Origin of the sequence: Brevibacillus fulvus (assembly GCF_016908525.1) — a bacterium.
In the GTDB taxonomy this organism is placed as follows: domain Bacteria; phylum Bacillota; class Bacilli; order Brevibacillales; family Brevibacillaceae; genus Brevibacillus_G; species Brevibacillus_G fulvus.
Genome location: NZ_JAFBEB010000006.1, coordinates 1 through 230686 on the forward strand (window position 1 = coordinate 1; position 230686 = coordinate 230686).

Genomic DNA, 230686 nt, shown 5'->3' on the forward strand with positions numbered 1-230686 from the left:
CAATGTCCGACCTGCTCATTTCGGCGTTGGGTAGGGTGTTTTCCTCATTTTTCATGCTGAAGAGATGGTTGCAACTGACCTAAATCACCAGACTTCTAAATTCGATCACAAAAGATAAGAATCTGTCTGATCCTGAAGTAATCAAAGTCAGTCAACAGCTGGACCGTTTATTGAATTTATTTTACACAACAAAGTAAGTTCATGATTGACCGCATCATGCTGTACCATATAATTTTAGTTTCTAAAGAAAAAAACTCTGCAGATTACAGAGTTTTTTTCTTTGAGTTCGGAATTCGAAAGGATCTCCGATCAATAGACCGCTTTCCATTCCGCTATATTGCCCTGGTCAAATTTAAATGGATCTCCGAGCATGATCTGGCTGCCGACTCCATCGGCGACCACTTCCTTCTCGCCCAATCGGCCGGCAGAAAATTTCTCTCCCGGCTTGCCGCTCAACGTCCCTTTGACGAGAGCGTCTGCCGCATAACCGGCCAAATAGCCGACATCAACCGGGTTCCACAAGTACATCCACTGACAGACACCATTGTCGATATATTCCGCCATCTCGCTTGGCAACCCCAGCCCGGTAAGTTGTACTTTGCCTTGCAATCCTTTATCGCTCAGCACCTTTCCGGCAGCGGCGATACCGACTGTTGTCGGCGCGATGATCCCTTTCAAATCGGGATACGTCTTCAGCAGAGCTTCCGTTTCCGCGACGCTCTTGTCACGCAAATCATCCCCATAGGCGACCTTTACCAGTTTTATTTCTTTGTACTGCGGCTGTTCCAATTCTTTTTTCATCCATTCGATCCACAAATTTTGATTTTGCGCCGTGGACGTGGCACTCAAGACGGCTATTTCACCTTGGCCGCCGATCATCTGGGCGATCGCCTGTACTTGGACCCGACCGATTCGTTCTGGATCTGCCTGATTGATGTGTACCATGCGGCTTTGCGGATTGACCGCCGAATCCAGGGAGAGGACCTTGATCCCCCGCTCCATCGCTTTCTTCAGAGCCGGTTGGAGTGCATCCTGATCGTTGGAAGCAACCGCAATCACCGCCACTTGTTGCGATATCAATTCTTCTATCATCTGGATCTGTCCTTCTGCAGTCGCTTGCTCCGGCGCTTTCAAAATCGCTTCGCCGCCCAGTTCCTGGATAGCATTTTTAAATCCTTCCAGTTCCTTTTCCACATACGGATTTCCCGTGCTTCTGCCAATGATCGCGTACTTTTTTGTCCCCTCGCTTGTACCAGCGGGTGCTTGACTTGAATTGCCAGCCGGTGAACTGCATGCTGCTAATAAAACAATCAGCGACATCGATAAAACTTTCATCAGCCAATGTTTTGAATTCAACCGTAATTCTCCTCTCCCTTTCAAAAATGGCAAATCGTTTGGAATCAATCCCCAACAAAGGCGGCGATCGCATCCAGCGCTTCCCTCCCGTCCTGCTGTTCGGTAAATACAAGCGCAAATCCGTGAATCGTCCCGCCAATCCTTTTCATCAACACCGGAACCCCCGCTTCGCTCAGCCGTTGCGCATAGGATTCGCCTTCATCCCGCAAGATATCGTATTCAGCTGTCAAAACCAGCGTTGGCGGCAATCCGCTAAGATCTTGGGCACGAATTGGCGAAGCGAAAGGGCTTTGTGCATCCTCCTTTTTGGTCAGGTATGCGCTCCAGAACAAGTCCATCGAGCGCGCCGTCAAACGATAGCCACTCGCGAACTGGACATAGGATGAATATGGGCATGGTGCCGTCAGCGAGAAGCAATCAGTGACAGGATAAATTAATACTTGCTTGGCGATGGCTGGGGCTTCTTGGTCGCGCGCGAGCAAAGCGACGGCAGCGGCCAGGTTGCCGCCCGCACTCTCGCCGCCGACGATCAGCTGGCCTGGCTTTCCGTTCAGTTCCGCCCGGTGTTGCTCCACCCACTTGACTGCCGCAAAGCAGTCCTCTAAACCGGCTGGAAACGGATGCTCAGGGGCCAACCGATACCCGACCGAAATCACTTTTGCCCGTGTCGTCGTGGCCAGCCAGCGACAGAAATGGTCAAATTCCTCAATGCTTCCCGCCACAAATCCCCCGCCGTGAAAATAGACAAACAGCGGAAGCTGACCCGCAGATCGTGGGGTATATATCCGAACGGGAATTTCTCCGCCCGGACCTGGTATGCTGAAATCTTCGGTTTTGTCTACTATCGGCCTCAACTCCAGCGGCGGCAAATGTTGAAGCAATTTCCCCCTGCTTTTGATGAGATCTTGAACGGTTTCCGGTTCCTGAGTCGAATCGGTTTGTTCGAGCATCTTTAGCACGTGTGGCCGCAATGTCATAGTCGTGTCCTCCTTCGCAAAAATCGTTCAACTGGACGCAAATGTGTCGAGACAAAATGTAAGCGCTTTACATTTTGTTTATTATTTCTGTATTTTCTGATAATTTTGCGTATCGTTTGATTGTCTTTTTTACTTTTATTTGTTTCTGTTATTGTATCTATTATAGTCTGTTTTTGTTTGTATATCACTATTTTTCTTGTTTATTTCAGATAAATCTGTTGGTTTTTATTGCTCGACTGTCTTTCCAAATAAAACCACAGATGCGTTGATCACACTCTTCGCATAGGCAGAAGCCAATCAACACAAGCTAAAGCCTGACAGAACATCCAAGAAAATGAGGAGTGAGAACTTGTTTTATTATAGTGAAAAATTGATCAACCCTGTCCTTCCTGATCAACCCGATCCGCAAGCCGCACGCGTCTTGCAAGAAATTCTCGGCGGACACTTTGGGGAAATGCGTACGATGATGCAATTTTCGTTTCAAAGCGCCAACTTTCGCGGGTCCGCTACGCAGTACCGCGATCTGATCAAAGGGATTTTTATCGAAGAGCTGAGCCACGTTGAGCTTGTTCAACATACGATCAACCAGCTGCTCACCGGCTCTGGCGACGCTCCGCAAAATGATGAAAGCGCTCCTTTAACGAATGCCGTCAATAGCGCCAATCCGCATCATTTTATTATCGGTGCCCAAAGTTCACTGCCTGTCGATGCTGCCGGCAACCCCTGGAATGGCTCCTGGGTGTACAGTCATGGCAACCTGATCAGCGACTTGCTTGACAACGTCGTCCTCGAATCGACCGGAACCTTGCAAAAATCCCGACTTTATGAAATGAGCACAAACAAAACTTTCCGTGAAACACTCGCCTTCTTGATGGTTCGCGACCATGCCCATCAAAATGCCTTTACCAAGGCATTGGAAACGCTGGGGGTCAATTGGGGCAAAGTGATTCCGATTCCGGAAATCGATCTGAGCAAATATCCGGAGTGCCGAAAATATATGGACGCAGGTCTGCATAATGTCCAATATAATTTCAGACTTGATCCGACCCGCATCGCAGATATATTCTCCGGCCCTTCGCCTAGCCGGAACGGGGGAACGTTATCCGTCGTCGAACCGCCTGCAGGGGCTCCCGTACCGCAACTGCCGGAACTTGAAAGCGAAAATAGCCCAGGTTTGCCAAAAGAGCTCGTTTACAGCTAATCAAGCAAAAAAGCCCTCTGCGCAGGGCTTTTTTTTCAATAACTATCGGCCGTTTCCTTACACGAGAAAATCGCTTTCTCTAGCTCTTGCCTCATCGTTATACTCGATCTGCCGCTTCCGCGATACATTCCGGTTGATCGTGTTGCGGGTTTCCTACGATCGCTGATACGGGGTAAGCTCTCATCGCTTCAGGAGCATAAGGAACGAGCAGAGCTCGCAGCGATTCAGCATCATATATTTCGCGGTTCAGCCAAATAGCTTCATCTTCTTTTCGTAAAATGACCGGCATCCGGTCATGGATGTCTTTGACCACTTCATTAGGCTGCGTGGTAATGATCGTGCAAGTGTGGATCTTTTGACCATCTGGCCGGGTCCATGTGTCAAACAGACCGGCAAATGCAAAAAGCTCTCCGCTTTTCAGCATAATCCGCATCGGTTGCTTGCCATGTTCACCCTGCTTCCATTCATAAAAACCGTCTGCCGGAATGATGCAGCGTTTTCGCTCAAACAGTCGCTTAAAGGCAGGCTTCTGCTCTACTGTTTCGGCACGCGCATTGATCAGTTTGTATCCAATCTTTTCATCTTGCGCCCAGGACGGCACCAATCCCCATCTCAGTTGTCCGATCCGGCGCTGCCCTCGATCCTCAAGAATCGCTGGAATCAACTGACCCGGGGCAATGTTGTAACGCGCTTGCAATGTAAAGGGAGTCGTTTCCAGGTCGAAGCGCATTTGCAGTTGGTCTGAATCGGTGATCAGTGTGAATCGTCCGCACATCGCAATCCCTCCGCTTCCAACAAATATTGTAAAAGCTGCCTCTCCCCAGAAACAACAAAAAACCTTGAGCGCTCAAGGTTTGTCCGATTTTTACATATGGAGCGGGTGATGGGAATCGAACCCACGCCGCCAGCTTGGGAAGCTGGAGTTCTACCATTGAACTACACCCGCAAAGGTATTACTCTGGTGCCGGTAGAGGGACTTGAACCCCCACGGTTTCCCTCACGATTTTGAGTCGCGCGCGTCTGCCAATTCCGCCATACCGGCAAAAAGAAAACATGGTGGGGAGAGACGGATTCGAACCGCCGAACCCATAGGGAGCAGATTTACAGTCTGCCGCGTTTAGCCTCTTCGCTATCTCCCCATATTTGAACGATTCACTGGTGCCGGCGATAGGAATTGAACCCACAACCCCCTGATTACAAGTCAGGTGCTCTACCGATTGAGCTACACCGGCAATCATTTCGTGACTGCTTTTTTAATATAGCACAGCAAACATTTTCTGTCAATATTCTTTTCTGTCACTCGCTTGCCAATCGTTGCAATATTTCTGTCGCCCATTCCTGCAAAATCGCCAACGCTTCTTCCGCATCTGCCAGCAAGCGTTCTTCCAGACACTCGTATTCCGGAAACTCGGTAATCCGATTTTTGCGCACGAGGACACCCTCCGCCACGCATTTTATTTCCAAAAATTCATTGACGGGGTCATCAAGACCGTACTGATTCTCCAAATATTCGTAGGTACGCACCCATTCCAAAATGCGTACTTCATTCGGTTTTAACCGCAAGACCTGTTCCAGCGACATAATGGTTTCATTGCCGTAGTAGTGCATCGTCTGTGTCCTCCGTTGTTACAATCTCATTATATGCGATTCGCGTCGCTGCGCCAACCGACGAGAGCGGAATTTGGAGGAAAAAAACGGGAAGCAAAAAAAGAACCCCGCTTCCCCACAGCGCTGACCATGGCAAAGCAGAGTTTTTGCTTCCCGGTGATTCCTAACTGCCACGGCCAGACGCAAACCGCTCATTCCTGATTCTCCTGTTTTTCCTTGGCTGCCGCTTCCGCCAGTTTCTTCATCAAGATATGCTGCGGCATATGCATTAGCTGTTCCAATGGGATGTTCAGCTGTTCCGCCAATTTTACTGCCGTTTCCGCTGAAATTTGCAAAGGTCGCATGATGGATTCTCCTCTTCGCATCGTCCGTCTGCCGATGCTGCTTAATCTGAAGTAAGCATAGCATAACGAAGCGAGCGCTTCAATCATTCCGAGGGAAGCGCCCTGTTAGTCCTCGTTCAAAAATCGGTTCCTCACCTCGGGTGTCGGAATCATGCAACGTTCGCGCTGGCCAAACAGCCGATAGCGGTGCCTGGCCACCCAGCGATAGGCGCCGTCTCGCCAGCTGCGCGGGATGAACCGCAAAATCGCAAACAGCTTCCAAACGCCCGGCAATCTCCGGCAAATCCGGATTACCGCATCCGATTCCACAAAGCATCGCCCTCCTTCGATCAAGATAACGGAAGCGAGCTGGTCTTGCGGCAATCGATGCGTTTGCAGCACCCTTTGCGCAGCCGCAGACTGCAGCGGAGCAAAGCGAAAATAGCCCGCCCGATCGTGTTTTAGCAAAAAATTGACCCAGCCATTGCAAAAATTGCAGATTCCATCAAACAAAATCAGTCCATGTTCTTCCGCGTCGAGTTTGTCCGGCATGCTTTCCGCCTCCATTTCCCCTGCTTGCAACATACCCGAACGGCGGCAAGAAAGCAATCGCCGTTTCGCTCAGCTGGCAGAAATAACTTCCACTATCGCACGGTTGGCCCGTTCGTTTTTCTGGATTTGCTCGATGACCTCGACTGAAAAGAAATCGAGCGGAGACAGGGGCAATTCTCCACAAACATCAACCCCTAAAATCGCGTTGCTTTGCCGCAAATCTCTGATCAAATACAACAATTGCCGCAAATTCATACTCCCTTGATCCCAGTTGGTCACTGCGCTTTTTTCATCCAGCACATCTTTGTCCACGCTGATATAAACAGGCTCATTCTGCAACAGTAGGCGCAACCGCGCTTCTACTGTCGCCAGCTGCCATTGGTTGATTTCTTGTTCGGATATAATTGTCACTTTGGGTGATGTTTGTACGATTTGCTTTGCCTGCGAATGGGCACCGATGATGACGACGCGTTGCAGCATCGGCAAGGTTTTTAAGGCAAAGCTGACCCAGGAACCGCATGAGATGATGGACAGATCGTCCATGGGGGAAAGGTCGCTGTGATGATCAAATAGGAGGAGCGAGAATGGTTGATTCAACTCTGCCAACAGCAAATAGGTCACATAATGGTAATTTCCGTTGCCAATAAAGGTGATCCCTTTGTTTTTTCTGTTTTGCAGCCTTCTTTGAATTTTCTGCAAGGAGCTTGGGGCACAATACCCCTGTGTACTGCTGAGGTCGGAGAAGTCGATCCATTCTCCCGCATAGCAGGTTAACCGTTTCTGTCTTTTCAGGGTACCGTCGAAATTCAAAAAAGTAAGCGCTGTGTTCACTCTTTTATCACTCCTACTCTTTTTCGTTGTGCTTCCGGATTTTTTGAACGATTAAAAACCAGACGAAGCTTACTCCTAGAAGAAAGGAGAGGCTATAAAACGCTGAAACAGCGAGCTATTTCCCTCTATTTTACAATAATTTTGAATACGTTACAAATTCACCAAACTTGCCAGTGATCCGGAATGCACAAAAAAAGACAGAAGCATGGTTTTTCTCCGTGCTTCTGTCTTAGCGGACGTTGCTTTGCCCAACCTTTTTGACTTTATGGCAAAGCGATCAATTCCTGCAACTCTTTTTCAAACGTCTGCGGGTCAATCATGCCGATAATCCGTTGATGGATTTTCCCCTGGCGATCAATCAGAAAAGTGGTCGGATAAGCTCGCACCTGGTACAGCTTGGCCACCTCCCCTTGCTCGTCCAACGGGATGGGAAACGGCAGCTTGAACTGCTCGACAAATTTTTTGGCATCGGCCAAATGATCGTCACTGGTTACATTGATCGCATAAAAATCGAGGTCTTGTTTATGCTGCAGGTACAACTCCCGCAAATGCGGAGCCTCCCCTTGGCATGGACCGCACCAGGAAGCCCAAAAATTAAGCACCAGCGGCTTATCCCGCGGTCCTGCCAGTTGGTAGGTATTTTGGTCCAATCCGGTCAAGGCAAACTCGGGTGCCCTGTTGCCGATCTCCAGAACTGCGCTCTGACGGCTGAACACGTCTAATACCTCAGGTCTGTACATCGTCAAGCAAGTCAGTCCAACTACAAACAGCAGCAGAAACAGTTTTTTCATGCCTTCACCTCGTTCAGAATCCCGTGAATCCTCCATAAAGGCGAATTAACACACGGGTGATGTCAGTAAATTTGTCGGTATAAAGCAAAATTCCGAACAGGATCATAATCCCTCCGCCGACTTTCATCAAGTGGTCGGAGTATTTGACAATCGCGCTCACCTTGCTGATAAAAAACGTCATCAGAAAAAATGGAACGGCAAAACCGACAGTATAAGCCAGTGTATAGGAAAGCGCCCGCGTAGGGTCAGTCACCCCGAGCACGATAATCCCTGACAAAATCGGTCCTACGCAAGGAGTCCAGCCGGCGGCGTAAGTAATTCCAACCAAAATGGAACCGGTATAGCCGATCGGGCGAGATTTAAAATCGACTTTCCAGGTCCGCATCATCCACTCCATTTTGAACACGCCAACCATGATCAGACCGACTACTACCAATAGTATGCCCCCCAGTTGGCGAATCAAATCTTGATGGGCGTGAAACAGACTGCCCAGCCAGGAAGTTGAGATCCCGAGAGCGAAAAACACGATGGAAAAACCGATGATAAAAAATAAGGTATGTAAAAGGGCATGTTTACGAAAAACGGTTTTTCCCTTTCTTACCTCATCGATCGTCACCCCGGTAATATACGACAGAAAGGATGGATAAAGCGGTAAACAGCAAGGCGAAATAAATGAAAGAAATCCGGCGCCGAACGCCAGAAAAAGTGTAATGTTTGTCTCCATGGCAACCTCCAACAACCAATGTAACACACTTCCCTATTGTAACGGAAGTGCCACGCCCCTGAAAGAGTTGCCCCGAGCTGGAAGGTCAAAACGAGCAAAAGTTCATGGGACTGTCATAGTTGCAATATTTTTGTTAACATAATAATCATTATGTTCCCTTTTGGCAAACTCTGACCGATGCTTTCCCGGCGGTTTCTCCTATTTCTCATCCCGGCAAAAGGTAGTATGATCGAAGTAGTCGTACATAAGGAGGCAAAGTATGGTCAGATTTGGTGTGATCGGAACCAATTTCATCACCGAACGATTTATCCAGGCGGCCAGTCTGGTGGAAGATTTTGCGTTAACGGCTGTCTACTCGCGAACGGCCCAACGAGCTCGTCAGTTTGCCGAACCATATGGCGTCACCCATTTGTTCACCGATCTTGAGCAAATGGCCAAGTCCGACGCGATCGACGCCGTTTATATCGCCAGCCCCAATTCGCTGCATGCCGAGCAGGCAATCCTGTTCATGGAACATGGCAAGCATGTATTGTGTGAAAAACCGATTGCTTCCCATGCGGGCGAGTTGGAAAAAATGATCGCCACCTCCCGCGCCAAGCGAGTCGCGCTGATGGAAGCGATGAAATCGACAATGCTGCCCAGCTTTCAGGCGATTGTGGAGCATTTGCCGAAAATCGGCCCGATTCGCCGTTTTCTTTCTACCTTTTGTCAATATTCCTCCCGATACGATGCACTAAAAGCCGGAACGGTGTTAAATGCTTTTAACCCGGAATTGTCCAACGGTTCGCTGATGGACATTGGCGTCTATTGCATCTATCCATCGATCGTCCTGTTTGGCGAACCATTATCCGTCAAGGCAAACGCGCTGATGTTGCCATCGGGCGTCGATGGGCAAGGCAGCCTTTTGCTGAAGTACGAGGAGATGGAAACGGTTATTCAGCACTCAAAGATTACCGATTCCGCCCTTCCTTCCGAAATTCAGGGTGAACAGGGCAGCATCGTCATTGACAAAATTCACCGGCCGCAGCACGTGGAGATCCGTTATCGCGACGGGCGGACGGAAGACATTTCCCGTCCGCAAGCAAGTCAAGAAATGATGTATGAAGTCAGGGAATTCATCCAGTTGATCAAAACCGGCCAACTTCAGTCTTCGACCAATTCCCATGAGCGTTCCTTGGCCACCATGCGCGTCATGGACGAAGCGCGCAAACAGATCGGTCTCACCTTCCCTGCAGATTCGATCAACTAAAAAGGTGGCTGCGGTTCGAGTCAATGTTTCTTGTCGTAAACAGCTTCCGCCAACAGCTTGTAGGACCGCAGCCTTTTTTCATAGTCGGGCAGCATCGATACGATCATAAACTCATCGACCCCCATGTCGGCTTCGTATTGCTGCAGCTTCTCTTTCACTTGCTGCGGCGTCCCCACGATCGTTTTTTGTCGCTCTTGCGGCCCATTTACCGCTCCGCCGCTGACAGCCGCCCCCCAGCTCCTTGCATGTTCCGCGAGCGAGCGTGCTTCCGCTTCCGTCTCCGCACAGATCACGCTGACCGCGATGATCGCTTTTGGCTGCTGGTTTAAAACGGATGGCTTGTATTGGCTGCGATAGGATTGGACAATCTCTTTGCCGTCGTCGTCACTCATGAACTGGCCAAAGACATACCCCGCTCCTTGTTCTGCGGCATACTGCGCACTTTTGACATGGGTACCCAGCAACCATAACTGCGGCGCAACAGGGGGAAGCGGACGTGCCCTCACCTCTTCCCCTTCCACGGCAAACCGATTGGCGAGCAAAAGAGACAAATCCCTCACCAGTTCAGGCATTCGTCTGACTTGTGCCAGATAAGAATCGCTCAACGCCATAGAAACATGAGCCGATCCCCCGGGAGCACGACCGATTCCAAGGTCGATCCGTCCGGGAAACAATGCAGCCAACATATGAAAAGCTTCCGCCACTTTGATCGGTTTGTAATAGGGCAGCAGGACAGCGCCCGAACCGAGCCGGATGCTGTTTGTGTGGGCGCCAATATAGGCCAGCAACACTTCGGGAGAAGCTGAAGCCACATGAACCATGTCGTGGTGTTCCGCCACCCAATACCGGATATAGCCGGATCGTTCGGCGGTTTGCGCCAGTATAAGCGACTGCTGCAATGCCTGTTGCGGTGTTGTTCCGGGAAAAACAGGCGCAAGATCAAGCACACTTACTTGCATATCGTGGTACCATCCTATCGTCGTATTTGTCTAGCTCCATGGCATTGGGTGAATCGTCCCTCTTAAACTTTCAATTCCATATGATTGATTTGCGAGTTTTCAATTTGGATCGTCGTATGCAGAATGCGAAACTCCTTCTCGCTGATCCGGATCGCTTCTTGCAAAATCGCAAAGCAGTCGCTCTGATCATCGACGAGCAGATGGCAACTGAGCGAATCCATACCGGATGTGATCGTCCAGATGTGTAAATCGTGAACGTCTTTAACACCTTCGATACTTTGCAACGCCTGTTTGACTTCAGCTTGGCTGATCGACACCGGCGTTCCTTCCATTAAGATGTGAACCGTGTTTTTCATTACCTCCCAAGCTCCTTTTAGTATTAACAGGGCGACGAGAACGCTGATGATCGGATCGGCAATGTACCAGTCAAACAACCACATCACCAAGCCGGCCAGGATCGCGCCGACAGATCCCAAAGCATCCCCGATAATGTGAAGGTAGGCGCTGCGCAGGTTGAGATTCGATTGGACATCTCCTTTTCGGATCAGCGACCACGCACTGAGAAGGTTGGCCAGCAAACCTACCGCGGCAATCGCCATCATCGAGCCGCTGGAAACCGTTGGGGGAGCAAAAAACCGGTGGCAGGCTTCCCAGATGATAAACCAGGCCACGATGAACAAAGTGACACCGTTCAACAGGGCTGCCAAGATCTCAAAACGGTAAAAACCGTACGTTTTATTCGGGGAGGGCGGCTTCATGGCGAAATGGATGGCGATCAAGCTAAGCACCAATGAACCCGTGTCGCTTAACATGTGGCCTGAATCGGACAGCAATGCCAAGCTGTCGGTCAACAAACCGCCAAAAAACTCCAGGATCATAATTCCGGCAGTAATGCTCAAGGCGATGATTAAGCCTTTCTTGTTCCCCTCGACACTGTGATGATGGTGATGATGATGATGATGACAGTGACCATGATGGTCGTGATCATGTTTATGTGAATGTCCATGATGATGAAGCAAAAAAATCCCCCCTAATCATGTTCAGCATGGTGGATCGCCTGATGCAATAAAGAAATGACGTGGCTGTCATTACAGGAATAGATGATGACCACGCCTTCTCTCCGATATTTCACCAGCCTGATCGTTCGCAAAAAACTCAATTGGTGGGAAACAGCCGATTGGGATATCCCCAGCACTTCCGCCAGATGGTTCACTGAACATTCCTGTTGGGACAAAAGATGCAATATTTTGATTCGCGTAGGGTCAGAGAGCGCTTTGAAAATTTGGGAAACCGCTTCGATTGTTTCGTCAGGCAGCAGTTCTTGCTTGTTTCGGTACATAAGACACTTCTCCTTATATATGAACATATGCTCATATATAAAATAGATCGGGTATTACTGTTTTGTCAATGGATTCCAACGCAAAATAAAATCTCTTTGCAAAACATGTTGGCTGCAAACATACACGTCCCACAAAGAGTATTTGGACAAAACGGCGATTCGGTTTCGCAATTGGTTTAAAGTTAGATTTTCCCAGTCGCCCGCTTTCTCATGCAAGCCAACACATTGCCCTTGAGACGTACGAACCGCCTTTGTTGGAAGGCGGTTCAGACTGAAGGCAAATTGACTTTGTTGTAGATAAGCTTTTTGCTTCGACTCCGTTCTTCGCCCTTCTGGGAAGGGAAAACTGACTGCTACGGTTTTGCGGTAAACCCGTGATCTTGGCAAATTTTCTGCAGCAACCCGCGACAGCCCTGCTCGATCAATTGATAAACATGTTCAAATCTGCCTGTATAATAAGGATCTTCCACTTCCCGTTCGTCCAGCTCAGGGGCAAAATCAAGCAACTTGCAGATGTGGTTCGCTTCAGGCGCGAGCTTTTTTAAACCGGCCAAGTTTTGATCATCCATGCACAAAATATAAGTAAATGTCTCAAAATCGCCCCGCTCAATCTGCCTTGCCCGCAAATCGTCATGCCGGATTCCCCGATCCCGTAAAACCTTCTTTGTTCCATGATGAGGCGGTTCGCCGGCATGCCAATCGCCCAATCCTGCTGAATCGACGCGAATTTGCTCAGACAGGCCCGCCGCTTGCACCATTTGCCGGAAGACCGCTTCAGCCATCGGGGAACGGCAAATATTCCCCAGACATACAAACAATACTTGCACCATACCTTTTCCTTTCTTTCCCTCTAGGCAATGGGAAGACAAAATGTTATTATTAAGAACTTGCTACTCTAACAATAGCAAGAATCCATTAACAAGTATACGGGAGGGAGTTATGGCAAAAACATCTTTGATTGTGAAAACAAAACGGCCGAAATTTAAAGTGCAGGAGTACACACGCTGTGAACGATGCGGTCGACCGCATTCGGTTTTGCGGAAGTTTAAACTTTGCCGTATTTGTTTCCGTGAACTTGCATATAAAGGGCAAATTCCCGGCGTGAAAAAGGCAAGCTGGTAATGCACACCGTTCTGTAACGTTTACGGGAGCGGCGCACGCGCTATCCCGTTGCCATATAAAAACGCCGCTTCAGGCGGTCAAGGTTGTCGAGAAATCGGCAACCTTTTTATTTTGCCCCCCACTCGTACAGACCGTTAAAAAATTCCAAAGTAAAATCGCCGCAAGTTGCAAATGCTGAAGAAAGTAAGGAGCGATTATGTAAATCTGCCTAACCTGGAGGGATCAATGATGGGTATTTTAAGCGGTAACCCCAAAGACGAGCCGTTGCATTACGGCGAAGTATTCGGAATGTGGACCTATCTCTTTACGGCCAAAGCGATGATGGCCAACTGCCAAACTTTCCTCAATCATGCCGGAGACAAAGATTTGAAGGCATTGCTGGAAGACATGATCCAAACGCAAAAAAAAGAAATCGCACAAGTCGAAGAGCTGCTGAAAGCAAACGGTGTTGCTCTGCCGCCTACCCCTCCGGACCGACCGAAAGCCGCCTTGGAGAACATTCCGGTTGGCGCCCGCTTTAATGATAATGAAATTGCAACAGCACTCGGTTCGGAGTTGGCCGCTGGTCTGGTTGCTTGCAGTCAAATTATTGGACAATCTGTGCGCGAAGATGTTCCTGCCATGTTTATGGACTTCCATACCAATAAAGCTCAATTTGGGTTGCGCACTCTGCGTCTGACAAAAGAAAAAGGCTGGTTAATCCCTCCGCCTTTGCATCTGAAGGCACCAGAACTGGCCCCTGTTTAAGTAAGTTGCGTTCCCGCTTCGTGGTCAGGTTGTCGAAATGGTCGGCAACCTTTTTTTATGGTCTCACCCATGTCATCTGGTCTACTCGAACACGAAGCTGGGGAGACTAAACGGTAGTGAGACGAAGGGAGCGAATTGCGGTGAAGCGAATTTTTATGGGCGCGTTTTTGTTTGGCGTCGGCTTGATCGGCATGCTGGACGGTATCGTTTTCCATCAGCTGCTGCAATGGCACAGCGTCTATATGCCAACCGATCGTTTTCATCAAATCGTCAGCGATGGCCTGTTTCATCTGTTGGTTACCGGAATTATTTTTATTTCCGGGCTGTTTTTGTGGAAAGGCGATCACCATGTTCATGGCGGTATTTTTTGGGGCGGATTGCTGTTAGGAGGAGGCAGTTTTAATTTGTTGGAGGGAATTATCGATCATCATCTGCTGCAGATCCACCACGTCAAGCCTGGCCCCTATCAACTGCATTATGATCTGGCATATGATCTGGCAGCCCTGCTCTTCCTGCTGGCCGGCTGGCTATTGTATCGTCAAGGGCAAGCTGCGCAAAGCCGATAACCTAATTTGAAACGCAAGAAAGATGCGCCAGCTGGCTACCAGTTGACTAGCCGCCTGCGCACCTTTCCAACTACCAAAACCAGCTTCCATGCTTAGAGCAGTTTTTGGCGAAACGGCGTTGCCAGCCGAGTTGCCGTGGCCGCCTGGCAAGAAGCCAATCGCTCTTTGATTTCCTGCCGCTTGGCAATCATCTGCAAAACCGTTTGCGCAATGGTCGCGGAAAGTTGCGGATGATCGGTTAACACTAGCGATTGCGGCAAACCGAGGGAATAGGCAAAATCAAGCGATTTAAACCGATAGCCCAGGCAAACAAACGGAGTGCCGACTGCCGCGCTGATCACATTGGCGTGCAGCTTGAAGTTCACAGTGGCTGCAAACCGCCGAAGCAAGGCGGCCATAGCCGGATGGTTATACAAAGTCAAATCGAGAACGGTTTGCTGCGGCCGGCCAATTTTTTCGTACAACCGTTTGTTAGCCTCCCGGTCCGGTCCCCACATCGTAAACAAGTGCACCCGGTATCCGTGTTCAATCAATGCTTGTGCGGCAGCGGCCAAAGCATCCTCCACCTTTGCCTCATCCTGGCCATAAATTTTGTTGTAAGACGTGCCCCAATTGATGCCAATCACCCGTTCTTGACTCTGGTCAATCGCCAGTTTGGACATTGACGTTGGCAACAGCAGGCCGGGGTCGCCGCTGATCCCGTCCGGCGAGGTGCCAAGTTGCTCCATATACTGCGAGGTTAACGGACCGCGCACCTGAAAGTAACCGGCCTCCTGCTTGATTTCCGCCAGCATCTTGCCGAAGCGAGCTTGGTCGCGGGACAAATCGGTCAGCAGTTTGCCGCTCGAATCCACCTCAATTTTGTCCAATCGATCGTGGCCCGTCCCCCAGACGAGCACACGTTTTTTTTGTTCGATCGCCCGATGCGCTACATCGAGATAACCCGGAATAAGCAGCGAGCCGCCGCCCAGCACAACGGTGTCGTATGCGGATAATTCCCGCAAATCTACTCCGGGTCTGGAAGGAATAAGCTGATAGTCGGCACTGGGCAAATATTGCGAAGCCAGTTGCGCAAAAATGTCCCACATGAGCTCATCCCCCAAATTTCCAAAACCAAGCCAGCCAACATACAAAATTTTTCTCATGCTCTCCCTCCCTTCCCCTGCTGTCCTGTCATGACGAGCCGATAGACATCCATCAGTTCCTGTCCAATTCGTTGGATCGGAAACGTCTGGCTGATCCACTCCCGGCCGCGAGCTCCCGCATCTGCCAGCAACACCGGTTCGGCCAGCGCCTCCCGCAAACCATCGGCGAGTAATTTGATCGAGGTTTTTTGCCGGGAATCATGGTCTCCGAAATATTGCTCCCAAGCCAGAGTATAGTTGTCCGGTGTGACCAGTCCAAAAAAACCATGGTTTCCCACGGCCAAGACCGGTTTTCCGCAAGCCATCGCTTCCAGCGCCACACGGCCTGTGCCGACGATAATGGTGCTGAGGCCATAAAAGGGACGAACATCGGCTTGTTCACCAATCAACTGGATTAACGGTTTTTCAAAGGAGCGGTTGATCGATTGGGCGATCGACTGTATCCGCTTGAATTCCGCGCCAGCCCCGACAATTAGCAAATGAAGATGGCTGATGTCGGCAGCGATACTTTTCACCGCGCGCATGACCATATCACAAACGGTTGCTTTGCCCCAGGCCAGACGACTGACGTAGGTGATAATCGTAGCGTCATCGGTCAGCTGCAATTCGCCTTTGATTTTGGCCGCTTCTTCCGCCGAGACCGGTGCAAACGAAGCAGGATCGATCCCATTCGGAATGACTTGGGAGACAATCTGCGCTTTTTGCCAAAATCGCTGGACCGGCTTGCTTACGCTGATCGCGGCATCGCTCATTTGTGCCAGTTTGATTGCCTCCGCCCGGGGATAGTAGGTGCCGTGCAAAGTAAACACGACTGGCACCCCCTGTTGTTTGGCAGCCGCTGCCGCCAGCAATCCCGAAGGAGTTTGATGAACATGCACCACATCAATGTTGGCCTGCCTGATCAGATCCCCGAACCGTTTGATGGTGGGAGAATGATCCGCCGGCAAAAGATTTAGCTGGCTGTCTGTCAGGTGTACCTGAAAGCCCGCATTGACAAATGCTTCGCGGAACGGTCCATCGGCTCCCAGGTAATACAATTCACCGCCTAGCTCCCGCAAAACTTTGCTTAAACTCAGCACATGTGTTTCCGTACCGCCCATATCCAAGCTATCCATAACCATCAAGATTCGAGCTGGGCTTTCAAGCATGGCATTACCCCCTTTTTTTTCCGTAATAAATGCGCGACCTTTGGTTTTCGTGACGCCGGTAATAGTACAGAACTTCCGGCACATTCTCAATTTTTGCTTTGGCATTCAAACACTTCACAATAAACTCGTAGTCTTCCGCTCCGCCGATTCTTCTCGTCGGACCGCCGATTTGGTCGAACAAGCTGCCGTGAAACAAGATCGTTCCATGGCAGACACAATGGCCGCCGTTGGCATAAACCCGCGCTATTTCATCGCCATATTTGATCCATGATGCCGTTTTTTTCACGCTCGGCTCCTGGTCAGAGAAATAGGCGTAATTGCTGCCAACCAACTGAATTTGCGGATGGTCCCGCAAAAATTGCACCTGTTTTTGCAGCCTTTGCGGATCCGAGTAATCATCGGAATCCTGGACAGCGATAAACTCCCCGTTCGCGAGAAAAAAACCGGTCGTCAACGCTCCGGAAAAACCGACATTGCGGGGCAAGGGGAGCAACAGCAAAGATTGATCGGGCGTAAATTGACCACGATTTTGCTCGAGCCATTGTTCCACTACTTGCACCGAATTGTCCGTAGACGCATCATCGACAAAAATAATTTCCCAATGGGGGTATGACTGATTGAGCAAACTGTCCAAACATTCGGTCAGATAGGGAGCTCTGTTATAATTCGTAATTACGATGCTGACCAGTCCTTTCGTTCTGGCTCGCTCCATGTTTCCACACCACCTAATGCTCCAGAATGCCGTAAACTTCCTGTTTTTTATAAAAATACTGGAACGCCTCCATATGATCTCCGACGATCTGTTCCGCCGCCAGGGACAGCGTGTCGACCGTCAAATGTTTTTCTGGGCGAAAGCGATTCAGCCGATCAATTTCGACGCGATGCGCATGTGAAATGGCACAACCCGCCAACGACAGCGCCGTTTGTGCCAGCGGCGGGCAGATCAGCCGGGGCCAGCCAATCGCCTCCAACGCGTTTTTGTTTAATCCGAACGGAACGGTTAACATGGAACTCACCCCAAGATCCGTTCGGCCAATCAGGGCATTCAGCGCATAACGCGCTGCCAAGCTGGTTGTTTTGGCGATATGTGCCGGCGGATAATAGTTGGTATCATTTAAGGCAAGATCGATTCCTTGTGACAGCGCCAGCGCGAACGGATACAAGTCGCTGGCGGGAATGGCAAAATCGGCGTCAACGAACAGCAGCAACTCTCCCGTGGCATACTTCGCGCCGAGCGCTCGACCGCAATCGACGCCCAAAGGAACAGAAAGCTCCAGCGTGCTGGCGCCCGCCTGCCGGGCCAATGCCGCCGTCTGGTCTGTTGAACCGTTTGCCACCACAATGATTTCCGCTGGTTCGATCTGAGCCGCTTCCCCGATGACTTGCTGAATCGTCGCTGCTTCATTGCAAGCCGGGATGATGACTGACAGCCTTTTTCCTTGGTAAAGCTCTCGGCGGACAAAGCTGCGCCCTTGTTGAAAAGAGAATGAAAGTGCGGCCGGATTGCGTTCCAGTCGATTGATCCATGCCCGCTTTCTTCCCCCATCTGAAAAGGCTCCGCGCGGCGGCAAGTGTCCAATCACCGCCAAATGATCGCCGATCAGTTCCTTTTCATACGCAGACAACTCCGTATGCAGGCAGCCGTACAACCGGGGAGAGTATGGCTTCGCCCTGCCTAGATCGATCATTTGGGAAACGACAGACAGGCCGCTGTTGCATAACTTATAGTGAAACGCTGCTGGATTTGCCAAATGCGCCTCGCCGATGCGCTGCACTGCCTCTTTGGTTAAAGCGAAGGGAGCCAGATAGAGAGAAGCGGTCTGCAACTGCATGCTGCCGGTCAACCCGTTCAGCAACTGGCCCCATGCTTGCACAAGCAATTTACGCCCAGCGTTGCGCCGATGATCCTCTTTGGCCAACACAGCATCGGCCTGTTGATACAAGATCGGCATCAAAAACCGTTGCAACGCCGCTTGGTCCCATTCGTCATCTGTGGGTATAAAGAGCAGGGTGTTGCCCGTCGCTCTTTTGGCGCCAACTGTCCAGCCCATAAACAAGCGGAAAGGCTGCTCGATCACCTGGACGCGAGGATCGCTTTTCCACTCCTCTCTCGCCTGATCGGGCTTCGGGGTGACAAAAATCACCTCCGCTGGGTCCAGCCGCAAACAATTGGCAATAAGCTTGCTGGTACGCGTATTTTCTGCTGTATGCAGCACAATGACAGACAAGCGCTTTCTGTTCATTTTATACAACACCCTTAAACGGCTCGGACATAAGTGACGTTCGCCAACTGGAAAACGACTTCTTGTCCATTGCCATAGCCGTAACCGACTGCCCCGGCTGTCTGCACCGTCAGGCTGTCTGCCTGCACATCGGTCAACACTCCGGTCACGACCTGCAATTCTGTCACCACTTCGACCGTACTGCCGATCAAGTCCCGCAATTCTTCCGCAAATGTCATCGGTTCATTCCTCCTAACCTGCTTGAATGGAAACGATTTTGTCCACCGGGAGATACACATGCGTTCCCGACGATTCTTCGATTTTCACGTAATCCTGTCCGACTTTTTGCAGCAAACCTGTAATGGCGCCCGCATTCGTCCCTATTTCAACTTCCTGTTCAAGATAGCACCGCAGCACTTGGCGGAACGGTGAACAGGAATTCGCCAGCGCTCGTTGAAGGAAGCAGGCAAATTCCGGGGAATACAATTCTTCGCGCAACAAATGGCGAATCGTCTTGCCGTTGCCAGCTTCCGCTTCACAGGGTTGCTCATCGGGCTTGGAACGCCGCAGCAACTGCGCCAGCCCGGCAAAGTACTCGCGAAGTTCTTTGTCATTGACGTAAACCTTCATGCAAGTCCCTCCTCTAATTTTGTTTAATAACGGTTTACTTTGACAATGTATACGAAAACGAGAAGCTATGACTCTGGCAATTGTCTAAGTTTGCCGAAAAATACACCATTGTCTGATGCAGAATCGCTGCACGGCAACAAAAAAACAGCTTGCCCTCCTTGGACAAGCTGTTTCTCCTGTGCCTGTTACTCTTTGCGCCGCTTTACTTGCTGTTCAAGCATCACGTCGACCAAGAGCATTTCCTGCAATGGATCGTGCGGATCGGCCGTCAGCAGCGCCGCGACGGCAGCAATCGCTGACTTCACCGTGTGATACGAATAGTAAGCGTCTCGTTCGGCATCGTCAGACAGGGATAGATCGGACATATCGTGGATCGGATAAGGAAAATCATTCTGCAAGCCGGCGCGATCAAGGACGATTAACGCCTGTTTGATCGCCAGCAGCGCGGCACTGACACTGATCCCGTACTCTTTTCGCAACTCATCCCACACCTGAAAAGCCGATCGCTCCACGCGCTCCATGTTGGCGCGAATGTAGACGCCACTCTTCCGCCCCTCCTTCAGCAGCCAGTCGACGAGAATATCACTGCGCGGCGGAAAGGCGTACACTTGCAATTTCAATTCCAGCTCTGACGGAAAATCTTTGGCAAAACGGGCATCTGCCAACGACATTTCATAACGGCGCGAAGGATGACCCGGCACCGTGACAAACACCGTCTCCGCGCGAATCGCGGTAATCTGCAGTTTCGTTCTCGCCGGAATCCGCGCTTGCGGCGCTTTCTCTCTGCGAATATTGCCGGGAATCAACTCTGTTCCAAACAAATGATACTCCAGCGGCGAATCGATCCACGGGATCGGCTCCCGCGCCAAAATCTCGTACGTGCCGGAAAAGGTGATCCACTCATTGGGTCTTCCTTGAAACCGGACGAGCACCTGGTGGCGTTCGTCTTCCGGTGCCATCTCTTCCACCCATTGAGCAGGTTCGGGCGTAAGCCATTTATGTTCAACCAGGAAACAGTCGGTTAAGCCGAGACGCTCGAGCAATTCCCGTTTGTTTACGCGTTCATAACCGACTCGATAGATGCGATTTTTCAATGTCTTCGCCCCCCTTCTTCCTGTCTGTTTATCGGGTTTGCGCTTCGATTTGCTGCAGCTGCGAACGCACTTCTGCGCTCAACGTCCGGGCAGCTTGCCTCGGGGATTCTGCCCGGGTAATCGCCGAGATCACAGCGATGCCATCTGCTCCCGCTTGCAGAACAGAAGCAGCATTGCCAAGATGAATCCCGCCGATGCCGACAATCGGCAATCGCTCTCCAACAGCGCGGCGAATGTCGGCTAAACCATTCGGACCAATCGGTTCACCGGCATCCGGTTTGGAAGCTGTCGCGTACATCGCTCCGACCCCCAGGTAATCGGCCCCGCCCTGTTGGGCAGCCACCGCCTCTGACACGGTTCCGGCAGAAACACCGATCAAGCAGTTGTCTCCGACCAGCTTTTTCACCTCGGACAGCGGCATGTCATCTTGCCCCACGTGGATTCCATCGGCCTTTAGGTCGACGGCAAGCTGAACATCGTCGTTGACAAAAAAGAGAGCGTTGTGCTCCCGACATAGTGCCTGCATCTGGCGGGCAAGCTGTATCCGTTCCGATTCGCTCAGGCGGCTGCCTTTATCGCGAAATTGCACAAGACCGACCCCGCCAGCTAGCGCCTCCCCGGTAATCTGGAGCGTCTTCTCCGCCGAAAAGTCGCAATCCTGACTGCCAATGACCAAATACACTTGCAGTTTTTGACGCAACGAGTCGCGTTGTTTCATTTCCTTATTATACCCCTTTCTGATCGAGAGCCCTCCGGTAAGCACTCGCCGCTTTCTCCGGATTGTCCGCTGACGTAATTCCCGAGAGCACCGCGATGCCGGCGCAGCCGGTTGCCATGACCTCTGCTACATTTTCCGGCCGGATGCCGCCGATCGCAATAACCGGCAGCGAGAGAGCGCCGGCGATTTGCGCCAATTCGGCCGTACCGCGCGGAGCCAAGTCCGGCTTGGAGCGACTGTCATAGATATGGCCATAAAACAAGTAATCTACTTCCTGTTGCGCAACCTGCACCGCTTCCGCCCAGGAATGCACGGACCGCCCAATCCATTGCTCCGGCGGCAATACGCGTCTGGCGGCTTGCGGTGGCAAGCTGTGATAGGCCAGATGCGCTCCACCGCAATGACAGGCAGCAGCCACGTCCACCCGGTCATTGACGATGATTCGTTCGCGCGGGAAAACGGCGGCGATCTGCTCTACCCAGTCCGCCAATTCCGCTGCAGTGCGCTGTTTTTCGCGAATGTGCACATAATCAATCCCGCCTTGATAAGCCGCTTTGACGACTTCCAGCAGAACCGGCAGCGATTGGGTTCCGCTGCTGACCATATGTAAAGACGGTTTACGCATTGGTCTGTTCATCTGCCCCGCCTGTTTGCTCCAAGGCCCGAATACATTCCTCGATCCAGACAGCGAGCTTGCCGTCCTCTGCGGCACGAGGCAACACCTCATGCAGAAGTTTGCGTAAAAAGTAGCAATCGGCAAAGGAAAGCGTCAGCACCACTTCCTGCGGCGCTCGGGTCTGCTCTTGCAAAGCAGTCACACCGGAAAGCAGCGAAGCGGCGATCGATTCGACCCGCTCCTGAAGCGAATGATTTTCCTTTAATTCGTCATAACAGCCATCAAACAGACGGCATAATATCAAGAATGCTTGCGTTGAAAACCTTACCTGCTGTTGTAAAGGCTGTTGTTGCGTCAACATGGTCCCCTCCTGACTGTGGTTTGACCATTATACCATTTTTTTGGCAGAATGCGTGAGGGACGCCGTTTTAAAAACTGTAAGACACACAAAAAAACGGGTCAGCTTTCGGCTGCCCGTTGAAGATTTTTTGGGGGAATAATGGGTGTTTCGGTAAAGAGGGTCGTACTGAGAATAAAAGTACTACACGTTGTTGCAATTAAGAACCGGATTTCTCCGTGCTGTCATCAGATGTTCCAGCGGAATCGCCAGAAGTGTTGCTGCTGTCTTGCGCATCACTCTGTGTTGAATCGGCATCGGTCTTGGAATCGGATGAGTCGCTGGAAACCGAGCTGTCCGAACTGGTCGCATCGCTGTTGCTATCGCTCGCACCCGTTGCATCGGCAGCACCGGATTTGTCAGCGGAATCTGCACTGTCAGCCGCATCACTGTCAGTCGATTGACTGTCGGTTGATTCCGTTGAAGTCGATTGATCGGTCGTTGTCGTGCTTTCTTGCTGACTCTCAGTTGCTGGTTGCGGATTGCTGCTTTCTCCGTTGGAACAAGCAACCAAGCTGCCGGAAAGCAATAAAGCTGTTAAGCTAAGGCCAAGCCATTTTTTCATTGTAGTAAACCCCTTTCCATACTCTTTCGTTCGTGTGGTCTCTCGCGGCCACAACTACATAGTAAAGGGGAAACATAATCAATCTGTGTGCAAAAAGGGAAAAAACAATGAGCAAAGTATGAAAAATTTATGACCTTAGGAAACAGACTGCATTTTTCGGTACTTCTCCACGGTTGGCAACCATACGGTAAAGACGGTTCCAGCGCCCGGCTCGCTTTCTACCGTAATCTTGCCTTCATGCAACTGCACCAGCTCTTTCACAATCGCCAATCCGAGTCCGCTGCCTTTGTTGTTTTTGGAACGGCCGCGGTCCACTTTGAAAAACCGCTCCCAGATCCGGTTCAAATCTTCGCTGGCGATCCCGATCCCACTGTCGGAGACCGTTACCTTAATCCAATCTTCTTCGGCGGACGCGGTCAGGCGAATATAGCCGCTTGCCGTAAATTTGACCGCATTTTTAACAAGATTGTTGAAAATTTGTATCAGACGGTCTTTGTCCGCGTACACTTTCGGCAAGTCTTCGGCCAGTTCGGTTTGCAGCTCAATATCCTTCGCGTTCGCTTCCGGTTCAAACGAATACGTTACTTTTGTCAAGATTTCCTTGATTTCCACCGGATATTTGACCAGCTTGATCTCATTATTCTCCAGCTTCATCAAATCCATCAGATCGTCAACCAACCTGCTGATTTGCATCGTTTCCGCATAAAGCACCGCATAGTAGCGATTGCGCGCTTCCTCTTCTTCAACCAGTCCGTCTTGCAAAGCTTCCAGAAAACCTTGCATCGCGGTCAACGGTGTGCGCAGCTCGTGAGACACATTGGCCAGAAAATCGTTGCGCACCTGCTCCAGATGCATCCGGTCTTGTTCCACTCTTTCCAGCCGTTCGGCCAACGTATTGATCGTTTTGGCCAGATCGCTGATTTCATCGGACGTATCGACAACGACGCGCTCCGCGTAATTGCCTCTGCCGATCTCGGCGGCCGTTCGTTCGATCCGATACAGCGGACGGGAAATCGACCAGGAAACATAGGAAACCATCGCAGTGGACAGCACGACGCCAAACAAGGTGGCCCAAAGAATCGTTTCGCGCATCTGACTGTATGTCCGCTCAATCCCTTCAATCGATGCGTGCAAAACAATCCCGCCATAAATGTGATCCCCTTTTCCCCAAGGGATTGCGACCGACAGCATCGGATCTTCCAGTCCGTCGATTTGCAGTTCGGTCACCGCATTTTCCCCGTTCAAAACGCGATTGGCAATCGATTGCGCGACTGATTTTCCTTTTACTACCTCATCTTTGGTGGAGGTGGCGACAATTTTCCCGTCATCATCAAACAGCCAGATCCGCGTATCGAACGATTCGTCAAACTCGGTCAGTTTGCTCTGCAACGAACGTGTCACTTTGCTGCTGTCCTGAATAGCATCGTTCACCTGCTTGGCCATGCGCAGCAGCTCTTCTTGCTTGGCATCATAAAAATAGCCGCGGGCAAAAAAGACCATGAGAATGCCGGACACGCCCAAACCGAGCAAAACGGTAAACAAAAAACTGAACAACAGGCGGCGGAAGATGCTTTTGTTCATTCCCAGCATTATTCATCCACCTCAAATTTATAGCCGACGCCCCAGACGGTGTGAATACATTCGTAAGGGAGCTTGTGCAGCCGTTGCCGGATTTTCTTGATGTGCACGTCAATCGTCCGGACATCTCCGAAATAGTCGTACCCCCAGATTTGCTCCAACAGCTGTTCCCGGGAAAATACGCTTCCGGGAGAACGGGCCATATGAACAAGCAGCTCGAACTCTTTGGGACGGAACGCTACTTTTTCACCGGCAGCGATAACCTCCCGTTTGTCAATATCTATCGTCAGATCGGCAAACGACAGCGTCTGCAACGTGTCCTCTTCGGTCCGCTCACGGGGCTGCAGGCGACGGAAGATCGCGCGAATGCGGGCAACCAACTCCCGCGGGCTAAATGGTTTTGTCATATAATCATCAGCGCCCAGTTCAAGGCCGAGCACCCGGTCAAATTCCTCTTCTTTAGCAGTCAGCATAATAATGGGAGTATCCCATTTTTTGCGAATTTCCCGACAAACTTCAAACCCGTCCATTTCAGGCATCATCACATCAAGGATAATCATGTCGGGCGATTCCTTTTCGACCAGCTCCAATGCTTGCTTGCCGTTATTGGCGATCACCAGGTCAATCTGTTGTTTGGCAAAATACAATCGAATAATTTCACAAACATTTGGATCATCATCTGCTACCAGTACTTTGGTTTGGTTCATCGACCAACAACCTCCCTTCGCCAATTGATTGATCTCTATCGCCGGGAACAAAGCTAGCTGATACCATCTTATTATATTAACACAGATCGCCCCTCTCTGCATCTGGGCCCGGCCGAGAGAGGGGCAATCTTATAAATGGCTGCCTCGTTAACGCTCAAGCGGTGAGCGCGATCGGCCATAAATAAAACAAGGTCGCTGCCCCGTTAAACAGTTGGGCAAACGACCTTGTCTGCTATCCGTGTCACTATCTCAAATAGAAAACTTCACGCAGCGGGGTAATCGGCTCTGCTTGCTGGAAATCAAACGAACCTTCGACCATTTTGGAGGTAATCGCGTTCCAGCGATTGCACACCTCACTGTTGGCGATGTACGCAAATGCTGCCGGTACATCGTCACATTCGAAACAGTAGAAAAATTGCCGGCCGTTTTGGAAGATCGAGTAATTGCGTATGCCCGCCTTACGATGTTCTTCCAGCACTTCCGGCCAAGGTTCCAGATGCATCCGCACATATTCCTCGAGACATTCTGCTTTCACCTTCCAGGTCCAGGCCAACTTCCGGCTTTGTTCCATCGAGACCCCCCAATCAGTAAACTTCCTTCCATTCCGCAATGTTGCTGCTGTCAAATTTAAACGGATCACCCAGCATCACTTGACTGCCATCGCCATCCGGCGTAATTTCTTTTTCCCCCAAAGTGCCGGCTGTAAATTTTTCTCCCGGTTTGCCGGTGATGGTTCCTTTCACCAGCGCATCCGCCGCATAGCCGGCAAGGTAGCCGACATCAACCGGGTTCCACAGGTACATCCACTGACAGACGCCGCTTTCAATATATTCCGCCATCTCGCTCGGCAGGCCAAGACCGGTTAATTGCACTTTCCCTTTCAACCCTTTGTCGGTCAACACCTTGCCAGCGGCGGCAATGCCCACAGTCGTTGGTGCAATGATCCCTTTCAGATTCGGATACGTTTTCAGCAAAGCCTCGGTTTCCGAGACGCTCTTGTCGCGCAAATCATCGCCATAGGCAACCTTCACCAGTTTGATATCCTTGTATTTGGGGTCTTCCAACTCTTTTTTCATCCAATCGATCCAAAGATTTTGGTTGGTTGCCTGTGAAGTGGCACTGAGGACGGCGATCTCGCCCTGACCTCCAATCATTTCCGAAATGGCCTGAATTTCCACCCGGCCAATTCGTTCCGGATCGGCCTGATTAATATGCACCATCCGGCTTTGCGTATTGACCGCTGAATCAAGCGACAAAACTTTGATGCCGGCATTCATCGCTTTTTTCAGTACTGGCTGCAGCGCGTCGGGGTCATTGGCGACGACCGCGATCGCGTCGACTTTTTGCGAAATGAGCTCCTCAATCATTTGAATTTGCGCTTCCGCGGTCGGCTGATCCGGCGCTTTTAAAATCGCTTCGCCGCCCAGCTCGGTAATCGCTTTCTGAAAACCTTCCATTTGTTTCTCGCCATACGGATTTCCCGTATTTTTAAAGATAATTGCAAAGCGCTTCTTTCCGCCCGCGTCCCCGGAACCGGCGTCAGGCGCAGAGCCTCCCTGGGTGGTGGCGCTTTGGCCGCACCCTGCCAGCAAAGCAAACGATAACAAAATCGACAAACATGACGTGACCAATTTTTTCATACGCAAACCCCCTTAATTTTTTCCAGCGAGCCGGTGTGCCGTTTTTCGTTTCAACCCGCTCAGTTTGGGAACCATCACGGCGAAAATCAGCAAAGCGCCGATGATCACCAGCAACGTTTGAGCCGGCACATTGACCAATCCCAATCCATAGCGCAAAAGACCGATGAGAAAGACAGCAATCACCGCACCGATCATCCTGCCTTTGCCGCCAGCTGTACTAACGCCGCCCAATACCGCCATCGCGATCACATCCAGTTCATACCCATTGGCAACATTGGGACGGGTACTGCCCATCCGGGAGGCGAGAAATAAAGCTGTCACGGCCGCCATCAAGCCAGCGAGCGTAAACACAATCAACGTTATCCGGTTTGTACGAATGCCGGAAAACTGGCTGGCCGTCAAGTTGCTGCCCATCGCGTACAGATGACGGCCAAACGTGGTTTGATGCAAGACCAACCCAAAGATGACCGCAAGCACGATAAACACAATCAAGATAAACGGAATTCCGCCGACATATCCCCACCCCAGGTAGCTGAACCATTCCGGAAACTTGCCGGCTGATTGGTCCTCGAGAATAATATAGGCAATCCCGCGGTACAGGATCATCGTTCCCAACGTTACGATCACCGAGGACAGTTCTTTAAACTTGACCAGTAGGAAACCGTTGATCCAGCCGCAAAGAGCGCCGACGGCCAAACAGACAACAATCGCCCATTCCATCGGCAAACCGCGATTGTACAAATCAGCCATGATGACCGAGGATAAGGCAACGGTCGAGGCGACGGAAATATCAATTTGTCCGAGAATGAGGATAAACACCATCGGCAACACGATGAAGGCTTTGTCCAGAAAGGTCATGGTCGCATCGCGAATGCTGATCAGATCGAGGTAATAAGGCGACAGGAAAGCGTTGACCAGATTGACCAAGAGAAAGATCAGGACAAGCATCCATTCCCACTGCAAGAAAAAACGTTTCAGCGTCATTTTTTGTTCGCCCAGCACTCCGTCCGGTTTCATCGTTCACATGTTCCTCCTCAGCAAATGGTTTCGCTCAACACCCCTTTTAACCCATACATTGATCACGATCGCAACCAGGATGATAAAGCCTTGGATGGCATTCTGCCAAAACGGTGACACATTGATCAGCGGCAAGGCGTTGTTCAAAATCCCCAACAGAATCGACCCAAGAATAATTCCCGATATTTTGCCCGATCCACCGGCGATGCTCACTCCGCCCAACACGCAGGCCGCAATGACGCTCAGCTCATACCCCATCGCTGTGTCTCCCTGGGCCGAAGCAAATTTGGAAACCCAGAGTACCCCGGCCAGGCCCGAAAGCGCGCCCATGATACTATAGACGAGCCAAACGACTTTGGTCGTGGAGATTCCGCTGATTTTCGCCGATTCCGGGTTGCTGCCTACGGCATAGATTTGCCGACCCGTCCGCGTATGATTAATAAAATAGTAAAAGATGAGATAGATCAGCACAGCGATAAACACCAGGCGGTTTATCCCGAAGACCGAACCTGTGGCAATCGCTTTGAAACTGTCCGGCATCTGGTGAGCACTGACCCACTTCCCGCCGCTCACCATAAACGTCAGTCCGCGGAAAACGTTCATCATGCCTAAGGAAGCGATGATCGGGAAGATGCCGATTTTGGCGACCAGCCCGCCGAGCAAACTGCCGCAAACGATCCCGACAGCTATGCCCAACAGCATGGCCAAGACAGGCGGCAGTGCGGGAAAGGACCCGACGACCATGGCAGTGATCATCCCCGACAACGCCAGCGTGGCGCCGATCGACAAATCAATTCCCCGGGTGACGATGACCAGCATCATGCCGACTGCGAGAATACTGAGAATAGCCGTATTGGTAATCAGGTCGTCAATGTTTTCGAGTGAAAGAAAACTGGGATTGCGCCACTGTACGAAGAGCGAAAGGAGAATGATAAAGGCCAGCAAACCCAATTCCCTGAATTTTGCGATACCGGAAAAGCTGGAGGCTCTTCCGACTGCCCGAACTGTCATCATTTTCACCACCTATTCATGCCCGTTGTCGTAAAGGTTGATCAACTGCGTGTGTGCCCATCGCCGCCTGAAGAATCATCTCCTGGGTTACCCCGTCGCTGTCCAGTATCGCGGATAGCCGCCCGCTGCGCATGACAAGGATGCGGTCGCTCATTCCAATCACTTCCGGCATTTCCGAAGATACGAGAATGATGCCATACCCTTGCGCAGCCAGGTCATGAATAATTTCGTAAATCGCCGATTTCGCGCCCACGTCCACCCCTTTGGTCGGTTCATCAAGGATCAGGATGTCCAGGTCGGCAGCCAGCAATTTGGCCACGACAATTTTTTGCTGATTGCCGCCCGACAAGGATGCTGCCGAAGCAAAGATGCTGTTCGCTTTCACCAGCAGTTTATCGGCCAGGTTTTTGGCCATTTTTTGCTCCTGTTTCCGATTCAGCCAGCCCTTGTTGGAAAATTTGTGCAACACGGGCAAGGTGATATTGCGGTCAATCCCCCATTCGAGAATTAATCCTTGCTTCTGCCGATCTTCCGGCAAGTAGCCAATCCCGCTGCCAATCGCTTGCAGCGGATTTTGAATTCTCGTTTCTTTCCCGCGCAAAAACAGCTTGCCGCGATCATAGGGACTGATCCCGTAGATCGCCTGGCACAGTTCGCTGCGACCCGCTCCGACCAAACCCGTCAAACCGAGGATTTCCCCGCGATGCAGCGTAAAGGAAACATCGGCAAAATAGCCGTTTTTGCCCAATCCTTCCACTCGCAGCAGTTCTTCCCCTTTGCTTGCTTTTTTCTCGGGAAACAATTGGCTGACTTCCCGACCGACCATTGCCACGATCAAGTCGTCATGGGAAATCTCGTCGATCTTCCACGTCCCGATATAACGGGAGTCCCGAAAGACCGTCACTCTGCTGGCAAGTCGGTACATATCTTCAAAGCGATGGGTAATAAAGATGATGGACACGCCTTTGTCGCGCAAACGCTCGGCAATTTTGTAAAGTTCTTCGCTTTCCCGTTGCGTCAGCGCGGCCGTCGGTTCATCCATAATAATAATTTTCGCATCCATTGAAAGCGCTTTCGAAATTTCAACGATTTGTTGCTGGGCGACGCTTAACGAGCCCATTTGCGTCCTTGGATCAAAATCGGCGCCCAACTCCTTCAGCCATTTTTTGGCCTCCGCATGCATTTCTTTCCATAAAATCCGTTTCGTTCGCTTTGCCAAAAGTTCATGCCCCATGAAAATATTCTCGGTAACGCTTAAATCCGGATAACAAGTAACGTGCTGGTAAATGGCGGCAATCCCCAACTTCTGCGCATCACGCGGATGTTTCAGCTCCACTTTTTCCCCATTGAAGAGAATTTCGCCCGCATCGGGGGCATGAACACCGGTGATCACTTTGATAAACGTCGATTTGCCCGCGCCATTTTCGCCCATTAACGCATGGATTTCTCCCGGCTTCAATTTGAATTGCACGGAATCCAGCGCTTTCACCCCGGGAAACGTTTTGGTAATCTCTCGCAACTCCAACAGATACTCTGCCATCCTCACCCCTGCCTTCATTTGCAAAGTAACGATCATCTATATTTGCGGAAAAGTCCCGTTCTTGCCTGCTCAGCCGAACAGTAAGGCATACACTTTGCCTGGTCCGTGAACACCGATCGTCAAGTCGTTTTCAATATCGGCGGAACGGCTCGGACCGGAGATGATGTGAATACCTGCCGGATAAAACGACCGCGCCCTGTTTTCAAAGACAGTCAATACTTCGCCCAGTCTTGTCTTTAACCGGTCTAGCGGGACGATCACAAACAAAGTCGGCGGCAGCAAGCTGACCGAGCGACCCTTTTGGGCCGAAGAGGCAACGACGACCGAGCCCGTGCAGGCGACCGCGTAGTCGGCCACGACGATCCCGATCTTTGCCTCGGCTGCTTCCGCCAAAGCTTGTGTTCGTTCCATCGCTTGCCAGCAAACGAGTTTTTGTCCTTCCCGCAAACTCTCTTCCAATTTCCATTCGGCGAGTTCCGGCTGATCTTGCCGCAAAATTTTGCGGGCCCCGCTGTCCAGCACGGATTGCACCAGAAACTGTCTGGCTTCCCTTTCATGAGGAAAATGATGGACAATCCCGCCAGCCTTTTGCCAGTTGTCGCAAAACAGCTCTATTCTCGCTTGTTGATCCAATCGGTATTCCTGCCAAAAGCGAGGAGCGCCTTTGTCGGGATGCAATGGTTTTTCCTGCAAAACGGCTCGGCCCAGCCGATTTGCGATGTTTTGCAAAAAAGCTTGCTGCCGGGTTTCAGTCTCCGACTCCATTTTGCTTGGAGCGGATGTTCGGAAATCAGGCGTCATACTCGTTTCCCCTTTCCCGTTTGGCGACCCACGCCTGCAACCGCTCCTCGATTCGCGGATCGGCTTGTGCCAGCGAGCGGTTCAATTCCTGCTTCAGGACCGGCCAGTTGTCGCGAAACGCTTGTTCCGCTGCCAGCTGCGTATGCCGGTAGCGATGCCAGCCCTTTAACGGCCCCAGTTTCGCCTTGATCACACCGTTGCGGCTCAGCAGTTTTTGTCCAACCCGTCCGAGTCTGAGCGCTTTCCGCAACCGTCTGTAATCGGACATCAGATAGCGGAAGCCTTTCATGCCCAGTTTCTCCTGCAAATCGGGCCGTCCTTTTGTAACCGTACGATGCCGCAAATAGACGAGCATATCGTGCAACGGGATTTTCACCGGACAAGCTTCGTAGCAGGCGCCGCACAGACTGGAAGCATAGGCGATATCGTTCCACTCGGCAGCATTTTTGACGAGCGCCGGCGTCAAGACCGCTCCAATCGGTCCGCTGTAAGTGCTTCCATAGGAGTGGCCGCCAATTTGCCGATACACCGGACATACATTGAGACAAGCACCGCAGCGGATACAATTGAGCAATTCCTGAAAGTCGGGATCGCCCAGCTGCAGAGAGCGTCCGTTGTCAATGATGATAATGTGCAGCTCCTCCGGTCCGTCGCTGTCTTCCGTCCGTTTCGGACCGGTGATGCCGGACAGGTAGACGGTCAACTTTTGCCCGGTTGCCGATCTTGGCAAGAGCGTTGCCATCACCTCCAAATCGGCCCAGGTCGGAATAATCCGCTCCATGCCCATCAAGGTAATCTGCGTGCGCGGCAGCGTGCTGACCATCCTGGCGTTGCCCTCGTTCTCGAACAGCACGATCGAACCGCTTTCCGCAATCGCAAAGTTGCAGCCGGTCATCCCGATGTCAGCCTGCAAAAACTTTTGCCTTAATTTTTGTCTGGCGAATTGCGCCAAGACAGAAGTCTCCGCAGGAAGCTGCTTGCCGGCTTCCCTGGACAACACTTCGGCAATTTGCTCCTTGTTTTTGTGAATCGCCGGAATAATGATGTGGGAAGGAGGCTCATTGGCGAGTTGGATAATATATTCGCCCAAGTCGGTTTCCACCGTCTCGATTCCCGCTTCTGCCAAAGCTTCGTTCATGTGCAGTTCTTCAGACACCATCGATTTGGATTTTACAACCGATCTCGCTTTGTTCCGCCGCGCGATCTCCAGCGTGATCGCCACTGCCTCCTCCTTGGTAAAGGCAAAGTGGACATGGGCCCCTTGCTGGCGTGCATTGTCGGCAAACTGAGCCAGATAATAATCAAGGTGGGCAATCGTGTGCAAGCGAATTGCTCGACCGCGCTCGCGCCATTCTTCCCAATGCCCCAGTTCTGCCGCAGCGCTCTGCTTGCCGCTGCGCAACCGCTCTGTCGTAAATTTCACCGCATTGCGCAAATAATCGTCCTGCAGAGCTGCCTGCGCCCGCTCTCTGACAGAGTCTTTCATCGTATGGCTCACTGGCCTCGCACCCCTTCCTCCAGCAATTCGGCAAGATGCATGACACGCAAGTTTTTCCCCCGATAGCGAAGATGGCCAGCGATATTCAGCAAACAGCCCAAATCAAGCCCGACCAGCACCTCTGCTTCCGACTCCAGCACATGGTCGACTTTTTCTTCGACCATCGCTCCGGAAATCTCGCTCATTTTTACGGCGAACGTTCCGCCAAAGCCGCAGCAATCCTCCGCATAAGGCAGTGGAACCAGCTCCAGCCCTTCCACATTTTGCAACAGTGTCAACGGTTCGTTTTTTACCCCCAAGATCCGGCTGCCGTGACAAGAAGGATGGTACGTTACTTTATGAGGAAACCGGGCGCCAAGCCGTTCAAGCCCCAACACATTGACAAAAAATTGGCTAAATTCAAACGTCTTTTCCGCCAATGAGCGCGCTTTTTTCAGTTGCACGGGATCATCGGCGAACAGCTTGGGGAAATAGTGATGGATCATCCCTGTGCAGGAACCGGAAGGCGAGATGACGAAATCGCTTTCGTCAAAGGCAGCCAGCAGAGTTTGCGCAGCCGCTCTCGCTTCTTCCCAATACCCGCTGTTGAACGCGGGCTGGCCGCAGCACGTCTGAATTGCCGGAAAATCAACCGCAATGCCATGACGCGCCAACAAACGGGCGATCGCTTTCCCGACACCGGGATGAACGGCATCGCTTAAACAGGTAATAAACAGCGACACATTCAACATAAGCCACCTTCAATCACTGTTTTTTAAGAGGTGATCGTAACGGACACCGACTTTTCTTTCAGTTGTGCAATGAAGGCTTGGTCTACCAGACTATCGGTAATGATTTCGTGGACCTGCTTCAATCCGGCCACGACGGTGAAAGCCTGAATGCCAAATTTGCTGTGATCGGCAAGCAAATACACTTTTTCGGAAATGCCAAGCATTTTCTTCTTCACCAGTGCCTGCAGTTCGTTGGACTCGCTGATGCCTCTTTCCAAATGCAACCCTTTGCAGGATAGAAACGCCTTGTCAACGTAATACGCATCGAGAAACTTTTCCGCTCGCGGCCCGACAAAGGAGAGTGAACGGGGTGCCAAAATTCCGCCGGTGCAAATCACTTCGATCTTTTCCTTGCTGCTAAGCTCCATTGCCACTTTCAACGAATTGGTCAGGACGGTGATCGGCATGTCTGGCATAATCGAAGCCATGTACCAGGCGGTCGTGCTGGCATCGAGAATGATCCGGTCGTGAGGTTCAATGTATTGAATCGCTTGCTGCGCGATCTTGCGTTTCTCTTCCGCATACGCGATTTCCCGTTCAAAATAGGGCGTTTCCGGCTGTTGCTCACGGATGCTGACCGCTCCGCCGTGGCTGCGCAGCAACCGTCCCGCTTGTTCCAGTTTATCGAGGTCGCGGCGAATCGTTTCTTCCGTCACTTTGCATATTTCGCTCAACTCGGAAACCCGCAAGCTTCCTTTTTCGTTTACCAGACGAACGATTTTTTCCAGGCGTTCTGCTACAAGCATGGTCATCCTCTTTCCTCACTTCGTAGTAATCCGGTTATGTCCAGGAAACGCTGGTACGCATTCTCCCAATCGCGCTGCTCTGCCGGCTGGTAAACCGTCACCGGGAAAGAAGCTTTCACCATGTTTCTGCCACTGGCCAGATCGGCGATTTGTCCAAGCGCAATCATCTGCAACAAAATATTGCCGATCGCACTCGCTTCCACCGGTCCCGCCCAGACGGGCCGTCCAATCGCATTGGCCGTAAATTGGCAGAGCAGTTTGTTATGAATGCCGCCCCCAACGATATGCAGACCGTTGTACCGCTTTCCTGTCAACTGTTCCGTACGTTCCAAGATATACCGGTATTTTAACGCAAGGCTTTCCAGCACGCAACGAACCGTTGCACCTGTGTTTGCCGGCGGTTGCTGCCCGGTCTCCAGACAATATTGCATAATTTGCGCTGGCATCTGTTCAGGATGAAGAAAAGAAGGATGATCGGGATCGATGAAGCAGGCAAAAGCGTCTGCCGCCGCCGCCCGGTCCAGCAACTGTTCGTAGCTGGTGTTGCTCCCTTCGGTTTCCCATGCGCGGATGCACTCCTGCAAAATCCACAGTCCCATGATGTTTTTCAACAAGCGAAACGTTTGCCCCGCCCCGCCTTCATTGGTGAAGTTGGCGGCAAGCACCTGCTGATTAATCAACGCCTGCCTTTGTTCCGTGCCCATTAATGACCATGTACCGCAACTGAGATAGACAAAATCCTCCTGATCTGTCGGAATGGCCGCTACCGCCGAACCCGTATCGTGTTCCGCCACCGCAATAACCGGGATAGATGGAACCCCGAGTTCACGGCAAATCTCCTGCTGCAGCACGCCCGCCCGGCTTCCTGGCGGCAGGATCGGCCCCATCAGCTTCTCCGGCAATTGCAGCCGGCGCAACAATTCGGTATCCCATCCGCCGATCTGCGGATTGTAGAACTGGGTAGTGGTGGCGTTGCTGAACTCATTATGTTTCTCCCCGGTCAAAAAATAGCGGAACAAAGCGGGGATCATCAACAGATCGGTTGCTTTTTCCAATTGACCCGGGTTGGTTTTGCGCAAAGCGTACAGCTGGTAAAGCGTATTAAATGGCAAAAACTGAATCCCGGTTCGGTGAAAAATTTCCGTCCGTGGTATTTGCGCAAAAACTTCCTGCATCACGCCGTCTGTCCGCCGATCGCGATAGTGATACGGGTTGCCCAGCAGTTCGCCCGTTTCGTCCAGCAAGCCAAAATCGACAGCCCATGAATCAATCCCGATAGCCGCGGGGTATTCGCCCTCTTGCTTCGTTTTCAGCAGTCCCCATTTGATCTGTTGAAACAGCTGCAGAATGTCCCAATAGAGATGGCCATTGACTCGAACCGGCTGATTGGCAAAGCGGTGCACTTCTTCTATATGCAGACGGCCGTCCAGCAATTTTCCCCGATACGCTTTGCCGCTGCTGGCGCCGAAATCGAAGGCGAGTACGCTGCTCACCAGCTTGCACCACCTTTGCCGCGAGCGAGAATTTTGCTGGCATAGGCGCTTTCCGCAAACGCTTTCATCGGATCGTGCGGCAATCCCATTTCTTCGCGGATCACCGTCAAAAGCGGACCTACGTCCATCTCAAACGCTTTTCTTACGGCGTCTTCGGCCGCCAGAACATCTTGGGCATCCTGAGCCGCGCGCACTTCTTCCAAATTGATCAGCAACGCTTTGGCGTATTGCGTCTGGATATTCAGCACCGAGCGAATCATTGCCGGTATTTTCGGCTCAATATTGTGCGACTGGTCAATCATATACGCGATCTTCTCCACGGTGGTCCGGACTTGTGGATTTTGATCGGCGGATGCGCTAATGATTTGAAAAAAGATGAGAAACAATTCGTACGGGTTGATTGCACCAACGATTAAATCATCGTCGGCATATTTGCGGCTGTTAAAATGGAACCCGCCCAATTTTTGCTCGTCGATCAGGTAGGCAACGAGATGTTCGACGTTCGTTCCCGGCGGATGATGTCCGGTATCAACGAGAACTTGCGCCTGCGGGCCGAGCTTTTGCGCCAGGTTGAAGGCCATACCCCAGTCGGCAAGGTCGGTATGGTAAAAAGCAGGTTCAAAAAACTTGTATTCGATCAGCATCCGCATCTCAGCCGGCATCGCCCGGTAGACTTCTGCCAACGATTCCAATAACCAGCCTTTGCGCTTGCGGAAATCGGCCTGACCGGGATAGTTGGTGCCATCAGCAATCCACAGGCTTAACTCGCGGGAGCCGGTTTGCCGGGCAATCGTTACACATTCCAGCAAATGGTCAACCGCTTTTCGCCGAATCGCCGGGTCCGCATTGCAAACGCTGCCCAACATATATTCATCTTCCTGGAACAGATTCGGATTGACCGCACCGATGCGCAAACCGAGCTGCTCGGCATGCCGCTTCAATTGTTCGTAGTCGTCGACTTTATCCCACGGAATATGGATGGCGACTGACGGACAGACTCCTGTCAGCCGATGCACTTCTGCCGCGTCCTCCAGCTTCTCGAACGGATTTCGCGGGACACCGACTTTTTGAAAAGTTTTAAAACGGGTCCCGGAATCGCCGTATCCCCATGAGGGTGTCTCGATTGTAAACGATTTCAATCTTTGTTTGACCAACTCCACATCGATCCCTCTCGCCCGCTGCTGTTCCTCAAATAACGCGTAAGCCCGATCGGTCATTCCCTCATCTCCTTTCCTCGATTCCCTGCCGGTTGCTGACAACTCAGCAAATTCAGTCTGTTTCCAAGATCATCTCGGAAAAGCCGCCGGGACGCCCCCGTCAATCGTCAGCATGCATCCGGTTGTTTTGGCAGCTTTGGAAGAGGCAAAGAACAAGATTCCTTCCGCAATATCGCGCGGCAAGACATTGACCTGCAACGTGGTCCGCTGCCGGTAATACTCTTCCAGTTGATCCGGCTCGATTCCGTAAGCGGCCGCCCGTTCATTTCGCCAATTTGAATTCCAGATCGCTGAACCTTGCAGCACCGCATCGGGCAATACCGCATTGACGCGAATCCCGTCGGCACCCCCGTCTACCGCGATGCAGCGGGCCAAATGTACTTCAAGCGCTTTAGCCGCACTGTACGCTGCTGAATTTCGGCCGGCATAGATGGAATTTTTCGAGCCGACAAAAACCAGCGCGCCTCCGGTTCCTTGCGCTTTCATTTGCTTGAACGCTTCGCGGGCGACGAGGAAATAACCGGTCCCCAGCACATCGAGGTTCAGCTGCCATTCTTGCAAGGTGGTATCCGCAAACGGACTGGAGGTGGCCAAACCAGCATTGTTGACGACAATGTCAACTCCGCCGTAGGTGAGCGCGGCCTGGGTGAACGCGGCCTGAACGCCGCTTTCGTCAGTTACATCGACCTTTACCGCGATCGCGCGGCCTTCGCCAAATTGCTCATTGATCTCTGCGGCCAGCTTTTCTGCCCCTTCCTGATTGAGATCGGCGATAACCAGATGCGCCCCCTCAGCAGCAAACCTTCGGCACGTCTCGCTGCCAATCCCGCCGGCTCCCCCTGTCACCAGCGCAACTTTGCGGGAAAACTCCGCTTCTGCCGGCGCGAGCGATAGCTTGTAAAGTTCCAGCGGCCAATATTCCACCAGGTAAGATTCCTGCTCGTTGAGAGAGACAAAATTTCCAAGCACGGTCGATCCGGCCATCACGGCAACGGCGCGATGATACAACTGTTCGCTGACCTTTGCCATCTGCCAGCTTTTTCCCGTGTTGATCATCCCGATGCCGGGGATCAAGATGACGCGCGGCGCGGCTTCCGCCATGCTGTCGCCTTCCTGTTTGTTGCGAGCAAAATATTGACGGTACTGTTCGGCATAATCGGCAATGCCGGCAAGGAGCTTCTGCTTCAACATTTCCCTGTCTTCTGCGGCAGGCTGCCAGTCAACAAACAAGGGAACCCGCTTGGTATGAACGAGATGATCCGGACAGGCAGCGCCAATTTGGGATAATTCGGCGGCAGCGTGACTGTTGACAAACCGTAAAATTTCCGGACTGTCATCACTGGTGACAATCATCGGTTTGGATTGCCCGACGGCACCACGAACCAGCGGCAGCAGCTCCGCCAAAATACGCTTGCGTTCTTCCGGAGCAACCGGATTGTGCTTGGTCCCGCCAAACAGCGAACGTTCTTGGGTACGTGCCTGAATATAACGCTCCGCCTCCTGGATGATGCGCACAGTGTTGCGGTAGCATTCTTCAGAAGTTTCTCCCCACGTCACCAATCCGTGCTTTTCCATCAAGACCAGCTCCGCCTCCGGATTGTTTTGCACGGCTTCCGCAATCATTTTCGACAGCTGAAATCCCGGACGAATGTAGGGAACCCAGACAAACCGCTTGCCGTATATTTCTTCCGCAATATTCTGACCATTGTCGGCGCAACAAATGCTGATGATCGCATCCGGATGCGTATGGTCGACATGGCGGAAAGGCAGAAAGGCGTGCAGCAAAGTTTCGATCGAAGGTCGTGGTTGCTTGCTGTCGAGCATACAATGCGACAAGTACGCAACCATCTCTTCATCCGACATCTCGGCACGTTCCAGCAAGGGTGTCACATCTTCCAGCTTGAGCCCGGTAAATTGGGATATTTTCATCGTCGCCAAATCGGAACCGCTGCCCTTCACCCACATGACCTGGACTTCGCGACCGCGGAAATCACGGGTGATCGTTTTCATCGACGTGTTCCCGCCACCCCAGTTGCAAACACGCCGGTCAGCACCAAGCAGATTGGAACGGTACACCAGTTCCTCCAGACCGGGCGCCAATTGGGAGGCTGTGGAATGATCCCATAAGCTTGTTACCATTGAGACCTCCTTTGTTCCATTGGTTATTTTTGTATATTTCTGATTATAGCACCTTTCCCCAAAAATAAAAGAGATTGTTTTTGTTTTTTCTGTATTTGTTTTTGTTTTATTTTGTTTAACTTTACTTCAAAATTGTATGGCTACACGCCAAAAGATCAGCCACTTTGTCAAATAGGCCGGCGTTGTGCCCGATCGACATGGCACAATGATGGGTCGGTGCCTCGCGAAACCACATTTCCAGATAGTCGTCCGGATGTTTCCCGAAAAATACAGGGGTTTGCGTATTTCCGATTTTCATTATCGGTCCGTCAGTTGCGGTCCCTTCCCCGCTGATCAGTTTTAATTTGCCGTCTCCTGTCTGCGTCAGATTCAAGGTCGTGACCGGTCCGGTGCGCACTTTTGCCTCGACAGAGACACCCGCTCCTTGCTTGCCATGATACAGACCCATTCCTCTTAATACCGGTTTTCCTTCCGCGATCGCCAAATGGAAGGGACCGTCATGTCCGAGCAATATCGTTTGATCGTCATAATCCACCACCACGATCTCCGCAAAACTTCCCCCCTTGCCCAAAATATCGCAAATTTTCATCGCCACCGCCGTTTTCAAATCGCCTTCGCCCGCGCAAGGGATTCCTCGCGCCGTCAACAGCGAATGACCAACGATAAATCCGGCCTGCAATTTTTCATATTCACTGCCAGGCGCGCCGTGGTAATAGTAACTGAGCGCATCCAGATCATACTCTCTGACTAATATTTCCTGGGCGGCCGCTACCTTGCAGGACCACTCCAGCTGCTCATCGCTCGGCATACGGGCGATCGGATCAGCGGTGGAAGTGCCGCTGATTTCGAACGTTTCGAAAATTTCCTCGCGTTTGGCTTGCACTTGCCGCGGCGTCACTTCGCCGCAAAAACGGGCAAGATCACACATTTCCAGCAGCTCGACATGGATGCCCAGCTGAGCTTGCAGCATCGTAAAGTCGCTGTATAGATCAAGCATGCCGCCGTATGTGTTGCCGAGATAACCAAACCGGCTGCTGCGTAGCGTCCGGCGCACGGTTGCCGCCTGTATCCATTCCGCGATTTGCTGCCAGGCGCGAATCGCTTCCTTACGGTGGCTCGTTCGTTCGTCGGTCAGCGAAACGGCAGGGGTTTGCTGCAATCCTAACAAGCCATTGACCACGCGAAACGGCAGATTTGCCCGGTTAAACGCGTTGGCAATCTCCGGAACCGGGCAGGCGCCGCAGTGGGCCAACCATTCTCCTGTCGTCGTCTGATCGTAGTTGATCCGCGCTGTCGGCTGCAGGTTCAAAATAACGACGGGAGCAAGACAGTGCTGATGGATCGGCAATACGACAGAACTGGTTGCATATGTGGCGGAATGGCAAAAGATCAGATCGACGTTTTGGCGGGCAAACCACTCTCCGGCCCGTCTGCCTTCCGCTTCCGTGTCGACCAGTCCGTAATGGAACACCTCTCCCCACATCATCATGGACTGTTCCAAAAATTTCCCATAGTCGATCAAGCGTTCCTTTAAACCCGGAAACTGTCCCCAATATGCTTGCAACCCGATGCTATATAAGCCAATTCGCGCTTTTTTCACCGGTTTGATCGCGTGCAATCGCGTCATTTCCGTTTCCTCCCCCACACAAGTTTTCGTTATTCCCTTTTATTGTAATCGCTTACAGCCCAAATAACATCCAAAGATTCAAACACAAAAAAAGGTTGCCGCTATTCTCTGCGGCAACCTTGCTTTTTCGCTATGCTCGTTGCAAGTACGCCTGCAACCTTTGTTTGACTTCCGGCCATTCCCGGTCAATGATACTGTAATAAACCGCGTCGCGCACATAGCCGTTGCGGACAATCCGTTCATTGCGCAACAATCCTTCGCGAACCGCACCCAACCGTTCGATGGCGCGTTGTGAATTGAGATTGCGCGCATCGGTCTTGATCTGCACCCGGACACAGCCCAGTTGTTCAAAGCAATGTCGCAACAGCAACCATTTGCATTCCGTATTGACGGCTGTTTTCCAGTATGCCGGCGTTATCCAGGTAAAGCCAATTTCAACATGTCTGTCTTTTCTGGAGATATTCAACAGACGGGTGCTGCCGATCGCCTTGTCCGTCCGCCGATCGATGATCGCAAACGGCAGATCCGTTCCGGCTTTTTGCCCTTCCATAGCGGCGGCGATGAAGGAATGCACATCTTCCGGCCGGCTGATCTCGATAGACATATACGTCCAAATTTGTTCAAAGTTGCCGGCCTCAAACAGCTGGTCGGCATGGGCAATGGCCAACGGTTCCAGACGGACCTGTTCTCCGGTCAAAGTGACCGGTTCGATTGACAACATCTTGCTTCTCCCCTCTCCATCCGATTGCAGTTTTCCCCCCATCTTAGGAGAGGGGCAGAAACTTGTCAATCCCTCCCGTTGGTTTATCCTTCCACGTTGATCACGACTTTTTTGCCGCGTTTTTTCATCAAAATCGGGATAACCAGCCAGAGCAATGCGATAATCAAGAAAATCAGCGACAGCGGTTTTTGCAGGAAAATCATAAAGTCGCCATTGGACGTGGTCAACGCCCGGCGCATGTTGTTTTCGATCATCGGTCCCAAAATCAGGCCCAACACCAAAGGCGCCAACGGAAAATCATTTTTGACAAAGAAGTACCCGGCCACCCCGCAACAGGTCAGCAAAATCAGGTCAAAAGTGTTGATTTGCACCGCATACACGCCAAAAATCGAGATGGCGATAATCATCGGCAGCAAATATTTGCTCGGGGTTTCAATAATTTTCGCGAAAACTTTCACCAATGGCATGTTCAAAATCAGCAACATCAAGTTTCCTATAAACATGCTGGCGATCAACCCCCAGGCGATTTGCGGGTGATCGGAGAAAAGCAGCGGTCCCGGCTGCACGTTGTACATCATCAGTGCGCCCATCAAAATCGCGGTTGTGCCGGAGCCGGGAATCCCCAATGTCAGCAAAGGAATCATCGCGCCTCCGGAAGCGCCGTTGTTTGCCGATTCCGGTGCGGCAACGCCTTCGATCGCTCCTGTTCCGAATTTCTCCGGGTTTTTGCTGATCTTTTTCTCCAGGATATAGGAGAAGAAAGAAGCCAGCGTCGCACCAGCGCCAGGCAGAACGCCGATGAAAAAGCCGAGAATAGAACCGCGGGCAATCGGTCCGGCACTTTGTTTCAAATCTTCCTTCGTTGGAAGCACGCGGCCCACTTTGATAATTTCATCCGGTTGATCATCTTTTTCAATAATCGTTTTGAAAACTTCGCCCAAGGCAAACAGCCCGACAGCAATCGTTAAAAATTCCAGTCCCTGGTACAGTTCCGGAATATCGTAGGTAAACCGGCTCACTCCGGAGACCGTATCGATCCCGATCGTTGCCAACAGCAGTCCCAAGACGGTCATGATCAGCGCTTTGGTCATCGATTTTCCGCCAAGACCGCTGACTGCACACAAGCCCAGGATCATTAAGGAAAAGTATTCGGCCGGGCCGAATTTGATCGCCGCTTCCGACAGCGGGCCAGCCAAAAATACCAATCCAATCAAAGCGACGACTCCAGCCACAAACGAGCCGATCGCCGAAATCGCCAAAGCGGAGCCGGCCTTTCCTTTTTTCGCCATCTGGTATCCGTCCAGTGTCGTGACCACAGACGAGGACTCACCAGGGGTATTAATCAGGATGGACGTGGTCGAACCGCCGTACATTGCCCCATAATATACCCCGGCCAGCAAGATCAACGAACTGGCAGCCGCCTGTTCCGGTGGCAATCCTCCCGTCATGGAAGCGGTCACGGGAAGCAACAGCGCTACGCCGCTCATCGGCCCAATCCCCGGCAAAACGCCTACTGCCGTTCCGATGACCACACCGACAAACGCAAACAAAATATTTTGCCATTGCAGCGCCACCGAGAACCCGTCGGCCAAATATTGCATCACTGACATCACAATCCCCCCTTATCCAAGCCAGGATGGCAGTCCCGGCAATGTTCCTTCTAGGATTTTCACATAAACGACATAGACGATCACGGAAAAGGCAAGCGCAATCAACAATGTTTTCCACCAGCTCTTGTTGCCCATCACCTTAAATCCGAGCGTAAGGAAGAGAAACGTGCTGATCACATACCCGATCGGCTCCAGCAGAATGGCATACAGGAACGTCGCCACGAGCATGATGACAAAGCCTTTTATATTTACCGCCGTTTTCTCCTGTTGCGTCTGCTTGTAGGAGAACGTTTCATAAAACAGCCGAATACTTAAAAGAATTAAAATAATGCCTAGGAAGAGCGGAAAAATATTGGGACCAACTTCACTTCCGTATGCACTTGTTGCGATTTGTCGGCTGCCGTTGACAAAAAAAGCACCGACTAAGGCGAAAAACACGCTTGCGTAGCGATCAAAAGTTTTGTTCATTTGCTCCCCTCCCCGAAATCAGTATGTGACCATCCATTGGACGAAAATGGAGAAAGAGGGGAGACAACCTCCCCTTTTTCCTTATTTTTGCATGCCCAATGACGTCAGCAAGTCCGTAATCAGTGTATTTTGCTCGTCAAGGAATGTTTGGAAGCTGGCGGCATCCCGATACTCACTGATCCAGCCATTCGCAGCCAATTCCTTGTTCCATGCCTCGTTTTCAGACAACGCTTTCAATTTTTCATCCCAATATTTTTTGGCATCTTCCGGCATGTCAGGAGGACCAAACGCTCCGCGCCAAATATTGAAGGTTGCGTCAATTCCTTGTTCTTTGAATGTTGGGACATCTTTCAAGTCACCGCCAAGACGCTCATCGGCAGCAATCCCCAAAATGCGGATTTTTCCGGCTTTCAGGTACTCAGTCAAACTGGAGGCATCCGTCCCGATGAAATCGGCATTTCCGCCCAGCAAGGCTGCCAACGCTTCACCGCCACCGTCGTAGGAGACGTATTTGATCGCTTTCGGATCGATGCCGTATTTGGCAGCGGGTAGAATTCCCACCAAATGGTCCATCGAACCCGGTGCCGATCCGCCAGCCAGCGTCAACTTTGAAGGATCTGCTTTCAGATCATCCAGCAAGCTTTTCATGTCTTTGTATGGTGAATCCGCTTTCACCGCAACGGCTCCGAAATCCTTCGTGAGCTGGGCCAGCGGAGTCACATCCTTGTAGCCATATGGCGTATTGCCCTCTTTTTTCAAATTGTTGATCAAGATCGGCGGTGAACTGACAAACAGCCGATACGGATCGCCTTTATAATTATTCACATAATCTGCCATGAAGACCGTTCCGCCGCCACCCGGTTGATTTTCCACGGTAATCGTTTTGTCCACGAGCTTCGTTTCCAGCAATACTTTGCTGATCGCGCGGGCGGTCATATCCCAGCCTCCGCCTGCGCCCGATGGTGCAACCATGACGATCGGTTTTTCCGGGTAAGAAGATCCGCCGCTTGCTCCCCCCGCTTGGCCGCCTGTACTGCCGCTCCCTGAGTTGCCGCCGCCACAGGCTGTCAAGCCAACAGCGAGCAGAGTCGTTAAGGCAAGAAGGATACCTTTTTTAGCCATTGTTTGTTCCCCCTTATTTTTGTTTTCTGTAAGCGTTTTCAGCTTGTGTAATTAAAATATCATTGAATGGGAGGCAAACATAGTTTTCGTTCATAAATGTCATTTTGTCTTTTTTGTCTATTTTGTTCATAAAGTTCACAATTGCCCTAAATATTTTCGCTCCGGCCTGCCGACGGTACCATAGACCAAATCCGCGCGAATCCGCCCCTCGGTGACGAGAAACTCCAAATATCTTCTCGCTGTCGTCCTGCTTGTGCCGATCAACTTGCCTACCTCTTCCGCCGTTACTCCCGCTTCACGTGCCTGGCTGACCGCCTGAATCACTTTTTCCAGCGTCAAGCTGTCAATACCTTTTGGCATGACGGTCTCTTTCGGCTTGTTTTGCGGCTGGCCGCGGGTAAGCAACAGGTCGATTTCCGCCTGGTCAACAATCCCCGAACCGCGATCGCGTCGTTTTAAATGATTGCGGTAACTTTCCATCCGTTCCTGAAATGATTCAAAAATGAGCGGCTTGACAATGTAATCAAACACCCCGCCGCGCAATGCCTCGTAGACCATCTCGATCTCCCGGGCGGCCGTTATCATAATAATATCTATATCCCGGTAATGCTGGCGGATATGCCAAACCAGTTCGATTCCCAGCATATCGGGCAAATAGACGTCAAGCAGCACAAGCTGCGGCTTCGTATAGGCCAGCAACTCTTTCGCCTGCTCGCCGTTGGTTGCCAGAGCGATTACGGAAAAGCCCTCCAGCTTTTCGATAAATTTTTGATTAATCTCAATAATGCGCCGATCATCTTCCACAATAAGCACATCGATTGTACTCATCAAGCCTGCTCCTTTCTCATCGGCAGCGAGATGGTAAACAAGCTGCCGCCCCGTTCACTGTCACTCACCAGTATATACCCATTCATTTCCTCCACCATCGTTTTCACTTTGGCCAACCCGATCCCGCGATTTTCTCCCTGTTTCGTGGAAAAGCCGTAGGCAAAAATTTTGTCTTGAATCTGCTTATCGATACCCGGACCGGAGTCATCCACCTCGAATAAAAATTCCTTGCCTGCATAAGAGACGTAACATTCCACGTATTTCTGCTTCACCCGGGAGTCAAGTACGGCTTCAAACGCGTTTTGGATCAAATTGGCCATAATAATAATCAGTTGCTGCCGGTTGACCTCTGGCGGAAGCGGTTGCAATTGGCTGTCTTCATTGATCACAAATTGTATTTTCAGCTCTTTTGCCCGGTTTTGCATCCCGACCAGCAAGGCGCCGATCAGCGGATCAGATATTTTTTTAGCCAAAAACAGCACCATTTCCTGCTGCGCATTCGTCTCGCTGGAGATCAGTTCAATCGCTTCTTGAATCGACCCCAGTTGTAACAGGCCGGAAATAGTATACAGCAAATTGTGGAACTCATGGGTCTGGGCGCGCAAGACGTCGGCATACCGCTTTACTTGCGACAATTCTGCCGACAGCTGTTCAATATCCGATTTGGGACGAAAACTGCTGACGACGCCGATGACGTTTTGCTCGATCTGAATCGGCACGCGGTTGACCAGTATCTCTTTGCCGGACGCGTTGAATTCGCGGTCAAGCTGCTGTTCTCCCGTTTTCAGCACCTCCAGCATTTTGGTGTTGGGAATTAGGTGGGTAATCGGCTGTTTGATCACCTGCTCGCGCGGGGGCAGGTTTAAGATCGCGGTAGCGGCCTGATTGACCATCGTCACATTTCCGTGGCGGTCGATCGCCACGATCCCTTCCCGCACCGACTCGATCAAAGCGTTCCGTTCCACAAACAAGGCGGTAATCTCTTCCGGTTCCAAACCAAGAATGGCTCGCTTGAAATACCTGCTCAGCCAAATTGCCCCGACGATTCCAATGACGAGCGAGACGATCAAAATCAACAAGATTCTCGTGCGGTAGCCAGCAACCATCTCATCGATATCTTCCAACAAAAAACCGACCGAGACGATCCCGACGATTTCCCCCTGTTCATTCAGGACCGGCGTCTTGCCGCGAAGCGAAGGCCCGAGGCTGCCTACCGCCTTCGATACATAAGAAGCACCGTGCTGCAGCGCATCTTCACTATCGCCGCCGACCATCTCCTTGCCGATGCGGCTGACCAACGGATGCGCCAGCCGAATGCCGTGCTTGTCCCCGACAACTACGAACTCCGCCCCTGTCTGACGCCGGACATTCTCCGCCAGCGGTTGAATGATAACCGAAGGATTGGCGCTGTCAAATGCCGCTCTCACCTCGGGCAAATTGGCGACGATCCGCGCCGTATTCAACGCCCGTTTCCCTACCTGCTCTTCAATCGTTTGCGCAATTAAAGAATAAAAGACCAACCCGATCAGACCAACGATCAATATCGCCAGTATGGTTATCAACAAAATCATTCTCGCCTGCAAGGTAAAGCGAAAGGTTCGATTTTTCATCACAACACCTCTGTTGCCATTATACACGTAAGCGGGCGAAACGAGAGAAGATTTCTTCAGGAACAAGCCGCCAGTACCGAGTAGTGAAAATGGAAAAACGGGGAATGCTAATTAGCAACATTCGCGAGACATTTGCCTGAACCACCGGGGTTTGGATCGATAGAAAAAGGAGGCACGTCATGATGACAGCGAGTCAAACAGAAGCGCTCAACCAAATTCACACCCTGCAGGAAAGATTGACTGACACCTGGTTAAGTTACTGGTTCCGCTATTCCCATATGGGAACGTGGCAATATTGGACCTACGTGGCCATGCTGATCGTCCCGCTGCTTGTCCTGCTTTTGCTGCTTGACCGCAAAAAAGCGTTTCATTTTGGCTTTTTCGGTACGAACATCCATATCTGGTTTTCCTATCTGGACAACATGGGCGCGGCGCAATCGTTATGGGCCTATCCGTATCATATCATCCCTTCGCAGCCAGGCAGCTTTTCGCTGGATGCTTCGCTGGTTCCCGTTGTCTTCATGCTGATGTATCAATGGACCGTCAACCAGCAAAAAAATTACTATATTTACAGCATCGGAGTCTGTGTATTTTTTGCCTTTGTTTTAAAGCCGGTGTTCGTCGTGGTTGGGTTGTTTCAGTTGCTGAACGGGACGAACTACTTCCATTTGTTCGTTGTATATGTCATTGTAGCCTTAGTCTCCAAGTGGATCACCACCGCCTTCCTGTATTTCCAGAAAGGCCAGGCAACCCTGCACCGCGCGCGGTTCAATATTCCGCGCATCCAATACAAAAAGCAACGCGCCGACTAACCTGCTCGCTTCTGACAACGTGATGAAACAACAAAGCAGCCGATTCCTTGTTAACCGTTTGGCCACCACCGCCTTTGAGAGGAGGCACCCCGGAATCAGCTGCATTTTTTCTATTTCAAATGGGAATGGCAAAGTTTTTGTGATTCTCGAGGAAAAGCTAGAAGATTCCAGCAGCATCGTGTACAGTTAAGTTGACAGATTCGTACACGAGGTGGTCAAATGCATACAAATCTCCGCTCCTTTCTCCAACAATTGCGACAGGCCGGACAACTGCTCGAAATCAGCGCGCCCGTCGATCCGCATCTGGAACTGGCGGAAATTCATCGCCGGGTCATCGCCGAACAAGGTCCCGCGCTGTTGTTTACCAATGTAAAAGGAAAGTCGTTTCCAGTCGTCACCAACTTGTTTGGTACGGTCGAACGGGTTGATATGGCTGTCGGTCCCCGACCGGAAACGATCGTCAAAGAGTTGGTCAGCGGACTGGACAAGCTGATGCCGCCGAAGCTTTCCGCCCTTTGGCAACTCCGTGATCCCCTGCTGGGAGTGATGCGGGCCGGGACCAAAACGGTTTCCCCCAGCCAAGCACCGGTATTGCAGCAGACGACGCAGGATGTCGATTTGACGGAGCTGCCCGCTTTGACCAGCTGGCATCTCGACGGCGGTCCGTTTGTGACTTTGCCGCTTGTCTATACCGAGCATCCGCAAACCAAAGAGCATAACCTGGGCATGTACCGCATTCAAATTTACGATCGGAACACCACAGGCATCCACTGGCAAATTCATAAAGGCGGCGGGTTTCATTATCATGAAGCGGAGAAACAAAACCAGGCTCTGCCCGTGACACTGACGATCGGCGGTCCACCGGCGCTGATTATTTCCGCGATCGCCCCTCTGCCGGAAATGGTCCCGGAACTCATGTTTGCGTCCTTGCTGATGGGGGAAAAATTACCGCTCGTTGACGTACCCAACCATCCGCACAAAATCGTGGCTGATGCCGAATTTGTCTATACCGGTCTCGTTCCGCCGCATTTGCGCCGCCCCGAGGGACCGTTTGGCGATCATTTTGGCTATTATTCCTTGCAGCATGACTTTCCCGTTTTTCAAGTAAAGCAAGCTTTTCGCCGCAAGGACGCGATCTATCCCGCTACCGTGGTCGGCAAGCCTCGCCAGGAAGACTATTTTATCGGCGAATATTTGCAGCGGCTGCTCTCGCCGCTGTTCCCTGTGGTTATGCCAGGGGTAAAATCACTGTGGACGTACGCAGAAACAGGGTTTCATGCCTTGGCCGGCGCCGTCGTCCGGGAAAGTTACTATAAGGAAGCAATGGCTCATGCCTTCCGTATATTGGGCGAAGGACAGCTCACCTTGACCAAATTTCTGCTCGTAACCGATGTTCCGTGCGAGCTGGCCAATTTTGCCCCGTTTCTGGAGACGATTCTCGCCCGGTTTCAACCGGAGCGAGACCTGTTGATCGTCAATGACACCTCCAACGACACACTGGACTATACGGGCCGAAAATTCAACCATGGCAGCAAAGGCATCATGTTGGGAATTGGCGAGCCGGTTCGCGAACTCCCCCGGTCCTATCATGGCGGGGAGATTCCCGGCTTCGGCAAGATCGAACCGTTCTGCGCCGGTTGTCTGGTCATTTCCGGGACAAGCTACGAACAAGATCCGACGCTTGCCGAACGGCTGGTGGAGTGTGCCCAGCAACGGCTTGCGGAATGGCCGCTGATCTGTCTGGTCGATGATGCCACGATCGCTTCCGATCAAACCCGTTTCTTATGGACGGTGTTTACCCGCTTTGATCCTGCTCACGATCTGTATGCCAAAGCTTCGATCGTCCGCAACAAAATTCGCTATGAGGGTCCGCTGATTATCGATGCCCGCATGAAGCCGTTTTATCCTGACGAAGTTACGAGCCATCCCGATGTCGCCAAGCTTGTCGATCAGCGCTGGCGCGAGTATTTCCCGCGCTAATCGTATCTTTCTGTAAGACAAAGGCTGCCGTTTTGGCAGCCTTTGCTCACAAGGGAATCCTCGTGTGGCTCACAACAAAAAAACACCAAACAGTCGGTGCCGTTTAGTGTTCTTCCAACGTATACAGTGGGACATCCTGCTCTTTTTGCGGTTCATCCAGCGGAAAAATTCTCGCCGTTTCATTCGCTTCATCGACACGTTGAATATAGACGGGAACTCCATTGTAAAGCACATTCGCCATTACCGGTGAAGCGGCAATCTCTTTTGCGCGTCCAATATCCATCTGCTTCCTCCTTCCGTTTGTTCAAGCTTACTATTTCCTTGCGTTTGCACAGCTATTCAACAGCCGGAGGTCTTCTTCCTTCGCAACGTTCTTCTTCTTTCGCTCGGAAAATCCCCCTCTACAACGGAGTAAAGCGAGACCCCCCAAATACAAAACTATCCTTTTTTGTTATAATTTTGTTGTTATCTTATAGTTTACCTCCGCGAATTACTGATTAGGTGGCAGCCAAATGAACAGGAACTGGCAAAATTTATTTTGCTTGGCCGTTTATTTGTAGTACCATAACAGAGTAACGAATTGATCTGTGTAAAGAAGGAGCAGGATAATTGTGAGTGTACATATTGGCGCAAAACCGAACGACATCGCGGAAACAATCCTCTTGCCGGGGGACCCCCTGCGTGCGAAATATATTGCGGAAACGTTTCTGGAAGGAGCGGTATGTTACAACGAGGTTCGCGGCATGTTGGGGTACACGGGAACCTATAAAGGCAAACGGGTCTCTGTTCAGGGAACGGGTATGGGTGTTCCCTCAATCTCCATTTATGCCCAGGAACTGATGCAAAGCTATGGTGTGAAAAATTTGATCCGGGTTGGTACATGCGGGGCGATCCAGGAAGACATCAAAGTGCGCGATGTCATCATCGCGATGACCTCTTCGACCGATTCGCAAGTAAACCGGCTGCGTTTTCAGCAAATTGATTTTGCTCCGACCGCCAGCTTCGAGCTTCTGCACAAAGCGTATCAAGCTGCTGTGCAACGCAATCTGTCGGTGAAAGTGGGAAATGTGTTTACCAGCGATTCCTTCTACCGGGACAGCCTCGATCTCTACAAACAACTGGCTGCTTATCAAGTGCTGGCGGTAGAAATGGAAACGACCGCCCTGTATACGCTGGCTGCCAAATTCAAACGAAATGCCTTGTCAATCCTGACCGTGAGCGACCATATTCTTACCGGTGAGGAGACAACCGCTGAAGAGCGCCAAACTACCTTTAATGAAATGATTGAAGTTGCGCTGGAAGCGGCCACCGCTCAATCTTGAACTTAGCCTTCGAAAAGAGCGTTTTTTGTTCTCCTCGCCGCGCCGATCCCCGGATCGGCGTCGTTCGCGGTTGGGTTGGGCAACCCGTTTGCCTGCCCGGTATCTTCTTTGCCACACCGGATTTGTCAACGAATCATGAAGAGTGTCTTCTCTGGCACTCTTCTTTTGTTGGCCAATTTCCGCCAATTGCCCAAGACAGTCTGAAAGGAATGGTTGCAATGCCATTTTTACGCTTTAAAGGGGTCCCTGCTTCATTTTTGACCGCACTTTCGCCACAGCTGGTCGAAACGTTTGCTGCGGTCGCCGAAGTTCGCCGAGAGGTGGTCAAAGTGGAGTTGCTCCCTTATGAACGGATCACCGACAGCCCGGTTTCGCTGGAAATCTATATGTTTCAGCGGGAGCAAGGCAAACACGACGCGATCGCCGCCGCCATGCACCGGTTGCTGCTGGAACACGGCTATCCGAATGCGCATATTTTTTTCGTCATCCTCAGTCCTTCCCTCTACTATAAAGAAGGAAAGCCGCTGACCGATTACCCGCTGATCCCGGCTCCCCTGCAAAATCCGGTCCCGTAAAATGAACGTGACGGCCACAAGTTGGCCGCCACCTGCGCTTTGTTCGCCCCTGTTCGTTTTAAGCGGTGATAAGATTCGGGGGCGTCAACCCGTTGATGCCTTTCAGTAAATTGTCAACTGCCAGTCGAGCCATTTGATATCTTGTCTCCTGTGTCGCCGAACCGATATGCGGAACGGTCACGACATTGGGCATCGTCAACAACGGATGGGTCGGATCGATCGGTTCTTGTTCATAGACATCCAATCCGGCGCCGCGAATCCAGTTATTTTGCAGCGCCTTGATCAACGCCTGTTCATCGACGTTCTTGCCGCGCGAGCCGTTAATAAAGATCGCCGTCTTTTTCATTAACCCGAATTCGCGTTCGCCCATCAATTTGTCGGTCTCCGGCGTATGCGGGGTCATCAGACAGACGAAATCGGCTTTGCCAAGCAGTTCATCCAGCTCGCAGTAAACCGCCTGAAAATCCCGCTCCGCTTCCTGATTTCGCGAGCGGTTATGATACAAGATTGGCATGTCAAAGCCGAAGTGGGCACGCTTGGCAATGGCTTTCCCAATGTTGCCCATGCCGATAATCCCCAGCGTTTTATGGTGAACATCTACGCCAAACAGCTCTTCTCCAATCATCTCCCGCCAGTGGCCGGCTTTCATATACGAATCCAGCTCCGGAATTCTTCTCGCTGCCGCCAATACCAAGGCAAAAATCGCATCAGCCGTCGTCTCGTCAAGCACGCCGGGCGTATTGGTCGCCCAAATATTTCTTTGCCGCAGTTCGGCGAGATCGAGGTTGTCGTAGCCTACCGAAATGTTGGAAACGATTTTTAACAGCGGGGCTTGCTCGAGCAATTCCTGATTGATCGGCAATCCGGAACCCAACAGCCCGTGCGCTGTTTTCAATTCCGCAACAAACAGTGGATCGCGGGGATCCTCCCATTTGGGAAAATACTTCACCTCACACGTTTGTTGCAACTCTTGCAGCAAGTCTGCCGGTACCGGCCGATAGACAACAACCTTTGGTTTCATCAATCTTCGCTCCTTCCTGACATGTCCTTCAAACGCAACGCACCTCCGTTTTTCTCCTGGTGCGTTGCGCGTCATATTGGTTTATTTCGTTGCCTAATCATTGGTTCCTTCCAGCAAACGGAAAAAGCCGATGCCCGCGACAGGAAAGCCGGAAACAGCGATGCTGTACCGGGCAGTTGGTCAATGACCGCTCAGGAACTCGCCGGATAATGAATTTCCAGCACATAATCGGTGGAACCGCTGGAATCGAGCCGAATGCGCACCTTATACGTCCCCGCTTTTGTGACGGCATAGTCCAGCGTTTCCGGATAATTTTTGCTGGATGTGCTGCTTACCAGCTTTTTGCCGCTGCTGTTGTAGAGGTACAAGTCCACATCCGCATCTTCGTCGTCCCAATCTGCCACCAGCGAGATTGTTCCAGGTGTTTTCACCGAAATGTTATAATCCACGTATTTTTTCGATTTGGAGGAAAGCGTTCCTTTTTTGGTCAGTTTTTTCGTTTTCTGTTCTTTTAACTTTCCGTTGGTCGACAAGGCAAACGGCTGCGGCCCCATGGGAATATTGTATGCTTCGACCGTTACCTGATAGGTCCCTTTTTCCGGATTGTCGATCCAAACCTCTTCCACATTGTTTTTGTTATCGACGTCATCATCGGTGTCATCATCAAAGAAGTCGTTGCCGTTGTAGACTTGTCCGGATGGCGCGGTGATCTTCAGATTCAGGTCGTTGACCAATGCCCGTCTGGCCGCAGGCGAAGCGGGATAATCCGTCCAGACCAACGTCGCCAAAAACGGATGTTTCGTATCGGTTACCTCAATGGAATAGGTTTGTTTTTGCCCGGTCTTCAAACCGCTCGTCTCGTCGGCAAAATCGGCGCCGATCGCTTTTTCCAGATTGACGCGGCCATATCCTTGTTCTTCAAAATAGGCGTCGTCGAGAATATCGGCTCCCGTGATCAGCATCGATTTGATCAGCGCCGCGCTCGGCTTTTTGATACCTTCCTCCTGCAAATACTCGCGGACTTGCGCGGCCCCGCCGGCCAAGATCGGTGTCGCCATGCTTGTGCCGCCCATGTAGGCATAGTCGGAATTGTAAGTGTCCCAAAATTGATCGTCAGGCGCCAAACGGGAACGCGTCGACAAGATGAATGTACCCGGAGCAACCAGATCGGGTTTAAACCGTCCGTCCGCCGTCGGTCCCTTACTGCTGAAATAGGCGATTTCATCTTCATCGTCGGACAAACTTCCTTTGCTCGGCCGCAAATTTTCCGTTGCGCCGACGGCAATCGCATTTTTCGCCGTTGCCGGACTGCTGACCGAACCTAGTCCATACTCATCACCTTCATTACCCGCTGCCACGACCAGCAGCATATCTTTATGTTCCCACAGAAAGCGGTCGGCTTCATAGGCCGTCTCGTCATAGACACCAGCGATCTCGGGATCAGCTACCGGATCAAGTCCCCAGGAATCGGAATGGATCCGTGCTCCATCGTCATAGGCTTCGTCCAACAAATCATAGAAACTGTCAAAAACGATCGCGCCCTCCTCATCCATGATCGATTGAAACACAAGCTTCGCTTCCGGCGCCATCCCGGTGATTTTTCCGTTGGATGCGCTGCCGTTGCCGACCAGCGATCCGGCCACATGCGTTCCATGTCCGACTGGATCGCTGGCATCTCCGCGTCTTCCTAATGCGTACAATTTTTTCACCTGGTCAGCCAAGTCAGGATGCATATTTCGCACATTGCCCGTATCCAGACCAGTGTCCGCCACGCCGATCACTTGCCCGTTGCCTTCGTAGCCGGTGTCGGCCAATTCGTCGGATTGAATGATCTTTGCCGCTTGATCGTTATGAAGCTTGATTTTTCCTTTTGGCAAAACGGCAATGACATCGTCGGAATCCAGCAGTTCATCCAGTTTGTTGCCTTTCACGCGTACATCGGTGATGGCCCGGCCCGCTGTTTTCGTCTCGAGTTTGGAATATTCGTCCTCATCCAAACGTTCCAACACTTCATGCAGGTCGGACTTTTTGTCAAATCCGATCACCGCCACATCTACCTGATTACCGTCCTCAACCGCTTCGCGCAGTTCCGGGGCAAGCTTGTACTCCGGTTCGAAAGCGGTCACGCGTTTTATGTATGAGAGTTTTTTCAGTAATTTTTGCTGTTCTTTCTCGGTTACTTTCGCGATAAAGGAGAAATCGGGAATATAATCCCCCAACTCAATGCCCGCATCCGCCAATTCCTCTTTCCATTTCTCTTGAATTGGCCCGGTAAACTGGATAAGAACCAAATCTTCGGAAAAATCAAAGGATGACCCGCGACTGTGCAAAGGATTCGCCCGCAGCGAGATTTCTTGATCGGCTTCGATTTGCGCCTTTTTGGCGCTGCGCTCGGATTCGTTTTTGGCAAACGCCGGTTGAGCAGTGATCAACAGAGAGAGGGAAATGGTTCCAACGATGCTTGTTTGCCAAATTCTTTTCATGTTTCCCAACCTTTCAAAATGGTAACTCTATTATAAACGAAGCAATCTCAATCGAATACTAGAAAAAAAGCAGCAAACCCCAACCAACTTCACAAATGAAGTGATTGGGGCCTGGCAGATGGGACTGCTCGTTTCCTATCGTGCTTGCTCTTGCTCCGTTGAGTTCGTTTGACTTTCCGCCGGGAACAGGCTGGCAAGATCTTGCCAAATAACTTGCTGCAAATAGTCGGTACTCAGTTGCTCAAAGGGAGTTTCCGCCAGACGCAGCGCCTGGTTCTGTATGGCCTCCTGCACCAGATTGCTGACCAGCCGGCCATTTCCGTCCAGCCAGCCTTGCTTTGCCCCTAGCTCGAACTGCTGTTGCAACTGCTCCAACACTCCCTCCGCCAACTGATACCCCAAACCGGCAAGCTTGGCGGCAAACATGGCAGCCAGCTGCGCCGGCGTGTAGTCCGGGAACAGGAAATATTTCTTGAAACGGGACGCCAAGCCGGGATTGACTTGCAGCAGCCGTTCCATTTCCCGCGGATAGCCGGCCAGCACAATCACCAAGTTTTCTTTATGCCGGGTCATCTCGTCAACCATCGTCGTAATCGCTTCGCGGCCGAAGTCCAGCTCTCCGCCCGTCGCCAGCGCATACGCTTCATCAACAAACAGAACGCCGCCCAACGCTTCCCTGATCTTCCGCCTTGTCTGTACGGCAGTCTGTCCGACATATCCCCCCACCAAATCGGCCCGGCTGGCGATTACCAAGTGACCTCTTTTCAGGTAACCGCACTCGCGGAGCGTCTGGGCATATAAATGAGCAACGGTTGTTTTGCCTGTGCCCGGATTGCCGGTGAAAACGGCGTGCAGCTCGATCGGAACAGCTGGCAAGCCGCGATTGACTCGCTCTTGCTGCACCAGCAAAAATCCGCGGACTTTCTCCAATTCACGCTTGATCGGTTCCAGGCCGATCAATTGCGCCAGTTGTTGCTCCGCGCTTTGTTCCGCTTGTTGGGCAAACGGTTGTTTCTGTACGTCTTCCGGGTAAAGCAGCGTAAAATCATCCAGATGCAGCGGAGAATCCCGATCGAGGAGACGGCCTTTGGCAAAAATGGCGTCCAGCACGATATTGGTCACCGTGCGGGCATTGCCGAAAGTGGCGTCGACCCGCTCCTGGTCAATCCGCTGTTTCAGCGCCTTTTTGGCTGAATCAGTCAACGAATAGTCATTACGCTCCGCTACCTGTTCGGCGATCGTGATCAGTTCGTTCGTGGAATAGTCAGGCAGCAGGAAGTGCCCAGTTTCTGGAAAGCGGCTGCGCAATCCCGGATTGGCCAACAAAAAGTGGCGCATCTCTTCGGGATAACCGGCGAGAATGACAACAAACTTGCCCGCCCATTGCTCGCTGGTCATCGCGCTGACCAAGGTATCGATCGCCACTTGGCCATAGTCGCTGCCATGACTGTCTGCCCGTTTTAAACTGTACGCTTCATCGATGAAGAGCACCCCTCCGGCGGCACGCTTGATCATCTCCATCGTGCGCTCTTCCGTTTGCCCCACGAATGCCCCGACCAGCTGCGAGCGATCTGCTTCAATCACTTCCGGCCGTTCCAGCAGCCCCAACTCGTGATACAGCCGAGCACTCAGCCGGGCCAGCGTCGTTTTGCCCGTCCCCGGATTGCCCATCAAAACCAGATGCAGCGGCAACGGGTCGCGCAACTGAAAGCCTTTTTCCTGCCGCAACTGTTGATAGCGGTAAAAATGGTACAACTGTTGGACCCGTTCCTTGATCTCCTCCAAGCCAATCAACTGTTGCAATTCTTGCAGCGCTGTCGGCTGTACTTCCATCTCGGCGGTTGTTTGCGCCGAATCGCTCAACAAGTTTTCCTTGCGCTGCTGCTGCAAGGCCAGCCGACGGATCAGCGCCTGCAATTCGGCGAGCATTTCCGAGGAGTAAAACATTCCCTTCAACGATTCCGCATATTTTTCGGCAATCATCAGCAGCTGGTTCAGCAGACGTTCCCGTTCCCGATACAAATCGAGCATCTGAACGATTTTTTCCTGTTCCGCCGGCGGCATATGCGGCGACAATTTTCCCAACATGTCCAAAACTTGATACCAGTTCTGCGTGCTGTTTTGCTCACGATCAATCTGTGCCAGCAACTGCTCGACAAGCCGCTTGCGGGTAGCTCCGTTGTCTGTTTCGCGAATGACCGGAAAGTCGCTGACAAACGAGTGCCGCTTCAATTTTTCCAGCAGCAATTTTCCCAATTGTCGGGCAGCCGGTTGATGCGAAGGCGTCAGTTCACAGGCTCGCCACAGCCACTCCTCGGCCAAAGCCTCTCCCCCTGGTTTGCCCATCCGTTTTTCCCCAAGCGCGGTCAACAGCAGCGTTTCCACATAATCAAGCTCTTGGGACGCCCGCGTTCCGCCTTGCCGTTCTTGTTCAATCTGCCGCAAACATAAGATGATGTCCGCTTCCGGCCATTCCGACAATTGTTCAGGCTGTTCCAACAGTTGCAGGAAACTGCGGCGTTCGGTTAATTTGGGGTCGATCGTCATCTGTTGTCCCTCCGTTCCCACATCTCTTTCCCCAGTTGTATCATGTTTTCGGCAAAATGAAAAGCGACCCGGTCGAGTCGCTTTCCGATTTACAACTGCAGATTGCCCATGGCAAGATCGGCTTGCAAGTGGGCCATTGCCGCAGGAATTACATCCTGTTCGGTCTCTGCTGCGATTTTAAAGCTGTGCAAGACTTGCTCTCCGTTGCGCAACTGGACATGATACTGGGAATCCCCGTCATAAGTCGTGGCCAGGTTAAATTGCTGTCCTGCAAGCGTAATGGTTTTTTCCATGCGGACACCTCCCCGCACAGTTTTCCCATTTTCAACAGAAACCAGTCAATTGTTGTCTTTTTTTCAGGATTGCTCGCGAATTGTGCGCTTCCCCAGGAAATAGCTTATACCGGAGAAAAGTCTGCCAATTTCGTATATTGCTGGAGCATACGGCCGTTTGGCAGCGCCACGTGCAACTCGCCTTCATCTTCCGTCCTGGCCTGCCAGGCAAAAGCGAACGCTTTCTTCAACAAAGGTTCTTCTTCGGGCAACGAGTCCAGCATTTCCCGCAGCGTGTCGGCAAGCAGCGGGACAGCCAATCGTTCCCCAGACTCGGCAGGCAAAGACAGATACTTGGGCGCCTCCTGAAAATAGGAAACGGTATCAAGAAGCAAAGAGAGCTGCTGCCAGCTCAACTGTGCCTGAAAATCCTCGAATGGTTTTGCCATATGGATCAATCCTTCTTTTCCTGGGTCTCAATAAATAAAGAGATTTGTTGCGTTTGTTGAGGCTCGTCACCAGAGCGATGCTCCCCCTGCCCGTCCGCTGTTTCCTCCTGAGGAAGGACGGCTTCCCATTGGATCGCCTTTACTCCGTCTTCCACGATGGTTCGGCCAATCCCTCCGAGTTCATTCAGCGGCAAATGGGCAGCGTCTACTTCTTGCCACTGATCCAACCGGGTCAAAGCGTACAAGCGGCTGCTCGCTTCCAGTTGAACAGCGATCAGCTGATGCGGAACCGTTTTCCGTTTTTTCAGCAGCACCACCCCTCTTCCCGCCCGGCCTTGGAGCGGGATTTGCGGCAATGCGGTACGTTTAGCCGTTCCTTCGGCAGTGAGAATGGACACCACGCGAGCATCGTGGTCGTCAACAGCCAAAGCGCCAATCAGTTCATCATCGGCGGCGAGATTGATCGCCTTCACTCCGCTGGAAGCCCGTCCCGTTGGCGAAACTTCTGTCTTCGGGAAGCGGATCGCCATGCCGGACTTGGAGACGGTAATGAAGCTGCCTGACTCATCGGTCAACAAGACTTCAATGAACTCATCGTCTTCATGTTTAAGCTTGGCGGCAACCAGCGAACCGGAGCGATTTGTTTCATATTCTGCCAATGCCGTCTTTTTGATCAGCCCGGAACGGCTGACGTGACAGACGTGCAACGGTTGCTTGAAGTCCGGGACGATCACGCAGGCGATCACGCGCTGGTGTTTTTCCATCGGCAGCACATTGACCAATGCCGTGCCGATATCTTTCCACTTTTCGTCCGGCAAGTCGTTGACCATGGTGGCAAAATATTTGCCGTCCTGCGTAAAGAACAGGGCGATGTGCACGGTATTCGTCTCGACAAAGTAACGTACCCGATCGCCTTCCTTCACGCCGCAGCTGTCGATCGTCCCTCCCATCGACTTGAACGAGCGGGGACTGGTCCGTTTGATGTAGCCGTCGTTCGTCAACGTGACGATACAGTCCTCCGCCTTGATTTGCATCGAGATATCGAGCTTGATCTCCTCGATTTCCCCCTGGATTTCCGTCCGCCGCGGGTCGCTGTATTTCTGCTGGATTTCCCGCAATTCCGTTTCAATGACCTTGATCAGCTTCCGCTCACTGCCGAGAATCGCTTCCAGTTCCTTGATTTCTTTCGCCAAGGCAGTCAGCTCTTTTTCCAGTTTGACAATATCGATACGGGTCAAGGAAGCCAATTGGATGCTGAGAATCGCATCGGCCTGGGTCTCAGTAAAACCAAATTTCTCGATAATATTTCGTTTAGCGTCAGCGCGGTCTTCCGATGCCATAATCGTATCGACGATTTCCCGCAAAATCGATTTGGCGCGGATCAACCCTTCGACGATGTGCCGGCGATTCTCTTTCCGGTCTAAATCAAACTGGGAACGCCTGGTCACCACTTCTTTCTGGTGAGCAATATAGGCGGCAAGCAATTGTTTCAGCCCCATTTGCTGAATCGTGCCCTCGTAGATGGCATTCATATTATAGTTGTAATAAATTTGCAAGTCGGTATTTTTGTAGAGGTAGTTGAGAATCGCTTCGGTGTCCGCATCCTTGCGAACATCGATGACGACCCGCACTTGACGGACTTCAGCTTCTTTGCGCCCTGTTTCGTCGCGGACGGCGAGCGCTCCTTCAATTTTCCGCTCAAGCACCAGGTCGTCGATTTGCGCGACCAGCTTAGACTTGACGACATCATACGGAATTTCGCTGATGACGATTTTCTTGATCTTGCTGCCTTTCGGTTCTTCAATATGCGTTCGCGCCCGGATAATAAATTGCCCTTTGCCGGTTTCAAAAGCTTTGCGAATTCCGCTAATTCCCTGAACGATGCCGCCGGTCGGAAAATCCGGCCCTTTGATGTATTGCATCAATTGATCCAGGCTGATATTCGGATCATGCATCTGCGCGATGGTCGCTTCGATCACTTCGCTCAAATTGTGCGTCGGGATGTCGGTGGCGAACCCGACGGCGATGCCGGAAGCCCCGTTGACCAGCAAGTTGGGAAAACGCGACGGCAATACGGTTGGCTGCACCGTGGAATTGTCAAAGTTGGGAATAAACGTTACCGTGTCTTTTTCAATATCGCGCAGCATTTCGTTGGCCAAGGCGGACAAACGCGACTCGGTATAACGCATCGCGGCAGGAGGGTCAGCATCCAGGCTCCCGAAGTTGCCGTGACCTTGGATCAGCACTTCCCGCATTTTCCACCATTGCGCCATCCGCACCATCGTTTCGTAAATGGCAGAATCGCCATGGGGGTGAAAGTTCCCCATTACGGTTCCGACCGTTTTGGCCGATTTCCGGTACGGTTTTTCGCTTGTGTTTCCTTCTTGATACATGGCATAAAGAATCCGGCGCTGGACGGGCTTCAGCCCATCGCGGGCGTCGGGAATCGCCCGGGATAAAATGACCAGGTTGGCATAGTCGCCAAAGCGCTTGCCCATAATTTCGGAGAAGCCTTGTTCAATGACTTTGTTTGACAGCATGATTATTCATCCTCTCCCACTTCGAATGTCACATGATTTTCAATCCATTCACGGCGGGGGGGAACTTTATCGCCCATTAAAACGGTAACGAGCTTTTCGCTTTGCGCCAAATCCTGCAAGGAGACTTTGATCAATTTGCGTGTTTCCGGATTCATCGTCGTCTCCCACAACTGATCGGGATTCATTTCGCCCAAACCTTTGTAACGTTGAATTTCCGCACCGCGTCCCAATTTTTTCAGCGCCTGTTCCAGTTCATAATCGTTCCAGCAATAGACGGACTCCGCTTTTTTTCCTTCCTTTTTCACCTGATAGAGCGGCGGTTGGGCTATGTACAGCTTTCCGGCCGCGATCAATCCTTGCATGTAGCGGAAAAAGAAAGTGAGCAGCAAGGTTTGGATATGGGAACCGTCCACGTCGGCATCGGACATGATGATGATTTTGTCAAACGCGCAATGTTCAATGGAAAATTCTTCGCCGATATCCGTCTCCAACACCTCCAAAATGGTGCGGAATTCTTCATTGGAAAGAATATCGGACAGCTTGGCTTTTTCCGTATTCAGCGGCTTCCCCTTGAGTCCGAAAATCGCCTGGAACTCGGAGTTGCGCGCCTGCTTGGCTGAACCGCCCGCGGAGTCACCCTCGACCAGAAACAGTTCGTTGCGCTTCGGATCTTTGTATTGCGGCGGGGCAAATTTTTCCGAAATGGATCGTCTTTTCTTGGCGTTTTTGCTTTTTTTGTCGCCGCGCAGCGCTTCCCGTTGCTTGCGCAGTTCCTCGCGAATCTCTGCCGAGCGAATCGCTTTTTCGATCAGCAGTTTGCCGATTTCCGGATTCTCTTCCAGGAAATAATTCAATTTTTCCGCGATGATCTGTTCGACGATAGTGCGCGCTTCCTCGTTGCCGAGCTTGTCCTTCGTTTGCGACTCAAACTGGACATCGGCCATCTGCAGGGAAAGTACGCCGAGAAAGCCTTCCCGCAGGTCGTTTCCGGTCAAATTGCTGTCTTTGTCTTTCAGCAAACCTTTGCGTCTCGCGTACTCATTAAAAATCCGCGTTGTCGCATTGCGAAAGCCGGTTACATGCGTACCGCCATCGGTCGTCGGAATGGAGTTGACGTAAGAGACCAACGTTTCCGAATACCCGTCATTATATTGAAAAGCCAACTCTACATAGACGTTGTCTTTTTCTCCGTCAAAGTAAACGATCGGATGCAGTGTTTGCTTGCCTTCATTCAAATAGTCCACATAGCTTTTCAGACCGTCTTCAAAATAGAATTCTTCCCGCTTCGTCTCGGGACCGCGTTTGTCGATGAGCACCAGCCGCAGTTTTTTCAACAGGAAGGCGGTCTCGCGAAAACGCTCCCGAATCAGTTCATAGTCAAATTTGGTCGTGGAAAAAATCCGCTCATCCGGCAAAAATGTCACGGTCGTACCGGTCCGCTTGGTGTTGCCCACAACGGTTAGCTCGGTGACCGGTTTGCCGACATGCTCGACTCCCGCTTCATCCACCACATATTCGAACCGCTGCTTATGTATCAGTCCATCGCGGTGTATCTCCACTTCCAACCATCGGGACAAAGCCACAACAACACTGGCACCTACGCCGTGAAGACCGCCGCTTTTCAAGTATCCGCCGCCGCCAAATTTGCCCCCTGCGTGCAACGTGGTAAAAATCACTTCAGGGACCGGGCGTCCCGTTTTGTGCATGCCGGTCGGAATTCCCCGTCCGTGGTCCTCTACACTGACGCTGCCATCTTTATAGAGAGTAACAATAATCCGATCGTTGTATCCGCCCAAAGCTTCGTCTTTGGCATTATCCACAATTTCCCAGAGCAGATGGTGCAAACCGCGGGTGCCAGTCGAACCTATATACATGCCGGGCCGTTTGCGAACAGCAATTAACCCTTCCAGCACTTGAATATCTTCTTCGGTATAGGTAAGTGTGTCTGCTTCTTTCATTCGCTTCTCCCCTCTTACATTCAATCCGCAAAGGCGAACACTTAATCGCTATTTTATACTATCCCGGCAAAAGAAAAAACCTCAACCTGCGAAAATAACGGCAAATTTCTCGTATTTCACAGCGTGCTGCCTTCTAGTTTGCCCCGGTCGGTTTTCGGCTTCCGCCGGCCCCGGCTGAAAAAAGCTGCCATCCTGCTTGGGCAAGATGGCAAGATGCACGTTCTTTAGTGTAGCACTATCCGGAAAAGCTGGTCAATCAAAGCGAAATGCCCCCGCTCGGCTAAATCCGCGAAAAAACGGGTATCCTAACGCTGTAGTTCACCACCGATTGGGACAAAAGGAGGAGCCGACTTGATAAGCGCAACAAAACCATTTGTAAAATTCCACAAATACGATCAAGCGTTGGTTGCTGACGTTCAAGCATTAAATTCCTCTGGCTATGCCAAAGACGACATTCATGTCCTTCGATATAACGCGGAACGGTATCACCCGAATCGGCAGGATGAGCATTATAAGTATAAAACGAAGATGGAAGAAGTGATCGGCGACATTGACAGCAAAGCGCATTTTTTTCAGCACAGCGGAAAGGAATTCCGCACCAAGCTGGAACATCTCGGCTTTACTGAAGACGAAGCCGAATCGCTATTCAACGAACTGCAGGAAACGGACTATACCTGCTTGCTGGTCGTACGCAATTTGCGGGATGACATTATCGATCTGAACAGTCCGCCGCAATAAAAAAGAGGGGCATCCCAACAGGATGCCCCTCTTTTTGTCTTACTTTTCTTCGATTAATTCGATGCCTTCCAGCACTTCATTCAGCTTGGCATAGGCTTCGGATTCTTCCGTTTCCTCCAGAGGGACCAATTCGCCGCCATCCACTTGGAATACGAAAATGTCTACTTCTTCATCAACATCTTCTTCCTCGTCGTTTTCTTCGTCAAGGGCATTGGTCAAGGCAACGTATTGCTTGTTGTTCAAATCAAACAGCGCAATCACTTCAAAATCGCCCAAAAGATCGCCATTCTCGTCATCGAGGCTGATGATATCGCCAATTTCCAAATCTTTGTTTTCCAAATCGTTGCTCAAATTCTTCACGCCTTTGCTTAAATTTACCTTGCTTTTTCCATCTTACCTGCTTTCAAACGATTACGCAAAACATTTCTCTAAAAGGTGGGCAAGTTATCCAGGTTATTCTCTTGGATCCCGTCCGGTTCACTTCGTAGGATGTCCCGACCGTATTTGTGAAATACATCGACATGTGCCAACCGGCCTGCTTTTGCCTCCTGAAGCGCTGTCACATAGTCCAGTTCCCGCCCCGCGGATGTTTTCAGCGCGATGATATCGCCATCGTCGTTTTTGCGCACAGCCACGATTTGCTCCTGCCCACCGTCTGCTAACGGCTGCTGCTGAAGCTCGATTCGCTGTTGCCGCTCGCCCTCTGCCTTGTATTGCTGATAAATCTGCTCAAAATTTTTGCCCATACTGACATCCCCCCCAAAATTAGTGTGCCTGTTTCCGGCAGCCGGCATACTTTTTTTCCGCGCAAAAAAGAGCAGGCGCTATCGCACGCCTGCTCCTCTCCTGTTTATACTTCTTCAATAACCCCTTTTGCGATTAAAAACGCTTCCTCTGCCTGCAGAATCGTAATGATCTCATTGCGTCCGACCCGCATTCCTTTCGAAGCCAACCGCAATTCAATAAACTTCAGCAGTTCCTCAAAATCGAGCACCTGCACATCTTGTTTGTTGTCCGACAATCTAGGCAACCCCCTTTTCGTTTGTATTATTTTACCGTAGTTCCTTGTTTACTTCCATCGTAAACCGGGACGAACCGGTTTGAGCAGAAAAGCGCTCCACCAGATCAACAGCACGCTTAACAACACATAGCAGCAGGTAAAAAAGATCCATGGGGTCATAAAATACTCGTCAAACGTCGGCCCTAAATTTTCCCCCAATAATTCGAACATAACCAGCACCGGATTCAGTTCGCCCAAAATTTGCAGTCCGGTCAACCCCCAGACGCTATCATTGAGCCATTGCTGCGGATACAGCTCTTCCAGCAGCAAGCCCAAAAAAACATAGAGCAATCCGGTTCCGACAACAAAAAAGAAAGCAAGCCCGTAAGCGGTAATGGTGCTGACGCCGGTTCGTTTGATCCAGGTGGAACAAAAGACGCCAAGCGCACCAAAAAACAGGATATTGACCGCGAAGAACACCATCAGCAGCAACAGCTGCTTCGGTGAGATCCCTCCGTACAAAAAGACGAAGCTGTAAAGCGGAAGGGAAGCGACCACCAGCAAAAACACAAAGGCCAGTGAAGTAAGCAATTTGCTCCAAACGATTTGCGCCGGCGTAAGTTGGGTCGTCATCAGCACGTGCAACGTTTGCCGCTCCCGCTCGCCGCTGATCGTGCCTGCCGCCAACGCCGGAGCGATAAAACAGAGCAAGGCGTATTGCAAAACAGCGGTCATGACAAACAGTTCCCGGTTATCGCCCGGCATCGGCAGTTCATTCAGTTGCAAAACATACATGAACCCGAGCAGGAGCGAACCCATCACCAGCAGGTACAAAGCCAAAATCCAGACGGTCTTCCGCGTCCGAAACCTCTCCCGCATTTCCTTGACGATGAGTGGATTGGTGAAGATGTCTTTCATTAGTTGCCCACTCCTTCCGTAATGGCGAGGAATACATCCTCGAGATTTTCCCGCGAATCGCCAAAATGAACCACGCCGACACCTGCGGCAATCAGCTGCTGCAATAATTCTGCCTTGTTTTCTTCCGTGCCCATAAATTGAATGCGAAAATGGCTGTTCTTGTCGTCCAGCTGGCGCACAAAGCGCGATTCCCGCAAAATACGCTCGGCCTTCTCCGCTCCGAAAACCGTGCGAACTTCCATCATCGAGATGCCGCGAGAGCGGATGCTGACATCGTCCACGGCGCCGCAAGCGATCAGCTTGCCCTTTTCAATTACGCCGATCTCGTCGCACAATTCGGCGAGTTCCGGCAAAATATGCGAGCTGATCAGAATCGTCTTGTTCATCCGCCGCAGCTGCTTTAAAATTTCCCGCATTTCAATTCGCGCCCGCGGATCGAGTCCGGAAGCCGGTTCATCGAGAATCAGCACATCCGGGCTATGCACCAGACAGCGCGCCAGTCCCAGCCGTTGCTTCATCCCCCGCGACAGAGAATCGACATAAGCGTCCGCCTTGTTTGACAGATTGACCAGTTCCAGCAAATCGGCAATCAACGATTTTCGTTTCGCCGGGGGAATATTGTAAGCGCCGGCGTAAAAATCAAGATACTCTGTAGCTTTCAAATTATCGTAAACCCCGAAGAAATCAGGCATATAGCCTAACGATTGGCGGACATCTTTCGGCTCTTTGACCACATCGTATCCGCAGACATAGGCTTTGCCCTCAGATGGTGTCAGCAACGTCGATAAAATCAGCATCGTTGTTGATTTGCCCGCTCCGTTCGGCCCGATGAATCCAAAAACTTTTCCCTTGTCGATGTTGAGATTCAAGTCAGTCAAAGCCTGCAGTTTTCCGTATCGTTTGCTAAGGTGCTCGGTCTGAATCATCGCGTCGTTTTCTCTCCTTCCACCTGGAAATACGGCTGTGGCAAAATCAACCGCTCCTCTGCCGGATTCGACAAGCGAATCAAGATATTCCCCTCTGTATTGAGATACTCGTGCAGATCATCGGTTAAGGTGATCCCGTTATCTCTGCCGATTTCCTGCCATTTTCCTGTTTTTGTATTAAAAATTTCCTTCTTGAAAATACGATACGGGCTCTCATCCAGCGGGATTTCGACCGTCTTCACGCGCAACCCCGGTTGGGAGACATGCAGCGCAAAGGTAACGCTGCCTTTGGACAAGGCAATTGTGTTTTGCGAAGTGTAGTCAAAGTTTCCTTCCGTGCTTGCCACACTTACCTCCAACAGCCCATACGGATAAACAATCCGCTCATCGTCATTCGGTTGCAATTCAACGGGTTGTTGCACCACGGTCCAATGGTGGCTAACCCCCTGATAGTCCGGTTGGAATATCTCCAGATCGGAGTCGCTTACCCCGGTTATTTGCAAGGAGTTGTTTCCAATATCCAAAACCTGCTCCTTGTTTTGCGCGACCCACTCTTCTTTGGAGCGCAGCGGTTTATTCGCCGCTTCTTCCGGTGGCTGGTAATATCTTTGCACCGTTTCGCGGATCTGCTTTTTCTCCCCTTTTTTCAGCGGACCAAGTTCGATTCGCTGGTACCCCAATTGCAAATAAGTCTGCTGAAAATCAAAGGTTGTCTTGTTGGTCACGCTGCCTTGCAACTCGCTGCCTGCTACGGAGAGTTCGGTGTCAAATGAGCCTAACCCATGCATCATCCCGGCGGCGTAAGCGGTTTTGACTGTCAAATAAGGCACATTTTCAAAACGGATGCCTTGATTTTGTTGCGATTCGTCGGCGAATACGCTGCCGTCCGCATCGGTGTCCAAGTAACCGGAACTCTTTAACGGGATGGCCATAAAAGCCGGGTCCGCTTTGACGTTGTATGAACCGCCGGAAACGGTCAGGAACGATGCGCCGCTGTTCACTTCAGCCAGTTCTTTGTCGAGCAAACGAATTTTGGAGACCGTGTAGCTCGTGTTATCTTTGACCACCAATTGGCGGCCAATGAGATAGACCCCAGCCGTCATCAAGATCGCTGCCAAAGGAATGATTCCCCATGCCCATTCGCGCCGCCCGATCCGTTTCAGTACGAGATAGAGTACTGGGGCGATCAACAGCAAGTAAATCAGCCAAATGACAATGATTACTTTCACCGATGGCGGATTCACATCGGGCAGTTTGGAGCTTAACTGCGTCAACGAATAGTTCAGCGAAACACCGTTCATTTTTTGTTCGAGCGCATGCGTCACTTGATACGTTTGCAGCACTTGCTGCCAAAGCTGGCGGTTGTATTGCCAGGAAGCAATCGGCTCTGCCGTCACATCATAGTTGACGCGAACGACCAACCCGCTGCCCAGCTTGTTCACCAAAAAGAGCGGCTGATCCGCCTGATAGACAGGAACTGATGAAAAAGGAGGTTGGGAAACGCCGCTCAGCTCGGCAATCTGTTGGATGGGCGACTCCGGCTGGCGGTTTGCTGTTTCCGACGGCAAGATGTCTTGAAACGGCGCCATTGCCGGCTGATTGGGGTTCCCTGCCAATATCAGGACGCCGCCGCGTTTTACCCATTCTTTAACGGCCAGAGCCTGATTGTCGCGGATCGTTTCGTTGCTGTTCCCCACCGCCAAAATATCCAAATTGTCCAAGAGAAAGGACCGGTCGGGCAACGCATCCGCTTTGAGGTTTTGCAGATAAAAATTGTTGGCCGCTTGCCCTTGGTACGGTTCATCGCTGCTGATTGTCAGAAAATGAAAGGCATTGTCGCTGTTGTCAATTACCCCGATGACGCCTTCGTCGCGAGTTCGCAAAGAGGTAAGCCGTCTCTCCTGAACGATCTCGTCTCCATGCCGCAGACGAATCGCATTCGGTTCACGCATCAGCATTTCAACCGGAAGCTCAAAGCGAATTTGTTTGGTTTCATCCGGCTGGAGTTGAACCGCCTGACCAAAGAGCGAACGATCGCTGCTGTTGATCGGGCTCAACTCCAATCTTCCGGCAAAAGCTTCCCCGTGATTTGTAATCGTAACGTTTAGCTCCGTCCATTGATCGGACTTCATTAACCCGCCAAGCGGAGTACTGTATGAAATGTCAAACTGTTCGTTTGCTTGAACAGGCTGTGTATATAAGGTCATCACTGCCAGTGTGACCAAGAACAACCATCTCCACATGCTGTTCGCTCCTCTCCTTCTTTATCTGGTTGCAACGGATATGATCAGTTGTTTCCCCGACTGCGCAACCAACAGCAATTTTTTTCCGTGACGGGACCAACGCGTCCGTACCGCGGATTGTTCCGCTTGCAACGGCAAGGGCAAAACTTCCGGATCTTCGGCAGCTTGGTTGACATCCACCGCGATCATATCCCTGCCGTTGGCCAAATACGTCAATTGCTCCGCTGTCTGCCAAGATGGCGATGTCCCCTGCCCGAGCGGTTTGCTGCGGTTCGTGTTCACATCGATGACGGTAACTTGACCGTCCGCCACGTAAGCAAGCAGATGATTGATCGGCGCCCATTCCGGCTGTGTTCCATCGGCCAGCTTTTGCTTCGCAAACGAGTGAGTGCTGCTGAGCCAAAGTTCCGCTTGCCCTTCGCTTTCTTTTGTATAGGCCAAATAATTGTCATCGGCCGACCAGCTGATCGAATGGACCTTTGCCCCCGGCTCTTCCAGCAGCAGCCGAAAACTTCCCGACCGATTGTTTTCCGTAAGATCGATCAACCAAATCCGGCCGGCAGCTCCGTCTTGTTCCGCCACAGCCAGCTGTTGCCCGCTGTTGGCCCATGCCAGCGATTGGTATTCGCCGTCTGTTTCAGGCAGCTCGATGCGATGCTGCTCGGTGCTTTTGCCGTCCAGCATCACGGTGACCAGTTCGTGTTGTTCGGATAAATAGGCAATCGCTTTTCCGTCTTTTCGCAGATCGACCCGTTCTGCGTTGCCGTCAGCCGGCAGTGTGACCACACCTTGCTGTTTCAAATGAATCGGATCGGCAACGCTCAACACGATGATCGCCGAAAGCGTGAGCAGAACAATTCCCGACACTGCCCACCAAAATTTCTTTCTTTTCCAAGGAGATTTCCCGGAAGTTTCCCCGCGACTCATCTCCAATTCCTTCATCCGTTGCAACAGCTTTTCTTTTAACTCCGCTTTCAATTGGTAATTGACAGGAACCGCCTGGCGTAAGCGCTGTAAATGAACTAACAAATCGGAAATGGTGCTGTCCTGCAACTCAGGCTGTTTTACATGCTCTTCATCGCTCATCACGGTGCCCCTCCTTATACATTTTTTGTAACCTTTGCAGCGCGCGATACGAAATCATTTTGACGCTGGATTCTGTTTTTCCCAATACTTCTGCCACCTGATTTATCTTCAAATCCGCAAAATATCGCAAGGTCAACACATCTTTTTGGTCCTGGGTCAGCAACTCCAGCCGATCTTTCAACAACTCGACTTCTTCGTTGCTCAGCGCCTGCTGCTCCGGCTGCCATGTATCGTCTGTTTCCCCAAGAAACATCTCTCCCTGATCCATCGGCAATTCCCGGTTTTTTCGCAGAAAGTCAATGAAGGCGTTGTGAGCTATTCGAAAAATCCAGGAGGCAAACGGACTGGTCCGGCTGTATTGATCGAATTTTTCCAATGCTTTCAAGAAGACCGTTGTGGTCAGATCATCCGCGTCCCAAGGATTATGCACACGGTATCGCAAGTAGCGATTGACTCGATCGAAATATTCGTCGTACAGCTCGGAAAAATCCCGCGCCTCGTAATACTCGTTTTTGACATCAGGGGGTGAAGCCGCTGTTTGCTTGCTCTGCTCAATCGGCATTCCCATTTCAATCCTCCACATACTCACTGATGAATGTCGCGACATTCCTCCAGCTTTTTTCTTCCCATCAATGAAAAGTAACAGCGGTTTCCCGGCAGGCCTGCCGCAGGGTCTGTTCTACATCGTTTGACGTGCAAACGAAAGAATCGTCACATTCCCCCTTCAAAAAATTATCAACTTTCCATTAACAAGCTATCTTCCCTCTCTGCTGCCAACTGAAATTTGCCAAAACTTTGATTCTTTTTCCACAACGCGCGGATGACTTTTAAACGCGTTCAATTTATGTTATAAATGGTGATGGCATCAACGGGGGAATAATAATGGTGCCGTTTTACCTGAAATGGAAAAAGAGAGAAAACCGATAAGCCAAACTATTTAGTAGAGGAAGGTGCAAAATTTGATGAAGCGTTTCTTTACATCACTTGTTATGTGCATCATGGCCGTTCTCCTCGTTGCCGGATGCAGTACAAGCAACACGGCAGAACCGCCTAAAGAGACTGTTGAACAACCGACAACGCCTGTTACCCAACCGGCCGACAAAGATCAAAAACCGGCTCCTCAGCCAGCGCCGACCGGTGAGAAAAAATATGACCATGCACCCGCCATGCAAATTGATCCGAACAAGCAATACACGGCAACGATTTCGACAACCATGGGTGATATTACAGTCGAACTGTTTGCCAAAGATGCGCCAAAAACCGTCAACAACTTCGTTTTTTTGGCGAAGGATAAATTTTATGACAACCTGCTCTTCCACCGCGTGATTAAAGACTTTATGATTCAAACCGGCGATCCGCTGGGCAATGGAACAGGCGGTCCGGGCTATGTATTTGAAGACGAATTGAGCAACAAGCATCAGTATCAGCCTGGTGTGGTGGCCATGGCCAATGCTGGTCCAAATTCCAACGGCAGTCAGTTCTTCATTGGTTCCGGTGAGACGGTTCGCGACCTGAAAAACTCGCCGAGCTATACGATTTTCGGTCAAGTAACCAAAGGAATGGATGTTGTTCAAAAAATCGCTGCAGTCCAAGTGAAAAAGAATCCGGTCATCAATGAACCAAGTATGCCGGTTCAACCCATTAAAATCAAATCGATTACGATCACAGAGAAATAAACAAAGATCGCCTTGCTCCTTGCCCTTGGCACCAGGAGGAAGGCGATCTTTTTTGATTGCAAGCAGCAAGCAAACCGGCAACAGCCGCTTTCCCGTTCATTTCGCTCCGTGAAGTTCAACCGGAGCGCCGCTCTTTTTCTTTAAAATCCGTACACGGACATGCCGCCATCGACCGCGATTGTTTGCCCGGAAATGTAGGCAGCCGCATCGGAAGCAAGGAAAATGGCCGGGCCGATCAAGTCTTCCAACTCGCCGATCCGCCCCATCGGTGTCCGATTGAGGATGTCCTGCAAATAAGCGGGATCGTTCAACAACGTTTCCGTGAGCGGCGTCCGGAAATACCAGGGAGCGATCGTATTGACGCAAACCCCAAATTTGCTCCACTCCAGAGCGAGCACCCGGGTCATCTGAATAACTCCCGCTTTGCTCGCGGCATAAACCACCCCTGTCCGCAAGGCAACCAGACCGCCAACGGAAGCGATGTTTACAATTCGCCCGTATTTCTGCTCGCACATCACTTTGCCGGCAGCCTGTGCCATAAAGAAAGCGGCTTTCAGGTCCAAAGCCGTGATCCGGTCCCACTCCTCCTCGGTCACATCGAGCGCCTTGCTGCGAATATTCATTCCGGCATTGTTCACGAGAATATGTAATCCACCGAACTGCTCAATGGTTGCCTGTACTACCTGTTCCGGCGCACCCGACTCGGTAATGTCTGCTGCGATGGCAAAAGCCCGTCCGCCCGCCTGCTCGATTTCCTGGACAAGTTCATCGAGTTGGGCTTGTGAACGGGAGACAACCGCTACCTGAGCGCCAGCCTCAGCCAAGCCACGGGCAAGCGCACGGCCGATGCCTCGGCCAGCACCGGTTATTACTGCGGTTTTTCCTGTCAAATCGAATCTGGTCACAATGGTTCAACTCCTTTTTCAGTCTCCTCATATACATTCTCGCTCAGTCGCCAGATCCCCTTTTTCCTGTTACAATAAAGACGAGCCAAAGGAGGTTTCCCTATGCGTTTGTACAGTCAAATGACGCTAGCTGAATTGCAGCTGGAGATGGAGCGCTTGCGCAAAGAAGCGGAAGACAAGCAAAAAGCTGGAGATTTGGTTCAGTTTGGAATTCTGCAGCAAAAATTTTTTCTTGCCAAGTCTTATTATTTGGGCACAAATGAATTCCGCATTGGTCAAACTTATCAGGTTTATGGCTATGATGCCCCGTTTACCATCGATTATTTTAACGGCGTGTTTGCCTGGGGCCGCTTTGCCGGTACGGACGAGCAGTTGGGCTTTCCCGTCGGCATGCTGGAATGAAAAAGAACGAGCGACGTTCCCGTACGCTCGTTCTTTTATTTCGGCTAAACCGCATCTTTCTGTCCTCCGGTCGGTTCTTCGACGCGAAAGCGGATCCAGAGCATATTGAGCAGGTAGAGGATGGCGACCAACACCAGCATCGTCCTGATTCCGAACAACGCGGAACCGGAACCTCCGATCAGCGGACCGGCAAAACTGCCGAGAAAGGTCGCACTGGCGGTAAATCCAAAAACACGGCCACGCTGTTCCTTTGGAGTGAGGCGGCCGACCAAGGCATTGGCTGTCGGCATGATACCGCCAATGAACAGCCCCAACCCAAACCGGGAAGCTATAAATACCCAGATATTTGGCGCAAACGCTTGGGGCAACATAAACAAGGCGGCACCCGTCATACAAATCGTCAGCACCTTTCGATAGCCCAGAACATCGCTGCGTTTGCCCAAAAACGGCGACGCCAGCAAGTCAGCGAGACCGGTGACCGCAAACGCAAAACCGGCTACCGTCCCCAGATAGGCGGACCCGTTGGTCAATTCCTTCATAAACAGGGGTAAAACCGGTTGGATACACATCACGGAAAATTGGGTCAAAAACAGAACCAGAAACATGGAGCGAACGCTTTTCAATTCCTTGATTGTTTTGAACTGTTCGACCAGCGTCGGCTTTTTCCTGGCATTTTCGGCAGCCATCGGCCCTTCCTTGACAAACAGGGCGGTAATCGTGAAAGCGAGTAGCGCAAAACTGGATGTCAGAAAAAAAACAACTCGGTAGTTTTGCACCAAGTCCGCCATTATGCCACCAACCAGCGGGCCGAGCAAGGACCCGATCATGCCGGCTGAGGCCAGCCAGCCCAAGGCAAACCCTAACCGGTCTTCCGGAATTTTGGTGGCAACCAGCGCGTTGGCAGATGCGGAGTAGCCGCTGAACACACCTTGCAAAATGCGAATGATCAGCAACTGCCAGACCGCCGTGGCCAAACCCATCAGACAGGTAAACACGCTGATCGCCAGCGTGGAACGGAGCACCATCAGTTTGCGGCCCTTGCGATCGGCCACGCTGCCCCAGATCGGGGAAAAGATCGCCGACATGATAAAATTCGCACTGGCAATCAATCCCGCCCAAACACTCACCTGTTTCAAGTCATGTACACCGAGTTGTTCAATATAGAGCGCCAAAAAAGGGCCCATGCTGGAAAACGCCATCATCATTATGCATTGCACAAACGCCATAATCCACAGCGTGCGTTGCCAGGATGAGCCTGTATCAATCGTTTCGGTTTCTTTCATATTTGGATTTCCTCACTTGTCAAACGTTAAAAGTTTATGCTCACCGAACAACCCTCTATCTGTTATAATTACACAAAAAAAGAAAGTGTGACGATTTTTCATGGATTTAACCAATATTTTGCTGCTGATTTTTCTCGCGCTCGGCATTTTCGGCAACAACCCTACCATCTCGATTGCTGTGGCGATCCTGTTGCTTGTTCGGCTCCTTCATTTGGACCGCCTGTTTCCTTACCTTGAGCAACACGGTTTGCAAATCGGCATCATTGTCCTGACGATTGGCGTACTTGCGCCATTGGCCAGCGGAAAAATCAACGAGGAAATCATCTGGAAAACCTTCACCCACTGGCAGTCACTGCTGGCGGTAGTCGTCGGTGTGCTCGTTGCCTACCTTGGCGGCAGAGGCGCAACCTTGATGTCCCAGCAACCGCTAATGGTCACCGGCATTTTGATCGGGACGATTATCGGCGTTACTTTTTTCCGCGGTGTCCCGGTTGGACCTTTGATTGCTGCAGGAATTCTATCCTTTTGCCTGCAGCTGTTGCCGAAGTAGCGGTCAGCGTCACGCTTCCCTTACCTGCAAACCGTAGGAAAGAATCTGCTCGGGCGTGACCAGGCGAAACCCTTGATTGGGGCGGTAATCGATCGTCAAAACTGGCACCGATAAATATTCCACCGTCAGCGGATCGATCCGCAGTTGTTGACCAAACAACGGGTAACAGTGATCGTTCGCCGCCTCCCGATCCCAAACGAGGCTGTACTCCACATTTGCCCCGCAACCGCCAACATAACGGCCGATGATGCGCAAATCCTTGTCATCCGGCCATTTCTCCGCTAATTGTACCTGAGCGGCCTCTGTCCATCTTATCTCCATCTATGTCCCCTCTTTTCGTTAGTTTGACATCTACACTTTATCGAAAAAGGATTTTTTTCGCAATGATTCATCATTTGCTTCCTTTGTGCATATACTATGTGAAATTGGCTGACAGGAAAGGGGGCGCTTCGAATGCGGATCTATGAGCAAAACGGTATTTATGTCGCCGAAGCGGAGTATCAATCGGAGAGAATCATCAAAACGGGAAAAACGTGGGAAGAAGCGGAAGAGAGGATGCGCACTACTTTGCTCGTGCTGGAAATGATTGGATAATAACAGGACCTGTGCCGAGGTCCATTTTTTGTGGCTATGCTATCAGAAAGGAGTTGCATCTGTTCGTGACCAAACTCACTCTTGAACAAATCGATCTAGTTTCCGAACTGCGCTACCAGACAACGATTGCCAATCGCAACAACGTGACGCGGACAGCCGCGTATCTCCGCTTCTATCTGGCTCATCCGGAAGTGGACTGGGCTTTGCTCGCACATCTCGTCTCGCGCAACGGCGGATGGAACATGACCGATTTGCGTGGAGAATGGCTGCCCCGGATCATGTCCGAGGAAGAGATCGAGTCCTTTTTTCTGTTTCTGGAGCGTTCCAACTGGCTGATCTTCCATGATGCCTATCCGCAACTGTTGCTGTATGCCGAAGCGAAAAAACAGGGGGAGGACTTGTTTCATCTCCTGCCTTCCCTCGGTGTCTCCCGCTTTATGGTCCCGCTCTGGCAGCAGTTTTGGCAAAAGCGAGAGCCGCGTCCGCTTACTCACGGACTGATTATCAACGAACAGCAATACATACAGCAAAGAGTTGTGCGGCAGCCTTATTTTCAGCGACGTGTGCTGGAAACCTTCAAATTTCAGGCCCAATCTCTCTTATCGCTGAATCAAGTCCTGTTTCCCTATAAACAGCACCCGACCGACGCCACCTTCAGTATTGTCGGGACGGTCGTCCATCATTTTCCGTTGGTGGAAAAACGCATCGAAGTGGGCAAAGCGCTGTACCGACTGCTGTTCGGCAACCGGGACAGACTGGAGAAAATCATTGCCTGGGCCAAGCGGATTCCCCATACCGGTTCACGCGCCGACTATTGGCCGCACATCTTCAGCCCGTATCAAAAGTCTTCGAATCAAAACTATCAAGCGCGGCTGAACGGAACTCGGCTGCTTCCGGGACGTGCCAAGCTCTACAGTCCCCGGCTGACGGATGTCTGGCCCGAGATCGATCACCCGCCGGCAGACGGTGTCGACTGGTATCGGGAGCAAAAGTGGATTGACTTGCTGGAGGAAAGCTCCGTACTTCCCTGTCTCGATACAGACGATTATGCCGTCTCGTTACATCATGTCGACCATGGAATGCAGTGGCTCGACAAACTGACCTGACGGAATGTTAACCTTTTGGCTGGCGCAAACCGAGTTTTTTGACGATACTGAGAAACAACTGATAGGTGGCATTGAGCTCTTCATCTTTTTTCAGCGACTTGCGGTAGCTGCCGTACTCCTCGTACAATTCGTCCAGACATTCTTCCAGCAATTCTTTTTCCTGTTTGGTTAACACTTGCTTCATTCCTTTCGTTTCAACTGCATCTGTTTCCCGTGTTGCACGACCAAATAAGGAGCCAATTCGCCCGCTTCATAGTAAAAAGGCAGCGGCGTAATCGGGACAGGTCCTTTGCTGGCAAAATCGTACGCCAGTCTGGCCAGCAGCAGCGCTCCCTGTTCATCGGCCAAATCGCCAATGATCAACACGTCTTGATGAGGAATCGCCACGCCAAGCTGTGCTCCTGTCCGTTCTTGATCAAAGCGGTGCAACAGCTCGTCGAGCAAAATGCGGCTGGCGGCATAACCGTCCCGCGGACTGATAAAATGCAGGCGGTTGTCCCCAATCTTTTGCGTACGCACACTGTATGGCAGCGACCGCAGATTTTCCCGGGCACACCGGTCCAATTTTTCTTCCGTCCAACCCGCTTCCTCCAGCATCTCTTGGTCAATCAGCAAATAGCCCTCCTGCTGATCAAGCGCGTACCCGATCACCGTTTCCGCCGTATGCGGCTTCACGATCAATCGCTCATTGCGCCCGGAGGCAAACGATACATGCCGGAGCACCGGATATACTCGGTTTTCTTTTTCCTTTAAATCGCGATTGGCCAACTCGCCCTTAATGGCCGCCGCCAACTGCGACACAAACGAATGGATCAGTTCCCGCCTTTGCTCAGGCCGCTGTTCTATCGTTTGAAACAGTTTGCGCAAGGAACCGTGCCGTTCCTTGCCGTTAGGCAGTCGGATCTCGATCTGCTCCGCTTCGCTTTGGCAAACGATGCCTGCCGGGAGTTCCCGCTCCAGCAATTCCACGACGCGGCGCCGGATCGAATCGCGAAGTTTTTCCTGCTGTTCACTCATCTTCTCCCTCCTCCCTTACCATGGCGGCGTGTCCAAATCGGCCACATCTTCCCGCTCCGCCTGTGCGCTTGGCCGGTTCTCCAGTTCACGCACGATTTCCCGCAAATTTTTCGGCTTTAACAGTTCCACCGGGGAGATCCCCTTTTCAAATTGCAGGCTGTCTCCCGAAAGCAAGACCAGATAGCGGCCGTTTGCTTTGGCGATATGCACCTGGGTGCCGTAATCGGCCAACAGCGCGCGAATTTGGATGTGATCCAGCTTAAACCGCAATTCCAGATCCGGTTGACGGTCGGTTAACAACTGCATCGCTTCCATTACGGTTTCATGTTCCCACTTTTCGGAAAGCTCCCGTTTGGGGCTGGCCGCCATAAGTTCAAACGCTTCTTCTTCGCGCATGCGCTCTTCCGATGGTTCGGGATAAAGGACATCAAGCTGCTGCTTGGCCATAGATAACACTTCTTCGGTAACGATCTGCCCAATTGTTTGCGGAAATTCAATGAATTTCAGGAAATCCTCAAAATAGCGGGCATGGGAAAATTGATGAATCTTTACGTGGTAGTGATCATTCAACCCCGGCTCGATCATCAACGGATACATGATCGATTTCATATTTTTGGCATTGATCGCCATCTGCACATTGGCAATCAAGCTGCTTTCATCGGTGATCACGGCTGTCTTTTGTTCGAAATCACATTTCAACAAAAAAACATAACGGTCATCCAGCGAATCCAGCTTTGCTCTGACGATCAGCAGAACGCCTCCTCTGACCTGGGACGTCCGCAGATAGGCTTGCACCAGTTCACTGCATGACTGTTTGAAATCTTCTTTGTTTGCCGCTTGCAAGATTCGCTGAAACGATTGATAGTTTGGATTGGAATCGATCGCGTGCCCTTCCGCCAGGACAAACCGGCCCAGCTTGGTCGGACTGCCTTCGCTGCGCGGCGTTTCCTCCACTTTACGCTTGGCGATTCGTGTGAATTCACCGTCCAGAAAGGAACGCAATTCACTGTGTTGGTATTCATCATGGGACAACGTTTTGGCAAAGCGGATTTGTTTGGATTCTCCTTCCAGCTGTTCGATTAAATAAAACGTCAGCCATTCAATAGAAAAGTTCATGGTTCTCCCTCTGCAATCAAGTTCGTATAGGTACCGACCTGATTATAACAAAGGCGATTCAATCCCGCCAGAAACGGCTCAAAGGAAAATCCCCCGGCTGTTCGCAGCCAGCCGGGCGGACCTCTTCGCGAAAGGGCAGGCTATTCGGCAATCGGCTCATCTTTGGCTCTTTGCATTGCCTGATCCAGTTCGGCTGCTTCACGCCGCAACGTTTGCCGCTCTTGCTGTGACAAATGGTTTCCGCCAATCTTGCCGTTCACGAGCAACTTTTCCTCTTCCAAACGATCTTTGCGCATCGAACACCCTCCTTGGATCACAAACTTTTTTCAAGCATGCCAAGCAGCCTGCTGTCCTACTTTGTTCCAAAGCGCCAGATCTTATGTATGCAATACCGCTATCGTGACGAACGCGGCCTGTTTTTCGCTTTACGGCTGGAGGATTGGACAGGCTGCGGCTTGACCCGTTGCCGAGGTTTGTTTACCCGCTTCTCCTCGGGATCAATCAATGCCCCGAAAGCCATCTCCTTTTGCACGATCGGTTCACCGATCGCTTTGCTGAACTTCTTGATCAAGAACTGTTCCTGCGGGACAATCAGGGAAAACACCAGTCCTGCCGCTCCCATCCGTCCTACTCGGCCGCTGCGGTGAATATACGCATCGGCATCGGGCGCAGGGTCAAAATGGATCACTGCTTCTACACCCGGGATGTCGATTCCCCGCGCTGCCACATCGGTTGTAATCAGCACAGGAAACTTGCGCTCGCGAAACTGCTGCAGCGTAACCGCCCGCTCTTCTTTGCTTGCCCCGCTGTGCAGCAGGCGACATTCCAAATGGTGATAGCGCAGCTTATCGACGATCTCGTCCACACGATCCATCTTGTTGACAAACACGATTGCCGCTTGGGCATCGACCAGCCGCAACAATCGGCGGAGGTTGTCCACCTTTTTGCGTCCTTCGCTCACCAAGTAAAAATGCAGCACGCTTGCTTCGGTTTCCGGTTTGGCCGCGCGAATGATCACCGGCTCCTTGGCCAATGGCTGCAACAATCGGATCATGGTTTCAGGCAACGTCGCGGAACAAAAAATACGCTGCGTGTCGCGCATCAATCGTTTCAACACCTCGTTGACCGGGCCGGCGAATCCGGCATCCATCATGCGATCCGCTTCATCCACCACCACTGTCTTCACCTGGTGGACTTTGACTTTGCGCTGCTGCAATAGTTCATTAAGCCGTCCAGGCGTGGCGATGACGACGGCCGGATGGGCTTTTAGCTTTTCCAGTTGCCGCTGCGGATTGGCTCCGCCGATCAAAGCGACTGCTGTCAACCGGAGACTGTTCAGCAACATTTCCGCTTCCCGATAAATTTGCATCACCAACTCGTGGGTTGGTGCCAAAATCAAAGCCTGCAGCTCCTTGCTGGCCGGATCGAGCCGCTCGCAAATTGGCAAAAGGTAAGCATAAGTCTTTCCTGTTCCGGTCGGTGATTCGATCAGCACATCGCGATTGTCCAAAATTGCAGGCAGCGCTTGCTCCTGCACCGGCGTCGGCGTGTCAAAATGACGTTGCTGCAATACCTCAAGCACTGGCTTGGCGGTAATCCAGGTTGAAAATGGTTCTGCCACAGGTAATCCCCCCACATACTCACTCGTAACCGTTAGCTTACCATTTTTTCGCAGAGATTGAAATAGCGAAACGGGCATTTGCCAAATCGGCAAATGTCCGCCATTCGCTGCCCCCGTTAGCTGTTGGAATCGATGCGGACTTCCCGATCTTCCATTTTGTCGTTGCGATCGTCCGCGGTACGCTGATTGTGCGTTCCAGGGGGATTTTTTTGATATTCTTCCACTTCTGCTTGGAATTGTTTGTCAAAGCCGCGCTGACGGTTCACACGGGTCACCTCCCCTTTGTATTGTTCCCGTACGTATCGGGAACATCCTTCGCTTTAGGCGAAACTTTTTCAATGTCCATTCGTCAAAATCTATAGAGAAAAAGGCTTTGGATTTGGAAGGGGAGTTTATGGAAACCACTTTATCACGTACACGCACCATGAAAAAAAGACGACGGCGAAACAGTCCTCTTACCCTCTTGAAACATATGTTGCTGGCGACCATGCTGTTTTTCCTGCTATTGATGCTCGCAGCGGCGATCTTCCTGTTTGGTACGCAAAAAGGGATGGAGTTACGCGAGTGGATCGCCGGGACGCTGTTGACGACACAGCATGATTACCTCGCCCCATTCACCTTTTTGCCGAAAGCAAAACTGGATGAACTGAAAAACGAATTGAACCACCCGGTAATTATCAATACGACGCCGGCAGAAGCGGTGGACAAGCCCGTGGAGCCAATGCCTGCCGCGGAAGAAAAGCCGCGCGAACTGGTGGAAATCGAGGATGTGAACATCGATAAAGGCAGTTACTATTTCAAAGGAAAGCTGATGTACATCTCCGACCCCCAGCGCGTTCATCTGGTGGTCACCGAACGAACGGATGACCGCGGCGATTTGTTGGACGAATTTGCCAAAAAATACAATGCGATCGGAATTGTCAATGCCAGCGGTTTTTATGACCCGGACGGCTACGGCAGAGGAAAATCTGCTTTTGGCGTCGTCATCCACGACGGCAAGATTTTGCAATCATACAATCCGCGTTCCAATCAAACCGCACTGGGAATTACCTACGACGGGAAAATGATTACCGGCAACTATTCAGCCGAAGAACTGGTCGCGATGGGGGTTCGCGATGCGATGAGCTTCAGCCCGCAGCTCATTGTCAACGGAAAAAACCTGTTTGCGGACAAAGCGGGAACGGCCTGGGGCAATCAGCCGCGCACGGCGGTTGGGCAGAAGGCTGATGGGACGGTCGTCTTTTTGGTCATCGACGGGCGGCAGCCTGGCCATTCGATCGGCGCCAGCATGAAAGACGTCGCCGATTTGCTCGAACAAAAAGGAGTGGTGACCGCGATGGCGATGGATGGCGGTTCCAGCTCGATGATGCTCCATAACGGCGAGGCCATCACCAAAACGTCTTGTCCGTATTACAGAGGCCGCTATTTGCCAAACGCCTGGGCTGTCTATTAAACAAGAAAAAAGCACTTCCCCGTTGAGAGGAAGTGCTTTTTATTATAGCTCGATTATACCAAGCTGCCGCCTTTTTCACGATATTTCAAGATACCTTCAGCTGCACGGTAAGCAAGAGCTGCCACGGTAGCAGTTGGGTTGTATCCGGAGTTGTGCTGGAAGTTTCCTGCACCGACAACGAATACGTTTTCTGCATCCCACATTTGCAGCCACGGGTTTACTACAGACATGGACGGATCGTTACCCATCGTGGTACCGCCGTTCATATGGGTGGATTGGTAATTGCGGATATCGTAATCTTTAACGTTTTTACCGCCTTGGTTTACTTTGTTTGCACCCATCGCTTTCATAATTTCTGCCGCTTTTTCACCCATGAATTTGGACAGGGCCCGGTCTTGTTCTTTCCAGTTGAACGTCATGCGCAACAATGGATCGCCCACTGCATCTTTGTATGTTGGATCGAGATCCAGGTAGTTGTCGCGGAACGGCAAGGAAGCACCTTGAGCTTTAATGACCAATGTGCTGTTTGCATATTTGAGCGATTGTTTCTTGAAGTCTTCGCCCCATGCAGGTGTGCCTTCTGGAACATGGTTGTTCAAGATTGGACGGTCACCCAATTGGGTAATGTGGATTGTCGCACCATGCAAGAAGTTCAGGTCGCTATGGTCAAAACGCAAACCGTTGAAGTCGTCAATTTGCGCACCCAATGCACCTGCACCAGCATACAGGTTGAACTCTTTGTCATCAAAGAAGCCATAAGCGTTACCCAGGTACACTTGGTAGGTGTAGTTACGGCCCACTACCCCTTTGCCTGTTGTCGGGTCATACGGTACACCCAGTTTGGACAAAAGCAACAGACGAGTATTTTCGATAACATAGGTCGTTACAACGACGACATCCGCTTCTTGGATGAATTCTTCGCCTGTTTTCAGGTCGACATACAATACGCCGGATGCTTTGCCGTCTTTGTGCAAAATGCGAGTGACTTGCGAATAAGTCCGCAGCTCAAAATTGCCTGTTTTTTGTGCAACCGGAATAACGGTTACAACCGGGTCAGCTTTCGCACCGAATTCACAGCCAAAACGCTCACAAAATGCGCAATATTGGCAAGCTGCACGAGCGATGCCGTCCGGGTTGGTGTATTGTTGCGACAAGTTGGAAGAAGGCATATGGTATGGATGATAACCCAATTTGGTAGCCGCTTCTTTAAACATTTTTGTAACCGGTGTTTCTTTCATTGGCGGGTTTGGATAGTCTTTTTTCCGTTTCACCGCTGCCGGGTGAGGGTCTTGTTCACCGGAAACCCCTGCCATTGCTTCCCATTTTTCGAAGTATGGCTCGATTTCATCCCAGGTGATTCCCCAGTCTTCAACCTGCATACCTTCTGGCATTTTTTTCTCGCCGTATTTCTTGATGATTTCCGATTTCAATTGGAAATCTTCCGGCAAGAAACGATACGTTTGACCATTCCAGTGCATACCAGAACCGCCCAAACCTTCCCCGATCAAGAAAGAACCCCATTCACGGTAAGGCAACGCACGTTTTTTCATATCGTGACGGAAGGTCACGGTTCTGCCGTTGGCCATGTCAGCCATTGATTCATAGCGTTGCGAATACCGCAATTCATCGTGAGACATGAAGTAATCGGCTGTCGTCCGTGGTTTCCCTTTCTCCAAACCTACTACTTTCAATCCCGCTTTTGTCAGTTCAGAGGAGATGATACCTCCACCCCAACCTACACCGACAACGACCACATCTACTTTTGGTAATGTCTTAGCCATTTACAAGTTCCTTCCTTCTATTATGTTAAGTACATCAGCTGAAAGCAATTACATCATGTGTTTGTTCAAACTTTCAGGTTGGATCTCAACAAATTTGTCCTGGTCAACCACTTTAGCGTACTGAGATGTATTCGCACCTGGATATTTTTTCATTTTCCAGCCTTGCATATCTTTGTTACCACCGTACATCGGATCGGCATAAACGCCCTCGATTGTCGCTTGTTTCAACAGTCTAAAGAAGTAGCTGGCAGGAGCCGTTCCGTGCAATTTTACTTTGTCTGCTTCAACATCTTGCAAAATTGCGATTTGCTCTTCTTTCGCCAACTCGTCAAACTTTTTCTGATAGCGGCTTTGCGCTTCATTGCGCAGCAATTCGATACCAGACACGAATACTTCATTGCGTTTCATCCGGGTTTGATATCCTTGTTCTGGAACCGCTTCCGTTTCATAGAAAGGACCCACATGGTATTCTTTTACGTTATTTCCCCACGCACCGGCCAGCTGATGGTCGATATAGTAAGCAACACCGAGAGCTTTCGCGCCGGGGCCTTCTTCCGTTTCCGGATAGATCCGTTCAGCTGCAGCTTCGATGACTTTCAAGTCATTCGGATCAGTGAAAAACATCATGGCACTCGTATATTGAACGGATTGTTCCACGACTTTCTCCGTTTCTTTCTCGACCACTTGTTTGCCACCAATTAGATTACCAACAATTCCGCCAACGATTGCAGTTCCTGCCAGAGCTGCACCCGTTTTGACGAAATTACGTCTGGATGGATTCGAAACAGCTTTGTCTTTTTCTGACATCCTGTCCACTCCTTTTATGATGAATAAATCGATACAACCACAGAGAATGCAGAAAAAAAAGAAGAATAATCGTTGCATTCCCTGCTATCGATTCTGTTTGGCCAGAGTAGATAGCAGGAAGTGCAAGCAAACGCGAGGACGACAGCGCAAATTTTCACCAACATTAAAAATTATATTTAATATCTTTTTAATAATCAAGGAAAAATTTCTGCAAAAGTGCATAGTTTTTACCTTTGTTAAATAAAATCGAAACTTTACTTTTATTTACATCAAACAAAAAAAGCTAACATCCATTACAGATGTTAGCCAGCAGTCAATCGAACCCGCTTTCCTTATGCCCGAATTGTAGACTTCGGTTGTTTTTGACTCCACTCTTCCACGTTCCAAACCTTCGTTACCCAATCTTCATAGAATTCCGGTTCGTGGCAAACGAGCAAAATCGTCCCTTTAAATTCTTTGAGGGAGCGTTTTAATTCTTCCTTGGCTACTACGTCCAAGTGGTTGGTCGGTTCGTCAAACAAGATCCAGTTCGTTTCTCGCTGCAGCAATTTGCACAACCGGACTTTAGCTTGTTCCCCACCCGAAAGAGCGGTCATGGAGCGATTGATGTGTTCATTTTTCAGCCCGCAACGAGCCAGTGCGCCGCGAACCTCGTGGTTGTTTAAATGAGGAAATTCATTCCAGACCTCATCCAAAGCCGTAATATTTTTCGGTTTGACTTCTTGTTCAAAATAAGCCGGATAGAGGAAGTCTCCCCGTTCCAGTTTGCCGCCCAACGGCGGGATCAGGCCCAAAATCGTTTTCAGAAGCGTCGATTTCCCTACACCGTTCATCCCGACGATTGCTACCTTGTCGCCGCGTTCGAGACTCATTGTCAGTTTTGGCATCAACGGTTTGCCGTAGCCGATTTCCAGGTCTTCCGCTTCGAATACAAATCGGCTGCTCGCCCGCGCTTCTTTGAAAATAAAAGTCGGCTTCGGAGCAACTTCCGGTTTATCGATTCGGTCGATTTTATCCAGCTGCTTTTGCCGGCTCTTGGCCCGCCCGGAAGTAGAAGCGCGCGCCTTGTTGCGGGCGATGAAATCTTCCATTTTGGAAATTTCCTCTTGCTGCTTCTCATAGGCGTCAAAATGCTGGGAGCGTCTTGTTTCCGACTGTGCCAAAAAAGATTCGTAATTGCCCGTGTAACGTGTCAGCTTTGTAAACTCCAGATGATAAATGACGTTGACCACTTCGTTCATAAAGGAAGTATCATGGGAAATCAAAATAAAAGCATACGGATATTCCTTCAGATAGTTTTTCAGCCAGGAGATATGTTCTTCATCCAAATAGTTGGTCGGCTCGTCGAGCAGCAAGACGGAAGGTTTTTGCAGCAGCAATTTGGCCAGCAATACTTTTGTGCGCTGTCCCCCAGACAAGGAGGCGACATCCCGATCCAATCCAATTGCGCTCAACCCAAGGGCATTGCCGATTTCCTCCACCTTGGCGTCGATCAGATAAAATCCGTTCGCATCCAGTCGATCTTGAATTTCCCCCATCCGTTCCAACAATTGATCGAGCTCTTCCGGAGACGCATCCGCCATTTTTTCGGCAATCTCCAGATTTTCCTGTTCCAATTGGAGCAACGGCAAAAAAGCGTCTTTCAATACGTCGCGGATCGTTTTGCCTGCTTCCAGCTTGGTATGCTGATCCAAATATCCATATTCCACCTTCGGCATCCATTCAATCCGTCCGCCATCAGGAATTAATTGACGCGTCAAAATACTCATTAAAGTTGATTTTCCAGTACCATTGGCCCCAACGAGACCGACCCGCTCTGCCGGCTGCAGCCGAAATGAAACGTCGCGAAACAATACGCGATCGGCGAAACCGTGTGACAGGTTTTCTACAATTAAAACACTCATTTGGTTCCTCCCCTGAAAATACATGCTTCCTCTCATTCTAGTTGATTTTAACGAAAAAGGAAATCGGAAAGTTGAGGTCTTGTTTTCATAATATATGTTATGTAAACTTTTTGGTCCTACGTGCAAAAAGGCCGTTTCTCCCTGCCCGAACGACTTGCGAACCAAAACCAGCAAGCGACGCAGGCGGGAAAGCAACAGTGCCGCTTTGCATCGCTGTCAAGCAAGCATCATCAGCTTTACGCTGCTGCCCCGGCATCGTCTTGGGCAATCTTGTTTGCTGCCCTGCGGGTAAAGAATCGAGTCGGGCTTAGGAGAACGGCCGTTTGTGCCACGAAAGCATCAGCGTGTTGTCAACAATAATCGGGCGACGCATCCGCAAGCAAGCGTCATTTTTTCTGCTCCGCTTGTGTCATCAAATATCGCATCGCCTCTTCGTTTTGCTTCATATCCTCCACTTTGCTTCCGTAGAGCAGATCGTACTTGGTCAGCATCGCGATCAGGTTGCCTTGCGGATTGCGTGCGACCAACAGTGAAATTTTGTTGGCAAAATCATAGTATTCGACCGCGTTGTCTATTTCGCGTACCGGTTTCCCGTATATTTTTTTAACATCTTCCAACGTGGCTGTACGCTCAACCATCTTTTTCGCCAAACCTTCGCGCAATGGATAAACAGGTGCGGCTACAAGATAGGCGTTATCTCCTGTTGTGAAATAAAACGGATAAGGCTGCTCACTTGCTTCACCGGTAAAAGGATTCACCTTGAACGTAGCCATCAGTTCTGGCAGCTTGGGAGCGTCTTTGCCTTTTTCCAATAATTGATAGCGAAACAGGGAATTGACCTGTTTTTTGCTTACGGGCTCCCCATAAGCTTTGATCATGTCGGCATAAGTGGTTTTGCCGATTTCCAATTTCGGATTCATCACCAATTCTTTGCTTAAATCAACGGTTTCTGTCGCCGGCTTCGCCGCAGCTGCATCGGGTTGCTGGGCCTGCGCCGCTTGATTGCCTTTCGTCGTCGTTGCTGCCGGAGAATTTTGATTGGCGCAGCCTCCAGCCAATAACAAGGCGCACGCCAACGCTCCGACAATCCATCTGCTTTTCTGTTTGCTCATCTGTAATCCTCTCCTCCCTCATAGAATACCAATAATTCCTGCGGTTAGTCATCCCTATACAGGAAATACTAGAATTGAAAGGAGATGGGTTGTGATGCGCAAAGAAGATTTGCTCCCGGAAAATCCCCATGAAACGTATAACAATCAGTATGAACCAATGGAGCAAACCGGCGAACCACTCCCTGGTTCAAAAAAGGTAAAACAAAACAATCACTCTCGTCAGGTGAAAACACGTGAAGGTTAGGGGACAATCCCCTAACCTCTTTTATTTTTTGGCGGCGATGATTGAATTGTCCCAATTTCCTGCGTATGATGAAAGGAGTATGCGCTTGGGGGTATTTTCCATGATCTTGGATTTATCTGATCTCACAGATTTGCGACAGAAAGTTTCTTACGGGGTCTCCCCGCTGTTTGAACTCGCCACAAGTCTTTACGTTTTGGCACAGCCGGCTCGCCACGAACCTCATGCCGGCTGGGTTGCCAATAGTTTGCAAATATTGCGAAAAGAACGGCTCCTGGCAGAGTGGCACTATTTATTCCCGTTATTCCAGCAGAGTGTACCGGCGTTATTTTACCCGCAGCTAACCGAGCGTGCAATGAGCGTCGATGAGCAATATGACTACCTCGTCAACATTGATACCGGTTCCTTCCTCGCTTCATTGCCCAGCGAATTGCTGCAGCCAACCTTATCGGTTCCGATCAGTTCCTTGCCGACTGACATACAAAGCGATCCGGAAGCGGTTAAATGCCGCTTGATTCTGTTTCTGTCCAGCTATTGGCAGCTGCTGTTCCAACGAAAGTGGGAGAGACTTGCCCCGCGTTTTTTGCAGGAAGCGGAAGCGATCGAGCAGGCACTGGGCGATATTGAGCAATTGACACAGCTTCTGCGCACCATTTTGCCCGTATTCCGGGACGAGCATTGCCTTTGTTTTGCCGATAAGACAGAACCGGAGCGCCGCCGTTCTTTACACAAATTAACGCTGTACCCCAGTCTATTTTTCACCCACGCTCCTCAACTGACGGCCTGTCAGGAGACGTTGCTGCTTCTCTACAACTGCGAACAACGAACCCAACCGCTCGGGTAACAAGCCTTGCTGGTGATTTCCAGCAAGGCTTTTCTCCCAAACGAAACCGGAAAAAAGCAAAAAGGCAAGCGCATTTGCTTGCCTTTTCCCATTGCGTAGTGTGCTGAAAACCAGCTGTTATTTTACGACGATATGAATCGGATTGCCCAAAGCGACTTCAGCCGCTTCCATCGTTGCTTCACCCAAGGTTGGATGGGCATGAATCGTTAACGCGATATCTTCCAGCGTAGCGCCCATTTCGATCGCCAAGCCGAGTTCAGCGACGATGTTGGAAGCTTCCGGTCCAACGATTTGCGCACCCAGGACGAGTCCCGTTGCTTTTTCGGCAATCACTTTTACAAAACCTTCTCCGGCATTAACCGACAGCGCCCGGCCATTCGCCGCAAACGGGAAGCGCCCGGATACATAATCGATGCCTTTTTCTTTCGCTTCTTTTTCATTCAGGCCGACGCTGGCAATCTCCGGATCCGAGAAAACAACGGCAGGAATCGCTTTGTAATCGACTTCGGACGGATGACCGGCAATCGCTTCCGCCGCCACTTTTCCTTCATAAGAAGCTTTGTGTGCCAACGCAGGTCCGGCAACGATATCACCGATCGCATATACGTTCGGCAAATTGGTCCGGCCCTGTTTGTCCACGACGACCAGACCGCGCTCCGTCAGATTGATTCCCACTTCGCGCAAGCCCAGCTCATCGGTGTTCGGACGACGGCCAACGGTCACCAGCACATACTCCGCTTCAAACGATTTTTGCTCGCCGTTGACTTCCGCTTTGACAATTACGCCGTTTGCCGTTTCTTCCATTCCTTGAGCCAGAGCTTTGGTGTTGATGTCCACACCGAGTTTTTTCAGTTTCCGGTCAACCAGACGGGTCATTTCCGGTTCAAAGCCAGGCAAAATTTGCTCGGAACCTTCCAATACGGTTACTTTGGTGCCGAATTTGGCAAAAACCGTTCCCAGCTCAATTCCGATGTAGCCGCCACCGATAACGACCAGGCTTTTCGGAAGTTCGGTCAGCGCCAACGCTTCCGTCGAGGAAAGCACGCGCGGGCCAAACGGGAACGCCGGCAGTTCGATCGGACGCGATCCGCTGGCGATGATGCAATGATTGAAGCGATAACGGTTCACATCATATCCGTGGAAGACGCGAACTTCGTTTTCACTGACGAACAGCGCCTCGCCCTCGATCACTTGAATTTTGTTGCCTTTAAACAGTTGGCTGACTCCGCCGGTCAACTGTTTTACGACCCCTGCTTTCCATTCCTGCACTTTGGCCATGTCAACTTTGACGTTTTCCATCGTGATCCCCATCGCAGAGGTGTGTTGAGCATGCTCATATGTGTGTGCCGCATGAATCATCGCCTTGGAAGGAATGCAGCCGACATTCAAGCATACTCCGCCAACATTCCCCTTCTCCACGACGGTCACGCTTTTCCCCAGCTGTGCGGCGCGAATGGCCGCAACATAGCCGCCTGGGCCAGCGCCGATCACAAGCACGTCTACTTCTGTCGTAAATTCACCTACAACCATTTTTTATCCCTCCATCAATAAAAGTGTGGGATTTTCAAGCAACTGTTTCACATAATTCATAAACCGTTGTGCCGGATCTCCGTCAATGACACGGTGGTCAATGCTCAGCGACAAAGACAGAACAGGAGCCACCACGATTTCTCCATTTTTCACAACAGGTTTCTCCTGAATCCGACCAACACCGAGGATGGCCACTTCCGGATAATTGATAATCGGCGTAAAGAACATGCCGCCCGCCGAACCAATGTTGGTGATGCTGAAAGTGGAGCCTTTCAATTCATCTGCCGTCGCTTTGCGATCACGTGCTTTCGCAGCCAGTTGCGCAATTTCGCCGGAAATATCGAAAATCGATTTGCGATCGGCACCCTTCACGACCGGAACGAGCAATCCTTCTTCGGTCGAGGTCGCAATGCCGATATTGTAGTATTTCTTGTAAATCACTTCTTGTTTTTCATCATCAACCGACGCATTCAGTTCCGGGAACTTTTTCAGCCCGGCCACGACCGCCTTCACGATAAACGGCAAGTAAGTCAGCTTCAAGCCTCTTTCCTCTGCCAACGGTTTGCCTTCTTTGCGCAAGGCAACCAGTCCGGTCGCATCCACCTCGTCGAACAACGTTACATGCGGTGCCGTGTATGCGGATTTGACCATCGCCTTGGCAATCGCCTTGCGAATACCTTTCAACGGTACGCGCTCTTCCGCTTCGCCGGCAGTCAGCGTCACTGTTGCAGCAGGTGCAGCTGTTGCCGCCGCGGTTGCTTCAGGCGCTTCGGCAGCTTGTGCGTTTACAGCCGGAACAGCAACTGCGCCGCCAGCAAGGAAACGATCGACGTCCTCACGGGTAATCCGCCCCAATTTGCCTGTCCCCGGCACGAGCGCCAGTTGCACGCCTTTTTCACGCGCGTACTTGCGAACCGAAGGAGTGGCCAACACATGAGCGCGGTCAACGGGCGCTGCCGCCGCAACAGGTTGTGCCGCTGCCAACGGTGTATCCAGCGATTGGTTGGCATTGGCGCTCACTTGTGCGCCGATATCGCAGCCAGGTTCAACAGCCGCTTCCGCTTTTGCCGGTTCGGCAGCAGGCGCGGCGCTTTCACCGTGTCCATGATCCGGCAGATTGGGAATTTCCCCTTCTGCGTCAAATACGATCAACGGATCGCCGACAACGCAAACTGTCCCTTCGGTCACTTTCAGTTCCAATACAGTCCCTTTCACCGGAGAGGGGACTTCTACAACCGCTTTATCATTTTGCACTTCCATAATGACCTGGTCTTCTTCCACTTTGTCACCTGGCTTGACGTGCCACTTGACGATTTCGCCTTCGTGAATTCCCTCGCCAAGTTCCGGGAGTTTAAATACGAACTGACTCACTCACATTCCCTCCTATTCCTGTTCCAAACGAACTTTTCACGCCAAAAGAAGGCGGAAAGCGTACTCTCCGCCGTGTCTTTTCTTAGAAATCAAGGACTTGTGTCAAAGCATCGACCACACGTTTGACATCTGGCAGCCAGATATCCTCCGCTTGGGCAAATGGATATACCGTATCAGGAGCTGTTACCCGCAGAACCGGCGCTTCCAGATGCAAGATCGCTTTCTCGTTGATTTGCGCGATGATTTCCGCGGCCACACCAGCCGAACGCTGTGCTTCCTGCACCACAATCGCCCGGTTTGTTTTCTTCACGGAAGCGAGCACGGTATCCATATCAAGCGGATTGACGGTGCGCAGGTCAATCACTTCTACCTTGGCGCCACGCATTTTTTCCAATTCTTCCGCCGCTTTCAAACTGGTATGAACCATTGCGCCATAAGTAATAATCGTGACGTCGCCGCCTTCACGAACGACGTTTGCTTTACCGAGCGGAATGGTATAATCGCCTTCCGGTACTTCCGCGCGGAACGAACGGTACAGTTTCATATGTTCGAGGAAAATGACCGGATCATTGTCGCGAATAGCCGACAACAGCAATCCTTTCGCATCGTACGGACCGGATGGAATCACCACTTTTACCCCAGGCGTTTGCAAGAACAGACCTTCCAAAGAATCTGCATGCAATTCTGGCGTTTTTACCCCGCCCCCAAATGGAGAGCGGAACGTGATCGGGCTGTGATAACGTCCGCCGGAACGGTAACGCATCCGTGCCGCCTGGGAAGCGACCATGTCAAACACTTCAAAGACAAAGCCGAAGAATTGAATTTCCGCAACCGGGCGGAACCCGTTGATACTCAGTCCTACCGCCAGACCGCCAATACCCGATTCGGCCAACGGTGTATCAAATACGCGGGATTCGCCAAATTCCGCTTGCAATCCATCGGTTACGCGGAATACCCCGCCGTTTTTCCCTACGTCTTCACCAAAAACCAATACTTTTTCATCACGCGCCAATTCGAGACGAAGCGCGTCATTAATAGCTTGAGCCATTGTCATCTGTGCCATGGACTATTTCGACTCCTTCGCTAGATATTCTGCCTTCTGCTCTTCTAGTCCCGGAGGCAGTGTTTCGTACATCACGTCAATCAAATCGGACACTTTCATTTTCGGATATTCATCCGCTTTTTTAATCGCATCGGCAACCGCCTGTTTCGCTTCTTCGATGGTTGCTTCCTCGTCTTTTTCGCTCCACAGCCCTTTGGTTTCCAGGAATTTGCGGAAACGGATCAATGGATCGCGTTGTTCCCATTCGCCTTGCTCTTCACCGGTACGATAGCGGGTTGGGTCGTCGCCGGCCATCGTATGCGGACCATACCGGTAGGTGAGCGCTTCGATCAGCGTAGCACCTTCGCCGTTCAAACCGCGTTCTCTCGCTTCTTGCGTCGCCTTGATCACGGCCAAAACGTCCATTCCGTCGATGCGCGTGCTGGCGATCCCTGCTGCTTGCGCTTTTACGGCAATATTGGCAGCCGCGGTTTGTTTCTCAAACGGTACCGAGATCGCATACCCGTTGTTTTGCGAGAAGAAAATAACAGGCAGTTTGTAAACACCGGCAAAGTTGATCCCTTCATAGAAATCCCCTTGCGAGGTAGCTCCGTCGCCAAAATACGTAATTGCCACGCGTTTCTCGTTACGCAGCTTGAAGCCCATGGCGACACCTGTCGATTGGGCGCATTGGGAAGCAATAATAATCTGCGGCATCAATACGTTGACATCTTCCGGAATTTGTCCGCCGTGAAGATGTCCGCGAGAATACAAGAAAGCTTGATACATTGGATAGCCATGCCATACCATTTGCGGAATATCGCGGTAGCTTGGCAAGATGAAGTCTTCTTTTGCAATGGCAAATTCGGAGCCGATCATCGTTGCTTCTTGTCCAGCAACCGGTGCGTAAAAGCCCAGGCGCCCTTGACGGTTTAAGCTGATCGCCCGTTGATCCCATACGCGGGTAAAGACCATGCGGCGCATAATTTCACGCAGTTGTTCGTCAGTAAGCTCAGGCATCAAGTCAGGACGTACGACAGTGCCATCTTCCGCCAAGATTTGCAATGGCTCCTGGTTGCCTGCTTGTTCTACAGAAGTACTAACGCTCATCTTATTCACCTCTTTACTAGATTAAGAAACCAAAGGAAATACCCCGTTGGAATGAAAGTGTTTTCATTCCCGTATGCAAAATTCTGTTATACTGCAGTTTAAAAACTGTTTTACGTGTTACATTATTGATATAACAGGGTTTATTTCCACTCTGTTATCATTTATCATAAAATCTGTACCAGTTTTTTTCAAGGTTTTGTTTGTCAAAATTTGCTGTGTACGAGGTGTAAACTTATGTCTGATTATGTTAAACGAACGATTATCAAAGAAGAAGTGCCCAGCAACTATCTGGACAACCCCCGCTCTGTCAAAGTGTATTTGCCTCCCGGTTATAATGAATTGCTGTCATATCCCGCCATGTATTGCCAGGATGGCAACGATTTCTTCACGATGGGCCGAATCGCCACAATCGCCAATCAACTGATCCTGGAGGAAGGGCTCGAACCGATGATCATCGTCGGCGTTTCGGTGGAACGAAGCAAACGGACGAGCGAATATTCTCCGGTCGGTTCCCTTCACGCTGCCTATAAACGGTTTTTTGCGGAAGAACTTGTTCCTTATATAGAATCGGCTTACCCTGTCAGACGCACAGCTTCCGACCGCATACTTGCCGGGGATTCGCTTGGTGGAACGGTGTCCCTGCATCTATCGCTCGACTATCCCGAACTGTTCCCGAACGTTCTTTCGCTCTCGGGTGCTTTTTTGCAGCCAACGTTCGATGCCTTGTCTCATTGCGCAAACTTGTCCTGGCTGCATCTTTGGATGGTCATCGGTCTTGAGGAAACACAAGTGGAAACACATCTGGGGACATATGACTTTGTCGAGTGGAACAGGCTTTGCAAAACCATTCTGGCAGAAAAACAAGCGCAATTGCATTACCGGGAACGGCCGGGCAACCACACATGGGGCTTTTGGCAAAAAGAACTGCCTGACGCGTTGCGCCATTTTTTCCCTTCTCCGTTGCCCTGAACTCCGCTAACTCAACCCGTTGATTTCCCGAATTTGTTCATAGGGATAGTGTCTTCCGTCCGTCAGGTAGATGCCGTCCCTGGTTGCCTTCTCCACTTCGCCAGCTACCTGCTGTTCATCATGGAGGACAATATTCACCACTTTGCTTTCATCCCGTTGCATCTGCTTCCGCAATTCTGCGCGTTGCTCTTCGCTTAGCATATCATCCCTCTTTTCCAGATTGCTTAATTTTAGTATTTCTTTACTGTTTCGCGTTTAACCGTCGCAACTTTCACGACTGTCCATTCTGATTTTTCCAGTTGACGAGAGAACTTTGCTGCTGATATACTGGGCATCGTTATGCACATACGCTTTAATTAAATAAAGAAAAAGTCCTCATCATCTTGATGAGGTAGAGGTTGCGGTGATCATGAGTAACTGGCGTAAGGTGGAATAGCACCAATGACCGTCAGCGAAAGGGAGAACTGCCGAAGCTGGCAGCGAACTATTCAAGTTGCCTTGCTGGGGCTGCATCGAACAGGTGCAGGACTGCCACAGCGAAACAAGCTGTGGAGCGCTATCTTTTCAAGCGGGATGCGGACGTGTCAAAAACGCCGTGAATCTTTGCTTCACAGCGTTTTTTTGTTTTCATATGTTCATTTTTTTCAGGAGGCACATGATGAATCAGACAAACAAATGGGGTTTTTGGCTTCTTACCGCCTTTGTCGTTGGAAATATGGTAGGTTCCGGCATTTTTATGCTGCCAGGCACTTTGGCAAAAGCCGCCAGCCCGCTCGCTGTGCTCTTGGCCTGGTTGCTCACCGGCTTTGGCGTGCTGATGATCGCGTTGGTATTCGGGAATTTGTCGGTGCGCAAGCCGGAGTTGACGGCTGGTCCGCAAAGCTATGCGCGCGCGTTATTCGCTTCCCCTCGCTCGGGCCAACTGGCAGGCTATGGTATGGTCTGGGGCTATTGGGTAGCAAACTGGGCCGGCAACGTAGCGATCATTACGACCTTCGCTGGTTATTTGTCACAGTTTTTCCCGATTATGACCGACAAACAAATCTTGTTTACCATTGGCCAGTTTCCGATTGAATTGGGACGTTTGACCACGTTTCTCGTATGCACGGCCTTGCTGTGGGCGATTCATACGCTGTTGGTCCGCGGCTTGAATGGGGCCGGTAAATTAAGCTTTATTTCAGCCTTCACCAAAGTGTTAGGATTTGTTTTATTTATCGTCATCGCCCTGTTTTGTTTTAATCGGGCCAATATGGGCGCTTTTTACCAACCGATGGCGGACGAGCAAGGAGTTATGCAGCCGTTGTTCGGCCAAGTCAACATGGCGATGTTGTCAACGCTTTGGGCATTTGTCGGCATTGAGTCAGCGGTCGTTCTGTCCGGCCGGGCGCGCTCGCAAAGAGATGTCCGCAATGCCACCGTTGTCGGTCTGCTGATTGCCGTCCTCATCTATATCGGCATTACGATGCTGACGATGGGCGTACTGCCGATGGAACAGTTGCAAGCTTCCGACAAACCGTTAGTCGATGCGCTCAGCACTGTGATCGGTCCGGCAGGCGGTTCTCTCATGGCGATTTTGGCCATTGTTTCACTGACCGGTTCGTCTATCGGCTGGGTCTTGCTCGGGTCCGAACCGCCGTATCAGGCGGCAAAAAGCAAGATGTTTCCCGCGTTTTTCGCAAAGGTAAACAAAAAAGGCAGCCCGACCGGTTCGCTGACGGTAACGAACCTCATGTCACAACTATTTATTTTTTCCACCATCTCCGGCACGATCGCCGAAGCGTTTGACTTTGTGATTACCGTTGCTACCCTGGCTACCTTGTTGCCATATCTTGTTTCGGCGATTTACCAGGCAAAACTGGTCGTGACGGGGGAAACGTACTTGCAACAACCGACCAAACGGGCAATCGACGGGATGATCGCCTTGCTGGCAATCGTATTTTCCGTCTGGGTGATCAAAACCGGAACGGCCGACATGAAAACGATGCTTCTGGGTATCTGCCTGTATGTGGCTGGTTTCGTTCTCTATCCTCTGATGAATCCCAAACGGAAGAAAAACGCAGCTTCTACCGCAGACACCGCGGTCGAATCTTGATGGATACAGCAATCCGCGTCATGATGATGCGGATTGCTGTTTTTTTTTGCGAACAACTCGCCACGTTCAGAGCATACTGTTAAGCGCGACAGCCGGTATAAGTTGCAACAAAAAAAGCAGCCCCGCTTCATCGGAATAGAAGCAAAGCTGCATGTTTGTTTTCGATGCCGGCGATAGGACTTGAACCCACAACCCCCTGATTACAAGTCAGGTGCTCTACCAATTGAGCTACACCGGCCAGATCATTTCACAAATATATGCGTATGTATGGACATGGCGGATGGGGTGGGATTTGAACCCACGAGACGGTTCAACACCGCCTACACGATTTCCAATCGTGCTCCTTCGGCCACTCGGACACCCATCCCTATAAAAATCACAATTAGGAGTATACTATCTCTCATAAAAAAAGGCAATATTAATTTTCGCAATATAGAGGAGGTTATATGATGGAACCGTCGGAAACAGATTGCTCGCTATGGGATTACTTTGAACTGTATTTCGCACCGCGCGATGAAGAAATGCTTCACCCATTGCTCGATTGGGAACCCGCCGACCTCGCCGCCGAATCGCGTGTGATCCGGCTCTGATCGTTTCGCGCAAAAAAAACGCACATAACAACGGGGGTTGGAATGGCCAGAAACATTCAATGAGATGCATAAGGGGTAAGTTTGCGATTGGATGGTGCATTGCTTGATTGCAGGAAAACGCGGGTTCAGCCATCGCTTTTGAAGCAAGTATGCTGATATTTTCCGCCAACCGGTCGATCGGATGTATCACAATACTCTTTAAATTTGCATTGGCTTTTTATTCTTTGATAAGATGAGGATAAACTCTATGAAAGTAGGAATCCAGCGATGAAATGTAAAATTACGCGGAATGCCGCCAAACAACTATCCGAGATTTTGGCTCAAGAAGAAGACAAGGAATTGAAATTACGTATCTACGTTGCCCATAAACACGGTGATCACGCACATTACGGCCTTGCCTTGGACAAGCCGACGGAAGATGACGTCGTTGTCTCCACTGACAAAGACATTGACGTGATTTTGGAAAAAGACGAAGAACTGCTGGATGGGGTCATTGTCGATTATCTCTATGTGCCACAAGAAGGCTATGTCATTACCAATCCTTCCAAAGGAAATGACGGCAATCACTGATCGGTTCGCCGTTCCGCCAAAGACAAGAACGCAAAAAAAAGCGTGGGAGCCTGTTCTCTCACGCTTTTTTCCGTGTGCCTTCACTTTCCAAAGACAACCCTTGCAACAGCGGACTCAACCGACCTGCTATACAGGTGATCAGCAAGCGATGAACGGGGCGTGTCATTGCCACGTATAGCAGCTTGGCGTCCAGATCATGGAGTCCATAATGCTCATCATCGACGTCAAGCAAAATGACTGCGTCAAACTGTAGCCCTTTCGTCAAATAGGCTGGCATGATCATCAAGCCGCCTTCGTAATGCGTATCTTTATGACTGAGCAGCGTCAAGTCAGGCAGCATGCTGATCAGCGCTTTATGCGCTTTTTTGCTCTCCTCCATCGATTTGCCCACGATGGCGATCGTTTGCAGCCCTTCTCCGCGCAAACGATTGACCTGCTCGCCAATCTCTTGCCACAGCGCTTCTTTTGTCGCCTGCTGCAAGAGCAACGGCTGCTCCCCATGCCGCAAGACCGGTTTGGCCATCACCAGCTCCGGCAGTTTAATTTTCTCGAGGACGTGATTGGCACAGCGCATAATCTCCACCGTCGACCGATAGCTTTGCTCCAGTTTGTAAAAAGCCGCCCGCGGTTCCGCAAACACATCCTGCAGCAACTCATCCCAGTCATGCAGGCCGCGGTAAGCATGAATCCCTTGCGCAATATCACCGACAATCGTGACCGAATGGCGTTTGGCCATCATCGCGACCAGCATGATCTCCATCGCGCTCAAGTCTTGCGCTTCATCGATAACAGCGTGATCAAACTGCGCGGCTGTATCCAAGCCTTCAATCAGCTGCCGCAAATAAAGCAGCGCCGCCAAATCTTCCGGTTCAATCCGTTCCTTGCCCATGATCTCCGCATTTGACTCACAAACATCGCGGATCGTTTCATCGTCGATGCTGGTTGGAGCGAGTTTGCGAAGCAGCTCCGGTTCGGTCATGATCTGCCGATACAAGGGAAACACATCGAGCTGCGGCCAATCCGCCATGTATTTGGCCAAAACTTGTTCAATCAGTTTTTCAAACTTGGCTAATCCCTGTTTGTCCAAATCGATTTTCCGCTCGCGCAAATGACTGAACAGAAGTTTGTTCATTTCCTGCTTCAACTGTTTTCGCATCGCTTCCAGCCGACTGTTATAGGGCAGATGTTTCAGTTGTTCGGTAAAAATTTCCCGGATCTGACCGCCTTCAATCGTGAACACCTGATTGGTTCGTGAATAAATAAAACTGAGTTTTTTATACGGGATCTGTTTTTCCAACACATCTTGCAAATAATGGTCCAATGTTTGCTTGCAGGCAAACGATCCTTTGAAATGGAGACGCCGCCAAGCGATCGTACGCTCCCGTTCCGATTTGCCCGGCTCAAAAAAGAGCTGCAGCGGTTTTTGCGGATCGAGAATCCGCCAGCCTTTGGGCAAAATCGGTCTGACCAGCCGGGCAGCCCACTCGGCAAACGTCGATTGCTGCACATCCTCCACACCGAGTTCCGGCAAAACATCAGAGATATAATTCAGAAAAAGACGGTTCGGTGCAAAAACCATAAACCGTTTGGACGCCAACGTATCCTGGTAATTGTAAATCAGGTAGGAAAGCCGATGCAGCGCAATCGTCGTTTTGCCGCTCCCGGCAACTCCCTGGACGACCAATGGCTTATCTTTCTCCGCGCGGATAATTTCATTTTGTTCCGCCTGGATGGTGGCAACAATATCTTTTAAACGGCTGTCATTGGTCTGATTTAAGCTGGAGGCCAAAAATTCATCGATAAAACCTTCATGGAGGAATTCGTCAGGCTGACCGACTTCCCGGTCGATCGTCTCTTTAAGCGCACCATCATAAATCCCGGTAATTTGCCCGTTCTCGATGGCAAAATTGCGCTTCAACTTTACTTCTCCTCTGACGATTCCCCTGGCCGTTCGATAAAAGGCATCTTTGCTTTCCCCGCTGTAAAACAGGCTGGCAATCGGCGCTCTCCAGTCAACGACGACCGTATCAAACGTATCGCTGCGCACAATTCCCCGCTTGCCGATATACACACTGTCCAACTCATAGGTTTCGTCTTTCAGAAAATCAATTCGTCCGAAGTATGGCTTCTCTCTGCCGTGATCCTCCAAATACTGCAGGTCTTTGACTTTTTTGTAGTTGACCACCTGTTTGACATAATCATCGGTCACTTGGCCAATATCTTCACGGAGCAGGTCAATTTCCTTGTCAACGACATGCAACGTTTCTTCCAGTTTCTTTTGTTCGGCCTCATATGCATGATGCTTCACCGCCACAGCGCGTCCCCCTTTCACAGGAGTATTTGATTTGCCGTTTCGCTCAACCGCATCGCAACGACATTCTCTTATCCTTGCGCGAACATTTGACGCGCTAACCATATGCCTAGCCAGGCCGCCGCCAATCCGAGCGCTACACTGCTGACAAGATACAGCAGTCCCCGCAGCCATTGCCCTTGCAGGATATAGGTTGTTGCTTCCAATGATAAAGTAGAAAAAGTCGTGAAACCGCCGAGCATCCCTGTTGTCAGCAGCAAATACAACTGGGGTGACCAACTCCCCTGCTCTTTGCCAATGACCATAAAAAAGCCGATCAAAAAGGAGCCGAGCACGTTGACGATCCATGTTCCCCAGGGCCATGCCGGCTGATTTGCCAGCAGACCCAACCCGTAACGCAGCACAGAACCAATCGCTCCGCCCGCCGCCACTGCCAACCAAGCCATTCTCATCCTCTCCTTTTGCCGATCAGGCTTGTACAGCCACCTTTCGCTTAAATGGCTGTTCCGCTGCCTCTATTACGAATCGAATACCATGACCTTCCATATTTTAAGGGATCGCCGTTGATTGTTCAACCGGTTCCCACTTGGAAGCTGGGCACCGGCTCATGCCCGCAAATAAAAAAACCATAACGCATTCGTTGCTCCCGCTGACCGGAGGAAACGGATGGTTATGGACGACAAGCATTTTATTCAGTTTGGTTCTTTTCAGTTCCAGCCTGCAGTGAATCAAGAAAGGCGTCTACGGAATCATCCAGCAAACGTTCCCGCCGGGGGTCTTCATTCACGTCGCTGTCTACTTCCAGATCCCCTTGATTGGTCTCATATGTATCTTCCGCTTGTTCGGTAATATACGGCGTATCCATATTTTGTTTGGTGGTAAACAGACGGAGCGGGATGTTTTCTCTATCCTGTTTCTCGTTCATGGTGTCCCCCTGTTACGGACAAAGTGTCCTGCATTTGATCCGATATCCCTATTGTGCAGCAATTTGACAAATTTATGTGTATGGGATGAGACCGAACGCCTGAATATATGCAATCCAGGCGTTCTTCCTTTTTTTTCAGGTTGCGGTTCGCTGAAACACAACCAGCTGCGCTGCCTGTTCGGCAATGACCGGAATAGCTTGAACGCCGCTCGATCCTGTCCCGATCACCCCAACGCGTTTCCCTGTGAAATTGACGGGTTCGTGCGGCCAATGGCCAGTGTGGTACCACTCGCCGCGAAAGCTCTCCAATCCCGGGATATTGGGGATATGTGACGCCGAGATACAGCCGACGCCGGAGATCAAGTATGTGGCGCAAACACAGGAACCGGCATCTGTGTAAATGTGCCACCTGTTGCTCTCCTCTTGAAAATGAGCTGCGGTGATCCGCGTCTGAAACTGAATATCTTTGCGCAAATCAAACTTGTCGGCGACGAAATTGAGATAACGGAGAATTTCAGGTTGCGCCGGAAACCTCGACGACCACGTCCATTCTTTGTAAAGCTCCTCCGAAAACGTGTAATTGTAATAGATGCTTTCCGAATCGCAACGAGCGCCCGGGTAACGGTTCCAGTACCAAACACCGCCGACACCGCCACCAGCCTCGTAAGCATGTGTCGTGAAGCCCGCTTCCCGCAACCGGTATAACATATACAATCCGGAAAACCCCGCTCCAATTACCACTGCATCAAAATGCGCTTGCGGAGAAATTGTCATAACTCGCAGCCTCCTTGAATGAAATTCCTTCCTTGTCCGATAATCACATCGTCTGTTTAAGAAATTGCGCGATTTTGCCTACGGTCTGCTTGATTCGCTCCGGGAATACAGCCATGTTGGTGAAATAACCGTGAATCAGTCCGTGTTCGTAACTCGTTTCCACCTGCACCCCTGCTTGTTGTAAACGTTCGGCATAAGCCAATCCTTCATCCCGCAGCACATCGTTTTCTGCCACAATGATCAGAGCGGGGGGCAACTGGCCGAGATCTTCGGCGAGCAATGGCGCGATATATTTGTCTTGTCGATCGGCTTCCGTCCGAATATAGTGACTTCCAAACCAAACCATCAACGCTTTATCCAGACCGTACCCGCTCTGGAATTGTTCATAGGACGGCGTATCATAGCCCAAATTTGTGACCGGATAGACCAAAATTTGCGCCGCGATCGCCGGCCCCTTTTGGTCCCGTGCGATCATCGCTGCGACTGCCGCCAAATTGCCGCCCGCACTGTCACCGCCAACAGCAATTTTGTGAGCGTTTCCATTTAATGAGGCAGCATTTTGTTCCACCCATTTCAACGCTTCATAAGAATCGCGGACCGGAATCGGATATTTGTATTCCGGAGCAAGCCGGTAGTCAACCGAAACGACAACACTGCCCGTCAAGTTGGCGATCTGCCGGCAGGTGGCATCGGCAGTCTCAAGATTACCAATCACCCAGCCCCCGCCATGGTAATACACAAACAGCGGAAACGGTCCTTCTCCTTCCGGTGTGTAAATCCGGATTTTGATTTGCGCATTATCGTCGACAACGATCATTCGATCCTCAATGTTGGCAACCGAAGCCAACTCCACTTCGACCGTTGGAGTCTGTGCCAGTAAATTTCGGACAGCCTCCGGTTCGAGTGTATGCAAGGCTGGCATTTGGTAAAACAGTTCCAAATAATTTACCGCTTTCGGATCGAGGTTGGCCATAACCATCTTCCTTTCGTTGCCTAATTTTTTCCTGCTTCAGTAAAGCAGGTTTGATGTTTTCAGCATATAATTTTTTAAGTCTTTTGCGTATTCCGCATTTCGTCGGCGTACGCTCCTACAAAAGGAGGTAGTCGGGTGACCTCTCCGTACACCATCCAACAGCACATCGGCAAAATTGAAAACAGTCCCAGTCACGAAGACTTGTTGTACAATATTCTCGCAGTCTATATGGAGCTTTTTCCGGTCTCCAATTCACTCTTGTTTCGTTTTTCTCCTTTAGGCTATTTAGGCGAAGGGATTATCTCCTTAACCGCTTCCGGATTGGTATGTATTGGAGACATCCGCGATGATATCCGGACGCTCCCGATCATTTTCAGCGCCATTCTCGAGCGGAAGGCGAAATATTGCAGCGCGATTGACTCATTCCGGCAAACCAGCAGTAAATATGTATTGTCCTCCTCGATTAATTCACTTATCGTCGTGCCGATTTGCTCCGAATCTTTTGTAAGCGGATACATTATCAGTACGGAAGTTCCAAAGAACGCCGCTTTTGATGAACGATTGGTCAATGCTCTGACTCATTACGGCCAACTCGTCGGGAAAGCATTGGAAAAAACAAAGGGCGCGATGGATTCACAACATTTAAGCAAGCGGGAACTGGAGGTGATGAAAAAAGTTGCCTGGGGGGAAAGTACCAAGGAAATGGCCCAGTCGATGCATCTCAGTGAGGTGACGGTTAAACAGTACGTCAACTCAGCGATCAAAAAACTGAATGCGAAAAATCGTTCGCACGCCGTCGCCGAGCTTTTCCGCAAGGGGATTCTCCATTGACAAAGGGGACCAGCACATTGCGCTTTGGCGCGGATGAGGGTAACGCTCCGGGAGGTGATCAGGGCGAAACAGCCGACTCTTTACATACAAAAAGAGGCGCCCAAGGCACCTCTTCTAACGAACTATTAACAGTAAGCTATATTAGTGTTTCGGACCGTTATCCTCAAGGTCTTCCACATACTGAATCGAATCAAGACTCGCCTTCAACGATGCCTTCATTGCATCGATATATTTACGACGAAGCAGCTGTTGCTCAGCTTTTTCTTCCTCGCTTAAACCGACACCCTTGCTTTTCTTGGCCAGCTCATTTATCCGTTTGATTTCCGCTTCCGTTACCAAAAAATGACCTCCTCTCTAACATAGCCTTGATTATACCATAAGGCGCTGTCAGACGGACAGACTTTCACTCCAATGGAATTTTGATCGTTTGTCCCGGATAAATCAAAGGATCTTTCAGCTGGTTGAGCTCCTGAATCTCCACTATCAGATCGCGGAGATCGATTACTCCGTCAGGACGGTGGCTGGCTGCCAGCTTCCATAACGTATCGCCCGCCTGAACGGTCACTTCTGCTACTCGTCCCGGCTCCGTCCCTTCGGCTGCGAATACGATATCGGTTAACACATAAAAAAACAAAGAGCTGGCCAACAAAAGTAACAGAGCGAAACCTCTCGTAATCCCGACCCGTCCGGATCGCTTGCGCGGCTGTACCGATTGCTGAGAGTAGCGTCTTGCTGTATGTAAAAAGTTCGCTGTCATTGGTAATCCCCCTTGCAAACATACGTTCCTCTTGATGTTTTTATCATAATACGAACGTATGTTCATGTCAATTCTTTTTATCGAACTTATGTTTGTCGAACGCAAGATCCCATGGTATAATATAGAAAATGTGTGCGAGGAGAACGAGGTGTCATTATGTCTAAATTATCTAGCCGCCAACAATCCATCATTGATTTCATTCGTAAAGAAGTAAAGGACAAGGGGTATCCGCCTTCTGTGCGTGAGATCGGCGAGGCAGTCGGCCTTGCTTCCAGCTCGACGGTTCACGGGCATCTGGCTCGTCTGGAAAAAAAAGGATTGATCAGACGCGATCCAACCAAGCCGCGCGCCATCGAATTGCTGCAGCATGATGATCAAATGCAGGAAGAGTTTGAAACACCCGTAGTTCGCGTACCGGTCGTGGGGAAAGTAACCGCGGGACAACCTATCACCGCGATTGAGCAGGTAGAAGAATATTTTCCTTTGCCGGAGAGCATCGTAAGCACGGACAAAATTTATATGCTTCGCGTCTCAGGCGACAGTATGATCGAAGCGGGAATCCTCGATGGTGACTACGTGATTGTCCGACAGCAAAGCGTCGCCAATAACGGTGATATTGTCGTGGCGATGACTGACGAGGATGAAGCGACGGTCAAGCGGTTCTACAAGGAAAAGACTCACTTCCGGCTGCAACCGGAAAACTCCACCATGGAACCGATTATTCTCGATTCGGTCACGATTTTGGGCAAGGTCATCGGCGTTTACCGATTGATTCACTAAAAACAAAAGGCATACCGGAAGCCCGGTATGCCTTTTTTGCGCTGTTACATCGCGATAAAAAACCAAACAATCATCAACAGTTGGATGGCCACTTTCACAACCGCACTGCCGAGAAAAGCAATCAGCGAGCCAACGCCTACCTTTAACGCTTTCTCAAACGGCTGCTTTTGCACCCACATCTCGATCCCGATCACAATGAGAAACGGCAGCAAGATCATCCCAAACGGCGGGAACAGGAAAATGCCAAGGATGACGCCGGCCACGGCGCCCCACGAAGATAGTCTGGAGCCGCCGTACTTCTTGACAAAATACAGGTTGGTCAAAAAATCGGCAGCGAACAACAAGATGCTAAAGATGGCCATTCCCCACCAGAACGCAGCCGGCAGACCAGCGCCCGGATCGGCCAGCGCAAAATGATATAGCAAAAAGCCGGCCCACAGCAAGATCGTATCCGGCAAAAACGGCAAAAACACTCCCGCCAGACTTAAGAAAAACAGAGCGATGACAATACACCACAGTATAAACTCCATATCGGTTTCCCCTTTGCTGAATTCATTCCCTTTCCTTTTACGATTGAAGCAATCGGAGGTTTCGAAACTCTCCTCAACAAAAAAACCGGTTTTTGCGGAACAAGGTCAATTTGCAGGCAGCCGTGTTTGTGTCGCATAAAGGGCCGTTAACCGCAACTTTATGCCGGAGAATTTCGTAATCTCGTTAACTTCTTTTTTCGGTTTTTCGCTGGGAACAAAAGAAAAACCCCTCGCGACCATGCGGCACAAGGGGCTAACTTCGATTAATAAGTATTCATATATTGCTCTCTTTCCCATTCATGGACGCGCATCCGGAACATATCCCATTCGATTTCCTTTGCATCAATGAAGTTCATCAGGGCATGTTCACCGAGCGCTTCACAGATGACCGGATCGGCTTTGAGACATTCAACCGCATCCTTTAAGGTAGCCGGCAAGTTTTCGATTCCGTTTGCTTCCCGTTCTGCATCGGACATCACGTAAATGTTGCGATCGATCGGAGCGGGCAGTTGCATTTTCTTTTTGATGCCATCCAAACCTGCTTTGAGCATTACCGCAAGCGCCAGGTACGGATTGGCTGCCGGATCGGGGCTGCGGACTTCAATCCGCGTGCTGAGGCCGCGTGAAGCGGGCACGCGAACTAGCGGCGAACGGTTTTTGGCCGACCATGCTACATAGCACGGCGCTTCATACCCGGGCACCAATCGTTTGTAAGAGTTAACCAAAGGGTTGGTAATCGCGGTAAAATTGCGCGAATGCGCCAAGATGCCTGCTAAATAATACTTCGCGGTCTGGCTCAAGCCAAGCGGGTCCTGTTCATCGTAGAAAACATTTTTATCACCACTGAACAGCGACTGATGTGTATGCATCCCTGAGCCGGAAACCCCAAACAACGGTTTTGGCATAAAGGTAGCGTGCAGACCATGCTGACGCGCCACTGTCTTCACGACAAGCTTGAAGGTGACAATCTGATCTGCGGCTTGCACAGCATCGGCATATTTGAAATCAATCTCATGCTGGCCCGGTGCCACTTCATGGTGCGAAGCCTCCACTTCAAAGCCCATCCGTTCCAACGTAAGCACGATGTCACGGCGGCAGTTCTCACCCAGATCCAGCGGAGCGAAATCAAAGTAGCCGCCTTGATCGTTCAGATTGAGGCTTGCTTCCCCTTTTTCATTCATTTTGAACAAGAAAAATTCCGGTTCCGGTCCGACATTAAATGAGGTAAAGCCCATCTCATTGGCTTCTGCGACCACTTTTTTCAAGATTTGGCGCGGATCACCGCCAAAAGGTGTACCGTCCGGCATATAAATATCGCAGATCAGGCGGGCAACCTTTCCTTCTTCAGTCCCCCATGGAAATACAACCCATGTATCCAGATCAGGATACAAATACATATCGGATTCTTCGATGCGCACAAAACCCTCGATGGAGGAGCCGTCAAACATCATTTTGTTATCCAATGCTTTCGGCAACTGAGACAACGGAATCTCCAAATTTTTGATGACTCCCAGCAAATCTGTAAATTGCAGGCGAATGAATTTGACATTTTCCTCTGTTGCCATGCGCATGATATCTTCTTTTGTATATTTGCCCATATGCCCCTCCTAATGTGAAAACAATTAACTCAGGTAAATTATCTTTTAATGAAAGAAACGGGACAGTTCCGCGCGAATCAGCGCATTATCGCCGGTACGGGAGACACCCGTGTTGACAACTTGCTGTTTTAACAGTTGGTGCAATTCCTTGTCAGTCAATTCCTTCCGTTTTTGTTCCGATGTGGCTGTGATCTCCGTTTTGACCGGCTCCGATTGTTCAAGGCTCATCACCTGCTTAATCCCGGCAATATTCAAACCTTTTTCAATCAAGGCCTTGATTTCCAACAAACGGTCCACATCATTAAAGGAAAAAAGGCGCTGTTTTCCCTCTGTACGGGCAGGGAAAATCAGTTCATGCTGTTCATAATAACGGATTTGTCGAGCGGTTAATTCTGTCAATTTCATGACTATACCAATGGGAAAGAGGGCCATATTCCTGCGGATATCATCACTCATACTTTCAGTCCCTCCCTTTCGAGTATTTCTTATCATCATCTTAACGAAAACGCTATCAATCTGTCAATGCATGTGAGAAAAGGTTACGTTTTAAATTTTCTGTTTGTCATGAAAGGGCAAGAATGCCTGTCCGCATGTTTGCATACGAACAGGCACCCATTGTCTTGTTTTATGTCAATTCCGCACGGTTCCATCCGTTAGTTGCTCTCCGGCAAGTCTAACAAGCCTTTTGCCAACAGCCCATCCAAAGCTGTCAGGATTCCTACTTTGACATGCGAGTATGTTAGACCGCCTTGCACAAAACCAAGGTAAGGCGGGCGAATCGGCCCGTCAGCTGAAAACTCGATGCTTGCTCCCTGAATAAACGTTCCCGCAGCCATGATTACCGGGTCGGCATAGCCGGGCATTTCACTCGGATAAGGAGTGACGTGAGAGTCAACCGGGGCTGCTTTTTGTATCCCCTGACAAAAAGCGATCAAACGTTCAGCGGAACCAAACTCAATGGATTGGATCAAATCGGTTCTCGGCTCATGCCAAAGCGGATTGGTGCGAAACCCAAGCCGCTCCAGCAGGGCGGAAGAAAAGACCGCTCCCTTTAATGCTTCGCCCACGACGTGGGGAGCCAAAAAGAATCCTTGATACATCTCCAGCAAAGAGTAAAGCGACGCTCCCCCCTCTGCACCGATGCCGGGCGCGGCCATGCGATAAGCGGCGAGTTGAACCAAATCTTTTTTCCCGACGACGTAGCCGCCTGTCTTGACTATGCCGCCTCCGGGATTTTTGATTAACGAGCCGGCCATGATGTCTGCCCCTACTTGCAATGGTTCCAGCTCTTCCGTAAACTCACCGTAACAGTTGTCGACAAAGACCAGCAGTTCCGGATTGATTTCCTTGACGAAGGCTACCATCTCTTTGATCTTGGCGATCGTAAAAGATGGGCGATCGGCATAACCGCGCGAACGCTGAATGCCGATCACTTTTGTCTTGGGCGTGATGGCAGCGGCCACAGCGGCAAAGTCAACCTCTCCCTGCGGTGTCAGCGGAATCGCTTGATAACCGATCCCGTAATCCCGCAAAGATCCTTGTCCTTGCCCGCGAACGCCGATGACCTCTTCCAACGTATCATACGGTTTGCCCGTCATATAAATCAGCTCGTCGCCAGGACGCAGCAACCCAAACAAACAGATGGCGATTGCGTGTGTCCCGGAAATGATTTGCGGTCTGACCAGCGCCGCCTCCCCGCCGAACACATCGGCATAAATGGCTTCCAACGTGTCGCGCCCGGTATCATCGTACCCGTAACCGGTTGAAGGCGTAAAATGAAATTCGTTGACCTCATGTTTTTGGAACGAACGAAGCACCTTTAACTGATTAAAATCGACCAGCGCGGCAATCTCCTGATGCCGTTGGGCGATTTGCGCTTCCACTTCGGCCACGATCGGCTGAAGCTGTGCCCCGTGTGTAAATAATTGAAACATGCTTGCTTACCAACTTTCTTCTGTGATCTCAGGTTTGTTCTCCAAAAATGGATAGATACGTCCATAAATCGGGTGTTCGCGGTTGACTCGCACTTTGACCAGATAGGCGGATTCCGGTTCCAAATATTCCTGTTCAAAATCGATCGCATCGCGGTAGAGCATGGACAAAATATCGCCTCGCTCGACGGGAACCTTCAACGTCATCTGATTAAAGGAAGCGGAAACGATGCTCTCGATCCTTTGCAGCAACCGGTTCAAATCCTCATCTTGCATGGCGGAGATGACGATCGATTCGTCCATGCGCGGAATATAGGCGGAAGGATGCAGCAAATCCGCCTTGTTAAACACGACAAGCTGCGGGAGCTCTTCCGCTTTCAAATCCCGCAACACTTTCTGCACGACTTCCATATGGATTTCCCAATCCGGATGGTGCAAATCTACCACATGCAAGATCAAATCGGCCTCCTTAACCCCTTCCAAAGTGGAACGAAAGGCGGCGACCAGCGAAGTGGGCAAATCCTGAATAAAACCGACCGTATCGGTTAACAGCACTTCCATCCCGTTCGGCAGGCGAAGCTGCCGGGTTGTCGGATCAAGCGTGGCAAACAGCTTATCTTCCTGAAGAGTGTCCGCAGCAGTGAGACGGTTAAGCAGTGTGGACTTGCCTGCATTCGTATAACCGACAAGCGCAATTTGAAACACTTGATTCTTTTTGCGCCGTTCGCGGTGCAGCTGCCGGGTGCGCACAATATCCTGAAGCTGCTGCTTCAGCTCGCTAATTCTCCGGCGGATATGCCGCCGATCGCTTTCCAGCTTGGTTTCACCCGGGCCGCGTGTTCCGATCCCGCCGCCCAAACGGGAGAGCTGTTTGCCTTGCCCCGCCAATCGGGGCAGCAAATAATTGTACTGGGCCAGCTCCACTTGTATTTTCCCTTCACGGGATTGGGCCCGACTGGCGAATATATCCAAGATCAACTGGGTCCGGTCGATGATTTTGCAATCGAACAGCGTATCCAGATTGCGGTTTTGACTGGGGGAAAGCTCATCGTTGAAGATGATCAGATCTACATCCAGCTCAACAGCGCGATGAGCAATCTCTTCGATCTTCCCTGTGCCCAAATACCAGGCGGCATCGACACGCTCACGATTTTGCGTGTATACCTCGACGACTTCCACTCCCGCGGTTCGTGCCAACTCGTGCAATTCTTCCATGGACAGCCGAACGCGTTCTTCATCGCGATAATCAAGGATGCAGCCGACGAGAATCGCCCGCTCGCGCCCTTTGTTTATTTCATGTGTCATTGATTCACTTCCCTTCTTCCCTATCTTATCACAAAACTGCCGGCAAATGATGGGCTGCCGGCCGCTTGCACTTTTATTCTCCTGTCTGTTTGCTTTCAAACAAAAAGGAAAAGTCTTCTTCCTTTAGGGTCAGCAAGTCGCCTAACTTGGGGCTTTCCATTTTCAGCAATCGGACCGCCTGCAAGCGGATCGCTTTTTCAATGATATTTCGGATATAACGGGCGTTGCTGAAATTGTCATAAAACGGATCATGCAGCAACGCAAACAGTTTCCGCCTGATTTTTTCCAACGCTTCCGGGGCCAGTTCATACTCTTTGCTTTTGGCCATAATCTTGGCGATTTCCAACAGTTGCTCCACGTCGTAATTTTGAAACTGGATTTGGATGGGGAACCGGGAAGGCAGACCGGGGTTCAAATCGAGAAATTGCTCCATTTCGTCATTGTATCCGGCGATAATACAGATAAAATCATTCCCGGAATCTTCCAGTGCTTTTGTCAAACAATCGATTGCTTCCTTGCCAAAATCTTTTTCTCCGCCGCGAGCCAACGAATATGCTTCATCGATGAATAAGACGCCACCCATCGCTTTTTTGATCAAATCGCGGGTTTTTTGAGCGGTATGCCCGATAAATTCCCCGACCAGATCGGCTCGCTCCACTTCGATCAAATGCCCTTTTGTCAGTATGCCCACTTCTTTGAAGATCCTGCCGACGATACGGGCAACCGTTGTCTTGCCCGTTCCCGGATTGCCTTTGAACACCATATGCAAGACTTGTTTTTCCGTTTTCAATTGATGCTTTTCCCGCTGTTTGTTCACGCGCAACAAAGCGAATATTTCATAAATTGTTTTTTTGGCTTCCTGCAAGCCCACCAGTTCTTCCAGTTCTTCAAACAAGGCGGCCAAATTCGCATCAGCTGTCGCCTTCACCATGTCTGCCAATGAAGTGGGTTGCTTGACGCTGATCGGACGGTTGAAGATCACTTGAATACGATTTGAAGCCTGTGACGTATCCCCTGTCTCCTGCATTTTTGGGTTTCCCGTTTGCTTCATCCTGCTCATCCACCTCCACCATCTTATCAAAGTATACTCAGTTGCCATGAAAACCTGCTCTTTTTCCTTGGGCAAAATCTCCACAACAGCTGAGGCGGGCATAAAAAGGAAGGAAGCCAACGGAGTATTTTCGGCTTCCTTACACCATATGTCGGGTGGACGAAGGATACAACTGGACAGGCTTACGTTTACATACGAATCAGGAGCCGCTTACTCAATACCCAAATCAGCAGCCCCCGCAAAGCTATGATTTCCTCTCCTAAATGAAAAAGCCCGGATTCAATCATCCCGGCTTCGTCGTGTGCTTATTGTTGGCTATTCTCTGCTGGCATCAGAGAAACAGGCCGCTGCGGGGTAAACGTAGAGATGGCGTGTTTATACACAAGCTGTTGTTTTCCCTCGCTGTCTATGACAATTGTGAAGTTATCAAACGCTTTGATAAACCCCCTCAACTGAAAACCATTCACCAGATAGATGGTAACGGCAATATTTTCTTTCCGCAAGTGGTTCAAAAATGTATCCTGGATGTTGATCGTCTGTTTCATGAACAATACCCCCTAAAAGGACTTGTAAGTTATATATTCGCTATTTGGCGAAACTTTCCTGCCACTCTGGTTGCAATTGTTTCAAACACTTCTGCACGGTTGGCTTTTTCGCTCAAATCGTACCACTCGATTTCCGGCATTCGCCGAAACCAGGACAGTTGCCGTTTGGCAAAGTGACGCGTGCGCTGTTTAATGTCATTTATCGCTTTTTCCAAAGAGACTTCCCCGTACAAATACGGAACGAGCTCCTTGTAGCCCAACCCTTGCATGGAGATGAGCGAAGGGCTGTACCCTTTATCCAGCAGCTGTCTCACTTCTTCCACCAAACCTTGCTCCACCATTTTATCGACCCGCTGATTGATCCGCTCATAAAGCAAAGCTCTGTCCATGGTCAGGCCGATCATCAGCAAATCGTATGGGGAATGTTTGGCCCGGTGCTGGTAATCGGCCATTTTATACCCGGTCAATTCGTAGATTTCAATCGCCCGAATCACCCGTTTGACATCATTCGGATGGAGCCGATCGGCGGTGACAGGGTCAATTGCCTGCAGCCTTTGGTGAAGCGCCTCGACGCCTTCCGTCTCGGCCATTTTTTGCAACCGTTCGCGCAAGTTCGGATCGTGGGACGTTTGGGCAAACTGGAAGCTGTGTGTTACCGATTCTATGTAGAGACCTGTCCCTCCAACGATCATCGGAAGGTGTCCTCGTTGATTGATTTCACTGATGAGCCTCGTCGCCATCGATTGAAATACGGCGACAGAATAGTCTTCATCCGGATCGATAATGTCAATTAAATGGTGTGGAACCACGGCTCGCTCTTCGGCTGTCGCTTTCGCGGTGCCGATATTCATTTCGCGGTAGACCTGCATGGAGTCGCCGGAGATAATTTCGCCTGCTGTTCGATGTGCCAGCATCAGACTCAACTCCGTTTTTCCGACAGCGGTCGGTCCCACAATCACAACCAGTTTTTCTTTCGGTTCCATGTCACTCCCCTCCAATCGGCTCCCTGTAACTGTAGATCACCTGATGGGCGCGCTTGCGGTATAGCGTAAACCCAAATTGTTTGTGCAGCTTGCCCGTCTTTCCCTCTTTCAGGACAACCCGCCTTCTTGCCACCTGAAGCGCTTCCTCAATCACTTCTGTCTGAAGGGAACGCACATTGGCATATTCGCGAATGCCCTCGATCCCTTTGGAGGCGTCGACCGTCTCTGCAAACATCGGATCGAGATAGACGACATCAAACGATTTTCGCGGCAACTGGCGCAAATAGGTCAAATGATCTTGCCGGACCACTTCAATCCGGCGCATTGCTGCGTTTAGCGCAGGAGAGTCGCTCAACCAATGGCGGAGCCCGTCTTCCACCAGCAATGCGATCAATGGCTGCGACTCAACTCCAACCACGCGGCCGCTTGTTCCTGCGGCATGCGCAAAAACGATCGCATCTGCGCCCAAACCAAGCGTGGCGTCCAGTATATGATCACCTGGTTGAATTTGGCAAACAGAGAGCATAATATCAGTATCGCCGCGCTCCAGCCGCTTTATACGAAAAGCGGCGGTATTGGGGTGAAAAAAGAGCGGCTGTTTTCCGGATGCCTCCAATCTTGCACCCTTGCCCGTCACAACAACGACTTGCTCCGTCTGGTACATCCGCCGCAACTCGTTTAATGACCGTTCTGCTCGCTCGACCAACGGCACACCAAGCTTCTCCGCCAGTTGTCGCGCATGTGCCCGAATCTGTTCATTCACTCCCATGCTTGTGGTGACAATCAATCGTCATTTCCCCCCTGAAAAACTTGCCTGCACGCAGCTCACCTGTCAGGCAACAAGCTTTCCATTCGGCAGACTTCAAACAATAGAAATACTTATACTATAAAATAATGGAAAAAGCAAACGACTTGCTCCTGGAAGCCATCGATTTTTTTTTATTCCAGATAATGCGAAACTTCCAGCAAATTTTGATCCGGATCGCGGAAATAGACGGAGACGATCGGACCCAACGCTCCGGTACGCTGAATCGGCCCTTCAATCACCGGCACGCCGCAGCGATTCAAATGAGCGACGACCTCTTCAAGCGGTGTGGTGGTAATAAAGCAAAGATCAGCGGAACCCGGAACCGGATGATTGGCTTTCGGCTCAAACTCCTGGCCATGCAAATGCAGGTTGATCTTTTGCTGGCCAAAATGCAACGCGTAGCGCCCTGCTGATGATTTGACAACCTTCATGCCCATGACCTGCTCGTAAAATCGCGTTGTGACGGTGATATCTTTTACCGTTAACACTAAGTGATCCAAGCTGGCAATTTCCATTAGGCTTTCCCCATTTCATACAACAAATTTTGTGCCGCTAATTGGTTCGCTTAAACATTTTCTCCAAGTCGTAGGTGGAAAAGTGCAAAATAATCGGTCGGCCGTGGGGACATGTAAACGGGCTGCTTGTCTCCCGCAGCGTATTTAGCAAGCTTTCCATTTCCGCAAAAGTCAAAAACCGGTTTGCTTTGATCGACGCCTTGCAAGCCATGAGGATGGCCGCTTTTTCCCGCATCAAAACCACGTCCGCCTGCTCCGCCTCGCTTGCCTCGAGGACAAATTGAATCAGCTCTTCCATTATTTCCAGTTCACTGCCTTCGGGAAACCAGTGCGGATGGGCACGGACGATAAAAGTCCGCGCGCCGAACGCCTCAATCTCCAACCCAAACGATTGCAACACGGGCAAGCGCTTTTGCAATCGTTCCGCCTCTGCTACCGTACATTCGATCGTATGGGGAAAAAGCATGATCTGACTGGCCACGCTTTGCTCCCGAAGCTTGCGCATAAACAACTCATAAAAAATCCGCTCCTGAGCGGCGTGCTGATCGATCAGGTACATACCCGTATCGTTTTGCGCGACAATATAAGTTCCATGCACCTGTCCTACCGGAAACAGCAACGGCACGGCTTCGCGGTTCGGTTCTGTTTCCGTTGACTGCTGTTGCTCCTGCGCTCCTTCCGCTCCCTGCCGGGGCCAAGCGGCAGCTTCCGTTGGCGTTGGCGCATACGGCAGGGCGGCTTCTCGCAGGGAAGGCTGGCCGGTCCACTCTTGCCGCCTGTCGCGCTCCGCTTCTTCTTGGCCGGAAAGCGGCAATTGCTCCGGGGCGGGCCGGTCGATTATCGTTGGCGCAGCATCGAGCCACATTTTCCCGCTGGTCGCTGCTTCTGCTTCAGCGCTTGCGAGCGGCAATTCTGCCGCGGATGGTTCGCCTGGCGGCTGCAGCCACTGGCGAATGCTCGCTCCTGTTGCCGTATCGCTTGACTGACGTGCCGGTTGCCAGTCAAATTGCGGTTGCAGCACCTTTTGCGTCAAGGTTTTGCTTCTCTCAGCGCGCAGCGGCTGAACGACTGCCAGCCTCTCCCGCAGCGTCGATTGAACCGATTGCTCGATGGCGCGGCACAGCTCCTCTTCCTTGCTGAACCGCACTTCCAACTTGGCAGGATGGACATTCACATCGACCAATGTCGGGTCCATCTCGATTTGCAGCACCACGATCGGGTAACGGCCCACCGGCAGCAGTGTATGGTAACCGCGCATAATCGCATTGTGCAAGGCATAGTTGCGAATGTAACGGCCATTGACCAAGGTGGACAAATAAGAACGGTTGGCACGGGTAACCTCGGTCTTGGACAAAAAGCCGCTCCATGTATAGTCAAGGGTTTCCCCTTGAATCGGCAGCAGCAACTTGGCCACCTGGACGCCGTAAATGGCCGCCATGACATGCAGCAACTTGCCGTCACCCGATGTTTGCAGCAATGTTTTGCCATTGTGCAGCAACGTAAAGGCAATGTGCGGATAGGTGAGCGCCAGTCGATTCACATAATCGGAAATGTGTCCGATCTCGGTCGCCAGCGACTTCATATATTTCAAACGCGCCGGTGTGTTATAAAACAGGTCGCGCACGCAAATTTCCGTCCCTTTGACGCGGGCGGCGTCTTCGATCTGTGCGATCCGGCCGCCTTCCACCTTGATTCTGGTGCCTACCTGACCGCTAGCCAGCGAACTGACCAGCTCCACCTTTGCCACGGAAGCAATACTGGGCAAAGCTTCCCCGCGAAAGCCGAGCGTTCGCAGGTGAAACAGGTCGCGCGTTGTCTGGATTTTGCTGGTGGCATGCCGTTCAAATGCCGCCCGGCAATCGTCCCGGTCCATGCCGTGGCCATCGTCAACGACGCGAATCAACTGCAGGCCGCCTTCCTCCACCTCAATCTCAATTCGCCGCGCGTCGGCATCTACGGCGTTTTCGATCAATTCCTTGACAACCGATGCCGGCCGTTCCACCACTTCACCAGCGGCAATCATGTTGGTTAACTGCTCCTCCAGAATGCGGATTTTTCCCATTCTCCCCCTCCTCTCCTGATTTGGTGATATGGTTTATCCTTTCTGTTCTCTCAGCTTTTTTTTCCAGTCATTCAGCTTGATCAACGCATCCATCGGCGTCATCAGATTTAAATCCAGCTCTTTTAATTCGGCCAAGAGCGAATCGGCAAAGGATGGTTCCGATGGTGACGGCAAAGCTTCAGCCACTGGTTCCGCCTGGCGAACCGGCGGCGCTGTCCAAACGGTGTCAAAGCTGATCTGTTCCACGAGCGGTTTCCGCTGCTCGGCATCGCCTTCGAGCGCACGCAAAATGTCCCGGGCCCGCTCAATGACCTGTGCAGGCATCTCGGCCAATTCGGCGACATGAATCCCGTAGCTTTTATCCGCCCGACCGGGATCGATTTTATGCAGGAACAGCAGGCGGCCCTCTCTTTCTTCACAACGGGCGTTCACATTGACGATTCCGGCAATCTGCTGTTCCAAATCGGTCAATTCGTGATAGTGCGTGGAAAAAAGCGTTTTTGCCCCGATTTTTTCACGGATATATTCGATAACGGCCTGTGCCAATGCCATACCATCGTACGTCGACGTGCCCCGGCCGATTTCATCCAGCAAAATTAGGCTTTGCGCGGTCGCTTTTTGCAGGGCGTGTTTCGTTTCAAGCATTTCCACCATAAACGTACTGTGTCCGCCAACCAGATCATCGGCCGCTCCGATGCGCGTGAAAATCTGGTCGACGAGCGAAATCCGCGCTTCGCGGGCCGGGACAAAACAGCCGATTTGCGCCATGATCGTGAGCAAGGCTACCTGTCTCATGTAAGTGCTCTTCCCGGCCATATTCGGTCCGGTGATCAGCAAGATTTGCCGCGACTGTTGATCCATCTCCACATCATTGGCCACATATTTATCCCGGTCAAGCACTGCTTCGACAACGGGATGCCGCCCGTCGCGGATAATGCATTCTCCGCTGGTCACCAGCTGCGGACGAACATAGCCGCGCTCATCGCTGACCGTCGCAAATGCCTGCAGAACGTCAACGGCCGCCACTTGTTCGGCCAAACTTTGCAAGCGGGAAATATGCTGAGCCACTTCGCTGCGGATTTTGCTGAACAATTGGTATTCCAGCTCGACCATTCGCTCTTCCGCTTCCAGGATCAAGGCTTCTTTTTCTTTTAATTCCGGTGTAATGAAGCGCTCGGCGTTGGCCAGCGTCTGCTTTCGCTCATAACGTCCTTGTGGCACGGCGGACAAATTGGCCCGGGATATTTCAATGTAGTAACCGAACACTTTGTTATACCCAACCTTGAGCGAGCGAATTCCCGTCGCTTCCCGCTCCGCCTGTTCCAGCTGGGCAATCCATGTTTTTCCTTCCCGGCTGGCCGTCCGCAGCTTGTCCAAGTATTCATCATAGCCAGGCCGGATCAAGCCGCCCTCCCGCACCGAAATCGGCGGATCTTCAACAAGCGCTCCTTTGAGAAAGACGGCAATATCTTCGCACTCATCCATTTGTTCCGCCAATTTTGCCAAAATGGCGGAACCGGATGCCAACAATCTTTGTTTCAACTGCGGAACCATCTCCAGGGAGAGCCGCAACTGCGTCAAATCGCGGGCGTTTGCATTGCCGTAGGATACCCGGCCCGCCAACCGTTCCAGGTCATAAACCTCGTGCAGGCAACTCCGCAGCTCGCTGCGCAGGATCAGGTCAGCCTTTAAATGTTCGACCGCATCCAGCCGTTGTTCCAGTTCACGCTGATTGAGCAAGGGGCGTTCGATCCAGCGGCGCAGCAAACGGCCGCCCATCGCCGTCTCTGTCCGATCCAGCAGCCAGAGCAAAGAGCCCTTTTTGCTCTTGTCGCGAATCGTTTCGGTCAGTTCCAGATTGCGTCGGCTGAACGGATCCAATTGCAAATATTGTTTTGCATCATACGGTTTTAACAGGCGGAGATGCGCGAGACTGCGCATCTGCGTCGTTCCGATGTAGTGCAATAAAGCATTGACAGCCGCCCGCATCGCAGCGTTCAGTTCCGTCGCCTGCTCCCCATACTGCCGGTCAACAGCCGATGGATCGACCGCTTCAAGCTGCACATATGTAGTCGGGACTCCCGTCGCTTCCTGCGAAAAATCGATGCCGGACAAAATCAATTCCTTCGGCCGGTAATGCAGAGCTTCATCCACAATCGCTGCCGTCTGCCCCCACAATGCTGTCACATACATTTCGCCGGTGCTGAGATCGCAAGCGGCCAAACCGGCCGTTCCTTCCATTTCCGCGACTGCCACCATATAATTGTTTTCCTTGTCACTCAGCCATTTGCCTTCCATCATCGTGCCCGGGGTGATCACCCGAGTCACTTCCCGCCGAACGACGCCTTTGGCTGCCTTCGGATCTTCTACCTGTTCGCAAACCGCCACTTTATAGCCTTTTTTTAACAATTCCGCGATATAATTGTCGGCCGAATGATGCGGGACGCCGCACATTGGAATGCGTTCATCCCCTCCGCCTTCGCGTCCGGTCAAGGTAATTTCCAGTTCACGGGATGCTTTGATCGCATCCTCAAAAAACAGTTCATAAAAATCGCCCAAGCGAAAAAACAAGAAAGTATCCGGATAATCGCGCTTGATCGCCAGATACTGTTGGATCATAGGGGTATATTGAGTCATGTTACAACGTCTCCTAGTTCGCCAATTCTTTGTCCATTATAGCACGGATCGCATGGAAGTGGGGGAATGCGACACTCTCTCCACATTCCCCCAACCGAATCTTCACAGTCCCCAATGGGGGCGGAAATCCCGTTCCACCGGCCAGACTTCGCCCGACAAAAGATAGTCGAAATAGCGGTTTAGAACGGATGCATACCGAGCGTAATCAGGAAGCTGTTTCAGCGCCGCCCACAGTTGCAAGACGAGCGGACGCAGCATTTCCTTTCGTCCCCGGTAATAAGCGATCAGCAGCCTGCCTTGCAAACGAACGGCCGGCAAACTTCGCCAATGGGTGGCTACGAGCTTGGCCAGGCTCAGCACCCCGCTCGTAATCAGCGGCGAGACGAGCCAGCTTGGCAAAGTGCGGTACTCGAATCCGCCGTAATCCTTTTCCCGCACGTCGCCGAGAAAGCCATAACGCGGTCTGCGCCTGCGGCATCCTTCATCTTCTGCCAGCACGAGCGGCACAGCCAAGTACGCATCCAATTGGCGGAGCAGCCCGAAATGCAGCGGAATCCCGCTGAAATGAATATGACCGCCTGTCGGGTAACCGGCAAACGGCATTCCGCCTGCCAACCATTCTACCTCTCGCTTGTCGATCCTCGCCGCGGCCAACTGCAATGCCTCCTCGATGCGGCTCGTCAACTCTGCCGGATCAGGACTGGGGTCTGGTCTGATCTCAACCAACGGCCATTGGTTTAACGCCAATTCCTCCCGATAGCGGGTCGAATCACAGCCAACCTTCCCCCGTTTGCCAAAATAATCCGAGGCGAGTGCCATCTCTCCCGAACGCTGCCGCAGAGCGAATTCCGGATCGGCTCCCAACACGATTTCTGCCTGCCGACTGGCTTCCAGCCGGGCTCGCAGCTCCTCCCGCGCTTCCCGAATAAAATCGCGCTGTTCCTGCTCCGGATCGAACGCCTGTACCTGCAATACTTTGACCCGATGAATCGAAAAGGCAGCCAGCACCACCCGGCCGCTGTTCAGTCCCAACCCGTAGAGGGAGCGTACCGCCAAATGTTTGACCAGGCGGTGCTCGGGATTGTCGGCCTCGCTGGTTATCGGCCTGAAAGTGCGGTCAGCCAACGGATGCTGCAGCCAATCGCCGCGCTCTTCCGCCTGTTCCATGCGCAGCAGTTGCGCTTGATCTAACCAGCATTGGTACAACCGCAACTGTCCGGCCAACATTTGTTGATCTTTAGCCGACAAGACAGGGATGCCCTGCAGCCTCAGCCACTGCAGGGTCTGGTCAGTCTGCCGCCAAGCCGTCGTTTTCGTTGCTTTGATAAAGGGAGAGTGAACCGTCATCGTCTGGCCTCCCTGTAACGTTATCGTCATAAGACACTTTGCCCGAAAAAAGCTTGCATGACCGAGACGGTATGTGAATAAAGAAGAAAAAGAGGAGATGGAGACTCTCCTCTTAATTCAAATCGTTATCCAGCAAATCGGCAGACTCAAAGTCGCCAAATTCTTCATCACTCTCGAAGTCTTCCACTTCAAACGCAAACTCCTTGTCGTCACAGCTCGAGCAGACGACTACGCAAACTTTTGTTTCCCCAATGACCTCAACCGCAAACTCGCTTTCTACTTTCACTCTGACTTCACCGCCGCTGGTTAATTCGGCGCGAACGCATTTCGGCTGCTCAATGGCATGCGCGACGATTTCCAGATCACCACGGCTGTTTTTGTCAAAAAAGGAAAGCGGAACAAAAACCGAGAAGTCCACCGTCTCCCGTTTCACTTCAGTTTGCGTGTTGTTTGCAAACGAAAACCACAGGTTTACATCATAGGTACCGGAAACTTCAACGGCGTCTCCGACTTTCTCTGCCTGGAAGTTTGTGTTTATAATCCAGCATCCGAGGATCGTCGAAGGAGTATGCGACGGTATAATCACATGGGTGGTTTGGGTGAATTTGTGACCTTTACCACAAACAGCTTTCGCGATGAGTTCCCGGCACTGTAGGTCTTTTTCTGTACCCGACATTTCGTTACCTCCTCCATACAACGTTTCTGTACATTTGTATGCAGGGCGTTCGACTAGGGTGCAAAAACCCAGAGGCGGAATTGGGAAAAACTTCGCAAAAGCGAAAGGCTCTGCTTCACGGCAACAAATTGCCGAGCAGAGCCTTTGCTTTGGTCCACAGCACGATCCTCAGAGGGAGCAGCAACCATCTCCATCTTTTTTCAGCCCGCCGCCGGTTTCACCTGTCAACGGGTTGCCGCCTGTATCCAGGATGATCCGTTCGGATACGGTGTTGGTGATCACATGTGTCACCATTTGCAGCAAGTCATTCACATCCACTTGCGATTGCTTGAATTCTTCCACCAACGGAATGCTGTCCAGTTCATTCTGCAGTTGATTGTATTCGTCTTCCACCTTTTTGGCCAATTCCGGTTTTTGAATGGATTCAAACATCACCAACTGTTTCTGTTTTTGCTTGATTTGGCTGATTAGTTCCTGGACCCGTTGATTGTGCTTAATTTGTTGTTCGGCCCGTTTGAAAAAATCCACTTCTTTCGTGTTGGCGATCATGTTGGCCAATTCACGGGCTTTGTTGAGAATATCCTGATCTGTATACAATTTGCTTTGCTCCATTGTTTACACCTCGACTTTGGTTACGATTTCACCCCAGAGTGTCCATGTTTTCGCATCGGTAATGCGCACATCGACCAGTTGCCCGATCAGAGAGTGGTCAGCTTTGACGTGTACGAGCTTGCCAGTGCGTGTACGGCCCGCCAACACTTCCGGATTGGTTTTGCTTTCTCCTTCAAACAGCACTTCCACCGTTTGTCCTTGCATCGCCAGATTTTTCTCCCGGCTCCAACGATTGGTCACTTCCATTAAGCGGTGCAAACGGTCTTTCTTCACTTCTTCCGGTACGGAATCAGCCATCTCCGCAGCCGGAGTGCCCGCACGCGGCGAATACATGAAAGTATAAGCGGAATCATACCCGACTTCCTCGACGAGCGAGAGCGTTTCCTGGAATTGTTCTTCCGTCTCTCCAGGGAACCCGACGATAATATCGGTCGTCAACGCGGCGTTTGGAATCGCAGCCTTGATTTTGCGAACCAATTCCAGATATTGTTCACGGGTATATTTGCGCGCCATTCTCTTCAGCACTTCGCTGCTGCCGGACTGGACAGGCAAATGGATTTGTTCCACCAGATTGCCGCCTTTGGCCAGCACTTCGATCAAATGGTCGTCAAAATCGCGAGGATGGCTGGTGGTGAAGCGAATGCGCGGAATGTCGATTTTGCGCAATTCATCCATCAAATCGCCAAGACCATATTTGATATCGGTCAGGTCTTTGCCGTAAGCGTTCACGTTTTGCCCGAGCAGCATAATTTCCTTATAACCTTGGCGAGCCAGATCGCGCACTTCTGCAATCACATCTTCCGGACGGCGGCTGCGTTCTTTTCCGCGCGTATAAGGGACGATGCAGTAGGTGCAAAACTTGTCGCAACCGTACATAATGTTCACCCATGCCTTAATGTTGCCTTCGCGCATTTTGGGCATGTTTTCAATGATGTCCCCTTCTTTGGACCATACTTCAATCACCATTTCTTTGCTGAACATTGCGTCGCGCAACAGCACAGGCAAGCGGTGAATGTTGTGGGTACCAAAAATCAGGTCTACTTGGTGGTAGCTCGACAATATCTTATTAACAACCTTCTCTTCTTGAGACATGCAGCCGCACACACCCAAGATCAGATTCGGGTTGTTATTTTTCAGATGTTTCATATGACCCAATTCGCCAAACACCTTGTCTTCGGCGTTTTCGCGAATGGCGCACGTGTTGAACAGGATTACATCTGCTTGCAGTTCATCTTCCGTTGCGGTATAGCCCATCTGTTCCAAAATACCGGCCATTGTTTCCGAATCATGTTCGTTCATTTGGCAGCCATACGTGCGAATCAGGTAATGCCGGCCTTTGCCGATCTCCTTCATATCGTCAGGTATCGAAAAATCGTACAATACTTTGACATCTTCCTTGCCCCGTTTTTTTGCTTCCTTTAAGCTGGGCGGCTGAAAATATTTGGCAAAATCAGCCGTTGTTTTCGGGGACTTGACGGATTTTAAGTCCGGTGTCGCCTCGTGTTTTGTCGTCATGTATCGTTCACCTCAAGAAGTTTCATTTTTAAGCTATTACAAAAAAATATTATAACATAGAGCCTATTCATTTACCGAAGAAAAACACAAATTTCCAGTGAAAGTTTTGCATTCTGTGACAAATGGCTCACCAATGCTCGCTGCTTTATATGTCTTTTCATCTATTTTTAAGAAATGACCGCGATTGTTGCAACCTTCCGGGAGGATACACCGTCATAGTGTAAGGAAAACAAAAAAAGCAAAATTAGGAACAGGAGGTAATTTATGAGGAAACTGATTCCCATCTTGCTGGCCATTTGTTTAATCTTCACCGCGCTTCCGTTTGCGCAGGCGGCTCCCCGCTTTTCAGATGTGCCCACCAATTTCTGGGCGTATAAAGAAATCAGTTATATGGCTCAGAAAGGGATTATTGAAGGTTATAATGGAAAGTTCCGGCCGAACAGCCAAATTACCCGGGCAGAATTTGCCAAGATTATGGTGGCGGCTGCCGAGCTCGATATTTCCCGCAATCTGGCGCAAACGTTCCAGGATGTGCCGCGGAGCCACTGGGCCTTCCCGTATGTAGAATCGGCAAAGCCTTACCTGACCGGTTACAAATCGGGCTCCCGATACACCTACAAACCAAATGACGAGGCCGTCCGTGAAGATATTGCCGTAGCGCTGGTCAGACTGTTGGGTTACGACCGTACCAAGAAAGCCGATCTCGATGATCTGGACGATTTCAAAGACCGTTCCAAAATTTCCGATAATCTGCGCTCCTACATTGCCATCGCCGTCGATCAGGATTTGATCAAAGGTTACAACGGATATTTCCGTCCGCAAGACCCGATTACTCGCGCTGAGGCTGCTTCCTTGTTGTATCGTGCGATTTTGGAGCGCGATGATGACGATGATGACAAGAACGATAATGGCGAAAAAGTCGTTTTCCCGTCTCCGAAGCCGGCCGCTCTGTCGATCAGCGACAATTTCTCTGACAATCAGTTAAGCAAGTGGGATCGCGATGCGGCGAATGCCCGTTGGCAAGTCATCAATGGGCGCGTTACCGCTTTCTCCGCAGATGACGATGCCGAACATTTCTTCTTGCCGCTCGATTATGACCAGAGCGATAAGCCCGAAAATTATCAGCTGCAGGTGGATCTCATCGCGCAAGGCACCAATGGACTGGGCGGACTGTATTTTAACGGCGATGGCGACGACGCCACAGTCGTATTCCTGACGAAAGACAAAATCAATGTCGGCAAAGTCACCGATTCGGACAAAGATGACGTAAAAATCATCGCCACCCATTCCTATCAGCTGCGCAGCAGCAATCAGATCCGCATCGAAGTGCGCGACGATGACTTTAAAGTGTATGTGAATGGCGTGTTCGTTTTGGAACAAAAAAATCAGGATTTGGATGAGGATGAACTCGGTCTCTATCTGCAAAGAGAAGCGATCGAACACCTCCCGCAACGAATCACCTATTTCGACAACTTTACCTTTAAAGAATTGTAATCAGCAGCAAACGACCGTTCCTTCGCCGGGACGGTCGTTGTTTGCTTGCGGGAAAGCGGCTGTCCAAATCAATGTTCCTCCACTCTGGCGCGTTCATTCCTCGTGGAAAATCGTATCCGCCAAATGATATAATAAAAACCGATTGTCGTCAGAAGGAAGGAGCATCGTTATGTCATTTGCTCAGCCATTGAAATTCCGCTGGATGGATTCGGGGACTCACACTTCCAGCCCCATGGTGCCGCTCGCTTTTGATGAAGCGTTCGCCAATCAGATGGGGTTGCCTCACGCCTGTCCGCTGATTCATCTGTGGATTTATGATAAAGCGTTTTTTTTAGGGCGACGCGACGCAAAATTGCCGAAATTGGCAGAAGCTCTGCGCTATTATGCCAAACTCGGCTATGGCGCGGTGCTGCGTTCATCCGGGGGCGCTTGTGTTCCGCTGGACAGCGGTGTACTGAACCTTGCCATTCACTTGCCGGATACAACGATCGCCATCGATCATTTTTTTCAACTCGTTCAACAGATGCTGACGATCGGACTCGCCGATTTTGGCGATATACGGTTTGGAGAGGTAACCGGCTCCTATTGTGCGGGCGAATATGATTTTTCGATAAACGGCAAAAAAATTGGCGGCATGGCGCAACGCCGGACGCGGCACGGCTCAATTCTGCAGCTGTGCATCAATGTCACGGATCAGCCGCGGGGACCGCTGATGGAACAATTTTACCAGTTCGCCGGTTTGGCTGAAATGGACAAAAACAAGCCGATTCCCGCGATCGATGGTTCGACCGCCGGGAGTTTGCAAGAAACTTCCCCGCTTCCCTTTTCCGTCGAGGAAGTAAAAGCCCGCTTGTTTCGCTCCCTGCAACACGCGTGGCCGATTGAGCAAGTTCCTTTTTCCCTTCCTCTTCAGGCGTTTGAGCAAGCGCGGGCGCATCTCCAGGAACGTCTGGGATTGTTCGCTTTTCAGGCGGATGAAATGACGGGAGCGGACTGGTCACTCGCTTTGCGATAACTTGTCACACCGCAGTCTCTGTACCTGTTTCCTACAAAAACCTAATGTAATTAAACTTGAGTTTAAGCATACTATATATAAGGGACATTTGTTCCACACCTCGATTACTTGCCCGGCTTAACCGCCGGGCATTTTTTCATTCCCGTGCAAACAAGCCGGAACGAGATGAGCGTAATACTGCTTTGGGCGGAACAAAAGCCGCTCGCCGCTGCCAGACAGAAAAACGCCTCCATCGTTTCGACAGAAGCGTTCCAGCAATCTTTTTCAACAGATCATCCTTAAATTAGCAGATTGAACAAATCCGGATCTTTGTTTATTTCGATATAATGAAACCCCTTTTTGTTCATCCGCTCCATTAACGGGAAATAGTCTTCCTGATGTTTCAATTCGATCCCCACCAGCGCCGGGCCGTTTTCCTTATTGTTTTTCTTCGTGTACTCAAAGCGGGTAATGTCATCGTTGGGCCCTAACACCTCGTCCAAAAATTCGCGCAAAGCGCCGGCCCGCTGAGGAAAGTTGACAATAAAATAATGCTTAAGCCCTTCATAAATCAGCGAACGTTCCTTGATCTCCTGCATTCGCTCAATATCGTTGTTACCGCCGCTGATCACGCAAACAACCGTTTTGTCGCGAATTTGCTCGCGATATAAATCCAGGGCGGCAACAGTCAACGCACCTGCTGGTTCGACAACGATCGCGCTTTCGTTGTACAGTTCCAAAATCGTCGTACAGACTTTCCCTTCCGGAACGACAATGATCTCGTCCAAAATTTCCTTGCAAATCTCAAAAGTCAATTGCCCGACTTGCTTGACGGCAGCACCGTCAACAAATTTGTCGATGTCATGCAGGACGACGACTTCATCTTTGCTGATCGATTCCTTCATCCCGGGAGCACCTGCCGGTTCCACTCCGATCACTTTGGTTGACGGGCTGATGCTTTTCACACACGAACCGACTCCCGCTGCCAGACCGCCTCCGCCAATGCCGGCAAAGACGAAATCAACCGGTTCCAACGAATCATTCATAATTTCCATGCCCAATGTGCCTTGTCCCACAATCGTCCGATAATCATCAAACGGGTGGATAAAGACCATGCCTTCCCGTTCACCGTACGCTTTGGCTTGATGGTAAGAATCGTCGAAAGTATCGCCCGTCAGAACGATCTCCACGAACTCTCCCCCGTACAAGCTCACCTGAGATACTTTTTGCCGAGGGGTTGTCGTCGGCATAAATATTTTCCCATGAATCCCCATATGCTTACAGGAGAAGGCGACGCCTTGGGCATGGTTGCCTGCACTGGCGCAAACGACACCTCTTTGGCGCTCCTGTTCCGATAAACTTTGAATGAAGTGGTAAGCTCCACGAATTTTAAATGACCGTACGATTTGCAAGTCTTCACGCTTGAGGTAAACATTACAATGGTAGCGTTGGGACAGGATTTCATTTTTTTGCAATGGCGTTCTGACGACGACATCTTTCAGCGCTTGATTTGCTCTCACAATATCTTCGATTTGTACTCTGCCCATGATTGCAACCTCATTTGTTGAAATTTTAGAAATTATTCTATCACTTGTATAGCTGTGTCGCAACAACGCTTTTTACTATTCATTGATTCGTCCATACGGTATGATAATGGTAGAGGTGATGCTGAATGGAACAGGATTCCAATTTCTTGCAAACTCAAATCAAAGAACTGGTTATCGCATCGACCAAAGTAGCACATGTACAATTAGGAAATTCCCTTGAACACGCATTGCTTGTATTAATCAAGTCCGGATATTCAGCCATACCTGTCCTGGATCACGCTTATCGCATTCAAGGCCAGATCAGCACAACGATGATTTTGGATAAAATCCTGGGGATTGAACGCTTCGAATATGAAAAACTCGATCATCTCGTCGTAGAAGATGTGATGAACCGAAAAATCCCCCGGATGAAAGGAAATGAATCGTTCCTGAAAGCACTGGAGCTTTCCATTAATTATCCTTTTCTCTGCATCGAGGATGAGGAAGGCGTCTTTCAAGGAATTCTCACGCGAAAATCCGTTCTGGCCCTCGTGTACCGGCATTTTCGCCAATTGTAAAGGTTCGCTAGATCAACATGCTCAATTCCGCATATCATAGCAGTACAACGCCGCAGCCAGCTGTGAAGCCCGGCGTTGTTTCTGCACTTGCACCAACCTCTTTCGAGCAAGCTCATTTCAGAAAGCTTTTGGCGTATTCCATCGGCCGTTGATACGTACGCTTGAACATCTCGACTTCACCTGCTTTGTAGAACGAGTAACGCTGATCCCGTACATTGATTTCAATTAAATACGGAGCTCCGTGTTTATCGATTCCCATATCCAGACCGAGGTCCGCCAAAGAAGGAAAGAACTTTTCGTACTGTTTGGCAATTTCCACCGCGGCATGACTGAGCAGCGCCTTTACCCGGTTTGCTTTCTCTTCGGGAAACAGGCTGGAAAACACGGCGTTGATCGAAACGGCCATGCCGCCTCTGGCCAGATTGCTCAAGCGGTTATTGGGGTTGGCTACCTTGGCGACCATCCCGGATACGCCCCATTTTCGTTCGCCATTTTTTTGCACGGAGACGCGAATGTCAAACGTGCTTCCGCGGTAACAGGCGAGAGGAACCGCCTCTTGAATGATAAAGCGCCGGCTGCCCACCCAACGTTCCAATTCCCGAAGCAACCTGCTTTTTGGCAATACTTTTTTCATTCCCGAACTAATCAGCCAGTACTGCTTCCCGGCCGGTTCAATGCGGACCACGCCCTCTCCCACCGAACCTACTGCCGGTTTGACATAGATGACCGGATAGGTGGAAAGAAAGCGTTCCAGCGCGCGTGGCTGAAAGGCAACGGTCTGGGGCAGATAAGGCCGCACCAAGTAATTGTCCCACAGCATTTTGTGCACCTTCAGTTTATCCCTGACGACGATGCCATTGAACACTTTTCGCGAACGGCCGAGTTCTCGAATCATTTTGCGCGTTGCGGGATCACCGCTGAGTACTCGGTTATGAATGACTTTTGGAATCGGAACCTTACTGCTGACCAATCGTCTGCCGTTCCAAAAGTGGCCGATTACTGTATCCGAGTGAAGATTGACATGGCGAGGGTGAAAAAAAACAGGCTCGAGCCCCAGTTCTTTTCCGATTTCCACATAATATGGCAATTGTTCGTACGACTGCTTCCCGTCTTTGGCTTTTTGTACGATTTGCCAATCCAGCATGATGCCGATCCTTTTCACATTGATCCCCTCTTAACTTGGTAAAAATCAAGTTCTACCCATAAGGTATGAGGGGGCCAACTGATTGGACTGCCTATTTTTGCACAGATGCGTATACGCAATTACCTATACGGGGCCGGTTACTGCCGCCGTTCAATGGCCAGCAAAAAGGGCGCCTGATTTTGCTGGTTGACATACTGATAATGCAGTGCCAAAAATTCGCTCTGCGCAAGCGACTGGCAATACCGTTCAACAGCCTCCTTTTCGCTTTGGCCGGCCGCATGTCCCCAATAGACCACAATCGTCATGATGCCGCCCGGACGAAGAATGGACAGGCCCGCTTCAATCGCGCGAATCGTGCTGTCCGCTGTCGTCGTGACCGCTTTGTCTCCGCCTGGCAAATAACCGAGATTAAACATGATCGCTCCGACCTGTTGGCCGAGCTGTCCCATCAACTCATGGCTGGCTAATTGCAGGTCAACCCATTCGAGGACACCCTCCTGCTCCAAACGCAACCGCGTTCTTTCCACAGCTTCCTTCTGTATGTCATAAGCGATGACACGCCCATTTTTTCCGACAAGCTGGGCAAGAAACAACGTATCATTGCCGTTGCCCATCGTTGCGTCCACGACGGTTTCTCCTGTCACCACCCTCTCCCTGATCAATCTTCTCGCTACTTCCAAAACATTTGGCAACATTGCAATATCCTCCATTTACTTACTGTACTACCCTACCTTCTACTGTAAAACGGTTAACGCGATCTGGCAAATCCGCAGCTTGCCCCACTAACCTTGGCAACCCGGAACACGGTGAAACGCATATTTGGCGTTCCTGGTCATAAGATGGGAATAAGTTGGGACAGGAGGTTAATCATGCAGAAGTCTGTAAAAGAAACCTTTCAAATCGCTTTTACATATATCGGAACAGTAGTAGGCGCCGGTTTTGCCTCTGGAAAAGAGATTATCGAGTTTTTTGCACAATATGGCACGCAAGGACTCATTGGAATCATTTTGGCCGCTCTGCTGTTTGTCTGGGCAGGCACACGGGTTATGTTGGTCGCTCATCGCATACAGGCCGATTCGTTTCACGAATTGAATCTGTACCTGTTTGGGAAAACGGTAGGAACGTTGTTTAATTTTTTGCTCGTCACGATCACCATCGGTACCACCTCGGTGATGCTGGCGGCCGCCGGTTCGCTTTTCAGTGAATCGTTGCATTTGCCGGCACAAATCGGCATCTGGTTCAGTATGCTCATGATCTTTTTGGTGACCACCAAAGGGTTGAACGCCATCCACTCGGTAAACAGTATTTTTGTTCCCATCCTCATCAGTTTCACCTTTCTCGTTTTTTGGAACAGTCAAATGCAAGAGCCGGCACAAGCGATCATTTTGATTAAAGAGCCTTGGGTCTGGCTAACCTCCCCGCTATATTATGTCGCCTTAAACGTTTCGCTGACGCAAGGAATTTTGGCGCCAATCGGCAAGCGCTGCAGCGATGTGAAACCGCTAATATGGGGCGGACTGCTTGGCGGATTGGGAATCGGCGCTTTGTTGCTGCTGGCCTTCTTTTCCATCAGTCCCAATCTCTCTTTGTTGCAGCACCTGGAAATGCCGATGATTTTTCTTTTGCAAAATTTGGGACATGGATTCAGTCTCCTCTTCTCCCTCGTCGTCTATGCGGAAATCTTTTCATCGCTCGTTGCCAATGTGTTCGCACTGAAACAGCAGGTGAAGAGCCTGCTGCCGCTCCCGCAGAGCGTGATTATTCTGGTGATCCTGCTGATTTGTTACAGCATCAGCTTCGTCGGATTCGGCTCCTTGGTTCACTTCCTGTATCCGCTGTTCGGACAGCTCGTTGGCCTTCTGTTGTTCGTGCTGTTTTGGCAACAATGGAACGAGTGGAAGCAGCAACTGCGCTGACCGCAAAAAAACCTCTCCGATTGGAGAGGTTTTTTGTTTGATGTTGATTAAGCAAATTCTTTAACCAATTTGGCGAAATCTTCTTCACTCAAGCGCAAATCTTGTTTGACAAGACCTTCTTCTTTGAAGCCAGGCACCAATTGTTCGTAAGATTTTTGCTCTGTGTTTTGATAGATCAGTCCATTGAGCAATCCTTTATATTGCATCGAATAAGACATTGCTTTGACGCGATCGTGCGGATCGTAGCCTTCGATCGAATCAACCTGAACGATATTTTCTTTAAACCAATCGTACGTGTTTACTTTGTTATAGGTGACACAAGGACTGAACACATTGATCAGGGAGAAACCTTCATGTTTGATCCCTTTTTCGATCAATTCGGTCAAACCTTTCAGATCACTGGAGAAAGATTGGGCTACAAAGGTAGCACCAACGGAAAGCGCCAATTCTACCGGCGAAATCGCGGATTCAATAGAACCGCCCGGTGTCGATTTGGTCACAAATCCGGTTTGGGACCGCGGCGATGTTTGTCCTTTGGTCAAGCCATAGATTTGGTTATCCATCACGATATAGGTGATGTTCATATTGCGGCGGATCGCATGGACAGTATGCCCCATCCCGATGGCAAATCCATCACCGTCACCGCCGGCAGCGATGACTGTCAATTCACGGTTCGCCATTTTCAGCCCTTGTGCAATTGGCAAGGCACGGCCGTGCACACCGTGGAAACCATAGCAGTTGATGTAACCGGAAATACGGCCGGAACAACCGATACCGGAAACAACAGCCAGTTGTTCTGGTTCAAGACCTACATTGGCAGCCGCACGTTGGATGGCAGCTTGTACGGAAAAGTCACCGCAACCAGGGCACCAGTTTGGCTTGATGTTATTTCGAAACTCTTTCATAGTCGCCATGTTTAATCAGCCCCTTAACCTCAGTATAGATTTCTTTCGGCAGGAAAGGATTTCCGTCATATTTCAAAACTGACTCAATTTTTTCAGCATGACCCACATGCAGTTTGAGCAGATTTGCGATTTGACCTGTTGCGTTGTTTTCGACCGTAATTACTTTTGTCGCCTTTTCCACATAAGGTTTGATCACCTCGGTTGGGAAAGGATGGATCAACCGGATTTGCGCATGGTTCACTTTCAAGCCTTCTTTTTCCAAACGTTCTTTTGCTTCTTGAATCGTACCGCCAGTGGAGTTAACGCCCACGATCAGCACATCGGGTTCGCTGTGCGGCGCATCGAAAAGAACGGGATTTGGGAATTTTTGGACTAGTCCATCCAGCTTGCGCATCCGCTTATCCATTTGTTGTTTCCGGTTAACCGGACTTTCGGAAGGATTTCCGCTCGGTTGGTGTTCAACCCCGGTCACATGGTGCAAACCATATTTTTGGCCAGGTACGACACGCGGCGAAACCCCGTCTTCCGTGACTTCATATCGTTTGAACAAATCGTTTTGTTCGCGTTCGGGAAGTTCTTGACCAAGCAACAGCTTACCGCGGCGAATTTCCACTTTGCTGAAGTCAAACGGCGTAACCGTTTGTTTGCCCAAAGAAAGCGTCAAGTCTGTCGCCAAAATGACCGGCACTTGGTATTCTTCAGCGATATTGAGCGCTTCAATCGTGTCATAGAAGCATTCTTCAACCGTGCTTGGCGCCATCACGACTTTCGGAATTTCCCCATGGGTACCGTTGATCAAGGCGTTCAAGTCGGACTGTTCTTGTTTGGTTGGCATACCGGTAGATGGACCGCCGCGTTGTGTATCGACGATCACAACTGGTGTTTCCGTAATACCCGCCAAGCCGATCGCTTCCATCATCAAGGATAAACCAGGGCCTGCGGAGGCAGTCAGAGCCCGCACCCCACCGTAGTTTGCACCGATCGCCATCGTAATGGCAGCGATTTCATCTTCTGTCTGAATGACCGTTCCGCCGAATTTCGGCAGCTTTTTAATCAAATATTCCATAATCTCGGACGCCGGAGTTATTGGATAAGCTGGCATAAAACGCACGCCGCCGGCAATCGCACCGAGTGCTATCGCATCGTTACCGATCATAAACAATTGTTTTTGGCCATCCGCTTTTTCCAATTGGAATTCTGGCAGATTGCCCCCTGTCAATTCATTGACAAAGTCGAACCCTCTGCGGATCGCTTCCATATTCTTTTCAACCACTTTTTCCCCTTTGCGGAGGAACATATCTTCAACAATGTTGCGATAATTTTCGACAGGTATTCCCAAAATCGAGCTGGAAGCGCCGATGGAAACCATGTTTTTCATCAAGGAAGTTCCCAATTCGTCAGCGATCTCTGTCAGAGGTACAGTCAAAAGACGCACGGACGGCAACCCTTCCGGCAATTTTGGATTAAACTTCGCGTCAGCGATTACAATTCCGCCTTCGCGCAATTCGTGTGCGTTAAGATCAATCGTTTCCTGGTCAAAGGCTACGAGAATGTCCAGATCGTCGGAAATTGCACGCATCGGTTTTGTACTTACGCGAATTTTGTTATTGGTGTGTCCACCTTTGATACGGGAAGAAAAGTGACGGTAACTGTACAAATGATACCCCATGCGGTTCATTGCCATCGAGAAGATTTCACCTGTACTCTCGATACCTTCCCCTTGTTGCCCCCCAACTTTCCAAGAAAGTTGACTAATCATCCAAATTCCACCCCTTCAGTGACTGTAAGAGCTGCACCTTCATTCAACATTTTCAACTAAGATGTGACAAAATTGTGCATAGACTAGACCCATTGTAGACCTAGCTTGGCAAATTTGCAAGTGCTTTCCTCTGATAATAATTTTGGTCTCGATAAAACGTTGAACTCAGTACATTAATAACTTTACGCTCTTATTGTAACACGTTTTGAAAAACGCGCAACCAGTTTTCAAACATGATTTTTTTCACTTCATCTTCCTTAAAATGCTTCAATAAGGCATTGACCAGCCGTTGATACTCGCCGGCGCTGGACAAATCTCCGAAGCGTTCGACGGTCCCGTCGAAGTCGGAACCAAATGCAACGTGATCAAGTCCCCCGAGCGCACATACATGATCCAAATGACGCAGCAAATCGTCAATCCAGACGGTTCGTTTTTCGCTCGTCACGAACATGTCAACAAACGTCAGACCCATGACGGAATCTTTTTCGATCAATGCGCGAATTTGCTGATCAGTTAAATTCCGCGGGTGATCACACAGTTTTCTCGTGTTGGAATGGGAAGCGATGACCGGCGTTGAACTTAACTCCAGCACTTCCCAAAAACCGGGTTCAGCCAAATGGGAAACATCCACCATCATGCCTAACCGATTCATTTCCCGAACCACTTGCCGGCCGAAAAGAGTCAATCCGCGCGGAGACGGTTGCAAACATCCGTCAGCCAGTTGATTGCGGATATTCCAGGTCAGGCCGATCCCTCTTACTCCCATCCGATAGAGCTCATGCAAATTACCGAGATCGTGTCCAAGCGGATGTCCGCCTTCTATAAACAGAATAGCCCCTTTCTTCTCCTTTAATACACATTGCTCCAAATCACCGCGAGAATAGATCGCCGTCACAGGAGGAACCGCCACTTGTTGATGAAAAATTTTGATCATTTCCATTGCCGAGCGATACGCCCTCGCTCCTTTATGCTCCGTTGGCACCCAGACATCAAATACTTGAATGTGCACGTTCCCGCGCTTCATCTCCGGCAGACTGACCTGCAACCGTTCATCTCCTCGCGCAAATCGGAGCGTGCGGTCCTCCCACAGCTTTAACAAAGCATCGCAATGTGCATCAAAAACTTTGCTCAATCGTCTCTTCTCCCTTCTCTTGGCTTCCCCTACTTGATGCAACCATAAATCGTCCGCCAACACAAGAGATTTTCGGCTTTTTTTGGATACAAAAAAAACCTGTTCATTCATAAGGAACAAACAGGTTAAGCTTTACCCGTATGCAATTATCTCGGCTCTACGATCAGTTTTATGGCGGTGCGTTCCTCTCCATCAATTACAATATCTGTAAAGGCTGGAATGCAAATCAAGTCAACTCCACTAGGCGCTACGAACCCTCGTGCAATCGCTACGGCTTTTACTGCTTGGTTAAGCGCCCCAGCACCGATGGCTTGAATCTCAGCGGCTCCGCGTTCGCGAAGTACACCTGCAAGGGCACCTGCAACGGAGTTGGGGTTAGACTTTGCTGAAACTTTTAATACTTCCATCCTTTTGAACCTCCCGTCAGATAGGATTACTGTTATTAATAGAATGATATTCGAATAACCCCTAAAAATTCCTGCAAACTGTTCGTAAAGATTCAAAAAATTCCGAGTCTAAACATATTATTCCATAAACGGGTGGTCATCGTCAATTCGGATTCGTTCCAATTTTGTTGTCTTCCCCGTTGCTTTATCCAATGTAAGCAGCACGGCGTTGAGCTGCGTCCGTCCCGTGGCCACTTCAAAACGAACCGGCAGTTGGGTCAAAAACTTTTTAATGACCGCTTCTCGCTCCATGCCTAAAATTCCATCGCGCGGTCCGGTCATGCCTACGTCAGTCAAGTAGCCTGTACCTTGAGGCAAAATTCGTTCATCGCCTGTCTGCACATGAGTGTGGGTGCCGACCAAAGCGCTGATTTTGCCATCCAGATACCAAGCGAGCGCCTGCTTTTCCGAAGTGGCTTCCGCGTGGAAATCGACAAATATGTATTTCGTCCGTTTTTTCGCTTGCTCCACCAATTGGACTGCCGTGGCAAACGGGCATTCCAGCGGCGGCAAAAAAGCGCGTCCTTGCAAATTGATCACCGCTAACTCGCCAACCGGATGTTTGATATACGTGATCCCCTTCCCCGGTGTTCCTTCCGGAAAATTGGCGGGACGAATCAGACGAGGTTCCTGATCGATAAAGTCAAAAATCTCTCGGTTATCCCAGGTATGGTTGCCCATCGTAATCGCTTCTGCGCCTGCTTCAAACAGTTCCCGACAGATTTTTTCCGTAATTCCTCTGCCGTGGGCCGCATTTTCCCCATTGACCACGATAAAAGTCGGATCATATTTGCGTTTCAAGCGGGGCAAATAATCGCGAACCATCTCGCGACCGGCCGAGCCCATAATATCGCCAACAAATAACAGTTTCATCTTATGTATCACCTCTATCTCTAAGTATATACCAATCCCCTTGTGCAACAATCCTTCGAATGAAAATTCCCCTGTGACGACTCGTCCTGGCCCAAATCAGCTAACGAGTTCGGCGCCGCATACCAATTTGGTCAACAGACACAAAAAAAGTGGCTTAATGCCACTTTATTTTGCGTACTCGACTGCCCGTGTTTCCCGAATAACGGTAACTTTAATATGTCCGGGGTAATCGAGTTCATCTTCAATTCGTTTTGTGATCTCCCGCGCCAGGCGAACGGCTTCCGCGTCATCCACCTTTTCCGGTTGAACCATCACGCGCACTTCACGCCCTGCCTGAATGGCAAACGATTTTTCCACACCATCAAACGACTCGGAGATCTCTTCCAGTTTCTCCAACCGTTTGATATAGGTTTCCAGCGTCTCCCGGCGAGCTCCCGGCCGCGCAGCGGACAATGCGTCTGCCGCTCCGACCAGCATCGAAATGACTGATGTCGGTTCTGTGTCCCCGTGGTGGGAAGCAATACTATTAATGACAACCGGATGTTCATTGTATTTCTTCGCTAACTCCACGCCGATTTCCACGTGAGAGCCTTCCACTTCATGGTCAATCGCTTTTCCGATGTCATGCAGCAATCCGGCGCGTTTGGCCAGTTTGACATCTTCCTTCATTTCAGCCGCCATCAAGCCAGCTAAATGCGCTACTTCCATGGAGTGCTTCAAGACGTTCTGTCCATAGCTGGTCCGGTAATGCAATCGACCGAGAATCTTGATCAAATCCGGATGCAAACCATGCACATCCGTTTCGAAAGTTGCCTGTTCCCCATACTCCCGAATACGTTCATCCACTTCCCGTCTTGCTTTGTCAACCATCTCTTCAATTCGGGCCGGGTGGATACGTCCATCGGCAACAAGTTTATCCAAGGCAGCTTTGGCAATCTCCCGACGGATCGGATCAAAACCTGACAAGATCACCGCTTCCGGTGTATCATCAATGATCAGATCAATACCGGTCAAGGTTTCCAAAGCGCGAATATTACGTCCTTCGCGTCCGATAATTCGCCCTTTCATTTCATCGTTTGGCAAAGTGACTACGGAAACTGTCGTCTCCGCTACATGATCTGCAGAACAACGCTGGATGGCGGTCGAGATAATTTCCCGCGCCCGTTTGTCAGCTTCTTCCTTCGCTTGCGTTTCAATCTCCTTGATCATCATTGCCGCTTCATGGCGAACCGTATTTTCGACATTGGACAAAATAATATTCTTCGCTTCTTCCTGCGTTAACCCGGAAATACGCTCCAACTCGGAAACTTGTTCTTTATATAGTTGCTCTACTTTCGTTTGCAGATCGCCAATCGCTTTCTCCCGCTCTGCCAGTTCTGCTTCTTTGCGCTCCTGTTGCTCCAGTTTGCGGTCAAGCGTTTCTTCCTTTTGAAGAATCCGTCGTTCCTGGCGCTGAATTTCATTGCGGCGTTCCCGCAATTCGTTTTCTGCTTCAGATCGAAGCTTGAAAACTTCGTCCTTAGCCTCCAAAACTTTCTCTTTCTTAACCGCTTCGGCATCCCGCCTTGCTTCCTCGACAATCTGTTTGGCAGCTGTCTCGGCACTGGAAATCTTGGCTTCGGCAATCGATTTACGAAGGAAATATCCAACGATAAAGCCAACTGCAAGTGCTAGTACGAGCAATAAAATAACCAATAGTGGATTAATGAGTGGACTACTCATAGGTCTGTAACTTTCACCTCCTTGCTGTTGAGACATCTCCCCGCTTTCTAAGCATTCGATTTCCTTTTCATACACTGCACACACATACTCATGCTGTTTTTAAAACAGGATGTATCCAGCAGTTTTTGTCCTCCGCTGTAAGAAGCATCGGAATAGCAGGATAGAAAACCTTCGTGCGCCTTTTTTAAATGGCGCAGTGGCGGTTGCCGATCGGAACGTCTCGCTCCGCAGACCGACATCCTGCGAAAAAGAAGTCCAAGAATTTCTTCTTGTAAAAAACAAGACCGATTCTACTCGGTCGGCTGAATCCGTATGAAAAACATACGGTTGTTCAGTTTTGCCACTGTGAATAGCGAGAGAAAAATTGAAAAATGTATGAAACACCACGTATATACATAACTATTTTAGTATTTGCAGTTCAGGCTTGTCAAGAAGCAGGATTCTTGCGTTAATCGGCGTTATCCAATTCCCGTTTGATTCGACTGATCACAGATGGCGAAAAGCCTTTGCGCTGCAACATCGCGCATAGTTTATAAATCTCCTCGCGAGTCAATTTCTCGCTCCGATTGCGAATTTTTTTCCAGACAGCCTTGCGGGCGGCTTCCCATTCGTCCTCAGGTGACAATTGTTCCAAAGCATCTGCAATCTTGTCAGCGCCGATTCCTTTTTGCTGCAGCTCCATGCGCAGCGCAAATCCGCTCTTTCCTTTAAGGCGGCTGCGTTCCTGCACCCACTGCTCGGCAAATTTGGCATCATCCACATACCCTTCTGTTTCGCACCGCTGTCTCGTCTCCTCGGCAATCTCCGGAGTGTACCCCTTCGTCAGCAAATACTGATACAGCTGGCGGGCGGAACGGGGACGGAAGCCAAGATAGCGCAACGCCTGCAAGTAAGCTTTATGCCGCTCCTCGGCGTCCAAAATCCCTTGCCAAAATTCCTGATCAATCTCCGTTCCTTTGAACAAGCGAAACTTGATCAGGATATCCTCATGAATACTGAACGCAAACTGCTCATTAATGTAAAGATGATAGCGCTGCTTTTGTTTCTGATCTTGATAAACGGCGGTGATAATCCCCTGGTTCATACAAGCTCCTTTCCAGTCGAAGACCGGGACAAAAGAACAGCCTGTCCAGGTGACAGGCTGTCTTTCGCTTATTCAAAATCAAAGATTGGTTCTTCGTCCTGCTCTGGATCTACTACCGCTTCCCCGGTTGGAATCGAATTTGGATTCAGGCTGAAATACTCACGAACTTTTTCCTCAATTTGACTACAAATTTGCGGATTTTCTTTCAGGAACAGCTTCGCATTTTCCCGGCCTTGTCCCAGACGTTCATCATTGAAGGCATACCATGCTCCGCTTTTGGACACAACATCAATTTCCGCCCCGATGTCCAAAATGCTGCCTTCACGGGAAATTCCTTCCCCGTACATAATATCGACTTCCGCGGTTTTAAACGGTGGCGCAACTTTATTTTTCACCACTTTGATTTTGGTTTTTGTACCGACAACATCATTGCCCGCTTTGATGCTTTCCGCTTTCCGAACGTCCAATCTGACGCTGGCGTAAAATTTAAGCGCACGTCCACCTGGCGTCGTTTCCGGATTCCCAAACATGACGCCCACTTTTTCACGGAGCTGGTTAATAAAGATGGCGATCGTTTTCGACTTGTTGATCGCACCGGACAATTTCCGCAATGCCTGAGACATTAAGCGTGCTTGCAAGCCGACATGGGAGTCGCCCATTTCCCCTTCTATCTCCGCTTTCGGTACAAGTGCGGCGACAGAGTCAACGACGATAATATCCACCGCACCGGAACGCACCAATGCTTCGGCGATTTCCAACGCCTGCTCACCTGTATCTGGCTGGGAGAGCAACAGCTCTTCAATATTTACTCCCAACTTTTGGGCGTAAACTGGATCCAAGGCGTGTTCTGCGTCGATAAATGCAGCTTGGCCCCCTTGTTTTTGTACTTCCGCAATCGCATGCAGAGCCACGGTCGTTTTACCGGAAGATTCAGGTCCAAATATTTCAATGATTCGTCCACGCGGGAATCCGCCAACTCCCAATGCGATATCTAATGCCAACGCTCCGGTGGAAACTGTGGAGACTTGAACGTTAGCCATTTCCCCCAATTTCATGATGGAACCTTTCCCAAATTGCTTTTCTATTTGGCGCAATGCGCTTTCCAAAGCTGCACGACGATCTGACAAAACTGACACACCCTTTCGAATGACATAACCTATCTGTAATCATCATACATCGAGACAGAAGCTTTTGCCAAGCATTTTTTGCGAACAAATATTCGGTTTGCTCATTCCCTGCCCCTGCCCAGCCACCTGCCGATCTGCGCACAGGCAGTCGGCAAAAAGCGGTGACAGTTACTCGACATGTTCGTATAACGCCACACTTTCGATGTAATTGATAAATCTGCGTAATTCTTTGGCCTGGTCTCTGCTGATTTCTCCATTCTCGTACATTTTATGGATTTCCGCTCGCTCGATATCCATCACTCTCAGCCGCAATTCTTCTTTTTGCTCTTCGCTTTTCTCATTGTAAACTGCCGCTGTGCGCTTCAATTGATCGATCATCCGTTTGTAATCGACTATTACCAAGTTGAGCGCCTCAGCTTCCTCGGCTTTTTTTGCGTGGTTTTGCAAAAACTCCAGGGCGGATTGCAGCGCCTTCGTTTGAATTCCCCTGCTTACCCGCAAATTGGCCATTCTTGTTTCCTTGTCTTTACGATAATGAAACCAAAACCGTCCCCACGCTCTTTTCATTAACCCTAACAGAAACAACGTCCGTTGACGAACACTGTTAGACAAAGCTTCCTCCCGATGGTCCAACCATCTTTCAAAAATGGCAATGACATCTTCTTCCAACCGTTTTTTCTCCATCAATTCATACAGATAGGCCCGCTCTACTTTCAATGCCTGTAACCGGATTTCCGTCACTTTTTGTTGAAATGGACGGCTGTAAGCAGTTATTTCGTTTGGTTGAAATTGGTGAAACTTCCGTTTATATTCAGCCATCAGCTCATAGGCAGCGGCTTCGTTTTTCTCGTTGATTTCTTCCCTTATTTTGTTGATCGCCGTCAGCAAAATTTTTCGTTTCGCTTCGTGGATGCTCATGTAAGAAGCAGCGTCTCCTGCAACGGCTGCACGACTGCTGAGCAGTCGCAGAAATATGGTAGCGGCAAGCAACGTAAACAATATCACCCCGGCCGCCAAAAAGAGGATCAATGCACGTTCCGGAAATGCTTCGCCGTTTACTTTGCTGAGCGGAATGGACAGAACACCCACCATTGTCACAGCTCCGCGAACACCGGTTAAACTGGTAATCAGCGATGTTTTGAGATTCGGCTGTTCGGCGCATTTGATCTTGGCCAAGCGGTATTCATAATACGAAAAAGCATATGACCAGAGAAAGCGAATTCCCAGAATCACAATCCCGAAGGCCAGCACATAGCCGATGATTAATCCATTCCCGATATTCGGGTTTGCCACTGCCTCCGCCATCGAGTGGGGAATGGTCAATCCCAATAAGAGGAAGACTACACCGTTGAGCACAAAAGACACAACCGACCAAATATTCTCGGTCAGCACCTGTTCCTCGGCAACCAGCGTCTCTGTTTTTTCTTTGACGAGGGCATGCAACACGCCTGCGGTAACGACGGCAATCACCCCGGAAGCGTGCAGCATCTCCTCGGCAACGAGAAAAATGATAAACGGTGTCAGTATATGTAATAACGAATGAAAAGTCACATCGTGAATCCCTTGTTTTCTTAGCAAAAAGCGAATCCAGGTAATCAGAATGCCCAAGCCCAGACCGGCGATGAGACCGACAATGAACATATAGGAAAAGTCGACCACGGCAGCTTTCAGGGAAAAATAACCCGTTACCACCGCCGCAACCGCATAATTAAAAGCAACCAATCCGGAAGCATCATTGATGAGCGATTCTCCGCGAACCAGATTTAAGACTTTTTCCGGAATATGTACCTGTTTGGCAATGCCATTGACCGCAACCGGGTCGGTTGGAGATAAAATGGCGGCCAGCGCAAACGCCGCAGCAAGCGGAATGCTTGGAATCATCCAATGAATGAAATATCCCCCGCCAATGGTCGTCACCAGCACCAGGACAATCGCATTCCCCAGAATCGCCCTGCGCATCTTCCACAATTCTTCCCGTGGAAAATAGCGACCGTCATTATATAAAAGCGGCGCCACAAACAACAGCAAAAACCACTCCGTTTCAATCTCAAACGTGAAGTTTTTTGCAACCAGCGAAACGATCATGCCGAATACAATTTGCGTGAGCGCTGTCGGAATAAACGGGATATAATGGCTGATTATATTCGAAATCATCAAACAAAGCAGCAAAACTAAAACGGTCATCAGCAAAGTCATTCGTTGTTCTCCCTACATTTTTTTCTAGTATTCCCGTAACGAAAACGGCTAGACACGTCTTTTCGTGACAATCAATGCCATCGGCCAACCTGGACGCTGTTTGCCTGCAACAGCGAACATCTTGCCTGCCGTACAGCAACAAACTTGGATAAAAGAAAACAACCAGTCGCCGAATTTTTAAAAGCAACTGGTTGCTTGCTTATGAGGTAAATATGGCGTTACGATAACTGTCCGGCACATCGCCGGCACAGTCTTTCTATTTTTTGCCGCGCGGTTTGGCCGGCTCCAAGTTGATCCGTTTGCCGTTGATGCGCGTCTGTCTCAATGCTTCATACACAAACGGAGCGACCTCTTCCGGCACTTCAACAAAGGTGAAGCTCTCAAAAATATCAATGCGCCCGACTGCTTTGCCCGGAATACCGACCGATTCCGAAATTTCCCGAACCAAATCCTGCGGCTTCACATTGGCATTGCGCCCTACATTCAGGAAGAAACGAACCATCCCTTTGGCAGCCCCTGTCTCGCCAAAATTGTATACTTCCGTGTCTTCCGCTTCCGCCAGTTCGCTGTGGAAGGAAAGGTGCAAAGCGGCAGCGGCAATTTTTTCCGCTAGATACTGATCGACCAAGGATTCAACCACTTTTGTATAAATATCCGACATGGCATCGTTTTCCAGCAAGGAAACCAGCTGTTCGCGCAATTGTTCCTGTTTGCGCTCGGCAACCTCCTCCAGCGTCGGTACATTACGGGAGACCATATCCGCCTTGGTTTGTTTTTGGATAAACATCATTTGCCGCATTTCCCGCGGCGTAACCAGGGTCATTGCGATCCCTTTGCGGCCGGCCCGTCCAGTCCGGCCGATCCGGTGGACATAGCTTTCCGAGTCTTGCGGAATGTCGTAATTGATCACGTGGGACACATTGCCCACATCGATCCCGCGCGCTGCCACATCTGTCGCAATCAAAAACTCAATGCTTCCTTCGCGGAACGCATTCATCACTTTATCCCGCTGCGCCTGGGATAGATCGCCATGCAAACCGTCCGCCAGATAGCCGCGCGTTTGCAGCACTTCGGTCAATTCGTCGACACCTCGTTTTGTCCGGCAAAAGATAATCCCCAAATCGACATCCTCACTGTCAAGAATGCGGCAAAGACTTTCCACTTTATTGCGCTCGAACACTTTGTAATAAACTTGTTCAATTAACGGCGCTGTCACTTCTTCCCGGCTGACGGCAATCGTTTCCGGCTTTTTCATATACCTGGTGGCCAGGCGTTTGATTTCCGGCGGCATCGTCGCCGAGAAGAGCAAGGTTTGACGATTTTCCGGCAGGTGGCTGATGATCGTTTCAATATCATCGACAAAGCCCATGTCCAGCATCTCGTCCGCTTCATCGAGCACGAGCATCGAAACATTGTCCAGACGCAGCGTTTTGCGCCGCAAGTGATCAAGCACGCGTCCCGGCGTACCGATCACGACCTGAACTCCTTGCTTCAATGCGCGAATTTGGTGGCCGATCGACTGTCCGCCATAAATCGGCAACGTTTTTACTTTTTTATATTTGGCGATCCGCATCAATTCACCGGCAACCTGAATCGCCAATTCGCGCGTCGGTGTCAACACGATCGCCTGTACGCGATTGACCGGTGTCATTTTTTCAATCAACGGAATCCCGAAGGCAGCCGTTTTTCCTGTTCCGGTCTGCGCCTGCCCGATCAAATCGCCGCCTTCTAAAACTTTTGGGATACATGCCGCCTGAATCGGCGACGCTTCTTCAAACCCCATATCATTAATCGCCTGAATGATCGATTTATGTAATGGAAAATCAGCAAACATATTCGTCATTTTTGTCACCTTTCTTTTAAGCGTTGCAAGGCAAGAAACATTGCATGTTTTGCCGCACGTCCAACAATCGCCCGGCGTCTGCCGGCCAACTGAAATTCTTTTACAATCGTAGGTTTTCCTTCGCTGGCCAAACCAATGTAGACAAGGCCAACCTGTTTTCCTTCGACCGCATCCGGACCGGCTACACCCGTAACCGAAATCCCGTGTGTTGCTGACAAGGCAAGGCGCACATTTTCAGCCAAGCGCTTGGCTGTCTCCGCACTTACCGCACCCTCTGTATGCAGCACCGATTCGGGGATCTGCAGCAGAGCCTGTTTCGCCAGATTGCTGTAGCAACTGATTCCCCCCTGATAGACGGAGGAACTGCCAGGGAGCGAGGTCAGCAAGGTAGACAGAAGACCGCCAGTGCAGCTTTCCGCAAAAGCGACAGTCTCCTTTCGCTCTCGCAAAGTTTCCAATAAAACTTGCTGCAGAGAAGTTTCTTCGCCAATGCCGTACAGATACTGACCGACCCGCTTGCGAATTTCCGCTTCGACGGGAGCAATCAAAGCTTCCGCTTCTTCCACTTGCTCCGCTTTGGCCGTAATCCGCAAGGTCACTTCCCACTCTTTAGCGTACGGTGCAATCGTCGGGTTGGTTTGCTGCTCGATTAAATCCAGCAGCTCTGTCTCCAACGCGGACTCACCGATGCCAAAAAAGCGAAGCACGCGAGAGTGAAACAGCTGTTTTTCCGGCAGCAACTGTTGAATATACGGAATGACGTACCGTTCCACCATTGGATACAACTCGCTCGGCGGACCGGGCAGCAATATAAAGGTCGTATCCTCATGGCGAATCCCCATGCCGGGTGCCATTCCGTGATCATTGTTAAAAACAGCGCTCCCCTCAATGACCAGCGCCTGTTTACGATTATTTTCCGTCATCACGATACCACGTCGGTCAAACGATTCCTGGATTCGTTGCATGGCAAGCGCATCGGTCACAAGCGGTTTTCCGATAAAAGCTGCGACGGTTTCTTTCGTCAGATCATCCTGTGTCGGCCCGAGTCCGCCGGTAAAAATTATCAGGTCGGAGCGGAGCGCACCGTCGTGAATCGTTTGAGTCAGCCTTTCAAAATTATCGCCCACGACCGTATGAAAATAAACATTTACGCCAAGTTCCGCCAGTTTTTGCGACAAATATTGTGCGTTCGTATTGGCGATCTGACCCAACAGCAATTCCGTACCGACACCGATGATTTCAGCTTTCATCCTCTTCACCCTCATCTTTCCAATTTTAAAACGTCCGCAACCTTGCTACGAGTAATGAAGGACATTCCGATTTTTGGAAAAATAATCATATCCCGAATACAAGGTGATGATCACCATCGCCCATGTCGCGACCTCATCAAACGGAATGCCGAAAAATGCAAACGGAAAATTGCGGATCATCACCGCGATAATGGCGACGATTTGCACCCACGTTTTGATCTTGCCCAGGGCGCTCGCCGCAATCACCTGTCCTTCCGCAGCGGCAATGGAGCGCAGCCCGGTAACAGCAAACTCTCGGCTGATAATGACAATCGCGATCCACGCTTCCAAGCGCTGCATTTCCACCAAAGAAATCAACGCCGCTGAAATCAACAGCTTATCGGCGAGCGGATCAAGAAATTTCCCCAGATTGGTCACAATCTTTCTTTTTCTGGCAATATAGCCATCCAAGCCGTCGGTGCTGGCCGCCAAAATAAATACCAATGCCGCAATCAGCTCATTATACGTCATCTGAATGGGTCCAAGATGGAGATACCCAAACTTGTAACGTACCAATAGAAAAAACATTAATACAGGGACCAGAAATATTCTGGCCAGCGTGATGCGGTTGGCGAGATTCACCTAGACTACCTCCCCAGCAAAGTCGTATTCGTAGGAATGTGTGATTTTAACGGTAACAATTTTCCCCAACTCGCCTTTATAACCTGTTACAAAAACCTCTCCATCGATTTCCGGAGCATCATACTGAGTGCGGCCGATATAAATATCATTACGTCCGTCATAGCGTTCAATCAGAACCGGCAATTCACGCCCGACAAATCGTCCATTGCGCTCTGCGGCGATTTCCCGCTGGATTTCCATGATAATGTTGGCGCGCTTCTCTTTTACATCTTCCTCCAATTGGTTTGGCAACCGGGAAGCGGGGGTGTCATCTTCATTCGAATAAGTGAATACGCCAAGACGGTCAAACTTGATCTCTTTCACGAATTCACAAAGATTGGCAAAGTCCTGCTCGGTTTCACCAGGGAAGCCAACAATCAACGAGGTACGCAAAGCTACGTCGGGAACTTGTCCACGTATGTGGCTGACGAGTTCGCGAATGTCGCGTTGTCTGCCTGGACGGCGCATACGTTTCAGAATGGAGTCTTCGGAATGCTGGAGTGGCATATCAATGTATTTGCAAACCTTTGGATTGTTCGCAAATACCTCAATCAGCTCATCGGTAAAAAAGCCGGGGTAAGCATAGTGGAGACGAATCCATTCGATGCCTTCAACTTCAGAAAGTTTGTTTAGCAATTCAGGGAGCATATGCTTGCCATAGATGTCCGTTCCATAATTGGTGGAATCCTGGGCAATCAAACTGACTTCCACAATCCCCTGGGCCGCCAAATGCCGGGCTTCTTCGAGGATCGATTCGATCGAACGGCTGCGGAACTTACCGCGCATTAACGGGATACTGCAAAACGTACAAGCATTGTCGCAGCCTTCGGCGATTTTGATATAAGCCATATATGTATCCGCTTTGACTTTCCGCTTGATTACCTGTTCGTAGCTGAAGACGGGGTTGCCAACTTGAACCGGTTTCTTGCCGGCCAGCGACTCGCCGATGATCTCTGTAATGGACATAAAATTCCCCGTGCCGACAATCCCGTCAACTTCCGGAATTTCTTTGAGGATGTCCTCTTTATAGCGTTGGGTTAAACAACCCGCGACCACCAACGATTTGAGTTTGCCTTGTTCCTTCAGTTCGGCCATGTCGAGAATTTTATTAACCGATTCTTCCTTTGCCGCATCGATAAAACCGCATGTATTTACGATAACGACCGTCGCTTGCTCTGGATCGTCAACAAGTTCGTACCCTTTTTCATCTATTAAATGGGCCATCATGTCCGAATCTACCAGGTTTTTCTCGCATCCCAATGTTACAATCGCCACTTTTTCCTGCGATTTCTTTTTAACTGTCATTTGTTTTCCTCCAATTAGTACACCTCTAGCCGGCTCAATTTACACCTATACAGTATAATATATGGCCCAAATGGTGTCAAAAAAAAGCGGCAAGCCAGGGGCTTGCCTACGGTTGTTGCGGCGTATTGGTTTGTTGCGGCGTTTCTGCAACCTTGATTTGCACATAAGATGGGAAGTGCTTCAATGCAGAAGCGTCCAGCGGCACGTCATTGATCGTGATGTCCAAAGAAGTCGGTTTGCCCAGAACCATGTAAGCGGTATTGACTGGCAATTCTACTGTTTTTTCGTCACCTTTGCGCATCGTCACTTCTTCATATTTTTTGCCGCGCGCCTTATCGCGAACTTGCAGCCAGCAATCGCCTCTGGCAGCAGTCAACTTGATGGTCAATTTGTCACCAGCAGATAAGACATAATTGTACATTGAACTTTTTTGGGACTCCAGCAAAAGCGTTGGCTTTTCCTGTTCAACCGGTGTCTCCACAATCGGCGATGGTTCGACCGGCTGCATCGGCTGAGCCGGCTGAGCGGGTTGGGTGGCAGCAGGCGGAGTGGTTGCTCCGGCTGGATTGTTCGTTGGGTTTTGCACATCCGGCAGTTGCGCATCCGTATTGCCGGCAATCGGCGGAGCCGTAAGGTTATTGTTGTTCACCGCTGCCATGTAAATCACACCGACAATCAATAAGACGAACAGGATGAGAAGCGACCTGGTAACCCAACGTCCCGCTTGCAGTTTTTCACTGGCTGACGCAACCCGACGCCGGCGCAACCGTTCAATCTGTTCCTGTGGCGGCTGTGCGGGAATCTCTGACTGGAAATGGCTCAAGACGTCATTGGGGTCCAAACCGACAGCTTCAGCATAGCTCTTGATAAAAGCTCTTGCATAAAAGTGGCCAGGCAATAAGTGGAAATGCCCCCTTTCGATTGCTTCTAAGTAACGTCGTTGAATTTTTGTGATTTTTTGTATGTCATCGAGCGATATTCCTTTTTCCTCACGGGCTGTTTGCAACACTTGGCCTAGCTCTGACACGGCTTACCCTCCTTTACCTCATCTCAAAATCATTAAACTCGGTCCGATTGATCAACTCATATGTAATCTCTTCGTCCGGATGATGCCGAAGCTCTATAATATAATGAAAATCAGACAGTTCATACTCCGATTCACGCACAAATATATCGGGATGCTCGATCACTTTGGTTGCCGGAAACGCCATAATTTCACGCAGCAGCGAGTGATGTTTCTCCGTTGAGCGCAAGGTGGAAACAATCCCGTCAATTAAATATACATGGTCGCTTGACATCTCATCGATGGCCAATGAACTGCGAACGGTTTGCCGCAACAGCGTGGAGGAGATAAAGGTCCAGCGTTTGTTGGCAGACACACTGGCAGCAATCATCGACTCGGTTTTACCGACACGGGGCATTCCGCGGATCCCCACCAACTGATGCCCTTCTTTTTTGAAAATCTCGGCCATGAAATCGACCAATAAGCCAAGTTCATCGCGGATGAAGCGGAACGTCTTTTTGTCTTCCGTATCCCGCTCAATATAGCGCCCATGCCGAACAGCCAAACGATCCAGCATCGTTGGCGGACGAAGCCTTGTTACGGTTATATTATCCACTTTTAGAAGAATATTGCGCATTACCGCGATTTTTTCATCATCGTCTGTCAGCAAAAGCAGTCCTCGTCGACCGTTTTGCACGCCATTGATCGTCATGATGTTTATATTCAACATCCCCAGGATGGAGGCTACATCTCCTAACAAACCGGGACGGTTTCGATAAATTTCGTACTCCATGTACCATTCCTTGAGTTCTTTTCCTTCCATCCTTTTGAATCCTCCCCAGCGGAACCATTCTTCTTTCACTAAGTATACCATGTTCAACGAATTCGACAATAATCGCAAAGAAAAAATCCCCACGAAAGGGGGATTTTACATTAATTGCCACGAGAAATGTTTTCTGGTTCTTGCACCAATTTTACCATCATGGAAGCCAGCGCCCGTTGCTGCTCCTCATTCCCTGCTTCCCACAACTGTTTCAGCAGGCGCTCTTGATCATTTTTCGGGTCCACCTGTTGCGCCAGGTAATCGCCGATTTGGTAAGCTACATTTTGAATGGTTTCATTCTCCATGCCAGCTTCCATCGCTTGTCCAACACGCTCTCCGAGAAATGACTTCCAATCGCGAAAGTTTTCGAGAACTGACATTGAATTCCCTCCTTTTCTTCATCGCCGACGGACACAATATCTGCCCGCTTACAGTAGAATTCCATGTTACTCGTCAACTTATACGCGAGCGGCCGAACGTTTAGGTATACCAGCCTCCGTTCGCACTGACCACTTGTCCAGTGATGTAAGAAGCTTGCGGAGAAAGCAGATAGCAGACGAGCGAAGCAATCTCATCCGGTCTGCCCAGCCGATTGGCCGGTATTTCATCCGCAAGTTCCCGGATTTCCTCCGCCGAAAACCGCTGCATCATGCCGCCCTCGATCGCACCGGGGGCAACCGCGTTGACCGTGATCCCGTTGGCAGCCACTTCTTTCGCCAACGCTTTGGTAAACGAAAGCAACGCACCTTTTGTCAGCGAGTACAACACTTCACAGGACCCTCCGGTCAGCCCCCAGATGGAGGATATGTTGACAATTCGCCCATATCTGGCTCGCAGCATGGAGCGAAGCGCCATTTGGCTGACAAAAAAGGCTGAACGAATATTCGTATGAATCAGTTCATCAAACATGGCCGGCGTTACATCGGTAAACAGGCCAATATGGTCAATGGAGGCATTGTTGACCAGCAGCAACGGTTGGACCGGCAACTGCCGAAACAGTCCTTCAATTTGCTCGGGGTCCCGCAAATCTGCTTGAAGCGGATAGGCGGGAACACCAAGCTGGCAGCATCGCTGCAAAATACCTTCCAGCCTCTGGGGAGCCTGATGGTAGTGCAGATACAGCGGAAGGCCTTGCTCGGCCAGCGCCATGGCAATCGCCTGACCGAGCTGGCCCGATGCACCGGTAATCAATGCCCAAGGGGTTTCATTCATCTGGTTCACTCCTGCGGCGTTGCCGAACGAACGATGGATACCGCCATTTGTTCAAAGCGGAAATGTTCTTTCATGCGCTGTTCCACATCGGCCCGCGTAATCGACTCCAGCACCGGCAAAACGGCAAACAGATCTGTCCCGTTGAAACGATAGCTGGTGAACTGATTGGCAATAAATTCAACCGAATTCAGCGAGCGCAAGAACAAACCGATCCGTCTGCGCTTGCTTCGCTCAAAATCTTCCTCGCTGATGCCCGCTTGCAAATACTGGGTTAATTCCGTCTTGATCGTCTCGACCAGCTTTTCCGGATCAGGCGTATCGCCGCCAAGGATGGAATAGGAATAATCACTCTCCGCGCTGTAATCACTGTCAAATGTTTCCGTAATCAGCCCCTGGTCATACAGCTTTTGATACAAGGCCGAACTGCTGCCAAACAAAATATCCAACAGCAGCTTGCTGGTATATTCCTGTTTTAACAACGCTTCTCCTTGCAACCCGGTTTGCGTCTCCTTGAAACCGATCAAAATTTTGGCCAAGCCGACAGCCAGCTTTTCCTCGATAAGCGGTTTGGCCACCGGTTTTGGTTCCTCCGGATAAATTCGCTCGATTTGCGGCACTGGGCCAAATTGTTTCTTCTGTTGATTTTCGCGAATCAGCTTGCCGATCGGCTCCGGATCAAACGAACCGACAACAAACAAGACCATGTTTCCCGGATGGTAAAACGTCTCATAGCATTGATACAACGTTTCCTTTGTAATCTCGGCAATGGAATCAATCGTTCCGGCAATTTCGATTTTCACCGGATGTTCCCGATACATCGCTTTCAGCAAATTCATGTATACTTTCCAGTCCGGATTGTCATCATACATCGTAATTTCCTGACCGATAATGCCTTTTTCCTTCTCCACGCTTTGATCGGTAAAATAAGGCTCCTGAACAAAGTCAAGCAACAATGACAAATTTTCTTCCAGATGACTTGTGCAGGAAAAAAGATAGGCTGTCCGATTGAAGCTGGTAAACGCGTTCGCAGAGGCTCCATATTTGCTGAAGTCCTGAAAAACGTCGCCACGTTCTTTTTCAAACATTTTATGCTCGAGAAAATGGGCAATGCCATCCGGAACGTGGATTACTTCCCCTGTTTTCAAGCGAAAATGGCTGTCGATCGACCCGTATCGCGTGGTAAACACTGCATAGGTTTTGGCAAATCCCGCTTTCGGCAACAGGTAAACCTGCAATCCGTTCGGCAGCGTTTCGTGATACAAGGTTTCATTCACTTGCTCGAAAGAGATCGTGTCCATTACTTCGCCTCCCCTTTGTTATCTCGCAATAGATAGATCGTGTCCATCTGCAGTTTGGCGGCTACCCGCTTTACATCTGCCACGGTAACCTGTTCGATTTCCCGCAGCAATTCCTGCAGTTTGCGCTCCCGTCCGCTCAACACACCATTGTAGGCAAAATCGATTGTCGAACGAGGATTATCCAATAACTCTCGATACTGGTTCGCCAGCGTTGCCTTTGTCTGATTCATTTCGCTCTCGCTAATTTCACCATTTCGCACCAATTCCACCTGTTCTTTGATGATCGAAACGGCCTTTTCATAATTGGTCACATCAATTCCCGACATCATCATCAAAATCCCTTTATGACTCTCCAGGCGGGAGACGGCATAGTAGGCAAGGCTGGCCTTTTCCCGCACATTCATGAACAATTTGGAATGCGGAAATCCGCCAAGTACACCGTTAAATACGAGCAAAGCAGGGTAATCGTCATCGCGGTATGTAATAGACGTGCGACAGCCAATATTCAGTTTCCCCTGATTCACTTCCAAACGTTCGATGACTTCACGAACCTCTGCGACCGCTTTGTTCACCTGTGTCGCCGGCAGCGCTTTGGCCCGGCTCCGCTGCAAAGCAAAGTGCGTCGCGATATATTCGGAAATTTGCCCTTTGTCTACATCACCCACTACGAAAATATTGATCGGATTTTCGCGAATGAGTTCCTGAAAATAAGCATACAGGTTTGCCCCGGTAATGCCGGCAATGTCTTCAATTCGTCCATTGGCCAGCAAAGCGTACGGTTCTCCCTTGCACATTTCCTCGGTAACCCGTTGGTTGGCGTAGCGCATTTTATCGTCAATCAGACTTTCAATTCGCTTGCGAAGCGATTCTTTTTCCGCTGTGACATACTTTTCGGCAAACGCGTTGTTTTCCAGGTAAGGACGCGTCAGCATTTCGCCGAGAAAGCGGACAGCCTCTTCCAACAGCGGTGTCTCTGCGGATAAATACTTTTCATTCGGTACTTCCATGTATAGTTGCAAGATTTGGCGCTCGCCTTTTTTAAATACGTCCACGTCAAAAATCGCCCCATACAGGAAGTTCAGATATTCCCGAAGTTGCTTGGTATCGGGAAAGCGAGCCGTCGCCCGCTTCATGACGAGCGATAAGAGCGCCGTTTTCGTGACGTGCTCCTCCGATAATGCTTGTTCGATCATCACCACAATGGTCGTCGTCTTAAACTTTTCTGTTGACAAAATATGTACATTCATACCGTTTCGTTCGGTTGTTTCAAAGGCAATTTCCTGAGCGGAAGCGGCCATCTGTCCATCCTCCTTTTTCCTGATTCCCTTCTATTTTAACCAAAGCCCGCTCAATTCAGTAAGGAACTTCGCATGGCCATACTCCATTTATACGTCAATCGTTGAAAAAAAGGAGCTGATTTTAGCTCCTTTTTACAAATCCGATGCGTCCCATTCATTTATTAACGGTTGTTGAGCATTGTCACCACTGTCAAAACGGCCGCAATCGGGAGCCAGACATAACATTCCCTGCAACTGACCATCTTCAAACGGTTGACCCATTTTCCCGCCACAATAAGGACAAGTCCACATGCGATAGCCCCCAAACATGGAAAAGATCGTTCCAAGTTAGTTTGCCCACATGTGGACTGTTTATCACCGGTTGCCGGTAGCTGCCAAAGCAATCAGCGTGACCCCGTCTCGTACGGTTTGCCGGAAGCAGCCGGCGCATTGGTGCGACCCACGAAACCTGCCAGCACGATAACGGTCAAAATATACGGGAGCATATAGATCAATTCGGTCGGCACATATTCAGCCAGTCCAAGGATTTGAATCAACGATTTGGCTGCCTGCCCGATCCCGAAGAACAACGCTGCCCACATCACGCCGACAGGGCGCCATTTCCCAAAAATCAACGCTGCCAGCGCAATATAACCTTGCCCGGAAATGGTATTGTGAGAAAAATTGCTCGTTGTGGTCAGGGCAATGGTTGCGCCGCCCATCGCGGCCAACGCGCCGCTGATCATCACAGCGTTGTATCGTACGCGAAACACATTGATCCCCGCCGTATCGGCAGCTCGCGGATGCTCCCCGACAGAGCGCAGCCGCAAGCCATACGACGTCTTGAACAACAGAAACCAGGTAATCGCAACCGCGATAAAAGCCAGATAGCTGGTCGGATAGGCTTCGAAAATAGCATGGCCGAAAAACGGAATTTCGCTTAACCCCGGAATGTGCCATTTGCTGAATACGGAGGTCAGGGTCGTTGTCTGACCTGCTCCGTGAAACAAAATTTTGGTCAAATAGACAGACAAGCCGGCCGCCAGAAAGTTCAAAGCTACCCCGCTGACGGTTTGATCTGCCTTAAAGGTGATCGAGGCAACCGCATGCGGCAAGGAAAAGATTGCGCCTGCAACAATCGCCGCCACAAAGCCGATCCACGCCGGGATGACAGAGCCCGGTTCAAAAAACGGCTGCATAAAAAAGGTGCAGACCGCCCCGGTGAAAGCCCCAATCACCATCATCCCTTCCAGACCGATGTTGACGACACCGGAACGTTCGGAATACAGGCCACCCAAGGCAGCAAAAATGAGGGCAGTAGAAAATACAATTGTATCGTGTATCAAGTTACTTCCCAAAACCAACCAGTCCATCTATCTGCCCTCCTCCTTTCTTTTTGCGAGTATTGGTTTCAACAGGTAGCGAACGATACCGTGCGCCGCCACAAAGAAGATAACCGAAGAAATGACGATACGGATCAATTCGATCGGTACCCCAGCGCTGAATTTCATTCCCGCGGCGCCATAAGAAAGCGCTCCAAACAAAAAGGCGCCAAGCACAATCCCGATCGGAGTATTTCCGCCAATCAAAGCAACAGCGATTCCGTCGAAGCCATAGCCCGGCATCGCCGACATGACAGCAAGGTAATGGAATACGCCAAGCGTTTCACAAGCACCGCCCAGTCCGGCGAACAGCCCGGATATAAACATTGCTTTGACAATATTACGATTTACACTCATCCCCGCATATTCGGAAGCATGAGGATTCAAGCCGACCGCACGCAATTCGTAACCGGTTTTCGTTTTCCACAGAATGATGAAAAAGATAACAGCACAAATCAGAGCAAGAGGCGTTCCCCAATGCACCCGCGCCCCTCCGAGAAAGTTGGACAGCGCCTGAAGTGTAATGACCGCAGAGTCATGGACGATTTCCGAACGTTGCTGGCCTTTGGGGACCAAAAACGCATTCAGTATGTAATTGGCAAAGTACATGCCGATCCAGTTTAGCATGATGGAGGTAATGACTTCGTGAACACCGCGGGCAGCCTTCAAATACCCGGCGATGCCTGCCCAGATTCCGCCCATTAACGCACCGACAATGATCGCCACCACAGCATGAATGATCGGCGGAAGGTCAAAAGCAACCCCGACATAAACGGCTCCCAGCATCCCCATGATAAACTGCCCTTCCGCACCGATATTAAACAGACCGGTCCGAAAGGCAAAGGCGACGGCCAAACCGGTAAAAATTAAAGGTGTAATCTGCCGAATCGCTTCACCGAAGTTATACAGATCGCCAAATACTTTTACAACCAGCGACTCATAAGCCAACAGCGGATTGAATCCACCGGCCAGCATGGCCAGCGCTCCAACGACCAAACCCAAAATGATGGCGAATAAAGGAACCAGGAACGACTCTTTTGTGAAGACCTGAATGACCCTATTCAACTGTTCCTCCTCCTTCCGTTCGTTTTCCGCCTGACATCATCAATCCCAGTTCCTGTTCACTGGTTTCTTTCGGATTGACGATACCGACAATCTGTCCTTCGTAAATGACTGCGATCCGGTCCGCTACATTCATCACTTCATCCAGTTCAAGGGAAATGAGCAAGACTGCTTTCCCTTTGTCCCGTTGCTCAACTAAGCGGCGATGAATAAATTCAATCGCACCAACGTCCAAACCGCGTGTCGGTTGGGCTGCGATCAACAAGTCGGGGTCCTTGTTAATTTCACGGGCAATGATCGCTTTCTGCTGATTGCCCCCCGACAACGCCCGCGCTGGCGTATGTATGCTCGGTGTGCGCACGTCAAATTCTTCGATTAATTTGGCGGCGTGCCGATCGATTGCCTTGAAATCAAGAAAGCCATTTTTATTAAAATCAGGATGGAAGTATGTTTCCAGCACCATGTTTTCACTCATCGTAAAATCAAGGACGAGCCCGCGTTTGTGCCGGTCTTCGGGAATATGCGACAAGCCGCTTTCCGAAATCGTTCGCGGTGTTTGGTTGGTGATCTCTTTGCCCGACAGCAAAATCCGCCCTTCTTTCACCTTCCGCAAACCGGTTAACGCCTCAATCAGCTCGCTTTGCCCGTTTCCTTCCACGCCGGCAATCCCCAATATTTCGCCCGCTCTTATTTCAAAGGAGATTCCTTTCAGCGCATCGACGCCCCGGTTGCCCACTGCTGTCACGTTTTCGACGGCCAAGATGACCTCTTTCGGTTCGCTCGGTTTTTTATCGATGCGGAAGTTGACTTCCCGACCGACCATTTTCGCTGCCAAATCATCAGGATTCGTCTCTTTCACAGCAACCGAATCAATGACTTTGCCGCGTCGAATAATCGTAACCGAATTACATACTGCCATGATTTCTTTTAACTTGTGGGTAATCAAAATGATCGTTTTTCCTTCATTAACCAGGTTTCGCATAATTTGAATAAGTTCCTGGATTTCCTGCGGGGTCAAAACAGCGGTAGGTTCATCAAAGATCAAAATATCCGCACCGCGATACAGCGTTTTCAGAATTTCGACACGCTGTTGCATACCGACCGAGATGTCCTCGATCTTCGCTTCAGGATCAACCTTCAGGCCGTATTTGAGCGAAAGCTGCCGAACTTCTTCCTGTGCTTTGCGAATATCTATCGTTAATCCTTTTTTCGGTTCATTTCCAAGGATAATATTTTCCGTCACTGTAAAAGGCTCAACCAACATAAAATGTTGATGGACCATCCCGATTCCAAGTTCATTGGCCACATTCGGACTGGAGATTTGCACAGGTTTTTCATTAATGAGGATTTGACCTTCATCCGGTTGGTACAAACCGAACAAGATATTCATCAGCGTAGATTTACCCGCACCATTTTCGCCAAGCAGGGCATGAATCTCGCCTTTTTTAACCACCAGATTGATATTGTCATTCGCGACGATTCCGGCAAACCTCTTGGTAATACCCCGCATTTCTACTACTGTTTTTACCGTACTCAACAAATTCACCCCGTTTTTGATGGGTTATCTACCTTTAATCAGACGTAAAGAACAAGGCTAGATCGACTAGCCTTGTTCACTTTCTGTGACGGAGCCTTATTCTTGCGGTTCTTCTGGAACGCTGATTTCTTTGTTTACGATTTTTTGCTTGAACTCTTCTACTTTTGCCAGCACGTCAGCAGGCACCGTATCTTTGGAAGTTTCCGGCAAACCGACGCCGTCTTCCGCAAGTCCGAGCGTTACCACTTGACCACCTTTAAAGTTTCCATCCATCACGTCTTTGGAAACTCGTTCTACTGCTTGGTCTACACGTTTCATTACAGAAGTAAGTGTAATTTCCTTACCGAAAGTCAGGGATTGGTCTTTGTCTACACCGATTACCCAAACGTTTTCGCCTTTGGATTTACGGTCTTTCGCTTCGTTGAATACACCGTCACCTGTGGAACCCGCTGCCGGGAACACGATGTCAGCGCCTTGGCCGTACAAACCGGAAGCCGCTTGTTTACCAAGGTCTGGTTTATCAAAAGCTCCTGTATAAACGGAGATAACTTTAGCATTTGGATTTACAGCTTTTACCCCAGCGATAAAACCAGCTTCAAACCGTTTGATTACCGGGCTCTCTACACCGCCGACAAAACCGATTTTGTTTGATTTGGTCATCGAACCAGCGACAACACCGCCCAGGAACGCACCTTCGTTTTCTTTGAACAGAACGGACTCAACGTTTGGCGCTTGCACTTCCTGGTCAATGATGGCGATTTTCGCGTCCGGGTTCGCTTCCGCTACCTGTTTGACCGCATCCGCCATCATGAAGCCGATCCCCCAAGTCAAATCCCAGCCATCTTTTACGAATTGGGTGAGGTTCGGCACATAATCAGCATCGGAGGTACTTTGCAAATAGTTTACGCTCTCCTGTGGAAGTCCATTATCCTGTTGGAATTTTTGCAGCCCTTCCCATGCGCTTTGGTTGAAGGAGTTGTCGTTCACCCCGCCAACGTCAGTGACCATCCCGATTCTGACAGTTTTCTGGCCGGCTTGATCACCGCCTGCTTGTTCCTGTCCTTGGTTTTGCCCTTGTTGGGCACCTTGTTGGGCATTGCCGCCGCAGCCAGCTACCAAAACAGAAAGACTAAGGGTAGCCACCGACAAAACGGAGAGAAGCTTTTTCTTCATCAAAATTATTACCCCCTATTTTCGATAAGATGAACTAATAATCCTGGAACTTCATAATTTAGACTGTCAACATTGCGGTTTTTTAGTCAGAATAAAAACCGGTCGAGAAGAAGCTAGCTGGCATCAACAGAAAGAACAGCTTGTCCTGTTACCCATTCAAGCACTCCCGCTCATTTTGACAGTCTCCCACGATTCGCTTTAGTTCGAAGAAAATTTTACCCTAACCAAATGAAATTGTGCAAGCAAAATCTTTATCTGTCGAGCATTGTCAGGAAATATGGGTCTCCACGCCAGGGCGCGGCAATCGAACTTCACGCGGCTTGCTTCCTTCGTACGGGCCGACTACTCCTTGCGCCTCCATCATGTCGATCAGCCTGGCCGCGCGTGTATAGCCGACACGCAAGCGTCTCTGCAGCAATGAAGCGGAAGCGGTTTGGGCTTCGAGGACGACTTGAACAGCCTGGTCGTATAACTCGTCATCAACCACCGGAGCTGCTTCTTCCGTCACTTCCTCCGGTATCATCTCTTCGTTATAGTTTGCTTCCTGCTGTTCCTTGACAAACCGGACGACTTCTTCCACTTCTTTGTCGGACACAAATGCCCCCTGTACCCGCGTCGGTTTCGAAGCCCCCATCGGCAAGTAAAGCATGTCCCCGCGTCCGAGCAGCTTTTCCGCCCCGCCCATATCGAGAATGGTGCGCGAATCGGCCATGGACGATACCCCAAAGGCAATCCGCGACGGAATGTTCGCTTTGATAACCCCGGTAATGACGTCAACGGACGGCCGCTGGGTAGCGATGATCAAATGAATGCCGGCCGCCCGAGCCATCTGTGCCAACCGGCAAATGGCATCTTCGACTTCTCCGGGGGCGACCATCATCAGATCGGCCAACTCATCGACGATGACCACGATATAGGGAAGCGGAGCCTTTTCCCCCTGTGCAAGGATGTGCTGGTTATACATCTCGATATTGCGTGCCCCCGATTTGGCGAACAAGGTATAACGCCGCTCCATTTCCGCGACCACCTTTTTCAAGGCAACCGATGCTCTGCGCGGATCGGTGACGACAGGTGCGAGCAAATGCGGAATCCCGTTGTAAACATTCAATTCCACCATTTTCGGGTCCACCATCATAATCTTCACTTCATCCGGTCTGGCCTTGAACAGGATGCTCATAATCAAACCGTTGATGCAGACCGATTTTCCGCTGCCGGTCGCCCCCGCCACCAGCAAATGGGGCATTTTGGAAAGGTCGGCAATGATCGGTTCACCGGAAATATCCCGTCCCAAAGCAACGGTCAGTTTTCCCCCGGCATCTTGGTAATGCGGGGTTTCCAGCACCTCTCTCAGCGTGACCATGGACACTTCGGCATTCGGCACCTCGATGCCAATTGCCGATTTCCCGGGTATCGGCGCTTCAATTCGGATATCCTTGGCCGCCAACGCTAGCGCCAAATCATCGGTCAAACTGACAATGCGGCTCACCTTGACTCCGGTGGCCGGCTGCACTTCATAGCGGGTAACGGCCGGACCTCGGTGTACCTCCGAGACGGTCGCGTTAACTCCAAAGCTTTTTAATGTTTGCACCAATTTCGCCGCATTGGAGGTATGATCGACTTCTTTGCCCGCACTGACCATCTTTGGCCGCGATAGCATTTGCAAGCTTGGCATCGTATACGGAGCGGATTGGATCACGGCGGCATTCTCCAGTGTACCGAAGATCTCTTCGTCACCCTCGAGGGAAAAAGTAATCTCTTTTTCGGGGGCAACAGGAGTCGCCGTTTCCTCCTCCATCGAAATCCGTTCCGTAAAATCGCGAATAACCGGATTGATCGGCACTTCTTGCTCCGCGGGCGTCATCGGATTTTCCTGGACATTTGACCAACCCGTTTGCATCGCCTCCGCCGTTACAGCATGCCCGGATTCCATGGCTACGTCATTTTCCGCAGCCTGTTGCTTCCGTTTCTCAGTTTCTTCATATAAAAGTTGAATGGAGCCTTTCACCGACCCTTTGATCTTTCCATAAAATTGGGAACATAGTTTTTTGCAGAACAGCACGATATTTACATAGGAGAGATTAAATAAAAACATCGCGCCGGCCAAGAATAGCAAGCCGATAATCAAACCGGTCCCGACCATCCCGAACAAACTGTTGGATACCGCAAAGACAATCGCGCCCAACATGCCGCCGCCGACATTGGTTGTCGATACATCCTGCTGCCGTTCAAACCAGAGCCGGTCCCAAGTAAGGCCGATCACGCTCTGTTCAAAACGCCCATCCGCGGTCAACAGCTTGTACAATACGAGATGGTCCCAGGTGAGAATCCCGAGAAAAATCAGCAAACAGCCAAAATACTGCGGATTCACTTGCGGCAGCTTGCGGGTGAACATCATCTGCACCGCCACAATCATGGAAAACAAAGGGATGAGAAAGTCCCAGGAACCGGCAAAAAACCGATACAGAAATGCGAGCACATTGCGTCCCAGCCATCCGCTTTCCAACAGGCCGATAAGACTTAGCACGATGACAATCAGACCAATCAGCTCGATTTTGACGATTGAGGCCCATTCCGGATTCTGTTTTTTCCTTCTGCTCATGGCCCGCCTCCTTCCCTATTAATAAAACCAACTGCTTTCGGTTGTACGATGGCTGATGATTTCCGTTATGTATAGCAGAGGTAAACCAGCGGGGAAAGTTTCATCCACTCGCATATGGTAGAAAAAGGCAGCCGAGAGATGTTCGGCTGCTTGTATTATGTAGTATAACACAGGTTTTTTAGAGAAATACAGGAAATATTCATTCTGTCACGGAAGGGTGAAATGAAATTTTTTGTCCGGGACTTAATTGCGGATTTAAATAATCTTGCGGATTCGGACTGATCAGGCGAACAATTTGTCCCTCAAATGGACCTGTCGGCTCAACCAGCATCGTAACGGCCCCCATGCTGATCTCCCGCAATTCACGGTTGTTCATTTGGTCAAAGTTCGCAAACACAATCTCTTGCGGCATAATCGAGTAGAAGATCATTGCAAAACCTTCTCTCCGCGCCGTTGTTCAATTAACTCGTTCAACTTGTTGAGCGCTTTGCCCAAGCCGCCAACTTCGTCGATTAATCCGTATTTGACCGCGTCGGCGCCAATGACGTTGGTGCCGATGTCACGGGTCAATTCGCCTGTCCGCAGCATTAAATCTTTGAATTGTTCCTCCGTAATCTTGGAGTGTCTGGCGATGAAATTCACTACCCGATCCTGCATTTTATCCAGATACTCAAACGTCTGCGGCACCCCGATCACCAATCCGGTCAAGCGGATGGGATGGATGGTCATTGTCGCCGTTTCCGCAATAAAGGAATAGCTGCCAGCCACCGCAATCGGCACCCCAATGCTGTGACCCCCGCCTAACACCAAAGTCACTACCGGTTTGGAAATGGACGCAACCATCTCGGCAATCGCCAGACCCGCTTCCACATCGCCGCCGACTGTGTTGAGGATGACCAATACCCCTTCAATTTTGCTGTTTTGCTCGGCCGCAACCAACTGCGGAATCAGATGTTCATATTTGGTCGTTTTATTTTGCGGCGGAAGCTGAATATGCCCTTCCACTTGTCCGATAATCGACAGGCAATAAATATTGCTTTCCAGTTGCGGAACATTCGTTTGTCCTAACTGCGTAATCGTATCCACGATTCGTTTTTTCGCTTCATCTCCTGCTACAGACGGCGTTTCAGCTGGTACTACTGGTGGAGCCGGGGCGGTTTGAGGCGCTGGTTGTTCCGGCTCTTGCCCATTATTGTTTATAGGCGCTTTGCTTAATTGTTGCAGATATTGATTGATCGACATAGGCAGTAACCTCCTTCAATTCCCTACTAGTATGGATTGGCAACTGTCAAATGATGCATCGCGAAGCATTCTCAGCACGTTTTTCGGTTTTCTGCTATATTGAAGATAAATTGCGAAATGCGGTTAAATTGCAGAATGAATGAGATTCATTCCCATCTTCCACAAAAGGTTCATTTTTTCCGCAAAACGAACTTGTAATTATTTTAATTATTGTTTTATAATAATTATAAACTAATGAGAAATGGCCGCACATTTGCTCGTGTTTTTACAGAAAGGAAGGGATATTGATGCCGAATCAGGATTTTCACCACCTGGATCATGTAAAGGAACAACAAACTTCGAAAAAAACGTTGTGGACGACGTTGCTGCTTACACTGTTCTTTACTGTAGTTGAAATTGTTGGAGGACTTTTGTCCAATTCCCTCGCTCTCTTGTCCGACTCTGCTCATATGATCTCTGACGTCATTGCGCTCGGCTTGAGCATGGCAGCGATCTATATGGCAAGCCGCAAGCCAACCCAACGCTATACCTTCGGATTTTTGCGCTTCGAAATCATCGCTTCCTTCCTGAACGGACTGGCGCTGGCGATCATTGCCGTCGGAATTTTTGTCGAAGGCATTGAACGTCTCATCCATCCGCAAACGGTCGATTTTGCGTTGATGCTGACGATCGCTTCCATCGGTCTTGTCGTCAATATTGTGCTGACCGTGATTTTGAGCCGGAGTATGAAGGAAGAGGAAAACTTGAATGTAAAAAGTGCGCTTTGGCACTTTATCGGTGATTTGATCAGCTCCTTGGGGGTTATCGTTTCCGCGGTGATCATTTACTTCACCGGCTTCACCATTTTCGATCCGCTGATCAGTATGGTCATCGGCGCCATTATTTTCACGGGCGGTTACAAAATTTTGCGTGAATCGTACTTGATTTTGATGGAATCGGTTCCTGAGAAGTACAACCTGGATGAGATCCGCCGGGACATCAGCCAGATCGAAGGTGTGGAAGACGTGCACGAGATGCACCTCTGGTCCGTGTCAACCGAACACTATTCCTTGACCGCGCACGTATTCATTCGTGATAATATTCAACCGCATTGCGTAATCTTGGCCATCAATGAAATGCTGAAAGACAAATACGAGATTTCCCACTCCACGATCCAAATCGAAAGCCCGATCATCCATGACCACGGAGAATACGGAAAACTGTTCTTATTGAAAAAGGCATGATGGAAAAACCCTCACTTATGTGAGGGTTTTTGCTTCTTTCCTAGCCGTCTACATGCTATGCTTTTGCCAGGAGTGTGATTGCATGAAATCGTTTTACTACGAAGTAAACTGGAGCGATGCGAAAAAATATACAGATGCGCTGCATGCCCTCGAGATCCCCTACACCGTGGAAACATCGATCGAAATTCCCACATTGCCAGAGGGGCAGCTTGCCATCGTCTTTCCCAGTTTGCCCATTCGCATCTATGTAAAAGTCCGCACACTGTTTGGCCGCGACGGAAACCCGTATTAATTTCAACAAAACACGTGGCCGCCACAGCATCAAACCAGCCAGAACCGGTTGGAACTTGCTGTCACTGAAACGAGCAGCGGAAACGTGCGTCACATAAAGTGAATTCCACAAAATGAGGTGACAAACGATGAAACATTTTCGTCTCTTGATCGCACTTTCCGGTATCGCCCTGTTTTCGCTGACAAACGTCCAAACAAGTTCTGCGATGACGCTGCCCGCATTCCATCTGTCCCAAGTTGTCTCTGCCGGACTGTCTCAGGCGGTAATGGCGATTGACAAACAATCGGTCAAGCCTGATGCTCCCCTTACGGCGGCCCAAGGGATTCAACTGATTGTTGAGGCATTTGCGCTCAATTTGGATGAGGTGCGTTTCTTAAAAGCTCCGCTGGCAACCGATTACTTTCCTCGGGCCAAAAACGACGCCTGGTACGCCAACACCTTGATTATTGCAGCCCATAACGGTTTCGACTTGCCTCGCCAGCTCGATCCGAATCAGACTTGGACGAAAGAGAAGTTTCTCCATCAACTGATGCACGTGCTGGAACAACACGAGCATCTCCCCATGATACGCATTGCCCCTGAGTCGTTTGCCGATATGGATCAACTGGAGCCTCTCTACCAAGGCTCGATTGAACGTGCAATCGCGCTGAAAATCGTCAAATTGGACGCGGAGAGAAAGCTGCATCCGAAAGCAGAAATCACTCGTTCGGAAGCGCTGGAATGGATCGGGAACGCCGTTGCATTCAGCAAAAAGCGTTCTTCCCTTGCTGGCAGCGAGTCTGATCAGTAACACGGCTCATTTCCTTTATTTACAAATAACTTGATTCCCTTCATACTATTCTTGAAACAAACAGGCAAATGATCAAGATGAAAGGTATCGATCAAGCGATGAATACATTACCTTGCCAAGGCTGCAAAGGGTTATGTTGCGGCCCCGTACCGATCACCGGAAAAGAATTTAAAAAAATTCAGAAGAAGGTCAAAACGTTTCCCCGCAAAATTCGCGAACGGCTCGAGCGCCAGCCAAGATTTTTCGGGACTTGCATTTTTTACGATATCGAACAGGATCAATGCGGCATCCACGACGTTCGGCCAGAGATTTGCCGCGCGTTTGGCTACCACAAAGAGCTGGTCTGTTTTCGCAAACCGGAATTGGCCACGAAAGAAAAAATCTCGTTTAAAGAATCACCCGTTGGTTACCTTAGCATCGATTTCACCTGGAAAGATTTTTAAAAGCAAACGGAGCCACTCCCCCAATGAGTTGAGGGTTTGGCTCCGTTTTTTGCATCATATCCGCTTACACTTCCATGATAATTGGTAAAATCATCGGTCTGCGGCGCGTTTGTTCATAAAGATAACGACCAAGCGCATCCTTCACGCTGTTTTTCAGCGAAGACCATTCGTTGACATTTTCTTCCATACATTTTGTGAGTGTTTGGGTAACCAGGCGATTTGCCTCGTCCAGCAATTCCTCCGATTCGCGTACATAGACAAAACCGCGAGAAATAATATCCGGACCGGACAAGATCGTTCCGTTTTGTTTACTGAGTGTAACAACAACTACCAGTATGCCATCTTGTGATAAAAGTTTTCGATCGCGCAGCACGATGTTTCCCACATCGCCCACGCCGAGTCCGTCAATCAGCACATTGCCGGAGTGAACCTTTGGACCGTAACGGGCCTTGCCGCCGGTGATCTCGACGGTATCGCCATTATCCAACAGGAAGATATTTTCGGCAGGGACGCCAACCTGTTCGGCCAATATGCCATGCATCCGCAACATCCGGTATTCACCGTGAATCGGAATAAAATATTTGGGCTTCATCAGGTTCAGCATAAGCCGAAGCTCTTCCTGGCTGCCGTGGCCAGAGACGTGCACACTCGATCCATAGATCACATCAGCGCCGATGCGGTACAGTTGATCCACTGTTCTCGAGACGAATTTTTCATTTCCCGGGATGGGTGTCGCTGCGATAATTACCGTATCGCCTGGAAGAATATCCATTTTCCGATGGGCGGATCGGGCCATACGAGTAAGCGCTGACATTGTTTCCCCTTGACTTCCCGTTGATAAAATCACCACTTGCTCAGCCGGCAATTTGTTAATCTCGTCCGGTTCCAGAAAAATACCGTCGGGAGCATGCAAATAGCCTAAGTCTTTACTGATCTGGACGACATTTACCATGCTGCGGCCGATGATCGTAATCTTTCGGTTAAATTCCACCGCGGCATCGACAACCTGCTGGATGCGATGAACGTTTGAGGCAAAGGTGGATACCACAATCCGACCGGGCGCTTTGCTGAACACATCCTTGATCGCCGCTCCAACCGACCGTTCCGAACCGGTAAACCCGGGCCGTTCGGCATTGGTGCTGTCGGACAACAAGGCAAGCACACCTCTATCACCGATTTCCGCCATTTTGGCGATATCAGCGTATTGGTTATTAATCGGTGTTTGGTCGAACTTGAAATCTCCCGTGTGAACGATATACCCTTCCGGTGTTTCCAAACAGACACCGACACAATCCGGAATGCTGTGATTCACCCGGAAGAAGGTCGCCCTCATCTGTCCGAGAGTGATCTCCGAGTCACTGTTGATTAACACCCGCTTGGTTTCGTTTAGTATGCCCGCTTCTTTCAGTTTTGCTTCAATCAGTCCGAGTGTGAGTTTGGTTGCGTAGACAGGTACATTCAGATGTTTAAGGAAAAAACTTAATCCGCCAATATGGTCCTCGTGACCATGCGTAATGATAATGCCGCGCACTTTTTCGCGGTTTTCTTCCAAGTACGTGATATCCGGGATGACCATATCGATCCCGAGCATTTCCTCTTCCGGAAACTTGAGACCAGCATCAATTACGACGATATCTTCGTCGCTTTGGATCACGTACATGTTTTTCCCAATTTCGCCAACTCCGCCCAGGGCAAAAATGAGAACTCCTTGATTTGATTTGGACAAAATGTGAACCTCCCATATTTAGTTGTCTGCTTACACTCAATTAACCGCCCCAAATCACTTGGTTTCATTATACCCGAATTGATTTTAAGAAAACAAGCAAAAAGAACCGCATGATTGGTATTATTTGTGAACAAAGCCAAGCCAATTCGAGCGGAAGCAACAAAAAAAACCGCCCGTTTGTGCAATCACAAAACGAACGGTCCTTTTTGCCGATAATGGCTCGGTTTTTTGCTTACAGCAAGCTGCAGACGAACGCTTTTTCTTCTTCTGTCAGTTCCACATGCGGGAGACGCACGCCACCCACGTCGATACCCAGTTTATTCAATGCGACTTTCGTCGGACCTGGGCTTGGGTAAGCAAACAGACCTTCAAAGACAGGCAGCAATTTGCGATGCAAGGCTGCCGCCTCCTGATAGTTACCCGCCAAAAAAGCGTCCACCATTTCTTTCATTTGCGAACCCACCACATGGCTGGCAACGCTGACAATCCCCACGCTGCCGATCGAGAGGGCCGGTACGGTCAGGCCGTCATCTCCGCAATACAACTCGAACCCGTTCGGAGCCCCTTCGATAATTTTGGCCATTTGCGACAGGTTGCCGGATGCTTCTTTCACGCTAACGACGTTGGGCAGTTCCGCCAGTTTCAAGGTTGTTTCCGCTGCCAGATTCACGCCGGTCCGGCCCGGAACGTTATAAAGCATAACGGGGAGTTTGGTCGACTCCGCAATCACTCTAAAGTGTTGGTACAAGCTCGCCTGGGAAGGCCGGCTGTAATAGGGAGTCACCAGCATAACCGCATCGACCCCGGTCGCTTCTGCTTCCTTGGTAAATTCGATGCTGGCTGCCGTATCGTTGCTGCCGGTTCCGGCAATCACCTGGCAGCGTCCTTTGGTATATGCCACAACATGCCGGAATAGTTGCAACTTCTCTTCATGGGTCAAAGTGGGCGATTCACCGGTCGTCCCACTGACCACTACCGCTTCCGTTCCCGTTGCCAGCAAGTGATCGAGCAATCGTTCCGTTTTTGCAAAGTCAACCTGTAAATTTTCATCAAACGGCGTCACCATTGCCGTTACGATTCGGCCAAAACGTGCCATGTTTAATCAATCCTTTCATCAAGTAAGCTGTTGCCCTAATGTTGATCATAACGTGAATGCAGTTGAAACTGTTGATGCAGTGAGCGAACAGCCTTGACCATATCCGCTTCATGAACCAAAACCCAGATGGTCGTGTGCGAATCTGCCGATTGCAAGATTTGAATATCTTGTGTCGTTAATGCTTCCACGATTTGCGCCATGACCCCGGGAACACCGGCGATGCCTGCCCCAATGACCGATACCTTGGCACAATTGCTCAACACTTCCGGTTGATACCCCATATCGGCCAAAATATGGGAAGCCTTGTCAGCCATTTGATCGTGGACAGTATAGGCAACTCCCGACGGGTTTACATTAATAAAATCAACGCTGATTCTGTGCATCGCCATCGCCTTGAACACATGCAAATGGGTATCGTATTGTCCCTCTTTGGCCGTAACTTTAATTTGCGCGATATTGGGCACGTGCGCAATTCCCATAACCAGCCGATCATGGACTTCCCCGGCTTGATGAAAGCCGTGCGAATGGGTCACCAGCGTGCCGGGATCATCGGTAAACGTAGAGCGGACGCGGATCGGGATATTCCCTTGCATCGCCACTTCCACCGCGCGGGGATGGATCACTTTGGCGCCCAAATGAGCCATATTGCAAATTTCCGTGTACGTCACAGTCGACAGCGGCTGAGCGTCTGTCACGATCCGCGGGTCCGCTGTCATAATTCCGTTCACATCGGTAAAGATATCGACCCATTCTGCTCCCAAAGCAACACCTAAAGCCGTTGCGGTCGTATCACTTCCGCCACGGCCCAGCGTGGTGATTTCCCAATCCTCCGTACGGCCTTGAAAGCCAGGGACAATGACGAGGTAACCGTTCTGAAGCTCCCGCATAATGCGCTGGGGCTCGATTTGCACAATTTGCGCATTGCCAAAATCATCGGTCGTAATGATATTGGCCTGGCCGCCGGTCAGTACTTTGGAACGAATCCCGCGAGCTTGCAGCATGCTGCTCATCACTGCGGCCGAAATGATCTCTCCGGTATGCAGGAGCAGATCCGTCTCCCTTTCCGGAAGACGGTCTCCACCGGTGTCAAGCAACTGCAGCAGCGTATCGGTCGCATAAGGATCGCCTTTTCGCCCCATCGCGGACACGACGACCACAAGCGCGAACCCTTCCGCAAGGGCTTTTTCTATATGATGAATCGCCTGTAAACGAGCTTTTTCGGTTGTCAAAGAGGAACCACCGAATTTTTGGACGAGAATTTTCACAAGTCTCTCTCCTATTTCGCCGCTTTTATAAGTTCCTCAGCAATTTGAACAGAGTTCCAAGCCGCTCCTTTCAGCAGATTGTCAGAGACAATCCACAGATGGAGTCCGCGCGGATGGTCGAGGTCGCGTCGGACGCGGCCGACGAACACATCCAGCTTGCCCGCAGCGTCTGTCGCCAAAGGATACAGCTGTTCTGCAGGGGAGTCTGCCAGGATGACGCCTGGGGCATTTTGCAACAAGGCGTATACTTCCTCCAGCTCAAATTCTGATTTTAGTTCTACATAGACGGATTCACTGTGTCCATAGACAACCGGAATGCGTACACATGTAGCGGATACCAAAATATTTTCATCTTCCATGATTTTCTTGGTCTCATTGATCATCTTCATTTCTTCATAGGTAAAACCGTTTTCGGTAAACACATCAATTTGCGGAATCGCATTAAAAGCGATTTGATGGTGAACAGGCAGCTTCCCAACCGGCAAAATATTTGCGACTGCTTCCTTGCCATCCAAAACATCGCGGGATTGCGTCAACAGCTCCTGGATTGCGGAAGCGCCTGCTCCAGAGACAGCTTGATAAGTCGAGACGATAATCCGCTCGATGCCAAAGCGATCATACAAGGGTTTCAAAGCGGCAACCATCTGAATCGTGGAACAATTGGGGTTCGCGATAATTCCTTTATGTTGGAAGGCGGCATGCATGTTGACCTCCGGAACAACCAACGGAACTTCCGGGTCCATCCGGTAAGCGCTCGTATTGTCGATCACAACCGCTCCATGGGATACCGCATGCGGCGCCAATTCCTTGCTGACCGCTCCCCCTGCACTGAACAAGGCAAAGTCAATGCCGGCGAAACTTTCCGGTGTGGCTTCCTCGACCTCAATTTCCTGTCCTTTGAACATGATCTTTTTCCCGGCAGAACGGGCGGAAGCCAGCAATTTGAGTTGCTTGACCGGAAAATTCCGTTGCTCCAACAATGCGATCATTCTTTCTCCAACTGCTCCTGTTGCGCCTACGACGGCAACATTGTATTGCGTCTGGTTCGCCATCTTTTACTCTCCTCCTATGACATCCACTTAAATTTTTACAATTTCATTCGTTCGATCAACATCGGTTGCAATTGTTTGCCGTCCAACGCCGCTTCGCATGTTTCTTTGAGCAAATTCATATCGGCTACTAACGAATTCGGTTTTTTGAACGGATCATCCTGCCCAAACGGAACAAAATAGATGTTTTTTGCTGCCAGCAATTTGGCAATATTGGCTGCATTCAGTCCAAGGCCGTCATTGGTGGAAATCGCCAGGACCACTGGGCGAAGATTGCGCATCGTCGCTTTTGCCGCCATCAACACCGGGCTGTCCGTAATTGCGTTGGCCAGCCGACTGGTGGAACTGCCCGTACAAGGCGCGATCACCATCACATCGAGCAGTTTGGATGGTCCGAGCGGTTCCGCTTCGGGAATCGAGGATATAATGTGTTCTCCCGTAATCTCGCGAAGTTGCTGCTGCCATTCTTCAGATGTACCAAAACGCGTGTCAGTAGTCAATATCGTATTTGTAACGATGGGGATCACCCGCGCCCCCGCATCAACCAGCCGTTTGATCTGCGGCATCGTTTCCGCAAACGTGCAATGTGAACCCGTCAGTCCAAACCCGATCGTTTTTCCTTGCAAGTCGCTCATGTTGTCTCCTCCCGTTTTTTGGAATGCTCGGAAATTAGACGAGACAACGTATTCGCGATAATCCGCCCAGCGGTTTTCGGGGCGACCATGCCAGGAAGTGAAGGCGTCAACAGCGCTTTGATGCCTCGTCGTTCAGCATAACGAAAATCTGTACCGCCTGGTTTCGATGCCAAGTCGATGATCAGGGTAGACTGCGGCATCTGGGCGATCACCTCAGCGGTCAAGATCAACTGAGGTACCGTATTAAACACAACATCGGCATTACTGACGTGTAATTTCAACTCAGCGGTATGAAACGGCGTAATCCCCATCTCATAAATGCGAGCAATTTGTTCCGGGTGGTTGGCCCCTACACGGACGCGGGCTCCCAGTGCGTGGAGACTTCGAGCCAAAGACATTCCGACACGTCCAAAGCCCAATACCAAAATATTGGCACCGTGGATCGTAATATCTGTGTTCTGAATCGCCATCATCAATGCGCCTTCCACAGTAGGAATGGAATTGTAGATGGCGACATCGTCCCGCTCCAACAGTTCGACAAGCGTAATTTGATGTTTGCTCAGCAGCTTTTGCAAGTACGGTTTCGCCATTCCGGTATAGACGACGCAATGCTTCGGAAGGCTGGCCGCGTGTTCATCCGTCAGCTGCAGCGTTTTGGAGCAGAAAATGCTATCAACTACCCCGTTGTCATCAGAACCAACGATCGGCAGGATCAGAACATCAACGTCTTTCAACACGTCGCATGATAAAGGTCGTCTGGTTGCCCCTGTGTAGATGCTTTCCAGGTTGTCAAAACCGATCAGGGTAACCGTCGCGTCCAATTGGATGCATTTTTTGATCACTTCCAACTGCCGCGCGTCACCCCCAATAAAGGCAACATGTATTCCCGTTAGCATGCTGTGTTCCCCTTTCCAAACATTTTACTGCATGAAGCAAGAAACGCAAAGGTTTTTAGGTAAATGAATAATTGGTGAAATTCGGTACGTCTATCCTATTCTATTCCTGCCCTTTGCGTTCGGTTACAGCCGTTATTTGGGCGAGGGATTCGCCTGCTCCTGCCGGAGTTGGACGATCACCATCTCCGGGCCAATTTTGACGATAGAACTCCAGGGGATCACGATCTCTTCCCGGCGCTTGCCAAAAGACAGCAATCCTCCGGCTGCCAGAATGATCGATCTGATCTCCCCGGTCTCCGGATGGATCTCCAGATCGGCATTGCCGATCATTCCCATCTTCTCTCCGTGATCCAACGCGATGATTTCTTTGTTCCCCAGCTCACTAAACCGCATACAGTGGATCCCTCCCGTTTCCGAAACGTTGTCCCGGTTTGCTATCATATACGCAAAAAAATCCGGGCTATGCCGGATTTTCCGTTTACGAGAGCAAGATATCGGAGCGCACGTTGGCCGGGAAGCTGTCGAGCGGACTGACCATGGCCAGCGCCATTTTGGAAGCAAACAGTTGTTTGGCTACCTGTTGAACCGATTCAAATGTAACTTGATCGATTTTGGCAATAATTTCATCCAGACTCAGATGATAGCCCAGCAGCAGCTCATTTTTGCCGAGCCTGCTCATGCGGCTGTTGGTGCTTTCCAGGCTGAGCATCAAACTTCCTTTCAGCTGCTCTTTGCCTTTATGCAGCTCGCGGTCGGTAATCCCTTTGTCCATCACTTGATGCAACACATTGGTTATAATGTCAAAAACCTCTCCGACCTGTTCCGGTGCGGTTCCCGTATAGATCGTAAATGTCCCCGATTCCCGATAAGAAGAGTGATAGGAATAGACGGAATAAGCTAATCCTCGTTCTTCGCGAATTTCTTGGAACAAGCGTGAGCTCATGCTGCCGCCGAGAATATTGTTCAATAAAATCAGCGAATAAATTTGCTCATGTCCTACCCGAAAGCCTGGCAGTGACAAGCACAGATGCGCCTGCTCCGTCGCTTTATGCTGAACGATCGAATTGGCTGCAAACGCCGGCGCCGGTATGGACGCCTCTTGCCCGGTTCGGGAAAAAGCGGAAAAACGACGCTTGATCTCTTCAATCAGCGCGGAATCAAAATTTCCCGCGACGCTGACGACCGTATTGCTGGGCAAGTAACGTTGATCAATGTATGTAAGCAAATCTTCACGCCGCAGGCTGCGCAGCACATCCTCGGTGCCCAAAATCGTATACCCAAGCGGGTGATCGGCATAACTGGCCCGGGCAATCAAGTCGTGCACCAGATCATCCGGCGTGTCCTCATACATGTTGATCTCTTCGATGACGACATTTTTCTCTTTCTCCAGCTCTCCCGGCTCGAACATGGAAGCGAAGTACATATCGGCCAGGACATCCAGCGCGATCGGCGTATGCTGGTCGAGGACGCGGGCGTAGTAACAAGTATACTCTTTGGAAGTAAAGGCGTTGACATGGCCGCCTATCTCATCAAAAGCTTCGGCGATTTCCTTAGCCGAACGGGATGTCGTTCCTTTAAAAAACATATGTTCAAGGAAGTGTGAGATTCCGTTATTGCTCTCCTGTTCAAATTTGGAACCTGTGCCTACCCAGATTCCCAACGCAACCGAACGAACCGACGGGATCTTCTCTGTTACAATCCGCAGTCCATTCTCACATGTATATCGTTCAATCACAAAAATCCTCCTTTGCACTGGCGATTACTGCATGGTGTTCTGAGTTGTGACTGCATGTTCTGCCAAACTTTGGACTGAACAGATTAACTATAACAAAATTCCCCTGTCCTCACAACACACGTCAGCACTTGGCTATTTACGGCGTATCCAACCGTTGGCTGGAGATCACCTGGCTGACCGTCGTTGGGACCAAGCCTTTCTGCTTGGCGGACAAGATCATTTGTTCCAGTCCTTGCATCGAAACTTCGGTCGGATGCATCAAAATCAGCGACCCTTTTCCCAGCCCTTTGTTGACGCGGTTCAGCATCGTTTGCAAAGGAGGTTTTCGCCAGTCGACAGTGTCCGCTGTCCAGAGGATTGTTTTCAGATGAAATTGCTGTGCAGCGATTGCGACGACCCGTTCATTGAAATCACCTGACGGCGGGGCAAACAAGTTCGGCGTGATCCCGGTCACTTGCTGAATGATCTGTTGCGTCTTGCCGATCTCTTGCCGGATCATCTCCGGGCTCAGTCGGCTCATATTCGGATGGGAATACGCATGATTGCCGATCTCATGCCCTCGCTGCACGATTTTTTTCGCCAGTTCCGGATGCCGTTTCACCCAAGAACCATCAAGGAAAAAAGTGGTCTTGACTTGATGCTTATCCAGTGTATCTAAAATCGACTCGAGATATTCGTTTCCCCAGGCCACGTTGACCATGAAGCTGACGGCCGGCTTTTGCGGATTTCCCCGATAAATTGGCTGTGCGCCCAGCTGTTCCAAGGTGATCTGCGGGTTCACTTGCCGATAGACCAACTGCTCCGGCGACGCTTTTCCGCTTCGCTGCATTTTGTCTAAGGAAGCTTCAATGTCCACCTCTCGGCCGTTATAACCCGGTATGGCTTTCCAAACGCGGTCAAGCCGCGCATTGATCGGCGGCTCAGTCCGTTCTTTGGCCCATGCTTTTATCTGCTGCCGCAATTCTTCATCATCGTTTAATTGGAGATCGGCATGGACTGCCTCTCGCTTGGCACCGGCAATATATTGATTGACCGGCCGGGAATTGACGACAAACAAGAGCAGAATCATCCAACCGACCATGACAACCGCCAACCTGATCCACTGCTTTTTCATCTGTGACGCCCCCCACAACTTCTGACACTTGGGATAACCCCTCTTTGTCCAATTTATGTCCGCTTTTTTCGGCTTAGAAGTTGTGGGCAAAAGAAAAAAGCTTGCGTGACACGAAGTGATCTTCGAGTGACGAAGCCTTTGGGTTTTGCCAATGTCCGAACAACCGGACGTTTGCCTTTGATTATTCGGTTCGTTGCGCTGCCTCCTGCGCTGCTTTTTGTTCTTTCAGCACCGCTTTGTGCGACAGATTGACACGACCTTGTTCATCGATTTCTGTGACTTTGACCAAAATCTTGTCGCCAATTTTTACGACATCTTCCGTTTTGGCCACGCGCTCTTCGGCCAGTTGCGAAATGTGGCACAGCCCTTCTTTGCCGGCGAAAATTTCAATAAATGCCCCATATTTTTCAATGCGTTTTACCGTACCAAGGTAAGTTTGTCCAACCGCAACTTCGCGAACAAGATCTTCGATGATTTGTTTCGCGCGGTTATTGGCACTTTGATCCACCGAAGAGATAAAAATGCGGCCATCTTGCTCAATATCAATTTTCACGCCGGTCTCTTCGATAATCTTGTTGATGATCCGGCCTTGCGGTCCAATCACATCGCGGATTTTGTCCGGATTGATCGTCATCGTGGTGATTTTCGGCGCATATGGAGAAAGTTGTTCACGCGGCGCTTGGATCGTCTCCATCATCTTGTTCAAGATAAACAGCCGGCCTTCCCGCGCTTGTGCCAATGCTTGCTCCAAAATCTCCCGGTTAATCCCGGCAATTTTGATATCCATTTGGATCGCCGTGACACCTTCTGCCGTACCGGCAACTTTAAAGTCCATGTCGCCCAGATGGTCTTCCATCCCTTGGATATCGGTGAGAATGGAGAAGTGGTCGCCGTCTTTAATCAAGCCCATCGCCACACCGGCAACCGGCGCTTTGATCGGCACACCAGCATCCATCAAAGCGAGCACGCTGGCGCAAATCGAAGCCTGGGAGGTAGAACCGTTTGATTCGATTACTTCCGACACCAGACGAATCGTGTACGGGAATTCGGTTTCGCTTGGGATAATCGGTTCAATCGCCCGCTCACCCAATGCGCCGTGCCCGATCTCACGTCGGCCTGGAGGACGGAGCGGACGCGCTTCCCCGACGCTGTACGGCGGGAAGTTGTAATGGTGCATGAACCGTTTCGATTCTTCCAGTCCCAATCCGTCGAGAATTTGCACATCGCCGAGCGCTCCCAATGTACAAACGCTCAGCGCTTGTGTTTGTCCGCGGGTAAACAAGCCCGATCCATGCGTGCGCGGCAAGATGGAAATTTCCGAGGAGATCGGACGAATTTCGTTCAAGGCCCGCCCGTCCGGACGAATTTTCTCATGGGTAATCAAGCGGCGAACTTCTTCCTTGACAATATTGTAGAGAACTTCGGAAATGGTCGCTTCCTCTTCCGGATAAATCTCGGCAAAATGCGCTTTCGTTTCCTGATTGATTGCCTCGATTGCATCTGCGCGCGCTTGTTTTTCCTCGATGCGGATCGCTTCGCGCAAACGGGCGTCGGCATACTCGCGAACAGCCTGATCAATTTCCGGATTTACTTCATGCAGAACCACTTCCATTTTCGGTTTCCCGATTTCCGCCACGATTTGGTTTTGGAAATCAACCAATTGCTGGATGACACTGTGTCCATACATAATCGCTTCCAGCATGACTTCTTCCGGCACCTGATTGGCTCCGGCTTCCACCATGTTGATCGCATCGCGGGTACCGGCAACCACGAGATGAATGTCGCTCTTTTCCATTTGCGCCACGGTCGGATTGATCACCAGTTGGCCATCGATGCGGCCGACGATCACTCCGGCAATCGGTCCGTTAAACGGAATTTCCGAGTAAGACAGAGCGGCCGACGTTCCGATCATCGCGGCGATTTCCGGGGAACAGTCTTGATCCACGGAAAGAACGGTATTGACGACTTGCACTTCGTTGCGGAAACCGTCAGGGAAGAGCGGACGGATCGGACGGTCAATCAGACGGCTGGCCAAAATCGCCTTTTCGCTGGGACGTCCTTCCCGTTTGATAAACCCGCCCGGAATTTTCCCAACGGCATACAGACGCTCTTCATAGTTCACCGTCAACGGAAAGAAATCCAGCGGTTTCGGTTCTTTTGAAACGGTTACAGCAGAAAGAATAGCGGTTTCACCATATCGAACGAGCACCGATCCTTGCGCCTGTTTGGCCATTTTGCCAAATTCCAGGGTCAATTTGCGGCCTGCCAGATCGAAATCAAACGTACGAAATTGTTGCTCCATGTTGCTAGCAGTCCTCCTTGCATGTTTCAGTATGTATATTAATACCAATCTTTTTCTACCTGTATGTATTATTTCCTGCCTCGCTGCAAATTAAATAGCAAAAAGCAAGAAAGATGGCAGCAAATTAGGCAATAGAAAAAGCGGGAATGTCCCGCTTTTTTCTAAACTGCTCATTAACGACGGAGACCAAGACGGTCTACAAGCGTACGATAACGGGCAACATCTGTTTCCTTCAGGTAGTTTAACAGGTTACGGCGTTGACCTACCATTTTCAACAGACCACGACGGCTGTGATGGTCTTTTTTGTGTGTACGCAGATGCTCGTTCAAGTTGTTAATGTTTTCGGTCAAGATAGCAATTTGAACCTCTGGAGAACCGGTGTCATTTTCATGTGTACGGTACTCTTGGATCAATTGGTTTTTACGTTCTTGTGTAAGTGCCATCATGACTCACCTCCTTTTCCAATATCCCCATCAGCCGAGTCTGCCGCCGGTGAGCATCGTGCAGCCAAGCTGTGGTTTTGAAATAACAAAATGAATTATAGCATAGACTTATAGGAAAAGCAAAATAAACTAATACAAACCGGTTGCAAACTTGTCTTTGGCCATTTGCACATCCTTGTTGATTTGTTCGATCAACGCTTGTACGCCGGCAAACTTTTGCTCATCGCGCAAGAAAAAGAAAAGTTCAACCTCAACCGGCTGGCCATAAATCTCTCCGGAAAAGTCAAACAAATGAACTTCCAGCGACTTTTCCTTCTTCTCCAGTTCAAACGTCGGTTTGATGCCGACATTCATTACGCCGTCATACTGTTTTCCCCCGACCGTCATCCGCACTCCGTAAACTCCATTTTTGCCGACGAGATAAGGGCTATGCAAGGCAACGTTTGCTGTCGGAAAGCCGATCGTTCTGCCCCGCTTGTCTCCGTGCACGACTTCGCCCTTCAGCTTGTACGGCCTGCCCAGAAATTGATTCGCCTGTTCAATGTCTCCCTGGTGGAGATATTCGCGGATAAGCGTGCTGCTGATCCGCTCTCCCAGACGATTGACCGGCGCGACGACATCCAGCGAGTACCGTCCAGCGCTTAGTTGACGCAGCGTATCAGCCGTTCCCGTCCCTTTGTATCCGAACGTAAAATCAAAACCGACAACAACATGCCTGGCGTGAAGCGGCAGCAGGCATTCCTCGATAAACTCCTCCGGATACACCGAGGAAAAGGCAATGTCGAAATTCATCACGTAGACGAGATCGACTCCCATTTTTTGCAGCTGTTCCAGCTTATCTGCAAGCGGCGTCAAATAGCGCGTATATCCGGCGCGGCCAAGCACTTCCCGCGGATGGGGATGAAAGGTCATGACCGCGCTCTTCCAGCCGTTTGCCTTGGCTGTATCGATCGCTTTTTGAATGACGCGTCGATGGCCAAGGTGAACGCCATCAAAATAGCCGATGGCAATGGCGGCCGCAGGATAATCCCGCTCTGCCGGCAACGGATAAGTTAGTTGTATCGTTTCCACACTCCCACCTCCAGTTAGCCTCTACCCCGTTGCTTACGCTTTCGAGTTTGGCTGAAAAATCTTCTCTGCTTTTCCGAACGGACCCCGCTGACCGTAGTGAACCCGATGCAGACCGAGCAGTTCTTGCTCACAGTACAGGCGCACCAGACTTCCCTCCGGCAGTTGCGTGTCCGGCAGAGCGGTTTCCAGTCCGCTTTGCACCGCCTTCTTCCGCTCAGGCGCAATGTCGCAGCGAGGCAAAAAAGACAAGGCGTCTCCGAGGGGAACGAGCAACTCGGCCAGCTGTTCCTCCTGTCCGGCCAACTCTTGCAATTTATGTAACGGAATAGCTTGATCCAGTGAAAATGGACCGCTTTTCACCCGAACCAACCGCAGCATATGGGCAGGATAGCCGAGTTTTTCGCCCAAATCCACACACAAGGTTCGCATATAAGTGCCCTTGGAACACTCGCAAGCAAAAGAAACATCGACAACCCCTTCGTGCGTTTCAATGGAGTGCAGCGCAAGCCGATAAATGGTTACTGTGCGGGGCTGTCGTTCAATCACTTTTCCTTCCCGCGCCAAATCATACAGTCGCTGCCCGTTTACCTTCACAGCAGAGTACATTGGCGGGATTTGCTCGATTTCGCCCAAAAACTGCTGCATCGCCGCTTTGACTTGCTCTTCCGTAATCTCCGTGTCCACCTGTTTTTGTTGGAGTAGTTCGCCGGAGGCATCCTCAGTTGTCGTCGAATAACCCAGCCGCATGACGACTTCATAGGCTTTGGGCAATTCTTGCAGGTATTCCACAATCCGGGTAGCCTGCCCCAAGCAGACAGGCAACACGCCTGTCACCTCGGGGTCCAACGTTCCCGTATGGCCGGCTTTCTTCGTATGAAACAACCGACGCACCTGAGCTACACAATCATGTGAAGTCATGCCCGCCGGTTTATGCAGTACAAGGACACCATCTTGTTGAATCATTTAATCAACCCCAAGAACTTCGCCCAATTTGGCTAAGACGATTTTTTCCGCTTCTTCCATGCTGCTCTGCAGCGTGCAGCCGGCTGCCTTGGCATGACCGCCGCCGCCCAAGCTCTTGGCAATTTGCGAAACATCGATATCTTGGCGGGATCGCAAACTGACCTTGATCACGCCAGGAACCGGTTCGCACAAGGAAACGCCTACTTCTACCCCTTTCATATTGCGCGCGTAATTCACCAATCCGCCGGCATCTTCCATGCTGGCTCCCGTCTCCTCAAGATCGCTGGCATGAACTTTCAGCAATGCTACCCGATTGTCAAAGCTCAGCTGCAAGCTTTGCAGCGCGTGGCGCAAAATTTGCACGTGTTCCCATGTGATCTCTTCCAGACACTGTTCGGCGATGTCGCCGGGCTTCACTCCATACTGGAGCATTTCGGCAGCAATTTGCATCACAAACGAACTTGTATTGGAATAGCGGAATCCGCCGGTATCCGTCAACAGCCCGGTATAAATACAGGTGGCCAGTTCGGCGTTGCAGGTAAATTTTCCAGCGACCATCAATTCGTACATAATTTCCGCAGTAGCGGCCGCGTCCGTACGGATTACATTGAACCGGCCAAATTCGTCATTGGTTGGATGATGGTCAATATTCAAAATCTGCACATCGTTTGCGAACAGATGGGTAACATCGCCCATCCGCTTGGAATCGGCAGCATCAACGGCAATCACATGCGTAAACGTCCGTTCAATCGGACTTTCCGCAAGGTTGTACAGTTTGTGAAAACGAGGGAGAAACCCGAACTTGCCGGGAGTTTCTCCTTCATTGACGATCACATATGATTTGCCGAGCTGCTCGAGCATCAAGGCGGCTGCCAATGCGGAACCGGTCGTATCCCCATCCGGATTTACATGGGAAATGATCAAAAAATCGTCGTGCTCCCGCATAAAAGCGGCAGCTTCCTGCAGTCTGCTCTGATAATCGTTCATCGTTTACTTTCCCCTTCGGTGGAGATTTCGCGAAGGATCGATTCAATCTTGTTTCCATAATCGATTGACTCGTCCAATTTAAACACCAGATCGGGAACGTGTCGGAGTTTGATTCTGCGCCCCAACTCCGTTCGCAAAAACCCTTTGGCTTTGTGCAGTCCAGCCAAGGATGCTTCCCGCTGCTCTTCGCTGCCAAAAATGCTGACATATACCTTCGCCAATTGCAAGTCACTGGTAACATCGACGGAAGTTACGGTGACGAACCCGATTCGCGGATCTTTCATCTCCCGCTGCAGCAAAATGCTCAGCTCTTTTTTGATCTCTTCTCCAACCCGGCTCATTCTCGTTTTGTTCATGCTCACCTGCCATCACCTCCGAAAGCAGTCTACTCGTAGTATTCCGTTTCTGCCCGGATCAACTCCACACCGGGAGCCATTTCCACGAGTCGTACCACCGCATTTAGTTCCTTTTGCAAAAAAGGGATTTCATTGGCAACGGCAGCGATTACCAGTTCGGTACGCTGCCACTGCTCCTGAAAGTCTGTCTCGGCTGCCGAGACATTAAATTTATGGCGTAACTGGGCGATCACGCTTTTCACGATCGCCCGTTTTTCCTTCAAATTTTGGCAGGCGGGCAAAAACAGCTCAACGCGTGCCACCCCTACCATCAGGCTTTCACTTCCACCATGATAAAGGCTTCGATTACATCGCCTTGCTTGATATCCCCGTAATTTTCCAAAGTAACCCCGCACTCGTATCCGGCTGCCACTTCCTTGACATCATCTTTAAACCGGCGCAAAGTATCGAGTTTACCTTCGTAAATAACGACACCTTCGCGAATCAGGCGGGCACCTGCATCACGGGTAATTTTCCCTTCGGTTACATAACAACCGGCGATGTTGCCCACTTTGGAAATGCGAATGACTTCCCGGATTTCCGCCTGACCGATAATTTCTTCTTTGTAAACCGGGTCGAGCATCCCTTTCAAGGCCGCTTCGATTTCTTCAATTACGTTGTAAATGACCCGGTGCAGACGGATGTCGATTTTCTCTTGTTCCGCCATGCTGCGGGCATTCGGTTCCGGCCGAACGTTAAAGCCGACGATAATGCCGTTGGAAGCGTTGGCCAACGTAACGTCGGACTCGGTAATCGCGCCGACACCTGTATGAATGATTTTCACGCGCGTTCCGTTCACATCGATTTTTTCCAAGGAACCGCGCAAAGCCTCAACCGAACCTTGCACATCGGCCTTGATGATCAGGTTCAGTTCCTTGATTTCGCCTTCCTGGATATGCTGGAACAAATCGTCCAGCGATACGCGGGTGTTGGCACGACGGTCGGATTCACGCTGACGGGAAGCACGCGCTTCGCCAATCGCCCGCGCCTTTTTCTCATCTTCAAAGACCATGAACTGATCGCCTGCGTGCGGCACATCGTTCAACCCGGTGATTTCAACCGGTGTAGACGGACCTGCCTCTTTCAGACGGCGACCTTTGTCATTGACCATCGCCCGCACACGCCCAAATGTGGAGCCAACGACGATCGGATCGCCGATGTGCAATGTCCCGTGCTGGACGAGCACTGTGGCCACCGGGCCGCGGCCTTTATCCAATTCCGCTTCCACGACGGTTCCGCGCGCGCGTTTTGCCGGATTGGCTTTCAGTTCTTGCACTTCCGCTACCAGCAAAATATATTCCAACAGCTCTTCGATTCCCGTGCGTTGTTTTGCGGAAATCGGACAGAAAATGGTGTCACCGCCCCATTCTTCCGCAACAAGCTCATATTCGGTCAATTCCTGTTTGATCCGGTCAATGTTGGCTTCCGGTTTATCTACTTTGTTCACCGCTACGATAATCGGGACTTTGGCCGCTTTCGCGTGGCTGATCGCTTCTACTGTCTGCGGTTTTACCCCGTCATCGGCAGCGACGACCAAAATGGTAATATCGGTGATTTGCGCTCCGCGCGCACGCATCGTCGTAAAGGCGGCGTGGCCAGGCGTATCCAGGAAAGTAATCTTCTTGCCTTTGATTTCCACTTGGTAGGCACCGATATGCTGCGTGATGCCGCCCGCTTCACCTGCCACGACATTGGTCGAGCGAATCGCATCCAGCAACGTCGTTTTCCCATGGTCAACGTGACCCATGATCGTCACGACAGGTGGCCGTTCCTGTAAATCTGCCGGATTATCCACTTCCTCAATCGTTTCGAAATTGGTTTCATCGATCACGATCTTTTCTTCGACTGCTACATTGTACTCGGAACAAATCAGTTCAATCGCATCCCGGTCGAGATCCTGATTGATCGTCGCCATGATCCCCAAGTTAAACAACTTTTTAATAATTTCCGCCGGTTCCTTGCGCAATTTTTTGGCCAATTCGCCAACCGTCAACGACTCGGTGAAAGTGATCTTGGACGGAGTTTCGTGCACGACCGGCCGCTGCGGTTCACGGGTTTGCTGACGTCTGTTGTCTCCGCGTTTGTTATTTTGCTTGTTGAACGGCTGATTTTTTTTGTTTTCTTCGAACGTTTTTTTGCCAACTGGCGCCTTTTTGATCTTTTCCCGTTTCTCCATCGTTACTTTCGCGGGAATGTTCACCTTGTCTTCAAAATCATCGGCCGGCGCTTTCAATTCATCTTGATCCTGAGGTTTTTCCTGAATGCTCTCCGCCTGGTTTCGTTCAAACGTTTTCGGTGTTTGACTTCTCATATCGTTTGGTTTTCGCTCCTGATTCTTCCCCGTATTTTTTACTTGCGGGCGAGAGGATGGCGTACGGTTTTCCTGTCTGGCAGCCGGTTCCGACCGGTTGGTCTCAGCCGACTGTTTCCCCGAGGCGTTTTCCATCTTGTCCACAACGTACCGCTCTGCCGAAGCCGGTTTTTGTGCAGATGATGTCTGGCCGGCAGATGCGCGCAACTTCTCCAAATGCTGCTCAATTTTTTGGATCGTTTCCTGATCCAAGATACTCATATGATTTGCCACATCTATATTCAATCGTTTTAGCAAATTAAGGATTTCTTTACTGCTCATATTATGTTTCTTCGCGTATTCGTACACACGTGTCTTCATACTTTCACCCCTCATGAATTAGGTGTGAGAAGGTGCTGGATGCTCTCGGCCAATTTGCTGTCCGTGATGGCGATGCTAACGCGGGCATCTTTTCCAATGGCGTGACCTAGCTCGTAGCGCGTGGCGAGCATATAACAAGGCACTTGGTAGTACTGGCATTTGTCCGTAACTTTTTTCATCGTATTGGCAGAAGCGTCGCCCGCTACAACGACGAGTTTGGCTTTCTGGGTGCGAACCGCCTGTACCACCAGTTCTTCTCCGGTGATGATCTTTCTAGCCCGCATTGCCATTCCAAGCATTTGTGCCACCTTCGGGTTCATTGCCCGATCATCTCCAACCATTGATTGCGAAACTCATCGTATTTTTCTTGCGTTATTGTCATGTTGAGGGACCTCTCCAGCACTTTCTTCCACTTGCCAGAAGCAAACGTGTCCGGCTTCATACATGTTTCTTGTCGGCAAATATAGGTTCCGCGACCAGCCGCCCTGCCCGTCAGGTCGATTTTGATCTCTTCCTCCGGGGTCCGCACCACCCGGATCAACTCTTTTTTGGGAAACATTCCTTGGCAGACGATGCATTTACGCAAAGGAATCTTTTTCTGTTTCATTCGGTTTCCACGTCCGCCTGCTCAATTTGTTTTGGATAGTCAATGCCTTCCTGTTCGGCTTGACTCTCACTCTTAATATCAATTTTCCAGCCGGTCAATTTCGCGGCAAGCCGGGCATTTTGGCCGCGTTTGCCAATCGCCAGGGAAAGTTGGTAATCGGGAACGATCACACGGGTCACTTTATCGGCGTGATTCACTTCCACATGCAGCACTTTGGACGGGCTCAGCGCGTTGGCTACATATTCTGCCGGATCTTCCGACCAACGAACGATGTCGATCTTTTCTCCCTTGAGCTCGTTGACGATCGTCTGCACACGCATTCCTTTTGGTCCGACACAGGCACCAACCGGGTCTACATCGGGATTAACGGAGTGAACCGCGATTTTCGAACGGTCTCCCGCTTCCCGGGAAACCGACTTGATTTCCACTACCCCATCATAAATTTCCGGCACTTCCAGCTCAAACAAGCGTTTCAACAAACCGGGATGAGTGCGGGAGACGATAATTTGCGGTCCTTTGGTTGTTTTCTCCACTTTGATAATATAAGCCTTGATCCGGTCTTGCGGCTTAAAGTCATCGGTTGGCATTTTTTCGGTCAGCGGCATTACCGCTTCCACTTTGCCCAGGTCAATATAGTAGTTGCGAGCGTCCTGACGTTGCACCACACCGGTGACAATGTCATCCTCGCGCTCGATAAATTCACTGTAAATCAAACCGCGCTCGGCTTCGCGAATGCGTTGGGTCACCACTTGTTTGGCCGTTTGCGCGGCAATCCGGCCGAAATCGCGGGGAGTTACCTCGATTTCCACAATATCGTCCAAACGGTAGTTCGGATCGATTTCCTGGGCTGCCTCCAACGAAATCTCCAGGCGCTGATCGAAAACTTCCTCGACCACGGTTTTGCGAGCAAACACGCGCACCTGTCCGGTAAAACGGTTAACGTCGACCCGAACATTTTGCGCGGAGTTGAAATTGCGTTTGTAACCGGAAATAAGCGCTGCCTCGATCGCTTCAATCAGTATGTCCTTGCTGATCCCTTTTTCTTTTTCAATAGCTTCAAGTGCCTCAATAAACTCGGCGTTCATTGTTTTGTTGCCTCCTCCTTTCAAAACCACCCAATCAACAATTCCCGACGGCAATGGACTATCAGAAGACGATTGCCATACGAGCTGATTCAATTTGTTCCAACGGAATCTGGTGCGTCTGTTTGGCTTCTTTGACGGTCAGTACCCCATCGGCAAAAGAAGTCAATTCCCCTTCAAAAACGGTAGCCCCGGCAATCGCTTCCTTGGTCGTAATATGTACATGTTTCCCTACGGCCTTTTTAAAATCGGACTCTTTTCGCAACGGACGCTCCGCCCCCGGTGAGGATACCTCCAAAAAATAAGCGTTCGGAATGGGGTCGAGCTCATCTAACCGCTGACTCAACCGCTCACTGACGGCACCGCAGTCATCGATATCGATATTTCCCGTCTCATTGTCGATGAAGATCCGCAAAAACCAGTTGCTGCCTTCCTTTTTGTATTCGATATCGACAAGCTCCAAATTCATCTCGTCGAGAATCGGCTTTAACAAATCTTCAACGATTTGCGTTACCTTGCTCAAGCAAGTACCTCCTTTTGCTGGCGAACGTTTCACCATTTCGTCTATTGAGCCACGCAAGCTTTCTTTGGACCAGTCGGGTTTACAACTAGTGTGCCGGAAAAGCAAAGAAGGAATGCTTTCTCCGCTCCAGAAAGAAAGAGTGGGTTTCCCCACTCTTTGGCTCCTTGTAAAACCAGTATTTCCAAATCGATTATAGCATAACAGGAATCTCTTGACAACCTTTAACACGGTTGAGGATCAGGCAGGACAAGCGGTTTTGCCGTTTTCCGCCCGCTTCCAGGCCGCTTCCCTAGAACAGGGAGAGTTGATTCGATTCCGGCAAACCTTTGAGCGCACCTTGCTCTTCCAAATATTCCAGGATCGTCTTGGAAATGCGGGCACGGTTGAGCAAATCCTCTTTGGATAAAAACTCGCCGTCTTCCCGCGCCTTGACGATGCTGATCGCCGCATTCGTCCCCAATCCCGGAATCGAATTAAACGGCGCAATCAAACTGTCTCCATCGATCAGGAACCGGGTTGCGTCCGAACGATACAAATCGACGTTGGCGAAGCGGAACCCGCGCTCAACCATCTCCAGCGCCATCTCCAAAACGGTCAACAGCGCTTTTTCTTTCGGCTGCGCATCCAAGCCTTTCCCTTCGATTTCCTCGATTTTTTGGCGAATGGCGGATGAGCCTTTGACCATCAGCGGAATGTCGAAGTCGTCAGCACGCACGGAAAAATACGTCGCATAAAATTCACGCGGATAGTGCACCTTGAAGTAAGCGATCCGTACAGCCATCATAATGTACGCAGTGGCGTGCGCTTTCGGGAACATATATTTGATTTTTTGGCATGAGTCGATGTACCATTCCGGCACGTTGTGTTTGCGCATCTCCTCTTGATCCTCTTCGTTGACGCCTTTCCCTTTCCGCACGGACTCCATGATCTTGAAGGCACGAGACGGATCGAGTCCTTTGTAAATCAAATACACCATGATGTCATCGCGGCAACCGATCACATCAGACAGCTTGCAGGTGCCGTTGCGAATCAACTCTTGGGCGTTGTTGAGCCAAACATCGGTTCCGTGGGACAATCCGGAAATTTGCACCAGTTCGGCAAATGTCGTCGGTTTCGTATCTTCGAGCATTTGCCGAACAAATTTGGTTCCAAATTCGGGAATGCCCAATGTGCCAAGATTGGAGCGTATTTGCTCAGGGGTCACCCCCAAAGCTTCCGTCGAACTGAACAGCGACATCGTTTCTTTGTCGTCCAGCGGGATCGTCTTCGGATCGATGCCCGTCAAGTCTTGCAGCATACGGATGACCGTCGGGTCGTCGTGTCCGAGAATATCGAGTTTCAACAAATTGTCATGGATTGAATGGAAGTCAAAATGAGTTGTCCGCCATTCCGATTCATTGTCATCTGCCGGGAATTGAATCGGGCAGAAATCCTCAATTTCCATATAGTCCGGGACAACGATTATTCCCCCCGGGTGTTGCCCTGTCGTCCGTTTGACCCCGGTACAGCCGTTGACGAGACGGGCAATTTCCGCATTGCGCAGCATCAAGCCCCGTTCTTCGGCATATTTGCGCACATAGCCGTACGCGGTTTTCTCGGCGACGGTTCCGATCGTTCCCGCACGATACACATTGTCCACACCGAATAATTCCTGCGTGTATTTATGCGCCCGCGGTTGGTAATCGCCGGAAAAGTTCAAGTCAATATCAGGTACCTTGTCTCCTTTAAAGCCGAGAAACGTTTCGAACGGAATGTCCTGGCCGTCCTTGTTCAACTTCGAACCGCATTTCGGACAACTTTTATCCGGCAAGTCAAAACCGGAACCGATCGAACCGTCGGTAATGAATTCGCTATATTTGCATTCCGGGCACAAATAATGCGGCGGCAACGGGTTTACTTCGGTAATTTCGGACATCGTCGCCACAAACGAGGAACCAACCGATCCCCGCGAACCAACCAGGTAGCCGTCACGCAGCGATTTTGTCACCAGACGCTGGGAAATCAAGTAAATGACGGCGAAACCGTGCTTGATAATACTTGTCAGCTCTTTTTCCAGCCGATTTTCCACCAGCTCCGGCAACGGATCGCCGTACAACCGTTTTGCCTTTTCGTAGCACATGCTGCGCAGTTCTTCGTCGGCCCCTTCAATCACCGGGGTATACAGCTTGTCGGGGATCGGGCACACTTCTTCAATCATGTCGGCAACTTTGTTCGTATCATGGATGACGACGCGCTCCGCCGTCTCTTTGCCCAAATAAGCAAACGATTCCAGCATTTCCTCGGTCGTCATCAAATAGAGCGGCGGCTGGTTGCCCGCATTGGCATCTCCTTGGGACAGCAGGAAAACATCGCGGAAAATGCTGTCTTCCGGATTAAGGAAATGGACATCGCCTGTCGCCACCACCGGTTTGCCCAACTCATCGCCGATCTCCACCAGCAAGCGATGATACTCTTTGACCACATCAAGATGGGAGATGTTTTCATCGCGAACCAGCGGCTCGTATTGCAACAATGGCTGCAGTTCGATATAATCGTAAAATTTTGCCACTTCCCGCAGTTCGTCACGCGATTTCCCCCGCAATATCCCCTGGAACAGCTCACCTTCCTTGCAGGCGGTGCCGATCAGCAGCCCTTCGCGGAAACGATTCAACTGGCTGCGCAAAATTCGCGGTACACGGTAAAACGTTTCCACATGGGAACGGCTGACCAGCTTATACAGATTTTTCAGCCCGGCTTTGTTCTGCACGAGAATGGTTGCATGAAATGGCCGGGAGCTCTTGTAATCCGCTTCGGCATTGCTGCGTTCATTCAGTTCTGCCAATGTCTGAATGTTGGCTTCCTTGATCTCCTTCAGCATATGTTGAAACACATGGGCCAACGCAACCGTGTCATCCAATGCCCGGTGCGCATTGATCAGTTCCACGTTAAGCCGTTTGGCCAACGTTCCCAGCCGATAGTTGCGCATGCCTTTGTAGATCATGCGGGCGAGCGGCAGCGTATCCAGGAACGGATTGGTCCACGGCTCCATGCCGATCCGCTTCGCGCAGGCATTGATAAAGTTCTTGTCGAATTCCGCATTGTGCGCAACCAGTACGGCATCGCCGGCAAATTCCTTGAACCGGGGCAATACAACCTCCAGCGGGTCTTTGCCTTGCAGCATTTCATTGGTGATCCCGGTAATTTCTGTCGTCTTCGCGCCGATCGTCAACTGCGGATCGATCAATTCCGTCCATTGATCAATGATCTCGCTCCCTCTCATTTTCACGGCCGCGATTTCAATAATCGTATGTTCGTTGGCATTCAACCCTGTCGTCTCTGTATCGAAAACGACATATGGCGTGTTTTCGTCAATCGGCATGTCATTTTCGCCGGATGGCAGCAAATTGTAGACGATATCGGTCCCATCTTCCACCACGTACGCTTCCATGCCGAGAATGCACTTGATATTATGCTTTTTCGCCAATCCGTACGCTTCCGGAAACGCTTGTACCACACCGTGATCGGTAATGGCAACCGCTTTGTGGCCCCATTTGGCAGCCGTGGAAATGAGCGCTTTGAGCGAAATCACTCCATCGAGCGCGCTCATCGGCGTGTGGGCGTGAAGTTCGACCCGCTTTTGTTCCGAGCGGTCCTTCCGACCGATCGCCTCGATCTGGTTAATGTCATTGGCGATCATCACCAACTCCCGGGCGTAGGTGTCATGCTGGACGCTTCCTCTTACTTTTACCCACATGCCGTCCTGCAGAACTTCCAGCATGCGCACATCTTCTTTATCGCGGGAAAATACTTTGACGGAAAGCGAATCGCTGTAATCGGTGATGTTGAACGTAAGCAAATGGCGACCGCTGCGCAGCTCCTTCAACTCCACGTTAAACACATTCCCTTGAATGACAACCCGGCGTTCTTCTTCCTGAATTTCCTTGATCGGCACAGGCTCCTCTTTGATGTCATAGCCGATCATCAGGCTGGAAACCGCGGCTTTTTCCTCTTTGTTCTCTTTTTCGATTTGAGCGCTGCGAACCACTTCGACCAGCGCGCGTTCTTCTTCTTCGCGCTGTTCAGCGAATGCTTTGTAGGCCTCATCGTTCTCTTCCGCGGTAAACAGAAAGCGGGGACGCCATGCAGTTGCCTTGTAAAACGCTTCGGCCAAATCTGTCTCGACTTTTTTCCGTTTGACCATCTCCAACGACATTTCGGTCGGCAGCAAAACATGAATGGCCCCGTTTTCCCAGTGATGACGCGCCGCGCGAATTTGTCCCGCCAGCGAATGAATTTTCGCTTCCAGCTCAACTAGCAATGGTTCCCAATAGGCAGCGAGTATCTGCTCCTCGCTCGGTTTTTGCTGATAACGAAAGCAAGCATCCACTTTCGCCAGGTGGGCAAACGACTGGCGCAAGCGTTGCAGAAACGCGCGATAAATTTCCCCCGGCAACAATTGCCCAAGGGTGAAATGAAAGACCCATTCCCGATTTTGCTTGTATAATTCCAATTTATCAATTCGCGCATCGGCAAAAAAACGCTCGGACCAATCGGCAGGCAGTTCCAATTGTTTCACCAAAATTGCGAAGCGTTGTTTTTGCTCTTCGATACGTTCCATCCGTTGATCACCTCAATCTTTTGCCGCATGTTTTCAAAGGAAAACCGCTGCCCTTTGTACACGAAGCAATCCAAGGACAGTCGCCGTTTATGAAAAAATGACGGACATCTGCAAGTGCGAAAAGAGGCACCCGAAAACGGGTACCCCTTCTCTTTTCGACAAAATTTGTTTCAATTCCTGCTGTTTTTTGCATTACAGTTTGGCTAGCAATTCTTGGATAAATGGAACCAGCTCGGTGCGGTTCACTTCAAAAGTTTCTCCGCTGCGCCGAACTTTTATTTCCACCAGACCATCCTGCACCTTGTCGGAAACAGTGATGCGCAGCGGCAAACCGATCAAATCCGCATCCTTGAATTTAACGCCGGCGCGTTCCGGACGATCATCATACAACACTTCGATTCCGGCCTCGGTCAGCATCGCCGTAATTTCCTCGCTGGCAGTCCGTTGCTCTTCCACTTTGGCGTTGACCGGAATGACATGAACATGGAAAGGCGCGACGGAAACCGGCCAAATAATGCCGTTTTCATCATTGTTTTGTTCGATCACAGCTGCCAGCGTCCGGGAGATCCCGATGCCGTAGCAGCCCATAATCATCGGTTGGCTGCGGCCGTTTTCATCCAAATATGTCGCACCCAACGCTTGCGAATATTTCGTCCCGAGTTTAAAGACGTGACCGACTTCCACCCCTCTGGCAAAAGCAATCGTGCCTTTCCCGGTTGGACTTTCATCGCCTTCCATGATGTTGCGGAAGTCGCCGTAAGCTTTCACCTGAAAATCTCGTCCTGGTTTGACATGACGCAAATGGTAGTCCACTTCATTGGCACCGACAACCCCATCCTGTACATCCTGCACAAAGTTGTCCGCAATGATTTCCACGTCAGCGGGTAATCCAACCGGTCCAACGAAACCAGCCGGCGCTTTGACCAGGTTGCGGATCTCTTCCTCGGATGCCATCGACACATGGGTGGCATCATAGTGGTTTTTCACTTTCACTTCATTCAGTTCATGGTCACCGCGAATCAGCACAATCACAAGTTTGTCATCGACGCGCAACACGAGACTTTTGATAATTTGTTTCGCTTCGATTTGCAGCGCATTGGTTAACTGTTCAATCGTCCGTGTCGCTGGCGTGTGGATTTTTTCCATTGGCGGCACATTCAGGTCCGGCTGCGTTTTTCCTTTGTAAACGACTTCGGCTTTTTCCAGGTTGGCGGCATAATCGCCTTCCGTGGAATAGGCAATCGTATCTTCCCCGATCTCGCAGAGCGCCATAAATTCATAGGTGCCTGTCCCGCCGATGGTGCCGGCGTCAGCTTCCACCGCACGGAAGTTAAGACCAACTCTGGTAAAAATCCGTGAATAAGCATCAAACATCGCTTGGAAGTTGTTCTCCAATCCTTCCCAGCTCGTGTCGAAAGAATAAGCGTCCTTCATAATAAATTCACGGCACCGGATCAAGCCAAAGCGCGGACGAACCTCGTCGCGAAACTTCGTTTGAATCTGGTAAAGATTCAGCGGCAGTTTTTTATAGGAATTGACTTCATCGCGAACCAGACTCGTAATCACTTCTTCATGGGTAGGTCCCAAAGCAAATTGACGGTCGTGACGATCATCCAGTCTCATCAACTCGGGGCCATAAGCATCCCATCGTCCGGATAACTGCCAAAGTTCAGCCGGCTGCAATGTAGGCATGAGCAATTCCTGTGCACCGGCACGATTCATTTCTTCCCGGACAATCGCTTGAATTTTGTGCAGGGTGCGCAATGCCAATGGCATGTAGGTATAGACCCCTGACGCCAGTTGTCGAGCCAAACCAGCGCGCAGCAGCAATTTGTGGCTGGCGATTTCAGCGTCGGCTGGCACTTCCCGCAATGTAGGAATGAGATATTGACTTTGCTTTAACACAACTGCTTCCTCCTCTTAACTGGCGACACTACGTCGATTCACGTTCCTTTTATTGCTGCACCATGGTATGGATTTCTTTCATTAATTCCTCAAACAATTCATCCTCTTTTACTTTTCGGATGATCTCGCCATTGCGGAAGATCAATCCTTCACCATTTCCGCCCGCGACACCGACATCTGCTTCGCGTGCTTCACCCGGTCCATTGACGGCGCAACCCATCACGGCAATTTTCAATGGTACTTTCAACGTAGATACGGCGTCCTCCACCTTTGTCGCCAAACCGATCAAATCGATCGCACAGCGGCCGCACGATGGACAAGCGATCACGACAGGGTCGTTATTGACTATATCAAGGCTGCGTAAAATCTGCTTGGCCACCTTGATTTCCTCAACCGGATCGGCGGTCAACGAAACGCGGATTGTATCACCAATGCCCATTGACAGAACCGTCCCGATCCCAACCGCCGATTTAATTCCGCCGGAAAACTGCGTACCCGCTTCGGTTACCCCGACATGCAGCGGATAATTCCGTTTTTGCGCCATCAGCGAATACGTTTGAATCATCGTCGGAACATCGGACGACTTCAAGGAAATCACGATATTGTCGTAATTCAGGTCTTCCAGGATTTCCACATGATCCATCGCGCTTTCCACAATCGCTTCCGGACTCGGATAGCCGTATTTCTCCAGCAAACGTTTTTCGACGGAACCGGAGTTTACTCCGATCCGAATGGGAACGTTTCGCTCGCGGCAAGCTTCTACGACCGCTTTTGTTTTTTCACGCGAACCGATGTTGCCCGGATTGATCCGAATTTTGTCAATGCCGCTTTCCAGCGCGATCAACGCCAGGCGGTAATCGAAATGAATATCGGCCACCAACGGCAATGGCGAACGTTCCTTAATTTTTTTAATGGCGCGCGCTGCATCTTCATTGATCACCGCCAACCGGACGATTTGGCAACCCGCATCTGCCAACCGTTGGATTTGCGCCAACGTAGCTTCCACATCGCGCGTATCGGTTGTCGTCATCGATTGAATCACAACGCCCTTTTGACCGCCGATCTGAACATTTCCCACAAATACCGGTTTCGTCTCCTCACGTTTAAACACTTGAAGCACCATCCTTTTTCTTTATCGCTCTCTATTATGAGAACAACCGAGTGATGTCGTTCCAGGTAACCACCAAAATCAACAGCATCAGCAAAGCGAATCCAAGGAAATGAACCATTCCTTCTTTATTGGGATCAACCGGCCGACCTCGCAGTGCTTCCACAACGAGAAAAGCAATTCGACCACCGTCCAAGGCAGGAACCGGCAACAGATTGAACAATCCCAAGTTAATGCTGAGCACCGCTGCCCAACTCATCAAGACGCTTAGACCTTGCTGCGCAAATTCTCCGGTCATCTTGAAAATGCCGACCGGCCCGCTCAAGTCTTTCAAGCCATACGTGCCTGTTATCAACTGTCCGAGGCTCTTCAAAATCGCCGCAGAAAAATTATAGGTTGATACGGCGCCGTATTGGACCGCATGCAACGGCGAGTAGGTGACTGGTTTGTATACCATGATCTTGCCTACATTTTGCTCGTTGAGGATTGTGACGTCAACCGTTTTTCGCTGACCGTCCCGCTCAATCTCCATCTGCAACGTTTTGCCCGGTGACATGCTGACAATTTCCACCAGATCATCCCAGCTTGCAACGGGTTGTCCTTGGATCGACAGCACGCGATCCCCTTGCTGCAGTCCAGCTTGCGCAGCCGGACCATCGGCTTTGACTTCTCCCAGCATCGGTTGGTTGCTTGGCACGCCAAAGAACAAACCGATTAACGTAAACAACACAAACGCGAGGATAAAGTTGAACGCCGGACCGGCAAAGATCGCCCAGAACCGTTGCATGATCGTCTTGCCTTTAAACTGGCGATTCAGCGGAGCGATTTGGATTTCCTGATCTCCTTTGACGAGCATGGCCTGGGGATGAACGGAAAATTGCTTTTGTTCACCGGCCAATTCCAGCTGCATGTTCAATTGCTGTTCCAAGTCATAGCGAATGACAGTGCCTGTCACTTGATTTGGCCCAGGTTGATGATGCGGATCAAGAATGATCCGCGATACTTTCCCCAACGGGTCAAGTTCTACGGTCACTTGCATTTGCGGTTTTAAGATGTCAAGTTCGGGATCTTCCCCTGCCATTCGGACCATCCCGCCAATCGGCAACAGCCGCAATGTGTATTCGGTTTCCCCTTTTTTTACACTGAAGATTTTCGGACCCATTCCCAAGGCAAATTCGCGGCAAAGAATCCCCGCACGCTTCGCCAGCAAAAAGTGCCCCAGTTCATGGATAAAAACAAGCAAACCAAACACAACAACAATTGCGATTACTGATTCAATCGAGTTTGCAAAAGGCAAAAGGATAGCCACCTTTCATTTCCAGTATCGGAAGCAGCGACCAAAAAAACATGCTGCCCATTGTAGGTTACAGGTATGCCCGTCTTAGCAAAATACTGAGAATCCTGATCTTTTTTACCGTGCAGCAAACTTTGCCGCCTGCGTCCGCGCCCATTGGTCGCATTCGAGGATTTCCTCCAATGAAGGCTGGGCAACCGATTCATGCAACTGGCAAACCTGCTCAACGATTTGCTCAATCTGCAGAAACGTAATCTCACCTTGCAGGAAGCGCGAAACTGCGATTTCATTTGCTGCATTCAATACCGCTGGCGCCGTTCCGCCTGTTTTTCCGCAGGCATACGCCAAGCTCAGCAGCGGATAACGGTCAAAATCCATTGGAGCGAAGTGCAATGTCGCTTGTTTGCTGAAATCAAGCCGCTCTGTCTCCAATGGCAACCGCCCCGGATAGCTGAGCGCGTAAAGAATCGGTACCTTCATATCAGGAGTTCCCAACTGGGCTTTTACCGCTCCGTCTTTATATTCTACCATAGAATGAACGATGCTTTCATAATGAAGCACGCAGTCGATCTGTTCGTACGGCAGGTCAAACAGCCAATGGGCTTCGATCACTTCAAATCCTTTGTTCATCATTGTAGCAGAGTCGATCGTAATTTTCGCCCCCATGCTCCAGTTTGGATGGCTCAGAGCTTGGGCAACGGTCACATTTTCCAACTCAGAGCGCGACCGATTGCGGAATGAACCGCCGGATGCCGTAATGATGATCCGCGACAAATCTTGCCGCCTCTCCCCTGCCAGACATTGAAAAATGGCGGAATGTTCACTATCGACCGGAATAATGGCAACGCCTCTCTCCCGCGCCGCCTTCATCACCAGATGGCCTGCGCTGACCAGCGTTTCTTTGTTGGCCAGCCCGATCGTTTTTCCTGCTTCGATCGCAGCCAATGTCGGGGCAATTCCTACGCTGCCGACGACTGCGGTCATCACAAAGTTGGCATCAGGAAGCGCCGCTGCCTGCAACAAGCCTTCTTCCCCGTAGCCGATCTCCGGCTGTCTGGCATCTCCGAGCAGCGACCGCAGCTCTTTTGCGGCCGCTTCCGAGCCTACAGAAACAAACAAAGGATGGAACTCTTGAATTTGTTCCGCCAGCAGTCGCACGTTGCTTCCACCCGACAAAGCTACGATTTGGAACTTTTCCGGATGCTGTCTCACTACTTGAAGCGTGCTGGTTCCGATCGAACCCGTTGAACCCAGCAATGCAATTTTTTTCAATCGGTTCACCCTCTACTCCGTTGTAATTTCGTCTCTTTAGATCATTCCTGAAAGATGAAGGATCGGAAAGACAAACAGTAAACTGTCAAAGCGGTCCAAAACGCCTCCATGGCCAGGCAAGATTTGTCCGGAATCCTTCACCCCAAAGTGGCGTTTGATCGCAGATTCCACCAAATCACCCAACTGACCGGCTATTCCGATCGTCAAGCCGATGCCGAGCACCTGCCCGAAAGAAAACGATCCCCCGAGCTGGTTGAGCAGCGCCACCACCAAGACAGCCAGCACCAGCCCTCCCAGCGAACCTTCCAACGTTTTATTGGGACTGATCGCCGGCCACAATTTGCGTCTGCCGACCGCTTTGCCAACGAAATACGCGCCCGTATCGGTGGCCCAAATGCCGAAGACCACCAAAAAAGTCAACAAGAGTCCATGCTCAGGCAAATTGCGCGTTGCCAGCATGTAGGTAAAACCGTAGCCTATGTATAACGCCCCTAAAATCGTCAGGGCGACATGTTCGATATGAAACTGATTCTTGCGCCAAACTGAGTAGATAAATAGCAACAACATCACTGGCAACAAGACATCCCCTACTGACAGCTCCATGGACGAGGCAAATGCCACATTTGGCAGCAGAATGCCCAGCATTAAAATGAAGCTGAACAAACTCGCCATACTAAAAAGAGGGATTTTGGCCATGCGCAAAAATTCATATAGTCCCCCCAGAGCTAACAGCAAAACGAGCAAAGAAAACCAGCTATTCCCCAAATAGACAATACCAATAAAAATAATGCCTCCAATTAGCCCTGTTACGATGCGCTGCTTCAACTGCGTCCACCTCTTCGACTTAAACCGCTCCATAGCGACGAGCTCGCCCTTGATATTCTGCAATAGCTTGATACAGATCTTCTTTGGAAAAATCCGGCCACAATACGTCGGTAAACCAGAATTCCGTATAGGCCAGTTGCCACAGCATAAAGTTGCTGATACGGATCTCTCCGCTTGTGCGAATCAACAAATCGGGATCAGGCAAATCTTTGGTATAAAGATGCTGGGCAATCGCCGCTTCATCCACATTTTCCAGTTTGACTTTTCCTGCCTGGATCTCTTCATACAACTCGGCAAACGCCTTGACCAGTTCTTTGCGTCCGCCGTAATTCAACGCGAAGTTAAGCTGAAGCCCCGTGTTTTTTTCGGTTTTTTGCTCAGCCAACAACAATGCTTCAAGCGTATGTTTCGGCAAGCCTTCCTTGCTGCCGACCATGCACACGCGCACGTTTCGTTCCATCAATTCATCCAATTCAGTCGACAGAAATTCCTGCGGGAGTTTCATCAAGTAGTCGACTTCATCTCTCGGTCGTTTCCAGTTTTCTGTCGAGAATGCGTACATAGTCAAAATTTTGACGCCGATCTCATCAGCTGCCTTGGCAATCTCCTTGACCGTTTTCATTCCCGCCCGATGGCCGGCAATTCTGGGCAAACTTCTTTTTTTCGCCCATCTGCCGTTTCCATCCATGATCACGGCGATATGTTCAGGGATATTTCCTGACTCCTCCAACACTGGCTCTTCTTTTCGCAACCATTTGCGAGTGAAATGTTCTATCATCAAGTTTTCCCCCAGAATGAGAGATATAGACATAAGTCCCCCTCATGGGAGGGGGATTTGACTAATCGCTAACCAAGTATCCATTTTCTTATTGTAATGCTTTTTATACTTCCAGAATATCTTTTTCTTTTTCTTTTGTAATTTTCTCGATATCCGCAATGTATTTATCGGTTGTTTTTTGAATGGTTTCTTGGTGGCGGCGGGATTCATCTTCAGAAATGGTCGCAGCTTTTTCCAACTTTTTGATTTCATCGTTTGCATCCCGACGGATATTGCGGACTGCTACTTTTGCTTCTTCCGCCATTTTATTGGCCATTTTCACCAAATCTTTCCGGCGTTCTTCCGTCAATGCCGGTACCGCAATCCGAATAACGACTCCGTCATTGGTCGGGGTCAGGCCAAGATCTGACTGTTGGATCGCCCGATCAATGTCTTTCAGCGCAGACTTATCCCATGGCTGAATTTGCAACAGGCGAGGTTCCGGTGCGCTTACGTTGGCCAACTGGCTGATCGGGGTCGGGGTTCCATAATAGTCTACCATCACTTTATCCAGCATAGCCGGATTGGCACGTCCAGCGCGGAGACTGGCCAAATCTTTTTTCAGCGCAGCAATCGCCTTGTTCATACGTTCTTCCATGTTTTTCAAGACTGTTTGTGGCATAGTGTTATTCCCCCTTTACAATAGTGCCGATCTTTTCACCCATAACTGCACGTTGGATATTGCCTTCTTCGGTAATGGAGAAGACAATTAACGGAATATTATTGTCCATGCATAAGCTGGAGGCGGTCGAATCCATGACGCCAAGTCCTTTGTTAAGCACTTCCAGGAAAGTTAACCGGTCATACTTTTTCGCGTTTGGATCAACGCTTGGATCTGCAGTATAAACCCCATCCACCTTATTTTTCGCCATCAAAATGACTTCGGCCTCGATTTCGGCGGCGCGCAATGCTGCAGTCGTATCCGTGGAGAAATAAGGATTTCCGGTTCCGGCGGCGAAAATGACCACCCGATTTTTCTCCAGATGGCGAATGGCTCTTCTCCGTATGTATGGTTCTGCTACCTGACGCATTTCGATGGAAGTTTGCACGCGTGTCGGAACACCGACCTTTTCCAATCCATCCTGCAGAGCGAGCGAATTCATAATGGTCGCCAACATGCCCATATAATCGGCGGTGGCCCGATCCATTCCTTTTGAACTGCCGGAAAGACCGCGCCAAATATTCCCGCCTCCGACAACAACAGCTACCTGTACGCCAAGTTCAACAATTTCTTTAATTTGATTGGCAATGGAAAAGATGATTTTCGGGTCAATCCCATATCCCACTTCTCCAGCCAAGGCTTCCCCACTCAACTTTAGCACAACACGTTTATAGGCAGGAAGTGGCATTCCATACAGCCTCCATTTCTTCAATCTATCCTGTCTTTCAAGATATGCCGCAATACGCTGCAGTTTGTTTTAAAAATAGGGAACACAAAGGTGTTCCCTACTGGAGCAAAAATTATTGTTTATTCACTTGCGCCATTACTTCTGCCGCGAAGTCTTCTTGTTTTTTCTCGATTCCTTCGCCGACTTGGTAACGAACAAACGTTTTCAAGGTAGCGCCCGCTTCTTTCAACAAAGCGCCAACTTTTTTGTCCGGATCTTTGACGAACGGTTGTTCAACCATGACATATTCCTCAAAGTATTTGGACAGGCGGCCTTCAACCATTTTCTCAACGATGTTGGCCGGTTTGCCTTCAGCCAAAGCTTGGTTTTTCAATACTTCACGCTCACGTTCGATTTCATCCGCAGAAACTTCTTCACGGTTGGCAAAACGCGGGTTAGCAGCCGCGGCGTGCATGCCGAGATCTCTTGCCAGCGTTTCGTCAGTTGTTCCTTCCAGGGCAACCAGCACACCGATTTTACCACCCATGTGCAAGTATCCGCCAAATACGCCATTGTCGGATTTCTCCAGGACAGCCAGACGACGGAAGGTGATGTTTTCTCCGATGGTCGCGATTTTCTCGCTGATCACTTTGGAAAGCGGATCGCCGTTTCCTTTGAATGGTTGTTCCAAAGCTTCTTCTACGCTAGCAGGATTTTGCGAAACAACATGTTCCGCAATATCTTTTACCAAGGTTTGGAATTCAGGGTTTTTCGCTACAAAGTCTGTTTCGCAGTTTACTTCGACGATTGCCGCCCGGTTACCATCTACCGCGTAGGAAGTAAGACCTTCAGCCGCGATACGACCCGCTTTTTTCGCCGCTTTGGCGATTCCGCGTTCACGGAGCAAGTCAATCGCTTTTTCCATATCTCCATTTGTTTCTTCGAGCGCTTTTTTGCAGTCCATCATCCCTGCGCCTGTTCTTTCACGCAGTTCTTTCACCGCTTGTGCACTGATTGCCATTGCTATGTACCTCCTTGATATAACAAGAATTTGGGTCTATACGGTAGAAAAGGTGGACGGGGTTCTGAAACCCTCAGTCCACCCTCAACGATTGACTACCTTTTAAGCCGTAGTGGTTTGTTCTCCGCCTTGGCTTCCTTCCAAGATCGCATCAGCCATTTTGCCAGTCAACAATTTTACCGCACGGATCGCGTCATCGTTACCTGGGATAACATAATCGATCTCATCAGGGTCGCAGTTAGTATCTACAATCGCAACGATCGGAATACCAAGGTTGCGAGCTTCTGCTACTGCAATGCGTTCTTTGCGCGGATCGATAACAAACAAAGCGTCCGGAAGTTCGTCCATGTTAGCGATACCGCCCAAGAATTTTTCCAAACGTTCCATTTCTTTACGCAGAACGATAACTTCTTTTTTCGGAAGAACAGAGAAAGTACCGTCTTCTTCCATACGTTTCAGTTCAGCCAAACGAGCTGTCCGTTTTTTGATGGTAGTAAAGTTGGTCAAAGTACCACCCAACCAGCGTTGGTTGATGTAGTAGTGACCAGTACGTTCTGCTTCTTCTTTAACGGATTCCTGTGCTTGTTTTTTTGTACCAACAAACAGGATTTTTCCGCCGTTTGCAGCGAGATCGCGAACGAAGTTGTACGCTTCTTCCACTTTCTTCACTGTTTTTTGCAAATCAATAATGTAGATACCGTTACGTTCGGTGAAAATATAGCGAGCCATTTTTGGGTTCCAGCGGCGAGTTTGGTGTCCGAAATGTACACCAGCTTCCAGCAGCTGTTTCATAGAGATAACCGCCATATTATCACACCTCCTTCAAGTGGTTTTTTTGTGCCAACCTCCGCCCTTCGCATCTTTCAGCAAGACTACCATTGCGGCAGCACCCTTACTGAAATTGAAAGACGTGCGAATTCAACACCGTAAAAAAATATATCACATGGGTTTTGCAATTGCAAGAAAGGAATTGAGCAGAATGTGAAAATGTGAATTGACAAATCGCTCCAACTGCCATATAACCATTTCGTCAACCATTTTTAACGCTGTCCCGCTGTCCCATGCCGACGCTATTTTTGACTGAGAAATGAGGTGCCGCACCATGTTCTTTCACAGAAAACGCTATACCAATCTTGACGACGTTCCAACCGGAAAAACATTCGGTGAAATGCTGCAATGGCGCAAAGAGCGAAAAGCGAAAATCAAAGATCTGTCATACACGATCCCCCAATGCCGGGAAGTCGATCTCGCCTTTCTGAAAAGAAATCGTACCGCCCCTCTGCTCGTCTGGATCGGCCATGCATCCTTTTTGTTGCAAATTCATGGTCTCAATATTTTGATCGATCCTGTCTGGGCCAATCGGATGGGTTTTGAAAAGCGGTTGAGTCCCCCTGGACTGCCGTTGGACGAGCTGCCGCAGATCGATATCGTGCTTGTCTCACACGGCCATTATGACCATCTTGATTTCCCGACATTGCGTCGCTTGCAAGGCAATCCGCAATTTTTCGTTCCGATCGGGCTGGGTCGCTTGTTCCGCAAAAAAGGGTTTCGGCGGATCAGCGAGTTTTCCTGGTGGGAACAAGCCGAGCATGGCGGTGTCTCCTTCCACTTTGTTCCTGCCCAACACTGGACGCGGCGCAGTCTGTTTGATACGAACACGTCCCATTGGGGGGGATGGGTTATCCAGTTCGGACAGGAACCAGCGCTTTACTTTTCCGGCGACAGCGGCTACTTCCGCGGGTTCCAGGAAATCGGCGAGCGTTTTTCGATCGGAATCGCTCTGATGCCGATTGGCGCCTACGAACCGGAGTGGTTCATGTCCAACCAGCATATGACGCCCGAAGAATCGATCCAGGCCTTTCTCGACCTGCGTGCCAGTCTGTTTATTCCGATGCACTACGGTGCGTTTCGGCTGGCCGACGATACGCCCAAGGAGGCGCTGGATCGATTGCAGCGCGAGTGGAAGCGCCGCGAGCTGCCGTCTAAACAACTGCGGATCTTGCAATTGGGCGAAATGTATTGGCCAACATAAAACAAAACATCCACATTGTCAGGGGCAATGTGGATGCGAGCAAGCAGTTACTCCGTTGGGGGTGTCGTGATCAGCTTGATCAGTTGATCCATCGTTAAGTTTTTGCTGAGCTGATAAGTGCCCGCCCGTATACGGTCAACTTTTTGCTCGGCCTTCATTTCCGCCACAAACCCGTTCACATCGGCAACGAGCCCCGCCTTGTGGAGCAGCTGTCCGACTTGATTCGTGGAATAACCGCCGGGGATTCTCACCTCAACGGTTGGCTCTGATACAGTTGGCTGCCCGGGCTGTTCGACCTCGGGGGAGGCAGGGACAGCTGGTACAACAGATTTGTCGCTGTTCTCTTTCGACGCGCTCACCGCAGCGGACGGTTGAGCCGGCGTTGGCGCGACTGGTTGCTTCGCCGAAGCGGCTGGCTGCTTCACAGAAGCGGTTGGCTGCGCTGGGGACGATGGCGTCTTGCTGTTTGGAGCGGACGGTGAAGCCGGCGTTTGCGCCTTGGGCGTACTTGCTTGCTTGGGCGCTGCGGGAAGCGGTTGCAGATGTTCGGAAACAGGTTCTTCCCCAGTCGCTTTCTCACCGGTTGCCGATGACGTCTCGGCTGGCGGCTTGTCATCGCTTTTGGCTGCTGGCGATTGTTCGCCTGCTTGGGCGCTGTTTTGTTGAAGCTGCTGATATTCTTCTTTTGTCAATACAACCAGATCGTAGGTTTGCGCTGCCGCTTGCAGTTCCTGCTGTGTCAGCGGCCGGGGCGATTCATCAGCAGGATAAACCAACAAGTATCCGCCGGCAAACAGCATTCCCGCACCAAAACCCAATAACAGGCTGCGTCTACTCATGTTCTGCCCCTCTTTCTGCCGGACTGGCCAGAGAAACAATCAGCTCGATTTCGCCCCGCCCGGCTCCCAGCGTTTTGGCGATCTCGTCCAAAGACAGCCCTTGCCCTTTCAGCTCAAACACCCGACGATAGCGTTCGCGCAAAGCCAAAATATCGGACTGATCCTCCGCACGTGTCTCCTCTTCTTCTGTTGCCTGCTTGCGCTCGCCCAGCGAACGGACTTGAACAGTCAATGCTTGATAGCGAGCTTCCGCCTGTTCCAACTCTTGTCGTAACGCCGCCAGCTCGCTGGCCATCTCGTCTTTGGTTTGCCGCAGTTCCGCGCGAACTTTTTCATTTTCCTGCTTGATCTGGCTGACAAATCGCTGCAGTGTCCGCTCGATCTCCTTCTGGTCCAGCGTACCGGACGCTTCCGCCTTCGGACTGCGCTGTTTCAGAAAAAGGGCAGCGATCACGATCAGTGCTCCTGCCCCTAAAAGTATATATATTGGCTGTTCCACTTACACTCACCTTTTCATTGAAAAGAGTTCCGTTTGAGCCGTTCAGACGGTTGGTTGGATACACTAGAGCGAAATATCGATAAAACGTCCACGGAACGGATCATGCATCAAATGCTGATCGGAACCCTTTTGACCAACCGGTGATTCTGTCTGATTCTCCCAACCGGACGATTTTTTCCTGTGACGTTCTTTTTCCCGTTGTTCCCGAATTTTCCCTTCAGCCGACTGCTCCAGTTCACCAACCCGCTGGCCTTCCTGCTGGATGGTCTTCAGTTGTTCCGCAATCTCCAGCAATCGTTCATGATTGAATCGCTGCTGCTGTTGCTCCTGAATCCGTCCAACCTCTTGCGTGCGCGGCAAAGCGCTTTGTAATTCCACGACTTTCAGAGTCGCTCATCTCCTCTGCTATACAATCGTGACCGTCGTAATTTCACCCTGGATTACCATAAAGCGAGCGCGCGATATTTCCTGCTTGATGAACCGAACCAGATTGCCAAAGACCAATTTGATGCCTGGATACATAATTGTGCTGGCTTCGATTTTCGCTGGAGTTTCTCCTTCCAGTTCAATCTCCAGCTCTTTCTTTCGGGCTTCATGCGTTTTCAACTCTTTCTCCAGAACCAATCGGGTATTGGCCAGTTTGACTTGCAATGCTTTTTTATCTGGGGAAAGCTCGCCGTTCGCGGCAAGAATTTGTGACAAGACATTCAATCCCTGCTCTGTTTTCCGCATGTTTTCGTATGCAACCTGAATTTGTCTTTTCAATTGGACCAATTCTTCGCGCAATTCCGGTTTCACGCCAACCTCCAACACGGTAGGTGTCGAACTGGAATTGCCGATCACTCTGGCGACGATCTGTTCGCCCGCCTGCAACGTGCCGCCAATAATAATGCCTTTGGCTCCATTGCAGAAAATATTTTTTCCTGCTCGCACATTGGAAAACATGATGCTCTGCGATACAAATATTTCATTTCCCGCAGTTACGTTGCCATTCTGGATAAACGACGTTCTCACATCGCGGCCGGCTTTGACAAACCCTTTTTCCTGCGCCACGATACCGCTTTTGATTTCAATCGAACCGCCCGCCTCCAGCTCGGCCCCTTCCACATTTCCCAATACCCGAATATCTCCGGACGCCTTGATCCGAAACCCGGTTGGAACACTGCCGCGAATGATGACATTCCCGATAAAATCGATGTTTCCGACACTGAAGTCAACATCGCCGTTAACCTCATATATTGGGAAAACGTTTACTTTATCTTTGTCGGTAAAGGAGACTTGTCCATCGATCGCCGCATATAACAGCGTCCGGTCCTGATTAAACACGACGTTTTTCCCGGCCTTGATCGTAACCTCTTTTCCAGCTTTCGCCGGAATTTTGATTCCTTTCACGCTCATTCCCGCCTCTCCCGCAGTCGCCGGGATCTTTTGCGCAATCAGCTGCCCTTTGGAAATATTGGCAATCGTGTTTAACGAGTAATAATCGACGCGGCCGTCGTCCAATTCTTTCGGTTTGTGTTCATCCGTCTCTTTTTTTTCATAGGGGTATTCAATTTTTGCATCTGTCCCCGGAACAGGCGGCAAGCCAACGGCAATCAGCAAGGGCTGGTTTACATATTTTTGGGGAGACTGACATAGTTGTTCGATCGCTTGCTCGATGATCCCGTATGTGATGCCGCTTTGTTCCAGCGCCTGGCGTACCTCTTGTTCTGTTACAGTCACATCCATCGGTGACTGTGACGCCCGAATGGTAATTTCCGCCTTCAATTCATCTTTCGAGATACTGACTTCCAACCGCTTTTCGCCTATCCCTTCCATTTACATGCTCCCTCTCCATGAAAAATGTGATCTCCCTTTATAATAATTGAGATTTCCATCTATTTAAACTGGAACGGAGACGAAAAATTGCTTTTGAATGCAATTGTGAGATTCTGGATGGCGATAAGTTCATTGCTTCAGCAATTTCAGTTAAGGTCAGTTCTTCAAAATAAAAAAGAGAAACAACCAGCCGCTCTTTTTCCGGCAATTTGTCAATCGAATGAGTCAATACTTCTTTCAAGCTTGCCGTTTCCGCAACCGACTCAGGACGAGGCGTCACTTCATCCACCAAATAGGTGTGACGTGCCGTTTTTTGCTCATCCTCATCCCCGACGGCCTCGTCAATCGATACCATTGAAGCCAGGGACGTGTCAAAAAAGACTTGCTGCAGTTCTTTTTCGCTAATCCCCAAATATTCACTGACCTCTTGATCGGTGGGTGTTCGCAGTTTCTCCTGTTCCAGTATCGTATACGCTTCCTCGATCTTTTTCGCTTTATCACGCACGGTACGCGGAATCCAGTCATTTTCACGGAGTCCGTCAATCATCGCTCCCCGGATTCGCCACATCGCATATGTTTCAAATTGCAGGCCGCGCGTATGGTCAAATTTGGACAATGCGTCCAACAGTCCAAAACGGCCGTAGCTGATCAAGTCATCTTTATCGACGTTGCTTGGCAAACCGATCGCTAAACGATTTGCCACCTTTGTCACCAATGGCAAAAATTGCGTCACCAGCTCAACTTCAGCCTCGCGATTACCTTCCTGCTTCCACGAAATCCATTTATCAAACTGCTTTGCTTTTTCGTGATTGTTCAGTCGAGCCATGAATCAATATCACCAGCCTTTACTCATCAGTTAACCGCCTGACGGCATTAGCGATCGTTGCAGGATCAGTTGCAGTTGCTGTTCGTTCGATTTTTGGAACGGTCAATGGTACAAACGAATCCACCGAATCCTTTTGCGACGATTCGGCCGATTCTGGTTCGTCCTCTGGCGTGACGAGATCTACATGGTTACCTGATTTTGCCTGCGGCGCATCGGCCGGCTTCGTGCTCGTGATCAAAGATAACAGCCAACGAACCGGGAAAGCAACAAGAAAGAAAATAATGAATGCGATGAATGCCCGCAGGAAAGCAACGGAAAAAACATTTGCGCCGAGAGCAGAGATAAATGTAGCGATAAAGGCAATCATGCCAAAAATGAGTTGAAAGGCAATTTTCCGGACCATAGTTAAACTTCCTTAACTCCTTGATTTACTGTGCGAATTTGCAGAATCCCCGTTTCCGCGTCCATTTCGATGGTGCGACCGCAGTTGCCGCCTGTATCTTCAGCGACAATCTTGATGTGGTTTTGCTCCAAAATGGCTTTGCAGGCATCTACATTTCGCGGACCTATCCTCATCGTATCATTTCCACCCAGGAAAGAAAACATTTGTGCGCCGCCCGCCAATTTGGCGGTCAAATTGTAGGCGGACGCTCCAACGGCCACCATTTCTTTGATCAACTGCGGGATCGCCGTATCGGCATACTTGCCAATGTTGGTCTCATTCCCTTTTCCTAACGAAGATTCAGGCAACATGACATGCGCCATCCCCGCGATCCTTTTCACTTGATCGTACAAGACAACCCCGACGCAAGAACCAAGACCTGTTGTGCGCAACCGATCGGGCGAGTGCGCCACTCCCAAGTCAGCCATACCAATTTTAATAATCTCCATTTAACGGAACTCCTAATGCCACGAATAATTTCTCAAAAAAGTCGGGGTCAGGAATAAGGAAAAAGTGACCGTTGACATCCTGTTCTCCGCCGAGAAAGGCGGTGTCGATTGTTAACACATAATCACCGGCGCGGCACAACTCAATCAAGCCATAGCTGAGAATCGCGCCTGCCATGTCGATGGCGAGAGCCGGCACAGATGGCTGCAAGTTCAACTTGGTAAAATCGGACAAAGAAGAGAGATAGGAACCAGCCAAAATATTGCCAATCTCGTGCAAGGCGGAAATTTCCAGTTCAGAAAGCATTTCTTCCTGACTCTCCTCCATCCCGATCAACTGTTTCAGCAGGTTGCGGGCGGAGCCCAGATCAACAATGAAAAACATGTTGCCTGGGCATTCTCCTTCCACCCGCAGAAAAATGGCCACAACCAGTTCTTCCGCACCGCCAACCGCATCTGCGATTTCATCAAAGGTAATGATCTTTACCTGGGGCACTTTCATATCGATCTCTTTTTGGATCAATTTGGACAATGCAGTCGCGGCATGTCCTGCACCAATGTTGCCCACTTCACGCAAAACGTCAATTTGAAAGTCGCCAAATTTATCAATGCTAACCATGGTCAAACCTCGAACGAATCAAGCTGTTTCAACTCGTCGGTATTTAACACCTTGTCCAAATTCAGCAAAATCAACAGGCGCTTCTCCAGCTTTGCCACTCCCCGCAAGTAAGCCGCTTCTACTCCTCCGACCACTTCCGGCGGTGGTTCGACGGCATTGACCGGAATATCGATCACGTCATTGGCGGCATCTACAATCAAGCCGACTTCAAGTTCGCCCACGGCGACGATAATGATTCGGGTAGCTTCCGTGTACTCTGTTTCCTCCAGGCCAAACCGCTTGCGCAAATCGATAATCGGGGTGACGACCCCGCGTAAATTGACTACGCCCTTGACAAAAGCAGGTGTCCGCGGAACGCGTGTAATATGCTCAAATTTTTCAATCGATTTCACCTGTTCCACTTCGACTCCGTATTCTTCATCTTTCAACCGGAAGACGATGACTTTAACTTCCCCTGTGACTTCATTCAGTTCCATTGCCATACACTTGTTCCCTCCCTTATTTAATCAAAGCATTGCAGTCGATAATTAAGGCCACTTGACCGTCTCCAAGGATGGTAGCGCCGGAGATGGCAAAAACGTTCACCAAATATTTGCCGAGCGATTTCAACACGATTTCTTGCTGCCCGATGAAGGAATCGACAACCAAGCCGGCCATTTTATCTCCTTTACGCACGATGACAACCGCCACTTCGTCGTCTTTGGTCGTGCCATTGCTGGGGATTTGGAAGATCTCCTGCATGGAGACAAGCGGTACAACCCGGCCGCGGAAATCGATCACTTTTTGCCGGTGCGCCATCATGATTTGCTCTTTGCGGAACACAGCTGTTTCGATGATTGAGCTGAGTGGAACCGCATATTTTTCGTCCTGAATTTGCACCAACATCGCGGAAATGATCGACAAAGTCAGGGGAAGTTGAATCGAGAACGTTGTCCCTTGCCCGCGTACGGAGTCAACGGTGACTGATCCGCCCAGCGACTCGATCTTCGTTTTCACTACATCGAGACCGACACCGCGTCCCGAAATGTCGGAGATGACCTCGGCTGTGCTGAAACCGGACGCAAACAGCAGTTCATAAATCTGCTTGTCGGTCAGCTTCTCACCAGCCGCCTGCGACACAATACCGCGTTCAATCGCTTTGTTGAGCACTTTTTCCTTGGCGATTCCCGCACCATCGTCGCTTACTTCGATAAACACGTGGTTTCCGCTGTGAAAAGCGCGCAGGCGAATGGTTCCTTCTTCCGGTTTCCCGGCTTTTACCCGCTCTGCCGGAGATTCAATTCCGTGGTCAACCGAGTTGCGCAACAAATGCACAAGCGGATCGCCGATTTCATCGATAACGGTCCGGTCAAGCTCTGTTTCCGCTCCGAAGATTTCAATGTTGACTTTTTTATGCAAATCTTTGGCCAAATCGCGCACCATCCGCGGGAAGCGGTTAAACACTTGTTCGACAGGAACCATGCGCATGGTCAAAATCAAGTTTTGCAAATCGCTGCTAATTCGGCTCATGTGTTCAACGGTTTCTTGCAGATCGCTTTTCCCCGATTCCCGGGCCAATTGTTCCAAACGCCCGCGATCAATCACCAGCTCGCTGAACAAATTCATCAGCACATCCAAACGATCGCTGTCAACACGGATCGTCTTATTGCCAAGCGGTTTTTTGGCACCATTGGCCTTATTGCCCGCAGCTGCCTCCTTCTGATTGGTGCGAGCCGGTGCATCGGCCGGTTGAGCGGCTTGCTGGGGAGCGGCGGTCGCTTTCTTTTCTTCGCTCGGCAATTCGAGCGGCTCGATTTCTACTTGTTTGATTTCCGAAATATTTTCGATCAGCTTTTGGATCGTTTCCGCCGGCTGAGATGTCGTGTAAACAATTTCAAATTGGTTTTCAAAACGTTCATTCTCCAGTTCTTCAACGGTCGGTGTCGATTTCACGATATCCCCGTTTGACTCAAGCTGGTCAAACACCATATAAGCGCGGGCCGCTTTTAAAATACAGCTGTCATCGAGCGTCACTTGAATCCAGAAGATGTTGTTCCCGTTTTCTTGCGATTGTTTCAGAACAGTCGTCGCAAACTCATCCAGTTTTTGGACACGGGACTCATTGCTTTCCCCTGTTTCCGCCGGTTCCGTTGCCGCTTCTACGGATTGAGCTGCTGCCGTCTCCGCGGTGGCGGTTATTAACGCATGGAAGTCTCCGGCAACAATGGCGCGCAATTTGGCAACAGGGCCCGAAACGTCGGCCGAACCGTCTCCTCCGTCGATGATGTTGTAGACCATGCTTTCGATCAAATCGACGCTCTGAAAAATCACGTCCATAATTTCGCTATTGATCGTGCATTTTTGATTGCGAATCAAATCGAGTACATTTTCTGCTTCGTGTGTCAGACTGGCCATGTCTTCGAAGCCCATGGTTGCCGCCATTCCTTTTAAAGTATGAGCGGATCGGAAAATCTCATTGACAATTTGGATATTCTCAGGGTCACTTTCCAACAACAGCAAATTCGAGTTAATTGCCTGTAAATGCTCCTTCGACTCTTCAATAAACATGTCCAAATATTGATTCATATCCACTGTACATCCACCTCCCAATTCAGTTCAAAAGCTTTTGCAACGTTTCGGCGATTTTGTCCAACGGTACTACGCGGTCAGCCAAACCTGCCTGAATGGCCGATCGAGGCATCCCAAACACGACCGAGGTTGACTCATCCTCAATGATGCTGGTAACTTCTCCCGTTTCTTTCATCAATTTTAAACCTTTTGTACCATCACTGCCCATACCCGTCATGATAATGGCCCACTTTTTTACATTGGCAACTTTGCTGACCGATTCAAACAGCACGTCCACCGCCGGGCGATGGCCGGCACGCGGCTCGGTCAACTCAAGGTGTGTCCGCAGCACGCCTCCGGACTGAAGAATTTCCAGATGGTACCCACCCGGTGCGATATATGCGGTTCCTTCCTGAACGGTTTGCCCCTCTTCCGCTTCTACAACCTGGATCTCGCAGAGCGAATTAAGACGCTGTGCCAATGACCGCGTGAAACCAGCGGGCATATGTTGCACGATCACAATGGCGGCCGGCAGATTGGCAGGCAAGGAAGTCAGGAATGTCTGCAAAGCTTTCGGTCCGCCCGTCGACGTGCCCAAGGCAACCAAGTTCACCACACGGCCGCCAGTTTTCGCCAATGGCGCTTGTTTTGCAGGCGCAAGGGGAGTGCTCGGCGAAGGTGTCGGTTTCAATGGCTGGCGGATCGCTGAAACAGCAGGCGGAATCTGTCGCAACGGACTTTTCTTCCGTTTTTCTTTTGCCTGTGCCGCAGCCTTTACCTTCTCGAGCAGCCCCTCGGCCACTTTATGTATATCGAGGGAGATAGGACCTGATGGTTTCGTGACAAAGTCAAACGCTCCCAACTCCAAAGCCTTGATCGTCGCATCTGCCCCCTCACTGGTCAAACTGCTGAGCATGACGATTGGCAGAGGAGAGGTCTGCATCAACCGTTCAAGAGCTTCCAAACCGTTCATGACAGGCATCTCGATATCCAGTGTGATTACATCAGGCTGTAGCTGACTTACCTTTTCCAGGCACTCCAGTCCATTCCGCGCCCGATCGATTACCTCAATCTCCGGGTCAGCGCTTAAAATATCGCTGACCACTTTGCGCATAAAGGCGGAATCATCTACAACAAGTACTCGAATTTTTCCCATACGATGCCTCTCCCTTCTACGATCCGCCTACTTGATGAATCCTCGCATTTTCGAAATGAAGCCGCGCAGTCCGCCAGGCAACTCTGGCGAAGCCGCTTTGCCCAAATACCCGTTCACCAGTTCCTTGATCCCTTTCGCCGCCTGTGAGTGGGGATACGACAGGAGAAAAGGTTTTTGCTGTTTTACCGCCTTGGATACGAACGAATCGTCGGGCAAATACCCAAGGGTACCCAGTTCCATATTCAAAAAGCGTTTGGAAACGGTGAACAGTTTTTCCGCGGTATTTTTTCCTTCTTGAACAGAAGTCGCACGGTTGATAACCAGCCGAATGGGCGGATGCTTCGGTTGTGAGTGAATCATTTTGATTACGGCATAAGCGTCCGTAATGGATGTCGGTTCAGGTGTAGTAACCAGCAAAATTTCATCTGAAGCCAGCATAAATCCAAGCGATTCGCGAGAGATTCCCGCTCCGGTATCAAACAAGATCGTATCCGCATAGCCTTGCAGTTCAGCCAATCGATCGAACAAGATTTGCAGTTTTTGTTCGTCCAGATTTTGCAGCTGTGTAAACCCTGATCCGCCTGCGATAAACTCCAGACCATTCGGCCCTTTCTCAATAATGTCCCAAACGGAATGTTGAGGTTCGAGCAAATGGAGCAGATGCTTCTTCGGAGAAATCCCCATCAGCACATCCAAATTGGCCAGTCCCAAATCGACATCAAAAATGACGACCTTTTGGCCTTTTTCGATCAAGCCGAGGGCAAAGTTCAACGTAAAATTGGACTTCCCCACTCCCCCTTTTCCACTGGTAACGGCGATCAAACGCGTCGATCGGGCAAAAGCCTGGCTTCGCTGCAACAGTTCTCTCAGTTGTTTAGCCTGATCATCCATCCGAATCGTCTCCCATAATCATCTTTGCAACGATTTCTGGCGTAGCGAGAATAATATCGTCCGGAACATTTTGCCCAGTCGTGATATAGGAAAGTGCCAGATCGAATTCGTGGACTACATTCAAAATCGGACCGTAAACCGCCGTTTCATCCGCTTTTGTAAAGATCGCACGTCCGGAGGGCAGACTGCCGAAATTCTCCAGGATCGCTTTCATGTCGGTATAGTTGGTTGTCAGGCTAAGCACGAGAAAGTGTGCTGCCGTTTCCCCGTAGCGCAACAGCTCTTTCATGCTTCTGACATACTCGTCGTTGCGATAATTCCGCCCTGCCGTATCGACCAAAATCAGGTCGCAGCTGCCAAGACGATCGATCGCTCCCGCCATATCTTTGGGGGTGAACACGACTTCGAACGGCACGTTCAAGATATTGGCATAGGTTTTCAACTGTTCTACAGCGGCTATCCGAAATGTGTCGGAAGTAATGAACCCAACCTTGCGTTTGTCTCTCAACATACTCTCCGCGGCTAATTTGGCAATCGTCGTCGTTTTGCCGACGCCCGTTGGACCAAAGAAAAAGGCAAATTTGACCGAACGATCGATTCGCGCAGGCAACGGCTGTTTTTGTTGCAAAAGCTCCTCGATCATTGTTCGAACACGCTTGACAGCATCAGCACCGTTCAAGTTCGCCGGATCTGGCGCGGCACCGAGCAAATCTCCCATGATCTGCGCAACCAGCTCGTCATTGACATGCTGTTTCAGCAAACGATCGCGAACCGCGACAAATGGCTCCGGAAGATGGCTGTTATGTTCACGCAACATGAGCAGCTTTTGAACCATTTCCCGCATGTCCCGCAGCTCACTCGCGATTTGCTGGTCATAGCTCGCCTGACCGGATGGCTTCATCTCTGGCGGCTTGACCATTTCCGGCTGAGGCTCATCACGCACCATCTCTGCGGCTGGCCCTTCCCGCTTTGCCGCTTGTGATGGTACTGGCGGCTCCGGACTCGTTACTTCCGCATGAGCAGCAATTGGCTCCGGCTGCAGCCTGCTGTTGTCCGATGGAACAGAAGGGGCTGGCGTGTGAGTGTGACTCGTTGCAGCAGTTCTTTGATACGCCTGTTTGGCAGCGAAATTGGCAGCGGTTGGGACAGCCCGCGTTCCAGGCTGCTTCGGCTCGCGTTCGGCCGTACGTTGATCTACCGCCGCGATTACCTCGATTTGCTGTTTGCCAAACAAACCAAACAGACCGCCGCGTTTGATCGGTTTCGTATTTAATATAATCGCATCCGTACCTAGTTCCGTTTTGATTTTTTCCATCGCTTCCGGCATGGAGTCAACTACATAACGTTTCACTCTCACTAGATATTCACCATCCCTATGCTCTGCACTTCAACATGCGGCTCCAGCTCGCTATACGAGATGACCGGAATATCAGGCATCGTTCGTTCCATAAATTGCCGCAAATACATGCGGATTGCAGGTGACGAGAGAATGATCGGCTGTTGCCCAGCATTAACCATTTTGTTGATCTGTTCCGTCATATTTTGATAGATCTGCTGAGAGGTTTCCGGATCAAGCGCCAAATAGCTGCCTTGTTCGGTTTGCTCGACTCTGTCCGAAATGACCTTCTCCAAGCCGGGCCCCGTGGTAATGACTCGCAAAGGTTGTCCCGGTTCGGAAAATTGCAGGGTAATTTGTCTGGACAGTGCCTGACGAACATACTCCGTCAACAAATCCGGATCTTTGGTATACATAGCGTGATCCGCAAGTGCTTCCAGTATGACGGTAAGATTTCGGATCGATATTTTTTCTTTCAGCAGTTTTTGCAAAACTTTTTGTACATCACCCACCGACAGAAGGCCAGGAATCAATTCATCAACAAGCACAGGCGTAGTTTCGCGGATGTTGTCGATCAAAGCGCGCGTCTCCTGGCGCCCCAACAATTCGTGAGCATGACGTTTGATAATTTCGGTAAGATGGGTGGCCACAACAGAAGGCGGATCAACAACCGTATAACCAGACAACTCCGCAAGTTCCTTGTTTTCTTCTGTTACCCATAATGCGGGCAATCCAAACGCCGGCTCTGTAGTAGCTATACCCACAACAGAGTCATCTTCAAACCCCGGACTCATGGCCATGTAGTGATCGAGCAAAATTTCCCCTTTGGCTACCTGGTTCCCCTTGATTTTAATCACGTATTCATTGGGACGCAGCTGGATATTGTCGCGGATGCGGATGACCGGAACGACAATTCCCAACTCAAGGGCGCACTGCCTGCGGATCATAATGACACGATCCAAAAGATCCCCACCCTGTTTGGCGTCAGCCAACGGAATCAAGCCATAGCCGAATTCGAATTCAATCTGGTCAACCGTAAGCAAACTGACCACGCTTTCGGGACTCCGCACTTCTTCGATTTGCTGCTCTTCTTCCTGGATAGCCGTTTGTTCCTGCTTGTTCTTCTGTTTGAGATCCATTCGATAGCCGGCATATGCCAGCAACAAAGCGATCGGCAAAACGGGCAGAGGGCCAATCGGCGAAAACAGCCCCAGCAATGTGATCACGATCGCGACAATATAAAGCAATCGCGGATAATTAAACACCTGGTCCGAAATGTCCTGCCCTAAACCGCCCTCTGAGCTTGCCCGGGTCACGATGATACCGGTAGCGGTTGAGATTAACAGAGCAGGGATTTGACTGACCAGCGCATCCCCGATTGATAATTGGGTATAACGCGAAGCTGATTCGGCGATCCCCATATCGTGAATGACAACCCCGATAATCAGGCCGCCGATAATATTGACCACAAAGATGATGATTCCGGCAATCGCGTCTCCTTTGACAAACTTCGTCGCCCCGTCCATTGCGCCGTAAAAATCAGCTTCCCGCTCGATTTTTTGCCGGCGGCTGCGCGCTTCCATTTCATTGATCATTCCGGCATTCAAATCGGCGTCAATACTCATCTGTTTCCCTGGCATTGCGTCCAAGGTAAACCGGGCGGCTACTTCCGCGACCCGTTCCGAACCTTTTGTAATAACAATAAATTGAATAATAACCAAAATGAGGAACACTACAAAGCCAACTACCTGATTTCCTCCGACCACAAAACTGCCAAAGGTCTCAATCACCTTTCCGCCTTCGGCGTGCGAAAGAATATTCCGCGTTGTCGACACGTTTAATGCGAGTCGAAACAAGGTGGTAACCAACAGCAAAGTGGGAAAGATGGAAAACTGCAAGGCTTCTTTCGTATTCATCGAAACGAGCAAAATCGTCAGCGACAGGGAGACGTTGGCGATCAGCAGAAAGTCCAGAAGCCCCGGAGGCAGCGGGATAACCATCATGACGACAATACATATGACAAATCCCATAATTCCAAGCTCTTTATACCTCACTTGACTCCCTCCTTTCTTTCCTTATCGCGTTCGCGTTTTGCCCTGCAGCTTATACACATAAGCCAGAACTTCCGCGACCGCTTTAAATAGTTCCTCTGGAATTTGCTGCCCAATCTCCACCTGATTATAGAGAGCCCGTGCAAGAGGCTTGTTTTCCATCGTTACAATACGGTTTTTTTGGGCAATTTCTCTGATTTTCAAGGCAATATAATCCTGGCCTTTGGCAATGACCGTCGGCGCCGCCATGCTGTTGGCATCATATTTGATGGCAACGGCAAAGTGCGTCGGGTTGGTAATGACCACATCCGCTTTCGGCAATTCCTGCATCATCCGGCTTAAAGCCATCCGCCGTTGCCGTTCGCGGATTTTGCTTTTAATCAACGGATCACCCTCGGATTTTTTGTATTCATCCTTAATGTCCTGTTTTGACATGCGCAAACTTTTCTCATATTCATACTTTTGATACACATAATCAAAAGCGGCTAAAACAACAAGTGTACCGCCGATATACAAACCAAGCTTCGAAGCCTGACCCGCGGTGAAATTCAATGCTTCTTCAATGGAGGTCAACGATATTTGCACAATCTTTTCCTTCACTTGCCAGAGAATGGAATAGGCAATCGTTAACCCGATGGCAATCTTTAAAATAGATTTGATCAGTTCGATTATCGTGCGAAGCGTAAAGATGCGTTTGGCCCCGGCGATCGGGTTTAACTTGCTCAGTTTCATCTGCAACGGTTCGGTCGTAAACAAAATTCCCACCTGCATATAGTTGGTCGCAAGCGCAACCGCCAAGGCAACCGCCAAAATCGGTCCGACAATTTTCGCGGCCTCAAACACAAGCTGGTACGTTATCACGCCGAGGTTTTCCGAGGTCAGTTCAAACTGAAGGTAGGTGAGCAATGACTCCCGCATAATCCGGGTAAACGTCTCAAACATCGTGGAACCAAACAACAACAGCACTGTGAACACGGCCGTCAGCGTAATCGCCGGCGACAGTTCCATACTTTTGGCCACCTGGCCTTTTTTTCGGGCATCGCCGCGCTTTTTGGGCGTCGCTTTTTCCGTTTTTTCTCCATTAAAATATTGCAATTCAATCGGAAACAGCAGCTGCAGTCGTTTCATCACGATCCTCCCAAAAGCTTCATCATTTCCGACAAGGCATGAAACATTTTTTCAAACAATCCGCTTAACACCAGCAGAAACGCCGGCATTACCACGATTAGCAACAAAAAGCTGGCGATCAGCTTGATTGGCAAGCCGACGACGAAAATATTAAATTGCGGTACCGATTTGGCGACGATTCCCAACGAGAGATCGACCAGAAACAGCGCGACGACGATCGGAGCAGCCATCAGCAAGGCGCTGGCAAACATATTGGCAAACACCGTGGCCGCAAGCCCCAAGACGGATTCGCTGCCGATTGGAACCCATGGTTTGTCAATGGCGATGATTTGATAGCTGGTAACAATCCCTTGGATCAAAACGTGATGACCGTTGATGCTCAAAAAATACAAAGTAGCCAACACGTTCTTGAAATTACCGGTAATCGGCATCGACGCCCCTGTTAACGGGTCCAGCACGTTGGCCATCGCAAGACCCATTTGCAAGTCCATCAAACCGCCTGCGATCTGAATGGCAAAAAACATCATTTGACAAATATAGCCGAGCAGTAATCCAACGGCTACTTCCTTTAGCACATAAGGGACAAACATGAGATCAAGCGGTATCTTTGCCTGGCTCGGCAACAAGGAAAAACTGATCAATGCCAGAGCAAAAGCCAAGCCGATTTTAAATTGATTGGGGACACCGCGTGTCGAAAAAATCGGTGACGCCACAAAAAAAGCGGTCAACCGGACAAAAACCAGCAAGAAAGTCGGCAAATATTGCAAGATGATATCCATGGCTATCCGATGAACCTTTGCAGGTTGCCGAAAATGCCCATGGTAAAGTCAAGCAAAACGCGCAACATCCATGGACCAGCCAGCAAAATCACGGCAAGAACGGCAACAATCTTGGGGATAAACGCCAATGTTTGTTCCTGGATTTGCGTGGTTGCCTGAAAAATACTGACGATCAGCCCGACGATCAGCCCGACGCCCAGTGCTGGCGCAGTCACGAGCAAAATGGTATAAACACTCCCTTGGGCAACCTGCATCAACAGTTCCTGTGACATTTCCGACCTCCTCTCCTGCGTTTGATTTCGTACTGCTGTATAAAGGATATTTCTGTGCTAGAAACTGGTCAGCAGTGATTTGACGACGAGGTACCAACCATCAACCATCACAAACAGCAAAATTTTGAACGGCAAGGAGATCATCACCGGCGGCAGCATCATCATCCCCATCCCCATCAAAATACTGGAAACGACCATATCGATGACGAGAAACGGAATAAAGATCATAAACCCCATCTGAAACGCCGTTTTTAGCTCGCTGATTGCATAAGCAGGCACCAGCGCAACCAGCGGGATATCGTTGATCGTTTTGGGCCGTTCCGCTTTCATGTAATCAAGGAACAGCGCCAAATCTTTTTCTCTCGTCTGCTTGGCCATAAATTCTTTGAACGGAATGACAGCCGCATCAAACGCCTGTTGTTGGGTCATCGTTCCTTGCATAAACGGCTGCACCGCTGTTTCATTGACCTTCGCGAAGGTCGGCGCCATGATGAAAAAGGTCATAAACAATGCCAGCGCAATCAACACCTGATTGGGCGGCATTTGTTGCGTTGCCAAAGCATTCCGCACGAAAGAGAGCACGATCACGATCCGGGTAAAACAGGTCATCAGAAGCAAAATGGCCGGCGCCACCGACAAAACGGTCAAAATCAACAGGAGTTGAATCGCGCTGGATGTTTCTTGCGGCGTCCCCGCGTCTCCGCCAATGTGAATGTCAACGGTTGGCACAAGCGGCGTATTCACAGCTGCATTGGCAACCGAGGGAAGCAACCAGATCGCGAAGAGAAGGAGAAGACTTGCCACTGATTTGTTCATTTCCATTCTCCTTTATCCGACGCTTTGTTCCATTCTCCCATGCCTTGCTCCGCCTCGTTCACTTGTTCCCACTGTTTTTCCAACAATTGCTCGAAAGGTGCAGGCGATTGCGCTTGCTCCAAAATATCCGCCTGATCTTTTTTCTTGCGCAAGGCGGAAAACCACCGTTCCATCGTTGTTGTACTGGTCGTAATTTCCGCATCGGCCAAAATCACATCCATTTCATCGCCAGCCGGAATGTGGCGAAGCAATGTAACATTTTCTCCAACTCCGATCACATACAGGGCATCCCCGATTTGGACAATTTGCAGACTTTTGCCGTTGCCCACCCCGGTTGCCCCGATCACCTTGATCGGTCCGCTTTGGCCAAACCCCGACAATTGTTTCTTGGCCAGGAAACGCAATAACAGGTAGATCAGCAGGATGATGAGCGCTAAGGAAAAAACGATCTGCACCAATACAGTCCATCCACTGGGCGATTGGGCACCAACCGTCTGGAGAGGAGCAGAATCCGGTTGTTCCGCTTGTGTGGAACCACTTTCTGCTCCCCTATTCTGGTTCGCCTGTTTCTCCAGTTCCTCTGCCACCGTTCCCGCTTTCGAATCGGCAGCAAAAACAGGCAATGCCAACAACTGGACAAGGATGGTTATCGAACATATGATCCAGGCGTATTTCATAGCTGCATGACGAAAAGACATCGGTTAGCCCAAAGTTTTCTTGATCGCTTCGATCACGCGATCAGCCTGGAAAGGTTTCACGATAAAATCTTTTGCCCCGGCCTGGATCGCATCAATTACCATCGCTTGTTGCCCCATTGCCGAGCACATAATGATCCGAGCATTCGGGTCAATTTTGCGAATTTCTTTTAATGCGGAAATTCCGTCCATTTCCGGCATGGTAATATCCATCGTTACCAAATCCGGCCCAAGTTCCTTATATTTTTCCACTGCTTGCGCACCATCGCTAGCCTCGCCTACAACGGTAAATCCGTTTTTGGTCAAAATTTCCTTAATCATCATCCGCATGAATGCTGCATCATCTACGATCAGAATTTTATTGGACATATTAGTTCCTCCCTTTGGCTATTGCAAGTTTTATTGTAATTTTTGTACTCGATCCCATTGGCTGATAATATCGGTAACGCGGACGCCAAAGTTCTCATCGATCACGACAACTTCACCCTTGGCGATCAATTTGTTGTTTACCAGTATGTCGACGGGTTCCCCGGCCAGTTTGTCCAGCTGGATAATGGAACCTGCGGACAACTCCAAAATTTCCTTGATTAGCTTCCGGGTTCGTCCCAACTCGACAGTGACCTGAAGCGGGATGTCAAGCAACAAATTCAGGTTTTGCGGTTCTGCCGTCATCCGCCCCGCTTCGAACTGGGCGAATTGAGCCGGTTGAACGTTCGCCGGCTGCGCTGGTGTTCCCAATCCTCCTAATTGCTGCGGCATATGCACAGGAGATTGACCTGGATATGGCGGATAGGGCGGGTAAGGATACGGCGGATAGCCTGGCGCTTGTTGATAAAAACCATCCATCGGCTGTCCCGGGTAAGGCGGTTGTGCTTGTCCCGGATAAGCAGCCTGTCCTGCACCCGGTTGAACAGCAGCCGCCGGACTTGGCTGTACAGGCGCTGCGCTTGCAGGTGCCGGTTGGGGCGGCGCGACAGGAGCCTCAATCGTTTGCGACGCTGCCACTTCGTTTTGGCTGGATTCGGCCGAACTGGTGCCCATCAGCATGTCGATCATCTGCTTCGCAAAAGAGACCGGAAGCAGCTGCATAATCGTGGAATCAATCAATTCCCCTTGTTCGCCCACTTTTAAACGGAAGGAAATCCGCACCAGATCTTCTTCTTCCGGAAGGTTTTCCGTCCCTGCGCCGCTCTGCAAATCCATAATATCAATACCTGGCGGCGAAATGTTGACCAGTTTATTGAAGATCGTGGACATCGATGTGGCGGCAGAACCCATCATCTGGTTCATCGCTTCCTGCACGGCGCTGATATGGAACTCGGATAGATCGGTAGATTCCGGTTTCCCTAATCCTCCCATCATCAGATCGGCAATGACCGCCGCGTCAGCCATATGAATGACCAACAAATTGATGCCTTGAAAACCATCGGTATACTCCACATGAACCGCTACGTTCGGCTGGGGAAATTCCTCCTGCAATTCACTGCGCTTGATCATGGTCACTGTTGGAGTGGTGATGTCAACCTTCTGATTCAGCAGGGTGGAAAGTGCTGTCGCTGCACTGCCAAAAGAGATATTGCCAATCTCGCCCAACGCATCCTCTTCAAACGGGGTAAGCAGCGCTTCTTCATTTCCCCCTGCTTGTTCTTCTTCTTCATCCGAGAGATTATTGGCTCGAAGCAATGCATCAATTTCTTCCTGAGATAACATATCTCTACTCATAGTGTTCCTCCTCTTCCTCAAGGACTTCGTCGATTAGGACAGCAATCCTTCCCTTTGATGTTCCTGGTTGTCCCAAAAATTTCACTCTTTCGCCAACCTTGATCTGTAATTTGCTCTCAATCGATTGATCAAGCTGGATTACATCTCCTTGAGTAAGACTCAGAAACTCTCCAACCGTGATCGTTGCCGTCCCTAATTCCGTGATGATCGGCAGCTTCGCTGTTTTTAGCCGCTCTTCCAAAAGCAACTTCTCTGTTTCGTCCCTGACCTTGCGCTGGGTGGAGAACCAATACTGTCCCGATAATTTCGGCATGATTGGTTCAAGTACAACATGGGGCAAACAGAGGTTAATCATGCCGGTTGTCTCACCGATTTTCGTGCTAAACGAGATAACCGCGACAATTTCGTTGGGCGAGACAATCTGCATAAACTGCGGATTCATCTCCATGACTTCCAAAGAAGGCTCCAATTCGATAATTTGTTTCCAAGCCTCGTGAAACGTGTCCAACGCCTTGCTGAATACCCGCTCCATCAAATTGCTCTCGATTTCAGTCAGAGCCCCCATTTTTTCAGGGATTTGCCCTTGTCCTCCCAACAAGCGATCCAACATGGCATAGGCGATATTCGGATTCACTTCCATTACCATTCGACCTTCCAATGGGGGAGCCTCAAAAATATTGAGGATGGTCATTTTGGGAATGGAACGGATAAATTCGTCATATGGTAACTGATCGACGGAGGCAACATTGATCTGTACGAAGGTTCGCAGTTGTGCCGAAAAATAAGTTGTAAGCAAACGTGCATAATTTTCGTGAATGCGCGTTAAACCACGAATTTGATCTTTGGAAAAACGCAACGCCCTTTTAAAATCATAAACCTTGACCTTGCGATCCGTATCTTCCTTTTTTAGCTCACTCGCGTCCATTTCACCAGAGGAAAGCGCGGCCAGCAGCGCATCAATTTCACTTTGCGAAAGAACCTCAGCCATTTCCTGTCACCTCCTTAGTTATGTAATGTTCGTATCATCTCTCGCTATTGCATGATCTTTTTGGTGGTTATGACTTGGACAACTTTCCCTTCCAACATGACAGCGCTGACTTCATTCATAATTTTCGCTTCCAGCTTGTTCAGTCCTTCTGTGCCTTTCAGATCATCCGGCGTCAATCCGGCCAATGTTTTAATAATGATCTGATTGATCTGGGGAAGGCGTTGCGTTAATTCTTCTTTCGCACCTTCACTATCACCCGTAATCGTAAAACGAACAATCATGAAATTGTTGGTCAAAAGATTGGTTGTCAATTCACCCGTATCCACGGAATAATCTTGCAGCTCTTCTGCGGTCAACGGTTTGTTTTCCTCTGGCGCTTCCCCTTGCGTTGTTTGGGCTGTTGGCGAAAAATACGTTTGCCAGAGTACAAATGAAACCACACCCAGAAGCGCAATTGCGATGATAATGATAAGTGCCATATTAAACAATTTGTTTTTAAACATCTTACGCCTCCCACTATTCCATCATTTCGTCTGTAATTCGCGGTGCTGCGCTGTATACTGAGGCCGTTTGGTAAAAAGCGGTGATACGTTGGACTACCTCAGATGCGTCATCCCGCACAACGAATTTTTTCCCGTTGAACAGGGTGATCACCGTGTCGGGCGTAGCTTCGACAGACTCCACATGCGTTATATTGAGAAAAAATTTGCTCCCATTAAAACGCGACAGCTCAATCATCGCGATCCCCTTTCGAAATGGCGGAGGGGAAAGAAGGGCTTTCCCCTCATCCACTCATTTCAGCTGATATTATCGTTTCAGATTGACCAGTTCTTCCAAAACGCTGTCCGATGTTGTGATAATCCGAGAATTTGCCTGCAAGCCACGTTGGGCAACGATCATTTCCGTCAATTCTTCCGACAAATCGACGTTGGACATTTCCAATTGACCGGAAATAATTTTCACGTTGGCGTCCGTCGGAGTTACCGGCGTAAGCGGATCATCGTTGGCCGCACCGGCGTTTACGGTATATTCATACAGCGAACCGCCAATTTTGTTCAAACCGGCTGGGTTCGTGAAGGTCATAACCCCCAGTTGGGCATATCCTTCCGTAACCGCTCCCGTGTCATCCACAGTGTTGATCGAACCATCTTGACCGATCGAGTAGGATACTACTTCATCAGGCGGCAAGTTGATCGGTGCACCACCGGAATCCAACACTTTCATCCCTTGGGAAGTAACGAGGTTGCCAGCGGCGTCCAAGGTGAAGTTGCCTGCACGGGTATAGTAAATCGCTCCGGCAGCGTTTTGCACCATGAAGAAACCATCGCCTTCAATGGACAAGTCAGTCGGTACGTTGGTCGTCTGCGGGCTGCCAGTCGTAAAAATCGTTTCGATTGAGGCCGCTTTGGAACCCAAACCGATCTGTTTCGGGTTAATCCCGCCCAGACCATCATCGGCCGGTGCAGTTGCGCCGGCAATATTTTGGCTCAAAATATCTTGGAAAACAACCCGGCTTTTCTTGAAGCCAACCGTATTCACGTTAGCGATGTTATTGCCGATTACATCCAGTTTCGTTTGAAACCCTTGCAATCCGGAAACACCTGAATATAAAGAACGAAGCATTTCATTTTCCCCCTTTTCATTCGTGATTACCTCTGTCGGTCGGTAATCCAAAGGCTTCCTCGTCGAGGGCCAGCCCGTTTCAAAAGCTTTTAGACAAAAATCGCACTGTCAATGTTCGTAAACAAGTTGTTTTTCATATGGAGCGAATCAACTACGGTAATCACTTTGCGATTTGCGATGTTTACCACATAGGCAACATTGTCCATCATAATCAACGATTCTTTTGCTCCCTTATCCGCCGCTTTTTGCACAGCATCCTGCAATTTCCCCAGTCCAGAGTCTGTCAAGGTGATGGATCGTTGCTGCAATCGGTTAAGCGCGTGTTGGCTAAAGGTGATCGCCCGGGTTTCCGATTGGTCAGCATCCAGCTTGTCTGATAGCCACTGTTCAAACGGTTTTTTTACCGGGGTCTCAACAGGCTGGTTGGAGACGCTCCGTAAATTGGGCGGATAGTAGGTTTGCCCTACCCGAAAGTTGTAGCTCATGTTGCCAGCTCCTTCCTTCGATACGCTTAGACGGAGTACTCCACCGTGCCAACTTGGCGTAACCGTTCGCGCAAACTGGACAAGCTGCCGGAAGTGTCAACCAATGATTCGAGCGAGAACTCTTCTTGCTCCTCTTGCTTGTTTTTGTTCTGTTGGCGACCATCTTCCTGCTGTTGCCGTGCTTGTTCACGCTGCTGCTGCTGGAAGGCCAGCTGCGGTTGGTCTTGCTGTTGGGTTACTTCCAGGCGATCGACCTGCAACCCTTGCTGAACGAGAGCATGGCGCAGTTGCTGCAATTGATTGTCCAACAGTTCCTTTCCGCTGGACGTGTCGGCAGTGAAGTGGGCGGTGATGACGCCATTGTTTGACGTGATCTTCACATCGATTTGCCCCAGGCTTTCCGGATGCAGGATCAGTTTGGCCTCAGATATACCCTGCTGTTCCACCACTTTCATCTGTTTGACAAAAACATTCGCCATGTCTTGCAAGAAATTAGCAGAACGCACATGCTGCGGTTCCGTTTGCTGCAATTGGGCGGCAAACGAATTTCCGGTTTGCGGCATGGCGGCAGATTGCGGAGTCAACGGAGTTGCTTCCATCATAGAGCCGCTGTCTGTCAGTTCATTGCCGCTTTGCTCGGCAACTGACGGCACGATTGTACTTTTCACCGTTACTGCAGCCTCGTTTTGATAGCTGGACAAGGCAGCGTTCACCTTCAACCAATTTTGCGAAGTGGCTGATTCTGTTTGCAAGCTGTTCACATCCGTTGACCGTGTCTGCGCCAGGAAGTGAGCATTTGTTTTCAGCAGGTTGCTGACTTTATCCTTCTTGGACGTTTCAGCCGTGTTCTCCTGTGGAACCACCTCTACCCCCAGTTGTTCCAGCAACGCTTTTGCCTGCTGCATGAGTTCGCGTACCGACGGTTGCTGCTCCGAAGCCGCGGTTTGGGCCAAAGCTGCCATGAACGCAGCAGCCTTATTCGCATCCTGTTGTGACAAGCCTTGTTGCGTCAACGCTGCCGTGATTTGCTGCAACTGCTCTTCGCTTAGACGCATAGCCTGCGTCTGCGCGGAGAACGGTAACGATTCCGATGCTTGGAGCTGTTCCGGAAGCTGTTCCAACTGTTGTGGTGAAGCGCCAGTTCCGTTTACAAGTTGCTGCAGCAAAGTCAGCAGATCGTTCATCGTGGCCAACTGCTCCTCATCAAAGCTGTTTTCGCCTGGTTCCAAAACCGCTTCTCCCGGTTGCGCATCTGCAAGCAAATTGCCCAACTGCATGGCAAACAGGTTGCCAAGTCCTTCCGCCTGGTTCGCGCCTGCCGAATTGATCCCAACGGCGGCGGAAGCCGATCCGGCATTGGCTGATGGAGTTGCGAGCGGTGCTGAAGATGTGACGATTGTGTTCATGTTTCTCCTCCTTTCCTTGTTTGGATTGTTGCTATGTAAACGATAGAAAGATGATTTCTATCGGAGCAACTCGCTCGTGATGCGAGAAGCCATGGGTTCATTTGTTTTGGCCAGGGCACTCAGTATTGCTGCCCGTTTATCGCTGGACAAGCCAGCCATAAGCGAAACAGCTCTGCTTTGATTGGTATTCATTAAAGAAGAAATCACTGAGGCTGCAGTATCTGCAGGCATTTGCGAAAATGTATTAATCAACGAATCCAAACTGGTGGAATCTTGTCTGGTTTCACTCAATGCCTTGGTTAAAACCTTCACCCGCTCCTGTAAAGCTGCGATATCATCATCCTTGTTGACGACCGTATCTTTTAATAAGACCGAAAGATCGGCAGCCTGTTTCGGGTCCATTTTCGCCAAAATGTCAGCCCTTTGCTGCGCATTCATTTTCGTCAAGACCGTTACGGATTCCTCAAGCGGCAAGTTGGAAATAATCGCAGCGGCACTCTTTGGCGCCATGGACGTATACAGCTTGGCAAGATCCTGATACTGTTTTTGCCGTTCTTCTTCCGTCGTTTTCTTGTCTTCCATCATCTTTTGCAAATCCTGGACTTGCTGCTGCAAACCTTGAATCGTTTGATCTTTTTGCTTCGTCTCCGTTTGCAAGGTCGTTACCGTTTGCTGCTGTTTGGCAAGCTGCTGTTCAGCAGAAAGCTGTTGCGGCTGCTGTTTCGCTTCTCCGCCTTTACTCGCAGCGGTTGCCTGACTGGATTCCTTGTCAGGGATTAACTTTTCCACGTACGGTATCGTATTGGCCCAATCCATTACCTTGCCGACGACGTTGATTCCCAGTAAGCTTAACAGTACTCCGCCGAGAAGCGCCGCAAACAATGCGGGAATGATAACCATGTAAAAAACCCATTCCCACCTGCTATACCCCTTCTCTTCCTGGATTTCGTCCATAAATATCCCCCCTAATTGCTGCGCCGGATGTAGCGAATGAGTCCTATTTCATCCAGTTCCTTTTGCTCTTTGACCGATTCCGCGTACTGGAACTGTTCCTGGGAGCGTTCCCGCAGCTTTTGCCATAACTGGGATTCTCTCATTCGTTCCGTAAGAATCACCTTGTGCCGCTCCGCTTCCAGTTCACATCCATGAATCGCGACAAGCTGTTGATCGATCGCCCGGTCCATCACTTGCCGATAACGGGATATTTCGATCAACTGTGCAGCACTGCAAGCCTGATCTTGAACTTCAAACAAATAATCCGTCAGCCGGTTGCGCCGCTCCGTCAGCCGATCCAGTTTTTTTTCTTCTTCTTCTTTCTTTTGCAAGGACTTGCCTAAAGCCCAGCGTGCCTGTTCCGTTTCTTTTTCTTTCAAATCAAGCACTTTTTGGAGATGATAAGTAAATTTTGCCACTAATAATGACCTCCAAAGTGGGCGATTAACGCCGTAATACTTGTTTCCAAATCGCTCGGTTCATGCGTTCCCTGTCCCGTAAACTCCCGAATAATATCGCGATAACGAATGGCCGCATCGATTTCACGGTTGGACCCGAGTTTGTAAGCGCCAATGTTGATCAAATCCTCTGACTCTTTATAAGTGGCCATGTATCGTTTCAGTTGTCTGGCCGCATCCAGGTGCTGCGGAGTGGTGATTTCGCTCATCACCCGGCTGACGCTGGCCAGCACATCAATCGCTGGAAAATGGCCCTTTTGAGCAATTTTCCGATCAAGCACAATATGCCCGTCCAAAATCCCGCGCACCGCATCGGCGATCGGGTCGTTCATGTCATCCCCGTCAACCAGTACGGTATAGAACGCCGTAATGCTTCCCTTTTTGGCCGTGCCGGAACGTTCCAACAGTTTTGGCAACATCGCAAACACGGAAGGCGTATAACCTCTTGTCGCCGGTGGTTCCCCAACAGCCAGTCCCACTTCACGCTGCGCCATGGCAAAACGGGTTACCGAATCCATCATCAGCATGACATTCAGTCCCCGATCGCGAAAAAATTCGGCAATTGCCGTCGCGATCATCGCGCCCTTGATGCGAATCATCGCCGGCTGATCGGAAGTGGCCACGACGACGACCGATCTCTTCAAACCTTCTTCCCCTAAATCCCGTTCGATAAACTCTTTAACTTCCCGGCCGCGCTCTCCAATCAGTCCGATCACGTTAATATCCGCCGTCGTATTTCGGGCAATCATCCCGAGCAAGGTGCTTTTCCCAACCCCGGAACCGGCAAAAATCCCGACCCGCTGTCCTTTGCCGATCGTCAGCAGTCCGTCGATGGCGCGAACGCCAACGCTGAGCGGTTCCGCAATCCGCGGACGCAGCAGCGGATTGGGCGGCTGGTTGTCCGTCGGAAAATCCTGCATGGCGAACGGAAGCGTTTTGCCGTCCAGCGGCCGTCCGAGACCATCAAGAACCATGCCGAGAAGTTCCGGTCCGACCTTGATCGACAACGGTTTGCCTGTGGCGACGACATCGCTGCCGGGACCTATGGAGGACAATTCTCCCAATGGCATCAGCAACACTTTATTTTCACGGAAACCGACAACCTCGGCAAAAACCGGCTCGTCCTTTTTTTGAGAATAAATGTAGCAAAGGTCGCCCAGCTTCACTTCCGGCCCCTGTGACTCGATCGTCAGCCCAACCACCTGCGTCACTTTGCCGTTCACCCGGTAAGGCACCAGATTATCCAAGGCAAGACTATATTTTCGCAAATCCAGGATGGTCATGTCGCTTCACTTCCTCGCGCAATTTCCAGCAGTACTTGTTTGATTTCGCTCAATTGCGTATCAATTCGCGCATCAATGCTGCCAAGAGCCGTGCGAATCACACAACCGTCATCCTGTACCGTATAGTCGGGATAAATGATCAACTCAGCTTGCCCTTCCAAGATCGACAGCAATTGCGCCCGGTTTTCTTCCATCAGCGCATGATTTTTGTGGTTCACACAGAGCGTGATTTCACCGTGAATTCGCGATCGCTGCAACACTCTGATTACATGGTCGCGAATTTTTTCCGGCGACGACTCCAGTTCATCGCCGATGATTTTTTTGGCAATTTGCGTGCTCAACTCGATCAAGAAAGGTTCCGCTTCCGCAATAATTTGTTCTTTTTTCTGATGGGCACTGCGCACCAATTCAGCGGCAGCCTCGATTTTTTCCCGCTCTTCCTGGAGCACAAGTGTTTTTCCTTCATCCAGTCCTGCGGCATAGCCATTTTCTTTCGCTTCTTCAAAAGTTGCGGCATACAGGCGCTCGGCTTCCTCTTGCTTTTGCTTCCACCATTGCTCGATTTCTTGCCGCGCCTGTTGCTTGAGCTGCTCTGCCTGTTGAACAGCCTCTTGCATGATTTTCTCCGCCATCTCTTCAGCGTCACGCACAATTTTCTTCGCTTCCTGATCGGCAAATGAGATTTTTTCTTCCTGTTCTTGCAACTTTTGTGCGTCTTCTTCCGTCATAATGGGCAAAGGAAGCTTAGCAGTGAGAAGCATCTTCTCCTGTATGGTGGAATAATGAGAAGATTTGATGATCCTAGACAATGATATCATCTCCTCCACCGCGCGCGATTATGATTTCACCAGCTTCCTCCAGGCGGCGGATCGTGCCGACGATGCGCGATTGTGCTTCTTCGACGTCACGCAATCGCACCGGTCCCATAAATTCCATTTCTTCTTTAAAGGTATCCGCCATCCGTTTCGACATATTGCGGAAAATCGTTTCACGCACTTCTTCGCTGGCGACTTTAAGCGCAAGCTGCAAATCGGCGTTCTCGACATCGCGAATGACGCGTTGAATCGAGCGGTTGTCCAAAGTGGCGATATCTTCGAATACAAACATCCGTTTCTTGATTTCTTCCGCCAGCTCCGGGTCCTGGATTTCAAGCGCATCGAGAATCGTCCGTTCTGTTCCGCGGTCGACCCCGTTCAACACGGAGACGATCGCTTCGATGCCGCCCGCTTGCGTATAATCTTGCGTGACCGTTGCAGAAAGCTTCTGCTCCAGCACTTGTTCCACCTGGGCGATTACATCAGGCGATGTGCTGTCCATCAGGGCGATCCGTTTGGCTACATCCGCCTGGCGGTCTTGCGGCAAAGCCGACAAGATCATCGCAGCTTGTGCAGGCTCCAGATAGGAAAGAACCAGCGCGATCGTTTGCGAATGTTCGTTTTGAATAAAGTTTAAAATTTGTCCCGGATCTGCTTTTCTTGCAAAATCAAAAGGTCGAACTTGCAGATTCGCTGTCAAGCGATTGATGATGTCCATTGCTTTTGATTCACCCAATGCTTTTTGCAAAATATCGCGAGCATAGGTAATCCCGCCCTGGGCAATCACCTCTTGGGCGACGGCGATCTGGTGAAATTCGGACAAGATCCGGTCTTTGTCTTCTGAATCTACTTTACGAACATTGGCTATCTCTAAGGTTAGCTGTTCAATTTCTTCCTCGCGCAAATGTTTGAACACTTGCGCGGAAACTTCAGGACCAAGCGAGATAAGCAATATGGCAGCTTTTTGCCGACCTGTCAACTCTTTGGCACCGCGAGCCATTCATCTTCACTCCTAATCTTCTGCTAGCCATGTCCGCAACAATACAACAAACTCGTCCGGCTTGCTGCGGGCTAGTTTTTCCAATTGCTTGCGTACCACATATTCGTCTCCGTCCGGTGTAATTTCCAGTTCAGGGACTTCAAATGGTTGCGGTTGCGGCAGATCTGGAACTTCTTCGGCAACTTGTTTTGCCTGACGGCGTCTGCGATAGACGAGGAAGGCAACTGTACCGATGGCCAGCAAAGCGAGTGCGCCAGCTCCATAAATCCATGGGTTCAGGTTGGTAGCAGTCGTATCAGCGACTTTTCCGGAGAACGTTCTCGGGAATACCATAATGCGATCGTCCAGCTGTTGTTGGGTAAGCTCGACTCCTTTTTCACTCAGCGTTACCCGGACCACATTCCGCAGTACTTGTCTGATATTATCCAATGTTTGCTGATCAAGCTGACCGCCATCGGGTGGTTCCACACCCACGTTAATCGAGATGTCCTCGATTTTATAAGGACTCATGGTTATGTTTCGCGTGATGCGATTCACTTCGCGATTTACCACATCGTTTATCTTTTCATAGTCACTTTGCGTTCCCTGAGAGGTCGTGCCAGGGAAACTGGCCACATCATTCTGTCCTGTACCAGCCGCTCCGCCGGGAGGGGCACCTTGTCCGGAATAGGTTTCGGACAGTTTCTGCGAACTGATAATAAGACCTTCGTTATTTTCCTTGTCAGGAGCTTCGACCAGATTCTCTACCCGATTCTCCTGGGAGAAATCCATTTGAACCGAAGTATGGACGATCACTTTGTCCCTGCCCATAATCGTTCCCAACAAATTGTAGAGATTTTGTTGGATGGATTCCTGTGCTTCTTTTTTAATTCTTTCCTGGTCTTCAAACGTTCCAAGCGAACCGTTAGCTCCGCCTTGCTCATCCAGCGTCAACATTTCCGAAAACTGGTTCGTAATTGTAATGTTTTCCAGCGGCAATTTTGGCACACTTCGGGATACAAGATAATATAAGGCCTTAATTTGCTCCTGATTTAACCGTGTCCCTGGTTCCACATTGACAATCACTGAAGCAGTAGCCTGTTCCGGATCGCTTGTGATGCCAAGCGCATTTTCTTCCGGAAGGCTGATCATCACTTGCGCTTCGCGAACGCCGTCCACTTTTCCCAGCATTTTGGCCACTTCTTGTTGCAGCGCGTCCTTCTTCATCACCGCGAACTGGCGGTCAGTCATTCCCAAGTTATTGGAACCAAACAACTCCATGTTAATGCCCGCTTCACTCGGGATGCCCTGTGCAGCCAAATCGACGATCACGTCTTGCGCCATCGCTTCCGGAACTTCAATGCTGGTTCCGTTTTGGGTGATGCGGTTCGGAATTTGTTGTTTGTCCAGCTCCGCTTTGATCTCGCCGACTTCCTTTGGAGTTAGACCCTGATTATACAATGGTTTATATACGGGCTGTGCAGAAATGTATATGTACAAACCAAGGGCAATCAGCAAAAACAAAGAAGCTCCGATCAACATCCAACGCTGCTTGTTGCTCAAACCGCTCCACTTTTCTTTTAGCTTATCTCTGTATAAAAGCAACCGTTCGTTCATAATTCACCCCACCAGGTTAATCTCACCATCCTTATAGCGACAT

Annotated in this window: 231 protein-coding genes, 6 tRNA genes and 1 riboswitch (1 of these 238 cut by a window edge); of the genes, 34 read left to right on the top strand and 203 right to left on the bottom strand. The window is 50.3% G+C overall.

What is annotated here, in order from left to right:
• Positions 1–104: 104 nt before the first annotated feature.
• On the top strand, positions 105–197 hold the full coding sequence (locus tag JOD01_RS20040; RefSeq protein ID WP_420829082.1) for an aspartyl-phosphate phosphatase Spo0E family protein: 93 nt from the start codon (positions 105–107) through the stop codon (positions 195–197).
• Between the two features lie 112 nt (positions 198–309).
• Here JOD01_RS20040 and rhaS (JOD01_RS09845) read toward each other — a convergent pair whose 3' ends face one another.
• Positions 310–1356, bottom strand: a complete 1047-nt coding sequence (rhaS, locus tag JOD01_RS09845; protein WP_239565365.1) for a rhamnose ABC transporter substrate-binding protein — start codon at positions 1354–1356, stop codon at positions 310–312.
• 44 nt (positions 1357–1400) lie between these two features.
• Positions 1401–2333, bottom strand: a complete 933-nt coding sequence (locus JOD01_RS09850) for an alpha/beta hydrolase (RefSeq protein ID WP_204518159.1) — start codon at positions 2331–2333, stop codon at positions 1401–1403.
• Between the two features lie 349 nt (positions 2334–2682).
• On the opposite strand from JOD01_RS09850, the gene JOD01_RS09855 reads away from it, so the two are divergent.
• Positions 2683–3534 carry a manganese catalase family protein gene (locus tag JOD01_RS09855; protein WP_204518160.1) on the top strand — a complete coding sequence of 284 codons (852 nt, stop codon included), beginning with the start codon at positions 2683–2685 and terminating at the stop codon, positions 3532–3534.
• Between the two features lie 97 nt (positions 3535–3631).
• Here the strand turns inward: JOD01_RS09855 and JOD01_RS09860 are convergent, their stop codons facing one another.
• From JOD01_RS09860 to JOD01_RS09910, 11 genes are all read right to left on the bottom strand, one after another.
• Positions 3632–4309: an SOS response-associated peptidase gene (locus tag JOD01_RS09860; protein ID WP_204518161.1), complete on the bottom strand. Its 678-nt coding sequence runs from the start codon at positions 4307–4309 to the stop codon at positions 3632–3634.
• 97 nt (positions 4310–4406) lie between these two features.
• A tRNA-Gly gene (locus tag JOD01_RS09865) sits at positions 4407–4480 on the bottom strand.
• A gap of 13 nt (positions 4481–4493) precedes the next feature.
• Positions 4494–4576 (bottom strand) — tRNA-Leu (locus tag JOD01_RS09870).
• A 12-nt stretch (positions 4577–4588) separates the two neighbouring features.
• A tRNA-Tyr gene (locus JOD01_RS09875) sits at positions 4589–4673 on the bottom strand.
• A gap of 17 nt (positions 4674–4690) precedes the next feature.
• Positions 4691–4766 (bottom strand) — tRNA-Thr (locus JOD01_RS09880).
• A gap of 64 nt (positions 4767–4830) precedes the next feature.
• Positions 4831–5142, bottom strand: a complete 312-nt coding sequence (locus tag JOD01_RS09885) for a hypothetical protein (protein ID WP_204518162.1) — start codon at positions 5140–5142, stop codon at positions 4831–4833.
• 191 nt (positions 5143–5333) lie between these two features.
• Complete coding sequence (locus JOD01_RS09890) at positions 5334–5486, bottom strand: YycC family protein (protein WP_204518163.1); 153 nt, start codon at positions 5484–5486, stop codon at positions 5334–5336.
• A 105-nt stretch (positions 5487–5591) separates the two neighbouring features.
• Entirely contained in the window at positions 5592–6017 is a 426-nt protein-coding gene (locus JOD01_RS09895; RefSeq protein ID WP_204518164.1) for a thiol-disulfide oxidoreductase DCC family protein, read from the bottom strand.
• Between the two features lie 69 nt (positions 6018–6086).
• Positions 6087–6848, bottom strand: a complete 762-nt coding sequence (locus tag JOD01_RS09900; RefSeq protein WP_204518165.1) for an arginase family protein — start codon at positions 6846–6848, stop codon at positions 6087–6089.
• Positions 6849–7111: 263 nt separating this feature from the next.
• Complete coding sequence (locus JOD01_RS09905; protein WP_204518166.1) at positions 7112–7639, bottom strand: TlpA family protein disulfide reductase; 528 nt, start codon at positions 7637–7639, stop codon at positions 7112–7114.
• 13 nt (positions 7640–7652) lie between these two features.
• On the bottom strand, positions 7653–8363 hold the full coding sequence (locus JOD01_RS09910; RefSeq protein WP_204518167.1) for a cytochrome c biogenesis CcdA family protein: 711 nt from the start codon (positions 8361–8363) through the stop codon (positions 7653–7655).
• Between the two features lie 259 nt (positions 8364–8622).
• Here JOD01_RS09910 and JOD01_RS09915 point away from each other — a divergent pair, with 259 nt between their 5' ends.
• Entirely contained in the window at positions 8623–9612 is a 990-nt protein-coding gene (locus JOD01_RS09915; protein ID WP_204518168.1) for a Gfo/Idh/MocA family protein, read from the top strand.
• Positions 9613–9632: 20 nt separating this feature from the next.
• On the opposite strand, the gene JOD01_RS09920 is transcribed toward JOD01_RS09915, so the two are convergent.
• The 4 genes from JOD01_RS09920 to JOD01_RS09935 all read right to left on the bottom strand — a co-directional run bounded on the left by JOD01_RS09920 (position 9633) and on the right by JOD01_RS09935 (position 12740).
• Positions 9633–10571: an LLM class flavin-dependent oxidoreductase gene (locus JOD01_RS09920; protein ID WP_204518169.1), complete on the bottom strand. Its 939-nt coding sequence runs from the start codon at positions 10569–10571 to the stop codon at positions 9633–9635.
• Positions 10572–10633: 62 nt separating this feature from the next.
• The gene (locus JOD01_RS09925; RefSeq protein ID WP_204518170.1) at positions 10634–11590 is read right to left on the bottom strand and encodes a cation diffusion facilitator family transporter; all 957 of its coding nucleotides are present in this window, start codon (positions 11588–11590) and stop codon (positions 10634–10636) included.
• A gap of 11 nt (positions 11591–11601) precedes the next feature.
• Positions 11602–11910 (bottom strand): ArsR/SmtB family transcription factor, encoded by a 309-nt coding sequence (locus tag JOD01_RS09930; protein WP_204518171.1) that lies wholly within the window; start codon positions 11908–11910, stop codon positions 11602–11604.
• 353 nt (positions 11911–12263) lie between these two features.
• Positions 12264–12740: a low molecular weight protein-tyrosine-phosphatase gene (locus JOD01_RS09935; protein WP_204518172.1), complete on the bottom strand. Its 477-nt coding sequence runs from the start codon at positions 12738–12740 to the stop codon at positions 12264–12266.
• A 109-nt stretch (positions 12741–12849) separates the two neighbouring features.
• Here JOD01_RS09935 and JOD01_RS09940 point away from each other — a divergent pair, with 109 nt between their 5' ends.
• The 3 genes from JOD01_RS09940 to JOD01_RS09950 all read left to right on the top strand — a co-directional run bounded on the left by JOD01_RS09940 (position 12850) and on the right by JOD01_RS09950 (position 14345).
• A complete protein-coding gene (locus JOD01_RS09940) occupies positions 12850–13032 on the top strand; it encodes a type Z 30S ribosomal protein S14 (RefSeq protein ID WP_204518173.1) in 183 nt (60 codons plus the stop codon).
• Between the two features lie 228 nt (positions 13033–13260).
• Positions 13261–13779, top strand: a complete 519-nt coding sequence (locus JOD01_RS09945; protein ID WP_204518174.1) for a DUF3231 family protein — start codon at positions 13261–13263, stop codon at positions 13777–13779.
• Positions 13780–13934: 155 nt separating this feature from the next.
• Positions 13935–14345, top strand: coding sequence for a DUF2243 domain-containing protein (locus JOD01_RS09950; RefSeq protein ID WP_239565380.1), 411 nt, complete (start codon positions 13935–13937; stop codon positions 14343–14345).
• Positions 14346–14437: 92 nt separating this feature from the next.
• Here the strand turns inward: JOD01_RS09950 and JOD01_RS19680 are convergent, their stop codons facing one another.
• The 32 genes from JOD01_RS19680 to JOD01_RS10105 all read right to left on the bottom strand — a co-directional run bounded on the left by JOD01_RS19680 (position 14438) and on the right by JOD01_RS10105 (position 47023).
• Positions 14438–15490 (bottom strand): polysaccharide pyruvyl transferase family protein, encoded by a 1053-nt coding sequence (locus JOD01_RS19680; protein ID WP_239565366.1) that lies wholly within the window; start codon positions 15488–15490, stop codon positions 14438–14440.
• On the bottom strand, positions 15487–16638 hold the full coding sequence (locus JOD01_RS19685; protein ID WP_239565367.1) for a glycosyltransferase family 4 protein: 1152 nt from the start codon (positions 16636–16638) through the stop codon (positions 15487–15489). The genes JOD01_RS19680 and JOD01_RS19685 overlap by 4 nt, the downstream gene beginning before the upstream one ends.
• A 4-nt stretch (positions 16639–16642) precedes the next feature.
• Positions 16643–17350: a glycosyltransferase family 2 protein gene (locus tag JOD01_RS09960; protein ID WP_204518175.1), complete on the bottom strand. Its 708-nt coding sequence runs from the start codon at positions 17348–17350 to the stop codon at positions 16643–16645.
• A 13-nt stretch (positions 17351–17363) separates the two neighbouring features.
• Positions 17364–18881 (bottom strand): glycosyltransferase, encoded by a 1518-nt coding sequence (locus JOD01_RS09965; protein ID WP_204518176.1) that lies wholly within the window; start codon positions 18879–18881, stop codon positions 17364–17366.
• A gap of 14 nt (positions 18882–18895) precedes the next feature.
• Positions 18896–19099 carry a DUF2642 domain-containing protein gene (locus tag JOD01_RS09970; RefSeq protein ID WP_204518177.1) on the bottom strand — a complete coding sequence of 68 codons (204 nt, stop codon included), beginning with the start codon at positions 19097–19099 and terminating at the stop codon, positions 18896–18898.
• 13 nt (positions 19100–19112) lie between these two features.
• Complete coding sequence (locus JOD01_RS09975; protein WP_204518178.1) at positions 19113–19490, bottom strand: DUF2642 domain-containing protein; 378 nt, start codon at positions 19488–19490, stop codon at positions 19113–19115.
• 185 nt (positions 19491–19675) lie between these two features.
• Positions 19676–20584 carry a hypothetical protein gene (locus JOD01_RS09980; protein WP_204518179.1) on the bottom strand — a complete coding sequence of 303 codons (909 nt, stop codon included), beginning with the start codon at positions 20582–20584 and terminating at the stop codon, positions 19676–19678.
• Positions 20585–20612: 28 nt separating this feature from the next.
• Positions 20613–21302 carry a thiamine phosphate synthase gene (gene thiE / locus JOD01_RS09985; protein ID WP_204518180.1) on the bottom strand — a complete coding sequence of 230 codons (690 nt, stop codon included), beginning with the start codon at positions 21300–21302 and terminating at the stop codon, positions 20613–20615.
• A gap of 7 nt (positions 21303–21309) precedes the next feature.
• A complete protein-coding gene (locus JOD01_RS09990) occupies positions 21310–21939 on the bottom strand; it encodes a thiamine phosphate synthase (RefSeq protein WP_204518181.1) in 630 nt (209 codons plus the stop codon).
• The gene (locus tag JOD01_RS09995) at positions 21920–22279 is read right to left on the bottom strand and encodes a hypothetical protein (RefSeq protein WP_204518182.1); all 360 of its coding nucleotides are present in this window, start codon (positions 22277–22279) and stop codon (positions 21920–21922) included. The genes JOD01_RS09990 and JOD01_RS09995 overlap by 20 nt, the downstream gene beginning before the upstream one ends.
• A 196-nt stretch (positions 22280–22475) precedes the next feature.
• Complete coding sequence (locus tag JOD01_RS10000) at positions 22476–22880, bottom strand: hypothetical protein (RefSeq protein WP_204518183.1); 405 nt, start codon at positions 22878–22880, stop codon at positions 22476–22478.
• A gap of 135 nt (positions 22881–23015) precedes the next feature.
• Positions 23016–24470, bottom strand: coding sequence for a sensor histidine kinase (locus tag JOD01_RS10005; RefSeq protein ID WP_204518184.1), 1455 nt, complete (start codon positions 24468–24470; stop codon positions 23016–23018).
• Positions 24470–25165 carry a response regulator transcription factor gene (locus JOD01_RS10010; protein WP_204518185.1) on the bottom strand — a complete coding sequence of 232 codons (696 nt, stop codon included), beginning with the start codon at positions 25163–25165 and terminating at the stop codon, positions 24470–24472. Before JOD01_RS10010 ends, JOD01_RS10005 begins: the two co-directional genes overlap by 1 nt.
• 244 nt (positions 25166–25409) lie before the next feature.
• Positions 25410–25736: an L-rhamnose mutarotase gene (locus JOD01_RS10015; RefSeq protein WP_204518186.1), complete on the bottom strand. Its 327-nt coding sequence runs from the start codon at positions 25734–25736 to the stop codon at positions 25410–25412.
• Positions 25737–25749: 13 nt separating this feature from the next.
• On the bottom strand, positions 25750–26805 hold the full coding sequence (rhaS, locus tag JOD01_RS10020) for a rhamnose ABC transporter substrate-binding protein (RefSeq protein ID WP_204518187.1): 1056 nt from the start codon (positions 26803–26805) through the stop codon (positions 25750–25752).
• 12 nt (positions 26806–26817) lie between these two features.
• Positions 26818–27822 carry an ABC transporter permease gene (locus tag JOD01_RS10025; protein WP_204518188.1) on the bottom strand — a complete coding sequence of 335 codons (1005 nt, stop codon included), beginning with the start codon at positions 27820–27822 and terminating at the stop codon, positions 26818–26820.
• Between the two features lie 3 nt (positions 27823–27825).
• A complete protein-coding gene (locus JOD01_RS10030; RefSeq protein ID WP_239565368.1) occupies positions 27826–28833 on the bottom strand; it encodes an ABC transporter permease in 1008 nt (335 codons plus the stop codon).
• 16 nt (positions 28834–28849) lie between these two features.
• The gene (locus JOD01_RS10035; protein WP_204518190.1) at positions 28850–30373 is read right to left on the bottom strand and encodes a sugar ABC transporter ATP-binding protein; all 1524 of its coding nucleotides are present in this window, start codon (positions 30371–30373) and stop codon (positions 28850–28852) included.
• Positions 30374–30442: 69 nt separating this feature from the next.
• Positions 30443–31174: a LutC/YkgG family protein gene (locus JOD01_RS10040; RefSeq protein WP_204518191.1), complete on the bottom strand. Its 732-nt coding sequence runs from the start codon at positions 31172–31174 to the stop codon at positions 30443–30445.
• Complete coding sequence (locus tag JOD01_RS10045; RefSeq protein WP_204518400.1) at positions 31164–32660, bottom strand: LutB/LldF family L-lactate oxidation iron-sulfur protein; 1497 nt, start codon at positions 32658–32660, stop codon at positions 31164–31166. Before JOD01_RS10045 ends, JOD01_RS10040 begins: the two co-directional genes overlap by 11 nt.
• 8 nt (positions 32661–32668) lie before the next feature.
• Positions 32669–33400, bottom strand: a complete 732-nt coding sequence (locus JOD01_RS10050) for a (Fe-S)-binding protein (RefSeq protein ID WP_204518192.1) — start codon at positions 33398–33400, stop codon at positions 32669–32671.
• 26 nt (positions 33401–33426) lie between these two features.
• Positions 33427–34188: a DeoR/GlpR family DNA-binding transcription regulator gene (locus tag JOD01_RS10055; protein ID WP_204518401.1), complete on the bottom strand. Its 762-nt coding sequence runs from the start codon at positions 34186–34188 to the stop codon at positions 33427–33429.
• 2 nt (positions 34189–34190) lie between these two features.
• Positions 34191–35681 (bottom strand): FGGY-family carbohydrate kinase, encoded by a 1491-nt coding sequence (locus JOD01_RS10060; RefSeq protein WP_204518193.1) that lies wholly within the window; start codon positions 35679–35681, stop codon positions 34191–34193.
• Complete coding sequence (gene rhaI / locus JOD01_RS10065; RefSeq protein ID WP_204518194.1) at positions 35678–36898, bottom strand: L-rhamnose isomerase; 1221 nt, start codon at positions 36896–36898, stop codon at positions 35678–35680. Before rhaI ends, JOD01_RS10060 begins: the two co-directional genes overlap by 4 nt.
• Before the next feature lie 69 nt (positions 36899–36967).
• Positions 36968–39037 (bottom strand): bifunctional aldolase/short-chain dehydrogenase, encoded by a 2070-nt coding sequence (locus JOD01_RS10070; protein ID WP_204518195.1) that lies wholly within the window; start codon positions 39035–39037, stop codon positions 36968–36970.
• A gap of 121 nt (positions 39038–39158) precedes the next feature.
• Complete coding sequence (locus tag JOD01_RS19690) at positions 39159–40664, bottom strand: L-fucose/L-arabinose isomerase family protein (RefSeq protein WP_239565369.1); 1506 nt, start codon at positions 40662–40664, stop codon at positions 39159–39161.
• A 130-nt stretch (positions 40665–40794) separates the two neighbouring features.
• The gene (locus tag JOD01_RS10080; RefSeq protein WP_204518196.1) at positions 40795–41385 is read right to left on the bottom strand and encodes a GNAT family N-acetyltransferase; all 591 of its coding nucleotides are present in this window, start codon (positions 41383–41385) and stop codon (positions 40795–40797) included.
• 83 nt (positions 41386–41468) lie between these two features.
• The gene (locus tag JOD01_RS10085; RefSeq protein ID WP_204518197.1) at positions 41469–42995 is read right to left on the bottom strand and encodes a tripartite tricarboxylate transporter permease; all 1527 of its coding nucleotides are present in this window, start codon (positions 42993–42995) and stop codon (positions 41469–41471) included.
• A gap of 12 nt (positions 42996–43007) precedes the next feature.
• The gene (locus JOD01_RS10090) at positions 43008–43463 is read right to left on the bottom strand and encodes a tripartite tricarboxylate transporter TctB family protein (protein ID WP_204518198.1); all 456 of its coding nucleotides are present in this window, start codon (positions 43461–43463) and stop codon (positions 43008–43010) included.
• An 81-nt stretch (positions 43464–43544) separates the two neighbouring features.
• Entirely contained in the window at positions 43545–44585 is a 1041-nt protein-coding gene (locus tag JOD01_RS10095; RefSeq protein WP_204518199.1) for a tripartite tricarboxylate transporter substrate binding protein, read from the bottom strand.
• A 135-nt stretch (positions 44586–44720) separates the two neighbouring features.
• Positions 44721–45413, bottom strand: coding sequence for a response regulator (locus tag JOD01_RS10100; RefSeq protein WP_204518200.1), 693 nt, complete (start codon positions 45411–45413; stop codon positions 44721–44723).
• Positions 45413–47023, bottom strand: a complete 1611-nt coding sequence (locus tag JOD01_RS10105; RefSeq protein ID WP_204518201.1) for an ATP-binding protein — start codon at positions 47021–47023, stop codon at positions 45413–45415. Before JOD01_RS10105 ends, JOD01_RS10100 begins: the two co-directional genes overlap by 1 nt.
• Positions 47024–47202: 179 nt before the next feature.
• On the opposite strand from JOD01_RS10105, the gene JOD01_RS10110 reads away from it, so the two are divergent.
• Together JOD01_RS10110 and JOD01_RS10115 are read left to right on the top strand one after the other, a co-directional pair.
• Positions 47203–47835, top strand: coding sequence for a CBO0543 family protein (locus tag JOD01_RS10110; protein WP_204518202.1), 633 nt, complete (start codon positions 47203–47205; stop codon positions 47833–47835).
• 219 nt (positions 47836–48054) lie between these two features.
• On the top strand, positions 48055–49815 hold the full coding sequence (locus JOD01_RS10115) for a UbiD family decarboxylase (protein WP_204518203.1): 1761 nt from the start codon (positions 48055–48057) through the stop codon (positions 49813–49815).
• Between the two features lie 103 nt (positions 49816–49918).
• Here the strand turns inward: JOD01_RS10115 and JOD01_RS10120 are convergent, their stop codons facing one another.
• Complete coding sequence (locus JOD01_RS10120) at positions 49919–50098, bottom strand: small acid-soluble spore protein H (RefSeq protein WP_204518204.1); 180 nt, start codon at positions 50096–50098, stop codon at positions 49919–49921.
• Positions 50099–50426: 328 nt separating this feature from the next.
• On the opposite strand from JOD01_RS10120, the gene deoD reads away from it, so the two are divergent.
• A complete protein-coding gene (deoD, locus tag JOD01_RS10125) occupies positions 50427–51137 on the top strand; it encodes a purine-nucleoside phosphorylase (RefSeq protein ID WP_204518205.1) in 711 nt (236 codons plus the stop codon).
• Between the two features lie 218 nt (positions 51138–51355).
• The gene (locus tag JOD01_RS10130) at positions 51356–51712 is read left to right on the top strand and encodes a DUF1904 family protein (RefSeq protein ID WP_204518206.1); all 357 of its coding nucleotides are present in this window, start codon (positions 51356–51358) and stop codon (positions 51710–51712) included.
• A 58-nt stretch (positions 51713–51770) separates the two neighbouring features.
• On the opposite strand, the gene JOD01_RS10135 is transcribed toward JOD01_RS10130, so the two are convergent.
• From JOD01_RS10135 to JOD01_RS10165, 7 genes are all read right to left on the bottom strand, one after another.
• Complete coding sequence (locus JOD01_RS10135; RefSeq protein WP_204518207.1) at positions 51771–52733, bottom strand: 2-hydroxyacid dehydrogenase; 963 nt, start codon at positions 52731–52733, stop codon at positions 51771–51773.
• Positions 52734–52924: 191 nt separating this feature from the next.
• The gene (locus tag JOD01_RS10140) at positions 52925–55216 is read right to left on the bottom strand and encodes a S8 family serine peptidase (RefSeq protein WP_239565370.1); all 2292 of its coding nucleotides are present in this window, start codon (positions 55214–55216) and stop codon (positions 52925–52927) included.
• A gap of 135 nt (positions 55217–55351) precedes the next feature.
• Complete coding sequence (locus JOD01_RS10145) at positions 55352–57763, bottom strand: AAA family ATPase (RefSeq protein WP_204518209.1); 2412 nt, start codon at positions 57761–57763, stop codon at positions 55352–55354.
• 89 nt (positions 57764–57852) lie between these two features.
• Complete coding sequence (locus JOD01_RS10150; protein ID WP_204518210.1) at positions 57853–58056, bottom strand: hypothetical protein; 204 nt, start codon at positions 58054–58056, stop codon at positions 57853–57855.
• A 104-nt stretch (positions 58057–58160) separates the two neighbouring features.
• Positions 58161–58484, bottom strand: a complete 324-nt coding sequence (locus tag JOD01_RS10155) for a hypothetical protein (protein WP_204518211.1) — start codon at positions 58482–58484, stop codon at positions 58161–58163.
• 5 nt (positions 58485–58489) lie between these two features.
• Positions 58490–61024, bottom strand: coding sequence for a DNA topoisomerase IV subunit A (gene parC, locus JOD01_RS10160; RefSeq protein ID WP_204518212.1), 2535 nt, complete (start codon positions 61022–61024; stop codon positions 58490–58492).
• A 2-nt stretch (positions 61025–61026) separates the two neighbouring features.
• Positions 61027–62982, bottom strand: a complete 1956-nt coding sequence (locus tag JOD01_RS10165; protein ID WP_204518213.1) for a DNA gyrase/topoisomerase IV subunit B — start codon at positions 62980–62982, stop codon at positions 61027–61029.
• A gap of 351 nt (positions 62983–63333) precedes the next feature.
• Here JOD01_RS10165 and JOD01_RS10170 point away from each other — a divergent pair, with 351 nt between their 5' ends.
• On the top strand, positions 63334–63720 hold the full coding sequence (locus JOD01_RS10170) for a YflT domain-containing protein (protein WP_204518214.1): 387 nt from the start codon (positions 63334–63336) through the stop codon (positions 63718–63720).
• A gap of 39 nt (positions 63721–63759) precedes the next feature.
• Here JOD01_RS10170 and JOD01_RS10175 read toward each other — a convergent pair whose 3' ends face one another.
• The 8 genes from JOD01_RS10175 to JOD01_RS10210 form a co-directional block, all read right to left on the bottom strand.
• Complete coding sequence (locus JOD01_RS10175; RefSeq protein WP_239565371.1) at positions 63760–64071, bottom strand: DUF1292 domain-containing protein; 312 nt, start codon at positions 64069–64071, stop codon at positions 63760–63762.
• Positions 64072–64148: 77 nt separating this feature from the next.
• Positions 64149–64466 carry a DUF3892 domain-containing protein gene (locus JOD01_RS10180; protein ID WP_204518215.1) on the bottom strand — a complete coding sequence of 106 codons (318 nt, stop codon included), beginning with the start codon at positions 64464–64466 and terminating at the stop codon, positions 64149–64151.
• 104 nt (positions 64467–64570) lie between these two features.
• Complete coding sequence (locus JOD01_RS10185) at positions 64571–64741, bottom strand: hypothetical protein (RefSeq protein ID WP_204518216.1); 171 nt, start codon at positions 64739–64741, stop codon at positions 64571–64573.
• A gap of 48 nt (positions 64742–64789) precedes the next feature.
• On the bottom strand, positions 64790–65638 hold the full coding sequence (locus tag JOD01_RS10190; RefSeq protein WP_204518217.1) for an ABC transporter permease: 849 nt from the start codon (positions 65636–65638) through the stop codon (positions 64790–64792).
• Complete coding sequence (locus tag JOD01_RS10195) at positions 65638–66564, bottom strand: ABC transporter ATP-binding protein (RefSeq protein WP_204518218.1); 927 nt, start codon at positions 66562–66564, stop codon at positions 65638–65640. The genes JOD01_RS10190 and JOD01_RS10195 overlap by 1 nt, the downstream gene beginning before the upstream one ends.
• Entirely contained in the window at positions 66561–68807 is a 2247-nt protein-coding gene (locus JOD01_RS10200) for a hypothetical protein (protein ID WP_204518219.1), read from the bottom strand. Before JOD01_RS10200 ends, JOD01_RS10195 begins: the two co-directional genes overlap by 4 nt.
• Positions 68808–68828: 21 nt before the next feature.
• Positions 68829–69893: a hypothetical protein gene (locus JOD01_RS10205; protein ID WP_204518220.1), complete on the bottom strand. Its 1065-nt coding sequence runs from the start codon at positions 69891–69893 to the stop codon at positions 68829–68831.
• A complete protein-coding gene (locus tag JOD01_RS10210) occupies positions 69883–70461 on the bottom strand; it encodes an RNA polymerase sigma factor (RefSeq protein WP_204518221.1) in 579 nt (192 codons plus the stop codon). The genes JOD01_RS10205 and JOD01_RS10210 overlap by 11 nt, the downstream gene beginning before the upstream one ends.
• 394 nt (positions 70462–70855) lie before the next feature.
• Between JOD01_RS10210 and JOD01_RS10215 the strand changes: the two genes are divergently transcribed.
• Positions 70856–71569: a peptidylprolyl isomerase gene (locus JOD01_RS10215; protein ID WP_204518222.1), complete on the top strand. Its 714-nt coding sequence runs from the start codon at positions 70856–70858 to the stop codon at positions 71567–71569.
• A 140-nt stretch (positions 71570–71709) separates the two neighbouring features.
• Here JOD01_RS10215 and JOD01_RS10220 read toward each other — a convergent pair whose 3' ends face one another.
• Positions 71710–72474, bottom strand: coding sequence for a glucose 1-dehydrogenase (locus JOD01_RS10220; protein ID WP_204518223.1), 765 nt, complete (start codon positions 72472–72474; stop codon positions 71710–71712).
• A gap of 102 nt (positions 72475–72576) precedes the next feature.
• On the opposite strand from JOD01_RS10220, the gene JOD01_RS10225 reads away from it, so the two are divergent.
• The gene (locus tag JOD01_RS10225; protein ID WP_204518224.1) at positions 72577–72876 is read left to right on the top strand and encodes a YfhH family protein; all 300 of its coding nucleotides are present in this window, start codon (positions 72577–72579) and stop codon (positions 72874–72876) included.
• Positions 72877–72920: 44 nt separating this feature from the next.
• Here JOD01_RS10225 and JOD01_RS10230 read toward each other — a convergent pair whose 3' ends face one another.
• Entirely contained in the window at positions 72921–74159 is a 1239-nt protein-coding gene (locus JOD01_RS10230; RefSeq protein WP_239565372.1) for an MFS transporter, read from the bottom strand.
• 100 nt (positions 74160–74259) lie between these two features.
• Between JOD01_RS10230 and JOD01_RS10235 the strand changes: the two genes are divergently transcribed.
• Positions 74260–74709 carry a DUF441 domain-containing protein gene (locus JOD01_RS10235; RefSeq protein ID WP_204518225.1) on the top strand — a complete coding sequence of 150 codons (450 nt, stop codon included), beginning with the start codon at positions 74260–74262 and terminating at the stop codon, positions 74707–74709.
• 9 nt (positions 74710–74718) lie between these two features.
• On the opposite strand, the gene JOD01_RS10240 is transcribed toward JOD01_RS10235, so the two are convergent.
• Positions 74719–75030 carry an iron-sulfur cluster biosynthesis family protein gene (locus JOD01_RS10240; protein ID WP_204518226.1) on the bottom strand — a complete coding sequence of 104 codons (312 nt, stop codon included), beginning with the start codon at positions 75028–75030 and terminating at the stop codon, positions 74719–74721.
• A gap of 132 nt (positions 75031–75162) precedes the next feature.
• Between JOD01_RS10240 and JOD01_RS10245 the strand changes: the two genes are divergently transcribed.
• Both JOD01_RS10245 and JOD01_RS10250 read left to right on the top strand, forming a co-directional pair.
• A complete protein-coding gene (locus JOD01_RS10245; RefSeq protein ID WP_204518227.1) occupies positions 75163–75303 on the top strand; it encodes a hypothetical protein in 141 nt (46 codons plus the stop codon).
• Positions 75304–75368: 65 nt separating this feature from the next.
• A complete protein-coding gene (locus tag JOD01_RS10250; RefSeq protein WP_338028548.1) occupies positions 75369–76409 on the top strand; it encodes a DUF2515 family protein in 1041 nt (346 codons plus the stop codon).
• Positions 76410–76416: 7 nt separating this feature from the next.
• Here JOD01_RS10250 and JOD01_RS10255 read toward each other — a convergent pair whose 3' ends face one another.
• The 6 genes from JOD01_RS10255 to JOD01_RS10280 all read right to left on the bottom strand — a co-directional run bounded on the left by JOD01_RS10255 (position 76417) and on the right by JOD01_RS10280 (position 80429).
• Complete coding sequence (locus tag JOD01_RS10255; protein WP_204518228.1) at positions 76417–76584, bottom strand: hypothetical protein; 168 nt, start codon at positions 76582–76584, stop codon at positions 76417–76419.
• Positions 76585–76589: 5 nt separating this feature from the next.
• On the bottom strand, positions 76590–77426 hold the full coding sequence (locus JOD01_RS10260; protein WP_204518229.1) for a DUF1444 family protein: 837 nt from the start codon (positions 77424–77426) through the stop codon (positions 76590–76592).
• 15 nt (positions 77427–77441) lie between these two features.
• Entirely contained in the window at positions 77442–78542 is a 1101-nt protein-coding gene (locus JOD01_RS10265) for a DUF3900 domain-containing protein (RefSeq protein ID WP_204518230.1), read from the bottom strand.
• 140 nt (positions 78543–78682) lie between these two features.
• Entirely contained in the window at positions 78683–78838 is a 156-nt protein-coding gene (locus JOD01_RS10270; RefSeq protein ID WP_204518231.1) for a hypothetical protein, read from the bottom strand.
• Positions 78839–78936: 98 nt separating this feature from the next.
• Positions 78937–80163: a DEAD/DEAH box helicase gene (locus JOD01_RS10275; RefSeq protein ID WP_338028549.1), complete on the bottom strand. Its 1227-nt coding sequence runs from the start codon at positions 80161–80163 to the stop codon at positions 78937–78939.
• Positions 80164–80279: 116 nt separating this feature from the next.
• Positions 80280–80429 (bottom strand): hypothetical protein, encoded by a 150-nt coding sequence (locus JOD01_RS10280; RefSeq protein ID WP_204518232.1) that lies wholly within the window; start codon positions 80427–80429, stop codon positions 80280–80282.
• Between the two features lie 128 nt (positions 80430–80557).
• Between JOD01_RS10280 and JOD01_RS10285 the strand changes: the two genes are divergently transcribed.
• The gene (locus JOD01_RS10285) at positions 80558–81616 is read left to right on the top strand and encodes a phosphodiester glycosidase family protein (RefSeq protein ID WP_204518233.1); all 1059 of its coding nucleotides are present in this window, start codon (positions 80558–80560) and stop codon (positions 81614–81616) included.
• Between the two features lie 53 nt (positions 81617–81669).
• Here JOD01_RS10285 and JOD01_RS10290 read toward each other — a convergent pair whose 3' ends face one another.
• The 4 genes from JOD01_RS10290 to JOD01_RS10305 all read right to left on the bottom strand — a co-directional run bounded on the left by JOD01_RS10290 (position 81670) and on the right by JOD01_RS10305 (position 87220).
• The gene (locus JOD01_RS10290; RefSeq protein ID WP_204518234.1) at positions 81670–83397 is read right to left on the bottom strand and encodes a GMC family oxidoreductase; all 1728 of its coding nucleotides are present in this window, start codon (positions 83395–83397) and stop codon (positions 81670–81672) included.
• A gap of 48 nt (positions 83398–83445) precedes the next feature.
• Complete coding sequence (locus tag JOD01_RS10295) at positions 83446–84204, bottom strand: gluconate 2-dehydrogenase subunit 3 family protein (RefSeq protein WP_204518407.1); 759 nt, start codon at positions 84202–84204, stop codon at positions 83446–83448.
• 332 nt (positions 84205–84536) lie between these two features.
• Positions 84537–86108, bottom strand: a complete 1572-nt coding sequence (gene abc-f, locus JOD01_RS10300; protein ID WP_204518235.1) for a ribosomal protection-like ABC-F family protein — start codon at positions 86106–86108, stop codon at positions 84537–84539.
• Positions 86109–86494: 386 nt separating this feature from the next.
• Positions 86495–87220: a hypothetical protein gene (locus JOD01_RS10305; protein ID WP_204518236.1), complete on the bottom strand. Its 726-nt coding sequence runs from the start codon at positions 87218–87220 to the stop codon at positions 86495–86497.
• A 94-nt stretch (positions 87221–87314) separates the two neighbouring features.
• Here JOD01_RS10305 and JOD01_RS10310 point away from each other — a divergent pair, with 94 nt between their 5' ends.
• On the top strand, positions 87315–87464 hold the full coding sequence (locus JOD01_RS10310) for a small acid-soluble spore protein P (RefSeq protein ID WP_204518237.1): 150 nt from the start codon (positions 87315–87317) through the stop codon (positions 87462–87464).
• A 100-nt stretch (positions 87465–87564) separates the two neighbouring features.
• Positions 87565–88305, top strand: coding sequence for a DUF5937 family protein (locus JOD01_RS10315; RefSeq protein ID WP_204518238.1), 741 nt, complete (start codon positions 87565–87567; stop codon positions 88303–88305).
• Between the two features lie 117 nt (positions 88306–88422).
• Here JOD01_RS10315 and lpdA read toward each other — a convergent pair whose 3' ends face one another.
• The 4 genes from lpdA to pdhA form a co-directional block, all read right to left on the bottom strand.
• Positions 88423–89835 carry a dihydrolipoyl dehydrogenase gene (gene lpdA / locus JOD01_RS10320; protein ID WP_204518239.1) on the bottom strand — a complete coding sequence of 471 codons (1413 nt, stop codon included), beginning with the start codon at positions 89833–89835 and terminating at the stop codon, positions 88423–88425.
• Positions 89836–89838: 3 nt separating this feature from the next.
• Positions 89839–91206: a 2-oxo acid dehydrogenase subunit E2 gene (locus JOD01_RS10325; RefSeq protein ID WP_204518240.1), complete on the bottom strand. Its 1368-nt coding sequence runs from the start codon at positions 91204–91206 to the stop codon at positions 89839–89841.
• Positions 91207–91288: 82 nt separating this feature from the next.
• The gene (locus JOD01_RS10330; protein WP_204518241.1) at positions 91289–92269 is read right to left on the bottom strand and encodes an alpha-ketoacid dehydrogenase subunit beta; all 981 of its coding nucleotides are present in this window, start codon (positions 92267–92269) and stop codon (positions 91289–91291) included.
• Positions 92270–92272: 3 nt separating this feature from the next.
• Positions 92273–93358 (bottom strand): pyruvate dehydrogenase (acetyl-transferring) E1 component subunit alpha, encoded by a 1086-nt coding sequence (pdhA, locus tag JOD01_RS10335; protein ID WP_204518242.1) that lies wholly within the window; start codon positions 93356–93358, stop codon positions 92273–92275.
• 234 nt (positions 93359–93592) lie between these two features.
• Between pdhA and JOD01_RS10340 the strand changes: the two genes are divergently transcribed.
• Entirely contained in the window at positions 93593–94327 is a 735-nt protein-coding gene (locus JOD01_RS10340) for an alpha/beta hydrolase (protein WP_204518243.1), read from the top strand.
• A 6-nt stretch (positions 94328–94333) separates the two neighbouring features.
• Here the strand turns inward: JOD01_RS10340 and JOD01_RS10345 are convergent, their stop codons facing one another.
• On the bottom strand, positions 94334–94528 hold the full coding sequence (locus tag JOD01_RS10345; protein WP_204518244.1) for a hypothetical protein: 195 nt from the start codon (positions 94526–94528) through the stop codon (positions 94334–94336).
• A 183-nt stretch (positions 94529–94711) separates the two neighbouring features.
• Positions 94712–94894, top strand: a riboswitch (Lysine riboswitch).
• A gap of 91 nt (positions 94895–94985) precedes the next feature.
• Here JOD01_RS10345 and JOD01_RS10350 point away from each other — a divergent pair.
• Positions 94986–96419 carry an amino acid permease gene (locus JOD01_RS10350; RefSeq protein WP_204518245.1) on the top strand — a complete coding sequence of 478 codons (1434 nt, stop codon included), beginning with the start codon at positions 94986–94988 and terminating at the stop codon, positions 96417–96419.
• Positions 96420–96584: 165 nt separating this feature from the next.
• On the opposite strand, the gene JOD01_RS10355 is transcribed toward JOD01_RS10350, so the two are convergent.
• Together JOD01_RS10355 and JOD01_RS10360 are read right to left on the bottom strand one after the other, a co-directional pair.
• Positions 96585–96657 (bottom strand) — tRNA-Thr (locus tag JOD01_RS10355).
• A gap of 36 nt (positions 96658–96693) precedes the next feature.
• Positions 96694–96786: transfer RNA gene (locus JOD01_RS10360), tRNA-Ser, on the bottom strand.
• Between the two features lie 79 nt (positions 96787–96865).
• Between JOD01_RS10360 and JOD01_RS10365 the strand changes: the two genes are divergently transcribed.
• Both JOD01_RS10365 and JOD01_RS10370 read left to right on the top strand, forming a co-directional pair.
• Positions 96866–97009, top strand: a complete 144-nt coding sequence (locus JOD01_RS10365) for a hypothetical protein (protein WP_204518246.1) — start codon at positions 96866–96868, stop codon at positions 97007–97009.
• Between the two features lie 267 nt (positions 97010–97276).
• Positions 97277–97579: a HesB/IscA family protein gene (locus tag JOD01_RS10370; protein ID WP_204518247.1), complete on the top strand. Its 303-nt coding sequence runs from the start codon at positions 97277–97279 to the stop codon at positions 97577–97579.
• A 58-nt stretch (positions 97580–97637) separates the two neighbouring features.
• On the opposite strand, the gene JOD01_RS10375 is transcribed toward JOD01_RS10370, so the two are convergent.
• The 5 genes from JOD01_RS10375 to JOD01_RS10395 form a co-directional block, all read right to left on the bottom strand.
• Positions 97638–99893: a UvrD-helicase domain-containing protein gene (locus JOD01_RS10375; protein WP_204518248.1), complete on the bottom strand. Its 2256-nt coding sequence runs from the start codon at positions 99891–99893 to the stop codon at positions 97638–97640.
• Positions 99894–99961: 68 nt separating this feature from the next.
• Positions 99962–100336, bottom strand: a complete 375-nt coding sequence (gene crcB, locus JOD01_RS10380) for a fluoride efflux transporter CrcB (RefSeq protein ID WP_204518249.1) — start codon at positions 100334–100336, stop codon at positions 99962–99964.
• A gap of 242 nt (positions 100337–100578) precedes the next feature.
• Positions 100579–100815 (bottom strand): hypothetical protein, encoded by a 237-nt coding sequence (locus JOD01_RS10385; protein ID WP_204518250.1) that lies wholly within the window; start codon positions 100813–100815, stop codon positions 100579–100581.
• Positions 100816–100950: 135 nt separating this feature from the next.
• A complete protein-coding gene (locus JOD01_RS10390; protein WP_204518251.1) occupies positions 100951–101589 on the bottom strand; it encodes a flavin-containing monooxygenase in 639 nt (212 codons plus the stop codon).
• A 43-nt stretch (positions 101590–101632) separates the two neighbouring features.
• The gene (locus JOD01_RS10395) at positions 101633–102562 is read right to left on the bottom strand and encodes an alpha/beta hydrolase (RefSeq protein ID WP_204518252.1); all 930 of its coding nucleotides are present in this window, start codon (positions 102560–102562) and stop codon (positions 101633–101635) included.
• 135 nt (positions 102563–102697) lie between these two features.
• Here JOD01_RS10395 and JOD01_RS19990 point away from each other — a divergent pair, with 135 nt between their 5' ends.
• The gene (locus JOD01_RS19990) at positions 102698–103393 is read left to right on the top strand and encodes a LuxR C-terminal-related transcriptional regulator (RefSeq protein ID WP_204518253.1); all 696 of its coding nucleotides are present in this window, start codon (positions 102698–102700) and stop codon (positions 103391–103393) included.
• A gap of 141 nt (positions 103394–103534) precedes the next feature.
• On the opposite strand, the gene JOD01_RS10405 is transcribed toward JOD01_RS19990, so the two are convergent.
• Positions 103535–103732, bottom strand: a complete 198-nt coding sequence (locus JOD01_RS10405; protein WP_204518254.1) for a DUF896 domain-containing protein — start codon at positions 103730–103732, stop codon at positions 103535–103537.
• A 64-nt stretch (positions 103733–103796) separates the two neighbouring features.
• A complete protein-coding gene (locus JOD01_RS10410) occupies positions 103797–104150 on the bottom strand; it encodes a LysM peptidoglycan-binding domain-containing protein (RefSeq protein ID WP_204518255.1) in 354 nt (117 codons plus the stop codon).
• Positions 104151–104306: 156 nt separating this feature from the next.
• On the opposite strand from JOD01_RS10410, the gene lexA reads away from it, so the two are divergent.
• Positions 104307–104930 carry a transcriptional repressor LexA gene (gene lexA, locus JOD01_RS10415; RefSeq protein WP_204518256.1) on the top strand — a complete coding sequence of 208 codons (624 nt, stop codon included), beginning with the start codon at positions 104307–104309 and terminating at the stop codon, positions 104928–104930.
• A gap of 44 nt (positions 104931–104974) precedes the next feature.
• Here lexA and JOD01_RS10420 read toward each other — a convergent pair whose 3' ends face one another.
• The 16 genes from JOD01_RS10420 to miaB form a co-directional block, all read right to left on the bottom strand.
• On the bottom strand, positions 104975–105460 hold the full coding sequence (locus JOD01_RS10420; protein ID WP_204518257.1) for a DUF456 domain-containing protein: 486 nt from the start codon (positions 105458–105460) through the stop codon (positions 104975–104977).
• 263 nt (positions 105461–105723) lie between these two features.
• Positions 105724–107058 (bottom strand): type I glutamate--ammonia ligase, encoded by a 1335-nt coding sequence (gene glnA, locus JOD01_RS10425; RefSeq protein ID WP_204518258.1) that lies wholly within the window; start codon positions 107056–107058, stop codon positions 105724–105726.
• A 45-nt stretch (positions 107059–107103) separates the two neighbouring features.
• Positions 107104–107514 (bottom strand): MerR family transcriptional regulator, encoded by a 411-nt coding sequence (locus JOD01_RS10430; protein ID WP_204518259.1) that lies wholly within the window; start codon positions 107512–107514, stop codon positions 107104–107106.
• Positions 107515–107711: 197 nt separating this feature from the next.
• Positions 107712–108992 carry a methionine gamma-lyase family protein gene (locus JOD01_RS10435; protein ID WP_204518260.1) on the bottom strand — a complete coding sequence of 427 codons (1281 nt, stop codon included), beginning with the start codon at positions 108990–108992 and terminating at the stop codon, positions 107712–107714.
• 6 nt (positions 108993–108998) lie between these two features.
• Positions 108999–110294 (bottom strand): GTPase HflX, encoded by a 1296-nt coding sequence (hflX, locus tag JOD01_RS10440; protein ID WP_204518261.1) that lies wholly within the window; start codon positions 110292–110294, stop codon positions 108999–109001.
• Between the two features lie 73 nt (positions 110295–110367).
• Positions 110368–111345 (bottom strand): AAA family ATPase, encoded by a 978-nt coding sequence (locus JOD01_RS10445; RefSeq protein ID WP_204518262.1) that lies wholly within the window; start codon positions 111343–111345, stop codon positions 110368–110370.
• Positions 111346–111650: 305 nt separating this feature from the next.
• Positions 111651–111890, bottom strand: a complete 240-nt coding sequence (gene hfq / locus JOD01_RS10450) for an RNA chaperone Hfq (RefSeq protein ID WP_204518263.1) — start codon at positions 111888–111890, stop codon at positions 111651–111653.
• 29 nt (positions 111891–111919) lie between these two features.
• Positions 111920–112873: a tRNA (adenosine(37)-N6)-dimethylallyltransferase MiaA gene (gene miaA, locus JOD01_RS10455; RefSeq protein WP_204518264.1), complete on the bottom strand. Its 954-nt coding sequence runs from the start codon at positions 112871–112873 to the stop codon at positions 111920–111922.
• 1 nt (position 112874) lies between these two features.
• Positions 112875–113660 (bottom strand): class I SAM-dependent methyltransferase, encoded by a 786-nt coding sequence (locus JOD01_RS10460; RefSeq protein WP_204518265.1) that lies wholly within the window; start codon positions 113658–113660, stop codon positions 112875–112877.
• Positions 113661–113812: 152 nt separating this feature from the next.
• Positions 113813–114196, bottom strand: coding sequence for a VOC family protein (locus tag JOD01_RS10465; RefSeq protein WP_204518266.1), 384 nt, complete (start codon positions 114194–114196; stop codon positions 113813–113815).
• A 37-nt stretch (positions 114197–114233) separates the two neighbouring features.
• Positions 114234–116258, bottom strand: coding sequence for a DNA mismatch repair endonuclease MutL (gene mutL, locus JOD01_RS10470; RefSeq protein ID WP_204518267.1), 2025 nt, complete (start codon positions 116256–116258; stop codon positions 114234–114236).
• A gap of 33 nt (positions 116259–116291) precedes the next feature.
• Positions 116292–118895, bottom strand: a complete 2604-nt coding sequence (gene mutS, locus JOD01_RS10475) for a DNA mismatch repair protein MutS (RefSeq protein ID WP_204518268.1) — start codon at positions 118893–118895, stop codon at positions 116292–116294.
• Positions 118896–118997: 102 nt separating this feature from the next.
• Complete coding sequence (locus JOD01_RS10480) at positions 118998–120242, bottom strand: putative amidoligase domain-containing protein (RefSeq protein ID WP_204518269.1); 1245 nt, start codon at positions 120240–120242, stop codon at positions 118998–119000.
• A gap of 112 nt (positions 120243–120354) precedes the next feature.
• A complete protein-coding gene (gene cotE / locus JOD01_RS10485; RefSeq protein WP_204518270.1) occupies positions 120355–120918 on the bottom strand; it encodes an outer spore coat protein CotE in 564 nt (187 codons plus the stop codon).
• Between the two features lie 168 nt (positions 120919–121086).
• A complete protein-coding gene (locus tag JOD01_RS10490; RefSeq protein ID WP_204518271.1) occupies positions 121087–121530 on the bottom strand; it encodes a YlbF/YmcA family competence regulator in 444 nt (147 codons plus the stop codon).
• 3 nt (positions 121531–121533) lie between these two features.
• Positions 121534–123045: a tRNA (N6-isopentenyl adenosine(37)-C2)-methylthiotransferase MiaB gene (gene miaB / locus JOD01_RS10495; protein ID WP_204518272.1), complete on the bottom strand. Its 1512-nt coding sequence runs from the start codon at positions 123043–123045 to the stop codon at positions 121534–121536.
• Positions 123046–123309: 264 nt separating this feature from the next.
• Here miaB and JOD01_RS10500 point away from each other — a divergent pair, with 264 nt between their 5' ends.
• Together JOD01_RS10500 and JOD01_RS10505 are read left to right on the top strand one after the other, a co-directional pair.
• Positions 123310–124539, top strand: a complete 1230-nt coding sequence (locus tag JOD01_RS10500; RefSeq protein ID WP_204518273.1) for an S-layer homology domain-containing protein — start codon at positions 123310–123312, stop codon at positions 124537–124539.
• A gap of 169 nt (positions 124540–124708) precedes the next feature.
• On the top strand, positions 124709–125554 hold the full coding sequence (locus tag JOD01_RS10505; RefSeq protein WP_204518274.1) for a lipoyl protein ligase domain-containing protein: 846 nt from the start codon (positions 124709–124711) through the stop codon (positions 125552–125554).
• A gap of 278 nt (positions 125555–125832) precedes the next feature.
• Here the strand turns inward: JOD01_RS10505 and ilvA are convergent, their stop codons facing one another.
• A complete protein-coding gene (gene ilvA / locus JOD01_RS10510; protein WP_204518275.1) occupies positions 125833–127080 on the bottom strand; it encodes a threonine ammonia-lyase IlvA in 1248 nt (415 codons plus the stop codon).
• A 125-nt stretch (positions 127081–127205) separates the two neighbouring features.
• Here ilvA and cbpB point away from each other — a divergent pair, with 125 nt between their 5' ends.
• Entirely contained in the window at positions 127206–127637 is a 432-nt protein-coding gene (cbpB, locus tag JOD01_RS10515; RefSeq protein WP_204518276.1) for a cyclic-di-AMP-binding protein CbpB, read from the top strand.
• A gap of 112 nt (positions 127638–127749) precedes the next feature.
• Here cbpB and JOD01_RS10520 read toward each other — a convergent pair whose 3' ends face one another.
• On the bottom strand, positions 127750–128799 hold the full coding sequence (locus JOD01_RS10520) for a YheC/YheD family protein (protein WP_204518277.1): 1050 nt from the start codon (positions 128797–128799) through the stop codon (positions 127750–127752).
• 119 nt (positions 128800–128918) lie between these two features.
• Positions 128919–129476 (bottom strand): tRNA 5-(aminomethyl)-2-thiouridylate-methyltransferase MnmM, encoded by a 558-nt coding sequence (mnmM, locus tag JOD01_RS10525; protein ID WP_204518278.1) that lies wholly within the window; start codon positions 129474–129476, stop codon positions 128919–128921.
• A 174-nt stretch (positions 129477–129650) separates the two neighbouring features.
• Here mnmM and JOD01_RS10530 point away from each other — a divergent pair, with 174 nt between their 5' ends.
• Entirely contained in the window at positions 129651–130697 is a 1047-nt protein-coding gene (locus JOD01_RS10530; RefSeq protein ID WP_204518279.1) for a YkvI family membrane protein, read from the top strand.
• Positions 130698–130744: 47 nt separating this feature from the next.
• On the opposite strand, the gene JOD01_RS10535 is transcribed toward JOD01_RS10530, so the two are convergent.
• From JOD01_RS10535 to JOD01_RS10660, 26 genes are all read right to left on the bottom strand, one after another.
• Positions 130745–131611 (bottom strand): 2-oxoacid:ferredoxin oxidoreductase subunit beta, encoded by an 867-nt coding sequence (locus JOD01_RS10535; protein ID WP_204518280.1) that lies wholly within the window; start codon positions 131609–131611, stop codon positions 130745–130747.
• Entirely contained in the window at positions 131583–133361 is a 1779-nt protein-coding gene (locus tag JOD01_RS10540; protein WP_204518281.1) for a 2-oxoacid:acceptor oxidoreductase subunit alpha, read from the bottom strand. Before JOD01_RS10540 ends, JOD01_RS10535 begins: the two co-directional genes overlap by 29 nt.
• A 190-nt stretch (positions 133362–133551) precedes the next feature.
• Positions 133552–134493: a dipeptidase gene (locus tag JOD01_RS10545; protein WP_239565373.1), complete on the bottom strand. Its 942-nt coding sequence runs from the start codon at positions 134491–134493 to the stop codon at positions 133552–133554.
• A gap of 146 nt (positions 134494–134639) precedes the next feature.
• Entirely contained in the window at positions 134640–134900 is a 261-nt protein-coding gene (gene spoVS / locus JOD01_RS10550; protein WP_003385776.1) for a stage V sporulation protein SpoVS, read from the bottom strand.
• Positions 134901–135017: 117 nt separating this feature from the next.
• Positions 135018–135812 (bottom strand): TIGR00282 family metallophosphoesterase, encoded by a 795-nt coding sequence (locus JOD01_RS10555; protein ID WP_204518283.1) that lies wholly within the window; start codon positions 135810–135812, stop codon positions 135018–135020.
• Between the two features lie 165 nt (positions 135813–135977).
• Positions 135978–137534: a ribonuclease Y gene (rny, locus tag JOD01_RS10560; RefSeq protein ID WP_239565374.1), complete on the bottom strand. Its 1557-nt coding sequence runs from the start codon at positions 137532–137534 to the stop codon at positions 135978–135980.
• A 448-nt stretch (positions 137535–137982) separates the two neighbouring features.
• Positions 137983–138618, bottom strand: a complete 636-nt coding sequence (locus JOD01_RS10565) for a RecX family transcriptional regulator (protein WP_204518284.1) — start codon at positions 138616–138618, stop codon at positions 137983–137985.
• A gap of 68 nt (positions 138619–138686) precedes the next feature.
• Positions 138687–139745: a recombinase RecA gene (recA, locus tag JOD01_RS10570; RefSeq protein ID WP_204518285.1), complete on the bottom strand. Its 1059-nt coding sequence runs from the start codon at positions 139743–139745 to the stop codon at positions 138687–138689.
• A gap of 168 nt (positions 139746–139913) precedes the next feature.
• Positions 139914–141941: a Na+/H+ antiporter gene (locus JOD01_RS10575; RefSeq protein WP_204518286.1), complete on the bottom strand. Its 2028-nt coding sequence runs from the start codon at positions 141939–141941 to the stop codon at positions 139914–139916.
• A 256-nt stretch (positions 141942–142197) separates the two neighbouring features.
• Positions 142198–143784 carry a DEAD/DEAH box helicase gene (locus JOD01_RS10580; RefSeq protein WP_204518287.1) on the bottom strand — a complete coding sequence of 529 codons (1587 nt, stop codon included), beginning with the start codon at positions 143782–143784 and terminating at the stop codon, positions 142198–142200.
• Positions 143785–143789: 5 nt separating this feature from the next.
• On the bottom strand, positions 143790–145034 hold the full coding sequence (locus tag JOD01_RS10585) for a competence/damage-inducible protein A (protein WP_204518288.1): 1245 nt from the start codon (positions 145032–145034) through the stop codon (positions 143790–143792).
• A gap of 45 nt (positions 145035–145079) precedes the next feature.
• Positions 145080–145655, bottom strand: coding sequence for a CDP-diacylglycerol--glycerol-3-phosphate 3-phosphatidyltransferase (pgsA, locus tag JOD01_RS10590; protein WP_204518289.1), 576 nt, complete (start codon positions 145653–145655; stop codon positions 145080–145082).
• Complete coding sequence (rimO, locus tag JOD01_RS10595) at positions 145656–146999, bottom strand: 30S ribosomal protein S12 methylthiotransferase RimO (protein ID WP_204518290.1); 1344 nt, start codon at positions 146997–146999, stop codon at positions 145656–145658.
• Positions 147000–147105: 106 nt separating this feature from the next.
• Positions 147106–148026 carry a RodZ domain-containing protein gene (locus JOD01_RS10600; protein ID WP_204518291.1) on the bottom strand — a complete coding sequence of 307 codons (921 nt, stop codon included), beginning with the start codon at positions 148024–148026 and terminating at the stop codon, positions 147106–147108.
• A 13-nt stretch (positions 148027–148039) separates the two neighbouring features.
• A complete protein-coding gene (locus tag JOD01_RS10605; protein ID WP_204518292.1) occupies positions 148040–148825 on the bottom strand; it encodes a DUF3388 domain-containing protein in 786 nt (261 codons plus the stop codon).
• A 110-nt stretch (positions 148826–148935) separates the two neighbouring features.
• Complete coding sequence (locus JOD01_RS10610; protein ID WP_204518293.1) at positions 148936–149205, bottom strand: DUF3243 domain-containing protein; 270 nt, start codon at positions 149203–149205, stop codon at positions 148936–148938.
• 100 nt (positions 149206–149305) lie between these two features.
• Complete coding sequence (gene ymfI / locus JOD01_RS10615; protein ID WP_204518294.1) at positions 149306–150037, bottom strand: elongation factor P 5-aminopentanone reductase; 732 nt, start codon at positions 150035–150037, stop codon at positions 149306–149308.
• A 5-nt stretch (positions 150038–150042) separates the two neighbouring features.
• Entirely contained in the window at positions 150043–151335 is a 1293-nt protein-coding gene (yfmH, locus tag JOD01_RS10620) for an EF-P 5-aminopentanol modification-associated protein YfmH (RefSeq protein WP_204518295.1), read from the bottom strand.
• Positions 151335–152633, bottom strand: coding sequence for an EF-P 5-aminopentanol modification-associated protein YfmF (gene yfmF, locus JOD01_RS10625; protein WP_204518296.1), 1299 nt, complete (start codon positions 152631–152633; stop codon positions 151335–151337). Before yfmF ends, yfmH begins: the two co-directional genes overlap by 1 nt.
• A 383-nt stretch (positions 152634–153016) precedes the next feature.
• Positions 153017–153985, bottom strand: a complete 969-nt coding sequence (locus JOD01_RS10630; RefSeq protein WP_204518297.1) for an ABC transporter permease — start codon at positions 153983–153985, stop codon at positions 153017–153019.
• Complete coding sequence (locus tag JOD01_RS10635; RefSeq protein WP_239565375.1) at positions 153986–155059, bottom strand: ABC transporter permease; 1074 nt, start codon at positions 155057–155059, stop codon at positions 153986–153988.
• Positions 155052–156566, bottom strand: a complete 1515-nt coding sequence (locus JOD01_RS10640; protein WP_204518409.1) for an ATP-binding cassette domain-containing protein — start codon at positions 156564–156566, stop codon at positions 155052–155054. Before JOD01_RS10640 ends, JOD01_RS10635 begins: the two co-directional genes overlap by 8 nt.
• 123 nt (positions 156567–156689) lie before the next feature.
• Positions 156690–157766: a BMP family lipoprotein gene (locus JOD01_RS10645; RefSeq protein ID WP_204518298.1), complete on the bottom strand. Its 1077-nt coding sequence runs from the start codon at positions 157764–157766 to the stop codon at positions 156690–156692.
• Between the two features lie 268 nt (positions 157767–158034).
• Positions 158035–160365 carry an FtsK/SpoIIIE family DNA translocase gene (locus JOD01_RS10650; RefSeq protein WP_204518299.1) on the bottom strand — a complete coding sequence of 777 codons (2331 nt, stop codon included), beginning with the start codon at positions 160363–160365 and terminating at the stop codon, positions 158035–158037.
• A gap of 199 nt (positions 160366–160564) precedes the next feature.
• Positions 160565–160795 carry a YlzJ-like family protein gene (locus JOD01_RS10655; RefSeq protein WP_204518300.1) on the bottom strand — a complete coding sequence of 77 codons (231 nt, stop codon included), beginning with the start codon at positions 160793–160795 and terminating at the stop codon, positions 160565–160567.
• On the bottom strand, positions 160792–161607 hold the full coding sequence (locus JOD01_RS10660) for a ClpP family protease (RefSeq protein WP_204518301.1): 816 nt from the start codon (positions 161605–161607) through the stop codon (positions 160792–160794). The genes JOD01_RS10655 and JOD01_RS10660 overlap by 4 nt, the downstream gene beginning before the upstream one ends.
• Positions 161608–161894: 287 nt before the next feature.
• On the opposite strand from JOD01_RS10660, the gene JOD01_RS10665 reads away from it, so the two are divergent.
• The 4 genes from JOD01_RS10665 (at position 161895) to JOD01_RS10680 (ending at position 164355) form a co-directional block, all read left to right on the top strand.
• The gene (locus JOD01_RS10665) at positions 161895–162830 is read left to right on the top strand and encodes a cation diffusion facilitator family transporter (RefSeq protein WP_204518302.1); all 936 of its coding nucleotides are present in this window, start codon (positions 161895–161897) and stop codon (positions 162828–162830) included.
• Between the two features lie 82 nt (positions 162831–162912).
• Entirely contained in the window at positions 162913–163122 is a 210-nt protein-coding gene (locus tag JOD01_RS10670; protein ID WP_204518303.1) for a hypothetical protein, read from the top strand.
• Between the two features lie 127 nt (positions 163123–163249).
• Positions 163250–163912 (top strand): S-layer homology domain-containing protein, encoded by a 663-nt coding sequence (locus tag JOD01_RS10675; RefSeq protein ID WP_204518304.1) that lies wholly within the window; start codon positions 163250–163252, stop codon positions 163910–163912.
• A gap of 98 nt (positions 163913–164010) precedes the next feature.
• A complete protein-coding gene (locus JOD01_RS10680; RefSeq protein ID WP_204518411.1) occupies positions 164011–164355 on the top strand; it encodes a YkgJ family cysteine cluster protein in 345 nt (114 codons plus the stop codon).
• A gap of 64 nt (positions 164356–164419) precedes the next feature.
• Here JOD01_RS10680 and JOD01_RS10685 read toward each other — a convergent pair whose 3' ends face one another.
• The 32 genes from JOD01_RS10685 to rpsB form a co-directional block, all read right to left on the bottom strand.
• The gene (locus tag JOD01_RS10685) at positions 164420–166081 is read right to left on the bottom strand and encodes a ribonuclease J (RefSeq protein ID WP_204518305.1); all 1662 of its coding nucleotides are present in this window, start codon (positions 166079–166081) and stop codon (positions 164420–164422) included.
• A 232-nt stretch (positions 166082–166313) separates the two neighbouring features.
• Positions 166314–167177 carry a 4-hydroxy-tetrahydrodipicolinate synthase gene (dapA, locus tag JOD01_RS10690; RefSeq protein WP_204518306.1) on the bottom strand — a complete coding sequence of 288 codons (864 nt, stop codon included), beginning with the start codon at positions 167175–167177 and terminating at the stop codon, positions 166314–166316.
• Positions 167178–167212: 35 nt separating this feature from the next.
• Complete coding sequence (dapG, locus tag JOD01_RS10695) at positions 167213–168442, bottom strand: aspartate kinase (RefSeq protein WP_204518307.1); 1230 nt, start codon at positions 168440–168442, stop codon at positions 167213–167215.
• Between the two features lie 11 nt (positions 168443–168453).
• Positions 168454–169494 carry an aspartate-semialdehyde dehydrogenase gene (locus JOD01_RS10700; protein ID WP_204518308.1) on the bottom strand — a complete coding sequence of 347 codons (1041 nt, stop codon included), beginning with the start codon at positions 169492–169494 and terminating at the stop codon, positions 168454–168456.
• A 35-nt stretch (positions 169495–169529) separates the two neighbouring features.
• Positions 169530–170126 carry a dipicolinate synthase subunit B gene (locus tag JOD01_RS10705; RefSeq protein WP_204518309.1) on the bottom strand — a complete coding sequence of 199 codons (597 nt, stop codon included), beginning with the start codon at positions 170124–170126 and terminating at the stop codon, positions 169530–169532.
• Positions 170123–171022 (bottom strand): dipicolinate synthase subunit DpsA, encoded by a 900-nt coding sequence (gene dpsA / locus JOD01_RS10710; RefSeq protein WP_204518310.1) that lies wholly within the window; start codon positions 171020–171022, stop codon positions 170123–170125. Before dpsA ends, JOD01_RS10705 begins: the two co-directional genes overlap by 4 nt.
• A 132-nt stretch (positions 171023–171154) precedes the next feature.
• Positions 171155–171415, bottom strand: coding sequence for a YlmC/YmxH family sporulation protein (locus tag JOD01_RS10715; RefSeq protein ID WP_204518311.1), 261 nt, complete (start codon positions 171413–171415; stop codon positions 171155–171157).
• An 85-nt stretch (positions 171416–171500) separates the two neighbouring features.
• On the bottom strand, positions 171501–172757 hold the full coding sequence (locus JOD01_RS10720; protein WP_204518312.1) for an insulinase family protein: 1257 nt from the start codon (positions 172755–172757) through the stop codon (positions 171501–171503).
• 136 nt (positions 172758–172893) lie between these two features.
• Positions 172894–173871, bottom strand: a complete 978-nt coding sequence (locus JOD01_RS10725) for a polysaccharide deacetylase family protein (RefSeq protein ID WP_204518313.1) — start codon at positions 173869–173871, stop codon at positions 172894–172896.
• Between the two features lie 181 nt (positions 173872–174052).
• Entirely contained in the window at positions 174053–176173 is a 2121-nt protein-coding gene (locus JOD01_RS10730; RefSeq protein WP_204518314.1) for a polyribonucleotide nucleotidyltransferase, read from the bottom strand.
• 173 nt (positions 176174–176346) lie between these two features.
• A complete protein-coding gene (rpsO, locus tag JOD01_RS10735; protein ID WP_204518412.1) occupies positions 176347–176616 on the bottom strand; it encodes a 30S ribosomal protein S15 in 270 nt (89 codons plus the stop codon).
• Between the two features lie 129 nt (positions 176617–176745).
• Positions 176746–177687, bottom strand: coding sequence for a bifunctional riboflavin kinase/FAD synthetase (locus tag JOD01_RS10740; RefSeq protein ID WP_204518315.1), 942 nt, complete (start codon positions 177685–177687; stop codon positions 176746–176748).
• 33 nt (positions 177688–177720) lie between these two features.
• Positions 177721–178650: a tRNA pseudouridine(55) synthase TruB gene (truB, locus tag JOD01_RS10745; RefSeq protein WP_204518316.1), complete on the bottom strand. Its 930-nt coding sequence runs from the start codon at positions 178648–178650 to the stop codon at positions 177721–177723.
• Positions 178651–179637 (bottom strand): DHH family phosphoesterase, encoded by a 987-nt coding sequence (locus JOD01_RS10750; RefSeq protein WP_204518317.1) that lies wholly within the window; start codon positions 179635–179637, stop codon positions 178651–178653.
• On the bottom strand, positions 179634–179993 hold the full coding sequence (rbfA, locus tag JOD01_RS10755; RefSeq protein ID WP_204518413.1) for a 30S ribosome-binding factor RbfA: 360 nt from the start codon (positions 179991–179993) through the stop codon (positions 179634–179636). Before rbfA ends, JOD01_RS10750 begins: the two co-directional genes overlap by 4 nt.
• Positions 179994–180022: 29 nt before the next feature.
• Complete coding sequence (locus JOD01_RS10760) at positions 180023–180304, bottom strand: DUF503 domain-containing protein (RefSeq protein ID WP_204518318.1); 282 nt, start codon at positions 180302–180304, stop codon at positions 180023–180025.
• A complete protein-coding gene (gene infB, locus JOD01_RS10765) occupies positions 180304–182703 on the bottom strand; it encodes a translation initiation factor IF-2 (protein WP_204518319.1) in 2400 nt (799 codons plus the stop codon). The genes JOD01_RS10760 and infB overlap by 1 nt, the downstream gene beginning before the upstream one ends.
• Positions 182704–182714: 11 nt before the next feature.
• Complete coding sequence (locus tag JOD01_RS10770; protein WP_204518320.1) at positions 182715–183023, bottom strand: YlxQ family RNA-binding protein; 309 nt, start codon at positions 183021–183023, stop codon at positions 182715–182717.
• Complete coding sequence (gene rnpM, locus JOD01_RS10775) at positions 183020–183310, bottom strand: RNase P modulator RnpM (RefSeq protein ID WP_204518321.1); 291 nt, start codon at positions 183308–183310, stop codon at positions 183020–183022. Before rnpM ends, JOD01_RS10770 begins: the two co-directional genes overlap by 4 nt.
• On the bottom strand, positions 183307–184395 hold the full coding sequence (gene nusA / locus JOD01_RS10780) for a transcription termination factor NusA (RefSeq protein ID WP_204518322.1): 1089 nt from the start codon (positions 184393–184395) through the stop codon (positions 183307–183309). The genes rnpM and nusA overlap by 4 nt, the downstream gene beginning before the upstream one ends.
• A 61-nt stretch (positions 184396–184456) precedes the next feature.
• Positions 184457–184915, bottom strand: coding sequence for a ribosome maturation factor RimP (rimP, locus tag JOD01_RS10785; RefSeq protein ID WP_204518323.1), 459 nt, complete (start codon positions 184913–184915; stop codon positions 184457–184459).
• Between the two features lie 289 nt (positions 184916–185204).
• Complete coding sequence (locus JOD01_RS10790) at positions 185205–189512, bottom strand: PolC-type DNA polymerase III (protein WP_204518324.1); 4308 nt, start codon at positions 189510–189512, stop codon at positions 185205–185207.
• A gap of 192 nt (positions 189513–189704) precedes the next feature.
• Positions 189705–191417, bottom strand: coding sequence for a proline--tRNA ligase (locus tag JOD01_RS10795; protein WP_204518325.1), 1713 nt, complete (start codon positions 191415–191417; stop codon positions 189705–189707).
• A 49-nt stretch (positions 191418–191466) separates the two neighbouring features.
• Entirely contained in the window at positions 191467–192528 is a 1062-nt protein-coding gene (gene ispG / locus JOD01_RS10800; protein WP_204518326.1) for a flavodoxin-dependent (E)-4-hydroxy-3-methylbut-2-enyl-diphosphate synthase, read from the bottom strand.
• A gap of 34 nt (positions 192529–192562) precedes the next feature.
• On the bottom strand, positions 192563–193828 hold the full coding sequence (gene rseP / locus JOD01_RS10805; protein WP_204518414.1) for an RIP metalloprotease RseP: 1266 nt from the start codon (positions 193826–193828) through the stop codon (positions 192563–192565).
• Positions 193829–193936: 108 nt separating this feature from the next.
• Complete coding sequence (locus tag JOD01_RS10810) at positions 193937–195091, bottom strand: 1-deoxy-D-xylulose-5-phosphate reductoisomerase (protein WP_204518327.1); 1155 nt, start codon at positions 195089–195091, stop codon at positions 193937–193939.
• A gap of 36 nt (positions 195092–195127) precedes the next feature.
• A complete protein-coding gene (locus JOD01_RS10815; RefSeq protein ID WP_204518328.1) occupies positions 195128–195916 on the bottom strand; it encodes a phosphatidate cytidylyltransferase in 789 nt (262 codons plus the stop codon).
• A gap of 19 nt (positions 195917–195935) precedes the next feature.
• Positions 195936–196694 (bottom strand): isoprenyl transferase, encoded by a 759-nt coding sequence (locus JOD01_RS10820; RefSeq protein ID WP_204518329.1) that lies wholly within the window; start codon positions 196692–196694, stop codon positions 195936–195938.
• Between the two features lie 103 nt (positions 196695–196797).
• On the bottom strand, positions 196798–197355 hold the full coding sequence (gene frr, locus JOD01_RS10825) for a ribosome recycling factor (protein ID WP_204518330.1): 558 nt from the start codon (positions 197353–197355) through the stop codon (positions 196798–196800).
• Positions 197356–197359: 4 nt separating this feature from the next.
• Complete coding sequence (gene pyrH / locus JOD01_RS10830) at positions 197360–198082, bottom strand: UMP kinase (RefSeq protein WP_204518331.1); 723 nt, start codon at positions 198080–198082, stop codon at positions 197360–197362.
• A gap of 112 nt (positions 198083–198194) precedes the next feature.
• Positions 198195–199082 (bottom strand): translation elongation factor Ts, encoded by an 888-nt coding sequence (gene tsf / locus JOD01_RS10835; protein ID WP_204518332.1) that lies wholly within the window; start codon positions 199080–199082, stop codon positions 198195–198197.
• Positions 199083–199184: 102 nt separating this feature from the next.
• Entirely contained in the window at positions 199185–199889 is a 705-nt protein-coding gene (gene rpsB / locus JOD01_RS10840) for a 30S ribosomal protein S2 (protein WP_204518333.1), read from the bottom strand.
• A 295-nt stretch (positions 199890–200184) separates the two neighbouring features.
• On the opposite strand from rpsB, the gene JOD01_RS10845 reads away from it, so the two are divergent.
• Positions 200185–201114, top strand: coding sequence for an MBL fold metallo-hydrolase (locus tag JOD01_RS10845; protein WP_204518334.1), 930 nt, complete (start codon positions 200185–200187; stop codon positions 201112–201114).
• A 47-nt stretch (positions 201115–201161) separates the two neighbouring features.
• On the opposite strand, the gene JOD01_RS10850 is transcribed toward JOD01_RS10845, so the two are convergent.
• From JOD01_RS10850 to fliE, 34 genes are all read right to left on the bottom strand, one after another.
• Positions 201162–201953 carry an endolytic transglycosylase MltG gene (locus JOD01_RS10850; RefSeq protein ID WP_204518335.1) on the bottom strand — a complete coding sequence of 264 codons (792 nt, stop codon included), beginning with the start codon at positions 201951–201953 and terminating at the stop codon, positions 201162–201164.
• Positions 201946–202452 (bottom strand): DUF6115 domain-containing protein, encoded by a 507-nt coding sequence (locus tag JOD01_RS10855; protein WP_204518336.1) that lies wholly within the window; start codon positions 202450–202452, stop codon positions 201946–201948. Before JOD01_RS10855 ends, JOD01_RS10850 begins: the two co-directional genes overlap by 8 nt.
• Before the next feature lie 63 nt (positions 202453–202515).
• Positions 202516–202830, bottom strand: a complete 315-nt coding sequence (locus tag JOD01_RS10860) for a hypothetical protein (protein ID WP_204518337.1) — start codon at positions 202828–202830, stop codon at positions 202516–202518.
• Positions 202831–202857: 27 nt separating this feature from the next.
• Positions 202858–204270: a DUF342 domain-containing protein gene (locus JOD01_RS10865; RefSeq protein WP_204518338.1), complete on the bottom strand. Its 1413-nt coding sequence runs from the start codon at positions 204268–204270 to the stop codon at positions 202858–202860.
• Positions 204271–204307: 37 nt separating this feature from the next.
• Positions 204308–205096: a FliA/WhiG family RNA polymerase sigma factor gene (locus JOD01_RS10870; protein WP_204518339.1), complete on the bottom strand. Its 789-nt coding sequence runs from the start codon at positions 205094–205096 to the stop codon at positions 204308–204310.
• A gap of 19 nt (positions 205097–205115) precedes the next feature.
• Positions 205116–205499, bottom strand: a complete 384-nt coding sequence (locus JOD01_RS10875; protein WP_204518340.1) for a hypothetical protein — start codon at positions 205497–205499, stop codon at positions 205116–205118.
• Positions 205500–205501: 2 nt separating this feature from the next.
• Entirely contained in the window at positions 205502–205987 is a 486-nt protein-coding gene (locus JOD01_RS10880; protein WP_204518341.1) for a chemotaxis protein CheD, read from the bottom strand.
• Positions 205974–206603 carry a chemotaxis protein CheC gene (locus tag JOD01_RS10885; protein ID WP_204518342.1) on the bottom strand — a complete coding sequence of 210 codons (630 nt, stop codon included), beginning with the start codon at positions 206601–206603 and terminating at the stop codon, positions 205974–205976. The genes JOD01_RS10880 and JOD01_RS10885 overlap by 14 nt, the downstream gene beginning before the upstream one ends.
• A gap of 2 nt (positions 206604–206605) precedes the next feature.
• A complete protein-coding gene (locus tag JOD01_RS10890) occupies positions 206606–207085 on the bottom strand; it encodes a chemotaxis protein CheW (RefSeq protein WP_420829081.1) in 480 nt (159 codons plus the stop codon).
• 16 nt (positions 207086–207101) lie between these two features.
• A complete protein-coding gene (locus JOD01_RS10895) occupies positions 207102–209174 on the bottom strand; it encodes a chemotaxis protein CheW (RefSeq protein WP_204518343.1) in 2073 nt (690 codons plus the stop codon).
• A 19-nt stretch (positions 209175–209193) separates the two neighbouring features.
• A complete protein-coding gene (locus tag JOD01_RS10900) occupies positions 209194–210306 on the bottom strand; it encodes a protein-glutamate methylesterase/protein-glutamine glutaminase (RefSeq protein ID WP_204518344.1) in 1113 nt (370 codons plus the stop codon).
• 27 nt (positions 210307–210333) lie between these two features.
• Positions 210334–211197, bottom strand: a complete 864-nt coding sequence (locus JOD01_RS10905; RefSeq protein WP_204518345.1) for a MinD/ParA family protein — start codon at positions 211195–211197, stop codon at positions 210334–210336.
• On the bottom strand, positions 211190–212554 hold the full coding sequence (gene flhF / locus JOD01_RS10910) for a flagellar biosynthesis GTPase FlhF (RefSeq protein WP_204518346.1): 1365 nt from the start codon (positions 212552–212554) through the stop codon (positions 211190–211192). The genes JOD01_RS10905 and flhF overlap by 8 nt, the downstream gene beginning before the upstream one ends.
• On the bottom strand, positions 212554–214563 hold the full coding sequence (gene flhA / locus JOD01_RS10915; protein ID WP_239565396.1) for a flagellar biosynthesis protein FlhA: 2010 nt from the start codon (positions 214561–214563) through the stop codon (positions 212554–212556). Before flhA ends, flhF begins: the two co-directional genes overlap by 1 nt.
• Positions 214564–214608: 45 nt before the next feature.
• Positions 214609–215712, bottom strand: a complete 1104-nt coding sequence (gene flhB / locus JOD01_RS10920) for a flagellar biosynthesis protein FlhB (protein WP_204518348.1) — start codon at positions 215710–215712, stop codon at positions 214609–214611.
• Positions 215712–216491: a flagellar biosynthetic protein FliR gene (fliR, locus tag JOD01_RS10925; protein WP_204518349.1), complete on the bottom strand. Its 780-nt coding sequence runs from the start codon at positions 216489–216491 to the stop codon at positions 215712–215714. Before fliR ends, flhB begins: the two co-directional genes overlap by 1 nt.
• 2 nt (positions 216492–216493) lie before the next feature.
• Positions 216494–216763 (bottom strand): flagellar biosynthesis protein FliQ, encoded by a 270-nt coding sequence (gene fliQ / locus JOD01_RS10930; RefSeq protein ID WP_204518350.1) that lies wholly within the window; start codon positions 216761–216763, stop codon positions 216494–216496.
• A gap of 57 nt (positions 216764–216820) precedes the next feature.
• Complete coding sequence (fliP, locus tag JOD01_RS10935; protein ID WP_204518351.1) at positions 216821–217579, bottom strand: flagellar type III secretion system pore protein FliP; 759 nt, start codon at positions 217577–217579, stop codon at positions 216821–216823.
• A complete protein-coding gene (locus JOD01_RS10940) occupies positions 217576–218277 on the bottom strand; it encodes a flagellar biosynthetic protein FliO (RefSeq protein ID WP_239565378.1) in 702 nt (233 codons plus the stop codon). The genes fliP and JOD01_RS10940 overlap by 4 nt, the downstream gene beginning before the upstream one ends.
• Positions 218278–218280: 3 nt before the next feature.
• A complete protein-coding gene (locus JOD01_RS10945) occupies positions 218281–218643 on the bottom strand; it encodes a response regulator (RefSeq protein ID WP_204518352.1) in 363 nt (120 codons plus the stop codon).
• Between the two features lie 30 nt (positions 218644–218673).
• Positions 218674–219996 (bottom strand): flagellar motor switch phosphatase FliY, encoded by a 1323-nt coding sequence (gene fliY, locus JOD01_RS10950; RefSeq protein WP_204518353.1) that lies wholly within the window; start codon positions 219994–219996, stop codon positions 218674–218676.
• The gene (gene fliM, locus JOD01_RS10955; RefSeq protein WP_204518354.1) at positions 219989–220984 is read right to left on the bottom strand and encodes a flagellar motor switch protein FliM; all 996 of its coding nucleotides are present in this window, start codon (positions 220982–220984) and stop codon (positions 219989–219991) included. The genes fliY and fliM overlap by 8 nt, the downstream gene beginning before the upstream one ends.
• Positions 220985–221028: 44 nt before the next feature.
• A complete protein-coding gene (locus JOD01_RS10960; protein WP_204518355.1) occupies positions 221029–221487 on the bottom strand; it encodes a flagellar basal body-associated FliL family protein in 459 nt (152 codons plus the stop codon).
• 13 nt (positions 221488–221500) lie between these two features.
• Positions 221501–221722, bottom strand: coding sequence for a flagellar FlbD family protein (locus JOD01_RS10965; protein ID WP_204518356.1), 222 nt, complete (start codon positions 221720–221722; stop codon positions 221501–221503).
• A gap of 69 nt (positions 221723–221791) precedes the next feature.
• Positions 221792–222607, bottom strand: a complete 816-nt coding sequence (gene flgG / locus JOD01_RS10970) for a flagellar basal body rod protein FlgG (protein WP_204518357.1) — start codon at positions 222605–222607, stop codon at positions 221792–221794.
• An 89-nt stretch (positions 222608–222696) separates the two neighbouring features.
• Entirely contained in the window at positions 222697–223092 is a 396-nt protein-coding gene (locus JOD01_RS10975) for a TIGR02530 family flagellar biosynthesis protein (RefSeq protein WP_204518358.1), read from the bottom strand.
• Between the two features lie 26 nt (positions 223093–223118).
• Positions 223119–224498, bottom strand: a complete 1380-nt coding sequence (locus tag JOD01_RS10980) for a flagellar hook-length control protein FliK (protein ID WP_204518359.1) — start codon at positions 224496–224498, stop codon at positions 223119–223121.
• A 57-nt stretch (positions 224499–224555) separates the two neighbouring features.
• Positions 224556–225452, bottom strand: coding sequence for a MotE family protein (locus tag JOD01_RS10985; RefSeq protein ID WP_204518360.1), 897 nt, complete (start codon positions 225450–225452; stop codon positions 224556–224558).
• 11 nt (positions 225453–225463) lie between these two features.
• Positions 225464–225910, bottom strand: a complete 447-nt coding sequence (fliJ, locus tag JOD01_RS10990) for a flagellar export protein FliJ (protein ID WP_204518361.1) — start codon at positions 225908–225910, stop codon at positions 225464–225466.
• Complete coding sequence (fliI, locus tag JOD01_RS10995) at positions 225910–227232, bottom strand: flagellar protein export ATPase FliI (RefSeq protein ID WP_204518362.1); 1323 nt, start codon at positions 227230–227232, stop codon at positions 225910–225912. The genes fliJ and fliI overlap by 1 nt, the downstream gene beginning before the upstream one ends.
• Entirely contained in the window at positions 227229–228050 is an 822-nt protein-coding gene (locus tag JOD01_RS11000; RefSeq protein WP_204518363.1) for a FliH/SctL family protein, read from the bottom strand. Before JOD01_RS11000 ends, fliI begins: the two co-directional genes overlap by 4 nt.
• On the bottom strand, positions 228034–229047 hold the full coding sequence (fliG, locus tag JOD01_RS11005; RefSeq protein WP_204518364.1) for a flagellar motor switch protein FliG: 1014 nt from the start codon (positions 229045–229047) through the stop codon (positions 228034–228036). Before fliG ends, JOD01_RS11000 begins: the two co-directional genes overlap by 17 nt.
• Before the next feature lie 12 nt (positions 229048–229059).
• Positions 229060–230643 carry a flagellar basal-body MS-ring/collar protein FliF gene (fliF, locus tag JOD01_RS11010; RefSeq protein ID WP_204518365.1) on the bottom strand — a complete coding sequence of 528 codons (1584 nt, stop codon included), beginning with the start codon at positions 230641–230643 and terminating at the stop codon, positions 229060–229062.
• Positions 230644–230674: 31 nt separating this feature from the next.
• Positions 230675–230686 carry the end of a flagellar hook-basal body complex protein FliE gene (gene fliE / locus JOD01_RS11015; protein ID WP_204518366.1) on the bottom strand. Its footprint extends 288 nt past the window's final position, so the window shows 12 of its 300 coding nt (coding positions 289–300); its start codon lies off the right edge, out of view; the stop codon is at positions 230675–230677.

Bases quoted from the DNA above. Each gene is read 5' to 3' on its own strand.
- JOD01_RS19680 (WP_239565366.1), bottom strand. From the start codon at position 15,490: ATGAGAAAAATTTTGTATGTTGGCTGGCTTGGTTTTGGAAATTTGGGG.
- JOD01_RS10285 (WP_204518233.1), top strand. From the start codon at position 80,558: ATGGAAACCACTTTATCACGTACACGCACCATGAAAAAAAGACGACGG.
- JOD01_RS10445 (WP_204518262.1), bottom strand. From the start codon at position 111,345: ATGAAGCAAACGGGAAACCCAAAAATGCAGGAGACAGGGGATACGTCA.
- JOD01_RS10985 (WP_204518360.1), bottom strand. From the start codon at position 225,452: ATGGACGAAATCCAGGAAGAGAAGGGGTATAGCAGGTGGGAATGGGTT.
- JOD01_RS10640 (WP_204518409.1), bottom strand. From the start codon at position 156,566: ATGCGGGGTATTACCAAGAGGTTTGCCGGAATCGTCGCGAATGACAAT.
- fliR (WP_204518349.1), bottom strand. From the start codon at position 216,491: ATGGATATCATCTTGCAATATTTGCCGACTTTCTTGCTGGTTTTTGTC.
- JOD01_RS10235 (WP_204518225.1), top strand. From the start codon at position 74,260: ATGGATTTAACCAATATTTTGCTGCTGATTTTTCTCGCGCTCGGCATT.
- JOD01_RS10680 (WP_204518411.1), top strand. From the start codon at position 164,011: ATGAATACATTACCTTGCCAAGGCTGCAAAGGGTTATGTTGCGGCCCC.
- JOD01_RS10760 (WP_204518318.1), bottom strand. From the start codon at position 180,304: ATGGTAGGGGTGGCACGCGTTGAGCTGTTTTTGCCCGCCTGCCAAAAT.
- JOD01_RS10540 (WP_204518281.1), bottom strand. From the start codon at position 133,361: ATGATTAGTCAACTTTCTTGGAAAGTTGGGGGGCAACAAGGGGAAGGT.
- JOD01_RS10940 (WP_239565378.1), bottom strand. From the start codon at position 218,277: ATGTCTTTTCGTCATGCAGCTATGAAATACGCCTGGATCATATGTTCG.
- JOD01_RS10180 (WP_204518215.1), bottom strand. From the start codon at position 64,466: ATGGGCAAAAATTTTGAGCAGATTTATCAGCAATACAAGGCAGAGGGC.
- rpsO (WP_204518412.1), bottom strand. From the start codon at position 176,616: ATGGCACTTACACAAGAACGTAAAAACCAATTGATCCAAGAGTACCGT.
- JOD01_RS10865 (WP_204518338.1), bottom strand. From the start codon at position 204,270: ATGGAAGGGATAGGCGAAAAGCGGTTGGAAGTCAGTATCTCGAAAGAT.
- JOD01_RS10080 (WP_204518196.1), bottom strand. From the start codon at position 41,385: ATGTTGTCAATCGAACCGGTCACTTTGACCGGAGAACAGGTCCGTCTG.
- JOD01_RS10490 (WP_204518271.1), bottom strand. From the start codon at position 121,530: ATGGAGCAAAGCAAATTGTATACAGATCAGGATATTCTCAACAAAGCC.
- JOD01_RS10260 (WP_204518229.1), bottom strand. From the start codon at position 77,426: ATGAGTGAACAGCAGGAAAAACTTCGCGATTCGATCCGGCGCCGCGTC.
- truB (WP_204518316.1), bottom strand. From the start codon at position 178,650: ATGATTCAACAAGATGGTGTCCTTGTACTGCATAAACCGGCGGGCATG.
- JOD01_RS10090 (WP_204518198.1), bottom strand. From the start codon at position 43,463: ATGAACAAAACTTTTGATCGCTACGCAAGCGTGTTTTTCGCCTTAGTC.
- JOD01_RS10240 (WP_204518226.1), bottom strand. From the start codon at position 75,030: ATGGAGATAAGATGGACAGAGGCCGCTCAGGTACAATTAGCGGAGAAA.
- JOD01_RS09945 (WP_204518174.1), top strand. From the start codon at position 13,261: ATGGGTATTTTAAGCGGTAACCCCAAAGACGAGCCGTTGCATTACGGC.
- cotE (WP_204518270.1), bottom strand. From the start codon at position 120,918: ATGTCGGGTACAGAAAAAGACCTACAGTGCCGGGAACTCATCGCGAAA.
- JOD01_RS10850 (WP_204518335.1), bottom strand. From the start codon at position 201,953: ATGAGTAGACGCAGCCTGTTATTGGGTTTTGGTGCGGGAATGCTGTTT.
- mnmM (WP_204518278.1), bottom strand. From the start codon at position 129,476: ATGTTGCCAAATGTTTTGGAAGTAGCGAGAAGATTGATCAGGGAGAGG.
- rnpM (WP_204518321.1), bottom strand. From the start codon at position 183,310: ATGAAACAGAAAAAGATTCCTTTGCGTAAATGCATCGTCTGCCAAGGA.
- JOD01_RS10900 (WP_204518344.1), bottom strand. From the start codon at position 210,306: ATGGGAAAAATTCGAGTACTTGTTGTAGATGATTCCGCCTTTATGCGC.
- dpsA (WP_204518310.1), bottom strand. From the start codon at position 171,022: ATGCTAACGGGAATACATGTTGCCTTTATTGGGGGTGACGCGCGGCAG.
- JOD01_RS10790 (WP_204518324.1), bottom strand. From the start codon at position 189,512: ATGGAACGTATCGAAGAGCAAAAACAACGCTTCGCAATTTTGGTGAAA.
- JOD01_RS10350 (WP_204518245.1), top strand. From the start codon at position 94,986: ATGAATCAGACAAACAAATGGGGTTTTTGGCTTCTTACCGCCTTTGTC.
- dapA (WP_204518306.1), bottom strand. From the start codon at position 167,177: ATGGCACGTTTTGGCCGAATCGTAACGGCAATGGTGACGCCGTTTGAT.
- JOD01_RS10110 (WP_204518202.1), top strand. From the start codon at position 47,203: ATGATGACAGCGAGTCAAACAGAAGCGCTCAACCAAATTCACACCCTG.
- JOD01_RS10770 (WP_204518320.1), bottom strand. From the start codon at position 183,023: ATGAACCCGAAGGTGGCACAAATGCTTGGAATGGCAATGCGGGCTAGA.
- JOD01_RS09890 (WP_204518163.1), bottom strand. From the start codon at position 5,486: ATGCGACCTTTGCAAATTTCAGCGGAAACGGCAGTAAAATTGGCGGAA.
- JOD01_RS10305 (WP_204518236.1), bottom strand. From the start codon at position 87,220: ATGAGCAAACAGAAAAGCAGATGGATTGTCGGAGCGTTGGCGTGCGCC.
- JOD01_RS10500 (WP_204518273.1), top strand. From the start codon at position 123,310: ATGAGGAAACTGATTCCCATCTTGCTGGCCATTTGTTTAATCTTCACC.
- parC (WP_204518212.1), bottom strand. From the start codon at position 61,024: ATGCTGTCAAACAAAGTCATTGAACAAGGCTTCTCCGAAATTATGGGC.
- JOD01_RS10845 (WP_204518334.1), top strand. From the start codon at position 200,185: ATGTTCTTTCACAGAAAACGCTATACCAATCTTGACGACGTTCCAACC.
- JOD01_RS10310 (WP_204518237.1), top strand. From the start codon at position 87,315: ATGCGCAAAGAAGATTTGCTCCCGGAAAATCCCCATGAAACGTATAAC.
- JOD01_RS10630 (WP_204518297.1), bottom strand. From the start codon at position 153,985: ATGGACTGGTTGGTTTTGGGAAGTAACTTGATACACGATACAATTGTA.
- JOD01_RS10115 (WP_204518203.1), top strand. From the start codon at position 48,055: ATGCATACAAATCTCCGCTCCTTTCTCCAACAATTGCGACAGGCCGGA.
- JOD01_RS10975 (WP_204518358.1), bottom strand. From the start codon at position 223,092: ATGAGCTACAACTTTCGGGTAGGGCAAACCTACTATCCGCCCAATTTA.
- JOD01_RS09885 (WP_204518162.1), bottom strand. From the start codon at position 5,142: ATGCACTACTACGGCAATGAAACCATTATGTCGCTGGAACAGGTCTTG.
- JOD01_RS10145 (WP_204518209.1), bottom strand. From the start codon at position 57,763: ATGACGATCGACCCCAAATTAACCGAACGCCGCAGTTTCCTGCAACTG.
- JOD01_RS10575 (WP_204518286.1), bottom strand. From the start codon at position 141,941: ATGACTTTGCTGATGACCGTTTTAGTTTTGCTGCTTTGTTTGATGATT.
- JOD01_RS10660 (WP_204518301.1), bottom strand. From the start codon at position 161,607: ATGTCGATCAATCAATATCTGCAACAATTAAGCAAAGCGCCTATAAAC.
- JOD01_RS10465 (WP_204518266.1), bottom strand. From the start codon at position 114,196: ATGGAAATTGCCAGCTTGGATCACTTAGTGTTAACGGTAAAAGATATC.
- JOD01_RS09920 (WP_204518169.1), bottom strand. From the start codon at position 10,571: ATGCAAGTAAGTGTGCTTGATCTTGCGCCTGTTTTTCCCGGAACAACA.
- JOD01_RS10555 (WP_204518283.1), bottom strand. From the start codon at position 135,812: ATGAAACTGTTATTTGTTGGCGATATTATGGGCTCGGCCGGTCGCGAG.
- JOD01_RS10295 (WP_204518407.1), bottom strand. From the start codon at position 84,204: ATGTCAGAAAAAGACAAAGCTGTTTCGAATCCATCCAGACGTAATTTC.
- JOD01_RS10330 (WP_204518241.1), bottom strand. From the start codon at position 92,269: ATGGCACAGATGACAATGGCTCAAGCTATTAATGACGCGCTTCGTCTC.
- JOD01_RS09935 (WP_204518172.1), bottom strand. From the start codon at position 12,740: ATGGTGCAAGTATTGTTTGTATGTCTGGGGAATATTTGCCGTTCCCCG.
- abc-f (WP_204518235.1), bottom strand. From the start codon at position 86,108: ATGAGTGTTTTAATTGTAGAAAACCTGTCACACGGTTTCGCCGATCGC.
- rbfA (WP_204518413.1), bottom strand. From the start codon at position 179,993: ATGAACAAAACGAGAATGAGCCGGGTTGGAGAAGAGATCAAAAAAGAG.
- JOD01_RS10385 (WP_204518250.1), bottom strand. From the start codon at position 100,815: ATGAACGAGAAACAGGATAGAGAAAACATCCCGCTCCGTCTGTTTACC.
- JOD01_RS10650 (WP_204518299.1), bottom strand. From the start codon at position 160,365: ATGAGCAGAAGGAAAAAACAGAATCCGGAATGGGCCTCAATCGTCAAA.
- JOD01_RS10315 (WP_204518238.1), top strand. From the start codon at position 87,565: ATGATCTTGGATTTATCTGATCTCACAGATTTGCGACAGAAAGTTTCT.
- JOD01_RS10225 (WP_204518224.1), top strand. From the start codon at position 72,577: ATGCGTTTGTACAGTCAAATGACGCTAGCTGAATTGCAGCTGGAGATG.
- rpsB (WP_204518333.1), bottom strand. From the start codon at position 199,889: ATGGCGGTTATCTCTATGAAACAGCTGCTGGAAGCTGGTGTACATTTC.
- lpdA (WP_204518239.1), bottom strand. From the start codon at position 89,835: ATGGTTGTAGGTGAATTTACGACAGAAGTAGACGTGCTTGTGATCGGC.
- pdhA (WP_204518242.1), bottom strand. From the start codon at position 93,358: ATGAGCGTTAGTACTTCTGTAGAACAAGCAGGCAACCAGGAGCCATTG.
- JOD01_RS09850 (WP_204518159.1), bottom strand. From the start codon at position 2,333: ATGACATTGCGGCCACACGTGCTAAAGATGCTCGAACAAACCGATTCG.
- fliP (WP_204518351.1), bottom strand. From the start codon at position 217,579: ATGAACAAATCAGTGGCAAGTCTTCTCCTTCTCTTCGCGATCTGGTTG.
- fliF (WP_204518365.1), bottom strand. From the start codon at position 230,643: ATGAACGAACGGTTGCTTTTATACAGAGATAAGCTAAAAGAAAAGTGG.
- JOD01_RS10820 (WP_204518329.1), bottom strand. From the start codon at position 196,694: ATGATAGAACATTTCACTCGCAAATGGTTGCGAAAAGAAGAGCCAGTG.
- JOD01_RS10085 (WP_204518197.1), bottom strand. From the start codon at position 42,995: ATGTCAGTGATGCAATATTTGGCCGACGGGTTCTCGGTGGCGCTGCAA.
- JOD01_RS09895 (WP_204518164.1), bottom strand. From the start codon at position 6,017: ATGCCGGACAAACTCGACGCGGAAGAACATGGACTGATTTTGTTTGAT.
- rimO (WP_204518290.1), bottom strand. From the start codon at position 146,999: ATGACAGTTAAAAAGAAATCGCAGGAAAAAGTGGCGATTGTAACATTG.
- JOD01_RS10205 (WP_204518220.1), bottom strand. From the start codon at position 69,893: ATGAGCGATGAAGAGCATGTAAAACAGCCTGAGTTGCAGGACAGCACC.
- JOD01_RS10010 (WP_204518185.1), bottom strand. From the start codon at position 25,165: ATGAACCAAACCAAAGTACTGGTAGCAGATGATGATCCAAATGTTTGT.
- JOD01_RS10715 (WP_204518311.1), bottom strand. From the start codon at position 171,415: ATGCGGTTTAGTGAGCTGGGGAACAAAGAAATCATCGCGTTGGATCAC.
- JOD01_RS10730 (WP_204518314.1), bottom strand. From the start codon at position 176,173: ATGGAGCAACAATTTCGTACGTTTGATTTCGATCTGGCAGGCCGCAAA.
- JOD01_RS10365 (WP_204518246.1), top strand. From the start codon at position 96,866: ATGATGGAACCGTCGGAAACAGATTGCTCGCTATGGGATTACTTTGAA.
- miaA (WP_204518264.1), bottom strand. From the start codon at position 112,873: ATGGAACCGAAAGAAAAACTGGTTGTGATTGTGGGACCGACCGCTGTC.
- flgG (WP_204518357.1), bottom strand. From the start codon at position 222,607: ATGCTTCGTTCTTTATATTCAGGTGTTTCCGGATTGCAAGGGTTTCAA.
- JOD01_RS10165 (WP_204518213.1), bottom strand. From the start codon at position 62,982: ATGAAAGAAGCAGACACACTTACCTATACCGAAGAAGATATTCAAGTG.
- JOD01_RS10875 (WP_204518340.1), bottom strand. From the start codon at position 205,499: ATGGTCCGGAAAATTGCCTTTCAACTCATTTTTGGCATGATTGCCTTT.
- JOD01_RS10410 (WP_204518255.1), bottom strand. From the start codon at position 104,150: ATGACAGCGAACTTTTTACATACAGCAAGACGCTACTCTCAGCAATCG.
- JOD01_RS10700 (WP_204518308.1), bottom strand. From the start codon at position 169,494: ATGGCGAACCAGACGCAATACAATGTTGCCGTCGTAGGCGCAACAGGA.
- fliQ (WP_204518350.1), bottom strand. From the start codon at position 216,763: ATGTCACAGGAACTGTTGATGCAGGTTGCCCAAGGGAGTGTTTATACC.
- JOD01_RS10980 (WP_204518359.1), bottom strand. From the start codon at position 224,498: ATGAACACAATCGTCACATCTTCAGCACCGCTCGCAACTCCATCAGCC.
- JOD01_RS10610 (WP_204518293.1), bottom strand. From the start codon at position 149,205: ATGTCAGTTCTCGAAAACTTTCGCGATTGGAAGTCATTTCTCGGAGAG.
- nusA (WP_204518322.1), bottom strand. From the start codon at position 184,395: ATGAACGCCGAGTTTATTGAGGCACTTGAAGCTATTGAAAAAGAAAAA.
- JOD01_RS10670 (WP_204518303.1), top strand. From the start codon at position 162,913: ATGAAATCGTTTTACTACGAAGTAAACTGGAGCGATGCGAAAAAATAT.
- JOD01_RS10565 (WP_204518284.1), bottom strand. From the start codon at position 138,618: ATGAACCAGGGGATTATCACCGCCGTTTATCAAGATCAGAAACAAAAG.
- JOD01_RS10270 (WP_204518231.1), bottom strand. From the start codon at position 78,838: ATGCGCAAAGATCGTTTGGAAGAGGAAAAGTTGCTCGTGAACGGCAAG.
- JOD01_RS09995 (WP_204518182.1), bottom strand. From the start codon at position 22,279: ATGTTGACGCAACAACAGCCTTTACAACAGCAGGTAAGGTTTTCAACG.
- JOD01_RS10070 (WP_204518195.1), bottom strand. From the start codon at position 39,037: ATGGTAACAAGCTTATGGGATCATTCCACAGCCTCCCAATTGGCGCCC.
- flhB (WP_204518348.1), bottom strand. From the start codon at position 215,712: ATGAAACGACTGCAGCTGCTGTTTCCGATTGAATTGCAATATTTTAAT.
- JOD01_RS10505 (WP_204518274.1), top strand. From the start codon at position 124,709: ATGTCATTTGCTCAGCCATTGAAATTCCGCTGGATGGATTCGGGGACT.
- miaB (WP_204518272.1), bottom strand. From the start codon at position 123,045: ATGACGACAAAACACGAGGCGACACCGGACTTAAAATCCGTCAAGTCC.
- JOD01_RS10395 (WP_204518252.1), bottom strand. From the start codon at position 102,562: ATGGCCAACCTCGATCCGAAAGCGGTAAATTATTTGGAACTGTTTTAC.
- JOD01_RS10655 (WP_204518300.1), bottom strand. From the start codon at position 160,795: ATGATCTTCTACTCGATTATGCCGCAAGAGATTGTGTTTGCGAACTTT.
- JOD01_RS10130 (WP_204518206.1), top strand. From the start codon at position 51,356: ATGCCATTTTTACGCTTTAAAGGGGTCCCTGCTTCATTTTTGACCGCA.
- yfmH (WP_204518295.1), bottom strand. From the start codon at position 151,335: ATGGACACGATCTCTTTCGAGCAAGTGAATGAAACCTTGTATCACGAA.
- mutL (WP_204518267.1), bottom strand. From the start codon at position 116,258: ATGGGAAAAATCCGCATTCTGGAGGAGCAGTTAACCAACATGATTGCC.
- JOD01_RS10150 (WP_204518210.1), bottom strand. From the start codon at position 58,056: ATGGAAAAAACCATTACGCTTGCAGGACAGCAATTTAACCTGGCCACG.
- JOD01_RS10105 (WP_204518201.1), bottom strand. From the start codon at position 47,023: ATGAAAAATCGAACCTTTCGCTTTACCTTGCAGGCGAGAATGATTTTG.
- JOD01_RS10035 (WP_204518190.1), bottom strand. From the start codon at position 30,373: ATGGCAGAGTATCTGTTGGAGTTGCGAGAGATTACCAAAACGTTTCCC.
- JOD01_RS10580 (WP_204518287.1), bottom strand. From the start codon at position 143,784: ATGACGAATATGTTTGCTGATTTTCCATTACATAAATCGATCATTCAG.
- JOD01_RS10045 (WP_204518400.1), bottom strand. From the start codon at position 32,660: ATGAAAGACTCTGTCAGAGAGCGGGCGCAGGCAGCTCTGCAGGACGAT.
- JOD01_RS10870 (WP_204518339.1), bottom strand. From the start codon at position 205,096: ATGGCTCGACTGAACAATCACGAAAAAGCAAAGCAGTTTGATAAATGG.
- frr (WP_204518330.1), bottom strand. From the start codon at position 197,355: ATGCCACAAACAGTCTTGAAAAACATGGAAGAACGTATGAACAAGGCG.
- JOD01_RS10665 (WP_204518302.1), top strand. From the start codon at position 161,895: ATGCCGAATCAGGATTTTCACCACCTGGATCATGTAAAGGAACAACAA.
- JOD01_RS10095 (WP_204518199.1), bottom strand. From the start codon at position 44,585: ATGGCTAAAAAAGGTATCCTTCTTGCCTTAACGACTCTGCTCGCTGTT.
- spoVS (WP_003385776.1), bottom strand. From the start codon at position 134,900: ATGGAAGTATTAAAAGTTTCAGCAAAGTCTAACCCCAACTCCGTTGCA.
- JOD01_RS10210 (WP_204518221.1), bottom strand. From the start codon at position 70,461: ATGGGAATGCCGATTGAGCAGAGCAAGCAAACAGCGGCTTCACCCCCT.
- glnA (WP_204518258.1), bottom strand. From the start codon at position 107,058: ATGGGCAAATATACAAAAGAAGATATCATGCGCATGGCAACAGAGGAA.
- lexA (WP_204518256.1), top strand. From the start codon at position 104,307: ATGTCTAAATTATCTAGCCGCCAACAATCCATCATTGATTTCATTCGT.
- crcB (WP_204518249.1), bottom strand. From the start codon at position 100,336: ATGGCTTGGTTGGCAGTGGCGGCGGGCGGAGCGATTGGTTCTGTGCTG.
- flhA (WP_239565396.1), bottom strand. From the start codon at position 214,563: ATGGGATTTGTCATATGTATTGTCGTCATGATGGTTATCCCGCTGCCT.
- fliM (WP_204518354.1), bottom strand. From the start codon at position 220,984: ATGGCTGAGGTTCTTTCGCAAAGTGAAATTGATGCGCTGCTGGCCGCG.
- JOD01_RS09910 (WP_204518167.1), bottom strand. From the start codon at position 8,363: ATGGAGACAAACATTACACTTTTTCTGGCGTTCGGCGCCGGATTTCTT.
- JOD01_RS11000 (WP_204518363.1), bottom strand. From the start codon at position 228,050: ATGATATCATTGTCTAGGATCATCAAATCTTCTCATTATTCCACCATA.
- thiE (WP_204518180.1), bottom strand. From the start codon at position 21,302: ATGAAACAACGCGACTCGTTGCGTCAAAAACTGCAAGTGTATTTGGTC.
- cbpB (WP_204518276.1), top strand. From the start codon at position 127,206: ATGGAACAGGATTCCAATTTCTTGCAAACTCAAATCAAAGAACTGGTT.
- JOD01_RS10945 (WP_204518352.1), bottom strand. From the start codon at position 218,643: ATGTCCAATAAAATTCTGATCGTAGATGATGCAGCATTCATGCGGATG.
- JOD01_RS10675 (WP_204518304.1), top strand. From the start codon at position 163,250: ATGAAACATTTTCGTCTCTTGATCGCACTTTCCGGTATCGCCCTGTTT.
- JOD01_RS10880 (WP_204518341.1), bottom strand. From the start codon at position 205,987: ATGGAGATTATTAAAATTGGTATGGCTGACTTGGGAGTGGCGCACTCG.
- JOD01_RS10750 (WP_204518317.1), bottom strand. From the start codon at position 179,637: ATGAACGATTATCAGAGCAGACTGCAGGAAGCTGCCGCTTTTATGCGG.
- fliI (WP_204518362.1), bottom strand. From the start codon at position 227,232: ATGACCATCCTGGATTTGCGAAAATATAGTCTTGCCTTGGATAATCTG.
- JOD01_RS09970 (WP_204518177.1), bottom strand. From the start codon at position 19,099: ATGACATTTGCGGAAGAATTGCGGGACTTGATCGGCAGTACGGTCGAA.
- JOD01_RS10230 (WP_239565372.1), bottom strand. From the start codon at position 74,159: ATGAAAGAAACCGAAACGATTGATACAGGCTCATCCTGGCAACGCACG.
- JOD01_RS10195 (WP_204518218.1), bottom strand. From the start codon at position 66,564: ATGATTCAGACCGAGCACCTTAGCAAACGATACGGAAAACTGCAGGCT.
- fliG (WP_204518364.1), bottom strand. From the start codon at position 229,047: ATGGCTCGCGGTGCCAAAGAGTTGACAGGTCGGCAAAAAGCTGCCATA.
- JOD01_RS10480 (WP_204518269.1), bottom strand. From the start codon at position 120,242: ATGACGGTTCACTCTCCCTTTATCAAAGCAACGAAAACGACGGCTTGG.
- JOD01_RS10265 (WP_204518230.1), bottom strand. From the start codon at position 78,542: ATGAACTTTTCTATTGAATGGCTGACGTTTTATTTAATCGAACAGCTG.
- ilvA (WP_204518275.1), bottom strand. From the start codon at position 127,080: ATGGGCAGAGTACAAATCGAAGATATTGTGAGAGCAAATCAAGCGCTG.
- JOD01_RS10435 (WP_204518260.1), bottom strand. From the start codon at position 108,992: ATGTTTCAATTATTTACACACGGGGCACAGCTTCAGCCGATCGTGGCC.
- tsf (WP_204518332.1), bottom strand. From the start codon at position 199,082: ATGGCAATCAGTGCACAAGCGGTGAAAGAACTGCGTGAAAGAACAGGC.
- JOD01_RS10215 (WP_204518222.1), top strand. From the start codon at position 70,856: ATGAAGCGTTTCTTTACATCACTTGTTATGTGCATCATGGCCGTTCTC.
- JOD01_RS10340 (WP_204518243.1), top strand. From the start codon at position 93,593: ATGTCTGATTATGTTAAACGAACGATTATCAAAGAAGAAGTGCCCAGC.
- JOD01_RS10585 (WP_204518288.1), bottom strand. From the start codon at position 145,034: ATGAAAGCTGAAATCATCGGTGTCGGTACGGAATTGCTGTTGGGTCAG.
- JOD01_RS10000 (WP_204518183.1), bottom strand. From the start codon at position 22,880: ATGAAAAAATGGCTTGGCCTTAGCTTAACAGCTTTATTGCTTTCCGGC.
- JOD01_RS09950 (WP_239565380.1), top strand. From the start codon at position 13,935: ATGGGCGCGTTTTTGTTTGGCGTCGGCTTGATCGGCATGCTGGACGGT.
- rhaI (WP_204518194.1), bottom strand. From the start codon at position 36,898: ATGACCGATCGGGCTTACGCGTTATTTGAGGAACAGCAGCGGGCGAGA.
- JOD01_RS09905 (WP_204518166.1), bottom strand. From the start codon at position 7,639: ATGAAAAAACTGTTTCTGCTGCTGTTTGTAGTTGGACTGACTTGCTTG.
- JOD01_RS10200 (WP_204518219.1), bottom strand. From the start codon at position 68,807: ATGTGGAGATGGTTGTTCTTGGTCACACTGGCAGTGATGACCTTATAT.
- JOD01_RS09940 (WP_204518173.1), top strand. From the start codon at position 12,850: ATGGCAAAAACATCTTTGATTGTGAAAACAAAACGGCCGAAATTTAAA.
- JOD01_RS19690 (WP_239565369.1), bottom strand. From the start codon at position 40,664: ATGACGCGATTGCACGCGATCAAACCGGTGAAAAAAGCGCGAATTGGC.
- JOD01_RS10905 (WP_204518345.1), bottom strand. From the start codon at position 211,197: ATGGATGATCAGGCTAAACAACTGAGAGAACTGTTGCAGCGAAGCCAG.
- JOD01_RS10155 (WP_204518211.1), bottom strand. From the start codon at position 58,484: ATGGCAAAACCATTCGAGGATTTTCAGGCACAGTTGAGCTGGCAGCAG.
- JOD01_RS09915 (WP_204518168.1), top strand. From the start codon at position 8,623: ATGGTCAGATTTGGTGTGATCGGAACCAATTTCATCACCGAACGATTT.
- JOD01_RS10245 (WP_204518227.1), top strand. From the start codon at position 75,163: ATGCGGATCTATGAGCAAAACGGTATTTATGTCGCCGAAGCGGAGTAT.
- JOD01_RS10190 (WP_204518217.1), bottom strand. From the start codon at position 65,638: ATGAAAGACATCTTCACCAATCCACTCATCGTCAAGGAAATGCGGGAG.
- JOD01_RS10140 (WP_239565370.1), bottom strand. From the start codon at position 55,216: ATGAAAAGAATTTGGCAAACAAGCATCGTTGGAACCATTTCCCTCTCT.
- JOD01_RS10055 (WP_204518401.1), bottom strand. From the start codon at position 34,188: ATGCTTGTAGCAGAACGCCTGGAAAAAATCGTTCGTCTGGTAAACGAA.
- JOD01_RS10120 (WP_204518204.1), bottom strand. From the start codon at position 50,098: ATGGATATTGGACGCGCAAAAGAGATTGCCGCTTCACCGGTAATGGCG.
- yfmF (WP_204518296.1), bottom strand. From the start codon at position 152,633: ATGGCCGCTTCCGCTCAGGAAATTGCCTTTGAAACAACCGAACGAAAC.
- JOD01_RS10290 (WP_204518234.1), bottom strand. From the start codon at position 83,397: ATGGCTAAGACATTACCAAAAGTAGATGTGGTCGTTGTCGGTGTAGGT.
- mutS (WP_204518268.1), bottom strand. From the start codon at position 118,895: ATGACTCAATATACCCCTATGATCCAACAGTATCTGGCGATCAAGCGC.
- JOD01_RS10430 (WP_204518259.1), bottom strand. From the start codon at position 107,514: ATGAGTGATGATATCCGCAGGAATATGGCCCTCTTTCCCATTGGTATA.
- JOD01_RS09975 (WP_204518178.1), bottom strand. From the start codon at position 19,490: ATGAAGGTTTACGTCAATGACAAAGAACTTCGCGAGTACTTTGCCGGG.
- JOD01_RS10725 (WP_204518313.1), bottom strand. From the start codon at position 173,871: ATGAAAAAGCAGTGGATCAGGTTGGCGGTTGTCATGGTCGGTTGGATG.
- JOD01_RS10420 (WP_204518257.1), bottom strand. From the start codon at position 105,460: ATGGAGTTTATACTGTGGTGTATTGTCATCGCTCTGTTTTTCTTAAGT.
- JOD01_RS10135 (WP_204518207.1), bottom strand. From the start codon at position 52,733: ATGAAACCAAAGGTTGTTGTCTATCGGCCGGTACCGGCAGACTTGCTG.
- JOD01_RS10015 (WP_204518186.1), bottom strand. From the start codon at position 25,736: ATGGAACAAAGCCGGAAGTTGGCCTGGACCTGGAAGGTGAAAGCAGAA.
- JOD01_RS10025 (WP_204518188.1), bottom strand. From the start codon at position 27,822: ATGAAACCGGACGGAGTGCTGGGCGAACAAAAAATGACGCTGAAACGT.
- JOD01_RS10890 (WP_420829081.1), bottom strand. From the start codon at position 207,085: ATGGCAATGGAACTGAATGAAGTCACAGGGGAAGTTAAAGTCATCGTC.
- JOD01_RS10100 (WP_204518200.1), bottom strand. From the start codon at position 45,413: ATGAGTACAATCGATGTGCTTATTGTGGAAGATGATCGGCGCATTATT.
- JOD01_RS10030 (WP_239565368.1), bottom strand. From the start codon at position 28,833: ATGACAGTTCGGGCAGTCGGAAGAGCCTCCAGCTTTTCCGGTATCGCA.
- JOD01_RS10965 (WP_204518356.1), bottom strand. From the start codon at position 221,722: ATGATTGAGCTGTCGCGTTTTAATGGGAGCAAATTTTTTCTCAATATA.
- hflX (WP_204518261.1), bottom strand. From the start codon at position 110,294: ATGACACATGAAATAAACAAAGGGCGCGAGCGGGCGATTCTCGTCGGC.
- JOD01_RS10005 (WP_204518184.1), bottom strand. From the start codon at position 24,470: ATGCTGGGAATGAACAAAAGCATCTTCCGCCGCCTGTTGTTCAGTTTT.
- fliY (WP_204518353.1), bottom strand. From the start codon at position 219,996: ATGAGTAGAGATATGTTATCTCAGGAAGAAATTGATGCATTGCTTCGA.
- JOD01_RS10645 (WP_204518298.1), bottom strand. From the start codon at position 157,766: ATGAAGAAAAAGCTTCTCTCCGTTTTGTCGGTGGCTACCCTTAGTCTT.
- JOD01_RS10885 (WP_204518342.1), bottom strand. From the start codon at position 206,603: ATGGTTAGCATTGATAAATTTGGCGACTTTCAAATTGACGTTTTGCGT.
- JOD01_RS09860 (WP_204518161.1), bottom strand. From the start codon at position 4,309: ATGTGCGGACGATTCACACTGATCACCGATTCAGACCAACTGCAAATG.
- JOD01_RS09990 (WP_204518181.1), bottom strand. From the start codon at position 21,939: ATGAACAGACCAATGCGTAAACCGTCTTTACATATGGTCAGCAGCGGA.
- JOD01_RS10390 (WP_204518251.1), bottom strand. From the start codon at position 101,589: ATGACAATTTCTCCGCAAGCGCATTTTGATGCAGTGGTAATTGGAGCG.
- rhaS (WP_204518187.1), bottom strand. From the start codon at position 26,805: ATGAAAAAATTGGTCACGTCATGTTTGTCGATTTTGTTATCGTTTGCT.
- JOD01_RS09960 (WP_204518175.1), bottom strand. From the start codon at position 17,350: ATGGAGCGAGCCAGAACGAAAGGACTGGTCAGCATCGTAATTACGAAT.
- hfq (WP_204518263.1), bottom strand. From the start codon at position 111,890: ATGAAACAGACGATCAACATCCAGGATACATTTTTGAACCACTTGCGG.
- JOD01_RS09930 (WP_204518171.1), bottom strand. From the start codon at position 11,910: ATGTACCGAAACAAGCAAGAACTGCTGCCTGACGAAACAATCGAAGCG.
- infB (WP_204518319.1), bottom strand. From the start codon at position 182,703: ATGAAGACACGTGTGTACGAATACGCGAAGAAACATAATATGAGCAGT.
- rny (WP_239565374.1), bottom strand. From the start codon at position 137,534: ATGAGTAGTCCACTCATTAATCCACTATTGGTTATTTTATTGCTCGTA.
- JOD01_RS09965 (WP_204518176.1), bottom strand. From the start codon at position 18,881: ATGAACAGAAAGCGCTTGTCTGTCATTGTGCTGCATACAGCAGAAAAT.
- pyrH (WP_204518331.1), bottom strand. From the start codon at position 198,082: ATGCCACTTCCTGCCTATAAACGTGTTGTGCTAAAGTTGAGTGGGGAA.
- JOD01_RS19685 (WP_239565367.1), bottom strand. From the start codon at position 16,638: ATGCTTGAAAGCCCAGCTCGAATCTTGATGGTTATGGATAGCTTGGAT.
- ymfI (WP_204518294.1), bottom strand. From the start codon at position 150,037: ATGAATGAAACCCCTTGGGCATTGATTACCGGTGCATCGGGCCAGCTC.
- JOD01_RS10535 (WP_204518280.1), bottom strand. From the start codon at position 131,611: ATGGCGACTATGAAAGAGTTTCGAAATAACATCAAGCCAAACTGGTGC.
- JOD01_RS10605 (WP_204518292.1), bottom strand. From the start codon at position 148,825: ATGGAAGGAAAAGAACTCAAGGAATGGTACATGGAGTACGAAATTTAT.
- JOD01_RS10960 (WP_204518355.1), bottom strand. From the start codon at position 221,487: ATGTTTAAAAACAAATTGTTTAATATGGCACTTATCATTATCATCGCA.
- JOD01_RS10705 (WP_204518309.1), bottom strand. From the start codon at position 170,126: ATGAGCGACTTGCAAGGAAAAACGATCGGGTTTGGACTGACGGGTTCA.
- JOD01_RS10040 (WP_204518191.1), bottom strand. From the start codon at position 31,174: ATGACGCCTGATTTCCGAACATCCGCTCCAAGCAAAATGGAGTCGGAG.
- JOD01_RS10345 (WP_204518244.1), bottom strand. From the start codon at position 94,528: ATGCTAAGCGAAGAGCAACGCGCAGAATTGCGGAAGCAGATGCAACGG.
- JOD01_RS10530 (WP_204518279.1), top strand. From the start codon at position 129,651: ATGCAGAAGTCTGTAAAAGAAACCTTTCAAATCGCTTTTACATATATC.
- JOD01_RS10370 (WP_204518247.1), top strand. From the start codon at position 97,277: ATGAAATGTAAAATTACGCGGAATGCCGCCAAACAACTATCCGAGATT.